A 225666-nucleotide genomic window follows, 5' to 3' on the forward strand; every position below is an offset into this window, starting at 1 on the left:
CCTTTCCTCCCGGCCCGGGCCCCCCCCGGGGGGGGGGGGGCCCCCGCCCCCCCCGGGGGGGGGCCGGGGGGGGGGGGGCGCCCGGGGGGGGGGGCCCCCCCCCGCCGCCGTTCGCCTGCTGAACGCGTGCCGTAGTCCTTGACCTGGAGTGACGCCTGAGCCTGTGGATAACTCCGGGGCTGTCGGTCCGGACCCCTATCGTGGAGGCAGTGGTCGAAGGACGACGTACGGGGGCACGGCGATGGGCGGGATCGGCGAGATGCCAGGGGTGACACAGAGCGAGGTGCTGGCCACGCTGCACCGGGTCTTCGGGTACGAGGTATTCCGGGGCGAGCAGGAAGCGATCATCGAGCACGTGGTGGCGGGCGGGGACGCGGTCGTCCTCATGCCGACCGGTGGCGGCAAGTCCCTGTGCTACCAGATCCCGGCCATGGTCAGACCGGGTACGGGCGTGGTGGTCTCGCCGCTCATCGCGCTGATGCAGGACCAGGTGGACGCGCTGCGGGCGCTCGGCGTGCGGGCCGGGTTCGTGAACTCGACCCAGGACTTCGACGAGCGGCGCGTGGTGGAGGCGGAGTTTCTGGCGGGTGAGCTGGACCTGCTCTACCTCGCTCCGGAGCGGCTGCGCCTGGACTCCACCCTCGACCTGCTCTCCCGGGGCAAGATCTCCGTCTTCGCGATCGACGAGGCGCACTGCGTCTCCCAGTGGGGCCACGACTTTCGGCCCGACTACCTCGCCCTGTCCCTGCTCGGCGAGCGCTGGCCGGACGTGCCGCGGATCGCGCTGACGGCGACGGCGACCCGCACCACCCACGAGGAGATCACGCAGCGGCTGAACATGCCGTCGGCCCGGCACTTCGTGGCGAGCTTCGACCGGCCCAACATCCAGTATCGGATCGTGCCCAAGGCCGACCCCAAGAAGCAGTTGCTCGCCTTCCTGCGCGAGGAGCACGCGGGCGACGCGGGCATCGTGTACTGCCTGTCGCGCAACTCGGTCGAGAAGACCGCGGAGTTCCTGAGCCGCAACGGCATCGAGGCGGTGCCCTATCACGCGGGCCTGGACGCGGGCACGCGCGCGGCGCACCAGTCGCGGTTCCTGCGGGACGACGGCCTGGTCGTGGTGGCGACCATCGCCTTCGGCATGGGCATCGACAAGCCGGACGTGCGGTTCGTCGCCCATCTCGACCTGCCCAAGTCCATCGAGGGCTACTACCAGGAGACGGGCCGCGCGGGCCGTGACGGACTCCCCTCCACGGCCTGGATGGCCTACGGGCTCAACGACGTCGTACAGCAGCGCAAGCTGATCCAGTCCGGCGAGGGCGACGAGGCGTTCCGCCGCCGGGCCGCCGCCCACCTGGATGCGATGCTCGCGCTGTGCGAGGCGGCCGGCTGCCGACGCGGCCAGCTGCTCGCCTACTTCGGCCAGGATCCCGTCGCGGCGGGCTGCGGCAACTGCGACACCTGCCTCACCCCGCCCGAGACCTGGGACGGCACGATCGCCGCGCAGAAGGTGCTGTCGACGGTCGTGCGGCTGCAACGCGAGCGCGGGCAGAAGTTCGGCGCCCTGCAGATCGTGGACATCCTGCTCGGCAAGCGCACCGCCAAGGTCATCCAGTTCGACCACGACCAGCTGTCCGTCTTCGGCATCGGGGACGACCTGGCCGAGGGCGAGTGGCGGGGGGTGATCCGGCAGCTGCTGGCCCAGGGGCTGCTGGCGGTGGAGGGGGAGTACGGGACGCTGGTGCTGTCCGAGTCGAGCGGCACGGTGCTGCGGCAGGAGCGGGAGGTGCCGCTGCGCAAGGAACCGAAGAAGCCGGCTGCCGCGCGCACGTCGTCCTCGGCGTCCGGCCGGGGCGACCGCGCACCCAAGGCGGCCGTGGCCGAGCTGCCCGAGGAACTGCTCCCCGCCTTCGAGGCACTGCGCGCCTGGCGTGCCGAACAGGCTCGTGAACAGGGCGTTCCTGCCTATGTCATCTTCCATGACGCGACCCTGCGGGAGATCGTCACCAGATGGCCCGGGTCGGTCCGGGAGCTGGCCACGGTGAGCGGCGTCGGCGAGAAGAAGCTGATGACGTACGGGGAGGGGGTGATCGAGGTGTTGTCCGGGCTCGATGCCCCGTCCGCGGCCGGGGCGCCCGCTGCCACCGCCACGGCCGCTCCTGAGGTGGGGGCCGGGGCGACGGCGGACGACGCCTGGTCCGACCCGGAGCCCGAGCCGGAGGACTGGCTCTAGGAGTTGCTGGGACTTCTCCGGGGCCCTACTCCAGGAACTCTCCGGAACTTCTCCGGAACTTCTCCGGACCTGTCCAGGAGATTCCCAGGGCCCTCTCCTGGACCTTCGGGTGGCACCAGGCCGTTGCTCCGTCTGGGCGGGATCCGGACCGTTGTCCCGCCTGGGTGGGCACCGGGCCGTTGTCCCGCATGGTGCCCCGATGGTCGTGTCGAGGCTGTGCGGTCAGCGTCAGGACAGCGCGGTCAGCCCCGGGGCGAAGGTGATCAGCAGGGGGAGCAGGGGCACCAGCGCGGCCACCGTCGTGGTCAGGGCCCGGTGCCTGCGCAGCAGGCGGGGCGGGGGCTCCAGCAGGCGGTCCACGCGCTCTCCCAGCAGCCGTCGGCTGGAAGCACAGGTCAGAACACCGCGGTGCTGGTTCAGTTCGATCAGGGCGAGGGCCGTGGTGAGGTGTCCGCAGCGGCGCGACGCCGTGTCGTCGGCGGCCAGTTCGACCAGGCGGTGGGTCTGGTCGCAGAAGTGGGCGAACAGCGGGACCCGGGGGAAGCCGGTGGCCAGTGCGGTGGACAGATGCAGCAGCCAGTCGTGGTGGGCGCGGGCGTGGCCGCGTTCGTGAGTGAGGACGGCGTCCAACTGGTGATCGGTGAGACGTTGCAGCGCACCGGTGGTGACCACCAGCTGGGGCGGGTGGCCCGGCATCCACCAGGCATCGGGGTACTCGTCCTCCAGCACCAGCATGGGCCCGCGCGCCGCGGGCAGCCCGGCGGGCAGATCGGGTGCGCGTTCGCGCAGGTGCGCGCGGGTCTGGTCGCGGCTCCGGCGTGCCTCGACCAGCTCGCGGGCGAGCACCGCCGTGGTCCAGGCGGCGCCGCAGGCCAGCAGCACGGTGAGGACGCCGGCCCAGACCGGGGTGGCGGAGAGGTCGTACGCGGCGGTGACGGAAGGGGGAGCGGGGGCGAAGACATGATCACGCACGGTGTGGAAGACGGCCGCGGCGCCCAGCGTCAGTCCGGCGAGGCAGCTGAGCAGCACTGTGGCGACCAGGCACTGCCAGGCCCACAGGCCGACCACGGGCTCCCGATCGGGCCAGGCGGCCCGGGTCAGCGCGTGGGGCGCCGGCACGGCGAACGCCAGGGCGACGACGCTCAGTAGGAGCAGGCAGACAGTCATGCCGGGGGCTCCGGTTCCTGGTCAAAGCGGAACGGGTGTCTGGTGGTGCGTGGGAGCCGGCGCATCAGGTGGTGCGGAGTCCCGCTCGCCAGTATGACGGGGACGGGCGCCCTGAGTCAGGCGTCGAGACCGAACCGGCGCGGCATGTGTCCGAGTCCGGGCCGCCTTTCTGCGGCTTCCGTGGCCTGTCGCCTCGGTTTGGAGGAGGAGCGGCGGGGGTGAAGCCTGGAGCCCGACCCCGGACCCCGGACCCCGGACCCCGGACTCCGGAGTTCCCGCGCCCCCGCAGGCCGGAGCGCAGCTCGCAGCCCTCCGCCGAGGGGCTGTGCTGCGCCGGGGCGTGTCCGGTGCCGGAGCTGCGGGCTGATGCGGAGTCGGGGTCAGGGCCGGAGCCGAGGTCAGGGGCGGGGCGGGGGCGCGGGGCGGAGCCGAGGTCATGGACCAGTCACCCGCCCGCCAAGGGCCGGGGGAGCCTGGCGGCGTAGGACCAGCCGCTGCCCCCGACGCCGCGAGTCGGTGGCTCGGTGACTTGGCGGCTCGGTGGCTTGGCGGACGGCCGCGGCTGGTCGGCGGCTCGGCGTTCCGGTGGCCGCGGTGGTGACGCGGCGGCGGCCGGTTCGCCGGTCAGGTGCGGGGGACGACCCGGCCGGTGACGTCGCCCAGTCCCACCCGGGCACCGCCAGGGCCCGGTGCCCAGGCCGAGAGCGTCACCACGTCCCCGTCCTCCAGGAACGTCCGCTTGCCGTCGGGGAGCTCCAGGGGGTCCTGCCCGTTCCAGCTCAGTTCGAGGAAGGAGCCGCGCTGGGCCGGTTCCGGCCCGCTCACCGTGCCCGACCCGTACAGGTCGCCGGTGCGCAGGGAGGCGCCGTTCACCGTCATGTGCGCCAACTGCTGTGCCGCCGTCCAGTACATGGTGGCGAACGGCGGCTCGGAGACCACGTGGCCGTTGACCGCGACGGTGATCCGCAGGTCGTACCCGCCGGGCTCGTTGCCGGAGCCGGAGTCGTCCAGGTACGGCAGCACGGGGTGGGTGCGCTGCGGGGGTGCCACCCGGGCCCCTTCCAGGGCCTCCAGCGGGGTGATCCATGCAGACACGGAGGTGGCGAAGGACTTGCCGAGGAACGGGCCGAGCGGGGCGGCCTCCCAGGCCTGGATGTCCCGCGCGGACCAGTCGTTGAGGAGGCACAGGCCGAAGACGTGCTCGCGGAAGTCGGCCAGCCCCACCGGCTCGCCCTGCCGCGACGGCACCCCGACGACGAAGCCGACCTCGGCCTCGATGTCCAGCTTCGCCGTCGGCCCGAAGACCGGGACCGGGTCGGCGGGGGCCTTGCGCTGGCCCGAAGGCCGTACCACGTCGGTGTCGGAGACCACGACCGTGCCGGAGCGGCCGTGGTAGCCGATCGGCAGGTGTTTCCAGTTCGGGGGCAGCGGTTCCGGGGCGTCGGGGCGGAAGATCCGGCCGGCGTTCCGGCTGTGGTGTTCGGAGGAGTAGAAGTCGACGTAGTCGGCGACTTCGAAGGGGAGGTACAGGGTCACCGAGGACAGCGGGTGGAACAGCGGCTCGATCGTCTCCCGGTGGGAGGGGACCGTCACCCACGCGGTCAGCGCGCGACGTACGTCCGACCACGCCGTGCGGCCCGCGGCGAGCAGCGGGTTGAGGGTGGGCCGTGCGAGCAGGGAGACATACGGCGAGCCGAGCGCGGCGGCCGCGGCGCCCGCGTCGAGCACCTGGTCGCCGAGCCGGACGCCGACGCGCCGCTCCTGGCTGCCGAGGGGCGAGAACACGCCGTACGGGAGGTTGTGCGGGCCGAAGGTGTCGCCTTCGGGGACGTCGAAGGGGGGCATGGGTGGTGCCTCACTCTCATCCGTGCCGTGCATGGCCATGCGTGCCATGGTTCGCGGCACACGTTACGGGTGTGCCGCCTCCCGGGGCAGTGTCCGAAGAGTTCACAATGTCCTAATAGGGCCTGTTGTCGGAGGGGGCAATTCCGGCTTAGCGTCTTTTGGGGGACACGGACGGGGTGGGTCCGGTCCGTGGGGGACACGTGGGGGGGACCCGTGGCCAGGAATGCCGTCAGCATGTCTTTCCGGACGGACCGTGAGGTGCCCGGCCTGATCGTCGATTTCGGTGACTACCTGATCGTCGAGTCTGGTGACTACCTGACCGTCGATTTCGGTGACTACCGAATCATCGAGTCCGGTGACTACCCGATGCGCCACGGCGGTGCCGGAGCGGTTCGCGGCCCGGGCCGGCTGGGCGCGCCCAGGTGCGTGATCACCGAGTACCGCTGCACGCCCGCGGCGTCGTCCCGTTGCCCACAGCACGCGTTCGTCCGGCCGACGAGCGGTGCGGAGGAACCGGGTTGCCCGGTGGAGGGTCTGCAGCGGGCCGGCCGGCGCGTCGGCCGGCCCGTCGTGCTCATCCCCACCGACGAGGAGGCGGCCGTCCTGACCGCCGGGCACCAGGACGTGCTCGCGGACCGGTTCCTCGTACGCGAAGCAAGCACCACGTCCTGGGGAGGGACTTCGTGATCCGACCGGTAGCAGTCATCGGTGCCGGGCCTTTCGGCCTGTCCACCGCCGCCCACATCAAGGCGAGCGGGATCCCCGTACGCGTCTTCGGTGACCCCATGGTGAGCTGGCGTGACCACATGCCCGCCGGGATGCTCCTCAAGTCGACCCCGGCGGCGTCCAGCATCGACGCACCGCGGCGCGGCCACACCCTGGCCGACTACTGCGCCGCGGCGGGCATATCGCGGCTGGCCGGCGTCGAGGACATCGTCCCGGTCGGGACGTTCATCTCCTACGGCGAGTGGTTCCAGCGGGAACTGGTGCCCGGCCTGGAACGGGTCCGGGTCGTCTCGGTCGACCACCGCTCGGCCGGCGGCTTCGAGGTCGAGCTGGAGTCGGGCGAGTCGTTCACGGCGCGCGCGGTCGTGGTCGCCACCGGACTGTCGGGCCTGTCCCATCTGCCCCCGGAGCTGGCCGCCGCGGCGGCGGACGGGCCCGCCCCGACCGGCCCGGTGTCCCACAGCTGCCAGCACCACGACCTCAGCCGGTTCGCCGGCCAGGAGCTGATCGTCGTGGGCGCCGGCCAGTCCGCGCTGGAGACGGCGGCGCTGGCGGCCGAGGCGGGTGCGCGGGTAAGGGTGGTCGCGCGGCGCCGGGTCGGCTTCGGTGCCCCGCCTTGGCGTCAGCCGCGGCTGCGCCCCGGGTCGCCGTTCGGCCGCGCCTGGTCGCTGTGGGCCCTCAGCCACTACCCGCAGCCCTACCGCTACCTCCCGGCCCGCACCCGGCACTATCTGGTCCGCCGGGTACTCGGCCCGCTCGGCGCCTGGTGGCTGCGGGACCGCTTCGAGGGCAAGGTACGGGTCGAGGAGATCGACCGTGTCGTGGGCGCGGAAGCCCTCGACGGGGCGCCGGTCCTCACGGTCCGCACGCGTGCCGGTGCCACCGGCCGGCTGGTGGCCGACCACGTCATCGCGGCGACCGGCTACCGCGTCGACATCGCGGCCATGGGCTTTCTGAGTCATGGGCTTCGCACCCGGCTCGCCGTCAGCCGCGGCACTCCGAACCTCGGCCCGGGGTATGTCTCCTCGGTCCCCGGCCTGTACTTCACCGGCCTGCCCGCCGCGGCCTCCTACGGGCCGGTGATGCGCTTCGTGTGCGGCACCGAGTTCGCCTCCCCACGCCTGACCAGACACCTGGTGGCGGCGCACGGCTGAGACCGGCGCCACTCCCGCGTCACGGCTGCACGGGACGAGGCGCTGAATCTGCGAGCCATGGGCGCAAGGGGTGAAGGGGGCAGGGGGTGGAGGGGGTTGAAGGCGAGGCCCGGGAGAGGAGAAGAGAGGACGGACGCTACGGCGTGGCGAGGAGGGAGCGGGAAGCGGGCGTGAGCCGGAGCGGCGCGCTGTCCGTATTCTCGGGTCATGGCCGCTCCTCCCGCATTCTCACTCGTCGCCACCGACCTCGACGGGACCCTCCTGCGTGGTGACGACACCCTCTCCGACCGGTCCCTCGCCGCGCTCGCCCGCGTGGCGCGGGCCGGTGCCCGGCACTTGGTGGTCACCGGGCGCCCCGCCCCACGGGTACGGCCGCTGCTGGACAGACTCGGCGGTGAGGGGCTCGCGGTGTGCGGACAGGGCGCGCAGTTGTACGACGCCGGCGCGGACCGCCTGCTGTGGTCGGTCACCCTGGACCGGGAGTTGGCGGAGACCGCGCTCGGCAAGATCGAGGCCGAGGTGGGGCAGGTGTACGCGGCCGTCGACCAGGACGGGGTGGACGGGCTCACGCTCATCGAACCCGGGTATCTGATGCCGCATCCGACGCTGCCGGCCGTCCGTGTCGAGCGGCGTGACGATCTGTGGTGCGCGCCCATCAGCAAGGTCCTGCTGCGGCATCCCGCGCTGTCCGACGACGAGTTGGCGGCGACGGCGCGCTCGGCCGTGGGTTCCCTGGCGAGCGTCACGATGTCGGGGCCGGGGACCGTGGAGTTGCAGCCGTGCGGCATCACCAAGGCCACCGGTCTGGCGCTGGCGGCCGAGCACCTGCGGCTGGGCGCGGACCGGGCCGTCGCATTCGGCGACATGCCGAACGACATCCCGATGTTCCGGTGGGCCGCCTACGGGGTGGCGATGGAGGGCGCTCACCCCGAACTCAAGGCGGTGGCCGACGAGATCACCATGTCGAACGAGGACGACGGCGTGGCCGTCGTCCTCGAACGACTGTTTCCGGGAACCCCGTGAACGGTTCGGCCGCGAGCAGCGGGCTCGTCAGCAGGCGCTGTTGACGGCGGATCCGCCGGTCGCCGCTGTCGACGGTGGATCCGTCAGTAGGCGCCGTTGACGTTGTCGATCGAGCCGTAGCGGTGGGCGGCGTAGTTGCAGGCTGCCGTTATGTTGGCGACGGGGTCGTAGATGTCGTTCGACGTGCCCGCAACGTGGTAGGTCCGGAACGTCGGGTCGATCACCTGGAGCAGGCCCTTGGACGGGATGCCCTTCGCCGCGTTGGAGTCCCAGAGGTTGATGGCACGGGGGTTGCCCGAGGACTCGCGGATGATGTTGCGGTAGATGCCGTTGTAGGTGCCCGGGATCTTGTGGCGGGCCATGACGGAGAGCGACTCGCGGATCCAGCCGTCGAGGTTGTTCTTGTATCCGGCCGTGGTCACGGCCGTGGTGGTCCCGCTGACGGCCGCCGTGGGCGCGGTGGTGGCCGCGTGGGCGCCGGTGGCACCGATGAGAGGCAGAGCGAGTACGGCGGCACCCGTGCCGGCGACCGCGAGGGCGCGAGCGAGGCGGTTGACGCGGTGACGGCGGGGCTGAGCGGCAGCAGACATGGTGTTCCTCTCCGGCGCCTGCGAGGTGAGCTGTCGGGTTCGGGCGGGGAGACGCCCGGCCAGGCCGCCACATGGCGACTCGGCTTCACCCCTAGCCGTTCCGGTCGGCTGTGCCGTCCGGCCCGGCGACTTACCTGGGTCCCCCGCTCCTGCCGTACGAATTTGTGTTCGTCGATGGGTTCACGACGGGTGGCGGCAGGATTTGGCGTCCACCCGACTGGCCCGGAAGCTATGCGACCGCACATGCCGGAAACAAGTACCGGATTCATAGATCATGCGGATTGCCTGCGAGATGAGGCGTATGACCGCTAGATCCTTTGCGACTGCCAACGGTCAACTGTGCGACTGGAGGCGGGTGGTTGAGGGTCCGGCTCGGAGGTCGACACGCCGTAGCGTGTGACCCAAATCACTCATCCGAGAATCGAAGTGCATTAGGTATCAAGGGGGATTGAAGTGCCAATAACGGCAAAACGGTCACTTCACCCTATGGGCCGCTGAATTACTTCTTTTCGCGCCCGGCGGAAGGTCGCCTCGGTGTCTGTCGCGCAGAGCGCCTCGTCGGCGGCGTGGAAGTGGCCTGCCTCACAGGCGAACTCCGGACGGACCTGGACCGTCGTGTCCCGTGCCTGGTCAGGCCGTTGCGGACGGCTCGACAGGTCCGAGTTGGCGCGGGCCGACAGCGGGGTGCCGGGTGGTTGTGTGCGTCTCCGGTGCGTCCTCGGTTCGTTCCGGGACCGTCTGGGGGTGTGTGCGTACTCGTGTGGCACGCAGTGACTTTATTCCGCCTTCCGTCCGCATTTTTTCCGTCCGCGTTCCTTCCGCCGCTCGTCCTTGATGTCGCTCCTTATATACGGGTCGCCCGGGAACGGTCCGTCCGGCGTGACGGACCAGTTCACGCTCGGCGGTTCGGCCGGTTCCGGCGCCGTGCTTCGATCGTGGGGTCCAGGGCCCGGACCCGTACCGGCGGTCGGGCGGCGCGCTGCCCTTCAGTCAGTGGTCCCACCAGCGCGGAGTCTCCTTGAGGAACTCGACGGTCGGTCGGGGTGACCGGCCGCGCTCGGGGTACTGGTGCGACCAGGGGCCGATCAGTCCACGGACGCGGTCGTGGGGCAGCGCTCGACCGGACGGAGGACGGTACGGAGGGCAGTGGTCGTGGTACGGGTCGGGCCGGCCGCCCGCCGCAGGCACCGCGGCCTTGATGGCACCGCGTGCCGCGAGCCCGTCGGTACGGCTGTACGTTTCACCGCTGCTGCCGTCTCCGAGTGCGCCGTGGGTTCCGGGCCTTCTGCCGTCCGAGGGGGCATGGGCGTCTTCGGCCTGCCGTCGCTTGGCCGGATGCCGCCCTGGGGCCGCTCCCCGCCTTCTGGTCGGATGCTGCCTCCCGGGGTACCCCCTCCCTCCGGTCGGACCTCGCCCCCGGGTCGCTCCACGCCACCCGGCCATTCATCACCCCCGGGGCGCCCCCCATCTCCAGCCCGACCAAATGCACCAGTTTGACTTGCTTCCCCTATGTATGCGTTTTTCAGGGAGGGGTGCCGGCGCAGGAGATGCCGAACATGTCCACGGCGCTGTCGCATCAGGGTTGCGCGGCCGGCCGCTCGACGACCTCCACCTCGTCCGCCGCCTCCACTCCATCCGGAGTCTTCGCCCCATCCGCGGTCTTCACTCCGTCCGCCGCCCCCGGTCCGCCGTCTCCGCCGCAGGGCGGCCCCGTCGCCCCCCTCGCTGGTGCCGCACCTGTGCGCGTCGACCCGGACGGACGTATGGCCGTGTTCTGCGTACGCGTACCGGGGGTGCTGCTGGGTGTCGCGTGGCGCGGTTCGGTCGGTGAGTCGGTCGGGGTGAATCCCGGAGCTGGGGGTGGGCGGGGCTGGTGCGGGTTCGGCTGTCAGCGGGCGCCACGCGCGCGTGCGGGTGCGTCCCGTCGGGCAGAGGGGATCCGGAGGTCTGTGCGGGCGGTCTCGCGGGGGAAGGGCGTGCGGATGTGCAGGGGCTGCGCTCCGAGGCATTAGTGGGGCAAAAGATGTGATATGCCGCCAACTCGATGAATATCGGATTGTATCAACTGATCAGCAACATACCGGTCGTGATTCGGTACCGCCCGGCCTGGGCCGTGGGCGCTATCGGTGATCGAAACCTGACCGGATACGCTGACTTGAGTGATGGCACCGACCTATCGACAAACCGTGTAACCGCCAGCAGACACCAGCAGACAGGAGACCCCTCGTGACCGTCGTCGGGCCGTTCGGGCTGAGCGTGCGGGACCAGGCTCTGGAAGTCGATGTCCAGGCCGGATTGGCGGCTGTCGAGGAAGGCTTGCTCGAAGCCACCAAGAGCGAGGTCCCGTCCATCACGGGGGCCGCGCAGCACCTGGTGCTGGCGGGCGGCAAGCGTTTCCGGCCCCTGCTCGTGATGCTCGCGGCACAGTTCGGCGATCCGTACGCACCCGGGGTGGTGCCGTCCGCCGTGGTGGTCGAACTGACCCATCTGGCGACGCTGTACCACGACGACGTGATGGACGAGGCCGCCGTGCGCCGTGGGGTGGACAGCGCGAACACCCGCTGGGGCAACTCGGTCGCGGTCCTGACCGGGGACTTCCTCTTCGCCCGTGCCTCGCAGATCCTCGCCGACCTCGGTCCGGAGGCGGTGCGGGTACAGGCCCTCGCGTTCGAGAGGCTGGTCACCGGGCAGATCCTGGAGACGGCCGGGCCCTCGGACGGCCGGGACCCGGTCGAGCACTACCTGGACGTGCTCAGCGGCAAGACGGGGTCGCTGGTCGCGGTGTCGTGCCGGTTCGGGGCGATGATGTCGGGCGCCGACGATGCGGTCGTGGACATGCTCACCCAGTACGGAGAGCGGCTGGGCGTCGCCTTCCAGCTCGCCGACGACGTACTGGACATCGCGTCGGACTCGCACGAGTCCGGCAAGACCCCGGGCACGGACCTGCGGGAGGGCATCGCCACGCTCCCCGTGCTGCGGCTGCGGGAGCGGGCGGCGCGGCTGGGTCTGCCCGAGGACATCGCGCTGTGCGAGCTGCTGGACTCCGATCTGTCCGACGACGGCCGGCACGCGCAGGCGCTGGCCGCCCTCCGGGCGCATCCGGCGCTGGAGCAGGCCCGGCGGGACACCGTGCGGTACGCGGAGGAGGCCCGGGCGGTGCTCGCCCCGCTGCCGGCGGGTGAATCCAAGGCGACCCTGCTGGAGCTGTGCGACGCCGTGGTGCACCGGGCGGGATAGCCCGCGGCCCCGGCGGGGGCCGGAACAGGACCGGAAACCCTAGGGGCCTGATCCCCTAGGGGACGGGATCTCCCCAGGTCGGGACCGTTCCGGCAGGTCGGCCCCTACGGGACGAGGGGAGGTATCTCCTCCCCCTGTCATACCGGAGGGGTACAGGGACTTGCCTCTGCGGGGTGACGCATCTGCACGGCGGATTTGGTCAGATGGAGGCCACGGACAACACCACTCCTCACCGTTTTGGGTGAGAATGGCGGCTCAGGGTGGGAACAGTGCAGACAGTGCGTAGAAGGCCGCCGCCGACGACGGAGGTAAGGCACACATGGCACGGTACGAATCCGATGACAACTCGGGGGCAGAGGACACCGGGGCACTGCGCTCCGGCCGGCGCAAGGCCGCTCGCTACGGCGTCCCGGTAGCGGTCGTGGGTGTGGCGGCGGTGACCATCGGGCTGGTTCCGGCGCTCGCCGACTCCGGTGACCCCAGCCTGCCGAAGATCACCGCGCAGCAGCTCATAGAGAAGATCGCGCAGTCGGACGTCGAGCAGCTGTCCGGCACGGTGAAGGTCAGCACCGACCTGGGCCTGCCGAACCTGGGCGGCCTGGAGAGCAGCCTGGCCTCGGGCGTCGCCCCGTCCGAGTCGGGCTCCTCCGCCGACCCGACCTCCAAGCTCACCGAGCTGGCCGCGGGGACGCACACCCTGCGGGTCGCCGTCGACGGCGAGGACCGGCAGAAGCTGTCCCTGATGGAGAGCGCGGCCGAATACAGCCTGATCCACAATGGCAAGGACGTCTGGGGCTTCGACAGCAAGTCCAACGAGGTCTACCACGGCACCGTGGGCCAGGACGGGGCGGACCACGAGGACGAGGTGCCGAGCACGCCCAAGGACTTCGCCGACGAGGCTCTGAAGTCGGTGGACGACACCACCTCGGTGACCGTCGACGGGACCATGCGGGTCGCCGGCCGGGACGCCTACAAGCTGCTCGTCAAGCCGAAGCAGTCCGGGACCACGGTCGGTGCGATCAGCATCGCGGTGGACGCGAAGAACGGCATGCCGCTGAAGTTCACGCTGACCCCGGCGAGCGGCGGCGCTGCGGTCGTCGACGCGGGCTTCACCCAGGTCAGCTTCGCCAAGCCGGCCGCCTCGACCTTCGACTTCACCCCGCCTAAGGGCGCCAAGGTCACCGAGGGCGACAAGTCCGCCGAGGGTGCCAAGTCCTCCTCCGGGGGCATCAAGTCCTTCGAGGGTCCGGGTGCGAAGTCCGGTCACGACCCCGCCAAGGGCTCCGAGGACCACAAGGTTCTCGGCAAGGGCTGGAACTCCATCGCCGTCATCGACACCGGTACGCAGGGCGGCGTCCCGTCCGGCTCGTCCGGCGGCGACCCGGGCGGCTTCCTCGGCTCGCTCGGCGACCAGGTCAGCGGCAAGTTCGGCAAGGGCATGGTGTTCTCCACCCGCCTGGTCAACGCCCTGGTCACGGACGACGGCAAGATGTACGTCGGCGCCGTGACCAAGGACGCCCTGGTGAAGGCGGCGAACTCGGGCCAGTAGGCACGATCCGGCACGACGAATCGAGGGAGCCGATGGACGAAGCGTCCGTCACCGGGCGCAGGACGGCGCGGGAGCCGGGAGACGCGGGCCCGAGCGTCATCGACACCCGCGGCCTGACCAAGCGCTACCGCGGCGGACAACTCGCCGTCGACGGCCTCGACCTGACCGTCCCGGCGGGCAGCGTCTTCGGCTTCCTCGGTCCGAACGGCTCCGGCAAGACCACCACCATCCGCATGCTGATGGGCCTCATCGAGCCCACCTCCGGCACGGCGCGGGTGCTCGGGCGGCCCATGCCCGGCTCGGCGCGCGCCGTACTGCCGCACGTGGGCGCGCTCATCGAGGGCCCGGCCCTGTACGGCTTCCTCACCGGCCGCGACAACCTCGTACGGTACGACGCCGCCGACCCGACGGCCGACCCGCGCACCCGGGGCGCCCGCGTCGCCGCCGCCCTGGACCGGGTCGGCCTGGCAGCCGCCGCGGGCAAGAAGGCGAGAGCGTACTCGCTGGGCATGAAACAGCGACTCGGGCTCGCCGCGGCGCTGCTCCAGCCGCGCAGCCTGCTCGTCCTGGACGAGCCGACCAACGGACTCGACCCGCAGGGCATGCGCGAGATCCGCTCGCTGGTCAGGGAGTTGGCGTCCGACGGTACGACCGTCTTCCTCTCCTCCCACCTCCTCGACGAGATCGAGCAGGTGTGCACGCACGCGGCGGTGATGGCGCAGGGCCGGCTCATCACCCAGGGGGCGGTGGCCGAGCTGGCCGCGGGGGCGCGCGGCAGGCTGGTCGTGACGACGCCGGACACCGGTGACGCGGCCCGGGTGCTGAAGGAACGGGGCCTCGGGGACGTCGCCGTCACCCAGGACCGGGTGACCGCGGAACCGCCGGAGGGGGAACTCGCCGACCTGAATGCCGCGCTGGTGGCGGCCGACGTCCGGGTCCGCGGCTTCGGGGTCGAGCGGGCGTCGCTTGAGGACGCCTTCGTGGCGCTGACCGGAGAGGGCTTCGATGTCGCAGGCTGACGCGTCACAGGCCGACGCCGGGGCGAGCGGGGCCGCAGCGGCGGTGCCGGCGGCCGGGCCCGGGCCCGGCCGCGCCCCGAACCCGCTGTGGACCTTCGGACTGCTCCGCAGCGAACTGGCCACCACCTTCCGGCGCTGGCGCACGCTCGCGCTGCTGGGTGTGCTGGCTGCGGTGCCGATCCTGGTCGGAATCGCGGTCAGGATCGAGACGCGGGGCGGCTCGTCGGCCGGCCAGGGCGGCGGCGAGGGGCCGGCGTTCATCACGCAGATCACCAACAACGGCCTGTTCCTGGTGTTCACCGCGCTGGCGGCCACGCTGCCGTTCTTCCTGCCGATGGCGACCGGGGTCATCGCGGGAGATGCCATCGCAGGCGAGGCCAACGCCGGAACGCTGCGCTACCTCCTGGTCGCCCCCGCGGGCCGCACCCGCCTGCTGCTCACCAAGTACGCGACGACGATTGCGTTCTGCCTGGTGGCCACGCTCGTGGTGGCCGTCTCGGCGCTGGTCGTCGGGGCGCTGCTGTTCCCGCTGGGCGACCTGACGACCATCTCCGGCACCCAGATCAGCTTCGCCGAGGGCCTGGCGCGCGCGCTGCTGATCGCCCTCGTCGTGGCCGCGTCACTGGTCGGCGTCGCCGCCCTCGGCCTGTTCGTCTCCACCGTGACCAACAGCGGGATCGCCGCCATGGCGACCACGGTGGGGCTGCTGATCACCGTGCAGATCCTCGACCAGATACCGCAACTGCACGCCCTCCAGCCGTACTTCTTCTCCCACTACTGGCTGTCCTTCGCCGATCTGATGCGGGAGCCGGTCTACTGGGACGACCTGGTCAAGAACCTGGGGCTGCAGGCGCTGTATGCCGTGGTGTTCGGCTCGGCGGCCTGGGCCCGGTTCACGGCGAAGGACATCACCGCATAGCGAGTCGAGGCAGGAGACCGGGCCGCGGCGGCCGGCAGGGTGTCCGTCTTGCGGGGGCGGCAGGGCGTCGGTCTTGTGGGGCTGGCCGGGCGTCCGCTCCGTAGGACTGGCAGGGCGCCCGCCCCGTACGACCGGCAGGGTGTCCGTCTCGTAGGGCCGGCGGGGCGGCCGTCCTGTAGGGCCGATTGGCCCTCCGGCTCCTATGACCGGCGGGGCGTTCGCGCCGCGTGGGAAGTGTGTGAGTGTGGTCGTGTCCTCGGGTGCGGCCGGGACGCGCGGAAGGGGTGTGCGGTGGTGCCGTCGGGACGGCGGCTGTCCGTCTTCGAGCGCGTCGAAGGTGGTGAGATCGGGTCCGTGCGGTGCGGGCGCCCGCCGGTCCGGCGGCCAGGGAGTTCCTGGTGCGAGTCTGTGACGTCGCAGTGACGCGGGGGAAGCGCCGAGCAGCGACACTCGATGTTACGCAGGAGTACAACCCGGATCGTTACGCCGGGGGAGTGAGGGGACCGATGTCTCGACTCAGCCGTGAGGGCAAGCGAGAAGACCGACGCGGCGCGGGTCCGGCGGTACCGGTGGACGTCCGGGTTTCGGGTGCGGGTGACGCGACGGTGGACGGCGTGCCCCTCGTCGTGCCTCCTGGCCGGGAGATCCAGCACGCCGTACTGGACCATCTGCACCGGCTCGCCCTCGCGGTGGGGCACCCCGTACGGGCGGCCATTCACGACGTCCGGGTCGGCTACGTCGTCCCCCTTCAGGTGGACACCGACGGCGCCAGCAGCTTCGTGGGGGACCCGGCCAAGATGGCTCCGATGGCTTCGGGGGTTCCGGGGGTACCGGTGGCTGTTCCAGGGGGTCAGGGGGACGCGCCTTCGACGTCCCCGCGCCGGTCCGCCGCCGAGCGGACGCCGCCGGGAGAGCGTGCGCCCGCGTCCGTCCTGCGTCCGGCGCCGGGCGTCGTACCCGGCACCGTCCAGCCACCGACCGGTGTCTTCGGACCGCCCCCCGTCATGCCCGCGGGCCGGCCCGGGTTCGCCGGTTCTCCCGGTTCCGCGAACCGCTCCGGTTCCGTGAATCGCCCCGGTGCCGCCCATCCTCCCGGCTCCGTGAGCCGGCCCGGTTCCGTGGACCCACCCGCCCTCGGCAAGCCGTCCCGGTCCGTCGGCCCGTTCCGGGCTGCCGAGCAGCCCAGGCTGTCCGTGCGGCGGCCCGCTGCCCCGCCCCGGATCGCCAAGCCGGGCCCGGGCCTGGCCGGTGAATCCGCCGGAACCGCCGTGCCGGGGACCGCCGCCGAGGTGGCGGCAGCCGGTGCCGCACCCTCCGCTCCCCGGCCGCCCAGGAATCCCCTGCCCCCCGTCGCCGACCTCGCCGTCGGGGCCGGCTACGACCCCAGACCCACCCCTGCTCGTGGTTTCGACGCCGTGGCCGAGGCGGTTCTCGGGGACGAGAACGGCAACGGGGACGGCGGCGGCGAACGGCTCGGAGAGCCGACCGCGCGGATCAACGAGGCCGTCAGGTCGGGGCGGATCGACACGGCGGCCGAGCTGGCGAAGCACACGGTCGAGACGGCCTCCGCCGCCCTCGGGCCCGACCACCCCGAAGTGCTCCGGCTGCGCGAACTCACCGCGTACATCGCCTACTTGTCCGGTGACCCGCTGCACGCCTTCCGACTGTCCCTCGACCTGGCCTGGCTCCACCACCGTGCCGGCGACCCCGAGGCGGCGTACGGAAACGTGCACGGCGCGGCGACGGCGTGGCGTGCCGTACGCGACGCCGAGGAGGCCCTCCGCCTCGGCCGGGACCTGATCGCGCTGTGGACGGAACTCACCGTCGAGCAGGGCCCGGCGGCCGACGACGTCGAGGAACTGGAGTCCGCCCGAGCCCGCATGGTCCGCCTGACCGAGCGGGCGGCACGAACGGCCGATTGATATCCCGGCCTGACCCCAGCGGCCCAAAACCCAGCCGAATGGCCCGCCGGGACTGGCCGGTGCTCCGCCTTCATGGGCGAATTGAGGCGGCCTTCGCCGCGCTGCGACCGCTCCGTGACCGAGGACGGTGCATCGTCGCGCGCGGGGCGGACCGATCGCCGGACACACCGTGGTCCAGGCCCAGGACGGTGCGGGACGTACGTTCCGAGGGAGGACGGAGCCCATGAAGGAAGAGGGCGGAAAAGGGGTGTCCGACGACCAGGGGCCGGCGAATCCGAGCAGGCGCAACTTCGTCGCGGGCACGACCCTCGGACTGGCTCTCGCTTCCGCGGGCATCTACGAGGCCATCGACAAACTGGTCACCCCGCCCGAGCGGGCCACCGTGGAGATCGGCAAACCGTTGCCGCCCGAGCAATATGCCATTCCCACACCGCGGCACATCAAGGACGACGGTACTGGAGTCGCCAGCAGCAAGGGCACGATCACCGTTCTGATCCCGCCGATGCACAATCACGTCATCACCGCGACGTTGAAGGTTCCGCCGAATGCGCGGGCCCTCCAGGAGGCGCAGCGCCATCTGGAATCCGTCATCCAGGGCCTGGAGAGGCGCTTTCCTCCCCCGCCCAGCGGCGTGGGCGTCGTCGTCACCTGGGGACTGCCCTACTTCCAGCACTACATTCCGAGCCTCGGCCGGGGTTCCGAATTCTTCAGGGCGGGGACGCGTTATCCGGATTACCTGCCGGTGGACCTGATGACGTCCAGACAGCGGGGCCGTACGGTCCACGCGCTGCAAGGCGCGAGGACGTATCCCAGCGACCAGCCGCCGCCCGGCTTCGGGGCGGTCCGGCTGGGGCAGAACCATGTGGCCGTGCTCCTGCGCAGCGACTCGCTCGACACCATCATGGAGGCCACCAACGTCCTGTTCGGAACGGGCAGCGGCCAGGCCGGCGACCTCTTCGACGTGACCAGCATCCGAAGAGGCTTCACGGGCGGTGCGCACACGGGACAGCAGTCACTGGCCAGCAGGCTGGCCCTTGAGGCGGGCCTGCCCGGAGCCAAGTCCATTCCGCGGCATTCCCCCGTCTTTTTCGGTTTCACCACCACGCTCAAATCAGGGGAGAGCGCCACTCCTCTCTCGAATCTGGAGACGCTTCCGGGGTGGACCGATCAATGGCCGAACGGTTATTTCAAGTACGGGACCATCATGCCGCTGTCGCATCTGTACTCGGATCTGGCCACCTGGTACGGCGAAGGGCGAACGGGAGCGCAGGACTTCGCGGGATACGGGGACCGGCTCCGCGCCATGTACCAGCCCGGACTCTCGGTCCCGCAGGGGACGGTGACGGTGGATCCGCCCACACTGAGTCAGCGCGACGTCTTTCAGGGGGTCGAGAAGACCGGCAGCTACGGCCACAACGGCAGCATGCAGCCGGCGAACCGCCTGCAGAAATCCACCACCAGCAATTATGGGAAGACCTATCCGGTGGGCACGCCTGTGTCCAATCGCGGCGATTTCGCCACCCTGGACAGCCCGTTCCACTACACCTCCGACCCGGTCGGCGACCATTACAGTTCCCAGAAATCCGCCGGGCTGCACTTCCTGATTTTTGTGCCGACGACCGAGACGTTCAACCGTGTTCGTCTGGCCATGGACGGTTACTACCCCGACGGAAAAAGGGTGGAGTTCTCGCCGCGTTCCCGCAACGCCGGTCTGAACGCGGCGATCCACACCACCCACCGGCAGAACTTCCTGATCCCGCCGCGCAGCCACCGTGCGTTCCCGCTGGCGGAATTCTTGAGCTGACCTGGACCTGGACCAGTCGGCCCGGCCCGGCCGGGCTCGGCGACCGGGATCTCGGTGATGGCCGCCGGCTCCGGCCGGGCGGCGGCGGTCAGCAGGTCGGCTACGGCCTGGCGGCGGTCGCCGGATCCGGGTCGGGTCCCGGATCCGAGGCGGTTCCGGACGCGACGTCCTTCGCGCTGCGCACGGCGCTGACCGTGCCCTTCGCCAGGATCCTGCCGGGCACGCCGCCGGCGTCGGCGAGCGTGCGGGCGGCGCGGTGGGCGGTGCGCAGGGCGTCCCAGGTCAGCAGTGACAGCGCCAGCCAGACCAGGGCGAACCCGGCCCAGCGCTCGGGCGGCATGGCCTCGTGGAAGTAGAGGATGCCCAGCACGAACTGGAAGACGGGCGCCAGGTACTGCAGCAGCCCGAGGGTGGACAGCGGCACGCGTATGGCCGCCGCGCCGAAGCAGACCAGGGGGAGTGCGGTGACCACGCCGGTGGCCGCGAGCAGGGCGGCGTGCCCGGCGCCGTCGGTGGTGAAGGTGGCGTCGCCGTGCGCGCTCAGCCACAGCAGATAGCCGAGCGCGGGCAGGAACTGGACGGCGGTCTCGGCGGCCAGTGACTCGACTCCGCCGAGGTTGACCTTCTTCTTCACCAGCCCGTAGGTGGCGAAGGAGAAGGCGAGGGTCAGGGAGATCCACGGCGGCTGGCCGTATCCGACGGCCAGCACGACCACCGCGGCGAAGCCGACCCAGACCGCCGCCCACTGCGCGGGCCGCAGCCGTTCCTTCAGGATCAGCACGCCCATCGCGATGGTGACCAGCGGATTGATGAAGTACCCGAGGGACGCCTCGACCACGTGCCCGGCGTTCACGGCCCAGATGTAGACGCCCCAGTTGACCGTGATCACCGCGGCCGCGACCGTGATCAGCGCGAGCCGCCGCGGCTGGCGCAGCAGCCGGCCCGCCCAGGCCCAGCGTCGTACGGTGAGCAGGGCCACGGCGACGACGACCAGGGACCACACCATCCGGTGGGCCAGGATCTCCATCGCCCCGGCGGGCTTCAGCAGCGGCCAGAACAGCGGGACGAGCCCCCACATCCCGTACGCGGCGAAGCCGTTCAGCAGACCTGTCCGCAGTTCGCCCTTCGGCTCGTCGGCCACCGGCCCTCCTTCTCGTCCTCGTGCGCTTGTTCGCTGCACGAAGGTAACGCCGAGGATCCCCGTCTGTCATGGCCGTATCGCAATACGGTCATGACAGACGGGGAGGGCGGCGGTGGTGGTGGGCGGGTGTGGGCGGTGATGGTGGTGACGGTGGCGGGCAGGGGGCGGCCGTGAGGCCCGGGAGGGTCCGGAACGGCGGGGGTCAGCCCTTGAGGCCGGCGGTGACGGCCTCCGCCAGCGGGGTGGTCGGCCGGCCGGCCAGGCGGGACAGGTCGCCGGTGGAGATGACCAGCTCGCCCTCGGCGATCGAGGCGTCCACGCCGACCAGGATCGACGCCAGCGGCGCGGGCAGGCCGGCGCCCGTCAGGATGCCGAGGAGGGTCTCGTCCGGCACCGAGTTGTAGGCGATCTCCCGGCCGGTCTGCCTGCTCAGCTCGGCCGCGTACTCCGCGAAGCTCCACGCCTCGTCGCCGCCCAGCTCGTACGTCTGGTTCTCGTGGCCCTCGCCGGTGAGCACGGCGACGGCGGCGGCCGCGTAGTCGGCGCGCGAGGCGGAGGACAGCCGGCCCGCGCCGGCCGCGGAGACGACGGCGTCGTGCGCCAGCACCGGCGCGAGGTTCTCGGTGTAGTTCTCGTGGTACCAGCCGTTGCGCAGCAGCGTGTAGGGCAGACCGGAGGCGAGCAGCACCTGCTCGGTGGCCCGGTGGTCGTCGGCGAGCGCGGCGGTCAGGCTGCCGGGGGCGCTGGTGTAGGCGAGCAGGGCGACACCGGCGGCCTTGGCGGCGTCGATGACGACGGTGTGCTGTCCGACCCGGCCCTTGTCGAACTCGTTGCCGGAAATCAGCAGCACCCTGTCGCCCGCGGCGAAGAGGCCGTCGAAGGTCTCGGGCGTGTTGTAGTCGGCCACGGCCAGTCTGACGCCCCGCGCCGCGAAGTCGGCGGCCTTCGCCTCGTCGCGCACGACGGCGGTGATCTGCTCGGCCGGGACCTTCTCCAGCAACTGGTGCACGACATGGCGGCCGAGGTGGCCGGTGGCTCCGGTGACGACGATGCTCATGATTCAGAACTCCCGGTGGAGGTGTGTGTGCCACAAACCCTAGAAGGGACGCTAACTTCTGGTAAGTACCCACTTTGAAGTAAGGTACTGGGGTGTCAGTAAGTACTTCGGGTTTGCCCGTAAGGACCGCGACAAGTGCGACGGAGGCCGCGGTCCGCGGCGGCGACGAGGCGATGTGCCCCCACCGCCTCGTCCTCGAACACCTCACCAGCCGCTGGGGCGTCCTGATCCTCATCGAGCTGCTGGACCGGCCCTACCGCTTCAGTGAGCTGCGCCGCGCGGTCGGGCGGGTCGGCCGCAGCGTCAGCGAGAAGATGCTCGCGCAGACCTTGCAGACCCTGGAACGCGACGGATTCGTCCATCGCGATGCCAAGCCGGTGATCCCGCCCCGGGTGGACTACTCCCTCACCCCGCTGGGCCGGGAGGCTGCCGAGCAGGTCCGGGCGCTCGCGCTGTGGTCCGCGGAACGGATGGAGCGGGTACAGGCGGCCCGGGAGGCGTACGACATGGCCAAGGGGGCTCTGGACGTGGCCGGCGACGGCCCGGTGGCGTGACGCCGTCCGGTGGCGTGACGCGGTCCGGTCGTACGTCGCATACGGCCCGGTCCCGCGCCGCGCGCGGTCCGGTCGGCTGACTCGCCCGGTACCGATACGGGTACAGGAACAGTGAGGGCCCGGACGCGTGTGGTGCGTCCGGGCCTTCGTCCGTGCGTCGCGTCGGCCGGTGCCGGTTGCCGGTACCGGTGAGTGCCGGCGTCGACGTACGTCAGCCGATGACGGTCCAGGTGTCGTTGCCGGTGAGCAGGGTGGCGAGGTCGCCCGTGCCCTTCTGCTCCACGGCGGCGTCGAGCTGCCCGGCCATCTGCGTGTCGTACACCGGGCGCTCCACGTTGCGCAGCACACCGATGGGGGTGTGGTGCAGGGTGTCGGGGTCGGCCAGCCGGGAGAGGGCGAAGGCCGTGGCCGGTGATGCCGCGTGGGCGTCGTGGACCAGGACACGGTCCTCGTTCTCGGGCGTCACCCTGACGATCTCCAGGTCGCCGGTGAGCGGATCGCGCACCACGCCCCGGCCGCCGTCGGGCCCGAACCGGATGGGCTGCCCGTGTTCGAGGCGGATCACCGCCTCCTCGGCGCTTTTCTGGTCCTTGAGGGCGTCGAAGGCGCCGTCGTTGAAGATGTTGCAGTTCTGGTAGATCTCCACCAGCGCGGTGCCCGGATGGGCGGCCGCCTCGCGCAGGACCCCGGTGAGGTGCTTGCGGTCGGAGTCGATGGTGCGCGCCACGAAGGACGCCTCCGCGCCGAGCGCCAGCGACACCGGGTTGAACGGCGCGTCCAGCGAGCCCATCGGCGTCGACTTGGTGATCTTGCCGACCTCGGACGTCGGTGAGTACTGGCCCTTGGTCAGACCGTAGATCCGGTTGTTGAAGAGGAGGATCTTCAGGTTGACGTTGCGGCGCAGGGCGTGGATGAGGTGGTTGCCGCCGATGGACAGCGCGTCGCCGTCTCCCGTGACGACCCAGACCGACAGGTCACGGCGGGAGGCGGCCAGACCGGTCGCGATGGCGGGGGCCCGGCCGTGGATGGAGTGCATGCCGTAGGTGTTCAGGTAGTACGGGAACCGGGAGGAGCACCCGATGCCCGACACGAACACGACGTTCTCCCGGGCCAGCCCCAGTTCCGGCATGAAGCCCTGCACGGCCGCCAGGATCGCGTAGTCGCCGCACCCCGGGCACCAGCGCACTTCCTGGTCCGACTTGAAGTCCTTCATCGACTGCCGGGCCCCGGCCTTCGGTACGAGCGAGAGCGCCTCGATCGTGCCCGTGCGGCTAGTGGACGTCTCAGCCATCGATGGCCTCCTTCAGCGCCGTGGCGAGCTGTTCCGCCTTGAACGGCATTCCGCTGACCTGGTTGTAGGAGTGGGCGTCGACCAGGTACTTCGCCCGGATCAGCAGGGCGAGCTGCCCCAGGTTCATCTCCGGGACCACCACCTTGTCGTACCGCCGCAGCACCTCCCCGAGATTCCCCGGGAACGGGTTGAGATGGCGCAGATGGGCCTGTGCGACCGGCAGCCCCTTCAGCCGCAACCGGCGTACCGCCGCGGTGATGGGGCCGTAGGTGGAACCCCAGCCGAGGACGAGGAGGCGGGCTCCGTCCGGATCGTCGACCTCGATGTCGGGCACCTCGATGCCGTCGATCTTCGCCTGCCGGGTGCGGACCATGAAGTCGTGGTTGGCCGGGTCGTAGGAGATGTTCCCCGTCCCGTCCTGCTTCTCGATGCCGCCGATGCGGTGCTCCAGGCCCGGCGTGCCCGGGACGGCCCACGGACGGGCCAGGGTCTCGGGGTCGCGCTTGTAGGGCCAGAAGACCTCGGTGCCGTCGTCCAGGGTGTGGTTGGGGCCCTGCGCGAACTGCACCCGCAGGTCCGGCAGCTCCTCCACGGCGGGGATCCGCCACGGTTCGGAGCCGTTGGCCAGATAGCCGTCGGACAGCAGCAGCACCGGCGTCCGGTACGTCAGCGCGATCCGGGCCGCCTCCAGGGCCGCGTCGAAGCAGTCCGCCGGCGTGTACGGCGCGATGATCGGCACCGGGGCCTCGCCGTTGCGGCCGAACATCGCCTGCAGCAGGTCGGCCTGCTCGGTCTTGGTCGGCAGACCCGTCGAGGGCCCGCCGCGCTGGATGTCGATCACCAGCAGCGGCAGCTCCAGCGACACCGCGAGACCGATCGTCTCCGACTTCAGCGCCACCCCGGGACCGGACGTCGTGGTCACCGCCAGCGAACCGCCGAAGGCCGCGCCCAGCGCGGCGCCGATGCCGGCGATCTCGTCCTCGGCCTGGAAGGTCCGCACGCCGAAGTTCTTGTGCTTGGACAGCTCGTGCAGGATGTCCGAGGCCGGCGTGATCGGGTACGAGCCGAGGAACAGCGGCAGCTCCGCCTGGCGGGAGGCGCTGATCAGGCCGTAGGCCAGGGCCAGGTTCCCGGAGATGTTGCGGTAGGTGCCGACCGGGAAGGCCTTCGCCGCCGGGGCGACCTCGTAGGAGACCGCGAAGTCCTCGGTGGTCTCGCCGAAGTTCCAGCCCGCGCGGAAGGCGGTCAGGTTCGCCTCGGCGATCTCCGGCTTCGTCGCGAACTTGGTCCGCAGGAATCTCTCCGTGCCCTCGGTCGGCCGGTGGTACATCCACGACAGCAGGCCCAGCGCGAACATGTTCTTGCTGCGCTCGGCCTCCTTGCGGCTGAGGTCGAACTCCTTGAGCGCCTCCACCGTCAGCGTGGTCAGCGGCACCGGATGCAGCCCGTAGCCGTCCAGCGAGCCGTCCTCCAGCGGGCTGGTCGCGTAGCCGACCTTCTGCATCGCCCGTTTGGTGAACTCGTCCGTGTTGACGATGATCTCCGCGCCGCGCGGCAGGTCGGCGATGTTCGCCTTCAGGGCCGCCGGATTCATCGCCACCAGGACGTTCGGCGCGTCACCCGGCGTGAGGATGTCGTGGTCGGCGAAGTGGAGCTGGAAGGACGAGACACCGGGCAGGGTGCCTGCGGGGGCGCGGATCTCCGCCGGGAAGTTCGGCAGCGTCGACAGGTCGTTGCCGAACGACGCCGTCTCCGACGTGAAACGGTCTCCTGTGAGCTGCATACCGTCACCCGAGTCCCCCGCGAACCGGATGACCACCCGGTCGAGACGCCGGACGTCCTTGGTACCGCCCGGTCTGCGCTGCTCTCCTACGACGGTTCCGTCGGCCTGCTCCGCTGGGCTGCTGACCTGGCTGGTCACTGAAGTGGACCTCCTTCGAGGCGGCTGTCCGGGCATGGACGTCCCCCGGACCTTCCCAGGATCAACCCTACGTCGCTTAGGTTCGCCTTCCCGCGGCCATTCGCATGATGGCCCGCATTCCAGAACGGCCCGCCACTCTGACTTCTCACCATTTCGCCCCCCGGGCTTCCGCTGAAGTCGCTCCCCGCTCGTTCCTTGATTCCCATTTCCCGTTCTCGGGTACCGCCATCCCGCCTGCCGGGCCGACGTGACCATCGCCACGCCGCCCGCCGCGGTCAAACGGTCCGGCCGTCACGAGTTCAGATAGGTCAGCACGGCCAGAACGCGCCGGTGGTCCCCCTCGCTCTGCGACAGGCCGAGCTTCAGGAAGATGTTGCTGACGTGCTTCTCCACGGCCCCGTCGCTGACCACCAGCTGCCTGGCGATCGCCGAGTTGGTCCGCCCCTCCGCCATCAGCCCGAGGACCTCACGCTCCCGCGGGGTCAGCCCCGCGAGCACGTCCTGCTTGCGGCTGCGTCCGAGCAGCTGGGCGACGACCTCCGGGTCCAGGGCCGTACCGCCCCGGGCCACCCGCACCACCGCGTCCACGAACTCCCGGACCTCGGCGACCCGGTCCTTGAGCAGGTATCCGACGCCGCGGCTGGATCCGGCCAGCAGTTCGGTGGCGTAGCGCTCCTCCACGTACTGCGACAGCACCAGCACCCCGAGGTCCGGATGTGCCTTGCGCAGCCGTACGGCGGCCCGCACCCCCTCGTCCGTGTGGGTCGGCGGCATCCGTACGTCCGCGACGACCACGTCCGGCAGCGCGCCCTGCGCGTTCAGGTCGGCGATGGTCTTGAGCAGCGCCTCCGCGTCCCCGACGCCGCCCACCACGTCGTGCCCGCGGTCGGTCAGCAACCGGGTCAGGCCCTCCCTGAGCAGCACTGAATCCTCGGCTATGACCACCCGCACCCTGTCCTCCACGATCTTCCGGCCCCCCACAGCCTGAACAGCTTGCACTTCCGACGGTGCCCGTCCATGCGGAAATCCAGCATCCCAGCATTCCCGGCGCACCGCTTCCGGACCACGGGACGAGTCTCCGCGGCTCCGTGGGCAGGCCCCGGGAGGGGAGACCGCGGCCGGGCGGATCGGGTTGCCTGCGGTTCCTCATTCAACACGCGGGCCGGCCGCCGGGGCGGCGCGGGTCGCGGATGTAGGGGGCGACTGGGGGCGGTCCCGGAGGTGGGCAGGGGGTGGACTGGAGGACTTCAGGGGTGGAGCGGGATCCGGGGGCGGAGGCGGTGCGGGGCCGGAAGGGCCTGCTGGGTCAGCCTCGCCAGGGCAGTTCGGCCGTCGCCCGGGTCAGCCTCGCCACGGCAGTTCGGCCGTCACCCGGGTCGGTCCGCCGGGCGGCGAGTCCACCACCAGGATCCCGTCCACCGCGTCCAGCCGCTCCGCCAGCCCGGCCAGACCCGAACCCCCGTCGACTCCGGCGCCGCCCGCCCCGTCGTCCATCACCTGCAGCATCAGCCGGTCGTCCGTCCGCCACACGTCCACCGACGCCGAGGTCGCCCGCGAGTGCTTGCTGATGTTCTGCAGCAGCTCCGAGACCGTGAAGTAGGCGATGCCCTCGATCGCGGGGGCGGGGCGGTGCGCCAGGTCGACCTCGACCCGCACCGGCACCGTGCAGCGGGAGGCCACCGCGGAGAGGGCGGCGTCCAGGCCGCGGTCGGTCAGGACGGCCGGATGGATGCCGCGGGCGAGGTCGCGCAGCTCCTGGAGCGCCGTCTTCACCTCACCGTGCGCGTCCGCCACCATCCGCGCCGCCGAGCGCGGATCCTCGGCCAGCTTCTCCTTCGCCAGCCCCAGATCCATGGCGAGCGACACCAGCCGGGCCTGCGCCCCGTCGTGCAGGTCCCGCTCGATCCGCCGCAGGTCCGCCGCCGCCGTGTCGACGACCACGCCGCGGTCCGACTCCAGCTCCACCACCCGCGCCGACAGCCGCGACGGCCCGAGCAGCCCGTGGACCAGCAGCCGGTCCACCATCGTCAGCGCCCGCACGATCCACGGCGTGGCCAGCGTGAACAGCAGCCCGACCAGCGCCGTGACGGTGATCTCGAAGGGGTTGTCGAGGAAGATCCGGTGGTGGTCGTCGCCGTACAGCTGGATACCGCCCTGGCCGAGGTACATCGGGAAGACCCAGAACCACAGCGGGTACGTCAGCAGCGACCAGCCGATGGACCAGGAGGTCACCGCGACGACGAAGGAGAACACCGCCCACGGGAAGTGCAGCAGCGCGTACAGCACGTGCCGCCACGACGCGCCGCTTTTCAGTACCGTGCCGACCCAGGCCATGACGCCCGGCTTGCGGATCCGCAGCGGTTCCGGCTCGCTCACCTCAAGACCGAGCAGGCCACGCGCCCGCGCCCGCTCCAGTACGCCCAGGCCGCGGCATCCCGCCAGTGCCGCCGCCAGGACCGGAACGCCGAGGAAGGTCACCAGCAGACCCGCCCCGAGCGACAGCATGGTCAACGTGAACACGAACATCAGGCTGCTGATCGGCAGGCTCAGCAGCACATATGCGAACTCGCGCCAGCTGCGTGCCTCGAACGGTGCGCGCAAGGCGGCCGGCAGCCGGTGCCGGCGCTCACCGTCGTAGTCGTACCGGTGCCCGTACCCCTGCCCGTACTCCTGTCCGTACTGCGTGGCCATCGGTGTCGTCCTGTTCTCCTCGTCAGCGGCCTTCTGCCGTATCACCACCCTCCTCCGCCGCGGGTCCGCGGACCATGGAGGTCGTCGGCGTCTGGGACGGGGGGTTTTCCCCACCTCGTTCACCCACCCCGGTCGGGGATTCGCAGCCCTGGTGGGGGATTCGCAGGCCCGCCGGAGGATTTCTGCCCCGGTCGGGGACTCCGACGGGGGCGGGGAAGGGCGGGGCAGAGTGGGGCAGAGTGGGGCAGAGTGGGTTGCTGCGCCGGGTCATGAGGGCGTGGTCCCGGACCCTTGCTCGGGCACATGGGGGCGTGGTGCCGGACCCCTGCCCCGGCACAGACGGGGGCGTGGCGCCTGGTCAGGCGGTCTCCGCCCGGTCCCGCCAGGGGAGTTCGGCGGTGACCGTGGTCGGGCCGCCGACCGGGGAGTCGACGACGAACAGCCCGTCCACCGCGCCGAGCCGGTCCGCCAGCCCGCGCATCCCGCTGCCGCCGTCCAGCCGCGCTCCGCCGCGGCCGTCGTCCCACACCTGGATGAGCAGCCGGTCCGCGGACCGCCAGACCTCGACGGACGCGGTCCGCGCAGCACTGTGCTTGCTGATGTTCTGCAGCAGTTCCGACACCGTGAAGTAGGCGATGCCCTCGATCGCGGCGGCCGGCCGGGACTCCAGATCGGCGGTCACCTTCACCGGCACCGTGCAGCGGGAGGCCACCGAGGACAGCGCGGCGTCCAGACCGCGGTCGGTGAGGACCGCGGGATGGATGCCGCGGGCGAGGTCGCGCAACTCCTGCAGCGCGAGTTTCACCTCGCCGTGCGCCTCCTCGACCATCGCCGCCGCGGTATCGGGGTCCTCCAGCAGTTTCTCCTTCGCCAGGCCGAGCCCCATCGCGAGATTGACCAGCCGGGCCTGGGCCCCGTCGTGCAGGTCCCGTTCGATCCGCCGCAGGTCCGCCGCCGCGGTGTCCACCACGACCCCGCGGTCGGACTCCAGTTCGGCGATGCGGCGCTCCAACTCGTCGGAGGGCGACAGCAGGCCGCGCACCATCGCCCGGTCCACGTTCGTCAGGCCCCGCGCGATGAACGGCAGCACCGGCCAGAGCACGAACAGCGACGTCACCGTGACGGTGAAGGTCACGATGCCCCAGGGCAGCCGGATCACGTCGTAGAGCAGGTTGCGCCAGCCCACCGGGTCCTTCATCGCCGCCCACATCCGTGGCAGCAGTCCGCCGCCGAGGCCGCGCGGCAACCGGCTCGGCTCGTCGACCCGCACCCCGAGCAGCGCCCGTGCGCGGCGCCGCTCCAGCCTGCCCAGCAGTCGCGCACCGAGCAGGGTGGCGGCGAGCAGCGGCAAACCGATCACGGTGATGGTCAGCCCGGCACTGGCGACGAGCGCCACGGTCGCGTAGGTGAAGCCGAGCAGCGCCACCGGCAGGTTCACCAGGAGATGCGCGATCTCTTTCCAGGTCTGCGCGGTGTAGGCGAAGCGGGCCGGCGGCGGACGGTCGTCACCGTCGGCCGGGTCCGTCTCGGTGGAGGAGAGGCGAGCGGTCATACCGGCTAGCGTGCCGTGCGCCGCGCTCCGACGCCATGAGGGCCGCCGCCGCGGGAGCCGGGGGAAAACCCCACCTTCCGCTCATCCCGTGGGACGGGACGGACGGAGTCCGAGACAGATTACTTACCGCTTCTTTAACAGGGCCTAGACTCCGGTGCGTACAGACCGTCGAAACGTGTCGCATCGCAGGCCATCACAGGCATCACAGGTATCACCAAGACACTCAGTTCACAGGTCAGGGAGCGAGGGACGGACGTTGCGGGAGATGCTGGGGGACTCGACCGTGGTCGTCGCGGCGGACTACTTCCGGTCCTATTCCGTCGTGGGACTGCTCGCACTGCTGGGCGTGCTCTTCGTCGGGGTCGCCTTCGGCGCCGGCCGGCTGCTGCGCCCGGTCGTCCCCACCCCTGAGAAACTGCTCACGTACGAATGCGGCGTCGATCCCGTGGGCGAGGGCTGGGCCCACACCCAGGTCCGCTACTACGTGTACGCCTTCCTGTACGTGATCTTCGCCGTCGACTCGATCTTCCTGTTCCCCTGGGCGACCGTCTTCGCCGCCGACGGCTACGGCGGGACCACGCTCGTGGAGATGTTCATCTTCCTCGGCTTCCTCGCCGTGGGCCTGCTCTATGCATACAAGAAGGGCGTCCTGACATGGACGTGACCCCCACCACCCCCGAGCCCGTGCCGCTCCCCGGGCCCGTGCCGCTTTCCGGGCCGGAATTCCCCGCTGCCGAGGGCAGGGGGCGGCTCGGCGCACTGGCACGCCTGGCCCCCGAGCCGATGAAGATCGTCCTGAACTGGGGCCGCCGCTACTCGCTCTGGGTCTTCAACTTCGGCCTCGCCTGCTGCGCGATCGAGTTCATCGCTGCGTCGATGGCCCGCCACGACTTCATCCGGCTCGGTGTCATCCCCTTCGCGCCGGGCCCCCGCCAGGCCGACCTGATGGTCGTCTCCGGCACGGTCACGGACAAGATGGCGCCCGCCGTGAAGCGGCTGTTCGAGCAGATGCCCGAGCCGAAGTACGTCATCTCCTTCGGCGCCTGCTCCAACTGCGGCGGTCCCTACTGGGACTCGTACTCCGTCACCAAGGGCGTCGACCAGATCATCCCGGTGGACGTCTACGTCCCCGGCTGCCCGCCGCGCCCCGAAGCCCTGCTTCAGGGGATCCTCAAGCTCCAGGAGAAGATCGCCCAGGAATCCCTGGGGGAGCGGTACGGCACGTCCCGGCCGTCCGCCGCCGCCCTCCAGAGCGGCCTGGTACGCCCGCCGACTGCGGGGCCGGGGAGCCTGCCGGCGGCGGAGCGGGTACGTCCGTCGACGACGGAGCCGACGAGCCTGCCAGCGGCGGAGCCGGTACGTCCGCCGACCGCGGAGCCGGTGCGTCCGCCGACCGCGGAGGGGGATGCGTGATGACCACGGTCGGCTGGCTCCCCGCCCCCGTCGAGGAACTCTTCGGCCCCGAGGCCACGGCGGAGCTGTCGTACGAGGTGCTCACCGTCGACGTGCCCCCGCAGTCCTGGATCCCCGCTCTGCACACCGCGCGTACGACCCTGACCTGCACCTATTTCGACTGGCTGAGCGCGGTCGACGAACCGGGCAGCGGCTTTCGGGTGTCTGCCCATGTGGTCGCCCTGGCCCCCGTGCGACGCCTGCTGCTGCGCACGACCGTGCCCCACGAGGCGCCGGCGCTGCCTTCTGCCGTCGAGGTCTACGCAGGTGCGGCCTGGCACGAGCGCGAGACGCACGAAATGTTCGGCGTCCGCTTCGAAGGCCACCCCGCCCTGGACCACCTGCTGCTCCCGGAGACCTTCGAGGGCCATCCGCTCCGCAAGGACTTCGTCCTGGCCGCCCGCGTCGCCAAGGCCTGGCCGGGCGCGAAGGAACCGGGCGAATCCGACCACGGCGGCCCCAAACGCCGCCAGATGCTCCCGCCGGGCGTCCCCGACCCCAACGACTGGGGTCCCCTGAAGGGCCAACTCCCACCGGCCCCGGCCCGTCCGGCCCGCCGCTCCCGTACCACGGCAGAACCCTCCGCCGCCCCGACCGGTCCCGGCAGCACCCCCTCACGGCCACCCCGCCGCACACGCACGGCGGCGGAGGGGTCGGCGAGCCAGACGACACCGCCGACGGAAGCGGCGACGCCTTCGACGGAAGCGGCGACACCTCCGGCGGAAGGTGGGTCTGGTGGGTCTGGTGTTGGTGGGTCTGGCGGGCCGAGGGGGCCGCGTCGGATGCGTACGGCGGCGCAGGGGTCTGTGAGCCAGACCGGTTCCGTCGGTGAGGCACCGGCAGCACCGGCAGCATCGGAAGCACAGGCCGCACCAGAGGCAGCTGAACCGACCGGTTCCGCAGCAGCGAAGCCGACGACTGCCACGGGCCCCCGCCGGTCGCGCAGCGCATCCGAAGGCTCCGCCTCGCAGCGCGCCGCCACCCATGCCGAGGCAGAGCCGGAGCCGGAGCCGGAGCCACAACCGAAACCGGGACCGAAGCCGGAACCTGAACCAGAACCGAATTCGGTTCCGAAGCCGGAACCAGAACCAGAACCGGCTTCGGAACCGAAGCCGGACCCGGTGGCTGGCCCCACGGCACCCGACACGGCCGACGACCATCCGTCCCCCCGGCCCACGGCACCTCGCCGCTCCGACGCGCCCTGGCACCACGCCCGCCCGGCCTTCGACGAACCGGAACGGCAGCAAACTCAACGCACCGAGCCCACCGACGCCGAAACCGCGCCGGAATCCCCGACGGGCGGGACGCCCGAGCCCACACAGACGTCCTCGACAGCCAAGCCCAGCCCGACGGAGCCACAGCCTTCCGAGGAACCCCCTCCCGAGGAACCCCCCTCCCAAAACCCGGCGTCCGGGGCCCCCGCCCCGGGCAACACCCCCGACACCCCTGCAGGAGGCCCGCAGTGAACGGCGCGTTGGACGTCGCCCTGCGACTCCTCGTCGTGTTCGTCGTCTTCCTCGCCTTCCCGCTGATCGTCGGGCAGACCGAGCACAAGGTGATGGCGCACATGCAGGGCCGCCTCGGTCCGATGTACGCCGGCGGCTTCCACGGCTGGGCCCAACTCATCGCGGACGGCGTGAAGTTCGCGCAGAAAGAGGACGTCGTCCCGAACGGCGCCGACCGCCGCATCTTCCAACTCGCCCCGGCCGTCGCCCTCCTCCCATATCTGCTCGTCCTGCTCGCCATCCCGATCGGCCCCGGCAAGGGCGCGGTCGGCCAAGTCCTCGACGCAGGCGTCTTCTTCGTCCTCGCGGTGATGGGCGTCGGCGTCCTCGGCTCGCTCATGGCGGGCTGGGCCAGCGCCAACAAATTCTCCCTCCTCGGCGGCCTGCGCACCGCCGCCCAGCTCCTCGCCTACGAACTCCCGATGCTGCTCGCCGCCGCCTCCGTGGCGATGGCGGCCGGTACCCTCTCCCTCCCCGGCATCCTCGACGCCTTCGAGTGGTGGTGGCTGCCCTGGCAGATCGTCGGCGCGATCGTCTTCTTCGTCGCCGGCCTCGCGGAACTGCAGCGACCGCCCTTCGACATGCCCGTGGCCGACTCGGAGATCATCTTCGGCGCGTACACCGAGTACACCGGCCTGCGCTTCGCCCTGTTCCTGCTCGCCGAGTACGCCGGGATCATCGTCCTGTGCGGCCTGACCACCGTCCTCTTCCTCGGTGGCTGGCACGGCCCGTGGGGCGCCGACGGCCTCGGCTGGGTCTGGACCCTGCTGAAGACGGCGATCCTCGCCTTCGTGGTCATCTGGCTCCGCGTCACCTACCCGCGGCTGCGCGAGGACCAGCTCCAGAAGCTCTCCTGGACCCTCCTCGTCCCCCTTTCCCTCGCCCAGATCGCCCTTACCGGCATCGTCAAGGTGGTGATCCAGTAGCCATGGCCCCCATCCCTGGCAGCGGCCTCGCCAAGGGCCTGGCCGTCACCCTGCGCACGATGACGAAGAAGACCGTCACCGAGCAGTACCCGGACGTCCAGCCCGACCTGCCGCCCCGCACCCGGGGCGTCATCGGACTGTTCGAGGAGAACTGCACGGTCTGCATGCTGTGCGCCCGTGAGTGCCCCGACTGGTGCATCTACATCGACTCCCACAAGGAGACGATCCCCGCCGCCACCACCGGCGGCCGCGAGCGCAGCCGCAACGTCCTCGACCGCTTCGCCATCGACTTCTCCCTCTGCATGTACTGCGGTATCTGCATCGAGGTCTGTCCCTTCGACGCGCTGTTCTGGTCGCCTGAGTTCGAGTACGCCGAGACCGACATCCGCGAACTCACCCACGAACGCGACAAGCTCCGCGAGTGGATGTGGACCGTCCCGCCGCCGCCCGCCCTGGACGCTGCCGCGGAGGAACCCAAGGAGATCGCCGCCGCCCGCAAGACCGCCGAGAAGCTGGCCGCCGCCCGGAGCGAGCCCAGGGAGTCCGGGCCCAGGGAGTCCGGGCCCAGGGAGTCCGGGCCCGGGGAGGGAGACGCATGAGCCCCACCCCGACGCACGCCTTCCTCTCCCCGACCGGCGTCGAAATCGCCTTCGTCCTCGTCGGCCTGGCCACCTTCGGCGCCGCACTCGTCACCGTCACCACCCGGCAACTGGTGCACGCCGCCCTGTGGCTCGTGGTCGCCCTCGGCGGCCTCGCCGTCGAGTACCTCCTGCTGACCGCCGAGTTCATCGCCTGGGTGCAGGTCCTCATCTATGTCGGTTCCGTCGTCGTCCTCCTTCTCTTCGGTCTGATGCTCACCAAGGCCCCCATCGGCCGTTCCCCGGACGCCGACTCCGGCAACCGCTGGGCCGCCCTCGCCGTGGCCGTGGCCGCCGCGGCCGCCCTCGTGTGGGTGGTCGTCGACGCCTTCCGCAGCACCTGGATCGACCTGGACGGTGCCGCCGCCGGATCGGCGAAGGTCACCGGCGAGAGCCTCTTCCGGCACTGGGTCCTCCCCTTCGAGGCCCTGTCCGTCCTCCTCCTCGCCGCTCTGGTCGGCGCGATCGTCCTGTCCCGCAAAGCGAAGGCGGACGCGGCCACGACCGACCAGATCGGTCCCGCCGGCCCGGACGGTCTCACCGCCGCACCCGGTCCCGTCGGCCCGGACGGTCTCCCCGGTCCGCACGGTCCCGTCGGTCCCGACGCTCTCATCGGCCCGAAGGGTCCCGCCGGTCCGGACGGTCTCACCGGCCCGAAGGCCGCCGGCACCCGCGACGGCCAGTCCTCCGCCGGGGAGCGCAACAGCCGGTCCGCCGCTGGCACCCGCGAAGGCCGGCCGGCCGCAGGGGAGCGCGACGGCCGGCCGGCCGCCGAGGAAGCCGACGCACGGCCCGCTGCCGAGGACGCCGAAGGAGCCCGCTGATGCACCTCGTCTATCCCGCCGTGTTCTCCGCCCTCCTGTTCTGCACCGGCCTGTACGGCGTCCTCGCCCGCCGCAATGCCATCCTGGTCCTGATGTCCGTCGAGCTGATGCTCAACGCCGTCAACCTCAACCTGGTCGCCTTCGACGTCTGGCTCAGCAAGGCCGCCAAGGAGACCCTGCACTCCGGCCAGGCCCTGACCCTGTTCACCATCGCCATCGCCGCCGCCGAGATCGGCATCGGCCTGGCGATCGTCCTCGCCGTCTACCGCAACCGCGGCACCTCCGACATCGACCGGCTCCGAGACACCGCAGAGGGCCCCGAGAGCGACGGCCCCGACCGCGGCACCTCCGCCGCGGAGAAGACTGAGGCCACCGCGTGACCACGACCACCCTCGCCGTCCTCGTCCCCCTCCTGCCCTTCCTGGGGGCCGTGGCCGGCCTGCTGCTCGGCCGCGCCGCCCCGGGTTTCGTCCGCCCGCTCGCCGTCCTGCCGACTCTCGCCTCCCTCGTCCTGGCCGTGCTGATCGCCGTGCGCCAGGGCGGCGGCCACGCGATCGACTCCGCCACCGAGCTGACGCCCACCGGTTCGGTCCCGATCGAACTCGCCCTGCACATCGACGGCTTCGCCGCGCTCGTCGCCCTCCTGGTCGGTGTGGTCGCCACCTGCGTGCAGATCTACTCGACCGGCTACCTGCGCAACGACCCGCGCTACCCCTCGTACGCCGCCCTCGTCTCCCTCTTCACCTCCGCGATGTTCCTGGTCGTCTACTCCGGCGACCTGATCGTGCTGCTGGTCGGCTGGGAAGTCATGGGCATCTGCTCCTACTTCCTCGTGGGCCACTACTGGGAGACCCCCGAGGCCCGCGCCGCCTCCCTCAAGGCATTCCTCGTCACCAAGCTCGGCGACGTGCCGTTCCTCATCGGCCTGTTCGCCCTCGCCACCGACGCCGGGTCCTTCCGCATCACGCGCGTCCTCGACACCGTCGCGAGCGGCGGACTCGACCACCCGACCCTGATCGCCCTCCTGCTCCTCGCCGGCGTGGCGGGCAAGTCGGCGCAGTTCCCGCTGCACACCTGGCTTCCCGACGCGATGGCGGGCCCCACGCCCGTCTCCGCGCTGATCCACGCCGCGACGATGGTCGCCGCCGGTGTCTACTTCGTCGCCCGTCTCCTCCCCGTCTTCCAGGCGTCCTCGGCCGCCATGGTCGTCCTCGCCGTCATGGCCGCCGTCACCATGGCCGGCTCGGCGCTCGCCGCGCTCGCCCAGGACGACATCAAACGCGTCCTCGCCTACTCCACGATCGGCCAGCTCGGCTACCTGACCGGTGCGCTCGCCGTCGGCGACCGCGGTGCCGCCGTCTTCCACCTCCTGTCCCACGGCGCCTTCAAGGCGCTGCTGTTCCTCGCCGCCGGCGTGATCATCCACGCCGCCGGCACCAACTCGCTGGCCGCCATGTCCCGTATGAGCCGACTGCGCGACCGCGTTCCCGACGCGTACTGGACGATGACCGTGGCGCTCCTCGCGCTCGCCGCGATCCCGCCCTTCAGCGGCTTCTTCTCCAAGGAGTCCGTCCTCGGCGCCGCCGAGCACGTCGCCACCGGTCACACCGGGCACGCCCCCGGCCCGGCGGGCTGGATCGTCCTCGTCGCCGGCCTGCTGACCGCCCTCCTCACCGCCGCGTACGCGACCCGCCTGTGGCTGCTCGCCTTCCGCGGCCGGGGAGCCGAGGCCCCGGACCACGGCAAGCAGCCGCTCACCATGACCGTCGTCCTGTGGGTGCTCGCCCTCCCGTCGCTCGCCTTCGGCGGGTTGGCGTTCCGCCTGCTGCCCGACTGGTTCGACGGCGGCAGCCTGGCCCCGACCCTCACCACGTCGGTGCTCTCCACCGGCCTCGCCCTGGTCGGCGGCCTCGTCACCTACGGTGCCTGGCAGCGCACCAGCGCCCTGGCCGCCCGTATCCCGATGGGAGCGGTCGCCGCCCACCCCGAGGCCGACGCCGGACTCGTCGAGGAAGAGGCCATGGCCCGCCCGTCACCCGACCAGCACCCCGCAACGAGCGCTTACGCGGCGCCTCTTGCGATCCAGCCCGCCCAGGTCCCCGACCCGGCCGACCCCGCACGGCTGCTGCTCGGCCTGCTGCAACGGCACGCCGCCGCCGGCTTCCACGTGGACGCCCTGTACACGGTGCTGTTCGTCCGCCCGGTCCAGGCCGGAGCGAGTCTCGTCCGGTTCCTCGACCGCGAGGTCGTCGACACCTACGTACGCGGCGCGGCCACACTGCCCCGCCTGCTCGGGACCGCCGTACGACGTGCCCAGACCGGCAACGTACAGACCTATGTGAGCGCGCTGCTCGCCGGCACCGTCGTCCTGGCGGTCGCCGTCCTCCTCGTCGCCACGGGAGCGTGAGCAGGCGTGATCGGTATCAACGAGTCCGTGATGCAGTTCCTTCTGGCGTTCGTCGTCGTCGGCCCGCTCCTCGGCGCCGTCACCGCTCTGCTGCCCGCACCGCCCGGGCTGAAGGGGAAGTCGCCCGGCCAGGCAGTGCTGCGCCACGGCGTGACCGTGACCGGCGTGATCCTCGCCGCCACCATCGCCTTGGCGCTCGGCTTCGACCACGACCATCCGTCGAGGATGCAGGCCACGACCGACATCAGCTGGATCCCCGCACTCGACGTGCGGATCCACCTCGGCACCGACGGCATCTCCCTCCCCCTTCTGGTGTTGAGCGCACTGCTGACCTTCCTCTGCGCGCTCTACTCCTACTTCAAGATGCCTTCGGGCCCGTCCCCGAAAGCCTTCGTCGCCCTGCTGCTCCTGCTGGAGTCCGGCACCCTCGCGACCTTCGCCGTCCTCGACCTGCTGCTGTTCTTCCTCGCCTTCGAGATGGTCCTCGTCCCGATGTACTTCCTCATCGCCCGCTGGGGCGGCGAGGGGCGGACCCGGGCCGCGTGGAAATTCATCCTGTTCACCCTGCTCGGATCCGTGGTCATGCTGCTCGGCCTGCTCCTGATCGGCATCAAGGCGGGCACGTTCGACATGATGGCACTCGCCACTGACAACGGCCGGTCACTGACCACATCCGTGCAGGTCATCGCCGTTTTGGCGATCGGTGTCGGGCTCGCGGTCAAGACCCCGATGTGGCCGCTGCACAGCTGGCTGCCGGACGCCCACACCGCCGCGCCCACCGTCGGTTCGGTCCTGCTGGCCAGCGTCCTGCTGAAGATGGGTACGTACGGGTTCGTCCGCATTCTGCTGCCGGTCGCGCCCGAGGGCTTCCGTACCTTCGCGCCCTACCTCGCCGCCTTCGCCGTGGTCGGAATCATCTACGGATCCCTGGCCTGCCTGGCCCTCGCCAAGCAGGGTGCGAAGGGCGACCTCAAACGACTCATCGCCTACTCCTCCGTCGGCCACATGGGCTTCGTCCTGCTCGGCATCGCCACGATGACCCCGACCGGCGTCAACGGCGCACTGTTCGCCAACATCGCCCACGGCCTGATCACCGGCCTCCTGTTCTTCCTGGTCGGCGCGCTCAAGGACCGCACGGGCAGCACCGACCTCGACACCCTCTCCCGATCGTCACCCGACCGGCGCCCCTCGCCGGGCGACGCCGTCGCGCCGGACCGATCGCTGACGGGCGCCGCGCTGTACGGCAGGGCGCCGCGGCTCGGCGGCCTGCTGGCCTTCGCCGCGGTCGCCTCCCTCGGGCTCCCCGGCCTGGCCGGGTTCTGGGGCGAGATGCTGGCCCTGTTCGGTGCGTTCCGGCCCGCCGCCGGCCTCAGCCGCCCGGCGTTCCTCACGTTCATGTCGGTCGCCGCGTTCGGCACCCTGCTGACTGCCGCGTACATGCTCATCGTGGTCCGCCGGGTCTGCATGGGCCCCGCACCGCAACGGACGCCGGAACTCGCCGACGTCCGGCCGTACGAGTTCGCGGCCTGGACCCCGCTCGTCGTCCTCACCGTCGCGGCCGGACTGTGGCCCAGGGCCCTGATCGGCCTGACCGACCCGGCCGTGCAGCAGTTCCTCGCAGGAGGCACCCGATGAGCCATCCGGCCCAGCCCCTGGCCGAGTCGCTGGTCCAGTCCGTCGACTGGCTCGCGATCGCCCCGCCCACCGCCGCGGCGGTCGTCGGCCTCGGGATCCTCGTCGCCGACCTGTTCGTGCCCGACGCGAGGAAGGCCGTGCTCGGCTGGGTCGCGGTGGCCGGACTCGCCGCCTCGGCCCTCCTGCTGCTGCCGCTCCTCGACGGTGATCGCAGCACCTTCTGCCAGAGCGCCGACCTGCGCCTGTGCAGCTACACGGCTGACCGGTTCACCCTCGTCATCCAGTTCCTCGCCCTCGGCGGCGCCCTCCTCGCCGCCCTGCTGTCGGTCACCGCGCTCAAGGACGGACGCCGCAGACTCCCCGAAGGGGAGTTCTGGTTCCTGCTGCTCTCCGCCGCCGCCGGTGCCGCACTGCTGCCTGCCTCCCGCGACCTCGCCACCCTCGTCGTGGCCCTGGAGGTCGCCTCGCTGCCGGCCTTCGCCCTCGTCGGCATCCGGCACGGCGACCGAAGGTCCTCCGAAGCAGCCCTGAAGTTCTTCCTGTCCTCGGTCACCGCCACCGCGGTCACCCTGCTGGGCATCAGCTTCGTCTACGCCACCACGGGCACCCTCTACCTCACCCGGATCGCCGAACGCATCCAGCACGTCGACGGACAGTTCCACACGCTCGCCCAGACCGGCGTCGTCCTCACCCTGGTCGGCTTCGCCTTCAAGACCGCTGCCGTCCCCTTCCACTTCTGGGTGCCCGACACCTACGTGGGAGCCCCCCTGCCCGTCGCCGCCTTTCTGTCGGTCGTCGGCAAATCCGTCGGATTCTCCGGCCTGATCCTGGTCACCGTCGTCGCCTTCCCGTCCTACGCCGACGCCTGGGGCCCCGCGCTGGCCGTACTGGCCGCTCTCACCATGACCGTCGGCAACGTCGGCGCCCTGCGGCAGCAGGCCACGCGCGCGTACAGCGCGGTACGGCTGCTCGCCTGGTCCTCGGTCGGCCAGGCCGGCTACCTCCTGGTGCCGATCGCCGCCGCCGGATACTCCGCGGACGCCCGCAAATCGATCGGATCCACGGTCGCCTACGCGCTCATGTACGCCGCGGTCAACCTCGGTGCCTTCGCCGTCGCCGCCCTGGTGGGCCGCGCGAAACCCGGCAACCGGGTCAGCGACTACCGCGGCCTGTACGCCTCGAACCCCGTGACCGCCCTGCTCCTGGCCTTCTTCCTGCTCTGCCTCGCCGGACTTCCCCCGGGCGTCATCGGCCTCTTCGCGAAGGTCACCGTCTTCTCCGCAGCCGTCGACGCGGGCCTCGGGTGGCTGGCCGTCGTCATGGCCGTGAACGTGGTCATCGCGCTCTACTACTACCTCCAGTGGGCGGCCCTGCTGTTCCGCGCGCCCGAGGGCGAGCCCGCACGACACCAGATCCCCGCCCCCCTCACGGCCGCCCTCGCGCTCACCGGAGCCCTCGGCGTCGCCCTCTCCGGAGCACCCCAACTGGTGCTCCGCTTCGCCGGCACCGGACTGTTCTGAACAGCCCGCACGCGCGCGTGGAGCGTCCGGGCCGGACGCACGCCCCCGGAGGCCGGCCGTCGTCACCCGGACGGCCGACGTCCGCCTGCGCCCGCGTAAGGGAACTAGCGGCCGCCGCCTGGCGTTGACCAGTACGGGAGGGTCCACTGGACGTGACACCACGGCACCAGTGGCTTCGGAGATCCAGCAAGCGCACCAGCAAGCACGCAAGCAAAGGGTTCCCCTGCTGCACGATTTGGAGGGCGTACCGTGCACCGCCGGCACAACGGGCTCAGGACCGCAGTACTCCTGGGGGGACTGTCCGCACTCATCATCGTCATCGGCAGCTTCTTCGGCCGTACGGGCCTGATCGTCGCGGTTCTGATCGCTCTGGGCACGAACGCGTACGCGTACTGGAACAGCGACAAGCTGGCTCTACGCGCGATGCGTGCCCGCCCGGTGAGCGAGTTCGAGGCCCCGGCCCTGTACCGGATGGTCCGTGAGCTGTCCACCCAGGCCCGCCAGCCCATGCCTCGCCTGTACATCTCGCCCACGGAAGCACCCAACGCGTTCGCGACCGGCCGCAACCCGCGCAACGCCGCCGTGTGCTGCACCGAAGGAATCCTGCGCATCCTGGACGAACGCGAACTGCGCGGCGTCATCGGCCACGAACTCAGCCACGTCTACAACCGGGACATCCTCATCTCGTCCGTCGCCGGAGCCCTCGCCTCGGTGATCATGTTCCTGGTCAACTTCGCCTGGCTCATCCCCGTCGGCCGCTCCGACGACGACGAGGGCCCCGGCATCTTCGGTATGCTGCTGATCATCATTCTGGGCCCGCTCGCCGCCAGCCTCATCCAGTTGGCCATCAGCAGATCCAGGGAGTACGAGGCGGACGCCTCCGGTGCCCAGCTCACCGGCGACCCGCTCGCCCTCGCCAGCGCCCTGCGCAAACTCGACGCCGGTACCAAGCAACTGCCCCTGCCGCCCGAGCCCAGGATCGAGACGGCGAGCCACATGATGATCGCGAACCCCTTCCGCCCCGGCCAAGGACTGTCCAAGATGTTCTCGACCCATCCGCCCATGGCGGACCGTATCGCCCGGCTCGAAAAGTTGGCAGGTCGTACCCGGTGAAGACCATCCTGAACGTCATTTGGCTCGTCCTGAGCGGTTTCTGGCTGTTCCTCGGCTACCTGTTCGCGGGTGTGCTCCTGTGCATCACGATTATTGGGATTCCGTTCGGCGTTGCAGCGTTCCGAATCGGCGTCTACGCCCTGTGGCCCTTCGGGTACACGACCGTCGAACGACGCGACGCCGGCGCTCCCTCCTGCATCGGCAACGTCCTGTGGCTGATCCTCGCGGGCTGGTGGCTGGCCCTCGCCCATGTCGTCACGGGCATCGCCCTCTGCATCACGATCATCGGCATTCCGTTCGGCGTTGCCAACTTCAAGCTGATTCCGGTGTCCTTGCTTCCGCTGGGCCGTGAGATCGTCCCCACGGATCAGCCGTTCGCGACGCGCTGACCAGGGCGAACGGGCACAGGCGAGGGAGGGGTGCAGGCGGTAGGACGCGCCGGAGCACGCCGTGCGGGCACACCTCATGGGACCGGACGACGAGGGCGCACTCAAGCCGATCCCTGCCGGGCCGCGGACGGCGAGGAGGCCCCTGCGCCGCCGCGCCGATCCCGAAGCGGTCCCCTGCGCCGCCGCGCCGATCCCGAACCGGTCCGCGGCCCCGCGAACTCCCGGCCTGACCGTCCCTCACCCACCGCCCTGCGGCCCGCGGTTTTCCACAAGTCCGACGTTGTCCACAGGCCCGCCCGATTGTCAGAGGCGGCCTGCATCATGAAGCCATGACCGAGACCGAGCAGTTGCTGACCAGGGTCGCCGCGCAGGCCCGCATCTCCCGTCCGTGGGGCTGGCCTTCGCTGCCCGACCCCGTCGACGCGGCCGGACCGGCCCGTGCCGAGGACGCTCTGGGCTTCGCCCTGCCACCGCTGCTCGCCTCGCTCTACTGCCGTATAGCGGACGGCGGCTTCGGCCCGGAGTACGGTCTGCTGCCCCTGCTCGACAGCCCGCCCGCGGGCGAGCCGGCCGCCGTCGCCGAGTACGTCGCCCGTCGCGAGGAGGCCCGCAAGGACCCGGACCGGCCCTGGCCCGAGGGCGTGCTGCCGATATCCCACTGGGGGTGCGGGATGTTCGCGTGCGTGGACTGCCGCGCGCCGGAGGCCACCGTCCTGCTCTACGAACCGAACGCCGACGACGCCGGCCACACCTGGTACGTGGACGCGCCCAGCCTCACCGACTGGCTGCGGACCTGGCTCGACGGAACCGGCTGGTACGAGGAGAGCAACGACGACATGGACCTCCGGCCATGGGCCGACTTCCACAGCCGCACGGCACCCGCGCGGGCTTCCTGAGACCGCCGCCACCACCGGGCCCTCACCCGGCAACGACCTGGGCACGGCTTTCCGGGCCCCGCCCGGCTCGGACCGTTCCCCGCCCGACACGACCAGGGCGCACCGGCAACGGCCGGAGCGCACCGCTCAACCGGGCATCGGGCACCGGGTGGCGATGGTGCCGCTGCGGCAGCGGCCAGGTGCGGCCTCCCGCACTGCCCGCGTCGGCTTGGCTGCGCTCGCCGGTTCGGCTCGGCCCGGTTCGGCTCAGCGAGCCCCGGCCCACCGGCGGACGCCGTACGCCGCCGCCCCTACCACGAGCACACCCGCGCCCACGACCACCGCGGTCACGGGCAGGGCGAACGCGAGTGTCACGCATCCCACCAGTCCCAGCGCCGGCAGCACCCGTGACGACGGCGTCCGACTCAGCGTCCAGGCCGACGCGTTGGCCACCGCGTAATAAGCCAGCACACCGAAGGAGGAGAAACCGATGGCCCCCCGTACGTCCGCCGTCGCCGCCACCACGGCGACGACCGCGCCCACGGCCAGCTCGGCGCGGTGCGGGACGTGGAAGCGCGGATGCACCACGGCCAGGGAGCGGGGAAGGTGCCGGTCGCGGGCCATGGCCAGGGTGGTCCGGGAGACCCCGAGGATCAGAGCGAGGAGCGACCCCAGCGCACCCACCGCGGCTCCCACCCGTACCACCGGCACGAGCCCCGGCACCCCGGCCGCGCGCACCGCGTCGGCCAGCGGAGCCGCTGCCTGCCCGAGGCCCGACGCGCCGAGCACCGACAGCACGGCGACGGCCACGAACGCGTACACCACCAGCGTGATACCGAGAGCCAGGGGGATCGCGCGGGGGATCGTGCGTGCCGGATTCCGTACCTCCTCGCCGAGGGTCGCGACCCGCGCGTACCCGGCGAACGCGAAGAACAGCAGACCGGCCGCCTGGAGCACCCCGCCGGCTCCCGTCGTGCCGCCGATGTCCAGCCGCGCGGCATCGGCCTGCCCCGAGGAGAGACAGACGACCACCACGGAAGCGAGGACCGCCAGCACCACTGCCACGATCACCCGCGTCAGCCAGGCGGACTTCTGGATGCCGCCGTAGTTCACCGCGGTCAGCGCGACCACGGCGGCGACCGCCACGGCGTGCGCCTGCCCCGGCCACGCGTACGTGCCCACGGTGAGCGCCATCGCCGCGCAAGAGGCCGTCTTGCCGACGACGAACGCCCATCCGGCGAGGTATCCCCAGAAGTCCCCGAGCCGCTCCCGTCCGTACACGTACGTGCCGCCCGAGGCCGGGTACAGGGCGGCGAGCCGGGCCGAGGACTGCGCGTTGCAGTAGGCCACCACAGCCGCGACGGCGAGGGCGGGCAGCAGGCCGGGCCCGGCGGCGTGCGCGGCGGGTCCCAGCGCGGAGAAGACACCGGCGCCGAGCATCGAGCCGAGGCCGACGACCACGGCGTCCCGCACTCCCAGGGTGCGCCGGAGGCCGGAACCGGAGCTTGTCATGTGCCGCACCCTACTGATCGCTGCAACCGTCCGGTGCACGGGTGACGTCTTCCGTAGCAACACGGTACGAACACGCGCACGACGGACGGCTCGGACCACGGGCCGCACGGGCTGCGTCGTACAGCCGGCGCTGACGAAGATCACAGCGCCGGGACGGTGCGGGCACAGCGCGGGAGGGCAGGTTCACGGCATGAGCATCATCGGTTGGATCATCCTGGGACTGTTGGCCGGCGTCATCGCCAAGATCCTGCTGCCGGGGCGGGACCCGGGCGGCTTCATCGGCACGACTCTCATCGGCGTAGCGGGCGCGTTCGTCGGTGGCTGGATATCGGCCCGCTGGCTGGACCACCCCATCACCAAGAACTTCTACGACGGTGCCACCTGGGCGTCCGCGGTAGGCGGTTCGCTGGTCCTGCTGATCATCTGCCGCCTGCTGTTCGGCAACTCGCGCAACTGAGGGCGGCCTGAACGCGGTTGGGCGCGACCCGGCCACGGCCGACAGACGAGAAGGGTGGGCCGTCTCAGGTGCCCACCCTTCCTCGGGGTGCGTCGTTCCGTACCCGCGCGGCGCGCGGACCTGTGGGACTACCGGTAGTTCACGAACTGCAGCGCGAAGTCGAAGTCCTGGCCCTTCAGGAGGGCGATCACGTTCTGCAGGTCGTCCCGGCTCTTGGAGCTGACGCGCAGCTCGTCGCCCTGCACCTGGGCCTTCACGCCCTTCGGGCCCTGGTCGCGGATGATCTTCGCCACCTTCTTCGCGTTCTCCTGGGAGATGCCCTCCTGGACCGACGCGAAGATCTTGTACTCCTTGCCGGAGATCTGAGGCTCGCCCGTCTCCAGCGCCTTCAGTGAGATGCCACGCTTGATCAGCTTGGACTGGAAGACGTCCAGGACAGCCTTGACCCTTTCCTCGGAGTTCGCCTCCAACAGGATCTTCTCGCCGGACCAGGCGATCGAGGCGCCCACTCCCTTGAAGTCGTAGCGCTGCGAGACTTCCTTGGCGGCCTGGTTGAGGGCGTTGTCGACCTCCTGCCGCTCGACCTTCGAGACGATGTCGAAACTGGAGTCGGCCATGTCCTGTGGCTCCTTGAATCGGGTGCGTATCGGGTGCGTACCGGCATGCGCGCAGGCAGCCGCAGAGCCCGGCACGAGACCGGGTCGCATCCGCACCAGCCTAGTCACCCCACACGGGCCGGGCACCGATCAATCGGGTGGCGGAGCACCTCCCGGCATCGGGTATTGTTTACGTCGTTGCCAGGGAGCACCGCCAAAAAGCGGGGTCTTCGTTCGGCAGTAAAACCCGGCGGTGTGCCCGAGCGGCCAAAGGGAGCAGACTGTAAATCTGCCGGCTCAGCCTTCCCAGGTTCGAATCCTGGCGCCGCCACGCTGAGAGAGACCCCCTCTGACCAGGTTACTTTCCTGGTCAGAGGGGGTCTGTTCTTGATCCTCTGCGTTCGATTCCTTATGGACCGGGCGCGGACGTGTCTCACCTCGTACCGCCCGTATCCCACTGTTGATCAGTGCGTGTCCCCCAGGTGTCCCCCCGGGGAGAGCATGATCACTCCGGCTCGTTCCACTCCCGAAGCGCTGCGTCGATCCGGCTGTTCGCACGCTCCCGCGTCTGGTCAAGCACCTTGGCATACACCTTGTGCAGCACCGCGATGCTGTGACCCGCCCGCCGGGCGCACTCCATGGCGTCCACGCCGGAACTGAGCCAGAACGACACCCCGGCGTGCCGGAGATCGTAGGGGCGGCGGGCCAGCAGCGAGACCGTTTCAGCCTCGCTCAGCACGTCCTTCCGGGCCTTTGCCCAGACCTCCCCATAGCCGGTCTCCTGAAGCAGGCCACCGCGGTTCGTCCGGAAGAGTCGGCCATCGGGGGCCGTGCCGTGCGTGACGATGTGCTGCCGCAGCAGCCGGACGAAGTGCGGCGGGATCGGCACCGGACGGGAGTCCTTCTTGGCCCTGGCCTTGAGGTGGCGTGTCTCATGCGCTGTTCCGTCGTTGGTCCAGCTCCGTCCGGCCCGGACAACGCCTTGCCGCAGGGTGAGCATCCCCCACCCCGTCTCTGGGAGGTGACACTGACTCTCGCGCAGTGCGGCGGCCTCGGCCGGGCGCATGGCTGCGTAGTACAGGCACCCGAAGAACGCTTCAAGGTGCCGCCCACGCGGGCCCTGTTCCCGCACCCCTGCCAGCAGCGCGCGCACCTGGCGAGGGTTGGCGACGCTCTCGGGATCCACCGCTTCCACCGACTTCGGGGCGGTCCACTTCACGGCCGTGATGGGGTTGACCGGCATGGTGAAGTATTGCTCCTCCACGGCGAGTCCGAGAACCTCACTCAGGCAGGCGCGTTTGCGCTTCGCGGTGCGTGGCGCCGCCTCCTTTCCGTCCAGCCGCAGGGACAGAGCGTCCAGGGCCAGACGCACGGTCGCCGGGTCTTCCAGTGCTGAGACCGGCATTGAGTGCTTGGAAATCCAGGCGAGAGCGCGTGCCACGTCGTCCGGCGGGGTCTCGTCCCAGCGGTTCCGGTTGTACGCCCATCCATACAACGCGCGCCGCATGAGCGCGCTGTCGGGCATTCCCGTCTTGGTCTTCACGAGGGCGGGGGTGATGGTGGCCAGTGCGTCGGCGTAGTTCTTCCGCGACTTCGCCGGCGCCAGCGCCCACTTGCGGTCGATGTACGCGCGGCTGTGCTCGTACCACGTGATGGAGCCCTGCTTGGCGCGCAACTCGGATACAGGTAGGCCCGTTTCCTCGTCGAACTGGTCGCCGCGTCGCATGGCGGACATGAGTTCCGAGCGGCGGCCCTCGGCCTGGACCTTGAGCGTGTAGCTCTTGGAGTGCTTGCTCTCGCCGACCAGCCAGCGCACGCGGTAGGGCTTGGGCCGATCCTTGCGGACCTCGATGGAGTAGAGACGAACGTCGTAGGTCAGTGCCATTTGAACTCCAGAGGGGCCCGCCGGAAGCGGGCCCCTCGTGTCTTGGGTGTGCGGGAGGTGGTCAGGCGGCAGCGTCTTCGATGGACGACCACCACGCGTCGAGGTCTGTGCGGCGGCAGCGGAGTTGACCGTTGGGGAGCTTGATGAGCTTCGGGGCCTTGCCTCGCGCGCGCATGCGGTAGAAGGCAGCGCGGCTCATCTCGATCTCTTCGAGGACTTCGGGGAGCTTGAGCATCTTGGGGCGGGCCATCGTTGCTACTCCTCGCTTGGGCTGGCCTTGGAGCGGGGCGTGTGTCCGAGGTGCGGATTTCTGCGTCATTGCGTCATCAGCGTCATGCGCGCTTGTGACCTGCGTCTTTGTATGACGCAGGGATTTGGGGGTGCGTCATGGGCTGCGTCATTGCATGACGCAGATGACGCAGGATGACGCAGGTGCGGCCGTCTGCGTCATGGTTGTAGCCGCAGGTCGGAGGCCGTTTTCCGGCCCGCATGACGCAGATGACGCAGCGTCTTCCCTCTTAGGAAAAAAGAGGGGGTGTCTGTGGTGGTGCGGCTCGGCTCAGGGCGTGAAGAAGGAGCCGCTTCGCGGCGCGTCCATCGCAGGGCGGCGGCTGCCGCCGAACAGCAAGAGGAGCACGCCCCGCGGCCGGTGCTCCTCTTGCTTGTCCCCTGATCAGGAGCGTGGTCAGAACATCCGCTTCGCCTCGTGGGGCGGCGGAGCTTGTAGGCGGGTCATTTCGAGGTAGCGGCCCTCCATGGTGCGGCCCGAGTCGATGACAACGCCACGGGCCGCGAGGGTCGGCTGAAGGCGCTTGAGACGGTCTGAGAGCACCTTGCCAGTGGTCGGCCAGCCTTTAGGCAGAGGACGCAGTTCATCGCCGCTGTAAAGGCGACTGAGGCAGTGCAGCCACTCGGTAGAGGTCATCCGCTGGTCTGAGCCCGGCTCAAGGGTGTCGGCGTGCCGGAGGACGGTCTGCGCCAACAGGTCACCCTCGATCACGTCGTCGTTGAGGTCGTCCAGGCTGGCCCGGTAGGCAGTGAGCGCTCCGAGGCCGGTTGCCGCGTCGAGTTGCGCGCACAGGCGGGCGAAGTCCGCCATCCGCAAGTCGGTGGGGGTCTCCGCCTCGACCGCGCGGACCTTGACCGTCAGGTCAAGGAGAGAGCCGAGGACGACGGGCAGTACCTCTGCGTACTCCGCCCACAGTTCAGCCTCGGTGCGCCGTACCCGGGGCCGCTCCAAGCGCAGCGGCAGGAGTCGTTCGGCGAGGTCGGGGCGGATGACGCCGACGTCGATACCGGTCAGGAGCAGGGGCCGGCGGTAGCCGACGCGGAACACATCCCCATCGGTGAACAGAGCACGCTTGACGTTCTCGACTCCGGTCACGATGCAGCACATCGCGTCGGACAGGTCCGGGGTCATGTGGGAGAGATTGTCCAGGGCGGTGACCCATCCGGCGGCCACGGCCGCGATCAGGTTCTCTTCGTCTTTCGGGGCCCGGCGCAGGTCACCGCTCATGCCTTCGATGATCCGCACGAGCATCCGGCCGCCGGTCGACTTGCCGGCGCCCTGCGGGCCGGTCAGGAACGGTGCGGGTACGGGAACGGACGGCTCCAGACAGCCGATCAGCCACGCGATGGCCAGACACTCGGTCTCCGCGGTGGCGAAGTTGCACAGCCGCAGCAGCAGGTCGATGCCCTTGCCGTCGGTGTCCTTGGCGGGCAGGGGGAGTTCGCCGGTGAGCTGGGTGCGCCGCCAGCACACCTCACGCGGGTCGGGGACGGTGATGTCCCATCCGGTGGGGTGGATGCGGACCGACTGCCCGTCCGCGCGCCCCAGGTCCAGCCACGTCGCCCCGTCGAACCCTGGGGCGACGCGGATGTACACGGGCTGGACGTCCTCGGACAGTGCGAGTGCTTCGATCAAGTCCAGTGCCTCCTTGAGCGCGGTCCCGTTGAACACGCCGATCCCGTCCTTGAACAGGCCGACCATGAGTTCCTGGCGGTGGCTTCCCGTCGTGCCCTGGGAGCGGATCGGGCGGGCCACGGGGTGGCCGTTGCGCTGCGCGTACACGGTGCCGTCGGCGGTGCGGAAGTAGCGGAAGTGGGCTTGCGCGTAGTCGGTGATGATCTCGCGGGCGGGGTTCTTGTCGTCCTCGGACATGGTCACAGTCCCAACCTGGTCAGGGCGTTGGTCCACGCGTCGGTGCAGTGCCTCGGGGACTCGCCCCTGGCCTGAGCGGCGGTGAACAGCCGCGCGACATGGGCGTTGGTGAGGCACCCGCACCGGCCATGGGCGGACAGCACGGCGAGGAACGTGCGGTAGACGGTGGCGTGAATCGCCTCGCGGGCGTCGGTGATGCGCTGCTCCGCCATGGCGATTCCACGGTCCAGGTAGGCAGGCGTGCGGTGTCGGCACTCCCCCTGCCCGCCCCTCAAGGGCACTGTGAGGGCCTGTGGCGTCCTGCGGCGCGGGGACGGCTCCTTTACTGCCAGGGCGCGCACTGCGTCCGGGAGAGTGGCTGTGGGGCCGGTGCCGGGTCCCAGCCAACGGGCGTAGGCCATGGTCGACTTGATGTCCACGCCTGGCCGTACCCCGTTGGCGGAGGGCATGGTGCCGCGGTAGAGCCAGTGTTCGCCCCGGGTGGTGGGCACGGTCCGGGTGGCGGGCAGGGTGGTGCGGGCCCAGGTGACGGCGGCGGGGTTGTCGAGGTCGACGACGGTCACTCCGGCACCGCCGGGGTGGTACGCCACTCGCGCGGCACGGCTCCAGGCACGGTTCCAGGCGTCGGAGGTGATGACGTGCGGGTCAGTGGTGGCGGCGGCCCAGGCATGGCAGGGACGTGGGCACTGGCAGGGCCCCGGGGTTTTCATGTTCGGCCGTCCCCCGCACGCGTTGCCGGTGCAGGTGGGGCAGTTGCCGAACGGTCCCTTGCCTGCCCGCAGGGGCAGCACGGGCACGCCGGACGCGGCCAGATGCAGCGCTGTGGACAGCAGCGCGGATCGGGCGTCATGGGTCATGCTGGAGATCTCCAGTTCCTTGATGAGTGACTGGCTGGACAAGGGCGGCCCCGCGTTCTTGGCGGAAGGGGGGCCGCCCTTGGCGTAGCTAGAAGGGCGGTTCGTCGCTGTAGTCGCTGGGGCCCCACGGGTCACGGCCGTGGCCACGGCGGCGCAGCCACCGGGGCCGGTGGGGCAGGGGCAGCAGGACCCATCGGCGGTTCTCGTTCCAGCAGCCGCACGGCTCCCATTCGGTACCGGCGTATTCGCCGTTGTGGTCGCCGTAGTCGTGCTCGAAGCCGCCGTCTCCCCCGCAGTTCGTGCAGTGGGGGTCGGGGGTGTCGGTCAGGATCAGTACGCGGCGTGACCAGCCGTCGACGTGGATACGGAAACGGGGCAGGGTGCGGGGGCTCATACGGGTCCTGCCTCTCAGATTTCCTGGATGACGACGAAGAAGAGGGTGCCGTCGGTGGTCTCGGCGCCGAGGACACGCTGATCGGAGGGGGCCTCCTCGATCTCCGAAACGGTGTCGATGTCGCTGCGGGTTTCCAGGGCCTTGCGGGTCAGGTCGCGCATGTTGTCGATGTCCACGGGGTGTTCCTCCTGGTCAGGGGTGGGCGGTGTGGGGCGGGGTGCCGGGGGTGAAGGTGATGGACATGGCGTTGGTACCGGGGTGCCAGCCGCGGACGGGGATGCGCTGGTCGTCGTGCATCTGGTCGCGGCGGTCGCAGATCAGCCGCCCGTCGCCGGTGAGGGTCCATGCGGTTCCTGTGCCGTAGTCGGCGGTCAGGTCGGCGGTGGCGTCGTCGGCGCTCTCGTAGTGGCGGCCGTATTCGCTGTCGGTGCTGCGCCGCTTGCAGAGATCGCAGACGGCGATGACACATGTGATCGTTGTGAAGCTCACGGGTCCTCCGTTACTGCTGGTTGCTGGTCCTGGCCCACACGCCAGTCGTCTTGCTCTGCGCGGTCCGGTGTCGGGTCCGGCGTGCCGTGGCGCGCGTTGGCGCAGTTGGGGTCGGGGGTGTCGGTCGGGACCAGTGCGCGGGGGCTCATGCAGTTCCTTCCGTTTGGTTGCGGGTGCGGCGTCGGTAGGCGCGTTGTCGGCATGCGGGTGAGCAGTACCGCGGGGGCCGTCCCGTGGCAGCTGCTGCGATTGGGTCTCTGCACTCCAGGCAGCGGTTTCGGCGTCCGCGAGTGCGGGTTTCGTTACGCGTTTCGTCACGTGGTTCGGGCAGGGATGACGCGTCGTGGGTGGTGATCTCCCACAGGGCGCGGGCCACGTTTTCGGTGCCGAGAGTGCGACGGGGACGGCCCGGGGTGTTCCAGCCGGAACGGGCGGGCAGGTCAGCGACCTTGCGCCAGCCAGCGGCGCGCAGGCTTGCGCCGCTCTCGCCGTCTTGGGTGTAGGTGATGGCGCGGCGGTAGCCCGCGCTGCGGGCGGTGCGCCATGCAGCCGCGTACAGGGCAGAGCAGGCATTCGTGGTGCCGTCCGTGGCGACGCGGGTGACTTCGATTGTCAGCCCGTTGTCAAAGTTGCGGTTGACGGGACGGCCCACGATGGCCACGCCGACCAGGGCGCCATCATCAGTGTGGACTCCGAGGGAGAACTGATGCCCTTGCGGCGGGTCGTGGTGGCGGTGGTGTTGATCGACGTAGACGCAAGCGGCTTTCCACTTCAGCGGGCGGATGTGCAGCCGCTTCGCATTCGGCGGTGCAGTCACGGAACGCCCGTCCTAGCCCTGCTGGTTGGTGGTCTTGGCCCACACGCCACGGGTCGACGTGTGGAGATTGCGCTGGTCCTGGTACACGGGCCCGTCGTAGTGGTGGTGGTGCACGTCGGGCAGGGCGTCCTTGGCGCGTCGCAGGAGTCGGGCGACGGCGAGGACGGGCACGGCGACGGCCGCGGGTGCGGCGCAGATCATGCCGACGACGGTCGGGTCGGCCTGTCCGGAGGCCAGGAGCAGACCGATCGCGATCAGACCCGGGGGCACGGTGGACAGCCCGGCGGTGAGCATGAGCCTGCTCACGTCGGTCGCCTTCTGGGACATGGGCGGGATACCGGGTTGCGGCACGGGGGGCGTGTCGCCGTACCGCGGCAGGGGACTGGTGTCGCGGTGGGCGGTGGGCGTCTGGGCCAGGTCACGCGCCGCCTCGTTGATGATCCGCCGGGCTTCGGCGGTGGCCACGTCGTCGCTCATCCCGGTGTCCGGGCGGGTGGTGTTGGGTGTGGTGTCGGGGGACATGCGGGATCCCTTCCGGGGTCGGCTGGGCATGCGGGGACGCCCTCGAAACGGGGCTGTGGAGGGGTTGGGCAGGGGGCCGCCGGGCCCCCTTTACCGGCCTTACCTTGCAGGTCAGGGGCCTTTACCTCCCCCTCTACCGGGGTAAAGAGCCCCCTCTACCCGGTAGCGGTCGCGCAAGACCGCGAATCACCGGCCGGAGGGGGTCTTTGGCGGGGGGTGGGTAGAGGGGGAGGGCTTTACCTGCCGGTGCTGAGAAGGATCTCCGCCGGGACGGCGGCTTCGATGTCGCGGCGCTGGTAGCCAGCCCCGTTGGCGCTGTTGATCTTGACCTGCTTGCTGGTCCGCTTCACCCCGGCTGTCTCCAGATCGGCGGCGAGTCGTTCGGCATTGAAGTCGCCGTAGGTGTCCTCGTCGAGGTTTACGAGCGCGGCGAGCAGGTCGGTGGTGAACATGCGCGGCGAGTGCCGCATGACCTCCAGGACATCGGAGACGATCGCGGGCACGCTCACGCCGGCGGCGTCGGCGGCGGCGGTGACGTCGCCGGCCGCGTCGCCGGTGAGCTGTCCGGCTGCCTCGCGCAGGGCGCGGCCCTTGCGGCACAGGGCGGCGAACCCGGGGCCGTCAAGGTAGTCGGCGCGGACGGTCACGAACGAGGCGGGGCCGGTGACCAGCACGCCTACGCCCTTGTGGTCCTCGGAGAGCACGGAGGCGTCCGCGCCCTGGGCGGCCTTGCCCTTGCCCAGCACCATGTCCGAGGACGTGCGGTCGACGACCTGTGTGGAGTAGCGGATGGTGATGATCTCCCGCAGTTTCGGCGGCACCGACTCCGCGTCGGGGCGCTGGGATGCGAAGTTGGAGATGAACCCGGCGGCCGGCCCGCGGCGGGCGACGCGGCACAGGTCGTCGATGACCTGGTCGCGGTCCTCGCGTTCCATCGCGGTGAAGTACTCCTGGAGTTCGTCGATGGTGACGAAGATGACCGGCAGGTTGTACTTGACCATGATGTCCGGGGTGAGTTTGCCCTCCGGGCACACCGAGGCGGGCAGGTCCCGCAGCAGCGCGAACCGCCGCTCCATCTCCGCCAGCAGCTCCTTCAGCATGGCCTTCAACGCTTCGATCGCGTCGTCCTCGGCCCCCATGACGAGCCGGTGGGCGACTGCCTTCATGGGCATCCAGTCGGCGCCGCCCTTGCCGTCGGCGACGTAGTGCCGCACGTAGGCGTCGAGCAGACCGGCCGCGGTCAGCAGGCGCTGGGAGAACGTCTTGCCCCGGCGGGGCAGACCGCCGAAGAACATCGACTGCCACATCACCGGTACCGCCACCCGGTTGCCGCGGGCGTCCTGCCCGAACGGCACCGGCTCCCAGATGGAGAACTTCTCCGCCTTCTGCAGCGGGGACGGGTTGAGCGGACCGAGGTAGGGGTCATCGTCGGCGACCCACATCGAGACACGGCCGGCGTTGCCGCCCTTGGCCGCGCGGACGCGGGACATGATGACCTGGATCTCATCCACCCCGAGTTCCTGCGCGATGACCTCACGCTTAGCGAGGACGTCGGAGGCGGTCTTGCCGCCGCCGCGGGGCATGTCGAAGATCACGGCCCAGCCACGGCCGTCCCGGACCGGGCCCATCGTGCAATGCACCTTCGGAGCGTCCTTGTCGTCCTTGCCGCTGCCGCTTTTGAGGAGGCCGGCGGCCCGCAGCGCGTCGTTGAGCTGCTGCGCGGACATGTCCACCTTCAACGGGGGCGCGGCCTGGTCCAGCAGCCGCGTCTGTTTGCCCCGCCCGAGGTAGGCCAGGGGCGTGACGACGGCCGCGCCGATTCCGGCCTGGAGCAGCGGCGGGGCCAGTGCGATACCGACGGCGGCGGCGGTGACCGCGACGGCGGCGGCCCCGAACCGCCAACGACGTGTCTGGGTACGGGCGTAGTGCGCGGCCTGCAACCGGACAGCCAGCTCGACGTCTTCCGGTTTGGCCTTGGCCTGTGCGCGCAGGGCCTTGACCGCCGCGGTGTGGTCCTGCGCGGACAGGGTGGGCCACAGGCCGGCGGCGGCCCGGTAGAAGCCGCGGGCGGCCAGCAGCACCGTCTTGAACAGGTACTTCGGGGTGCGGAAGCCGTGATAGCGGGTGTGCCACCAGGACAGCCTGCCGAACGCGCGGACATTCGCGATCACGGACGTCCCGGACCGGGCCCAGGCCGGCAGGACATCGGTGTCGGGAAGGGCAAGCCAGTCGGCCAGCGGATTGTCGGGCCGGTCGACTGCCTCACCAGGGGCCGGGGCGTCGGCGCCTGTGGGAAGGGACGTCAGGGACGGCTTGGAGAGGTCGACCGGTGCCGTGCCGGCGGGGGCGGGGCGGTGGTCGTCGAGGCGGTGGACGGTTCCCACGGTGGTGTCTTCCGTGGCGAGTTCGGTCATGACGGGAGGTCTCCTGAATGCCCCGGACAGGGGCGGAAGATTGGGGGCGCATCCGCCCCCGCTCGGCAGCAGCGCGAGCAGGGGGCAGGGCGATAGGTCAGCGGCGGTGGCTGGCCTTGTGGGCGTGCAGTGCGGCCTTACACGGCGGGCACTTGCGGCTCGGGCCGTCACCGACGACCGGAGCGGGGATCACCTGGCCACAGATAGCGCGGGTGACGCCGAACACCAGTGGTCCGCAGTCCGGGCAATGAAAGTGGGAGTGAAGGACGGGCTTGGCCGTGCCTCTGGTACGGCACATGGTCACCACCAACTCGACTTCTTCTTGGGCACGATGTAGGGGCAGCCGTTGACCATGTGGTCCACGCACTGCGGGCAGTCCTCGCGGGGGCGGAGGTGGCGGTGTGCGCGCCGGTCGTGGGCGTGCTGCCAGCACTGCGGGCACTGGCCGGGCGGCGTGTCCTGCCGGGTCACGGTCACCACCACCCGGACGACTTCTTGCCCGCGGCCGTGTTCTTGGCCTTGGTCTTGGCGTCCTCGCGGACCAGCGTCTCCCGCTCGGTGTGCAGGGCGCGCAGCTCGGTCTGAAGACGGGTTTCGATCTGGTCCGACAGCCGGTCCAGCCTGCTTTCGGCGCGGGAGGTGCTGTCGCCCCGCAAGATGCTGCGGGAGCCGCCGGCGAGCGCGGTCAGTACCTTGCGCTTCTCCGCCCCGGTCAGCGGCCACAACTCGCCCTCGCGGACTGCTTCCAGCTTGCGTTCGGCTGTGATGATCTCGCGGTTGAGACGGCGGATCTCGGAGTTGCCCATCTCAGGCAGTCCCTTCGGACCCGTGCGGGTCGGGGTAGGTGCACGGCACGCACGTGCCGAGCGAGGGAGGGATGACATAGCCCGCATCCCGGCAGCACTGCGGGCAGGTGCGGCGAGCGGTGTTGGCCCGCCCCAGCGCCGCCCACTTGGCGGGGGTCATGGGGCGTACGGGCTTGGCCTGGTCGATGCGGTAGAGGTAGGCGACCAGCGGCGGGCGCCGGCGGCGTGGCCGCTCCAACTGAGCGGCCACGCTCTGACCACCCGGGCGTAGACCGCGGGCCCGGAGCTGACGGATGGTGGCCAGTCCTTCCGGGGCAAGGCGCCAGCGGTAGACCGGGATGGCCCGCATCAGCCGCTGATCCCGTGGCCGTTGGCGCCAGTGAGGGCGCGCGGCTGCGCGGCAAGCTGCGCGGCGCGCGCGGCGCGGAAGTCCCGCAGCCAGTTCCGCGCGTTTCCGGGGTCCACCCCGAACCGCTCAGCCAGTTCTGGGGCGGTCGGCTCCTGTCCGCCCGGGGCGGTCAGAGCGCGCAGGTAATAGGTCCAGCCGCCTTGCTTGGCAGGTGACTTCCACACACCCTCTGCGCCGTCCAGGACTCCTTCGGGGGCCTGCGGGTGGAGGCTGGCGAGGTCCCCGCGCAGCCGCTCATACAGTGCCTGAGCCTCGGTGATCCGGCCGTTGAGCTGCTTCAGCTCTCCCGCGCGGGTCTGGTAGGCGGCCTGTGCCTGCTGGGCTTGACCGGTGAGCGCGTCGAGCTGCTGACGCTTGGCCTCTACCTGCTGCAGTGCCTGCTGGATAAGGTCGTCCGCGCGCTTGCGTGCGGCCTGCTCATCCTGCCGCGCAACGTCCGCGCGCTGCCGCGCGTCCTCGGCCTGCTGCCGCGCGGACTCCGCGCGGCCGGTCGCGTCGTCGCCCTGTTCCAGCAGCGCGGTCTGCTCCCGGCGGAGCTGTTCCAGTCCCTCCCGCGCGGCGGCGAGTTCGTCTGCCGCGCGCTGCCGCGCGGTCTCCGCTTGCTGCCGCGCGCGTTCGGCTTCCTGCTGCGCGGCTTCCGCGCGCTGCCGCGCGTCCTCGGCCTGGGCCGTGAGTGTGGATGCCTCCTGGCGTTCCACGGCAGGTGTCACCGCGAGACCTTCGATCAGGGCCAGGACCGCGGCGGGAGCCCGGTAGTCGAGGGTGGCCACCTCGTCCGCGCGGGTCAGCGCGGCCAGGCGGCGCACCAGCGCGAGAGCCTGTTCCCGGTCGGTGGCCACGTCTGCCCGGTCCAGCGCCTTCTGAGCCTTGCGGCGCCAGCGGCGCACCCGGCGTACCCTGCCCGCGTCCAGGGCCAGGCGCAGCCGGTAGACACGCAACGCGGCCCGCTGCACCATCGCGGCCCGCGCGATGGCCGACGACGACGTACGCGCGTCCAGCCCGAGCAGAGCGAACAGCTCCGCCCACGCGTGCTGCCACAGCAGCGCCACCAGCCGGGCCGGACCCGGCCGCCCGGCCGCCTCATCGTCCTGACCGGACCTGATGTGATGCAGTTTGCTGCGCAGCTGAAGCTCAATCAGCCACGCCGCCAACGCGGGCACGGCAGCCAGCACCGGACGCGCCCACCAGTTCGGGGCGTGCACCGCATTCATCGCCGCGGAGAACGACACCAGCATCCACGCCGTGCGGTGCATCAGCCGCAGCTCACGCGTCCACCCGGCATCAGGATCAGCCGCCCGGTACATCATGACCAGCAGCGTCATCTCCGCCGCGTCGAACACCGCGACGAACGCCGCCGCCAGCGGTGTGGGCAGATCGCAGGTCTGAGTGGCGAATCCCCACAGACCATGCACGCTGACCGCCACGCCCCCCAGGGCGACAATGGCCTGCGGGCCGATCCCGGACAGCCACGACGACTTCCGCAGCCGTCCCACCATCCACGCTGCCAGCGAGAGCGCGAGCACCGCACCGGCCAGCGGCACCACCCACGACCAGGACCCGGAGGGAAAGCCCGGAAGCCAGGAAGGCATCACGCCGCACCCCCGGGCAGGCTCTCCGTGGCGGTGCGGTTGGCGAGCACCGCGCGTTCGGCCAGCACGCGGGCCAGGGCCCGACGCGTGCGGCGGGTGTCCAGCTCGTTCGGGGTGCGGTCCAGGGCGATGATCTGCGCGTCGATCAGGTCGACGTCCGCCAGGATCAGCGGCATCTCTTCCTCGATCGCGTCCAGTTCCGCAGCCGTCGGTTCGATCCAGTCGGCGAACGCGGTAACAGTGTCCTGAACAGTCACGATGTGTTCCATGGGTCGTGGTTCTCCTCAGCAGGGTGAACGGCCCGACAGCGCCCCCGAAGTTGCCGCTTCGGGGGTGCGCGCCGTTAGGTGGTGGAAGCCGCACCGAGCGGTGCGGCAGGTTGCGCCTGGTCGGTCGGTCAGCGACAGTGCTTGGTACCCCCGCGCCAGACCGACACCTTCGCGGCGGCCTCGTTCGCGGCCTCGTTGAGCCGCAGGTATTCCGGGGTCTCGTAGTCGATCCCGGCGGAATTCTCGCGGCGCTGGTTGGCGTGGAGGGCGGCGTCCGCGTCGCGCAGGGCGGCAATGTCGGCCTTCTCCTCGGGGGTCTTCCTGAACAGGCCCATCAGGGTTCCTCTCGGATGGATTTCGGGTCGCGGTGCGTGCCCCAGGCCGGATTCGATCCGGCGCCCTCGCGGCTGACTGCCGGGGCTGTGGTGCAGATCAGCGGCGGCCGAACAGTCCACGCCGCTCGACCTCATCGAGACGGTTGTTGATGTCGGCGTGCGCGCCAGCCTCACGCTTGCGGTTGCCGCTCTCGCGGCCGTCCTGAGCGATCTCCACGGCCAGGTCAAGCCCCTGCAACAGGTCGGCGTCGCTCTCGGTGCTGACGTCGTGGCGGCTGAACAGACCCATGACGGGCCCCCTTCGATGATCAGGAATGGGATGGTTGTGCGTGCCCCGGGCCGGATCCGATCCGGCGCCCTCGCGGCTGACTGCCGGGGCTGTGGGGAGCGGGTCAGGCGTACAGGCGGCGGGCACCGGCCTCACGCAGCGCGGTGTGCGCCTGGCGGGCCCGCAGCCCAGCAGCGTCCAACTCGGACTCGGGGACATCCCCCAGGGCCATCGCCGTATCGACGGCATCCTGAGCGACGGCGAGCAGGTCACCGTCCCGGGTGGCCATGTGGAGCGTGTCCATGGCGCTGGTGACCGCTGAGCGGGCCGCGTAGCGGGCCTGCCGCGCCTCCGGGCTGTCGGCCCGTTCCTCACGGCGGGCCACGATCTTCAGGTACTGCTGCTCACGGTGGCGGACCAGCGCGCCGAGCAGTGCCGGTATCGCCGCGGCCAGAGCCGCACGGCGCTGCTCGGCAGTGGACTGCCGGGCGCTCCGCGTGGCGCTGACGTGCTGCAAGATCCCGGCAACGACCGTCCCGGCAAGAGTGCCGAACACGGCGATCAGCGTTGCAAACACAAGCACTCCTGAGAGATAGATGGGGGGTACTCCGGCTCCCCTCAGCGCTGCTCGTACGAGACGAGCAGCGGAGGCAACCGACCGCAGCGATGAGCTGCGGAGATTGAACGTTTTGCTGTCTCCTTCGGGGGTGCCTCGCCCGTATCAGGTAGCGCGGCATGACCTCGTTGTAGGCGTATGGAGACGTGACCTTTCGGTCTAAGCCCTCCCGAGTGCAAAGGGTCGGGTGCGCCCTCGGCCCGCTCTGTCCCGGGCCCCTTCACCACGTGCAGCCCTGAAAAGGCACAGGACGCCCGAGGTGCTGTAGCCATTGTCCGTACAATGGCTACAGGCAGGATGTTGGCAGAGTGGTGACCGGATCGCAAGAGCATTGGCAGCATTGACTAGACAATGGAGCCGGTGAGCGGCTTCCATGGGAGGCATGACAGTGACTCGTCTCGGACGAAACCCGATGTATCAGCAGATTGCGGACGCGCTGCGGGAGCAGATCACGTCCGGGAAGCTTGAACCAGAGGCGAAGCTTCCGACGGAGGCAGAGCTACGCGATCAGTACGGCGTATCGCGGGAGACCGTGCGCAAAGCGCTCGCCCAGCTCGTGAACGAGGGGCTTGTTATCTCGGCGCGTCCGCAAGGTCACTTTGTCCGGCGCCGCCGACCGATGGTGTTCCGCCCTCAAGCGGAGTTCCGGAAGCGGCCGTACTCGCCAGAGATGGACGCTTTCATGACCGAGTACTCGGCAGAGGGGCGCGAGCCACGGCAGGAAATCGAGGTGGCCATCGTGGAACCACCGGAGGATGTAGCCAAGCGACTTCGCTTGGAGCCGGGCGAACTGGCCGCCGTGCGGAAGCGTGTGCGTTACCTCGACGGCGAGCCGTTCAACATCAATGACAGTTACTTCCCGCTCGCCCTCGTACGGGACTCGGAGATCATGCGCCCGGAGGACATCACTCGTGGCGCCAACGAGGTTCTAGCCGAACTCGGGTACCGGCAGGTGCGAGCGCTGGATGAGCTGTACATCAGAATGCCTACCCCCGAGCAGGTTCATCGGCTCGACCTGGGTCCCGGGACGCCGGTCGGGGTACACGTCGTCACTGGCCACACAGCCGAGGGAGAGCCGGTGCGAGTCGCTGTGACCGTTCTCCCGGGTGACCGGCACGTGATCTCCTACGAGCGAGAGCGCGAAGCGCCGAACGAGGATGCATGAAAGGCCTACTCATCCGCGCCGGCCGCCCCGGTGAACTGGGCACCGTGGAAGCGTTGCTGCGTGAGGCATCTGTCTGGCTTGCCTCGCGCGGCATCGATCAATGGCAGTACCCGCCACACCGTGACCGCATCACGGCGGCCTTGGAGAGGGGGGTGTGCTTCCTCGCGTTCGAGGACGGCAAGCCGATCGCAACGGTCCAGTTGGACGACTTCGCGGACCCCGAATTCTGGACTCCGGCCGATCGGCCGGACACGGCCCTCTACGTTCACCGGATGGCTGTGACGCGCGAGACCGCCGGCGTAGGCGTCGGCGGCATGCTGCTGGACTGGGCATCGGAGCGTGCGGAGGCGCAGGGAAAGCGATGGTTGCGGTTGGACGCGTGGAAGGACAACCCGGGCTTGCACCGCTTCTACAAGGGCGCGGGCTTCACGCTCCTCCGCATTGTGGATCTTCCGCACCGCAGATCTGGCGCTCTCTTCCAACGTGCGACGGGGTACGGCACGGACGGCCGGGGTCTCTATGGCTTGGAGGCGAATGATCCTTGGCCCAGGACGGTGTAGATCCGTCCTTCTTCCCTGAGAGCCGCTACGGCTTTCTGGACGGTAGAGGGAGCCACGTCAAGTTCCGTAGCGAGAACCACCACAGCAGGGAACCTGTCGCCGGGCGGGTAGTGGCCGGCGTCCAGCCGTCTGCGTAGCTCAGCAGCAACCTGGGGCCATACGGGCTTGCTGCGGTCAAGATCCATGAACCGAGCATCCGCGAGTACGCGCATTCAGGCGACCGCGTATACGCGTATGCGCGTACGCTCGACCCAAGGAACGCCCCCTGACCGGGTGGATATCGGTCCGATGGGCGTGGCCACAGCTACGGAGGAGCTGAATACTGTGAGTCAGCCCAGTCATGTACGGCTGTTGCCCTGGAAGGGGCCGGAAGGCCAACCGGCGCACCTGGTCACGGACGGCACCGCTACACCGCTGTCTCTGCTGGCCGACCGGATAGAGAGTCAGCAGGTGGAGACAGCAGCCGTGATCGTCGAGCTGGCTCGGCCGATGGTCGGGGAGGACAGCAGGCTGACGGCAGGTGAGTCGCGGTGGGTGGCCAGCCGTCTCATCGAGAGCCTGACGGACTTACTGAACATCGTGGAGAGCCAGAAGCAGAGGATTGCGGCCTACGAGGAGTGCGGCGAGTGGGAGTCACCCTTTCCGGCGTAGCGGAAAGGCGCATCACGCGAGGTGATCTGAGTTCGCGATTCCCCCAGGTGTCCCCCGAGAGGGGGCCGGTGGCCCATTCGGCCAGGTCAGGTGAGGCAGGTACGGCCCGCTGTAAATCTGCCGGCTCAGCCTTCCCAGGTTCGAATCCTGGCGCCGCCACATGACCGAAAGGGTCTGTGACCAGCAGCAATGCTGATCACAGACCCTTTCGTCATTCTGGAGGCGTGCAGAGTCGAATTCTCCGCTTTTCTCCACTCTGTCTCACCCGGGCTCGGGTGTTGACCAGCTCGCGCGGGGCAGCTGTGGGGCAGACGCCAGTGCTCGGGTGGGGGCCTTCGCCCGCTCTCGCCGTGCCGGTGTCCTGGATGAGTCCGCCACATCGGGTGCGGAACTGTCGACGGGGGCGCCCCTTTCGGTTGCCGCCTGGGAGGAATGGGGTGGCAGGCTGCCGGTGGCGGCGGTCGTGGTCCGCCGATCTTGTGCCGGGTGTGGTGACGACGCGTGAGGCGATCGCAGCGGCCTACGGCTGTGGCACGTTCCACGGGTTCGAACCGGGCGCAGTGGCATTCACCTCGGCGGCTTGCCCGGTGCCGGTGCCAGAGCCGCCCGGGTCCGGCGTGTGCCTTCACGCCGCCCCTGCCCCCCTCAAAACGCCCGCGACCTGCGCCTTTACCCAAGTGGATCAGGCGCGGTGGCGGCAGGGGGAGACCTCCGTAGGCTGGGCGTAGGAAGACGGGCCTCCTGGTACAGGGGGCTGCTGTGCTGTGCTTGCAAGAGGAGACACGCCATGACCGCTTCCCCGAAGGTTTCCCGGCGTCCGGACAGTGACATCACCGGATTCACGGCCTCGAAAGAGATGGCCGAAGCCTTGCAACAGATCCTGGTGGATCTCGTCGAACTGCATCTCCAGGGAAAGCAGGCCCACTGGAACGTGATCGGTCACAATTTCCGGGACCTGCACCTGCAACTCGACGAAATCATCGACGACGCCCGGGAATTCGCCGACAGCGTCGCTGAGCGCATGCGTGCCCTCCAGCACTGGCCGGACGGCCGCGCCGACACGGTGGCGATGCACACCACGCTCCCCAGGTTCCCGGAGGGCGCGCAGAGCGTGAGTTCCGTCGTCGATCTGGTGACCGCGCGTCTGCGGGCCACCGTCGACACCTTGCGCGTGCACCACGACCAGGTCGACAGCGAGGACCCCTCCACCGCCGACCTGCTGCACACGATCATCGACTCCCTGGAGAAGTACGCCTGGATGGTCAGCGCGGAGAACCAGAAGGTCTGACGCCGTTTTCGATGGACAGAGGGCGGTACCCGGACGGTCTCGACGGGGTGCGGAGGGAACGGTTTCGGCTGGGTATGGAGGAGACTTGGCTCCATGTCCTCTCGTCGTAGAGCCTGCCCGGTGTGCCGTCGTGAGATCGCCGTCGTCGCGGGACGTTTCGCGCGGCACGACCCGCCCGGCGCGCGCGAGAGCGGTGAACTCGTCTCGTGCGCCGGTTCACGGCGGCAGGCGGAACTGGGCCCGGCCCTGCCGACGTTGGACGCGTACGCCGTACCGGACTTTCCCGGGCAGTTGCCCCTGTTCTGATGACTTCCAGTGATTTCCGGTGACTTGTGATGGCCGACTGATCGACCGACTGCTGAGGACGTCTGACGAAGGCGACGAAGGCGACGAGGAAAGCCGACCGGTTCGGCGGGTGACGGCCCAACCGGTCGATTGTTCCAACGGACCGCGGACCGTCTCAGTTCCCCGCCACCGACTTCACCGCGACCGACACCGGCGCCGACCCGCTGATCAGCTCCAGCGTCAGTCCGGCCGTCGCCGGGCTCTCCACCAACTCCGCGAGTACGGCGGCCACGTCCGCGCGCGGGATCGAGCCGCGCCCGGTGTGCGCCTCCAGGCGGACGAGGCTGTTGCCGCGGTCGTTCGTCAGGGCGCCGGGACGCACGATCGTCCAGTCCAGCGCGTCCAGGCCGGTCACGTAGGCGTCGGCCGCGCCCTTGGCCCGCAGGTACACGTCGAAGACGTCGTCCCCCTGGTGCGCCGGGTCCGCGCCCATCGAGGAGACGACCACGAACCGGCGTACGCCCGCCCGGACGGCCGCGTCCGCGAACAGCACCGCCGCGTTTTTGTCCACGGTGTCCTTGCGGGCAGCGCCGCTGCCCGGGCCCGCGCCCGCCGCGAACACGGCGGCGTCCGCGTCCCGCAACTGCGCCGCGACCTCCTCGACCGAGGCCGACTCCAGGTCGAGGACGACCGGTTCGGCACCGGCGTCCCGCAGATCGTCTCCCTGCTCGGCGTTGCGGATGATCCCCGCTACCTCGTCCCCGCGCGCGGAGAGGAGCCGTTCCAGCCGCAACGCGATCTGACCATGACCACCAGCAATGACAATGCGCATGTTTCCGACCGTACGCCCGAAGCACCGCTTCTGCCGCACGACTTCGGCCCTGGCAGCGCAGGCGATGCGCCGGCCGGCTCTGCCGGTGCGCACACTTCCGGCCCGCAAGCCGACACGCGCTCCCCGAGCGCCGGTGAATTACCTCGAAGGACTCCCGACGACCCGGACGCCCGCGTGCGCGCGCCGTCACGCGCCCCGCTTCACGACAACTCACCCCGCCCCTGACGCGGCAGCCCCAGTTCCGCGGCGGCCGCCGAGTTGCAGTACTCCCGCACCGCGCTGGTGCGCGCCACCACGCGCCCCCGGTGCACCACGATCCGGCTGTACGAGAGGGACAGTGCGCCGGCCAGGTGATGACCGCGCACGGCGAGCAGTTCGGCGGGGAAGCCGGCCTCCACACGGACCTCGGGGAGTCCGAGGACGGCGCGGGCCGAGCCGCTCACGGCGTCGTACGCGTCCTCGGGGTGCAGTCCGTGGCACGAGGCCAGCAGATAGGCGGCCTCCAGCGGGTCGCCGCGGCCGACCGGGTTGGACACGTCCCGCAGGGCCCCGCTCCCCGCCGCGACCCGGACCCCGGCGGCACGCAGCAGCCGCACCGGAGCCGTACCCCGCCGTTCGACACCGCCGCAGCCGCCCTGCGGCAGGCAGACCACGGTCACTCCGGCCGCCGCCAGCCGGTCCGCGACGCGGGCCGCCGCCTCGGTCGCCAGCCGGGACAGGGCGCCGCACGGGCCGAGGGTCACACCCGGGCGCAGCCCGCCCGCCATCGCCGCGAGCCGGGCGAGCCGGGCCGGATCGGCGGCGTCCGTGTGCAGGTCGACGGGGCAGCCGTGCTCGGATGCCACCTTCAGGAGCGTCTCGACGTAGCCCGTGGGGTCGGGGTCGAGATCGGGGCAGCCGCCCACCACGGTGGCGCCCATCTTCACCGCGTCCCGCAGCATCGCCAGTCCGTCGGCCCCGGCCGCCCCGGTCAGCAGCCGCGGTACCGCCACGGCGGTCAGGTCCGCGAGCCCGTGCAGCGAGCGCCGCGCCTGGAGCACGGCGCCGAGCGCGCCCAGTCCCTGGACGTCGCCCACGCGCACGTGCGCGCGCAGTGCCGTCGCCCCGTGCCCGAGCTGCAGCAGGGCGGCCTCCGTGGCCCGGCGCTGGACGTCCTCGGTCTCGTACGAGACGGGTCCGCCCTGGTCGGCGGAGAGCGCGGTGTCGGCGTGGGCGTGCGGTTCCACCGGGGCCGGCAGGAGCAGGTAGCCGCCGAGGTTGACGCGGGTACCGGAGTGGGCCGGGCCCGGTGCCAGGCTGCCGGCCGTGCCGACCGCCTCGATGCGCCCTCCGTCCAGCCGGACGTCCACGGTGCGGCCGTCGGTGAGCCGTGCCCCGCACAGGACCAGGGCCCCGTCGGAGTGGCCCGGGGAACCCGGTGGGTTCGACGGCGGTGGGGGCGGCTGCGGCTGGCTGTCGGGCATCGGGGTCCAGGGGCTCGTGACTGCGGCTCGGGCTGCGCGGGGCGACTGAGGGGACTCAAGATCACGCAGAGTGAGTCGAGCCTAGGATGGCGGGCCGCGCGGGGCGGGGAGGAGCGGAATAGTCGTACTGGTGTGGTCCGTCGTCGTATCGCGGTGGGGTCTGTCGTCGTGACGCGGTGTGGTCCGTCGTCGTATCGAGGTGTGGTCCGTCGGGTTCGCGCACGCGCGCGTGGCGGACGGCCGGGAACGTTCCTGGGCGCGCGCGGATCACGCGCGAAAGGCGGGCAGGAGAGGCGCACGGGACGGCCGGGACACGGGCCGAAGGGGCCTTCGCGGGCGGTACGAAACGGATTTGGGTGAACGGCTGCCGAGCGTGTAATGTCTTCATCGCTCGCCCCAATAGCTCAGTCGGCAGAGCGTCTCCATGGTAAGGAGAAGGTCAACGGTTCGATTCCGTTTTGGGGCTCTGGTGTGAGAAGTAACCGTTGCGAAACGGGATCCGATCACATCACAGCGGTGTAGCTCAGTCGGTAGAGCAAGCGGCTCATAATCGCTGTGTCACCGGTTCAAGTCCGGTCACCGCTACTGACAGTAGCCGATTGCGGGGTCGGTCCTTCGATCGGCTACTCTTTCTTGCGTTTGAATTATTCCATCCGTTCGTCCTAGGAGCACTCACGTGGCTGCCACCGACGTCCGCCCGAAGATCACGCTGGCCTGCGTGGAGTGCAAGGAGCGGAACTACATCACCAAGAAGAACCGGCGTAACAACCCGGACCGTCTTGAGATGAAGAAGCACTGCCCGCGTTGCAACGCGCACACCGCGCACCGCGAGACACGCTGACCCATCTGGTTCGTACGTGAGGCCGCCCCCGCAGCCGGGGGCGGCCTCACGGCGTTTTCGCCGATGGAAACCAGCTAATTTGTGGGCAATCGCAGCTGACATCAGGAGGTGCCGGGCCATGGCGCTCGATCAGTCCTTCGTGGGGCGGAGCTACCCGCCCACCGAGCCCTACGAGGTGGGCCGGGAGAAGATCCGCGAGTTCGCCGACGCGGTCGGGGACTCCCACCCGGTCTACCGCGACCCGGAAGCCGCCAAGGAACTCGGCCACTGCGATGTGATCGCGCCGCCGACCTTCGTCTTCTCGATCACCTTCCGGGCCGCCGGACAGGTCGTCGAGGACCCGCAGCTCGGCCTCGACTACAGCCGTGTGGTGCACGGAGACCAGAAGTTCGTGTACACCCGGCCGGTGCGCGCGGGGGACCGGCTCCAGGTCACGTCGACCATCGAGGCCATCAAGTCCATGGCCGGGAACGACATCCTGGACATCCGCGGCGAGGTCCACGACGAGGCGGGCGAGCATGTCGTGACGGCCTGGACCAAGCTCGTGGCGCGCGCGGCCGAGGGGGCCTGAGAGATGACGGCGAAGATCGCTTACGACGACGTGGAGGTCGGCACCGAACTACCGGCGCAGACCTTTTCGGTGACCCGCGACAGGCTCGTGCGGTACGCGGGCGCCTCCGGTGACTTCAACCCGATCCACTGGAACGAGAAGTTCGCCAAGGAGGTGGGCCTGCCGGACGTCATCGCGCACGGCATGTTCACCATGGCCGAGGCGATCCGGGTGGTCACCGACTGGACCGGCGACCCGGGCGCGGTCGTCGAGTACGGCGTCCGCTTCACCAAGCCCGTCGTCGTGCCGAACGACGACGAGGGCGCCGTGATCGAGGTCGGCGGCAAGGTCGCCGCCAAGCTCGACGACAACACGGTACGGGTGGACCTGATGGTCACCAGCGGTGGCCAGAAGGTGCTGGGTATGTCCCGGGCGGTCGTACGGCTGGCCTGAGGCCGGAGGTAAGGGGTGTTCCGCCAGAGAGGGAGCCCCTTACATCTCGTAGTCTTGGGCGCGTGCAGGAACTCCACGACGCTCCCCTCGCCCCGCTGACCACCTTCCGGCTGGGCGGCCCCGCCACCCGGCTGGTCACCGCCACCACCGACGCGGAGGTCGTCGCCGCCGTCCGCGAGGCCGACGACAGCGGAACCCCCCTGCTGCTCATCGGCGGCGGGTCGAACCTGGTCATCGGCGACAAGGGCTTCGACGGCACCGCCCTGCGCATCGCCACCCGCGGGGGCGAACTCGACGGCACGCGGCTGGAGGCCGCGGCCGGCGAGGTGTGGACCGACACCGTCACGCGCACCGTCGAGGCCGGCCTCGCGGGCATCGAGTGCCTCGCCGGAATCCCGGGCTCCGTCGGTGCGACGCCGATCCAGAACGTCGGCGCGTACGGCCAGGAGGTCTCCACCACGATCACCGAGGTGACCGCCTACGACCGGACCGCCCGGGAGACGGTCACGCTCACCAACGCCGAGTGCGCGTTCTCCTACCGCCACAGCCGTTTCAAGGCCGACCCCGACCGCTACGTGGTGCTGCGCGTACGGTTCGCGCTGGAGGCCGCCGGCGGGCTGTCGGCGCCGGTCAGGTACGCCGAGGCGGCCCGCGCGCTGGGGGTGGAGCCCGGCGGCCGGGCACCGCTCGCGGCCGCCCGCGAGGCCGTCCTGAAGCTGCGTGCGGGCAAGGGCATGGTCCTCGACCCCGAGGATCACGACACCTGGTCGGCGGGGTCGTTCTTCACCAACCCGATCCTCACGGACGCGGAGTTCGCCGCCTTCCACGCGCGCGTGCAGGAGCGCCTCGGCGACGGCGCCGAGCCGCCCGGCTACCCCGCGGGCGACGGGCACACCAAGACCTCCGCGGCCTGGCTGATCGACAAGGCGGGCTTCACGAAGGGGTACGGCAGCGGGGCCGCCCGTATCTCCACCAAGCACACGCTGGCGCTCACCAACCGGGGCGGGGCCAGCACGGAGGACCTGCTCGCGCTGGCCCGGGAGGTCGTGGCCGGGGTGCGGGCGGCTTTCGGGATCACGTTGGTCAATGAGCCGGTGACCGTTGGCGTCAGCCTGTAGCGCCGCTTCGCAACTCTGCTCCGTAGCCCTGCTCCGTAGCCCTGCTCTGGTCCTGCTCCGTAGGTCTGCCCGGTAGCTCCGCTCTATGGCGCCGCTGGGTGGGGGCGGGTGGTCGCGCGGTTCCCCGCGCCCCCAGGAGGCGCCGGTTCAGTAGGCCACGCCTACTCCCTGGCATACCGTCTTCGGGTCCCCGGTCATGGTCAGCATCGCGTGGGCCACGTCCGCGCGTGCTATGAAGCGGCCGCCGCGCGGGAAACCCCCGATCACCGTGCGGTACGTGCCGGTGAGCGGCTTGTCCTGGAGGCGCGGTGGGCGCACCGACGTCCAGTCCGTGTCGCTGCGCGCCAGTTCGGCCTCGGTCTCCCGCAGGTCCGCGTAGACGTCCTTGAGGATGGCCGAGACCAGGCCGCGCGCGGTGCGGTCGAGGAAACCGTCGTCCTTCGGGGCGGGGCCCACCGGACCGGCGCTGACCAGCACCAGCCGTCGTATGTGTTCCGCCTCCATGGCCGCCAGGACCGTACGGGTCAGCCGGGTCGTCACCCCGGCGTCCCTGCGGCTGCGCGCGCCGAGGCCGGACAGCGCCGCGTCCCGGCCGGCGACGGCGGGGCGCACCTCCTCCGGGTCGGTGAGGTCCGCGCGGACCACCTCCAGGGCGGATCCGGTCACGGTCAGCCGCGCGGGGTCGCGGACCACGGCCGTGACCTTGTGGCCCGCGGAGAGCGCCTGACGGACGATCTCCTGGCCGATACCGCCAGTGGCGCCGAACACGGTGAGGTTCATGGGGTGCTCCCGGTCTTCATCGGGTTTCATTGGTCTTCATTGGTCTTCATCGAGTGGGTGGGGCATGGGTGGACCGTGGGGTGGGTGAGTGTTCACTCACCTCTGGTGCCTCCTAGGGTGAGTAAGCACTCACCCATTCGTCAAGGCCAGGAGGTCCGCCATGCCATCCTTGGGCGCCATGGAGCAGAAACCGGCCCGCGTCCGCATCCTCGACGCTGCTCACGAACTGATGCTCACCGTGGGGCTGGCCCGCGCGACGACCAAGCAGATCGCCAAGGCGGCGGACTGCTCCGAGGCGGCGCTCTACAAGTACTTCGCCAGCAAGGAGGACCTGTTCGTCCACGTCCTCACCGAGCGGCTGCCCCCGCTGACCCCCCTGCTCGGCAGCCTCGCGGCCGAACCGGGAAAGGGCACGCTGGAGGAGAACCTCACCGAGATCGCCCGCCAGGCCGCCCTCTTCTACGAGCAGAGCTTTCCGATCGCGGCTTCCCTGTACGCCGAGACCCAGCTCAAGGCCCGGTTCGACCACGGGCTGCGGGAGATGGGCTCCGGCCCCCACAAACCGATAGAGGGCCTCGACGCCTATCTGCGCGCCGAGCAGGCGGCCGGCCGGGTCCGGCCCGACGCCGACACCTTCGCCGCCGCGTCCCTGCTGCTCGGCGCCTGCTCCCAGCGGGCGTTCGCCTACGACGCGTCCCAGAGCGGCGAGCGCCCGCCGGTCGACGACTTCGCCCGCGGGCTGGCCCGCACCCTGCTGGGCGGAATCACCAGCACCGGGCACCCGGCCTGATCGCGGCCCCCGGGAGGACCTGGAGGCCCCGGATGTCCCCGGGCGCCCGTCTCAGGCGGCCGGGCGGGTCAGCCAGTCGTCGATGCCCGCCAGCAGGTTCGTCCGTACGTCCTGCGGTGCCGCCGACGCCCTGACCGACTGCCGGGCCAGTTCGGCCAGTTCCGGGTCCGTGAAGCCGTGGTGCTCCCGCGCCAGCCGGTACTGGGCCGCCAGGCGCGAGCCGAACAGCAGCGGATCGTCGGCGCCCAGCGCCATCGGCACCCCCGCCTCGAACAGGGTGCGCAACGGGACGTCCTCCGGCTTCGCGTACACGCCGAGCGCCACGTTCGACGCGGGGCACACCTCGCAGGTCACGCCCCGGTCCGCGAGCCGCTTCAGCAGCCGCGGGTCCTCCGCCGCCCGCACCCCGTGCCCGACCCGGTCGGCATACAGGTCGTCCAGGCAGTCCCGGACCGAGGACGGGCCCGTCAGCTCGCCGCCGTGCGGAGCCGAGAGCAGGCCGCCCTCGCGCGCGATGTGGAAGGCGCGGTCGAAGTCCCGTGCCATGCCCCGGCGTTCGTCGTTCGACAGGCCGAAGCCGACCACGCCCCGGTCCGCGTACCGCACCGCCAGCCGGGCCAGCGTGCGGGCGTCCAGCGGGTGCTTCATACGGTTGGCGGCCACCAGCACCCGCATGCCCAGACCGGTGTCCCGCGCGGCCGTCTCCACCGAGTCCAGGATGATCTCCAGAGCGGGGATCAGACCGCCCAGGCGCGGCGCGTACGACGTCGGGTCGACCTGGATCTCCAGCCAGCCCGAGCCGTCCTTCACGTCCTCCTCCGCGGCCTCCCGGACGAGGCGCTGGATGTCCTCCGGGTCACGCAGGCAGGAGCGGGCCGCGTCGTACAGCCGCTGGAAGCGGAACCAGCCGCGTTCGTCCGTGGCCCGCAGCTTCGGCGGCTCCCCGCTGGTCAGCGCGTCGGTCAGCACCTCGGGCAGTCGTACCCCGTGCTTGTCGGCCAGCTCCAGCAGGGTGGCGGGCCGCATCGAGCCGGTGAAGTGCAGGTGCAGATGGGCCTTCGGCAGGTCAGAGACATCACGTACACGCTCCATTCCAGGATCCTGCCGCACGTCCCCCGGGTCCCGGAAGCCGGATCCCCGTTCGTGGTCTTGCCCGCACACACAAGCGGGCCGCCTCCCCGAGGAGACGGCCCGCCGGCTGTTCGTGCGAAGTGGCCTCAGTCCTTGGCCTCGGCCAGCAGCTTCTGGATCCGGCTCACGCCCTCCGCCAGGTCCTCGTCACCGAGGGCGTAGGACAGCCGCAGGTAGCCGGGGGTGCCGAAGGCCTCACCCGGTACGACCGCCACCTCGGCCTCCTCCAGGATCAGCGCGGCCAGCTCCACCGAGGTCTGCGGGCGCTTGCCGCGGATCTCCTTGCCGAGCAGCGCCTTCACCGACGGGTACGCGTAGAACGCGCCCTCCGGCTCCGGGCAGACCACGCCGTCGATGTCACCGAGCATCCGCACGATCGTCCGGCGCCGGCGGTCGAACGCCTCGCGCATCTCCGCGACCGCCGTGAGATCGCCGGAGACCGCCGCGAGGGCCGCCGCCTGCGCGACGTTCGAGACATTCGACGTGGCGTGCGACTGGAGGTTCGTGGCGGCCTTGACCACGTCCCTCGGGCCGATGACCCAGCCCACCCGCCAGCCGGTCATCGCGTACGTCTTCGCGACACCGTTGACGACGATGCACTTCTCCCGCAGCTCCGGCAGGATCGCGGGCAGCGAGGTGAACGTGGCATCGCCGTAGACGAGGTGCTCGTAGATCTCGTCCGTCAGCACCCACAGGCCGTGCTCGACGGCCCAGCGGCCGATCGCCTCGGTCTCCTGCTCGCTGTAGACCGCGCCGGTCGGGTTGGACGGCGAGACGAAGAGGACGACCTTCGTCCGCTCCGTGCGCGCCGCCTCCAACTGCTCCACGCTCACCCGGTAGCCGGTCGTCTCGTCGGCGACGACCGCCACGGGGACGCCGCCGGCCAGGCGGATCGACTCCGGGTACGTCGTCCAGTACGGCGCCGGGACGATCACCTCGTCACCCGGGTCCAGGATCGCGGCGAAGGCTTCGTAGATGGCCTGCTTGCCGCCGTTGGTGACGAGGACCTGCGAGGGGTCGACCTCGTACTTCGAGTCCCGCAGCGTCTTCGCGGCGATCGCGGCCTTCAGCTCGGGCAGGCCGCCCGCCGGGGTGTACCGGTGGTACTTCGGGTTCTTGCAGGCTTCGATCGCGGCCTCGACGATGTAGCCGGGGGTCGGGAAGTCGGGTTCACCGGCGCCGAAGCCGATCACCGGACGCCCGGCGGCCTTGAGGGCCTTGGCCTTGGCGTCCACGGCGAGGGTGGCGGACTCGGAGATCGCGCCGACTCGGGCGGAGACCCGGCGCTCGGTGGGAGGGGTTGCAGCGCTCATGAACCCATCGTTCCAGACCGGAAACGCGCCCGGCACACGGGTTTCACAGACTGAGCGGAAGAAGGCCGACCCGTGAACAAGCGTCCGGATCCGGCCTCCGGCCAGGACGATCTTGCGTTTCGCGCGCCCGGACGGGCACTTACTGTTCGACGCCGGGCCCGGGAACACGTACACTCTCACCTCGTTGGCCTTCGGCAGCCACCTCCGAGCCGGTGCACACCGAGCAGTCGGTCGGATGCGGTACGTTGGGGGACATCGAAGGGTCGTAGCTCAATTGGTAGAGCACTGGTCTCCAAAACCAGCGGTTGGGGGTTCAAGTCCCTCCGGCCCTGCTACACACACCGCCAAGATGTGTGCGCATGTACGTACAGCATTGCACCGCCGTGCGGCTCATACCGGGCGCGGCACGGCCACGACCCGGGATCAGGTGAGGACGAATGACGGACGCCGTGGGCTCCATCGAAACTCCTGATGCCCAGGACGAGGTGCCAGAGTCCGGCAAGGCGCGCAAGGGCGGCAAACGCGGCAAGAAGGGCCCGCTGAAGCGGCTTGCCATCTTCTACCGTCAGATCATCGCGGAACTCCGCAAGGTCGTCTGGCCGACCCGCAACCAGCTGACGTCGTACACCACCGTGGTGATCTTCTTCGTCGCCATCATGATCGCGTTGGTGACCGTGATTGACTATGGGCTCGACCACGCCGCCAAGTACGTCTTCGGCTGAGCCAAGAGCGAAGGGCGCCGTGATGTCGGCGCCCGTTTTCGCATGTTCCACTTATGTATCCAGGAAGAAGCAGCCATCGTGTCTGACCCGAACCTGAACGACGCCATCGAGCCTCGCGGGAATGCCGCCGAGGCGGTGGACGACGAGCTCGACATCGTCGAGGGCGCGGACGAGCAGGACGAGTTCGAGGCTGCCGAGGCCGAGGCGGGGGAGCCGGCCGAGGAGGCCGCCCTGCAGGTCGTGGACGAGGACGGCGCCACCGACGACGGCGCCACCGACGACGTGGCCGCCGACGATGCGGCCACCGATGACGTGGCCGCAGCGGACGAGGGTGCGCAGGACGAGGGCGTCGACGAGGAGCCCGCGGAGCCTGTTGACCCCGTCGCGGCGCTTCGCGACGAACTGCGTTCGCTGCCCGGTGAGTGGTACGTCATCCACACCTACGCCGGTTACGAGAACCGCGTGAAGACCAACCTGGAGCAGCGCGCCGTCTCGCTGAACGTCGAGGACTACATCTTCCAGGCCGAGGTGCCGCAGGAAGAGGTCGTCCAGATCAAGAACGGCGACCGCAAGACGATCAAGCAGAACAAGCTGCCGGGTTACGTCCTGGTCCGCATGGACCTGACCAACGAGTCCTGGGGCGTCGTCCGCAACACCCCCGGCGTCACAGGCTTCGTCGGCAACGCCTACGACCCCTACCCGCTGACCCTGGACGAGATCGTCAAGATGCTCGCCCCGGAGGCCGAGGAGAAGGCCGCCCGCGAGGCCGCCGAGGCCGAGGGCAAGCCCGCCCCGCAGCGCAAGGTCGAGGTCCAGGTGCTGGACTTCGAGGTCGGCGACTCGGTCACCGTCACCGACGGCCCGTTCGCCACGCTGCAGGCCACCATCAACGAGATCAACCCGGATTCGAAGAAGGTCAAGGGCCTGGTGGAGATCTTCGGCCGGGAGACCCCGGTCGAGCTGAGCTTCGACCAGATCCAGAAGAACTAGGTCAACGATCCTCCGAAAGAGCCCCCACCCAGCGGTTTTCCGTTGGGTGGGGGCTCTTTCGTGTGCTGGGGCCCGGTGAATCGTCGCCCGGGTCGATCACCGGGTGGGTCACGTACCAGTTCGCGAGGAGCGTCGCCTGCACGAACACGACAGGGAACGCGGCTGAGGCCAGGGCGGCAGCGCCGTACCAGCGCCAGGATCGGATCGCTGCCCCACCACTCGCTGCCACCGCTGCTCCTCGCCCGTCCGGCCTCGGCCGACGAGACCGCCGGCCAAGGCTCGCGCCGATCAGCGCAGCGGGAGTGTAGGCGCTCACCGGCGCACGTGTCTGCCGACGGCATGCCCGTGCGCGCATCCCGAACTCACCCCGGGCACTGCGACAAGACGCCCGACGGCTACGGCGCCCCGCCGGCCTCCGGGTCTTTGGGCCTCGGACAGGGGCTCTCGGGAGTTCAGCGGGCACCAGCCCCTGGGTTCCGGGGCGGACGGCTGTTTCAACGCGCGCATGCCGCACCACCGGCGATCCGGGCCGCGTACAGGAAGTCCAAAAATTCTGTGTGCTGCGCCACAACCGTTCCGGCGTCCGGTGGGTCTGACTTGATGACCAAAACGCACGAACGGTGTTCTTGGTGGTGATCCAGCAAGCCTTGCTGTGATTTGCCCTGCTCTGCTCGTCGCGTGCCCAAGGACAGTTCAGGTATCCAGGGAACCCGGGGGTTTTCCTCATGCGTGCTCGTCGTACGTTGATCGCCGCGGCCGCCGCCGCTTTCGTCCTCGTCCCGACGGCCTCCGCCGTCGCCGGTACGGGCCCCGCGCCCGCGCCGGACAAGCAGCGTCAGAACGTCCGTTCCACCGCCCCGTCGGAGAGCGGGAATCCGAACAGCGCCAAGGCCGCGGCCGCCGGCGTGTGCTCCGACGCATACCAGATCGGCACCACCGCCTACATCGACCGCGCGGGCGCGCACGCCGCGTCCGTGAAGCAGTTCTACTCGCCCAGTTGTCAGCGGAACTACGGGTACGTGTGGGTGTGGCAGAGCTTCCGCGACAAGGTGAAGGACTACGACGTCGGCGTCGGCGTCTACAGCTACGCGCGTGACGGGGTCCTGGGCGAGAAGGCGTGGAAGGCCACCAACGTCCAGGAGTTCTGGTCGCTGCCGGCCGCCACCGTCGGCGAGTGCACGGCGGCCATCGGCCACCTGAGGGCGCCGGGCGACCCGGTCGGCGGGCAGGCGGTGACCTCCAAGCGCTGCTGAGTCCGGGGAGCCGGGGCGGCCCGGGGCCGGCGTTCGCCGGGCTCGGGTCCGGGCGCTCTTCGAAGGTGCCGCGGGTCTCCGGCCGCCGAGTGCGGACCGCGGGCCCGCGTTCTTGTCGCACGGGTCGTGGTGCCGTCCGGTGCGCGGGCCGTGGTGGCAGTTCCGGTGCGCGGGCCGTGGTGCCGTACCGGAGTCTGAGGTCCCGTTTTTGGGTCCGGCCCTGTCACCCGTTATCGTGGTGCGGTATGCCTCCATCCTGATGATCCGGATCGGACGGCGGAACACTCTCACTAAGGACCCGGAGAGAGCACATGCCTCCCAAGAAGAAGAAGGTCACGGGGCTGATCAAGCTCCAGATCCAGGCCGGCGCGGCCAACCCGGCACCGCCGGTCGGCCCCGCGCTGGGTCAGCACGGCGTCAACATCATGGAGTTCTGCAAGGCCTACAACGCCGCGACGGAGTCGCAGCGCGGCTGGGTCATCCCGGTGGAGATCACGGTCTACGAGGACCGTTCCTTCACCTTCGTGACCAAGACCCCGCCGGCCGCGAAGATGATCCTCAAGGCTGCGGGCGTGGAGAAGGGCTCCGGCGAGCCGCACAAGACCAAGGTCGCCAAGATCACCCAGGCGCAGGTCCGCGAGATCGCCCAGACGAAGATGCCCGACCTCAACGCCAACGACCTGGACGCCGCGTCGAAGATCATCGCCGGCACCGCCCGGTCGATGGGCGTCACGGTCGAGGGCTGAGCCTCCACCTCGTAGAACCCCCGCGGCCCTGGTGGGCCGCACGTGGCAGGGCCTGCTCGGCCCGTACCACGACTCCGTTCAGAACACCTCAGGAGCAGTTGTGAGCAAGCGCAGCAAGGCCCTCCGGGCTGCGGACGGCAAGATCGACCGGGAGAAGCTGTACGCCCCGCTCGAAGCCGTCCGTCTCGCCAAGGAGACCTCCACGACCAAGTTCGACAGCACCGTCGAGGTCGCCTTCCGTCTGGGTGTCGACCCGCGCAAGGCCGACCAGATGGTCCGTGGCACCGTGAACCTCCCGCACGGCACCGGCAAGACCGCCCGGGTCCTGGTCTTCGCGACCGGTGACCGTGCCGAGGCCGCGCGTGCCGCGGGCGCCGACATCGTCGGCTCCGACGAACTGATCGACGAGGTGTCGAAGGGCCGTCTGGACTTCGACGCCGTCGTCGCCACCCCGGACCTCATGGGCAAGGTCGGCCGCCTCGGCCGCGTCCTCGGCCCGCGTGGTCTGATGCCGAACCCGAAGACCGGCACGGTCACGCCCGACGTCACCAAGGCCGTGACCGACATCAAGGGCGGCAAGATCGAGTTCCGCGTCGACAAGCACTCGAACCTGCACTTCATCATCGGCAAGACGTCCTTCGAGGACGACAAGCTGGTGGAGAACTACGGCGCCGCGCTGGAGGAGATCCTCCGTCTGAAGCCGTCCGCCGCCAAGGGTCGCTACATCAAGAAGGCCGCCATCACCACCACGATGGGCCCCGGCATTCCGCTCGACTCGAACCGCACCCGCAACCTCCTCGTCGAGGAGGACCCGGCCGCCGTCTGAGCTTGAGGCTCACCCCCGGCAGCCGCGTCGCAGACGCGTCAACAGGGCGGGCTCCGCCACCTTCCGAGGTGCGGGCCCGTCCTGTCTTTGTGCGACTTCCCGTACGGCTGTCAGTGCGCTGCGTTACCGTGCGCCTACGGACTCGCATAGGGGTGGGACGACATGAACAGCACGATGGTGCGCCGCGTGGCCCTCTCGACGGTCCTGGTGACCGCACTGGCGGGGCTGGCCGCCTGCGGCTCCGGAGGCTCGGACGAGGGCGGCAAGGCGTCCGGACAGGGCACGGCACGCACCGACCCGCTGGCGGAACTGCGCTCCGCCGAGAAAACCACGGCCAAGGCCGCGTCGGCCAAGGTCCGCTCCACGACCACGCTGGGCTCCGTGATGTCCATGACGGCGGACGGCACCCTGGGCTGGCGCGACGGCATCACCGGCACGCTCACCATCACCTACACCGGCGGCACGGTCGCCGACGCCATGCGCAAGCTCGGCTCCACCACGATGGAGACCCGCTACCTGCGGGACGCCTACTACTCCAGGATGGGTGACGCGTTCGCCCGGCAGGCGGGCGGCAGGCACTGGGTCCGGTACAGCTACGACGCGCTGGCCGACCTCGCCGGCGCCTCCGGCGCCTACCTCAAGGACCAGACCCGCAACGCCACGCCGAACCAGTCCGTGAAGCTCCTGCTTGCCTCCGGGGACGTACGGAAGGCCGGCGCGGAGAAGGTCTCCGGCGAGAACACCACGCGCTACTCCGGGACGGTCGACGTCGCCGACCTCGCCACCCGGAACTCCGGCCTCACCGCCCGTCAGCTCGCCGACCTGAAGAAGCAGCTCGACCAGGCCGGCGTCACCACGGAGACCATCGACATCTGGGTCGACGACCAGGGGCTGCTGCTCAAGAAGGTCGAGCGGGGCACCACCGCGAACGGCACGATGACCAGCACTGCCTACTACAGCGACTACGGGGCGCGGCTCTCGGTGCAGGTGCCCCCCGAGAGCGACACCCAGGACTTCACGTCCCTCATGCACACACAGGGGGGTACGGGACTGTCCGGCTGAGCGTCCTCCTGGGCTCTCCGCGGCCTCTTTCGGCCCTCGACGGTCAAGAACCAGCCAAAAATCCGGAAGACCTTGTCACTGCCTCCCGTTACGATCAGCCCCTTACTGTGAATCGGGCGTGTGTTCCCTGTGCGCCCAACCATGATGTGGGGGGAAAGACAAACATGAGGTCATCTGTGTCCGTCAGGTCCAGGTCTTCCGTGGCGGCCACCGGGCTCGCTGTGCTGCTGCTCGCCACGGGCGCGGTCGGCTGCGGCGGAAACGACGACGGAGCGAAGTCGTCGGCGAAGGGCGACTCGGTGAAGGCGCCCGCGATGGCGCCGGTGGCGGCCGTCGCCGCGGCCGCGAAGAACGCGGACGACATCAAGTCGTTCCGCTACCGCATGACCGGCAGCATCCCGGGCGAGGGCCAGGTCAAGGGTGACGCGGCGATGAGCGTCGAGCCGCTGGCGATGAGCATGAAGATGACCGCCGCGGGCCAGGGAGCCGACGGGCCGGTCGAGATCCGGCTCATCGACAAGGCGATCTACATCGGCGGCAACCCCGAGACGGCCAAGCAGATGGGGGGCAAGAGCTGGCTCAAGCTCGACATGTCCGCCGCCGGCGCGGACGACAAGCTCAACACCGGCCAGCTCGGTGCGGGGGAGGCCGGCAAGAACCCGGCCTCCGAGTCCACGTTCCTGGCCGGTGCCAAGGACATCAAGGAGGTCGGCACCGAGACCGTCGACGGGGTGAAGACCACCCACTACAAGGGCACGATCACCCTCGACGAACTGCGGGCCAAGCTCAAGAGCGAGGAGCCGAGCCTGCGCAAGCGGCACGAGCAGAGCCTTGAGCAGTACGAGACCTTGGGCATCGACAAGATGGCCATGGACATGTGGATCGACGGCGAGTCGCACACCAAGCAGTTCCGGATGCGCGGCGAGGCCAAGAAGGGCCCGCTGGACATGCTGATCACCTTCCTCGACTACAACCAGCCGGTGAAGGTCACCGCTCCGCCCGCCAAGGACACCATGGACCTCTCCCAGATGATGCAGGGGGTCGAGCAGAGCTGAGCCGAAGGAACGGATTTGCCTGGCGGCAATCCGTTCCTCTACTCTCCTACCGAAGCCAAAGACCGCTGGTCGTTGCCTCGTGTTCGGATGAGCACGAGGTGGCCGAAGGATCCGCTGCAAAGTGGGCGACCCGCGCAGGTGACAGTGGAAGAACTCCCGGACTGCCCGCCCCGAGCGTGCACAGCCGGTCGAGTCAGCCCCGAGCGCCTGCGCCGGGGCGTTTCGTTTTTCCCAGTCCTCCTTCGGGTCCGCGCGGTCAGAATCACCCGGAAGGAGGCCGAGGCTCTATGGCGAGGCCCGACAAGGCTGCCGCGGTGGCCGAGCTGGCGGAGCAGTTCCGCAGCTCCAACGCCGCCGTGCTGACCGAGTACCGCGGTCTCACCGTGGCGCAGCTCAAGACGCTGCGCCGGTCGCTCGGTGAGAACGCCCAGTACGCCGTGGTGAAGAACACGCTGACCAAGATTGCGGCCAACGAGGCCGGGATCTCGACGCTGGACGACCTGTTCAACGGTCCGACGGCTGTCGCCTTCGTCACCGGTGACCCGGTGGAGTCGGCGAAGGGTCTCCGTGACTTTGCCAAGGACAACCCGAATCTCGTCATCAAGGGCGGTGTCCTTGACGGTAAGGCGCTGTCCGCCGACGAGATCAAGAAGCTCGCGGACCTTGAGTCCCGCGAGGTTCTGCTCGCCAAGCTGGCGGGCGCCTTCAAGGCCAAGCAGACCCAGGCTGCCCAGGTCTTCCAGGCGCTCCCGTCGAAGCTCGTCCGCACCGTGGACGCGCTTCGTGCCAAGCAGGACGAGCAGGGCGGTGCCGAGTAATTCGGCTCGCGACATGACCGCCGCCGCCTGAGGCGGAGGTCGTAGCGGGCCGTACGTACGCCCGCCAGACATGTACATCCGGCACCTGCCGAATTAGTGGAAGGAAAGCCACCATGGCTCTCACCCAGGACGAACTGCTTGCCGAGTTCGAGGGCATGACCCTGATCCAGCTCTCCGAGTTCGTGAAGGCGTTCGAGGAGAAGTTCGACGTCACCGCCGCCGCCGCGGTCGCCGTCGCGGGTCCGGCCGGTCCGGCCGCCCCGGTCGAGCAGGCTGAGGAGCAGGACGAGTTCGACGTCATCCTCACCGGCGCCGGCGACAAGAAGATCCAGGTCATCAAGGTCGTGCGTGAGCTGACCTCGCTCGGCCTGAAGGAGGCCAAGGACCTGGTGGACGGCGCCCCGAAGCCCGTCCTGGAGAAGGTCGCCAAGGACGCCGCCGAGAAGGCCGCCGAGTCCCTCAAGGGCGCCGGCGCCTCCGTCGAGGTCAAGTAGTCCTTCCGGGTCCGCAAGGACCTTCCGGGTTCCCGAACCCCGACGTTCGCCCACTTCGGCCCTTGAAGGGGCTGTAACGCGCGCGCACCGAGGAGCGATCATCCATCCGGGTGGTCGCTCCTCGGCTTTCCCGAACGCCCGACCGCGAGTGCCTTGCACCCGCGTGACCGGGGGGTATGGTGATCTTCATCGTGCCCCTGGGAGCCCGGTCGGGCTGGGGGGCCTTGACGAACCGCACGCAGCGCGCAATTCTCAGGACGCGTCGTTACAACCGATCCGGGATCCGAGGCATGGATCGACGGCGAAGAGGGCAGGATCAACGTGCGTTGAAGGCAGGCATGGCGCAGGCGTTGAAGACAACGAGGGTCTCAGAGAAGTGGGACTGGACATCAGTGTGCCAAGTGGCTACACTGACCCTTTGCGCTGCCTGTTAGCTTGCCCCTGCCCGTCACCAGGGGTCTGCCCTCACCCGAGCATAGACGACCGTATCCCCTCTGACCTGGGGTTTGTGTCTTCGTGCATGGGAGAGGGGCCGGTACGCGCGCAGTGAGTCCGAGCCCTCGGAAGGACCCCCTCTTGGCCGCCTCGCGCAACGCCTCGACCGCGAATACGAACAACGGCGCCAGCACCGCCCCGCTGCGCATCTCTTTTGCAAAGATCAAGGAGCCTCTTGAGGTTCCGAACCTGCTCGCGCTGCAAACCGAGAGCTTCGACTGGCTGCTCGGCAACACCGCTTGGCAGAGTCGGGTCGAGGAGGCTCTTGAGAACGGTCAGGACGTCCCCACCAAGTCCGGTCTGGAGGAGATCTTCGAGGAGATCTCCCCGATCGAGGACTTCTCCGGGTCGATGTCGCTGACCTTCCGGGACCACCGCTTCGAGCCGCCCAAGAACTCGATCGACGAGTGCAAGGAGCGCGACTTCACGTACGCCGCCCCGCTCTTCGTCACGGCCGAGTTCACCAACAACGAGACCGGCGAGATCAAGTCCCAGACCGTCTTCATGGGCGACTTCCCGCTCATGACGAACAAGGGCACTTTCGTCATCAACGGCACCGAGCGTGTCGTGGTGTCCCAGCTGGTCCGTTCCCCCGGTGTCTACTTCGACTCCACCATCGACAAGACCTCCGACAAGGACATCTTCTCCGCCAAGATCATCCCGTCCCGGGGTGCCTGGCTGGAGATGGAGATCGACAAGCGCGACATGGTCGGTGTCCGCATCGACCGCAAGCGCAAGCAGTCGGTCACCGTCCTCCTGAAGGCGCTCGGCTGGACGACCGAGCAGATCCTGGAGGAGTTCGGCGACTACGAGTCGATGCGCGCCACCCTGGAGAAGGACCACACCCAGGGCCAGGACGACGCGCTCCTCGACATCTACCGCAAGCTGCGCCCGGGCGAGCCCCCGACCCGCGAGGCCGCGCAGACGCTCCTTGAGAACCTGTACTTCAACCCCAAGCGCTACGACCTCGCGAAGGTCGGCCGCTACAAGGTCAACAAGAAGCTCGGTGCGGACGAGCCGCTGGACGCCGGCGTGCTCACCACCGACGACGTCATCGCCACCATCAAGTACCTGGTGAAGCTGCACGCCGGTGAGACCGAGACGACCGGTGAGTCCGGCCGCTCGATCATGGTCGAGACCGACGACATCGACCACTTCGGCAACCGTCGCATCCGCAGCGTCGGCGAGCTGATCCAGAACCAGGTCCGTACGGGTCTCGCCCGTATGGAGCGCGTCGTGCGCGAGCGCATGACCACCCAGGACGTCGAGGCGATCACGCCGCAGACCCTGATCAACATCCGGCCGGTCGTCGCCTCCATCAAGGAGTTCTTCGGCACCAGCCAGCTGTCCCAGTTCATGGACCAGAACAACCCGCTGTCGGGGCTGACGCACAAGCGTCGTCTGAACGCCCTCGGCCCGGGTGGTCTCTCCCGTGAGCGGGCCGGCTTCGAGGTCCGTGACGTGCACCCCTCGCACTACGGCCGGATGTGCCCGATCGAGACGCCGGAAGGCCCGAACATCGGTCTGATCGGCTCGCTGGCCTCCTACGGCCGGGTCAACGCGTTCGGTTTCATCGAGACGCCGTACCGCAAGGTCACCGACGGCCAGGTCTCCGACGAGGTCGACTACCTGACCGCCGACGAGGAGGACCGCTTCGTCATCGCGCAGGCCAACGCGCCGCTCACCGACGAGCTGCGGTTCGCCGAGGCCCGCGTGCTGGTCCGCCGCCGTGGCGGCGAGGTCGACTACGTCGGCGGCGAGGACGTGGACTACATGGACGTCTCGCCGCGCCAGATGGTGTCGGTCGCGACCGCCATGATCCCCTTCCTGGAGCACGACGACGCCAACCGTGCCCTGATGGGCGCGAACATGATGCGGCAGGCCGTTCCGCTCATCAAGTCCGAGTCCCCGCTCGTCGGCACCGGCATGGAGTACCGCTCCGCGGTCGACGCCGGCGATGTCGTCAAGGCCGAGAAGGACGGTGTGGTCCAGGAGGTCTCCGCGGACTACATCACCACGGCCAACGACGACGGCACCTACATCACCTACCGGCTGGCCAAGTTCTCCCGCTCCAACCAGGGCACCTCGGTCAACCAGAAGGTCATCGTCAACGAGGGCGACCGGATCGTCCTCGGCCAGGTCCTCGCCGACGGTCCCGCCACCCAGAACGGCGAGATGGCGCTCGGCAAGAACCTGCTCGTGGCGTTCATGCCGTGGGAGGGTCACAACTACGAGGACGCGATCATCCTGTCGCAGCGCCTCGTGCAGGACGACGTCCTCTCCTCGATCCACATCGAGGAGCACGAGGTCGACGCCCGTGACACCAAGCTCGGCCCCGAGGAGATCACCCGGGACATCCCGAACGTCTCCGAGGAGGTCCTCGCCGACCTCGACGAGCGCGGCATCATCCGCATCGGCGCCGAGGTCATCGCCGGTGACATCCTCGTCGGCAAGGTGACCCCCAAGGGCGAGACCGAGCTGACCCCCGAGGAGCGCCTGCTGCGCGCGATCTTCGGTGAGAAGGCCCGTGAGGTCCGTGACACCTCGCTGAAGGTGCCGCACGGCGAGACCGGCAAGGTCATCGGCGTGCGTGTCTTCGACCGCGAGGAGGGCGACGAGCTGCCGCCGGGCGTGAACCAGCTGGTCCGCGTCTACGTCGCGCAGAAGCGCAAGATCACCGACGGTGACAAGCTCGCCGGCCGCCACGGCAACAAGGGCGTCATCTCCAAGATCCTGCCGATCGAGGACATGCCGTTCCTGGAGGACGGCACCCCGGTCGACATCATCCTCAACCCGCTGGGTGTCCCGTCCCGAATGAACCCGGGACAGGTCCTGGAGATCCACCTCGGCTGGCTCGCCAGCCAGGGCTGGGACGTCTCCGGTCTCTCCGAGGAGTGGGCCGAGCGCCTCCAGGCCATCTCCGCCGACCAGGTCGACCCGCGCACCAACGTCGCCACCCCGGTGTTCGACGGTGCCCGCGAGGACGAGCTGGCGGGTCTGCTGGAGCACACCATCCCGAACCGCGACGGCGACCGCCTGGTCCTGCCGTCCGGCAAGGCGCGGCTGTTCGACGGCCGCTCCGGTGAGCCCTTCCCCGACCCGATCTCGGTCGGCTACATGTACATCCTGAAGCTGCACCACCTGGTCGACGACAAGCTGCACGCCCGCTCGACCGGTCCGTACTCGATGATCACCCAGCAGCCGCTGGGTGGTAAGGCTCAGTTCGGTGGCCAGCGGTTCGGCGAGATGGAGGTGTGGGCGCTGGAGGCGTACGGCGCCGCCTACGCCCTCCAGGAGCTGCTGACCATCAAGTCCGACGACGTCACCGGCCGCGTGAAGGTCTACGAGGCCATCGTCAAGGGCGAGAACATCCCCGAGCCCGGCATTCCCGAGTCCTTCAAGGTGCTCATCAAGGAAATGCAGTCTCTGTGCCTCAACGTGGAGGTGCTGTCCAGCGACGGCATGTCCATCGAGATGCGCGACACCGACGAGGACGTCTTCCGCGCAGCGGAGGAACTCGGCATCGACCTGTCCCGGCGTGAGCCGAGCAGCGTCGAAGAGGTCTGACGGGAGTCCGGCCGGGACCCTGAACCATCAGGGTCCCGCCGACCCCCAGGCCCCCGTTTCAGACCAAAGAATTACGACCCTGAGAGGGATTGACGCATAGTGCTCGACGTCAACTTCTTCGACGAGCTCCGGATCGGCCTGGCTACCGCTGACGACATCCGTCAGTGGAGCCACGGTGAGGTCAAGAAGCCCGAGACGATCAACTACCGCACCCTCAAGCCCGAGAAGGACGGCCTCTTCTGCGAGAAGATCTTCGGCCCCACCCGGGACTGGGAGTGCTACTGCGGCAAGTACAAGCGCGTCCGCTTCAAGGGCATCATCTGTGAGCGCTGTGGCGTCGAGGTCACGCGCGCCAAGGTGCGCCGTGAGCGGATGGGCCACATCGAGCTGGCCGCTCCCGTCACCCACATCTGGTACTTCAAGGGCGTTCCGTCGCGGCTCGGCTACCTGCTCGACCTCGCCCCGAAGGACCTGGAGAAGGTCATCTACTTCGCGGCGTACATGATCACGTACGTCGACGAGGAGCGCCGCACCCGCGACCTGCCCTCCCTGGAGGCGCACGTCTCCGTGGAGCGGCAGCAGATCGAGAACCGCCGGGACTCCGACCTCGAAGGCCGCGCCAAGAAGCTGGAGACGGACCTCGCCGAGCTGGAGAGCGAGGGCGCCAAGGCCGACGTGCGCCGCAAGGTGCGCGAGGGCGCCGAGCGTGAGATGAAGCAGCTGCGCGACCGCGCGCAGCGCGAGATCGACCGTCTCGACGAGGTGTGGACCCGGTTCAAGAACCTCAAGGTCCAGGACCTGGAGGGCGACGAGCTGCTCTACCGCGAGCTGCGTGACCGCTTCGGCACGTACTTCGACGGTTCGATGGGTGCCGCGGCGCTGCAGAAGCGCCTGGAGTCCTTCGACCTGGACGAGGAGGCGGAGAAGCTCCGCGAGATCATCCGTACCGGCAAGGGCCAGAAGAAGACCCGTGCGCTCAAGCGCCTCAAGGTCGTCTCCGCGTTCCTGCAGACCAGCAACAGCCCCAAGGGCATGGTCCTGGACTGCGTGCCGGTCATCCCGCCGGACCTGCGTCCGATGGTGCAGCTGGACGGTGGCCGGTTCGCGACCTCCGACCTGAACGACCTGTACCGCCGTGTCATCAACCGCAACAACCGCCTGAAGCGGCTTCTCGACCTCGGTGCGCCCGAGATCATCGTCAACAACGAGAAGCGCATGCTCCAGGAGGCCGTCGACGCCCTCTTCGACAACGGCCGTCGCGGCCGCCCGGTGACGGGCCCCGGCAACCGTCCGCTGAAGTCGCTGTCCGACATGCTCAAGGGCAAGCAGGGCCGCTTCCGGCAGAACCTGCTCGGCAAGCGCGTCGACTACTCGGCCCGTTCCGTGATCGTCGTCGGCCCGCAGCTCAAGCTGCACCAGTGCGGTCTGCCGAAGGCGATGGCGCTGGAGCTGTTCAAGCCGTTCGTGATGAAGCGGCTGGTCGACCTGAACCACGCGCAGAACATCAAGAGCGCCAAGCGCATGGTGGAGCGCGGCCGCACCGTCGTGTACGACGTCCTCGAAGAGGTCATCGCCGAGCACCCGGTGCTGCTGAACCGTGCGCCCACCCTGCACCGCCTCGGCATCCAGGCGTTCGAGCCGCAGCTGGTCGAGGGCAAGGCCATCCAGATCCACCCGCTCGTGTGCACCGCGTTCAACGCGGACTTCGACGGTGACCAGATGGCCGTGCACCTGCCGCTGTCCGCGGAGGCGCAGGCCGAGGCCCGCATCCTGATGCTGTCCTCGAACAACATCCTCAAGCCCGCCGACGGCCGTCCGGTGACGATGCCGACCCAGGACATGGTCCTCGGTCTGTTCTTCCTCACCACCGACGGCGAGATGCGTGACGTCAAGGGCGAGGACCGGTCGTTCGCGTCGGTCGCCGAGGCGATCATGGCGTTCGACGCCGGTGAGCTGTCGCTTCAGGCGAGGGTGGACATCCGCTTCCCGGTGGGCACCATCCCGCCGCGCGGCTGGACCCCGCCGGTCCAGGAGGAGACGGACGGCCTCGTCGGCGAGTGGCAGCAGGGCGACAGCTTCCGGCTGCGCACCACGCTGGGTCGCGCGCTCTTCAACGAGCTGCTGCCCGAGGACTACCCGTTCGTCGACTACGAGGTCGGCAAGAAGCAGCTCTCCGAGATCGTCAACGACCTCGCCGAGCGCTACCCGAAGGTCATCGTGGCGGCGACGCTCGACAACCTGAAGGCGGCCGGCTTCTTCTGGGCCACCCGTTCCGGCGTCACCGTCGCCATCTCCGACGTCGTCGTCCCCGACGCGAAGAAGGAGATCGTCAAGGGCTACGAGGCCCAGGACGAGCGGGTCCAGAAGCAGTACGAGCGCGGTCTGATCACCAAGGAAGAGCGCACCCAGGAACTCATCGCGATCTGGACCAAGGCGACCAACGAGGTGGCCGAGGCGATGAACGCGAACTTCCCGAAGACCAACCCGGTCTCGATGATGGTGAACTCGGGTGCACGAGGCAACATGATGCAGATGCGTCAGATTGCCGGTATGCGTGGTCTGGTGTCGAACGCGAAGAACGAGACGATCCCGCGTCCGATCAAGGCGTCCTTCCGTGAGGGCCTGTCCGTCCTTGAGTACTTCATCTCCACGCACGGTGCCCGTAAGGGCCTCGCGGACACTGCCCTGCGTACCGCCGACTCGGGTTACCTGACCCGTCGTCTGGTGGACGTCTCGCAGGACGTCATCATCCGCGAGGAGGACTGCGGCACCGACCGCGGTCTCAAGCTGCGCATCGCTGAGCGCGACGCCGACGGCGTGCTGCGCAAGGCGGAGGACGTCGAGACGTCCGTGTACGCGCGCTGCCTCGCCGAGGACATCGTGGTCGACAGCAAGGTGCTGGCCCCGGCCGGTACCGACCTGGGTGACGTGCTCATGGACGAGCTCATCGCCCGGGGCGTCGACGAGGTCAAGACCCGCTCGGTCCTGACCTGCGAGTCCGCGGTCGGCACCTGCGCCATGTGCTACGGCCGTTCGCTCGCCACCGGCAAGCTGGTCGACATCGGTGAGGCGGTCGGCATCATCGCCGCCCAGTCCATCGGTGAGCCCGGCACCCAGCTGACGATGCGTACCTTCCACACCGGTGGTGTGGCCGGTGACGACATCACCCAGGGTCTGCCGCGTGTCGTCGAGCTGTTCGAGGCCCGTACGCCGAAGGGTGTTGCTCCGATCTCCGAGGCGAGCGGCCGCGTCCGCATCGAGGAGACGGAGAAGACCAAGAAGATCGTCATCACGCCGGACGACGGCAGCGACGAGACGGCCTTCCCGATCTCGAAGCGCGCCCGTCTCCTGGTCAGCGAGGGCGAGCACGTCGAGGTGGGCCAGAAGCTCACCGTGGGTGCCACCAACCCGCACGACGTGCTGCGCATCCTGGGCCAGCGTGCCGTCCAGGTCCACCTGGTCGGCGAGGTCCAGAAGGTCTACAACTCGCAGGGTGTGTCGATCCACGACAAGCACATCGAGATCATCATCCGGCAGATGCTGCGCCGCGTGACGATCATCGAGTCCGGTGACGCCGAGCTGCTGCCCGGTGAGCTGGTCGAGCGCTCGAAGTTCGAGCACGAGAACCGTCGTGTGGTCCAGGAGGGCGGTCACCCGGCCTCCGGCCGTCCGCAGCTGATGGGTATCACGAAGGCGTCGCTGGCGACGGAGTCCTGGCTGTCGGCCGCCTCCTTCCAGGAGACGACCCGAGTCCTGACGGACGCGGCGATCAACGCCAAGTCCGACAGCCTCATCGGCCTCAAGGAGAACGTCATCATCGGTAAGCTCATCCCGGCCGGTACGGGTCTGTCCCGCTACCGCAACATCCGGGTCGAGCCGACCGAGGAGGCCAAGGCCGCGATGTACTCGGCCGTCGGCTACGACGACATCGACTACTCGCCGTTCGGCACGGGCTCCGGCCAGGCCGTCCCGCTGGAGGACTACGACTACGGTCCGTACAACCAGTGAGTGAGTAGCTGAAACAGGCCGAAGGGCGGCCACCCCGTTGCGTACGGGGTGGCCGCCCTTCGGTGTGTCAGCGTGCCGTCAGCTCCAGCGTCGTCACCAGCACGGTGGCCACGGCTGCCAGCACGCCGGTGGGACGCGCCGCTCGGGTGGGGCGGGCACGGCGTCCCGTGCGGCCGTCGGGCACGGGGTACGCGTGGTCGCCGGGTACGGCGTGCGTACGGGGACAGCTCCGCCGCTGCACCAACGCTGACAGAGGATCGTGCGCGCACGCAACTAAATTTGCGAACGAATCCTGCCGAGGGCTGTGGCAGAGAGCCCGAACGGGCGGAAGTGCGAGGAGAGCGGGGGAGAGGGGAGCGGTAGAAGAGAGGAGAAGGGGGAGGGGGTGCACCCAGGGGTGTGGGTGCGGGGGTGAGCGCGGGGTGGGCGGAGGCTGGCCGACGGTGTGGCCGGAGGTCAGTCGACGATGTGACCGGCGGTCAGTCGGCGGTGTGGGACGACCCGGTGACCGCTTCCTCCGGTACCTGTGCGTCCACGGCGGTGTGGTCGCCGGCCGGTTCGTCGTTCGGCAGGAACTGCTCGACCACGCGGACGAACATCTCCCGCCGGTCGGCCGGTACTCCCAGCAGGTCGGCGACCTCCTCCAGGGTGGGGCGGCGGCCCAGGTCCGGGCCGGACGCGGGGGCGGCCAAGTACTCGTGCGGCTCGGCCAGTTCCTCGGCCGTGAGCCGGCCGGAGCGGATGAGCATCTCGCGGACCGGCACCCCGAGCACCCGGGCGAGCCGGCGCGTGGTTTCCAGGTCCGGCATGCTCTGCCGCTGGAGCAGGCGGGTGACGGCGGCGCGGTGCACCCCTGCCCCGTCCGCGAGGCGCGACTTGCCGCCGCCGCGCGGACTGTCGATGTCGTAGCCGCGGTCGCGCACCAGGTCCTCGACCCAAGCGGCGAATGCGTCCAGATCCCGGCTGGTCATCTGAGTGCTCGCTTCCTTTGGAAGAGGGCAGTTTAGCTTGCTTGCGCGCACGGAATTATGCATGTGCTGTGGAAGCTGTGCAAAAAATCGTCGCATTGAGGGGTTATTTGGTGTAAGGGGGTGGCGGCTGAGGGGTGCTGAGGGCTCTGCGGCTGACATTTTGTTGCGGGTGCGCGCGCAATCTGTAAGGGTGGAGTGTCTGCGTCACCCCTGTCCCACTGTGCGCGCCGCATGTCTCACCCCACTCGACCGAGTGGGAGGCCCCGTGTCCGTCACCGGCCCGTGCCCGCCACCCCGCCCGAGAACGACGGCCCAGGTCACCCGCCCCCGCAACGAGCCGCAGGGCAGGCTCCGTGAGGAACGTGCGGAGGCGCTGCTCCTGCACCAACGGCACGGACTCGTCGCCGCCGGCCACGGCGCGGCCCCCTTGTGCCGGTACGTCTCCGACGCCATCCGGGACATCACCGACGGCGTGGTGGAGTTGGAGGAGGCCGTGCGGGACCGGCTCGGGCTGCCGCGTGCGCCCCGCGCGTCCGTGCCCGAACGGCTGCGCCGGATCGCCGCCCTGCTCGGCGACGTGGCCGCCGATGACGTACTCGCCGCGCACGTAGCAGGACGAGACCCGGCCTGCCGGCACACCTGGCACGAAGGGGAGTGGAGCCGCCGGTGAGGGCCGAGCGGCCGACGCTGATTCCCGGAGTCCTCGCCGCCCAGGAGGCCGGTGTCGCACCGGCGACGATCCGCAAACGCGTCCAGGCTGGGCCCTGCGGCCCCCTGCTCTCTGCGGGCGCCGATCCTGTAGTCGCCACTCCCTTCGGCCCCCGCCGTCTCTTCTCCCCGCTGTTTTCTCTCCCCGCCGCTTCTTCTTTCCGCCCCTACCCTCCGGAGTCGTCCCCTTACTACACGGACGCGCCTGTACAGGTGCGGGCCGTGTGGTCGGCGACGGAAGCCGCATTCGACGCTGGTCGTTGCCCGTCGTACGGTGAAACGCCGGGTGACGATTGCGGAACGGTCTTCGACGTACCGGATCACCGATTCGTAGATCATCTGCGGGGTGGAGGCTTGACACGCCGGGCGCCGCGGTACGCGTGATGTGCATTTGTTTTGACCGCAGCGGAAGCGCTGGGTACGCTCAGACCTTGTGCCTGGGGTGTGCCCTGGCTTTCCTGCGTGCCTTCAACCGCGTGGCGAGCCGACACCGGCCACCGTAATCTGCGCCCTTTTCGCCTTGCGGCGGGAGTCTGCGGGATTCGACACACCCGACCGCGTGGGTCGGAGATGTTCCAGGTTAGTAGTACCTATCGGCACACAGAAACCGGAGAAGTAGTGCCTACGATCCAGCAGCTGGTCCGCAAGGGCCGGCAGGACAAGGTCGAGAAGAACAAGACGCCCGCACTTGAGGGTTCTCCTCAGCGCCGTGGCGTCTGCACGCGTGTGTTCACGACCACCCCGAAGAAGCCGAACTCGGCCCTGCGTAAGGTCGCCCGTGTGCGCCTGACCAGCGGGATCGAGGTCACCGCTTACATTCCGGGTGAGGGACACAACCTGCAGGAGCACTCCATCGTGCTCGTGCGCGGCGGCCGTGTGAAGGACCTGCCGGGTGTTCGGTACAAGATCATCCGAGGCTCCCTCGACACCCAGGGTGTCAAGAACCGCAAGCAGGCCCGCAGCCGTTACGGCGCCAAGAAGGAGAAGTAAGAATGCCTCGTAAGGGCCCCGCCCCGAAGCGCCCGGTCATCATCGACCCGGTTTACGCCTCCCCTCTGGTGACCTCCTTGATCAACAAGGTGCTGATGAACGGCAAGCGCTCCACCGCCGAGCGCATCGTCTACGGCGCCATGGAGGGTCTGCGTGAGAAGACGGGCAACGACCCGGTCATCACGCTGAAGCGCGCTCTTGAGAACATCAAGCCGACACTTGAGGTCAAGTCCCGCCGTGTCGGTGGCGCCACCTACCAGGTCCCGATCGAGGTCAAGCCCGGCCGTGCCAACACCCTGGCGCTGCGCTGGCTGGTCGGTTACTCCCGCGCCCGGCGCGAGAAGACCATGACCGAGCGTCTGCTGAACGAGCTCCTCGACGCCTCAAACGGCCTCGGTGCCGCGGTGAAGAAGCGCGAGGACACGCACAAGATGGCCGAGTCCAACAAGGCCTTCGCGCACTACCGCTGGTAGTCGCTACCCCATCGAGAACCGAGAGAAGACTGAAGCCTCATGGCTACCACTTCGCTTGACCTGGCCAGGGTGCGCAACATCGGCATCATGGCCCACATCGACGCGGGCAAGACGACGACCACCGAGCGGATCCTGTTCTACACCGGTGTCTCGTACAAGATCGGTGAGGTCCACGACGGTGCTGCCACCATGGACTGGATGGAGCAGGAGCAGGAGCGTGGCATCACGATCACCTCTGCTGCCACCACCTGTCACTGGCCGCTGGAGGACGTCGACCACACCATCAACATCATCGATACCCCGGGTCACGTCGACTTCACGGTCGAGGTGGAGCGCTCTCTGCGCGTGCTCGACGGTGCGGTGACGGTGTTCGACGGCGTCGCCGGTGTCGAGCCGCAGTCCGAGACCGTGTGGCGTCAGGCGGACCGCTACGGCGTTCCGCGTATCTGCTTCGTGAACAAGCTCGACCGCACCGGTGCCGAGTTCCACCGCTGCGTCGACATGATCTCCGACCGTCTGGGCGCGCAGCCGCTGGTCATGCAGCTGCCGATCGGTGCCGAGGCCGACTTCAAGGGCGTCGTCGACCTGGTGACGATGAAGGCCCTGGTGTGGTCCGCCGAGGCGACCAAGGGCGAGATGTACGACACCGTCGACATCCCGGCCACGCACACCGAGGCCGCCGAGGAGTGGCGCGGCAAGCTGATCGAAGCCGTCGCCGAGAACGACGAAGAGATCATGGAGCTGTACCTGGAGGGCACGGAGCCCTCCGTGGAGCAGCTGTACGCCGCGGTCCGTCGTATCACCATCGCGTCCGGCAAGAGCGAGGACACCACCGTCACCCCGGTGTTCTGCGGTACCGCGTTCAAGAACAAGGGTGTCCAGCCCCTGCTCGACGCGGTCGTGCGCTACCTCCCCTCCCCGCTCGACGTCGAGGCCATCGAGGGCCACGACGTCAAGAACCCGGAGGAGGTCGTCCGGCGCAAGCCGTCCGACGAGGAGCCGCTGTCGGCGCTGGCGTTCAAGATCATGAGCGACCCGCACCTCGGCAAGCTCACCTTCGTCCGCGTGTACTCCGGTCGTCTGCAGTCCGGCACTGCCGTGCTGAACTCTGTCAAGGGCCGCAAGGAGCGCATCGGCAAGATCTACCGCATGCACGCCAACAAGCGTGAGGAGATCGAGTCGGTGGGCGCCGGCGACATCGTCGCCGTCATGGGCCTGAAGCAGACCACCACCGGTGAGACGCTGTGCGACGACAAGCAGCCGGTGATCCTGGAGTCCATGGACTTCCCGGCGCCGGTCATCGAGGTCGCGATCGAGCCCAAGTCCAAGGGCGACCAGGAGAAGCTGGGTGTCGCCATCCAGCGCCTGGCCGAGGAGGACCCGTCCTTCCAGGTCCACACCAATGAGGAGACCGGCCAGACCGTCATCGGCGGTATGGGCGAGCTTCACCTTGAGGTCCTGGTCGACCGCATGAAGCGCGAGTTCAAGGTCGAGGCCAACGTCGGCAAGCCGCAGGTCGCGTACCGCGAGACGATCCGCCGGGCGGTCGAGAAGGTCGAGTACACCCACAAGAAGCAGACGGGTGGTACCGGCCAGTTCGCCCGCGTCATCATCGCGATCGAGCCGATCGAGAGCGGTGACGCGTCGTACGAGTTCGTGAACAAGGTGACCGGTGGCCGTGTGCCGAAGGAGTACATCCCTTCGGTGGACGCCGGTGCGCAGGAGGCCATGCAGTTCGGCATCCTCGCCGGTTACGAGATGACCGGTGTGCGCATCACCCTGCTCGACGGTGCCTACCACGAGGTCGACTCCTCCGAGCTGGCGTTCAAGATCGCCGGTTCGCAGGCGTTCAAGGAGGCCGCTCGCCAGGCCAAGCCCGTCCTGCTGGAGCCGATGATGGCCGTCGAGGTCACCACGCCCGAGGACTACATGGGTGAGGTCATCGGCGACATCAACTCCCGCCGTGGCCAGATCCAGGCCATGGACGAGCGGGCCGGTGCCCGTGTCGTGAAGGGCCTCGTGCCCCTGTCGGAGATGTTCGGCTACGTCGGCGACCTCCGCAGCAAGACGTCGGGGCGCGCAAGCTACTCGATGCAGTTCGACTCCTACGCCGAGGTTCCGCGGAACGTCGCCGAGGAGATCATCGCGAAGGCCAAGGGCGAGTAACACACCCCGTTCACACGCCGTAGGCTTGACTCCGGAGCCTCCAGGGCATTCCTCCGCAAACGCGGACGGAATGCCCCGGGTTCCGGGCCTTTACAGCAAAGATCACCTGGCGCCGATGAAGTAAGGCGTACAGAACCACTCCACAGGAGGACCCCAGTGGCGAAGGCGAAGTTCGAGCGGACTAAGCCGCACGTCAACATCGGCACCATCGGTCACATCGACCACGGTAAGACGACCCTCACGGCCGCCATTACCAAGGTGCTGCACGACAAGTACCCGGACCTGAACGAGGCCTCGGCCTTCGACCAGATCGACAAGGCTCCTGAGGAGCGTCAGCGCGGTATCACCATCTCCATCGCGCACGTCGAGTACCAGACGGAGGCGCGTCACTACGCCCACGTCGACTGCCCGGGTCACGCGGACTACATCAAGAACATGATCACCGGTGCCGCGCAGATGGACGGCGCGATCCTGGTGGTCGCCGCCACCGACGGCCCGATGCCGCAGACCAAGGAGCACGTGCTCCTGGCCCGCCAGGTCGGCGTTCCGTACATCGTTGTCGCCCTGAACAAGGCCGACATGGTGGACGACGAGGAGATCCTGGAGCTCGTCGAGCTTGAGGTCCGCGAGCTGCTCTCCGAGTACGAGTTCCCGGGCGACGACGTTCCGGTCGTCAAGGTCTCGGCTCTGAAGGCCCTCGAAGGCGACAAGGAGTGGGGCCAGTCGGTCCTGGACCTGATGGACGCCGTCGACAGCGCGATCCCGGAGCCGGAGCGCGACGTCGACAAGCCGTTCCTGATGCCGATCGAGGACGTCTTCACGATCACCGGTCGCGGTACGGTCGTCACCGGCCGTATCGAGCGTGGCATCCTCAAGGTCAACGAGACCGTCGACATCATCGGCATCAAGACCGAGAAGACCACCACCACGGTCACCGGTATCGAGATGTTCCGCAAGCTGCTCGACGAGGGCCAGGCCGGTGAGAACGTCGGTCTGCTGCTCCGCGGCATCAAGCGCGAGGACGTCGAGCGCGGCCAGGTCATCATCAAGCCGGGCTCGGTCACCCCGCACACCGAGTTCGAGGCGCAGGCGTACATCCTGTCCAAGGACGAGGGTGGCCGCCACACGCCGTTCTTCAACAACTACCGTCCGCAGTTCTACTTCCGTACGACGGACGTGACCGGCGTGGTGACCCTCCCCGAGGGCACCGAGATGGTGATGCCGGGTGACAACACCGAGATGAAGGTGGAGCTCATCCAGCCCATCGCCATGGAAGAGGGCCTGAAGTTCGCCATCCGTGAGGGTGGTCGCACGGTGGGCGCCGGCCAGGTCACCAAGATCAACAAGTGACCTCGGGCCGATCCGGGGCCCCGACCCGGTGGGTCTGGACCCGGTAGGTCTCTGAGAGACCCGTACGACCTCGGTCGTACGGGTCTCTTGCCGTCTGCGGGCCCTGCCGCCCGCGGCGGTGCCACTCGCCGGCGGGCGCTGCTCGGATCGTGCCGTCCGCCGTCCGCCGTCCGCCGTCCGCCGTCCGCCGTCGGGCGTGACCCGGGCGGTACCACCCGCCGTCGGGCGTGACCCGGGGGTGCTGCTCGCCGGGCGGGGTCACTTGCGGGGGCCGCGGGTGTCCTCCGTCTTCACCGCGTCGTTGACCTTCTTCGCCAGGTCGTCGTCGAGCTTCGTGAACTCGCGCACCACCGCGTCGGACATGTCGGCGAGCGCGTCCAGTTGCTGGGTGATGTCCTCGCGGCCGTCCTGCCAGTTCGACTCGAAGTCGTCGAGGGCGTCGTTGACCTTGCCGTCGCCGATGTCGTCCCGGTAGGACTCGAACAGTTTCTTGGTGTGGTCGAGACGGGTCTTGATCGAGCGCAGCCGCCGGCCGTAGTCCTCCAGCTCGGTCAGCGGGAGCGAGAGGTCGCTCTTGCCCTGGCCCATGCGTCCGTCCCCCGTTCTCGTGGCCCGGCCCGTGGCCCAGCCCGTGACCTGGCCCGTAGTCTGAGCCGCACCGTACAACAGCATGCTGCCTGGACAAGCGATCGACGAAACGGGGGATACGACAGCCGTGGCCCGCTACATGGAGGCGCTCACCATCGAGCGCGGCGGCTTCCGCATCAAGGTGCCGGAGTCGTGGTGGGAGTTCGACGTACGCCCGGAGTCCCGTGACGATTCGATCCGGCGCATGGTGAACGAGCGGGTGGCGCAGCACCCGGAACTGGCCCCGTACCGCGACACGTACACCGGCTTCCTGCGAAAGGCCGCGGCCGACGCCTGGAAGTCCGGTGCGCTGTACTGCGGTTGCATGGCGGAGAGCTTCGGCGGCGACACCCCCGTCACCGGCTCGGTCACCGTCTCCCTCGTCGGCGGACGCACGAGCGAAGGTGAGCCGCTGCCCAACGATCCCGCGGCCATCGCCTCCCAACTCGCTGTCAAGGAGGCCAGGAAGGCGGGCGACTCCTGGCGGAAGGTGACGACCGTCGAGATACCCGGGGCCGGCCCGGCCGCCCGTACCCACGGCGTCGAGGACATCCCCGTCCCGGACGACAGCCTGGGCCGCACCGTCCGGGCCGTGCTGATGCAGACGTACATCCCGGTCCCGGGGCAGGAGGGCAAAGTCGCTCTGGTCGCCGGCAGCAGCCAGGTCCTCGACCTGGCCGACTCCTTCTTCGACATCTTCGACGCGATCACGTCGACGTTCCGCTTCGTGGACTAGGGACGTAGAACGCGGCGGGGGAGGGGGGCGGGGCGGGGGCGTGGAACGGAAAGCGGAACGGAACGCGGAACGGGCCCGGACGCATCGAAGAGTGCGTCCGGGCCCGCCCCCCCCTGGGAGGCAGTGGCTCAGTGGGTCAGCGTTCTGGTCAGGCCTGCTCCCACAGCGCCGGTACGTTCGGGGGTTCCCAGCCCGGCAGGGCCTGGTGGCCCTGGAGGCAGCGGTAGGTGGCGCTGCCGTATGTCACCGTGTCGCCCGGCTGGTAGACGGTGCCCACCGCCCAGGTGCCGCCCGGGTCTCCGGGCTCACCCGGGTCACCGGGGCCGCTCGTGGTCGTCTTCAGGGTGAGCCCGTACGACTGGAGGATCGGGTTGATCGGCTGGAAGTACGTCGTCCCGCCGCTGGTGCAGTCGCCCGAGCCGCCCGAGGTGACGCCCTGCGCCTGGCTGCCGGAGATGAAGGAGCCGCCCGAGTCGCCCGGCTCGGCGCACACCGAGGTGCGGGTGACCCCGGAGACGGTGCCCTCCTGGTAGGTCACGCTGGTGTTCAGCTGCTGGACGGTGCCGCAGTGCCAGCCCGTCGTGGAGCCGGAGCGGCACACGGACGAGCCGACCGTCGCCACGGTGGACCCGGCGACCTGGGCGCTGGAGCCGTTGACGTTCGGCGTCGCCGTCCAGTTGGAGTTCGTGGCCACCCAGGACATGTCGTTGCCGGGGAAGATGGACGCCTGGAAGGTGCCCTGTGCCACCTGGTTGGCGCCGGTGGTGCTGCTGCCGGCCTGGCCGCAGTGGCCCGCGGAGGCGAAGCCCTGCTGGGTGCCCCGGGTGACCGGGAAGCCGATGGAACAGCGGGTGTTGCCGTTGATGTAGTACGCGTCGCCGCCCCGCAGGTCGTACAGCGGGCGAGGCCGCTCGGCCGACTTCACGACCTGGGCCAGGGAACCGTTCACTCCGGCGGCCGCCAGCAGGGCGCGTCCGGCCGCAGGGCGCACGGCCTGCACCACGAGGGAGTTGGTGCGGACGTCGACGTACCAGGCCGGGGTGTCGGTGGTGGCGCGCTGGGCCGCCACGCGGTCGAGCCGTGCCTTCGCGGCGTCCAGCGCGGTGAGAGCGTGGCTTACGACGACCGCGTCGGCGCCCCGCGCCTCGATCGCCGGTACGTCCGCGGCGTCCGTCGTCGCCACGGTCAGCGCGGCCGACTCCGGGCCGCGCACCCAGGCGCCCGCGAAGTCCGCGCCCAGCGCGGCCCGCAGCCGTCCGGCGGTGGCGCCCGCTTCGGCCTCGTTGACCAGGCGGCGCTCGGCCTGGTCTTGGTCAAGGCCGAGGTCCCGCTGCATGGCGTGGATGAGTGCGGGCGGGGCCTCGGCGGTTCGGAGGGCCGCGGCGGCGGTGGTCGCGGCGGCTTCGGAGCGGGCGCCCGACTGGCCGGGGTGCGCGCTCGCGGAGCCGCTGAGCCCGGCTACGAGCAGGGCACCCGCGGCCACGGCGGCGGCGCACGCGGCTCTGGCGTGTCGTTGGAGCATGGGGAGGTCTCCTCGGATTCGGTGGGGAGCTGCCGAAACCGTAGGGGCGTCAACTGGACTTCATAAGACATCAGTTGACCCCCTGCCCGGGTGTTATGGAACGGGAGGGGGCTGCCGGGGAACGCGCAGGTTTCGCTGGGAGGGGGGCGCAGTTCCGCTGGGGCTGGGGATTTTGGGGTGGTGGTCAGGGCCGGGGCCAGCGGCCGGGGGCCAGGGGTCGGGGGTCGGGGGCTGGAGGCGCTGGCTCGGGCGAACTCGCCGAACGGGCGGCGGGCCTCGGTCAGCCGGCGGGTGTCTCCCCGTGCGCCGCCAGCCAGTGGGCGTAACTGTCGCTGAGCGCCGCCGTGCCCGCGTGCGCGCTGCGGGCCTGCGCCAGGACCGTGGCGGCCGTGTCCGGCTGCTGGGCCGTCGGATGCCAGCCCAGCAGGTGCCGCCAGACGAGGGGCGTGCCGGTGAGCGGCCGGGTGGTGACGCCGGGCGTGGACGGGAAGGTGGCCCGGCACAACCCGACCGCCCGCCCCACCTGCACCAGATGGACGCAGGACGCGGTGTCCGTCTCGTACATGCGGCGCGGGCTGAACCCGGCCCGCGCGCAGGCCGCGGTGAAGCAGTCGGCGAAGCAGCCGTCGCCGGGTACGCAGGCCCACTCCTCGCCCGCCAGCGCGGCCAGGTCGATCTCCGGGCCGCGGGCCAGCGGATGCCCGTCGGTGAGCATGACGAACACCGGGTCGACGGCGATCTCCTGCCACACCAGGTGGGCGGCACCGGGCGGCGCGGCCGAGCCGCAGGTACCGGTCAGAGCGAAGTCCAGTCGGCCTTCCGCGAGTTGTTCGGCCAGTTCACGCTCGGACCAGGAGGCGCAGGTGGTCACCGCCGCGTCCGGTGCGGCGTCCGCCAGCCGGTCCACCAGCGCGCCCAGCAGGGGGCCGTGGGTGCCGCCGAGCCGCAGCCGCTGCGAGGTGCGCCGGGTACGGGCGAACCGGGCCGCCTCCCGCTGGAGTTCGCTCACCGCGGGCAGCACGACCCGGGTGCGTTCCAGCACCAGTTCGCCCAGCGCGGTGGCCCGTACGCCGTGCCGCCCCCGTTCGAATAAGGCGCCGCCCAGGGCTCGTTCGATCCGCCTGAGCTGGGCGCTCAGTGCCGGTTGCGCGAGCCCGAGCAGCGTCGCCGCGCGGGTGAGACTGCCCGCGTCGGCGATCGTCCGAATGGTCCGCAGATGCCGCAACTCCAGGTCCATGAAGGGAGCTTGCGACGCGGGCAGGGCGGGGGCAAGAGGTTGGTGGGGACCAATGGCGCGGTGACGAGGGCCGACAGTGCGGGACCCAGGGGCCGGTACGGGCCAGGGGCGGTGAGGTGCCGTTCCCGGGGAGCGTACGGACGTGGCATGGTGGCTCCTCGCCCCATTGGTCTGCACCTGTGCTCCGCGGTCCCCGCAGCTCCCCATGGCCCACTGCCCCGCTGGTCCGTGGCCCCTGCGACCCGTAACCCCCGTGGTCCCTCGCTTCCCGTGGTCCCTTGCTTTCCGTGGCCCATAGCGCCGTTCGTGTGGGCCGTACCTCTCGCGAAAGGGTGAGCCGATGCGCAGCACCACCGTCTTACCGGGTACGCCCTGTCTCCTGCCCGCCGCCGGGGACGTGCCCCTGCACCGGCTGGAGGTCTCCGGGCCCGGGGCCGTGCCCTTCGCCGCCGGCACCTTCGAGACGGTGGGCCCGCTGGCGCGGGCGAGCCGCCCGCACCGGCACACCTTCTACGAGATCGTCCATGTGACCGAGGGCACGGGCGCCCATGTCGTCGACCTCGCCCGCTGGCCGCTGCGACCGCCGCACCTCGCCGTGATCCGGCCCGGCCAGGTGCACCACTGGGAGCCGGGCGGCCACGGCCCCGACGGCACGCTCGCGCTGTTCACCGAGGACTTCCTGCTGGACCACCCCGGCGACCGGGAGACGCTGCGGAGGCTGGGGGAGCGGTGCTGGTTCGGGCTGGACGCCGAGGCCGATGCGTGGACCGGGCGGTTGATGGCCGAGCTGGTCGCGGAGTACCGGCAGCGGGCGCCCGGGCACGAGAGCGTCCTGCGCTCATTGCTGCACGTCCTGGTCGTCCGGGCGGCCCGGCTGCCGGGGCCCGGACGGTCCGGCGCGGCGACGGAGCTTGGCGGCGCGGCGCCCGCGGAGGACCGGGCGGCGCCTGCCGGGAACGGGACGGCTGTCGGGGACCGGGCACCCGTCGGTGTCCGCACACCCGCCGGGAGCCGGGCACTCGTCGGGAGCCGGGCACTCGTCGGCGGCCGAACGACTGTCGGGGACCGGACACCTGTCGGCGGCCGAACGACTGCCGGGAACCGGGCCCCCGCCGGAGACCGGGCGGCGGCCGTGGCCGAGGCGTTCGGCCGGCTCGTCGCGGGGCGGGAGGCGGCCGGCTGGACGGTCGGGGAGTGCGCCGCCCGGCTCGGGGTCACGCCCGGCTACCTCACCCAGACGGTCCGCGCGGCCACCGGCCGCAGCCCTGGCCGGCTGCTGATCGAGGCGCGTGCCTACCAGGCCCAACGGCTGCTGGCCCACACGCAGTTGTCCGTACGGCAGATCGCCGCCCGTACCGGATTCGCCGACCCCGCCTACTTCTGCCGCTTCTTCCGGCGGGAGACCGGCATCAGCCCCGGCACCTTCCGAAAACACCACAGCCGCCATCATCAGTCCCTCGAAGCCCCGGGGAGCCGCGCCTAGGTTCTTTCCCGACCTGACGCCCCCACAAGGAGCAGGCATGGACAACGAGACGAACTCCCCGAACCCTCCGGACTCCGCGCAGTCTCCGCAGCCCGCGGAACCCGGGTCCCCTCGCCTCATCCCCCGCAAGACGGTCCTGCGCGCGGCGCTCGCGGCCACCGCTGCCGTCCCCTTGGCCCTGGTCGGAGCCCCGGCGCTGGCCCGCAGCCTCGCCGCCTCCGGCAAGGCACCCGAACTCACCCCGCCGTGCGACGACGGCGACGACCCCACGCCGGAGCAGATCGAGGGCCCGTACTTCAAGCCCAATTCGCCGCAGCGCAGCAGCCTCCTGGAACCCGGCATGCCCGGCACCCCGCTGACCGTCACGGGGTATGTCTTCGGCCGCGCGTGCCTCCCGATCAGCGGCGTCCTGCTGGACTTCTGGCAGGCCGACACCAACGGCGCGTACGACAACACCGGGTTCCGCCTGCGCGGCCACCAGTTCACGAACGCCCAGGGCGCCTTCACCCTGACCACGATCGTCCCGGGCCTCTACCCCGGCCGGACCCGGCACCTCCACGTCAAACTGCAGGCACCGGGCCGCCCGGTCCTGACGACCCAGCTGTACTTCCCGAACGAGCCGCGCAACGCCACCGACTCGATCTTCGACCCGCGCCTGCTGATGACGGTGCGGGACGCGGGCGGCGGCCGGGAGGCGTCGTTCGACTTCGTCCTGGACGTGCCCCAGGATCCCGGGCCGCCCACCACACCGCCGCCGTCCGGCACCTGGGCGGTGGGCACCGCGTACCGGGCCGGCGACAAGGTCACGTACGCGGGCCGCAGCTACACATGCCAACAGCCGCACACGGCCCAGCCCGGCTGGGAGCCCCCGAACGTGCCTGCCCTGTGGCAGCCGGCCTGAGGTACTGCAGGCCGGCGCGCGGCGCCGCGGACGCCCGACGGGGCGCTCCGCGGTGCCGCGGTGGCGCGTGTTCAGAGGGAGGTGGTGGCGTAGGCGGACTACTCGTCCGCGAAGATCTCGCCCGCGGAGTCGGCGGTGACGGCACGCCGGAGCCAACGGCGGAGGATCTCGGGGTCGCCGCAGCCGGTGATGCGTTCGTGGACCTCTCCGGGGATGTCGATGCCGCGCTCCGCCAGAACGGCGAGAACATCCTCGGCGGCACGCCGCGTCTCACCTTCGACCCGGCCTTCGACCCGGCCTTCGACTCGGCCTTCGTCACGGATTTCTTCGGAGATGTACGACTTGTAGAAGGAGAGGTCCACGGCCACCAGTTGCCTCCAGAGTTCCGCGGCCGGGTGCTTGCCCATGCCTTGTGCGATGAGTTCGATGATCGGGTCGGCGACCGTGTGCGGTGTGTCCCGCAGCACGGATGTCATTGTCTTGAGTATGGCCCCGATGTCCGGATGCGTGGCATGGGTGATGGCAGACAGCGTAGCGAGCGCGAGGTCCTTGCGGACCTTGGCCGGGTCGGTGATCACCGGCATGTTGTGCGGTCCCGCGACGAGCGGGCGCAGGGTGAGCAGCGGCCACTGGGGAGGACCGATGTGGACGGGCCGTGCGGCCCATTCCGCTGTCGAGCGGTCCTGGCAGACGACCAGCAGCATCGGCTGCAGCCGGTACTTGGTGAGCAGGTACGACGCGTAGTAAGCCCAGCTCGCGGGCTTGTCCGGGTCTTTTTTGCCCTGGGCCTCGACCGCGAGGAGCAGGGGTTCGTCGTCCTCGGTCTCCAACCGCAGCAGGGTGTCGACGCGGCGTTCCAGCGGGCGGGCCTCGGTGAGGTCGGTGGGCAGGATGGTGATCGATGTGGGTGGGGCGAAGTCGATGCCCAGCACCTCGGACACCTGGGAGAACAGTCCCGGGTGGTCCTGGAAGATGCGGTGCATCGCCTCGTGGGACGAGCTGACCATGGGCGTTTTCAGGTCCTTTCGGTGGTGCGGTGGGGTTGTCCCCCAGATGGCCTGCGGGGTACGGCCGTACGGCAGTTCCCGCAGCGTGTCTCCGGCTCGGGCGCGCGGAAGGCGCGGTCGCAGCCGTCGCAGTTGCGGAGGGGGTGGTGAATGGTCGGTGGGTCGGCCGGTGTGCGGAACGGGGGCAGGGGCGGTAGCTGAGCGGTGAGACGGTGGGTGAGGAGGGCGGCGGGACGGCGCGGGCCTCCGGGCGGGAGGTCGGTGCTGAGGGCCTGGCCCACGGCGGCGGGCGTGACGTCGCGTTCGAGCCAGGCGGCGACGCCGGGGGCCAGATGTGCGGTGTCGCAGGCGTTGAGCAGCAGGCGCGCGTCCTGACGGTGCAGGGCGGCGAGAAGGTCGGTGGCTGTCCGGAGGAGGACGGGGGAGGGGTAGGCCGGCTGGGGGACTGGTGGGAGGGGGTGCTTCTTGCGGGGCTCATGGGGCTTGGGTTCGCGGGGCCCGCGCGTGTCCGGAGCTTTGCCGTCCGTACGCGGAGGAGTGTGACCAGGCGTGGGGCCATGCCGACGGGCCGTCTCGTGCGCCCCTGGCTGATTGCAGGAGACCGTGCGGGTGACGATCCGCCCGGCGGAGGTGCGGCGGCGTTCACGGCGCAGGTAGCCGTTGTTCTCCAGCTCGCGCAGGGCGGCGGAGATGCGGGTCGCTCCCTCGGGAAAGCGGCCGGTGAGCGTCTTGATGTCGATACGGGCGCCGGTCGGGAGGGACTGGATGTGGCAGGCCAGGCCGATCGCGAGGAGCGAGAGGTCCGGGTGCTGGGCGAGATGGTTGCCGATCACTGTGAAGCGGGAGGTGTGGCGGGTGTTCTCGTGGGTCACGCCCGCGGGGTGAACACGGGGACGCGGGGTCGCCCGGGAGGGCGGTTGGTCGCCGGTAACGGCTGACTGGGCGTGCGTGAGCACGCTAGGGTTCTCGGTACCCATCAGGAAGTTGTTGCCTTCCTCGGTGGTCAGGCCCTCGATCGGGATCGCTAGTCCCGGCCGGGGGCCGACGTATGTTTGCGGTTGTTTGCGCTGAGAGTAGGGGAGTTGGGGGCCGCGAAATCCAGCGGAGCCGGGGATGTTCACCCACCCGAGTGAGTGTGGGTTCGGGCGGGGGATGGGGTTCGGTGGGGTTCTTTTCCCTGGGTTCCTTTGGAGAAGGCCGCTGCCGCACCGGAGCGCGAAAAGACGGATCCCGGTCACGGGAAGCGCAGTTCGGCCCATACGATCTTGCGCCGGCCGGGACCTCCGGCCACTCCCCAGCGGTCGGCGAGCGCGTCCACGAGCACCAGACCACGGCCCGATTCGCCGTCGGGAACAACGTGTTGGACGCGTGGCAGCACATCCCCTCGGGCGTCGGTGACCTCGATACGGAGCGTGTCCCTCACGACGTAGAGGGTGAGCCGGAAGTCCCGGCCGAGGGGCTGTGACCGTGAGTGACGGCGTTGGCCGCCAGCTCGGCCACGATGTGCTCCGCGGGGTCCGGCGGCAGACCCCAACTGCGCAGCCGCTCGGTCGAGAGCAGACGGGCGAGACGGGCTCCACGGGGTGTGGGGGACAGCAGGACGCTGAAGTTGCGCCGGGGTGGGAGGTCGACCCGGACGACGAGTGGGGTGTGGCTGTCATCACCACCGTGGGGCGGCAGTTGAAGCTGCGGCGGGAGGCGGTGGGGATGCGGGCCGCCGAGTTCGGGGCCGTTGTGGGGTACGGGGAGGACCTGGTCTACAAGGTGGAGGGCGGCAAACGGATTCCCCGGCAGGAGTACCTGGACAAGGCCGACGAGGTGCTGGAGGCGGGCGGGCTCGTTGCGGCGGCTTGGGAGGACGTGAAGAAGGTCCGGTATCCGAGGAAGGTGCGCGCTCCGACCTGTCGGATCCTGCTGGGCTTCCTGTCGTACGTCCGTTCCTTGTAGGTTCGCGCGTGCACAAGCTGTCGAGGACGCGGGCGTGACGGGGGTGCGGGATGGTGGGGCATCGGCCTGCGGACTGGCATCCGCTGGACCTGGACAAGGACCCGACTCCGGGTGATCCGCAGCGGGTGCGTTCTCTGGCGAAGCAACTGCACGAATTCGCGGACGACGTCTCCGACGCGTTGCGTCTGGTCAAGGGGATGGCGGGCGAGGACGCGCTCCTGGAATGGGCGGGCAAGTCGGCGGAGGCGTTCAAGGAGCAGTTCGGCGGGGTTCCGAAGGACCTGAAGAAGCTGAAGACGTCGTACGAGATGTGCGGCGACGCTCTTGCGGACTACTGGCCGAAACTGGAGCGTGCGCAGGCGCTGGCGGACCGGGCGCTGGCGAAGGCGAAGGAGGCGCAGTCCGACCTCGCCTCGGCCAAGTCCCGGCTGTCCTCGGCCGATTCGTGGGTGACGCGCGCCAACAAGGAGGCCGACAAGTACAAGGACGACCCGACCGGCAGCAAGTCCGACGCCGACAAGCCGGAAGAGGCGAAGGTCCGCGCGGCGACACGGGACGCTCAGAACGCCAAGTCGGCCCATAACGCGGCCCAGTCGGATGTCACGGCCGCGCAGAGCGCGCTGGACGCGGCGAAGAAGATGGCCGAGGACGCGCGCCGGATGCGTGACGAGGCGGCCGGCGAGGCGAAGTCGAAGATCGACGAGGCGTCGGACGCGGGGATCCAGAACCGCAAGTGGTGGCAGGACGTTGGCCACTGGTTCGAGAACAACTGGGATTCGATCGTCGCGGTCTGCAAGGTGGTCGTGACGGTCGTCGGGATCGTCGCGATGATCATCGGCGGGCCGATCCTGGGCGCGATCGTGCTGGTGGCGGCACTCGTCGTCCTCGCCGACACGCTCTATAAGTACTCGAAAGGCCAGGCGTCCCTGTGGGACGTGGCCTTCGCGGCGCTGGACTGTATACCCGGCGGCAAGGGGATCACCTCGTTCGGGAAGCTTGCCAAGGGACTCAAGACCTTGGGCAAGGGCGGTCTTAAGGGCATGGCTCTGGGGCTCAAGGGGCTGGGACCGCGCCTCAAAGGCCTGGGCCGACCAATGAAGAACCTGTTCACCTGCGGCGACCCGATCGACATGGCCACTGGCCAGATGGTCATGTCGATCACGGACGTCTCGCTGCCGGGCGTCCTGCCGCTCGTCATAGAACGCAGCCATCGCACAGGCGTGAGGACAGGTGGCTGGTTCGGCGCGAGTTGGACGTCCACGCTCGACCAGCGGCTGCTCCTCGATGACGACGGCATCCGATTCGTCGGGGCGGACGGCACCGTGCTGTACTACGCGGTCCCGGCGCCAGGGGAAGCGATGAGCCCGGTTCTCGGCCCCGACTGGCCCCTCACCTGGGACGGTTCGCCCAACGGCGTATTCGCGCTGTGGCAACCGGAGAGTGGTTCGACCTTGCGGTTCCGACGTGTTGCCGGCTGCCGTCCCTCCGAACTCCCGTTGGCCGGCATACAGGACCGCAACGGCAACACGATCGATGTGCGCCACGCGGCGGACGGTTCCCCGTGCGAACTGGTTCACCACGGCGGATACCGCGTGGGCGTCACCACGACCGCGGGCCGCGTGACCTCCCTCTCCTTGCTCAGCCGACCCGATCGGCCCACGCTTCGCACGTACGAGTACGACGAGCAGGGACGCCTCACCGGAGTCGTCGATTCCTCCTCCGTACCCCAGCGCTACAGCTATGACGAGGAAGGACGGGTCACAGGCTGGCGGAGCAGGACCGGAGACTGGTACCGCTATACGTATGACGACGGCCGCTGCATCGGCACGGGCGGTGAGGACGGCGTACTCGCCTACTCCTACGCGTACGACGACGCCACTCGCACCACGGTTGCCACGGACTCGCTCGGCCACTCGGTCACGTACACCTTCAACGAGGACCTCCGTCCTCGCCGCGAGACCGACCCGCTGGGACACACGACCATCCGCAACTGGGACGAGCACGGCCGCCTCGTCGCATTGACCGATCCGCTGGGCCATACCACGCGCTTCAGCCATGACAACGACGGCAACATCGCTCGGGTCGTTCGCCCGGACGGTGCCGTCGTCCACACGGAGTACGACGAGTTCGGCCAGGTCACCAAGGTGACACAGCCGGACGGCAGCACGTGGGAGTCGGTGTACGACGACCGGGGCAATCGTGTGTCGGTCGTGGATCCCCTGGGCGCCATCACCCGCTTCACCTTCGATGACAGAGGCGGTCTGACCGGCATCGTCGACCCCCTCGGTGAGCGCCTGCAGACCATCGTCAACGATGCCACCGGCCTGGTAGTGGGCACCACGGACGCACTGGGCGCCACCAACTGGCTGGTCCGGGACGACTTCGGCCGGATCACCGAACTCACTGACACCTTCGGCGCGGTCACGCGTGTGGGCTGGACTCCCGAGGGCCAGATCTCCTGGCGACGGCTGCCGAACGGGGCGACGGAGAACTGGTCGTACGACGCCGAGGGCAACCCTGCGGAGTACCGCTCCTCGGACGGTCGCCGCACCCGGTACGAGAACACCCACTTCGACCTCTGCACCCTGCGGGAGGACGAGGACGGCACACTGGAATACTTCGCGTACGACACAGAGCTAAGGCTGCGGAGCGTCACCAACGGTGCCGGGCAGACGTGGAACTACGCCTATGACGGCGTCGGCCGGTTGATCTCCGAGACGGACTTCAACGGTCGCACGCTCGACTACCGCTACGACGGGGCGGGCAGGCTCGTCGAAAGGACCAACGGAGCCGGGGAGACCACGCGGTTCGGTCACGACGCCGTCGGCAACGTCGTGACCATGGAGGCCGACGGCACCACCACCACGTACGCGTACGACTTGCTGGGCAGGCTCGTCGAGGCGCGTAACCCCGAGGTGGCACTCCACCGGGAGTACGACACGACAGGCCGTCTGCTCACCGAGTCGTGGAACGGTCGAGAGGTCAGCTCCGCATACGATGCGGCGGGTCGCCGTACGGAGCGCAGGACGCCGAGCGGCGCGGTCACCCAGTGGGCGTTCGAACGCGAGCGGCGAGCGGTCGTGCAGCGGATCGGGGAGCACGACGTCACCTTCCGGTACGACATCGCCGGTCGTGAGATCGAGCGGGTACTGGGCGATGCCGCGCGCCTGACCCACGAATGGGACACGGAACGGCTGCGAACGACTCAGCGCGTGGAGACGGCGGCGGGCGACGCCGCCCGGCGCGTCTTCCAGCACCGGACCGACGGTGCTCTTACCTCTGTCGAGGACTCCTGCCACGGTGAGCGAACCTTCGCCCTCGACCGGTCTCGACGAGTGACGGCCGTACGGGGTGAGTCCGGCTGGGAGGAGACCTACCGGTACGACGCCCTGGGGAACCTCACCGCCTTCGCCACTTCCGTGCCGGTCCGTGACGAAGAGGCCGGACCCGGCGAGCGCAGCTACTCGGGCACCCTCGTCGAGCGGGCGGGCCGAACCCGCTACCGCCACGACGGGCAGGGACGTGTCGTACGGAAGATCACCAAGTTGCTGTCCGGCGGCCGCCGGGAATGGCGTTTCACCTGGAACGCCGAGGACCAGCTGACGGACGTCCTGACACCGGACGGACGTCACTGGCACTACGTCTACGACCCGGTCGGCAGGCGGGTGGCGAAGCAACTGCGCGCGGTCGACGAGTCCGTCGTCGAAGAGGTGCGGTTCTTCTGGGACCAGGACGAACTGGCCGAGCAGTCGGACGGAACCGTCAGCACGGTCTGGGACTGGTCCGAGGGACCGACCCCCGTCGGACAGCGTGTCCGCGGTTCAGGTCCGGTCGGTCCCGACACCCCCCAAGCGGAGATCGATGAGCAGTTCTACGCCATCGTCACCGACCTTCTGGGCACTCCGACAGAACTGTTGGACACTCGGGGCGATGTTGTCTGGACCCGGCAGTCCACGATCTGGGGCGTACCCGTTGCCACCCCGGCCGACGGGCCAGGCGTCGAGTGTCCGCTGCGGTGCTGAACGGGCACCAGATCGCTGTCTTCGGGGACCGCGCAGCCGAGCTGTTCACCAATTCAATTCATCGACGAGTAGGACCTCCCACAGCATGACCGCCGAATTCGTCATGGACCTCGACGAGGGCATGACAAGGTACTTCCGAGAGATCGCGGACGAGATGGTGTCGAGATTCGGTATCTCCCGCTCTGAGGCCGTGGCCAGAATCAACGAGCGATATCAGGATGCCGAGATCTCCGCTTACCCCGATCTCATGTGCCATGAGTTTCCGGAGTACTGGTCGTACGGCCTGTACTACTGTCCGGATGAATCCGGACGCCTTCCCACGGGTGACGAGGACGACGACGAGGGCTTCGACTTCTCCGCTCTCCGGGTCCGGCCCGCGCCCCCGAAGGGTTCCGCGCTGTGGACGCTCAAGGAATGATCCCGTGCTGACCTGGTCGGTCCGACCGACCCCGGGTGGCCCGCCCCCTGTTTGCCCCCCACCACCCCCGGGGTATGCTCCCCGGCCCCGATTGGCCAGTGCGCCGCCCTCTATGGCAGACTGTCCGAGTTGCTCGGTCGAGTGTTGATGCTGCGCGCCTCCCGCCGGGAGGACCGGAAGCGAGTCCCACAGTACTCGTCAACCCCATGTGGGTTGGACGTACGGGAATCTTCCGGGAAGTGTCAGCGCGGCACCGGCCAGGCGCCCGGTGGGCTTTCCGTCCCCGGTCTGCGGTTCCGGTAGGGCCGTGTGCATTCCCCGCAGGGATGTTCGAACAAGGGGCATCTGTGTCAGCGGGGCTGCGACACGCCCGACCGCGTGGGTCGGAGAGGGGCAAGGGAACTCCGGGTTCCAGAGCGAAGAGACAGGACTACTGAGTAGCCATGGCGGGACAGAAGATCCGCATCCGGCTCAAGGCCTACGACCACGAGGTCATCGACTCCTCGGCGAAGAAGATCGTCGAGACGGTGACCCGTACTGGTGCGTCGGTCGCGGGCCCGGTGCCGCTGCCCACTGAGAAGAACGTGTACTGCGTCATCAAGTCGCCGCACAAGTACAAGGACTCGCGCGAGCACTTCGAGATGCGCACGCACAAGCGCCTGATCGACATTCTCGACCCGACGCCCAAGACCGTTGACTCCCTGATGCGACTCGACCTCCCGGCCGGTGTCGACATCGAGATCAAGCTCTGAGGCCGGTGATCTGAGAATGGCTAAGCAGATCAAGGGCATCCTGGGCGAGAAGCTCGGCATGACGCAGGTGTGGGACGAGAACAACCGTGTCGTCCCGGTCACCGTCGTCAAGGCCGGGGCCAACGTCGTGACCCAGGTCCGTACCAATGACGCCGACGGCTACGAGTCCGTCCAGATCGCCTTCGGCGAGATCGACCCGCGCAAGGTGAACAAGCCCCTCAAGGGCCACTTCGCCAAGGCCGACGTCACCCCGCGTCGTCACCTCGTCGAGATCCGCACGGCGGACGCCTCCGAGTACACGCTGGGCCAGGAAGTCACCGCCGCGGTGTTCGAGGCCGGCCAGAAGGTCGACGTGACCGGCAAGAGCAAGGGCAAGGGCTTCGCCGGTGTCATGAAGCGCCACAACTTCCGTGGCCTCGGCGCCGGACACGGCACCCAGCGCAAGCACCGCTCGCCCGGTTCCATCGGTGGCGCAGCCACCCCGAGCCGTGTGTTCAAGGGCATGCGCATGGCGGGCCGCATGGGCAACGAGCGGGTCACCACCCAGAATCTGACCGTCCACGCCGTTGACGCGGAGAAGGGTCTGCTGCTCATCAAGGGCGCGGTTCCCGGTCCGAACGGCGGCCTCGTCCTGGTCCGCACCGCGGCCAAGGGGGCCTGAGGTAACCGATGAGCACTGTTGACATTCTTTCGCCGGCGGGCGAGAAGACCGGCTCCGTCGAGCTCCCCGCGGAGATCTTCGACGTCGAGAAGATCAGCATCCCGCTGATCCACCAGGTCGTCGTCGCGCAGCGGGCCGCGGCCCGCCAGGGCACGCACAAGACGAAGACGCGTGGCGAGGTCCGTGGCGGTGGCAGGAAGCCGTACCGCCAGAAGGGCACCGGCCGCGCCCGTCAGGGTTCGACCCGCGCGCCGCAGTTCGCCGGTGGTGGCGTCGTGCACGGTCCCGTGCCGCGCGACTACTCGCAGCGGACCCCGAAGAAGATGAAGGCCGCGGCCCTGCGCCACGCCCTCACCGACCGGGCCCGGCACAACCGCATCCACGTCGTCTCCGGCGTGATCGCGGGCGAGACCCCTTCCACGAAGGCCGCCAAGACGCTGTTCGGCAAGATCTCGGAGCGCAAGAACCTGCTCCTGGTCATCGACCGCGCCGACGAGGCCGCGTGGCTGTCCGTCCGCAACCTGCCCCAGGTCCACATCCTGGAGCCGGGCCAGCTGAACACGTACGACGTTCTCGTCTCGGATGACGTGGTCTTCACCCAGGCCGCTTTCGAGTCCTTCGTCGCCGGCCCGAACACGGCCACCGACACCGAAGGGAGCGAGGTCTGATGGCCATCCGTCACCCCTCCATCGCCTCGAAGGCGGCCAAGGCCGCCAAGGCAGCGCGCGTCGCCAAGGCACGCCGCCACGCCGCCGAGGGCAAGAACACCGTCGTCACCCCGGTCAGCAAGGCGTACACGGACCCCCGTGACGTGCTGCTGAAGCCGGTCGTGTCGGAGAAGAGCTACGCGCTGCTCGACGAGAACAAGTACACGTTCGTCGTCGACCCGCGGGCCAACAAGACCCAGATCAAGCAGGCCGTCCAGGCGGTCTTCGACGTCAAGGTCACCGGGGTCAACACGATCAACCGTCAGGGCAAGCGCAAGCGGACCCGCACCGGCTTCGGCCAGCGTGCGGCGACCAAGCGCGCGATCGTGACCCTCGCCGAGGGCGACCGAATCGACATCTTCGGCGGTCCGACCGCGTAAGCGGTCGGGATCGTCCAGATTTCGGAAACACTTCCGAGGACTGAGAGACAATGGGAATCCGCAAGTACAAGCCGACGACTCCTGGCCGTCGTGGCGCCAGCGTCGCCGACTTCGTCGAGGTCACGCGGTCCACGCCGGAGAAGTCGCTGGTTCGCCCGCTGCACAGTAAGGGCGGCCGTAACAACACCGGTCGTGTGACCGTTCGCCACCAGGGTGGCGGACACAAGCGCGCCTACCGTGTCATCGACTTCCGTCGGCACGACAAGGACGGCGTGCCGGCGAAGGTCGCGCACATCGAGTACGACCCCAACCGCACCGCGCGCATCGCGCTGCTGCACTACGCGGACGGCGAGAAGCGCTACATCCTCGCGCCGCGCGGCCTCGTGCAGGGCGACCGCGTCGAGAACGGCCCCGGGGCCGACATCAAGCCGGGCAACAACCTCGCCCTGCGCAACATCCCGGTCGGTACCACGCTGCACGCCATCGAGCTGCGTCCGGGCGGCGGCGCCAAGTTCGCCCGCTCCGCCGGCGCCTCCGTGCAGCTGCTCGCGAAGGAGGGCACCATGGCCCACCTGCGCATGCCGTCCGGTGAGATCCGGCTGGTCGACGCCCGCTGTCGCGCCACCGTCGGCGAGGTCGGCAACGCCGAGCAGTCCAACATCAACTGGGGCAAGGCCGGCCGCAAGCGGTGGAAGGGCGTCCGCCCGTCCGTCCGTGGTGTGGTCATGAACCCGGTCGACCACCCGCACGGTGGTGGTGAGGGTCGTACCTCCGGTGGTCGCCACCCTGTCTCCCCGTGGGGCAAGAAGGAAGGCCGTACCCGGTCTCCGAAGAAGGCGAGCAACAAGTACATCGTCCGCCGCCGCAAGACGAACAAGAAGCGCTAAGGACGGGTTGAGATGCCTCGTAGCTTGAAGAAGGGGCCCTTCGTCGACGGCCACCTCATCAAGAAGGTGGAAGTCCAGAACGAAGCCGGCACCAAGAATGTCATCAAGACCTGGTCCCGTCGCTCGATGATCGTCCCGGACATGCTGGGCCACACGATCGCGGTGCACAACGGCAAGATCCACATCCCGGTGTTCGTCACCGAGTCGATGGTCGGCCACAAGCTCGGCGAGTTCTCGCCGACCCGCACCTTCCGGGGTCACGTCAAGGACGACCGGAAGTCGAAGCGCCGCTAGGCGCGGATCGCACCAGACATAAGAAACTGAAGGGACAACCATGGAAGCCAGGGCCCAGGCGCGGTACATCCGCGTCACGCCCATGAAGGCCCGCCGCGTGGTGGACCTCATCCGTGGCATGGACGCCACGGAGGCCCAGGCTGTTCTGCGATTCGCTCCGCAGGCAGCCTCCGTGCCGGTCGGCAAGGTGCTCGACAGCGCCATCGCCAACGCCGCGCACAACTACGACCACTCCGACGCCGACTCGCTGTTCATCTCCGAGGCGTACGTCGACGAGGGCCCGACCCTGAAGCGGTTCCGGCCGCGCGCCCAGGGCCGTGCCTACCGGATCCGCAAGCGGACCAGCCACATCACCGTGGTCGTCAGCAGCAAGGAAGGAACCCGGTAATGGGCCAGAAGGTAAACCCGCATGGGTTCCGGCTCGGTGTCACCACCGACTTCAAGTCGCGCTGGTACGCCGACAAGCTGTACAAGGACTACGTCAAGGAAGACGTCGCCATCCGTCGGATGATGACGTCCGGCATGGAGCGCGCCGGCATCTCCAAGGTCGAGATCGAGCGCACCCGTGACCGCGTCCGCGTGGACATCCACACCGCGCGTCCGGGCATCGTCATCGGCCGCCGCGGCGCCGAGGCCGACCGCATCCGCGGTGACCTGGAGAAGCTGACCGGCAAGCAGGTCCAGCTGAACATCCTTGAGGTCAAGAACCCGGAGACGGACGCTCAGCTGGTGGCCCAGGCCGTCGCCGAGCAGCTGTCCTCCCGTGTCTCCTTCCGCCGTGCCATGCGCAAGAGCATGCAGTCGTCGATGAAGGCGGGCGCCAAGGGCATCAAGATCCAGTGTGGTGGCCGTCTCGGCGGCGCCGAGATGTCCCGCTCGGAGTTCTACCGCGAGGGCCGTGTGCCCCTGCACACGCTCCGCGCCAACGTGGACTACGGCTTCTTCGAGGCCAAGACGACCTTCGGCCGCATCGGCGTGAAGGTCTGGATCTACAAGGGCGATGTCAAGAACATCGCCGAGGTCCGCGCCGAGAACGCTGCCGCCCGTGCGGGCAACCGCCCGGCCCGCGGTGGCGCAGGCGACCGTCCGGCCCGTGGTGGCCGTGGCGGCGAGCGGCGCGGTCGCAAGCCGCAGCAGGCCGGCGGCGCCGAGGCCCCCAAGGCGGAGTCCTCGGCGGCCACCGCGGCTGCTCCGGCTGAGAGCACCGGAACGGAGGCCTGACCGACATGCTGATCCCCCGTAGGGTCAAGCACCGCAAGCAGCACCACCCGAAGCGCTCCGGCGCTGCCAAGGGCGGTACCCAGGTTGCGTTCGGCGAGTACGGCATCCAGGCGCTGACCCCGGCGTACGTCACGAACCGCCAGATCGAAGCGGCTCGTATCGCCATGACCCGCCACATCAAGCGTGGCGGCAAGGTCTGGATCAACATCTACCCGGACCGTCCGCTGACGAAGAAGCCTGCCGAGACCCGCATGGGTTCCGGTAAGGGTTCTCCGGAGTGGTGGATCGCCAACGTCAAGCCCGGACGTGTGATGTTCGAGCTGTCGTACCCCAATGAGAAGATCGCCCGTGAGGCGCTGCTTCGTGCGGCCCACAAGCTGCCGATGAAGTGCCGGATCGTCAAGCGCGAGGCAGGTGAAGCGTGATGTCGGTCGGTACCAAGGCGTCCGAGCTGCGCGAGCTGGGCAACGAGGAGCTGCTGGGTAAGCTCCGCGAGGCCAAGGAAGAGCTGTTCAACCTCCGTTTCCAGGCGGCGACGGGTCAGCTTGAGAACCACGGCCGTCTGAAGGCGGTCCGCAAGGACATCGCGCGGATCTACACCCTGATGCGCGAGCGTGAGCTGGGCATCGAAACGGTGGAGAGCGCCTGATGAGCGAGAACAACGTGACTGAGACTGAAACCAACAGCGGCGAGCGCAACGCCCGCAAGACCCGTGAGGGTCTGGTCGTCAGCGACAAGATGGACAAGACCGTCGTCGTCGCCGTCGAGGACCGTGTGAAGCACGCGCTGTACGGCAAGGTCATCCGCCGTACCAACAAGCTCAAGGCGCACGACGAGCAGAACGCTGCCGGCATCGGCGACCGCGTCCTCCTGATGGAGACCCGGAAGCTGTCCGCCACCAAGCACTGGCGCATCGTCGAGATCCTCGAAAAGGCCAAGTAGTTATTTCTGCGGGGCAGCAGCCTCGCAGGTCAGTTCCGCCAGGCTCGGCGAGAGGTGTGATCCGTTCACACCTCTCGCCGGGAACCGGCAGACACACAGGAGATAGACGTGATCCAGCAGGAGTCGCGGCTGCGCGTCGCCGACAACACGGGTGCGAAGGAGATTCTTTGCATCCGTGTACTCGGTGGCTCCGGCCGCCGCTACGCGGGCATCGGTGACGTCATCGTCGCCACCGTCAAGGACGCGATCCCCGGTGGCAACGTGAAGAAGGGTGACGTCGTCAAGGCGGTCATCGTTCGCACCGTCAAGGAGCGCCGCCGTCCGGACGGCTCGTACATCCGCTTCGACGAGAACGCCGCCGTCATTCTGAAGAACGACGGCGACCCCCGTGGTACTCGCATCTTCGGCCCCGTCGGCCGTGAGCTGCGCGAGAAGAGGTTCATGAAGATCATCTCCCTCGCGCCGGAGGTGCTGTGAGTATGAAGATCAAGAAGGGCGACCTGGTCCAGGTCATCACCGGCAAGGACAAGGGCAAGCAGGGCAAGGTCATTGCCGCTTACCCGCGCGAGGACCGCGTCCTGGTCGAGGGTGTCAACCGGGTCAAGAAGCACACCAAGGCCGGTCCGACGGCTAGCGGTTCGCAGGCCGGCGGCATCGTCACCACCGAGGCACCGGTCCACGTCTCCAACGTCCAGCTGGTCGTGGAGAAGGACGGCAAGAAGGTCGTCACGCGTGTCGGCTACCGTTTCGACGACGAGGGCAACAAGATCCGCGTTGCCAAGCGGACGGGTGAGGACATCTGATGGCTACCACCACCAAGCCGCGTCTGAAGACGAAGTACCGCGACGAGATCTCCGCGAAGCTGCGTGACGAGTTCAAGTACGAGAACGTCATGCAGATCCCGGGCCTCGTCAAGATCGTGGTCAACATGGGTGTGGGCGACGCCGCCCGCGACTCCAAGCTGATCGAGGGCGCCATCCGCGACCTCACCACGATCACCGGTCAGAAGCCGGCCGTCACCAAGGCCCGCAAGTCCATCGCGCAGTTCAAGCTGCGTGAGGGCCAGCCGATCGGTGCCCACGTCACGCTCCGTGGCGACCGCATGTGGGAGTTCCTGGACCGCACCCTGTCGCTCGCGCTGCCGCGCATCCGCGACTTCCGTGGTCTGTCCCCCAAGCAGTTCGACGGCCGTGGCAACTACACCTTCGGTCTCACCGAGCAGGTCATGTTCCACGAGATCGACCAGGACAAGATCGACCGCACCCGGGGTATGGACATCACCGTGGTCACCACGGCGACCAATGACGCTGAGGGCCGCGCGCTCCTTCGTCACCTCGGCTTCCCGTTCAAGGAGGCGTGAGCGAGATGGCGAAGAAGGCTCTGATTGCCAAGGCTGCTCGCAAGCCCAAGTTCGGTGTGCGTGCGTACACCCGCTGCCAGCGCTGCGGCCGTCCGCACTCCGTGTACCGCAAGTTCGGCCTCTGCCGCGTGTGCCTTCGTGAGATGGCCCACCGTGGTGAGCTGCCGGGCGTGACCAAGAGCTCCTGGTAGTTCCGGCTCATCCGCCGTCCGACCTCCGCCTTCCGGGGCGGCACTTCGGGCCGGCGGGCTGAATCGGAATTCGCCAGGCTCTCGGTAAGCAGTGGGCGTGTCAGGTGCCCTCCGCTCCATGGCTTAGGCTTGGAGGGTTGGGCGCCTGACTTCCGCCCAGACGACTTACTACGCCGTAGGTCCACCGCACCGCACCTGCCCCGTCTCGGATCGGGGAGAGGGACGGCGCACCAGGAAACCCCGGCGAGAGAGGCCGAAGGCCAATTCATGACCATGACTGATCCGATCGCAGACATGCTGACGCGTCTGCGAAACGCGAACTCGGCGTACCACGACTCGGTGGGGATGCCGCATTCCAAGATCAAGTCGCACATCGCGGAGATCCTCCAGCAGGAGGGCTTCATCACGGGCTGGAAGGTCGAGGACGCCGAGGTCGGCAAGAACCTCGTCCTTGAGCTGAAGTTCGGCCCGAACCGTGAGCGCTCCATCGCGGGCATCAAGCGGATCTCCAAGCCCGGTCTCCGGGTGTACGCGAAGTCCACCAACCTGCCGAAGGTGCTGGGCGGCCTCGGCGTGGCGATCATCTCCACGTCGCACGGGCTCCTCACCGACAAGCAGGCCGGCAAGAAGGGCGTGGGTGGGGAAGTCCTCGCCTACGTCTGGTAGCAGAAGGGAACGGAGGAAACAGCTATGTCGCGCATCGGCAAGCTCCCCATCGCGGTTCCCGCCGGCGTGGACGTCACCATCGACGGCCGTACGGTCTCGGTCAAGGGCCCCAAGGGCTCGCTGACCCACACCGTCGTCTCGCCGATCGACATCGCCAAGGGCGAGGACGGCACCCTGCAGGTGACCCGCCCCAACGACGAGCGTCAGAACAAGGCCCTGCACGGCCTGTCCCGCACGCTGGTGGCGAACATGATCACCGGCGTGACCCAGGGTTACGTGAAGAAGCTCGAAATCAGCGGTGTCGGTTACCGCGTGGCCGCCAAGGGTTCGAACCTGGAGTTCGCCCTCGGTTACAGCCACCCGATCGTTGTCGAGGCCCCCGCGGGCATCACCTTCAAGGTGGAGAACCCGACCCACTTCTCGGTCGAGGGCATCGACAAGCAGAAGGTCGGCGAGGTTGCGGCCAACATCCGCAAGCTGCGCAAGCCGGACCCGTACAAGGCCAAGGGCGTCAAGTACGAGGGCGAAGTCATCCGCCGCAAGGTCGGAAAGGCGGGTAAGTAAGCCATGGCATACGGGCAGAAGATCCTCAAGGGCGACGCCTACAAGCGCGCCGCGATCAAGCGCCGTCACATCCGGATCCGCAAGCACGTGTCCGGTACGGCAGAGCGTCCCCGTCTGGTCGTGACCCGCTCCAACCGTCACATCGTGGCGCAGGTGATCGACGACCTGAAGGGCCACACGCTGGCGTCGGCGTCCACTCTGGACACGTCGATCCGCGGCGGCGAGGGCGACAAGTCCGCGCAGGCCAAGCAGGTCGGCGCCCTGGTCGCCGAGCGTGCCAAGGCCGCCGGTGTCGAGGCTGTCGTGTTCGACCGCGGTGGCAACCAGTACGCCGGGCGCATCGCCGCCCTGGCGGACGCCGCCCGCGAGGCCGGGCTCAGGTTCTGAGTCGCTTCCGAGCTAGCGGAAACAGAGAGAGGTAAATCCAATGGCTGGACCCCAGCGCCGCGGTGGCGGTGCCGGTGGCGGCGAGCGGCGGGAGCGTAAGGGCCGTGACGGCGGCGCAGCCGCCGCCGAGAAGACCGCGTACGTCGAGCGCGTCGTCGCGATCAACCGCGTCGCCAAGGTTGTGAAGGGTGGTCGTCGCTTCAGCTTCACCGCGCTGGTCGTGGTGGGCGACGGTGACGGCACCGTGGGTGTCGGATACGGCAAGGCCAAGGAGGTGCCGGCCGCCATCGCCAAGGGTGTGGAGGAGGCCAAGAAGCACTTCTTCAAGGTCCCCCGCATCCAGGGCACCATCCCGCACCCGATCCAGGGTGAGAAGGCTGCCGGCGTCGTGCTCCTCAAGCCGGCTTCGCCGGGTACCGGTGTGATCGCCGGTGGTCCCGTGCGTGCCGTCCTGGAGTGCGCCGGTATCCACGACGTGCTGTCGAAGTCGCTCGGCTCCGACAACGCGATCAACATCGTGCACGCGACCGTGGCGGCCCTGAAGGGCCTGCAGCGTCCCGAGGAGATCGCGGCCCGCCGTGGTCTGCCGCTGGAGGACGTCGCCCCCGCGGCCCTGCTGCGTGCGCGCGCCGGGGCGGGTGCGTGATGGCTCAGCTGAAGATCACGCAGGTCAAGTCCTACATCGGCAGCAAGCAGAACCACCGTGACACCCTGCGGTCGCTTGGTCTCAAGGGGATCAACACCGTGGTCGTCAAGGAGGACCGCCCCGAGTTCCGCGGCATGGTGCACACCGTCCGCCACCTCGTGTCGGTCGAGGAGGTCGACTGATCATGGCGGAGCAGAACCCGCTCAAGATCCACAACCTCCGTCCGGCCCCGGGCGCCAAGACCGCCAAGACCCGTGTGGGTCGTGGTGAGGCGTCGAAGGGCAAGACGGCCGGTCGTGGTACCAAGGGCACCAAGGCCCGCTACCAGGTTCCGGAGCGCTTCGAGGGCGGCCAGATGCCGCTGCACATGCGCCTCCCGAAGCTGAAGGGCTTCAAGAACCCGTTCAAGACCGAGTACCAGGTCGTGAACCTCGACAAGCTGGCCGAGCTCTACCCCGAGGGTGGCGAGGTCACGGTCGAGGGCCTGGTGACCAAGGGCGCCGTTCGCAAGAACAGCCTGGTCAAGGTCCTCGGCCAGGGTGAGATCTCGGTGGCGCTGCAGGTGACGGTGGACGCCGTCTCCGGCTCCGCCAAGGAGAAGATCACCGCCGCCGGCGGCACCGTCACCGAGCTCGTCTGAACCCTTTCGGACCGTCTCGATGACCTGAACGATCCCGACCGGGGATACCCCACAAATGGGGTATCCCCGGTTGGTCGTTCCAAGGGGGGCGGTCTCGCCGGTAAGGTGGCCTGCACTGCCCACTTACATCAGGTGCTGCACATGGGGCACTCTGATCGGCAGTTGGCCGTTACGTACTTGTCGAATTCGTCGAACTTCAAGACCGTCACCCTTGACGCAGTCGCGCGGGGGGTCGCAGGAGGCACCGTGCTCACCGCGTTCGCCCGGGCGTTCAGGACGCCCGACCTGCGCAAGAAGCTGCTCTTCACGCTGGGCATCATCGTGGTCTACCGGGTCGGTACCCACGTCCCGATCCCCGGCGTCAACTACCAGGCCGTTCAGCAGTGCGTGAAAGAGGCATCCGGAAACCAGGGCCTCTTCGGTCTCGTCAACATGTTCAGCGGCGGCGCGCTGCTGCAGATCACCGTCTTCGCCCTCGGCATCATGCCGTACATCACGGCGAGCATCATCCTTCAGCTGCTGACCGTGGTCATCCCGCGCCTGGAGGCCCTCAAGAAGGAGGGCCAGTCCGGTACGGCGAAGATCACGCAGTACACCCGGTACCTGACCGTGGCGCTGGCGATCCTCCAGGGCACCGGTCTGGTGGCCACCGCCCGCAGCGGCGCCCTGTTCTCCGGCTGCACCGTCGCGTCGAGCATCGTGCCCGACCAGGCGATCTTCACGACCATCACCATGGTCATCTGCATGACCGCGGGTACCGCCGTCGTGATGTGGCTCGGCGAGCTGGTCACCGACCGCGGCATCGGCAACGGCATGTCGATCCTGATGTTCATCTCGATCGCCGCGACCTTCCCGTCCGCGCTGTGGGCGATCAAGAAGCAGGGCACCCTGGCCGACGGCTGGATCGAGTTCGGGACCGTCATCCTGGTCGGCCTGATCATGGTCGCGCTCGTCGTCTTCGTCGAGCAGGCCCAGCGTCGTATCCCCGTGCAGTACGCGAAGCGCATGATCGGCCGCCGTTCCTACGGCGGTACGTCCACCTACATCCCGCTGAAGGTGAACCAGGCGGGTGTGATCCCCGTCATCTTCGCGTCCTCGCTGCTCTACATCCCGGCCCTGATCGCGCAGTTCGCCGGGGGCAACTCCGGCTGGAAACAGTGGGTCACCACGAACCTCACCAAGGGTGATCACCCGATCTACATCACCCTCTACTTCTTGCTCATCGTTTTCTTCGCGTTCTTCTACGTGGCGATCTCCTTCAACCCCGAGGAAGTCGCCGACAACATGAAGAAGTATGGTGGCTTCATCCCGGGCATCCGGGCTGGCCGACCGACCGCTGAGTACCTGTCGTACGTGCTCAACCGGATCACCTGGCCGGGTTCGCTGTATCTGGGTCTGATCGCTCTCGTACCGACAGTGGCGTTGGTTGGCTTTGGGGCAAGCCAGAACTTCCCGTTCGGTGGCACCAGCATCCTGATCATCGTGGGTGTGGGCCTCGAAACGGTGAAGCAGATCGAGAGCCAGCTTCAGCAGCGCAATTACGAAGGGTTCCTCCGCTGATGCGAATCGTCCTCGTCGGGCCGCCGGGCGCTGGTAAGGGAACGCAGGCCGTGCGGCTTGCCGGCAAACTCGGTGTCCCGCACATCTCCACGGGCGACCTGTTCCGGGCCAACATCAGCCGCCAGACGGAGCTGGGGAAACTCGCGAAGTCCTACATGGACGCCGGAAACCTCGTCCCCGACGAGGTGACCATCGCGATGGCCAAGGACCGCATGGAGCAGCCGGACGCCGAGAACGGCTTCCTGCTGGACGGCTTCCCGCGGAACGTCTCCCAGGCCGGGGCGCTGGACGAACTGCTGGAGAACGAGGGCGTCAAGCTGGACGCGGTACTCGACCTCGAAGTCCCCGAGGACGAGGTGGTCAAGCGCATCGCCGGCCGCCGCACCTGCCGGAACAAGTCGGAGCACGTCTTCCACGTGACCTACAGCCCGCCGAAGCAGGAGGGCGTCTGCGACGTCTGCGGCGGCGAGTTGTACCAGCGCGACGACGACTCCGAGGACACCGTCCGCACCCGGCTGGAGGTCTACCACACGCAGACCGAGCCGATCATCGACTACTACAAGGCGCAGGGGCTGGTCGTGACGATCTCGGCCCTGGGTCCGGTGGACGTGATCACGCAGCGGGCGCTGGAGGCGCTGAAGCGTGACGAGGACGCCGAGAAGTAGTTCTCGGACGTCGAGCCGGCCGCGGCTGCCCTCCCCCAGACTCCGTCCGGGGGACCCCAGGGCACCGCGGCCGTACTGTTGTTGAGATACGTGTAATGACCGACCCACGCGAGTGACGGAGAGCGCAGGCCCCCATGGTGCAGATCAAGACCCCCGAGCAGATCGCCAAGATGCGTGCGGCGGGGCTGGTCGTCGCCGCGATCCACGCGGCCACCCGCGAGGCCGCCGTCCCCGGCGCCAGCACCAAGGACCTGGACGAGGTCGCCCGCAAGGTGCTCGCCGAGCACAACGCGAAACCGAACTTCCTCGGGTACGGCGGTTTCCCGGCCACCATCTGCACCTCGGTCAACGAGGTCGTCGTCCACGGCATCCCGTCGGACGAGGTCGTCCTCAAGGACGGCGACATCATCTCCATCGACTGCGGCGCGATCGTGGACGGCTGGCACGGCGACGCCGCCTACACGGCCTTCGTGGGCTCCGGTCACGCTCCGGAGCTGGTGGAGCTGTCGCGGGTGACCGCGGAGTCCATGTGGGCCGGGATCGCCGCGATGAAGACCGGCAGCCGTCTGGTCGACGTCTCCCGGGCCATCGAGGCCTACATCCGCCGCCAGCCGAGGCCCGGCGGCGGCCGGTACGGGATCATCGAGGACTACGGCGGCCACGGCATCGGCACCGAGATGCACATGGACCCGCACCTGCTGAACTACGTCGACCGCAAGCGCGGCAAGGGCCCCAAGCTGGTGCCCGGCTTCTGCCTGGCGATCGAGCCGATGGTCTCCCTGGGCACCCCGAAGACCGAGGTGCTCCAGGACAACTGGACGGTGATCACCACCGACGGCACCTGGTCCGCCCACTGGGAGCACTCCGTCGCGCTGACCGAGCAGGGGCCGCTGGTGCTGACCGCTCCCGACGGCGGCCGGGCCAAGCTGGCGGAGTTCGGCATCACGGCTGCTCCCGATCCGCTCGCATAACGATCTCCGGTCCGGGGCAGACTTTCCCGATTCGTCTTTCCGGGTGCCCTGGCGTAGACTGACGCGTCGGCTCTCGTGCACCCGCATGTCTGCATGCGCCCTTAACGGGACGCAAGGGAGTCGATCAAGGTAGTCGATTCGAAGGGCGAAGCGTGGCCAAGAAGCAGGGTGCCATCGAGATCGAGGGCACTGTCGTCGAGTCTCTTCCGAACGCCATGTTCAGGGTCGAGCTCCAGAACGGCCACCAGGTCCTGGCACACATCAGCGGCAAGATGCGCATGCACTACATCCGCATCCTCCCTGACGACCGGGTCGTGGTGGAGCTGTCTCCGTACGACCTGACGCGTGGCCGGATCGTCTACCGATACAAGTAGATCTTGCCCGAGCCCCGGTTTCCGCCGGGGCGATGGCACTGACCCGGAGAACCTCACATCCCATGAAGGTCAAGCCGAGCGTCAAGAAGATCTGTGACAAGTGCAGGGTGATCCGCCGTCACGGCCGGGTCATGGTGATCTGCGACAACCCGCGCCACAAGCAGCGCCAGGGCTGACACAGGACCGCACCTCTGCATCACGCAGGGCTTCGCGCGACGCAAGCTGAATATGTTCATACGCAGGACCCGGAAACCCTCAGCACGGGTTTCCGACACCCCCGGTTCGGAGGCCGGGGACCCAGTTCGTACCTGGTACGGCGGCTGGGATCCGGTCCTGTGGAAGACCTCCGACAAGCAACTGGAGCCATTGAATGGCACGCGTTTCCGGTGTTGACATCCCGCGCGAAAAGCGCGTGGAGGTCGCCCTGACCTACGTGTTCGGCATCGGCCGGACCCTCTCGCAGGAGACGCTGGCTGCGACCGGCGTCGACCCGAACACCCGCGTCCGCGACCTCTCCGAGGAGCAGCTCGTCGCGATCCGCGAGTACGTCGACAGCAACATCAAGACCGAGGGTGACCTCCGTCGTGAGATCCAGGCCGACATCCGCCGCAAGGTGGAGATCGGGTGCTACCAGGGTCTCCGTCACCGCCGCGGTCTGCCCGTTCGCGGCCAGCGCACCAGCACCAACGCCCGCACCCGCAAGGGCCCGCGTCGCGCCATCGCCGGCAAGAAGAAGCCGGGCAAGAAGTAGTCCGCAGCGGACACCAGTCCACGGTCTTCGCTGTAGGACCGACCACCTCCCGTAGGAGTTTGTAGATGCCCCCCAAGGGTCGTCAGGGCGCTGCCAAGAAGGTGCGCCGCAAGGAAAAGAAGAACGTCGCTCACGGCCACGCGCACATCAAGAGCACGTTCAACAACACGATCGTCTCGATCACGGACCCGTCCGGCAACGTGATCTCCTGGGCCTCCGCCGGCCACGTCGGCTTCAAGGGCTCCCGGAAGTCCACGCCGTTCGCCGCGCAGATGGCCGCCGAGTCGGCCGCCCGCCGCGCCCAGGAGCACGGCATGCGCAAGGTCGACGTGTTCGTGAAGGGCCCGGGTTCCGGTCGCGAGACCGCGATCCGCTCCCTGCAGGCCACGGGTCTTGAGGTCGGCTCCATCCAGGACGTCACCCCGACCCCGCACAACGGCTGCCGTCCGCCGAAGCGCCGTCGCGTCTGACGCGTCGCGCGCGGATTGTGGTTCCGGGCGGTACCTCCCTTTCGGGTCGTACCGCCCGTACCCTTGCAGTACCCCGTGCCGCGTGAGCGGTGCGTACCCGTCGGGCGTCAAATAGCGGGCGTCCACGAAAGAAGGATCTGATCCACACATGCTGATCGCTCAGCGTCCCTCGTTGACCGAAGAGGTCGTCGACGAGTTCCGCTCCCGGTTCGTGATCGAGCCGCTGGAGCCGGGCTTCGGCTACACCCTCGGCAACTCTCTCCGCCGTACCCTCCTGTCGTCGATCCCCGGCGCTGCTGTCACCAGCATCCGCGTCGACGGCGTCCTGCACGAGTTCACCACCGTGCCGGGAGTCAAGGAGGACGTCACCGACCTGATCCTCAACATCAAGCAGCTCGTCGTCTCCTCGGAGCACGACGAGCCGGTCGTGATGTACCTGCGCAAGCAGGGCCCGGGTCTGGTCACCGCCGCCGACATCGCGCCCCCGGCCGGTGTCGAGGTACACAACCCCGATCTGGTCCTCGCCACGCTCAACGGCAAGGGCAAGCTGGAGATGGAGCTGACCGTCGAGCGCGGTCGCGGCTATGTCTCCGCCGTGCAGAACAAGCAGGTGGGCCAGGAGATCGGCCGTATCCCGGTCGACTCGATCTACAGCCCCGTGCTCAAGGTCACGTACAAGGTCGAGGCCACCCGTGTCGAGCAGCGCACCGACTTCGACAAGCTGATCGTCGACGTCGAGACCAAGCAGGCCATGCGTCCCCGTGACGCCATGGCGTCGGCCGGCAAGACCCTGGTCGAGCTGTTCGGTCTGGCCCGTGAGCTGAACATCGACGCCGAGGGCATCGACATGGGCCCGTCCCCGACGGACGCCGCCCTGGCTGCGGACCTCGCCCTGCCGATCGAGGAGCTGGAGCTCACCGTTCGGTCGTACAACTGCCTCAAGCGTGAGGGCATCCACTCCGTGGGTGAACTGGTCGCGCGCTCCGAGGCGGACCTCCTCGACATCCGTAACTTCGGTGCGAAGTCGATCGACGAGGTCAAGGCGAAGCTGGCCGGGATGGGTCTGGCCCTGAAGGACAGCCCGCCCGGATTCGACCCGACCGCCGCCGCCGACGCCTTCGGCGCCGACGACGACGCGGACGCCGGGTTCGTGGAGACCGAGCAGTACTGAGCGCTCGGCTCGCACCTCCCGCGCCCCGCAAGGGGCGCGGGCTTTCCGGCGCTCGAAAGAGCGACCGGATCTCTGACAGACAACCGTCTGCTCAGATACTGACCCCGGTACCTGGCACGGCCGGGGCAGACACCACAGGAGAAGAACCATGCCGAAGCCCACCAAGGGTGCCCGTCTGGGCGGCAGCGCCGCGCACGAGAAGCTGCTCCTCGCGAACCTCGCGAAGTCGCTGTTCGAGCACGGCCGTATCACCACCACCGAGGCGAAGGCCCGCCGCCTGCGGCCGTACGCCGAGCGTCTGATCACCAAGGCGAAGAAGGGCGACCTTCACAACCGCCGCCAGGTGCTCCAGGTCATCACGGACAAGGGCATCGTCCACTCGCTGTTCACCGAGATCGGCCCGCGCTACGAGAACCGTCCCGGCGGTTACACGCGCATCACCAAGATCGGTGGCCGTCGTGGCGACAACGCGCCCATGGCCGTCATCGAGCTGGTCGAGGCACTGACCGTCGCGCAGCAGGCGACCGGTGAGGCGGAGGCCGCCACCAAGCGTGCGGTCAAGGAGGACGCCCTCAAGAAGGACGAGGCCGTCGAGGCCAAGTCCGACGACGCCGTCGCCGAGGACGCCCAGCCGGAGGCGGAGGAGTCGAAGGAGGCGTAAGGCCGTCCTTCGACCGGAGCACCGTCGTGGTTGCTCGCGCAGTTCCCCGCGCCCCTTCGGGGCGCATGAGCGGGCCCGTTCCTTTCCAGGGGCGGGCCCGTTTCACGTAGTTGAGAGGATCCAGGGGTGAGTGGCGAAGTTCAGCCTGGTTTCGTCCGGGTCCGGCTCGATCTGTCGTACGACGGCACGGGCTTCCACGGCTGGGCGAAGCAGGCCGGCGGCAGGCGGACCGTGCAGGGGGAGATCGAGGACGCCCTGCGGACCGTCACGCGGTCCCGTGAGACGTCGTACGAACTGACGGTGGCCGGGCGCACGGACGCGGGCGTGCACGCCCGTGGTCAGGTGGCGCATGTGGACCTGCCCGGTGAGCTGTGGGCGGAGCACCGGGAGAAGCTGCTGAAGCGGCTGGCGGGGCGGTTGGCCAAAGACGTGCGGATCTGGCGGCTGACCGAGGCCCCCGCGGGCTTCGACGCCCGTTTCTCGGCGGTCTGGCGGCGCTACGCCTACCGCGTGACCGACGCGCCCGGCGGTGTCGACCCGCTGCTGCGGGGGCACGTCCTGTGGCACGACTGGCCGCTGGACGTGGCCGCCATGAACGAGGCCGCGCGGCGGCTGCTGGGGGAGCACGACTTCGCCGCCTACTGCAAGCGGCGTGAGGGCGCGACCACGATCCGTACGCTCCAGGAGCTGAGCCTGGTGCGCGGGGCCGACGGGATCATCACCGCGACGGTGCGGGCCGACGCCTTCTGCCACAACATGGTGCGGTCGCTGATCGGGGCGCTGCTGTTCGTGGGGGACGGGCACCGGGACGCGGACTGGCCGGGCAAGGTGCTGACGGCCGGCGTACGGGACTCGGCGGTGCACGTGGTGCGGCCGCACGGGCTGACCCTGGAGGAGGTCGGCTACCCCGCCGACGGGCTGCTGGCGGCGCGCAGCAAGGAGGCGCGCAACAAGCGGTCGCTGCCGGCGGCGGGGTGCTGCTGAGCGTCCTACTGGCCGGCCGCCGCCGACGCCTGGGCCGCGCCGCGCCGGCGGATCTGGCCGAAGGCGAACTCCGCCAGGTCGTTCCCGGCGGCGAAGACCTTGGTGTCCTTGGTCGTCACGTCCTTGCCGTCGGTGAAGCCGGTGATGGTGAAGTAGGCGTACCGGCCGTAGGAGTTGGTCGTCGAGCGGCAGATCGCCGCGTCGCAGAAGGTCTTGACGCCCTTGCCCGTAAGGGACTTCACGATGCTCTTGGTGTCGGACTGGCCCTTGGCCCGGCGGGCCTGGTCCTCGGTCCCGAAGACGGCGACACCGAGGGTGACCGCGATGTTGTCCTTGGTGTAGCTGACGCGCAGCAGGCGGGTGCAGTGGTTGGCGGTGAGGACCTTGGGGAGGGTGCCGCCGGCCGCCGAGGCGCAGTCCGTGGTGTCGGCGGTGGCGCCCTTTTTGTAGACGGTCCCGCCCATGGTCAGCTGGGCGTCCGGGAAGAAGGCCGCGGCGCTGAGCGGTGCGGTGTCCTTCTGCGCGCTGGACACGAAGTCCTTCGGGTCCAGCGGCGGCGGTGCGGTGGTGGGCGCGAAGGACGGCACCGCAGCGTCGGAGCCGCTCGGCAGGGAAGCGCTGGCCGGCAGGTCGGAGGGCCCGCCCGCCTTGTCGTCGCTGCCGCCCGCGGAGACCACGGCGAGGGCGACGGCCGCGCCGACCGCCACGGTGGCCACCGCGCCGCCGCCGATGAACAGCAGCCTACGCCGCTTGCCGCGGGCCTCCGATGCCTCCGCCAGCGCCGCCCAGTCCGGGGTCTGGCCGCTGTCGCTGCTCCCGCCCTGCTGAGAATGCGGTTTCCAGGGATCCCAACCGGACTGGGGTCCCCCCTGCCCATAGCTCATGGGGCGCATCCTAGACGGGGACCGGGCGGCCCGGCGGGTCTCTACGACGGGCCATAGTGGACCTATCGGTGCAGGGTGGAGCATCCTGTGGCCGCGAGTGTCGCAGGCCACTCGTTTTGACCCGTACGGGGCACGCCGGTATCCTGCTTCTTCGTTGTGTATTGGCTTGCTCATTCTCACGGGACGGGCCCTTACACCGGTCCACCGGGCCGATGACCAGCGACCAGCACGCGGTTTGCGTCACCGCGGTGCCGTCAGGGCTGTCGTGATCGTCTTCGGTGACCTTGTCAGGACCAATTCACTGAAGAAGCGAAGGCTACGAACCGTGCGTACGTACAGCCCCAAGCCCGGCGATGTGACGCGTCAGTGGCACGTCATCGACGCTCAGGACGTCGTCCTGGGCCGTCTGGCCACGACCGCCGCCACCCTTCTCCGGGGCAAGCACAAGCCGATCTACGCCCCTCACGTCGACGCTGGTGACTTCGTCATCATCATCAACGCGGACAAGGTGCACCTCTCCGGCAACAAGCGGACCCAGAAGCTGGCGTACCGCCACTCCGGCTACCCGGGCGGTCTGCGGTCCGTCCGTTACGACGAGCTGCTCGACAAGCACCCGGAGAAGGCCATCGAGAAGGCCGTCAAGGGCATGCTCCCCAAGAACTCCTTGGGCCGTCAGATGCTCACGAAGCTGAAGGTGTACAAGGGTGACCAGCACCCGCACGCCGCTCAGCAGCCGGTGCCGTTCGAGATCACCCAGGTCGCGCAGTAAGTCCGGCCACCCCCTAAGACTGAAGAGAATCTGAGGAGCATCGTGGCCGAGACCACTGCCGAGCAGCCGCTCGAAGAGCTTGACATCGACAGCTACACCACCGAGTCCGAGGTCCCCGTCGAGGGCGAGTACACCTCGGAGTCCATGGCCTCCCGCTTCGGCGAGCCGCAGCCGGCCGCCGGCCTGGGTCGCCGCAAGAACGCTATTGCCCGGGTCCGGATCGTTCCGGGCTCCGGCAAGTGGAAGATCAACGGCCGCACCCTTGAGGACTACTTCCCCAACAAGGTGCACCAGCAGGAAGTCAACGAGCCGTTCAAGGTTCTGGAGCTGGACGACCGTTACGACGTGGTCGCCCGTATCGTGGGTGGCGGTGTCTCCGGCCAGGCCGGTGCGCTGCGTCTCGGTGTCGCCCGTGCGCTGAACGAGGCGGACGTCGACAACAACCGCGGCCCGCTGAAGAAGGCCGGCTTCCTGCGTCGTGACGACCGTGCGGTCGAGCGCAAGAAGGCCGGTCTGAAGAAGGCCCGCAAGGCTCCGCAGTACAGCAAGCGCTAAACACAGCTGCCTGCTCGTACTCCGAACGCCCCGGCGGCACGCCACAGTGCCGCCGGGGCGTTCGTCTATCGCGATCCAAAGGCGTATAACGGCACAAGACGCTCAAAGGCTTGTGTGATCGGATGTCCAGGTGTACGGCGCCTGGGATGCGGAGCCGACCGAACGGGCATCGAACCATCGCATGCCTCCGCGGCTTCCGTAACTGACGTTTCCTCAGGAGGACAAGTGGGACGACTCTTCGGCACGGACGGCGTGCGCGGTGTCGCAGGCGCGGATCTGACGGCCGAGATGGCGCTCGGCCTCTCCGTCGCCGCCGCGCACGTACTGGCCGAGGCGGGCACCTTCGAGGGCCACAAGCCGACGGCAGTGGTCGGGCGGGACCCGCGCGCGTCCGGGGAGTTCCTGGAGGCGGCGGTGGTCGCGGGGCTGGCGAGCGCGGGTGTGGACGTGCTGCGGGTCGGTGTGCTGCCGACGCCCGCGGTGGCCTACCTGACCGGCGCCCTCGGAGCCGATCTGGGTGTCATGCTCTCCGCAAGTCACAACCCCATGCCGGACAACGGGGTCAAGTTCTTCGCCCGCGGCGGCCACAAGCTGGCCGACGAGCTGGAGGACCGGATCGAGGGCGTCTACGAGGACCACCGCACGGGTGCTCCCTGGGACCGGCCGACCGGCGCCGGCGTGGGGCGGGTGCGGAGCTACGGCGAGGGGTTCGAACAGTACGCCGCCCACCTGCTCGGTGCGCTGCCGAACCGGCTCGACGGGCTGAAGATCGTCCTCGACGAGGCGCACGGTGCTGCCGCCCAGGTCTCGCCCGAGGTCTTCTCGCGGGCCGGGGCCGAGGTCGTCACCATCGGCGCCGAGCCCGACGGGCTCAACATCAACGAGGGGTGCGGCTCCACCCACCTGGACCAGCTGAAGGCCGCGGTCCTCGCGCACGGCGCCGACCTCGGCATCGCGCACGACGGCGACGCCGACCGCTGTCTGGCCGTGGACCACACCGGTGAAGAGGTCGACGGCGACCAGATCCTGTCCGTGCTCGCGCTGGCGATGCGGGAGCGTTCCGCACTGCGCTCCGACACTGTCGTCGCGACCGTGATGTCGAATCTGGGCTTCAAGCTGGCGATGGAGCGCGAGGGCATCCACTTCGTGCAGACCGCGGTCGGTGACCGTTACGTCCTGGAGGAGATGAAGCAGCACGGCTACGCCCTCGGCGGCGAGCAGTCCGGGCACGTCATCATCCTCGACCACGCCACCACCGGCGACGGCACGCTGACCGGGCTGCTGCTGGCCGCGCGGCTCGCCGAGAGCGGCCGTACGCTGCGGGACCTCGCGTCGGTCATGGAGCGGCTGCCCCAGGTCCTGATCAATGTGCGGGACGTGGACAAGTCCCGGGTGCAGACCTCCGCCGACCTGGCCGCCGCGGTCGCCGAGGCGGAACGGGAGCTGGGCTCCACCGGTCGCGTACTGCTGCGTCCCTCGGGCACCGAGCCGCTGGTGCGGGTGATGGTCGAGGCGGCGGACATCGAACAGGCCCGGACCGTGGCCGGCCGGCTGGCCGACGTGGTGAAGTCGGCGTTGGGGTAGGCGGGCGCGGCGGTCGTGGCGATCGTAAAGGTCGTGGCGGTCGTGGCGGTCTTGGCGGGCAGCCGTCGGCCGACCGGCGTGCGGCCGGAGCGACGCCGCCCCGTGCTCAGCCCGTCGTCCGGTGGCGTCGTCGTCTCGTCCAGAAGAGTTTCTGGGCGAGCAGCGTGAGGGTGCCCGCGAGGACGATGCCGCCCAGGTTGGCCAGCAGCTGCCAGGTGGAACCCCAGGTCTGCGAGTAGTCCGCGTAGCCGAAGGCCACCGCGGCGTTCGCGGCCGCCGGGACCGTGGTCACGGAGATCGCCACACCGATCAGCGCGCCCGACTTGGCGGACGTGAGGGACAGGGTGCCGGCGATACCGGCCAGGAAGGCCACGACGAAGGACATCGCGTCCGGTTTCCAGATGAACGAGGTGTTCGGCCGGGCCGCCTCCACCATCGACCTGTCGAACAGTCCGAGCACGTCCAGCAGCCGGCTGAAGCCGACCGTCAGCACCATCGCGACGGCGAACCCGGCGAGCAGCGCCCACAGCGACCGCCACACCAGCCGCGGCGCCCGCTGGACCAGCGCCGTCGATATCCCCGCGAGCGGCCCGAACTCCGGGCCGACGGCCATCGCGCCGACGATCAGGATCGCGTTGTCCAGCATCACACCGCAGGCGGCGAGCATGGTGGCGATGGCCAGGAAAGCGACGTAGGTGACGGTGAGCGTCGACTCCTCGTGCGTCGCCTCGGCGAGGTGCTCCCACAGCACCGCGTCCGCGCCCTCGCCCGGTGCCTCCTCCTCCGCCTTGTCGGCCCGCCTGGACAGGGACAGGTCGATGTTCTCGACGGCGATGGATCCGTTCTCGTCGAGGCCCGACGCCCGCAGCGCGGCCACGAGTTCGTCGCCCGCCTCGCGGGCCACGTCGCACAGGACGAGGTCCCCGGCGGGGTTGCGCGCCGCGCCGGGCAGCACCACGAGGTGCGCGGTGCCGGTCGTCCGCTCGATGAGACGGACCACGTCGTCGGTCGTACCGGGAGGGCTGATCAGCCGGAGGTGGAGCATGGCGGAAGGGTAGCGGTCACACCTTGCGCAGACGGAGCCGTTGGACCTTGTGATCAGGGCCCTTGCGGAGGACTAGGGTGGCCCGGCCGCGGGTGGGGACGATGTTCTCCTCCAGATTGGGCCTGTTGATGGTCCGCCAGAGCGTGCCGGCGTAGTCCAGTGCCTCTTCCTCGGACACCTGCGTGTACTTGCGGAAGTACGAGGACGGGTCCTGGAAGGCGGTCGCGCGCAGTTTGCGGAAGCGGCTGAGGTACCAGCGTTCGATGTCCTCGGTGCTCGCGTCGACGTACACGCTGAAGTCGAAGTAGTCGGCGAGGCCGACCCGGGTGCGGCCGTCCGTGCCGGGCAGGGCCGGCTGAAGGACGTTCAGGCCCTCGACGATGAGGATGTCCGGGCGGCGGACGGTGAGCCGTTCGCCGGGGACGATGTCGTAGATGAGGTGGGAGTAGACGGGGGCCGTGACCTCGTCCTTGCCGGCTTTGACGTCGGCGACGAAGCGGGTGAGGGCGCGGCGGTCGTACGACTCGGGGAAGCCCTTGCGCGACATCAGGCCGCGCGCCTCCAACTCCCGGGTGGGGAGCAGGAAGCCGTCCGTCGTGACCAGTTCGACCCGCGGGTGTTCGGGCCAGCGGGACAGCAGGGCCTGGAGGAGGCGGGCGGCGGTGGACTTGCCGACGGCCACGGATCCGGCGATGCCTATGACGAACGGCGTGCCGGACTGGGAGCCCTGTTCGCCCAGGAAGGTGTTCAGGGCGGTTCTGAGTCCGTCCGCGGCGCCGACGTAGAGGTTGAGCAGCCGGGACAGCGGGAGGTAGATGTCGCGCACCTCGTCGAGGTCGATGACGTCGCCGAGGCCGCGCAGCTTCTCCACTTCCTCGGCGGTGAGCGGCAGCGGTGTCTTGTCGCGCAGCGCGCTCCACTCGGTGCGGGTGAGGTCGACGTAGGGAGTCGCCTCCGGCCGGTGCCGGTGGGCGCTCCGGGGCATCGGGGAGACCGGAGAGATCACAGTCCATTGTTAACGGAGTTTGAAGGGAGCGCGGGGTGGGGTGGGTCACTTACGGTCCGCCGGGCGGAGCCGTGGTGAGGCGGGGCGGTGGGCGGTGGTGGTGAGGAGGCGGGACGGGGCGGCGGTGGTGGGGTGGCGAGAGGTGCGGCGGTGGCGCGGTGTTCGGCGGCGGTGCGGGCGTGGCGATGGTGCGGCGGTGTGGGCGGGTGTCGGTTGTCCGGCGGTCGTACGACGGTGGGAATTTCCGATTTCGGGCATGCTGTGCCAGTTTTGTGTGGGTTTCGGCCCGTAGGCTGCGCCCCATGTGCGGAATCGTGGGATATGTGGGGGCGCAATCGGCGCTTGACGTCGTCATGACCGGGTTGAAGCGGCTGGAGTACCGGGGGTACGACTCGGCGGGTGTCGCCGTGCCCGCGGACGGTGGGCTCGCCGCCGCGAAGAAGGCCGGGAAGCTGGTCAACCTGGAGAAGGAACTGGTCGAACGGCCGCTGCCGGCCGGCACGGCGGGCATCGGACACACCCGGTGGGCCACGCACGGAGCGCCCACGGACAGGAACGCGCATCCGCACCTGGACAACGCGGGGCGGGTCGCGGTCGTGCACAACGGGATCATCGAGAACTTCGCACTGCTGCGGGCGGAGCTGGCGGAGCGGGGCCACGATCTCGCGTCCGAGACCGACACGGAGGTGGTCGCGCACCTGCTGGCCGAGGAGTTCTCCGTCTCCGCCGACCTCGCGGAGGCGATGCGGCTGGTGTGCGGGCGGCTGACGGGTGCGTTCACGCTGGTCGCGGTGCACGCGGACGATCCGGACGTGGTCGTCGGTGCGCGGCGGAACTCGCCGCTGGTGGTGGGCGTTGGAGAGGGCGAGTCCTTTCTCGCGTCGGACGTCGCCGCGTTCATCGCCCATACGCGGTCGGCGATCGAGCTGGGTCAGGACCAGGTGGTGGAGCTGCGCCGGGACGGCGTCACGGTGACGGGCTTCGACGGCCGTCCGGCGGAGGTCCGGTCGTATCACGTGGACTGGGACGCGTCGGCCGCGGAAAAGGGGGGCTATGACTACTTCATGCTCAAGGAGATCGCCGAGCAGCCGAAGGCGGTCGCCGATACGCTGCTGGGCCGCATCGACGCGGCCGGCTCGCTGAGTCTGGACGAGGTCCGGACCGGCGCGGGTGAGCTGCGCGAGGTGGACAAGGTCGTCATCGTCGCGTGCGGTACGGCGTTCCACGCGGGTCTGATCGCCAAGTACGCCATCGAGCACTGGGCGCGGATTCCGTGCGAGGTGGAGTTGGCCAGCGAGTTCCGCTACCGGGACCCGATCCTCGGCCACCGGACGCTGGTGGTCGCCATCTCCCAGTCCGGGGAGACCATGGACACCCTGATGGCGGTGCGGCACGCCCGCGAGCAGGGATCCAAGGTGCTGGCGATCTGCAACACCAACTGTTCGACGATTCCACGCGAGTCGGACGCGGTGCTGTACACCCACGCCGGGCCGGAGGTCGCGGTCGCCTCGACCAAGGCGTTCCTGACGCAGTTGGTGGCGTGCTACCTGGTGGCGTTGTATCTGGGGCAGGTGCGGGGCACCACGTGGGGCGACGAGATCGGCGCGGTCATCCGGGACCTGTCGCGGATCGCCGGGTCGGTCGAGAGAGTCCTGAAGACGATGGAACCGGTACGGGCGCTGGCGCGCACGCTCGCCTCGAAGGACACGGTGCTCTTTCTGGGGCGGCACGTGGGGTATCCGGTGGCGCTGGAGGGCGCGCTGAAGCTGAAGGAACTGGCGTACATGCACGCCGAGGGCTTCGCGGCGGGGGAGTTGAAGCACGGGCCGATCGCACTGGTCGAACAGGACGTGCCGGTGGTGGTGGTCGTGCCGTCGCCGGGTGCGCGGTCGATGCTGCACGGCAAGATCCTGTCCAACATCCAGGAGATCCGGGCGAGGGGCGCGCGGACGATCGTGATCGCGGAGGAGGGTGACGAGGCGGTGGTTCCGTACGCCGACCACCTGATCCGCATCCCGGCGACACCGGCATTGCTCCAGCCGATGGTGGCGACGGTTCCGCTCCAGGTCTTCGCCTGCGAACTGGCCACGGCCCGCGGCAACGAAGTGGACCAGCCGCGGAACCTGGCCAAGTCGGTGACGGTGGAGTAGCGACCCGACTTGGACAAGTCGGTGACGGTGGGTCAGCTGCGGAACCTGCGGAACCTGGGCAAGTCGGTGACGCGGTGGAATTTGCGCGGGGGGCCTTGAGGGCCCACGGGGCCCTCAAGGACGCCTACGGATACGACGGGCCCCGGCCGGGAGCAGGGGGTGGTGCTCCGGCCGGGGCGATCGGGTCATTCCGAGACGGGAGTCTCCGGCCGGCTCTCCGGACTCTCCTGGCCTTCCTTGGCCGCCGTGCTCTCCTGGCTCTGCGTCCCGCGCGGGTCGCCGTCGAACAGCTCCTGCGCGTGCTCGACGGTGCCGGAGCGGTCCAGCCAGTCGCCGAGACGGGCGAGATCGGTGCAGGCGGAGATGCGTTCGCGTACGTCGTCCGAGACGGTGAGCCCGCGTACTTCCAGGATCCGCAGAACGCCCTCGGCCATGCCTGCCGCGTGCCCCTTGGCCTGGCCGTCCAGGTACGCCTCTTCGAAGACCGTGCCCCGGCCGGGGAAAAATGTGACGACCATCTTTTCCGGTTCCCTCCACAACTCGCGGGCCGGAGTGTTCTCCAAGCCGACTTCCAGCACGCGGCAGACGGCGACCAGCAGCACCGGCAGTTGGTACTTCGCGTGCAGATGGCTGACGTAATAGGCCCAGTTGACTCCCTTGTCAGGAGCCTTCTTCGTCTGGGCCTCCACCGCGATCAGAAAGCTGTCGCCGTCGGACGGTTCGATCTTCAATACCGTGTCCACGCGGCGTTCCAGCGGCTTGATCTCCGTGGTGTCCGGGGTGAGCGCTTCGACGTTCGCCTTCACCGGCGGCGGCAGACCCAGCGCCTCGAAGATCTGACTGAGAACCTCCGGATGGTCCTGAAAAATCCGATGTGAGGTCTCGTGTGTTGATGTGACCATTGGGCGTCAGCTTGGTCAGGTGGGGAGCGATCGTTCGGGGATATCGAGGGACGTTCACTCTTTCGGGTCGCGGAAAAACGTTTAATTCCCTGTGGAGGGTGGAAAGAGACTGCGCTCGCGGCGACGGGGTGGTGCGTGCTGAGCGCCGTAGGGTGCTTCGTATGAGCATCATCGGGGTCGGTATCGACGTGGCCGAGATCGACCGGTTCGAGGCGTCGCTGAAGCGGACGCCCGGACTGGTCGGACGGCTTTTCCGGGAAAACGAGTTGCTGCTGCCCAGCGGGGAGCGCCGGGGGGCGGCCTCGCTCGCCGTCCGCTTCGCGGCCAAGGAAGCCCTGGCCAAGGCGCTCGGCGCTCCGTCCGGCCTGCTCTGGACGGATGCCGAGGTGTTCGTCGAGGACAGCGGGCAGCCACGTCTGCGGGTGACCGGCACGGTCGCGGCCCGGGCCGCGGAACTCGGGGTGACGTCCTGGCACGTGTCGCTGAGCCATGACGCCGGAGTGGCCTCCGCGGTGGTGATTGCGGAGGGGTGACCGGCGGGGTGGGGTGACGGAGGACTGGGGTGGGGTGACTGAGGTCGTGTGACCAGGGCGGGGCGACTGGGCTGTGGTGGTGGCCCCGGACTGCGAGTAGTGGGCGCGGGGCTTTGGGGACGACGGCCGTTGTGCGGCGCGGTCTTGCGTCCCCGCGGGTGCGGGTGCGGGTGCGGGGGCATCCGGGGCAGACTCGAAGCCATGCGTACTGCGTACAGCGTGGAGACGGTGCGGGCCGCCGAACGGGACCTCATGGCGCGGTTGCCGGAGGGGGCGCTCATGCAGCGTGCCGCCGCCGGACTGGCGGCGGCCTGTGCCGAGTTGCTGGGGCGCGTCTACGGCAGCCGGGTCGTGCTGCTGGTGGGCAGCGGTGACAACGGAGGTGACGCCCTGTACGCGGGGGCCCGTCTCGCGCGGCGGGGAGCGGGGGTGACGGCCGTCCTGCTCGCGCCCGACCGTACCCACCACGGCGGGCTCGCCGCGGTGCGCCGGGCCGGCGGCAGCGTCGCCGCACCGGGTGCCGCGGAGGCGGCGGTCGAGCGCGCCGACCTCGTCGTCGACGGCATCGTCGGGATCGGAGGCCGGGGTGGCCTGCGGCCCGCGGCCGCGGCCCTGGCCGCCGTGGCCGAGCGGTCCCGGGCCGCGGTCGTCGCCGTCGATCTGCCGAGCGGTGTCGAGGCGGACACCGGCCAGGTGCTGGGCGCCGCCGTCCGCGCCGACCTCACCGTGACCTTCGGGACGCACAAGCCCGCGCTGCTGATCGATCCGGCGCGGGAGCACGCGGGCGTCGTGCGGCTGGTCGACATCGGGCTCGGGCCGCGGTTGCCCGCCGAGCCCGGATTCGAGGCCCTGCAACACGCCGATGTGGCCCGGCTGCTGCCGTTGCCCGGAGCCGAGAGCGACAAGTACCGGCGCGGGGTGGTCGGGATCGCGGCCGGATCGGCGCGGTATCCGGGGGCCGCCGTGCTCGCCGTGTCCGGGGCGCTGCGCGGCGGTGCCGGTGCGGTGCGGTACGTCGGACCGGCCGTGGACGCCGTGATCGCCCGCTTCCCGGAGACCCTCGTGTCGGACCGGGGCCCGCACAAGGCGGGGCGGGTGCAGGCGTGGGTCACCGGGCCGGGTGCCGGGGACGACGCCGGGATCGTGGCCGAGGTGGTCGGGGAGGAGGTGCCGGTGCTCATCGACGCCGACGGGCTGCGGCTGGCCGACCGGGACGCCGTACGGGCCCGGACGGCGCCGACCCTGCTGACCCCGCACGCCGGGGAGGCGGCCGCGCTGTTGGGCGTGGACCGCGGCGAGGTCGAGGGGGCGCGGCTGCCCGCGGTGCGGGAACTGGCCGCGCGGTACGGCGCCACCGTCCTGCTCAAGGGTTCGACCACGCTGGTCGCCGACCCGGACGGCGGGACCGTGCGGGTCAACGCGAGCGGGACGGCGTGGCTGGCCACCGCCGGCAGCGGAGACGTGCTGTCCGGACTCGCCGGATCCCTGCTGGCGTCGGGGCTGTCCGCGCGGGACGCGGGCAGTGTGGCGGCGTATCTGCACGGGCTGGCGGGGCGCTTCGCGGCGGACGGGGCGCCGACGGGCGCGCACGACGTGGCGGCGGCGATTCCGGAGGCTTGGCGTGATGTGCGGGAGGAGGGCTGGTAGGCGGGGCGGTTCGACGCGCCGCGGTGGGTGTGCGGGTGCGGGTGCGGAGGCAGGTGAGTTCCGGAGGTATGAGGTCCGGACGTATGCGGTCCGGAGGGGGCGGGCTAGGTGGGGTGGCGGAGCGGCCGGGCGCGGGGCGGGGCCCGGGCGTCGAAGGGGCACACGGCGCGCGGGCGGTTCGACGCGCCGGGGCGGGTGTGCGCGCGGCGGCGTGTGACGAGGTCGGGCGCGGGGCGTGGGCCCCGATGCCACCGGCTGCCTCTGAGACACTGGGGACGCCATGACAGACACAGCAACCGCGCCGACGGCGCCCCTCCGTGCCCGTGCCGAGATCGACCTGGCCGCCCTGCGGGCCAACGTGCGGGCCCTGCGCGCCCTCGCGCCGGGCGCCGCCCTGATGGCCGTCGTGAAGTCCGACGCGTACGGCCACGGCGCGGTGCCGTGCGCCCGTGCGGCCCTCGACGCGGGGGCGACCTGGCTCGGCACGGCCACCCCCGAGGAGGCCCTCGCGCTGCGCGCGGCCGGGCTGCCGGGGCGCGTCCTGTGCTGGCTGTGGACGCCGGGCGGCCCCTGGCAGGAGGCGATCGAGGCCGACATCGATGTGTCGGTCAGCGGGATGTGGGCGCTGCGGGAGGTCACGGCGGCGGCCCGTGCGGCGGGCAGGCCCGCCCGGGTGCAGCTCAAGGCCGACACCGGGCTCGGGCGCAACGGCTGCCCGCCCGGCGACTGGGCCGAACTGGTCGGTGCCGCCCTGCGTGCCGAGGCGGACGGCCTGCTCCGGATCACCGGGCTGTGGTCGCACTTCGCCTGCGCCGACGAGCCGGGCCATCCGTCCAACGCCGCCCAGCTCGACCAGTTCCGGGAGATGACGGCGTACGCCGAGGCACAGGGCGTACGCCCCGAGGTGCGGCACCTGGCCAACTCCCCGGCCACCCTCACCCTTCCCGAGGCCCACTTCGACCTGGTGCGCACCGGCATCGCCGTCTACGGCATCTCGCCCGGCCCGCAGATCGGCTCCCCGGCCGACTTCGGACTGCGCCCGGTGATGACGCTGTCGGCGTCGCTGGCGCTGGTCAAGCACGTACCGGGCGGGCACGGCATCAGTTACGGCCACCGCTACGTCACCCTGGGCGAGACGACCCTCGGCCTGGTGCCCGTCGGTTACGCGGACGGCATCCCGCGGCACGCCTCCGGGAGCGGCCCGGTCCTGGTCGGCGGCAAGTGGCGGACCATCGCCGGGCGGGTCGCGATGGACCAGTTCGTGGTGGACCTCGGCGGCGACGAGCCCGAGACCGGCGCCGAGGCGGTCCTGTTCGGGCCGGGCGACCGCGGTGAGCCCACGGCCGAGGACTGGGCGCAGGCGGCCGGCACCATCGCGTACGAGATCGTCACCCGGATCGGATCCCGCGTCCCCCGCGTCTACGTGAACGAGGGCCGGGACGGGTAACAGGACGGGGGATCGGCTGAACCGCACCCGGGTCCGGACCCGGGTGCACCCGGTGCGGTGAAACCGCACCGGTGGCGCCGGTCGCGTGACCAGCAGTGCCTGACGGCAGTGCACGACCAGCAGCGCATGACCGGCGGTGCAGTACGGCGAAGGAGAGCGGTACGTGAGCGAGAGCAGGGCGGAGGGCGTCACGGGCGCCGCCGCGGCGGCCGTCGCCTCCGTCGTGGGGGAGGCCGGCAGCTGGCGCAGGGCGACCGGCATCGCCGGCGCTGCGATAGGCATGCTGGCCGCGGGCGCGGCGGCCGGCGTCGCGGTCGAGCGGATGACCGTGGGACGCGGGATGCGCCGCAGGGCGCGGCTGGCGCTGGACTCGGCGGGCCCGTACGGGGCGCTGCGCGGCACCCCGGGCAAGGCGTACGCCGACGACGGCACCGAGCTGTACTACGAGGTCGACGACGTCGAACCCGAGGGTGGTCCGGCGCCGCGGCGGCGCCGCCTGTTCGGCCGCAAGGCGCCCGCCCCGGTCACGGTCGTCTTCAGCCACGGCTACTGCCTCAATCAGGATTCCTGGCACTTCCAGCGGGCGGCCCTGCGCGGCGTCGTCCGGACCGTGCACTGGGACCAGCGCAGCCATGGGCGGTCCGGGCGGGGCGTGACCCAGCACCGGGACGACGTGCCGGTCACCATCGACGAGCTGGGCCGCGATCTGAAGGCCGTCATAGACGCGGCCGTGCCGGAGGGGCCGATGGTGCTCGTCGGCCACTCCATGGGCGGCATGACGATGATGGCGCTGGCCGCCCAGTACCCGGAGCTGATCCGCGACCGGGTGGTCGCCACCGCCCTGGTCGGAACGTCCTCCGGGCGGCTCGGCGAGGTCAGCTTCGGACTGCCGTCGGCCGGCGTCAACGTGGTGCGCCGGGTGCTGCCCGGGGTGCTGAAGGCGCTCGGGCAGCAGGCGGCGCTGGTGGAGAAGGGGCGCCGGGCGACGGCCGACCTGTTCGCCGGGATCATCAAGCGGTACTCGTTCGCGTCCCGGGACGTCGACCCGACGATCGAGCGGTTCGCCGAACGGATGATCGAGTCCACGCCGATCGACGTGGTCGCCGAGTTCTATCCCGCCTTCACCGACCACGACAAGACCGGCGCGCTCGTCCACTTCAAGGACATGCCCCTGCTCGTACTGGCCGGGGTCCAGGACCTGATCACGCCCAGTGAGCACAGCGAGGCCATCGCGGGCCTGCTGCCCGACGCGGAACTGGTGCTGGTGCCGGACGCCGGGCACCTCGTGATGCTGGAGCACCCGGAACTGGTGACCGACCGGCTCGCCGACCTGCTCACCCGCGTGGGTGCCGTCCCGGCAGGGACTACCGTAAGTGGCTATGGAAGCACCAGCAGCGCCGCCCGACCCGGCTGAGCCGCAGATCGTCGAGATCACCGTCAACTCCCCCGATCAGATGCGGGAGTTGGGCCGAAAGCTCGCCAAGCTGCTGCGCGCGGGCGATCTCGTGATCCTCAGCGGGGAACTGGGCGCGGGCAAGACGACGCTCACCCGTGGGCTCGGCGAGGGCCTCGGGGTGCGCGGGGCGGTCACCTCGCCGACGTTCGTGATGGCCCGGGTCCACCCGGCGCTGGGTGACGGTCCGCCGCTCGTCCACGTCGACGCCTACCGGCTGTCCGGCGGCCTGGAGACGATGGAGGACTTCGACCTCGACGTCTCGCTGCCCGACTCGGTGGTCGTGGTGGAGTGGGGCGAGGGCAAGGTGGAGGAGCTGACCGACGATCGGTTGCAGATCCTCATCCACCGGGCCGTGGGGGACACCACCGACGAGGTGCGGCACGTGACGGTGACGGGGCTGGGCGACCGGTGGGCACGGACCGGCCTGAGCGTGCTTTCGGCCTGAGGGCGCGCTCACGGCCTGAGGGTGCTCACGGCCTGAAGGCCGAAAGTGTGACGTCATGGCCCGAGCGGTGCGACCTGACCGACATGGTCTGACCGAGTTGGTCTGGCCGTCATGACCTGAGTGGCGCAACCTGACCGACATGTCTGACGTCACGGCCTGGGCGGTGCGGCCCGGACGCCGGTTCAGAGCATGGTCGCGGGCCGGAACGGATCCTGGGCACGGCCCTGGCCCTGCGCGGGCGTTCTCCCGCTCCGCCACGGTGATCCGGTGATCCGTCACGAAGATTCCGGCGGTCCGTTACGCAGGTTCGGGTGGTCCGCCAGGAAGATCCCGGCGGTCCGCCGCGAAGGTTCGGATGGCCCGCCTCGAAGTTTCCGACAAGACGTCGGCAAAATGTTGCGCTTGGTCTCCCGCGCGTGGTCACATGGTATCCAGCTCGTAGTTAGGTGTACCTAACTACCCCGCCCCCGCACGTCAGGAGGCGTCCATGCCGGTCAATGAGAGCAAGCCGGAGCCGCAGCCGCGCGGGTTCGCCGGGGTGTCCATGCGCGATCTGCTGGCGGCGTGCGCGGCCGCGGACGTGATCTCCACACCGCCGCACACGCCGGAGCGGACGGATCCCGGACGGCCCGCCGAGCAGGAGCACGGGCAAGGGTGCGAGCCGGAGCGTGAGCCGGGGCGCGGGCAGGGACGCGGGCAAGGGCGCGGTCGTCGGGAAGCCGCGTGATCCATCCGCGGGCGATCAGCGGGAAGGCGTACGCGTCGGCTCTGCCGTGGCCCGCTGTGCGGCCCGCCGTGTGACCCCTCGCGTGGTCTGCGCGCCCCTGCCGGTGCGTCGCGCGCCGTGCTCAGTACTTCGGGCCGGTGCCCTTGGCCAGCGGCGTGACGTCGATGCGGCCCTTCTGGAGGACGTCACCGAGCTTCCACGCCGTGGTCAGGTGGTGGCGCGAGTCGGGCGGGGTGACCTCGATCTTGGTGGGGTTCTTCTCGGCCTTGGTGGGTTCGCCGTCGCCGGGTACGGCCGCCCAGTGCAGCCGGGTGTAGGCGCTCTGCCCCGGCTTGAGGGTGATCAGGGCGGCGTTGCCGCGGTCACGCACGACGTGCGTGGTGACGTTCTTGCCGTGCGCGTTGAGCAGTTGCAGACCGACGTAGCCCTGGGTCCGTATCGTCTTGTGGGTCTTGTTCGTGAGCACCACGGACGCGTAGTGCTGGCCCGCGCCGGGGTTGAGGGAGTGGACGCGTACGGACAGCGAGCTGGTGTCCGCCCATCCCGGTCGGGTCGCGGCCTGCGAGGCGCCGGCGGCGATCCCGACCAGGGCGACGGCGGAGGCCGCGGCGAGGGCGGCGGCGGGGATGGCCAGGCGTCGGGTGCGCTTGCCGGTGAGCATGTTCGTTTCCCTTCTGGATGCCCTGTTCGGGTATCTCTGAGGGGTATGAGGCTTGCTGTGCGGAAACGGTTCGGCGGAGCCGCGACCTTTTACCCGCCGGGACGAGCTGTTGACCTGTTGTTGGGTCAGATGTGGTGCGCGGCGGGCGGATGATCCCCGGCGAACGGGCTCGGCGGAGCGTCGGCCGACGCCGCCCGCGCTCAGCGGATCACCACCACCCGGACCCCGATCGTGGCGAACTTCCACATGGCGTCGCCGTCCGGGCGGGTCTCGCGGATGCCGCCCGTCCGGACCGCCGGGTCGGGTGCCGAGGCCGTCTCCTTGACCGCGGCGCTGAAGCCGACCACCACGTCGCGCACGCTGGTGAAGCGCACGACGTGCTCGACGGGTGCGCCGTCGGTGCCGGTGATCGCCTTCGAGCGGGACGTCACCGCGTACGAGCCCGGCTTCGGGTCGACGCGGCCCGGGGAGACCTTGAACGTGGTCTGGACCCGGCCGTTCGCGCCGACCAGCCACACCCGGTCGTCGTCCACCGAGTAGACGACCCGCTCGCCCTTGCCGGAACCGGCGGGCAGTGCGGTGGGGTGCCTCTTGTCCCGGGGCGCCTTGGTGACGGCCACCGCGCGTGAGGCGCTCGGGCCGGGCCTGCCGGCGACGTCGGCCGGGGCGTTCGCGGACGCCTGGTAGGCGAGGAAGCCGACTGCTCCCAGGGCCGCCGCGGTGAGCCCGGCCACGATCGACGAGCTGGTCCGTGCCACGTACGTCCACCTCTGTTTCGTGTCATATGTCGTACTTCGACCAGACCGTAGCAGTCGGTGACCGCCTGACCGGGAGGGGCGTGCACGGGCCCCGCGGAGCCGTAGGCTGTTTGCGTGCTCTTGCTCGCTCTGGATACCGCCACCCCCGCCGTCACCGTCGCCCTGCACGACGGCGATGCCGTCATCGCCTCCTCCAGTCAGGTGGACGCGCGCCGCCACGGCGAGCTGCTGCTGCCGGCCGTCGACCGGGTGCTCGCCGAGGCCGGGCTCCGGCTGGACGCCGTCACCGGGATCGTCGTCGGTATCGGCCCCGGCCCCTACACCGGGCTGCGGGTGGGCCTGATGACCGCCGACACCTTCGGCCTCGCGCTGGGCGTCCCCGTGCACGGTGTGTGCACCCTCGACGGCCTCGCCTTCGCGGCCGACATCGAGAAGGGCCCCTTCGTCGTGGCGACCGACGCCCGGCGCAAGGAGGTCTACTGGGCGACGTACGCCGATTCACGCACGCGGGTGACGGAACCGGCCGTGGACCGGCCCGCGGACATCGCCGACCGGGTGGCCGGACTGCCCGCCGTCGGCGCGGGCGCGCTGCTGTACCCCGACACCTTCCCGCAGGCCCATGAGCCCGAGCACGTCTCCGCGGCGGCCCTCGCCGCGCTGGCCGCCGAGCGGCTGGCCGCCGGGCTGCCGCTGCCCGAGCCCCGGCCGCTCTACCTGCGCCGCCCCGACGCCCAGGTGCCCAAGAACTACAAGGTGGTCACCCCCAAGTGACCGAGTCCGTGAAGCCCGCGCTGCGCGAGATGCGCTGGTGGGACATCGATGCCGTCCTCGGCATGGAGAAGGACCTCTTCCCCGAGGACGCCTGGTCCCGCGGCATGTTCTGGTCCGAACTGGCGCACGCCCGCGGTCCGGAGGCGACCCGGCGGTACGTGGTGGCCGTCGAGGACGACCGGATCGTCGGCTACGCCGGCCTGGCCGCGCAGGGCGACCTCGGCGACATCCAGACCGTCGCCGTCGCCCGCGACCACTGGGGCGGCGGTCTCGGCGGCCTGCTGCTGGCCGAACTGCTGCGGGCCGCGACCTCCTTCGAGTGTGCCGAGGTCATGCTGGAGTGCCGCGTGGACAACGTCCGCGCGCAGCAGCTGTACGAACGCTTCGGCTTCGAACCGATCGGCTTCAGACGCGGCTACTACCAGCCGGGCAACGTCGACGCCCTGGTGATGCGCCTGGCCGACCCGTCCGCGTCCATCCCGCCCACCCCCGCACGAGGAACCGAGAACAATGGCTGACGAACCGCTGGTCCTGGGGATCGAGACCTCCTGCGACGAGACCGGCGTCGGCATCGTCCGCGGCACCACGCTGCTCGCGGACGCCGTCGCGTCCAGCGTCGACGAGCACGCCCGCTTCGGCGGGGTGGTGCCGGAGGTGGCGTCCAGAGCGCACCTGGAGGCGATGGTCCCGACGATCCAGCGCGCCCTGAAGGACGCCGGCGTGAGCGCGCGGGACCTGGACGGCATCGCGGTCACCGCGGGCCCGGGCCTGGCGGGCGCGCTGCTGGTCGGCGTCTCGGCGGCGAAGGCGTACGCGTACGCGCTCGGCAAGCCCCTGTACGGCGTGAACCACCTCGCCTCCCACATCTGCGTGGACCAGCTGGAGCACGGCGCGCTGCCCGAGCCGACGATGGCCCTGCTGGTCAGCGGCGGCCACTCGTCGCTGCTGCTGTCGACGGACATCACCGCGGACGTCCGCCCCATGGGCGCGACGATCGACGACGCGGCCGGGGAGGCGTTCGACAAGATCGCCCGGGTGCTGGACCTCGGCTTCCCCGGCGGTCCGGTCATCGACCGGTACGCGCGCGAGGGCGACCCGGAGGCGATCGCGTTCCCGCGCGGTCTGACCGGCCCGCGCGACGCCGCGTACGACTTCTCCTTCTCCGGGCTGAAGACGTCCGTGGCCCGCTGGATCGAGGCCCGGCGGGCGGCCGGCGAGGACGTCCCGGTGCGGGACGTCGCCGCGTCCTTCCAGGAGGCCGTGGCGGACGTGCTGACCCGCAAGGCCGTACGGGCCTGCAAGGACGAGGGGGTCGACCACCTCATGATCGGCGGCGGGGTCGCCGCCAACTCCCGGCTGCGCGCCCTGGCCCGGGAACGGTGCGAGGCGGCCGGCATCCGGCTGCGGGTGCCGCGGCCCAAGCTGTGCACCGACAACGGTGCGATGGTGGCCGCGCTGGGCGCCGAGATGGTCGCGCGGGGCCGGGCCGCGTCGGACTGGGACCTGTCGGCGGACTCCTCGCTGCCGGTCACGGACCCGCACGTGCCGGGCCGGACCCACGCCGGTGCGCACTCCCACTCCCACGACCATGTGCACGAGGTCAGCAAGGAGAACCTGTACTCGTGACGGTCGCCCTGATGTGGGAGGCGCGGGCGGTGCCGGGCCGGGGCGACGACCTCCTGGCCTGGGCCCGCGCCCAGCGGCTGCCCCGGCGGCCGGTGCGCCGCGAGACCTTCCGGGCGCCGCAGGACCGGGTTCTGGTGATCACCTGGTGGGACGCGGCCTACGACGAGGAACTGCCCGAACTGCCCGAGCCGGCCGGTGACGTGGTGTCGCGGCCGGTCCACCGCTGGAGATTCGAGTCGGCCGGCGCCGATCCGGCCTGAACTCCCCCGCCGGAGCGCCGCTCCCGGGTGTGGGCGTACGCCATGAGCCCGAACAGCACCGCGAGCAGGACGGCCGAGGACCCGGCCGTGCCGAGGTCGAGGCCGCCCTTGGCGACCGGCTTGGTCAGGAAGTCACCGAACGTGGCGCCGAGCGGGCGGGTCAGCACGAAGGCGGCCCAGAACAGCAGCACGTTCGGTACGGCCGGAGCCTTCAGCAGTGCGGCGAGGACGGCCAGCACGCCGGTGACCAGCATGGCCCCGCCCAGATAGCCGAGGCCGGAGCTGTCGGAGAGGAAGTCTCCCATCGACGTGCCCAGGGTGTTGGAGACCAGGATCGCCGCCCAGAACAGCGCCTCCGCACGGAAGGTGACGATGTCCCGGATGCGGAAGGTCGTCCCGCTCAGTTTCCAGCCGAGGAAGATCGCCAGCAGGATGGAGACGAGGATCGCGGCGCCCGCCGGGTAGCCGAGCCCGAGGCCCTGCGGGCCCCAGCCCAGCGCGGTGGCGCCGCCCGAGAGGTAGGCGGCGCTGGCGTCCCGGTTCATGAAGTCGGACATCGTGGTGCCGGCCATGCTGGTCGACAGGATCACGGTCCAGTAGCAGAACGGGTTGTGTCCGGACGCACGCAGTTGGACCACCAGGGTCGCCACGAAGGCCAGGAACAGGGCGATGGTGGTGAGGAAGTAGCCGAGTCCGAGTGTCTGGGCGAACAGGTCGCCCGCCGTCTCGCCCAGGGTCGTCGCGGCGATCTTCATGATCCAGAACGCCAGGGTGACTTCGGGCAGTTTCCTCGTCGCCGACATCGATGTCGTCACGGGTGCTCCTGCGGGGTGGGGGGTGCGGAACTCCCGCCGGAGCCTGCCGCGGTGAGGCTGAAAACTTCCTGAACGGTTCGTTCCCCTTGCGTCGGCGCGGCCTCGCGGCGAGGGCTCGCGGTGCGGTCTCGCGGCGAGGGCTCGTGGTCCGGTCTCGTGGTGTGGTGCGGTCTCGCGGTGCGCCGTCGGCCCGCCCGTCGTGAGAGCCGTACAACGGGTCGGTGCCGGAGGGCGGGTTGGGTACCGGGCCACTGCAACTCCGTGCCGGTCGGGGGACGGCGACCGGACCGGAATGGTGAGATTTTCCGAAGAGACCGGTCTCACGCCCCATCCTCTAACAGTCCCCTAATAATTCGGACTTATGTTCTTCTCGTGACCGGACACAACGAGAACGGCGACAACGAGAACGCCGACGAGGACAGACGTACGGGCGGGCGGTCGAGAGCGCTCAGGGCCGCCGGCCTCGTCCTCGCCGGTGCCCTGGTGCTGGGTGCCGCGGCGGGCGGCTGGGTCTACTGGCATCTCAACGACAACATCAAGAGCGTCGACATCAACAGCGCGCTCGGGGACGACCGGCCGCCGAAGACGGTCGCCACCCCCTCGCCCACCGGTTCGGCCGACGCCTCACCGGCCGCGTCGCCGCTGCCCACCGGCGCCATGAACATCCTCGTCCTGGGTTCGGACTCGCGCAGCGGCAAGGAGAACCAGGAACTCGGCGGTGGCGACAGCTCCGGGGCCCGCTCCGACACCGCGATGGTCGTGCACATCGACCCGGGCCGGACCGGGGCCACCGTCGTCAGCATCCCGCGCGACACCCTGGTCACCCGGCCCTCCTGCCCGCTGCCGTCCGGCGGTTTTACGGCGGTGCAGTACGGCGCGATGTTCAACAGCGCCTATTCCGTGGGCGGGCCGGTGTGCGCGGTGAAGACCGTCGAGTCGGTCACCGGAGTCCGCATGGACCACTTCATCGAGATCGACTTCTCCGGCTTCGCCAAGCTGGTCGACGCGCTCGGCGGCGTCGAGGTCACCACCGACCAGGACATCGACGACGACATGAGCCATCTGCATCTGAAGAAGGGCACCCACCATCTCGACGGCACCCAGGCCCTGGCCCTCGCCCGCACCCGGCACGGCATAGGCGACGGCAGCGACCTCGGCCGGATAGGTCTCCAGCAGATGCTGGTGAAGGCGCTGCTGGCGCAACTGGCCCACACCAGCCTGCTCAGCGACCCCACCCGGCTCTACCGGGTCGCCGACGCGGTCACCGCCGGTCTCACCACGGACACCGGACTCGACTCCCTGCCCGAGCTGATGAGCTTCGGCGAGAGCCTGCGGGGACTGACGGCGGACCGTACGACGACGGTGATGCTGCCCGTGGTGACGGCGCCGAGCGACCGCAACCGGGTGATCGCCCGGGAACCGGCGGCGAGCGATCTGTGGAAATCCCTGCGCTGACCCGACCGTTCCGGAATCACCGGGCCGCGCTCAGGACGTCCCGTCGGCAGGAGCAGGAGCAGGAGCAGGAGCAGGAGCAGGAGCAGCAGCAGGCGCCGGTGCCCCGATCAGCATGGTCGGTGCACCCGCGACCCGGGTCAGGAAGACGGTCGCCGCGTTCGGCCCGTGCGGCCTGACCTTCCTGCGCAGTTCCTCCGGTTCCACCGCCGACCCCCGCTTCTTCACGGTCAGCGTCCCGACCCCGCGCTCCCGCAGCAGCGCCTTCAGCTTCTTGACGTTGAAGGGGAGCTGGTCGGTGATCCGGTACGAGGTGGCGTACGGCGTCGCCCGCAGTTCGTCCGCCGTCACATAGGCGATCGTCGGGTCGATCAGCCCGCCGCCCAACTCCGCCGCGGCCTCCGCCACCAGGTGCGCCCGGATGACGGCGCCGTCGGGCTCGTACAGGTACTGCCCCACCGACCGCACGTCGGGATCCGGCAGGCCGCGGCCGAGCAGGGTGCGCGGACCGGGCAGCAGCGTGGCCCGTACGCTGCCCGGCGCGTCGGTGCCGAACCACAGCACCGCCTCCTTGACGTCCCCGCCGTCCGAGATCCACTCGGCCTCGGCCCCGTCCGGGATCACCTCGTGCGGGATCCCGGGTGCGACCTTCAGCGCGGCGGCGGGTGCCGCCGCGGCCGCCTGCAGCGCCCAGGACAACGGCGGCGAGTACCCCTCGGGATCGAAGATCCTCCCGCCGCCCGGCCTTCCGCTGCCGGGCCTTTTGCCGCCCGTCCCGCCGCCCCGCCGTGCCGGGTCGACGAACACGGCGTCCCAGCCGGACGGATCGACCTCGGTGACGTCCGCCTCGCGCACCTCGATCAGCCCGTCCAGGCCCAGCGCCGCGGCATTCGCGCGGGCGACCTCGGCGGTCAGCGGGTCGCGGTCCACCGCGAGCACCCGGATCCCGGCCCGGGCGAACGCGATCGCGTCGCCGCCGATGCCGCAGCACAGGTCGGCGACGGAGCGGACGCCCAGGGCGTGCAGCCGCCGTGCCCGGTGCGTCGCCACGCTGGTCCGGGTCGACTGCTCCATCCCGCCCGGTGTGAAGAACATCCGCTCGGCGTCCTGGGCCACGAACTTCGCCGCCGCCCGCTCCCGCAGCCGGGCCTGGCCGAGCGCCGCCGACACCAGCCCGGGGGAGTGCTCGCGGCGCAGCCGGGTGGCCACGGCGAGTTCGTCGGCCGGCGCGGTGCCGCGCACCTCGTCGAGGAGGGCGCGGCCCTCGGGGGTGAGCAGTGAGTGGAAGGGGAGCAGGTCGTTCACCGGGGCGTCGTTCACCGGGTCATTGTGGGCCAGTCGGTGGATGCTGCGCCTCCGGTGGCGGTGTCGGACCGGATCGGCGGCCGGTGCCTGCAAGGATCCGGCACCATGCGACTAGTAGTACAAAATGACAAAAACGGGGTACGTCGCGGAAGGGTGACCGTCCGGGGCGGCCTCGCGCTGCTCGTCGTCACCGCCGTCCTCTCCGGCTGCACGGCACCGGACGAGGACGCGGGCGCCGGGTCCGCCGGCGGGCAGCCGCACCAGGCGCCCCCCGGCCCGCGCCTGGACGACTACGACGTCCGGCGTGCCACCGACCACGCCACCCTGGCCGCCGCCGCCCGGCGCTGGGGCCTGGCCGAGGTCCCGCTCGTGCCCCCACGGCCCCCGGCGGCCAAACCGGAGATCCTCGCGCGCGAGGGCTTCGAGGTCGACGACCAGGAGAAGTGGAACCTGCCCCCGGTCTTCACCACGATCCCCACCAAGCAGAAGGTCGTCTTCCTCACCATCGACGACGGCGCCGAGAAGGACCCGGCGTTCCTGCGCATGATGAGCGACCTGAAGATCCCGTACACCGCGTTCCTCAGCGACTACGTGGCCAAGGACGACTACGGCTACTTCAAGAAGATGCAGTCGCAGGGGATCACCCTCAACAACCACACCCTCCACCACCCCTACCTGCCCGCCCTCTCCCTGGAGGAGCAGCAGGAGGAGATCTGCGGCATGCAGGACATCATGGAGCGGCAGTTCGGCAAGCGCCCGGCCGTCTTCCGCCCGCCCTACGGCAACTACAACCGGGACACCCTGCTCGCCGCCAAGTCCTGCGGAATCAAGTACGCGCCGATCTGGGACGAGGAGGTCTTCGTCGACCACTGGGAGTACCGCGAGTGGGACCGCGGCCTGCACCCCGGTGACATCGTGCTCACCCACTTCCGGGGCCGCTCGGACTGGGACGGCAGCATGACCGACATGGTCCGGCGGTTCCTGGACAAGGTCACCCGCGAGGGATACGCGGTGGCACGCCTGGAGGACTACCTGTGAGGCGCCGGGGGCGGCCCGCGGCGGCGGCCCGGTACCGGACGCTGACCGCCGCCACGGCGGCCGGCGCCCTGGTCCTGGCCGGCTGCGCCCAGTCGGTCGACCCCATCGAGCGGCTCGGCAAGAAGGCCGCCCAGGGCGTGCGGTCGCACCGCCCGGCCCCCGGGCAGGCCTACCGCCACTGGGGCCTGAGCGCCCCGCTCGCCCCCGCCCCCGCGCCCGCCGCGCGCCCCCGCACGGCCGGCCCGGCCGTCGGCTCCCTGCCTCCGGTCGTCGACCACGTCGCGACCTTGGACAAGGTGGTCTTCCTCACCTACGACGACGGCGCCGAGCGGGACCCCCGGTTCGTCGACATGGTCCGTGAACTGCGCCTCCCGGTCAGTTTCTTCCTCACCGACAGCGTCGTCGGCCCGGGGTACGGCCACTTCGCGCGGCTGCGGTCGGTGGGCGCCGACATCGAGAACCACACCCTCGACCATCCGGCCATGCGCGGACTGCCGTACGCCGGGCAGCGCGCCGAGATCTGCGGCCAGCAGACCAAGCTCAAGTCCCGGTTCGGCATCCGGCCCCGCCTCTTCCGCCCGCCCTACGGCAGGTACGACGCGACCACCCTGCGCGCCGCCGCCGACTGCGGTGTCGCGGCGGTCGTCCTGTGGCGGGCCGCGATGAACGGTGACACCGTGACCTATGCCCGGGGCGAGCAGCGCCTGCGGCCCGGCGACATCATCCAGGTCGGGCCCGACGAGTCCACCGCACCCGCGCTCAGACAGCGCACGACGCGGCTGCTGCGGCGGATCCAGTCCGAGGGGCTGACGGTCGGCCGTCTGGAGGACTATCTGTGATCCGGCGGTGATCCGGAGGGGCCACCTCGGCAGGACGCGCCGCGGCCAATTGGCACTCCGCTTGACCGAGTGCTAATCGCAGTCATAGTCTCGGCTCTGGCACTCCCCACTGGAGAGTGCCAACAACGCGACGGGCAGGTCCGGCACCCGCGACGACGGATCCACCTGGTCGCCACCTCAGACAGTCAACCCCGTGAGATCTCCGAAGGGGGAGGTCGGATCGTGACGACCGCCAGCACCAAGGTTGCCATCAAGCCGCTTGAGGACCGCATCGTGGTCCAGCCGCTGGACGCCGAGCAGACCACGGCCTCGGGCCTGGTCATCCCGGACACCGCCAAGGAGAAGCCCCAGGAGGGCGTCGTCCTGGCTGTCGGTCCGGGCCGTTTCGAGGACGGAAACCGCCTTCCGCTCGACGTCAGCGTCGGCGACGTCGTGCTCTACAGCAAGTACGGCGGCACCGAGGTGAAGTACAACAACGAGGAGTACCTCGTTCTCTCGGCTCGCGACGTGCTCGCGATCATCGAGAAGTAGTTCGCCCCGAAGCAGTCCTGCTGTGAGCTGCGCCCCTGGCCCCCGCAACCGATAAGAAGCCGGGCGTCCTGGGGCGCAGCATTTTTTTCTCCCAGATTTCCGAGAGGGCTCCCGCTGCCATGGCGAAGATCCTGAAGTTCGACGAGGACGCCCGTCGCGCCCTTGAGCGTGGCGTCAACAAGCTTGCCGACACGGTGAAGGTGACGATCGGCCCCAAGGGCCGCAACGTCGTCATCGACAAGAAGTTCGGCGCCCCCACCATCACCAACGACGGTGTCACCATCGCCCGTGAGGTCGAGGTCGAGGACCCGTACGAGAACCTCGGCGCCCAACTGGTGAAGGAGGTGGCGACCAAGACCAACGACATCGCTGGTGACGGCACCACCACCGCCACCGTGCTGGCCCAGGCCCTGGTGCGCGAGGGCCTGCGGAACGTTGCCGCCGGTGCCTCCCCGGCCGCCCTGAAGAAGGGCATCGACGCCGCGGTCAAGGCCGTCTCCGACGACCTGCACGCCTCGTCCCGGCCGATCGAGGAGAAGTCCGACATCGCCGCCGTGGCCGCGCTGTCCGCCCAGGACCAGCAGGTCGGCGAGCTGATCGCCGAGGCCATGGACAAGGTCGGCAAGGACGGTGTGATCACCGTCGAGGAGTCCAACACCTTCGGCCTCGAACTGGACTTCACCGAGGGCATGGCCTTCGACAAGGGCTACCTGTCGCCGTACTTCGTGACGGACCAGGAGCGCATGGAGGCCGTCCTGGAGGACTCGTACATCCTCATCAACCAGGGCAAGATCTCCGCCATCGCGGACCTCCTGCCGCTGCTGGAGAAGGTCATCCAGGCGGGCTCCTCCAAGCCGCTGCTGATCATCGCCGAGGACGTCGAGGGCGAGGCCCTGTCGACCCTGGTCGTCAACAAGATCCGCGGCACCTTCAACGCCGTCGCGGTGAAGGCCCCCGGCTTCGGCGACCGCCGCAAGGCGATGCTGGAGGACATGGCGATCCTCACCGGCGCCACCGTCATCTCCGAGGAGGTCGGCCTCAAGCTCGACCAGGTCGGCCTGGACGTGCTCGGCAGCGCCCGCCGCATCACCGTCACCAAGGACGACACCACGATCGTCGACGGTGCCGGCAACAAGTCGGACGTCACGGGCCGGATCGCGCAGATCAAGGCCGAGATCGAGAACACCGACTCCGACTGGGACCGCGAGAAGCTCCAGGAGCGCCTCGCGAAGCTGGCCGGCGGCGTGTGCGTGATCAAGGTCGGCGCCGCCACCGAGGTGGAGCTGAAGGAGAAGAAGCACCGTCTGGAGGACGCCATCTCCGCGACCCGCGCCGCGGTCGAGGAGGGCATCGTCTCCGGTGGTGGCTCCGCGCTCGTCCACTCCGCGAAGGTCCTGGAGGGCAACCTCGACAAGTCCGGCGACGAGGCCACCGGTGTCGCGGTCGTCCGCAACGCCGTCGTCGAGCCGCTGCGCTGGATCGCGGAGAACGCGGGCCTTGAGGGCTACGTCATCGTCTCCAAGGTCAAGGAGCTCGACAAGGGCAACGGCTACAACGCCGCCACCGGCGAGTACGGCGACCTGGTGAAGGCCGGCGTCATCGACCCGGTGAAGGTCACCCGCTCCGCCCTGGAGAACGCCGCCTCCATCGCCTCCCTCCTGCTCACGACCGAGACCCTGGTCGTCGAGAAGAAGGAAGAAGAGGAGCCGGCCGCCGCGGGCCACAGCCACGGCCACGCCCACTGACACCGGTCGGTCCATCGAGGGCCCGGCACCCGAGAGGGAGCCGGGCCCTCGTGCGTCCCCCGGCGCTACTGCTCGGACCGCTGCCGCGGCGCTACTGCTCCGACCGTCGCGGCGGCGCTACTGCTCCAGCTGGTCCAGCGCGCCCAACTGCTGCATCAGCCCCAGCTGGTCGTGCTGCCACCACGTCTCGGCGATCCGCCCGTTCGCGCCGAACCGGAAGACGGTCGTACCCGTCATCGTGACTCGCCGGCCGGTGGCCGCGATCCCCAGGAACTCCCCCTTGTGCGTGCCGTGCCAGCTCCAGCGGGCGCAGGCCCGCTCGCCCTGGACGATCAGGTCCTGCACGGTGAAGGCGGAGTCGAAGGCCGCCCGCCACATCTCCAACTCGGCCCGCACCGAGTCCAGCCCGATCGTGTCCTGCGGATTGAGCGGATCGTGGCTGTGCACGTCCTCGTCGAGCAGGTCGTTCAGCGGCGGCAGCTCGCCCGCCGTCGCCAGCGTCTCGAAGAAGCGGCGCACCGTGCCCGCGCCCAGCGGCTCGTCCCGTACGACGTCCAGGTCGATGAAGGTCGGCAGCTCGTCGCACAGGGCGACCAGTTGCCGGAAGACCTTGTCCGTCTCCGGCAGGTTCGAGTTGCGCATCGCGTCCTCGTACGAGGGGAACTCCACCAGCTCGACGAGGTGCGCCGCGTCCGACCGGTCCTTGCCGACCAGGTCGTAGGTGGCGGTCCGCTTCCCCTTGGTCTGCTCGACCCAGATGTCCAGCAAGCGGTTCATCTCGTCGAACCGGCTGGTCCTGCACTCGATGAGCTGTACGAACGTCATGACGCCGCCTCCGGCCCCCCTGGGTCCGGTTCCGTCACGCCCATTTTCCCACCGCGGCGGCGCCGTCACCCCCGAGGCGACGGGGCCCGCCGGTCGCTCATCGCGGGCCGTACTTGCGGGTCCGTGCGCTGATCCCGCCCACCAGCCCGCGCGGGGCCACCTTCGCCAGACCCATCAGGGTCTTGTAGCGGGGGTCCGGAATGGACAGCGTCTTGCCGCGCGCCAGGTCCGCGAGCGCCGTCGCGACCAGTTTGTCCGCGTCCAGCCACATCCACCCCGGGATGCTGTCCGTGCGCATCCCGGCCCGCTCGTGGAACTCGGTGCGTACGAAGCCGGGGGCCAGCGCCATCAGACGGACACCCGTACCGGTCAGGTCCCGGGCCGCGCCCTGGGTGAACTGCACGACCCACGCCTTCGACGCCCCGTACGTGCCCCGCGGCACGAAGGCCGCCACCGAGGCCACGTTCACGATCCCGCCGCGCCCGCGCTCCCGCATCGACTCCGCCGCCGCCGACGTCAGCCGCAGCACCGCCTCGACGTGCACCTTGACCATGCGCAGCTCGTCGGCCATCGATACGTCGAGGAAGCGGCCCCTGTTGCCGAAGCCGGCGTTGTTGACCAGCAGGTCGACCGGGCTCTTGCGGTCGCCCAGCCGGGCGGCGACGGCCTCGATGCCCTTGTCCTGGGACAGGTCGGCGGTCAGCACCTCCGCCTCGATGCCGTGCCGGTCGTGCAACTCGGTCGCCTGCTCGCGCAGCCGGTCGGTGTCCCGGGCCACCAGGACGAGGTCATGCCCGTCCGCTGCCAGCCGCCGCGCGAACGCAGCACCGATCCCCGACGTCGATCCCGTAATCAGAGCCGTTGTCATGGCCCAAGAGTAGTTACCCGGAGCGCGTGGGTCCGCTGCCTGCGCCGGGCCGTCCGCTGACGCGCCGCCCCGCACCCGGCCCGTTCGTGACGCCCGCTCAGGCGCTGAGGCCGCCGCCGGACTTCGCCACGTACGCGCGGGCGTCGGCCAGCGACTCCGGGTGCAGGGCCGCCCCCGCCGCCAGCACCCGGGGCAGCAGCTCCCGGTCCGTCGTCTCGGAGCGGAACTGCACGGCGACCGTCACGTCGTGGTCCGGCCGGTGCACGATCTCCACCGGATCCCCCGCCCGGATCTCGCCCGCTTCGATCACCCGGAGGTAGGCACCCGGCGCACCCTTCCGCGTGAATCTCTTCACCCACCCCCGCTCGCCCAGATGGCCCTGGAACGTCCGGCACGGGATGCGCCCGCAGGTGACTTCGAGTACGACCTGCGGGCCGATCCGCCAGCGCTCGCCGATCAGCGCCCCGGAGACGTCGAGACCGCTCGTCGTGAGGTTCTCCCCGAAGGCGCCGTTGGCGAGGGTCCGGCCCAGCTCGCGCTCCCAGTCGTCGAGATCCTCGCGCGCGACCGCGTACACCGCCTGGTCGTCGCCCCCGTGGTGGCGCAGGTCGCAGACCGCGTCCCCGGCCAGCCCGCTCGCGCCGCTGCCCTTCGGGCCCGGCGCGGCCACCCGCACCGGTCCGTCCACCGGCCGCTTGTCGATGCCCGTCAAACCCTCCGGCTGGTCCGTGTAGCCGACGGCCTTCGGGCGCCCCAGATTCACCGAAAGAAGCTCCATACGGCCACGCTACGTCACCGTCACTCAAAGCGTCGACACAATATTGGCCATCTGATCCAAGAGCGGCTTATGCTTGAAGGGTGATCGAGGCCCGTCATCTGCGCGTCCTGCGCGCCGTCGCCACCACCGGATCGTTCTCGGCGGCCGGCCGGGAACTGGGCTGCACCCAGCCCGCCGTCAGCCAGCAGATGAAGGCCCTGGAGACGTCCGTCGGCACCCCGCTGCTGGTCCGCAGCGGCCGGGAGATGCGGCTGACCGAGGCGGGCGCGGCGCTCGTGCGGCACGCGTCGGGGATCCTCGCCGGGCTGACCGCGGCCGAGGAGGAGATCGCCGCCATCGCCGGGCTGCGGGCCGGCCGGGTCCGCCTGGTGTCCTTCCCCAGCGGCAGTTCCACCCTGGTGCCCACCGCCCTCGCCGCGCTGCGCGCCGCCCACCCCGGGACCCGGGTCTCGCTGGAGGAGGCCGAGCCTCCGCAGTCCGTGGAGCTGCTGCGCGAGGGCGACTGCGATGTGGCCCTGGCGTTCCGGTACGCGGGCGCGGCGGGCGCCGAGGAGTGGGACGATCTCGTCGTACGCCCCCTGCTGACGGACCGTCTGGTCGCCCTGGTGCCCGAGCGGCACCGGCTCGCGCGCGCCAAGAGCGTCGCCATCGGCGAACTCGCCCAGGAATCCTGGATCGCGGGCTGTCCGCGCTGCCGCGGTCAGCTGACGCAGGTGTGCGCGGCCGCGGGCTTCACGCCGCGCATCGACTTCGCCACCGACGACTATCCGGCGGTGGTCGGCCTGGTCGGCGCCGGACTGGGCGTGGCCGTCCTGCCGCAGCTCGCGGTCGATTCGGTGCGTCCGAGAGGCGCGCGCACGGTGTCGCTGGAGCCGGCGGTGCGGCGGGAGATCGTCGCTCTCACCCTGCCTGACCTGGCACTGGTGCCGGCGGTGGCGGCGACGCTGGAGCAGCTGGAGCGGGCCGCGCGTCCGCAGTGAGCGGCGCGGCGGGCCGGCGGGTCCGCGCTGAGCGGTGACGGGTGCGGCGGGCGCTTCGCGCGGAGGCGGGTGCGGCGGGGCGCTTCCTGCGGGGACGAGCCGCGCGGGCCGCGTCAGGCCGCGGCGTGATCGGGCGGGGAGCGTCAGGCGGTGACGGACGCGGGCACGCACACGCGTACCGCGGCGCCGGGACGGCGCGGAGAACGCTGGGAACGCTGAGAACGCGGAGAACGCACCGAACGCGTCATGCGCGTCCTGCGCGGCGAATGGTATGCAATTTAAAGAAACGTTCCTTCAGGCGTCCGGGGCGGTGTTCCCGTTGGTCGACGACGCCGAAACCAGCCGGTTCCGCGCCCGCCCCATCAGCTCCTCGCGCTCGTCCTCGGTCAGGCCGCCCCACACGCCGTACGGCTCGCGCACGGCCAGCGCGTGCGCCGCGCACTCCGCACGGACCGGGCACCTCATGCAGACCTCCTTGGCCGAGTTCTCGCGAGCGCTCCGAGCCGCCCCGCGCTCGCCTTCCGGGTGGAAGAAGAGCGAGCTGTCGACCCCGCGGCAGGCAGCCAGCAGCTGCCAGTCCCACAGGTCCGCGTTCGGTCCGGGAAGGCGGGAGAAATCTGCCATTACGTGACCCCTTGCAGCCGTTCTGGGCGGATACGGTGCCAACGACCGTACATGTCCGGTCTAAGAAGATGAAAATATGACTCATTGCGAATCTAGCTCCAGACACTGTCAAAAGGGAAGAAAAGGGGCTAAACGGGGCATAGGTTGTGATGAAAAGTTGAGAGTCTGTCGGGCATGTATGCACCGTGTGCGCGCCCTCACGTAGAGTGCCGAAGATGGCATGCAGCCCCGTAACTCTTTCGAGTGACCGTCGTTGAGAGTGCGGAGGCGGTTGAGAACACAAGCGCTCGGGCAGGCGTCCGAGACGGTCGACCGCACAGGTGACGATTCCGTACCAGCCTGGAGGCTCAAGGTGATGCGCATCAGCTGCGGGGGGCGGTCATGACATCCGTCCTCGTCTGCGACGACTCCCCGCTTGCCCGAGAGGCGCTCCGCCGCGCGGTCGCGACCGTGCCCGGTGTCGAGCGCGTAACGACGGCGGCCAACGGCGAGGAAGTCCTCCGCCGCTGGGGCGCCGACCGCTCGGACCTCATCCTGATGGACGTGCGCATGCCCGGACTGGGCGGCGTCGAGACCGTGCGCCGGCTGCTGTCGGCCGACCCGGGGGCGCGCATCATCATGCTCACCGTCGCGGAGGACCTCGACGGCGTGGCGCTCGCGGTCGCGGCCGGCGCCCGCGGCTACCTGCACAAGGACGCCTCACGTGCCGAGTTGCGCGCCACCGTGACCCAGGCCCTGGCCGACCCGACCTGGCGGCTCGCCCCGCGCCGCCTGCGCTCGGCCGAGATGGGTGCCGCGCCCACGCTCACCGCGCGTGAGATCCAGGTGCTCGAAGGGATGAGCCACGGCCGTTCCAACGCCGAGATCGGCCGCGAGCTGTTCCTCTCCGAGGACACCGTGAAGACCCACGCGCGACGCCTCTTCAAGAAGCTCGGCGCCTCCGACCGGGCCCACGCGGTGGCGCTCGGTTTCCGCTGGGGTCTGGTCCGCTAGACCCGGCCGGGCGTGCGGTCCGCTCAAGTGGCCCAAGGGCCGCAAAGAGTGCCGAGGCCGGCGAACTGCGGGCCGCCCATGGCTGGTCAGGCGGTTCTCCGCGCCCCTTCGGGGGCGCGGTCGCCGGTCCGGACGGCACCGTCCGGCGGGTGCCCGCTGCTCGTTTCGCCGCGGATGCCGCATCCTTGAGGTGTGGAGTCTCTCGGGGACGAGTCGGTCGAGCGGAAGGGGAGGGCGCAGGAGATGAGTGCCGGCGCACCTACTCATAACGCTTCGATGCACAACCACCAGCACCCTGCAACGGACCAGACGGCCTCAGGGCACCATGGACCGATGCGTGACGACGAGGCGAGCACGGCCCAAGGGGCGATCGGTGCGCTCGTGCATCGCGCTGTCGACGGCGACGAGCAGGCCACGCACGACCTGCTCGCCCATGTCCACCCCTTGGCGCTGCGTTACTGCCGCACTCGGCTGTCGCGGCTTCCAGGCGACGCGCGTCACTTCGTCGAGGATCTTGCGCAGGAGGTCTGCGTCGCCGTCCTCCTCGCCCTGCCCCGTTACCGGGACACCGGCCGCCCCTTCGAGGCGTTCGTCTTCGCCATCGCCTCGCACAAGGTCGCCGACCTGCAGCGCGCCGCGATGCGCCACCCCGGTTCGACGGCTGTCCCCTCCGACGAGATGCCGGAGCGGCCGGACGACTCCCTGGGCCCCGAGGAGCGGGCCCTGCTCAGCAGCGACGCCGAGTGGGCGAAGAAGCTGCTGGCCAACCTCCCGGAGAACCAGCGCGAACTGCTGCTGCTGCGCATCGCGGTGGGCTTGACCGCGGAGGAGACAGGTCAGATGTTGGGAATGTCACCCGGCGCGGTACGGGTGGCCCAGCACAGAGCGCTCAGTCGGCTGCGGGCCCTGGCCGAGCAGTAGCCGACGGACGGCGCACGAGATCCGTACGAACATACGAAGGCCGGGACCGACCTGGACCGTGGAATCCGAGAGGTGCGCTTCCCGTTAGCATGGGCATCCGCACCGATCAAGGCCATTGGGGAAGGTGTCATGACTGCCAACGTCGACGGAGTGCCCGGAAAATTCGCGACACTCGGGCTGACCTACGACGACGTGCTGCTGCTGCCGGGCGCATCCGACGTGCTGCCGGGCGCGGTCGACACCTCGTCCCGCATCTCCCGCAACGTGCGGGTCAACATCCCGCTGCTGTCGGCGGCGATGGACAAGGTGACCGAGTCCCGCATGGCGATCGCCATGGCCAGGCTGGGCGGCGTCGGTGTGCTGCACCGCAATCTTTCGGTCGAGGACCAGGTCAACCAGGTCGACCTGGTCAAGCGGTCCGAGTCCGGCATGGTCACCGACCCGATCACGGTGCACCCGGAGGCCACGCTGGCCGACGCGGACGCCCTGTGCGCCAAGTTCCGCATCAGCGGTGTCCCCGTCACCGACCCGGAGGGGCGGCTGCTCGGCATCGTCACCAACCGGGACATGGCCTTCGAGAGCGACCGCTCGCGGCAGGTCCGCGAGGTCATGACGCCGATGCCGCTGGTCACCGGCAAGGTGGGCATCTCCGGCGTCGAGGCGATGGCGCTGCTGCGCCAGCACAAGATCGAGAAGCTCCCGCTGGTCGACGGCCAGGGCATCCTCAAGGGCCTGATCACGGTCAAGGACTTCGTCAAGGCCGAGCAGTACCCGAACGCGGCCAAGGACACGGAGGGCCGGCTGATCGTCGGCGCCGCCGTCGGCGCCAGCCCCGAGGCGCTGGAGCGCGCCCAGGGCCTGGCCGAGGCCGGTGTGGACTTCCTGGTCGTGGACACCTCGCACGGCCACAACAGCAACGCCCTCAGCTGGATGTCGAAGATCAAGTCGAGCGTGTCCGTCGACGTGGTCGGCGGCAACGTCGCCACCCGGGACGGCGCACAGGCCCTCATCGACGCCGGTGTCGACGGCATCAAGGTGGGCGTGGGCCCCGGTTCGATCTGCACGACGCGCGTGGTGGCCGGCATCGGCGTTCCGCAGGTCACGGCCATCTACGAGGCCGCCCTCGCGGCCCGTCCGGCCGGTATCCCGCTGATCGGCGACGGCGGCCTGCAGTACTCCGGCGACATCGGCAAGGCCCTGGCCGCCGGTGCCGACACGGTGATGCTGGGCAGCCTCCTCGCGGGCTGTGAGGAGTCGCCCGGTGAGTTGCTGTTCATCAACGGCAAGCAGTTCAAGTCGTACCGCGGCATGGGTTCGCTGGGCGCCATGCAGTCCCGCGGCCAGGGCCGCTCGTACTCGAAGGACCGCTACTTCCAGGCCGACGTCTCCTCCGACGACAAGCTCGTGCCCGAGGGCGTCGAGGGCCAGGTGCCCTACCGCGGCCCGCTGGCCAACGTGCTGCACCAGCTGGTCGGCGGCCTGCGCCAGACCATGGGCTACGTGGGTGCCGGCACCATCGAGGAGATGGAGTCGAAGGGCCGCTTCGTCCGCATCACCTCGGCCGGCCTCAAGGAGAGCCACCCGCACGACATCCAGATGACGGTCGAGGCACCCAACTACAGCCGGAAGTGACGCACGCGCGCGTGCAGCGTGTCCGAGGGCGGTCCCGGAGCACCGGGGCCGCCCTCACCGCTCGGGCGCGGGGGCCCGCGTCAGGGCCGTCGGCGATACTGGAAGACGCCGAACGCATCAGGGAAAGGCCAGGACGTGAGTGAGATCGAGATCGGGCGTGGCAAGCGCGGCCACCGGGCGTATGCCTTCGACGACATCGCCGTCGTCCCCAGCCGCCGTACGCGGGACCCGAAGGAGGTCTCGATCGCCTGGCAGATCGACGCCTACCGTTTTGAGCTGCCCTTCCTGGCCGCCCCCATGGACTCGGTCGTCTCCCCGGCCACCGCGATCCGCATCGGCGAGCTGGGCGGCCTGGGCGTGCTGAACCTGGAGGGGCTGTGGACGCGGTACGAGGACCCGCGCCCGCTGCTCGACGAGATCGCCGCGCTGCCCGCCGAGGCGGCGACGCGCCGGCTCCAGGAGATCTACGCGGCGCCCATCCGCGAGGAGCTGATCGGCGCGCGCATCAAGGAGGTGCGCGACTCCGGCGTGGTCACGGCGGCCGCGCTGTCCCCGCAGCGCACGGCCCAGTTCTCCAAGGCCGTGGTGGACGCGGGCGTCGACATCTTCGTCATCCGCGGCACGACGGTCTCCGCGGAGCACGTGTCGTCCTCGCACGAACCGCTGAACCTGAAGCAGTTCATCTACGAACTGGACGTCCCGGTGATCGTCGGCGGCTGCGCCACGTACACCGCGGCCCTGCACCTGATGCGCACGGGCGCGGCCGGTGTGCTGGTCGGCTTCGGCGGCGGCGCCGCCCACACCACCCGCAACGTGCTCGGCATCCAGGTACCGATGGCCACCGCGGTCGCGGACGTGGCCGCCGCGCGCCGCGACTACATGGACGAGTCCGGCGGCCGGTACGTGCACGTGATCGCGGACGGGGGCGTCGGCTGGTCCGGCGACCTGCCCAAGGCGATCGCCTGCGGCGCCGACTCGGTGATGATGGGCTCCCCGCTGGCCCGCGCCACCGACGCGCCCGGCAAGGGCCACCACTGGGGCATGGAGGCGGTCAACGAGGAGCTGCCCCGCGGAATGAAGGTCGACCTGGGCACGGTGGGCACGATCGAGGAGATCCTCACCGGTCCGTCCCACACCCCCGACGGCTCGATGAACTTCTTCGGCGCCCTGCGCCGCGCCATGGCGACCACCGGCTACAGCGAACTGAAGGAGTTCCAGCGGGTGGAGGTCATGGTCGCGGACTCGCAGCACCGGCGCTGAGGCGCCGACCTGAGCAGGGGTTCGACCTGAGCAAGGGGCCGAGGTGAGCCAGGGCTCGACATGAGCCGGCGCAAGGGCCCGGACGCCGGTACAAGCCTGTGGGCTTGTACCGGTGGCCGGGCCCTTCCGTATGCCCGGACAGCCTGCCGGGGGCGCGAACGGCGTGCGCGGGGCGCGTGGTTGCATTCGGGGCGATTGTGGGCTGAACGGGCGTATCCACCCGGTAGTTTCAGTGCTCGGCGACCCGGTTCTCCGGGGCGCCCCCTTCCAAGGACACGGTTTTGGACCCCGGCCCCTCGGGGCCCGGCCCGAATTCCGACGGACCGCCCTACCGGGCCTCTGGGCGGCATCGTGGAAGGGGGCGTGCCCATGGGCCGCCACCGCAAGCCCACCCGTTGGGACGACATCCGGCTCCGGCTGGTGAAGTTCCGGAGGAGGTGGATCTTGCGGATGTACGGCCGGTGAGCGGCCGCCCCCAAGAGAACTAGGGGCGGACACCCGTGAACCGGTCAGGAGCCTGCCGCAGTACCGGCTGCGGTGGGCTCCACCTTTTTGTACGGTACCGGATTCGCTGTGGGGCGGTCCGGGACCGGAGGAGGTGGATCTTGCGGATGTACGGCCGGTGAGCGGCCGCCCCCATGTGAACTAGGGGCGGACACCCGTGAACCGGTCAGGAGCCTGCCGCAGTGCCCTCCGCGGCGGGCTCCACCTGCTCTCGTACGCTACCCGTCCGCGAACGCCGTCTGCCACCGGCGCTGGAGCAAACCGCGCCGCACGCGCCCCCTTTCACAACCGGTGCGCCGCCCCCGTGGGTGTGGCCCCCCGGGTGTCCAGCAGCAGTTGCGCCTTCACCGACAGGCCCTGCATGTCGTACGTGCGGTGCTGCTGGAGGAGGATCGTGAGGTCGGCGTCGGCCGCGGCCTCGTAGAGGGAGTCGGCGCGGGGGACCGGGCGGTCCAGGACGTTCCAGGAGGCCACGTGGGGGTCGTGGTAACTGACCGAGGCGCCCAGCTCCATCAGCCGGATCGCCACCTCATGGGCGGGGGTGCCCTGCTGGTCGGCGAGGTCGGCCTTGTAGGTGACACCGAGGAGCAGCACGCGCGCGCCGCGGGCCGACTTGCCGTGCTCGTTGAGGAGGGCCGCGGCCCGCTGGACGACGTACCGGGGCATGCGGCCGTTGACCTGCTGGGCCAGTTCCACCATGCGCAGCGGGCGGCCGGCGTGGCCGGTCAGGTCCTGCGGGACGCCGTGGCCGCCGGCTCCGGGGCCCGGCCGGAACGCCTGGAAGCCGAACGGCTTGGTCTCCGCGCAGCGGATGACGTCCCACAGGTCGACGCCCAAGTCGTGGCACAGGACGGCCATCTCGTTGACGAGGGCGATGTTGACGTGCCGGAAGTTCGTCTCCAGCAGCTGTACCGTCTCCGCCTCGCGCGGTCCACGCGCGCGTACCACCTTGTCGGTCAGCCGCGCGTAGAACGCCGCGGCCGACTCGGTGCAGGCCGGGGTGAGGCCGCCGATCACCTTGGGCGTGTTGGCCGGGGTGTGCTCCCGGTTGCCGGGGTCGGCCCGGCTGGGTGCGTAGGCGAGATGGAAGTCCCGGCCCGCGCGCAGCCCCGAGCCCTTCTCCAGCAGGGGCCGCAGGAACTCCTCGGTGGTGCCCGGGTGCACCGGCGACTCCAGGATCACCGTGGTGTGCGGGCGCAGCCACTCGGCCAGGGTGCGGGCGGCGGCCTCCACCTGGCTCAGGTCGAGACCGCCGTCGGCGGCCCGGGGGGTCGGCGCGCAGATCACCGCGGTGCGCACCCGGCCGAGCCCGGCCGGGTCGGTGGCCCGCCGGAAGCCCCCCGAAAGCATCCGGCGCAGTTCGGCGGGGGTGAGCGGGCCGGCCTCCGGGCCGGTGGCGTATCCGAGCGTGGAGATGCCGGCGGCCACGGCTGCCTGGGCGAGGGGCAGGCCGTGGGGACCGAGTCCGATGACGGCGAGGTCTGCGGGCATGGCGTGGGCCGTCCTTCCCAATAACCGAGGCGGGGCAGGTGCGCAAGCCCGGTGGACAGGACGAACGAGCGCAATGTCACACTAGGAGTAAATATGACCGTTATGTGGGATTGTTTTCTTGTGTCTTCCGGTGGTCCATCTCTGGTCACGCGGTCGTTGTCCACAGGCCGGGGCCGCGTGGTGGCTGAAGTCGGGCAACCCGGTCAGAATTTGGGCAGGGGGTGGGGACGAGCCGGGCTTCGCCCACCGGGTGCGGCCGATGCGACCGACAGCGGGAGGCAGCGGTGAGGACAGCGACACTGGGGCCGGGACAGCGCGCGGAGGCACTCGCGGGCATGGCCGAGCGCGAACTGGACCTTCTGGTGGTGGGCGGCGGAGTGGTCGGCGCGGGTACCGCGCTGGACGCGGTCACCCGGGGCCTGACCACCGGCCTGATCGAGGCCCGCGACTGGGCGTCGGGCACGTCCAGCAGGTCCAGCAAACTGATCCACGGCGGCCTGCGCTATCTGGAGATGCTGGACTTCGCGCTCGTGCGTGAAGCCCTGAAGGAGCGCGGCCTGCTGCTGGAGCGCCTGGCGCCGCACCTGGTCAAGCCCGTGCCGTTCCTCTACCCGCTCCGGCACAAGGGCTGGGAGCGGCTGTACGCGGGGTCGGGCGTCGCGCTCTACGACGCGATGTCGATGGCCCGCGGCCACGGCCGGGGCCTGCCGGTGCACCGGCACCTGAGCCGCCGTCACGCCCTGCGCGTCGCCCCCGCCCTGCGCAAGGACGCCCTGGTCGGCGCGTTGCAGTACTACGACGCGCAGGTGGACGACGCCCGTTTCGTGGCGACCCTGGTGCGCACCGCGGTGTCGTACGGCGCGAAGGTCGCCAACCGTGCCCGGGTGACTGCCTTCCTGCGCGAGGGCGAGCGGGTGGTCGGCGTCCGGGTGCAGGACGTGGAGGCGGGCGGGGAGTACGAGATCCACGCCAAGCAGGTCGTCAACGCCACCGGTGTGTGGACCGACGACACCCAGGCGATGGTGGGGGAGCGGGGGCAGTTCCACGTCCGCGCGTCCAAGGGCATCCACCTGGTCGTGCCCAAGGACCGGATCCACTCCTCGACCGGGCTGATCCTGCGTACGGAGAAGTCCGTCCTGTTCGTCATACCGTGGGGGCGGCACTGGATCGTCGGTACCACCGACACCGACTGGGACCTGGACAAGGCCCACCCGGCCGCGTCCAGCGCGGACATCGACTATCTGCTGGAGCACGTCAACTCGGTGCTCGCGGTGCCGCTGACGCGCGACGACGTCCAGGGCGTGTACGCGGGACTGCGTCCGTTGCTCGCCGGGGAGTCCGACGCGACCAGCAAGCTCTCGCGGGAGCACACCGTGGCGCATCCGGCGCCGGGTCTCGTCGTGGTCGCGGGCGGCAAGTACACGACGTACCGGGTGATGGCGAAGGACGCGGTCGACGAGGCGGTGCACGGCCTCGACATGCGCGTCGCCGACTGCGTCACCGAGGACATTCCGCTGCTGGGCGCGGAGGGCTATCTGGCGATGTGGAACGCGCGTGCGCGGATCGCCGCCCGCACCGGGCTGCACGTGGTGCGCATCGAGCACCTGCTGAACCGGTACGGGTCGATGGCGGACGAGGTCCTGGACCTGGTGGCAGCCGACCCCTCGCTGGGCGAGCCCCTCCAGGCGGCCGACGACTATCTGCGCGCCGAGATCGTCTACGCCGCCACGCACGAGGGCGCGCGGCACCTGGACGACGTACTGACCCGCCGGACCAGGATCTCGATCGAGACCTTCGACCGCGGCACCCGCAGCGCCCGCGAGGCCGCCGAGCTCATGGGGGCCGTCCTCGGCTGGGACAAGGACCAGACCGAACGCGAGGTCGCGCACTACGAGAAGCGGGTGCAGGCCGAGCGGGAGTCCCAGTTGCAGCCCGACGACCTCACGGCGGACGCGGCACGGCTGGGGGCGCCGGACATCGTGCCTCTCTGACCTCTGACCGGACAGTGTGACGCCCCGGGCCGGCCGGACGGATGGCCCGGACGGACGAGGCGTGGCCCCCTCAGCCCATCCGCCCATCCGCCCATCCGCCCATCCGTCCGTCCATGCGTCCATGCGGCCGTCTCTCTGTCCGGCCGGATGGACGAGGCGTGCCCGTCCGGCCCGGACGTCGCGCCGTTTCCGGCCGGTCCGGCTCGACATCACTCGAACGGGTGCGGCGAACCGGGATCTTTGTTCGCGGCCCGCCCGTTTCAACAGGTGCGGGGGCGGGATCCGGCCAGGAGCGGGGCGGGTCCGCGACCCGTTCCGGCGTCCCATCCGGGCCGTGCGCGGCGGGCCGGGAGAAGGCGGCGATGGAAGGACATGGGCCGGACGACGGGCACCCTGGGCGTCGGCCACTTGTCGGGTGAGGGACAATGGTGGCTCTGTCAGGGCGGGTTGCATGAGGGGACGCATGTCGGACGCGGAGCGGGCGGGGACATCCCGTCAGGACAAGAGCGGACGTCTCCTCGCCGGGCGGTACCGGCTGGGGGAAGTGCTCGGCCGCGGCGGCATGGGCACGGTGTGGCGGGCCGAGGACGAGACTCTGGGCCGGACCGTCGCCGTCAAGGAACTGCGGTTCCCGTCCAACATCGACGAGGACGAGAAGCGGCGCCTGATCACGCGCACCCTGCGCGAGGCCAAGGCGATTGCGCGGATCCGCAACAACAGTGCCGTCACCGTGTTCGACGTGGTCGACGAGGACGACCGGCCGTGGATCGTGATGGAACTGGTGGAGGGAAAGTCCCTCGCCGAAGCCATCCGCGAGGACGGGCTGCTCACCCCGAAGCGCGCGGCCGAGGTCGGGCTCGCGATCCTCGACGTGCTGCGCTCGGCCCACCGCGAGGGCATCCTGCACCGCGACGTGAAGCCGTCCAACGTGCTGATCGCCGAGGACGGCCGGGTCGTGCTCACCGACTTCGGCATCGCCCAGGTCGAGGGCGACCCGTCCATCACCTCGACCGGCATGCTCGTCGGTGCCCCCTCCTACATCTCCCCGGAGCGGGCCCGCGGGCACAAACCGGGACCGGCGGCCGACCTGTGGTCCCTCGGCGGCCTGCTGTACGCGGCGGTGGAGGGCGTCCCGCCGTACGACAGGGGGTCGGCGATCGCGACGCTGACCGCGGTGATGACGGAGCCCCTGGAGGAGCCCAAGAACGCGGGGCCGCTGGGGGACGTGATCCGCGGGCTGCTCACCAAGGACGCGGCCGAGCGGCTGGACGACGCGGGCGCCCGGGCCATGTTCAACGCGGTGATCCACGAGCCCGAGCCGGAGCCGCTGGAGGCCACGCGGGTCGTGCCGCTGCCCCCGCAGCCCGACGGGCCCGCGGACAAGGCCGCGTCGGGCGGCGGCAAGCGGAGCGAGGAGGCCGCGGAGAGACTGCGCGGCGCGCTGCGTTCAGTGCGCAAGGCCGCGGGGGCGGCCGCGGCCGGCGCAGTGAGCCGGACTGCGGGGAGCGGTGAGGGCGCGGCGGCGGACCCGGAGGGGGCCGCGCCGGGCGCGGCCGCCCCGGCGTCCGGTGCCGCGGGCTCGGGCGGCAGCGGCGCCGGTTCCGGCGCGGCGGATGCCGCCGGCTCCGCCTCCCCGTCCGCTTCGGCGGGCCCGGCGGCATCCGCCGCGGACGCGAAGCCCGCGGCGGCGAAACCGAGTTCCGGGTGGCCCGTGGTGCCGCCGCCGGATCTGCCGCCGCGGCCGGTGCCCCGGGCACCGCTCACGGACGTGGTGCCCAAGCGGACGTTGGTGATCATCGTCGTGGTGGTGGCACTCGCGGTGCTCGGCACGGTGCTCGCCCTGGTCTTCGGTGACGGTGACAGCTCCAAGAACGCCAAGGGCGGCGGGGACGCCAAGCCGGTGGCGAGCGCGGGTGTCAGCGCGGGCGCCAAGGACCACAAGGGCGGCGGCACCCGCGCGGACGGCGAGAACGCGGGCTCGTCGGCCACGGGTACGGCGGACACCGCGACGGGTTCCGCGTCCGGGACGGGCGCCGAGCCGAGCAGGAGCGCGGAGCACGACGCCGGTTCCGGCTCATCGAACTCCAGTGGCAACGGCGGTGCGCCCGTGGTGTCGAAGCACCAGGGGAAGCGCTACTCGATCGGGCTGCCCGCGGGCTGGAAGTTCGAGTCCTCGGACGCCGCCGGGGACCGGTTCACCGGACCCGACGGGCAGAAGCTCCTCGTCGCCTGGACCAGCACCCCCAAGGACGACCCGGTGGCGGACTGGCAGAACCAGGAACGCGACATGAGGCGTGCGCAGTACCAGCGGATCCGAATAGCGAAGGTGGACTACCGCGGCTGGAACACGGCCGACTGGGAGTTCACCTACGCCGACGGCGGTACGAAGTACCGCACCGTCGACCGGGGTTTCGTGGTCGACCAGCGGGCCGGATACGCGCTGATGTACACCGCGAAGTCCGCGCAGTGGAACAGCGCACTGCGCAAGGGCACCTGGAGGACGCTGACGGCTTCCTTCGAACCGAAGGGCTGAGACGAGCCGCCCCGGGTTCGGGGAGTGACAATCCGGTCAAGCCCTCAATGCGGGTTGCCTCCGGCACGTATCGTGAGTGGTTGCGGACCGTACGCAGCCAGGAACCCCTACCGAACGGGCCGTAAGACGAACGGAATTGACCGACAGGCCAGCCGGGGGAGGCAACGTGGACGACTACGCGGGTCGGGTGCTCGCCGACCGCTACCGCCTGCCCCTGCCGCCCTCCGACGAGTACGAACTCGCCGAGACCCGCGCCTTCGACACCTACAGCGGGCAGGAAGTGCTGATCCGGCAGGTGCCGTTGCCGGAGGTGGTCGAGGCCGAGGTGCTCGACGCGGACGGGTTGCCCGACGGTTTCACTGCCCGTGACCGTGGCGCGCGACGGCCCCCGGCGGCCCGCGAGGCGACCCGGCGGCCCTTGGACCCGGCGGTGCGGCGCGCTGTCGAGGCGGCGCAGGCCGCTGCGCGTATCCCCGACCATCCACGGCTCGACCAGGTATTCGACGTGTTCGCCGAGGGCGGTTCGCTGTGGATCGTCAGTGAGTGGGTCGCGGCACGCCCGCTGTCCGCGCTGCTGGCCGAGCATCCGCTGACGCCGTATCGGGCGGCCGAGGTCGCCGCCGACGTCCTGATGGCGCTTCGGGTGCTGCACGCCCACGGCTGGGTGCACCGCAACATCACCGCCCGTACGGTCCTGGTCTGCGACGACGGCCGGGTGATGCTGACCGGTCTCGCGGTCGGCGCGGCCGAGGAGGCACTGTCCGGCTACGACCCGGTACCGCCTCCGGAGGAGCCGGAGGGCACGGACCAGCCGGACGTTGCCGCGGCTGACGGATTTGCCGGGTCTCGCGGACCTGCCGGGCCCGGGGGACCTGCGGGGGCTGGGGGACGTACCGGGCCGGGCGGACTTGTCGGTCCGCGCGGCTCCGGCGGACTCGCCGGCCAGAGCGGTCCGGCCGGGTCGGCGGGGTCGGCTCCGGCACCCCGCGGTGCGTTCGGGCCCGGCGGCGCGATCGGGCCTGGTAGGTCGAACAGCCCTGGTGGCGCGCTTGGGCCGGGTCCGGGAGGTCCGGGAAGCGCCGGTGGCCCGAGCGGGCCGGGCGGCGAGGCTGTGCCCGGTGGTCCCGGTGGTCCCGGTGGGAGCGGGGACGATGTCGGCCGGACCGGCGGGAGCGGTGGCGGGCCCTCGGAGGGCGTGGATCCCGAGGCCGCCCGGCGTGCCGCGATCCAGGCGCGAGCCGTGGGCGGACCCCCGGCGCCCGGTGCGGAGGGCGCGGACGGGACCGGGACCCCGGGGGCAAAGGGCCGGCCCGTGCCGGAGAGCGGCGAGGACATCAGGGCCGCCCGTGCCGGGGCCATCGCCGCGTACCGGGCGGGTGCCCGGGCCGCCGCCCGCGTACAGGAGGCACAGCAGAGCGGGCGGCCCGCGCTGCCCGGGGCCCGGCCGCCCGCCGAGGGTGACACCGGTGCCGCGGCCCGGGCGGAGGGCTTCGCCCCGGGGCCGCATCCGCCTGACCAGGGGGCGGACCGACGGACCGGCGAGACGCCCACCGGACAGATAGCCGACCCCTACGGCGTGCGTGCCACGCCCTGGCACGGAGCGTCCCCGCGCGGCACCCAGGGCGGGGACCCGCAGCGGACGGCGCTCCCGCCGGGCGCCGCCCTCGGCCCTGCGCACCACCCCGGTACCGAAGACGGCCGGGCCCCCGCCCTGCCGTCGGCCGCGGACGGACGGCAGCTTCCGGCCGTCGGGGTGCCCGCGCAGGGCGGCCACCCGCGGGTACCGCACGGCGCGGCGCAGGCGCCCCGGCCCGTCGCCGACTCCGCACCGGCGCCCGCTCACTGGGGCGGACCGGCCGTCCCCGCCGGGCGGGGCCCCGCCACCGCGCTTGCCGCGGAGCGGGCGCGTCAGGTGCGGATGACCGTGGTGGGCCCGGTGACCGAGCGCTGGGCGCCCGAGCAGGCCGGACCCGTGCACGAGAACTGGCAGTTGGCCGCCCCGATCGGCCCCGTGACCGACCTGTGGGGGCTCGGCGCGCTGCTGTTCAGAGCCGTTCAGGGCCACGCGCCGTACCCGGAGGAGTCGACGGCCGAACTGGTCCAGCTGGTGTGTGCGGAGCCGCCCGCCTTCGCGGAGGAGTGCGGGCCGCTGCGCCCGGTCGTCGAGTCACTGCTGCGCCAGGACCCCACCGAGCGTCCGGACTTCGAGGAGCTGAGCGGCTGGCTGCGTTCGCTGGTGCGGTCCGCGCCCGAGCCGGACGCGGGTACGCACGTCGTCCCCGCGCCGCCCGCCGACCCGAAGCGGCTGCCGATAGTGCGCCGGCGCGGCGAACTGGTCCGCAGACGGCGTGCCCGGGTGCCTGCCGACAGCCCGCACGGGCGGCACAAGCGGGCCAGGGAGCAAACCGGTTCCCCGCGCCGCCTGGGCCGCAACCTGCTCCTGCTGGTTCTGCTCCTGCTGGTGGGCGGGGTCGCGTACGCGATGCTGTTCATGCCGAAGGCGGGCAGCACCGGCGCGTCGAACGGCAACCGGACCGGAGCCAGCGGACAGATGGGCCAGACGTCCGCGCCCACGGGCGGGGCGGGCACCGCCCCCTCGGCGGGCGCGTCCGAGGAGTCCTCGTCGGCGCCTTCCCCCGAGACGCAGACCACCGCCGGCGCCTCCGTCGCCGACGGCTTCACCCTGCGCAACGACCCCGACGGCTTCCAGATCGCCGTCGCCGACGGCTGGGACCGCACGCCCCGCAACGGCAACGCCCAGGTCGTCTACGCCCACGGGAACTTCCAGCTCATCGTCGTACCGGGCCGGGACAGCACGGCCGAGTACGGCACCGACCCCATGGTCTACCAGCGGGACAAGGAGAGCGAGCTGCGGCCCTACCGTGCCTCCAGCTGGGCCACCGCCGCCGGCCTCAGAACCATCGAGGTGGGCGGCCGGACCATGGCGGAGGGGCAGTTCACCTGGACCGACGACCAGGGTCGTGACCTGTTCGTCCGTAATATCGCGATCCTCCTGGACGGCCGCTACCACGTGGTGCAGGTGCGCGGTCCTGAGGCGCAGCGGGACGAGGTGACGCGGCTGTACGAGCAGGCGTCGCAGTCGTACAAGTTCATCCGCTGACGCCCACCCGGGATTGGTTCCCGCGTCCTTGCGGAAGCGAAAACCGTCACAGTGCTGTCTCCATGGGCCCCCGCGTGTTCCATGAACGTCAGCAGATCCTTAGTCTGAGCCTGTCAAGAGCATTGCGGGGCAACGTGAATCAGATGCAGGGCCTGCTCCTCGCGGGCCGTTACCGGATCGCCGAATCCATCGGCAGCGGGGGCATGGGCCGGGTATGGCGTGCGCACGATGAGGTGCTGCACCGGGCGGTCGCCATCAAGGAGTTGACCGCTGCCCTCTATGTCTCCGAAAGCGACAAGGCCGTGCTGCTCGCCCGCACGAGAGCCGAGGCCCGCGCGGCGGCCCGCATCAACCACTCGGCCGTCGTCACCGTGCACGACGTACTCGAACACGACGGCCGCCCGTGGATCGTGATGGAGCTGGTCGAGGGCAACTCGCTGGCCGACGAGGTCAAGGAGCGGGGGCGGATCGACCCGCGGGAGGCCGCGCGCATCGGGATATGGGTGTTGCGGGCGCTGCGCGCCGCGCATGCCGCCGGTGTGCTGCACCGGGACGTCAAGCCGGGCAACGTACTGCTCGGACGGGACGGCCGCGTCCTGATCACCGACTTCGGCATCGCCCAGATCGAGGGCGACTCCACCATCACCCGCACCGGTGAGGTCGTCGGCTCGGTCGACTACCTCGCCCCGGAACGGGTGAGCGGCCACGACCCGGGCCCCGCCTCCGACCTGTGGGCGCTGGGCGCGACGCTGTTCACGGCGGTGGAAGGCAGGTCGCCGTTCCGCCGTACCTCGCCGCTGTCCACCATGCAGGCGGTCGTCGAGGAAGAGGCCGGGGAACCGGTCAACGCCGGACCGCTCGGGCCCGTCATCACCGCTCTGCTGCGCAAGGACCCCGAGCAGCGGCCGGACGCGGTGGAGACGGAGCAGATGCTCGCGGAGGCGGCGGAGGGCTGGCGGCCCGACTCCGCGCAGGTGTACGTACCGACGCAGAACGTGGCGGTCCACCCGGCGGAGCACATCGAGTACCGCTCGGCCACCGGGACCGGCTGGTCCAACACGATACCGCCCGGCCCCGAAACGGTGGCGACGGCACCGGAGCACACCGCGGCATCCACCGGTCCCGGTCCCCGTCCCCGGCGCCGCCGCCTGCGCGTCTTCGCCCTCGTGGTGGCCCTGGCCGCCGTCGTGGGCGGTGGCGGCGCGGTGGCGCTGCACGAATTCGGTTCCGGGAACCAGGACAACGGGGCCCTGACCACGCCGGACGGGGGCACCGCGGCACCCGCCGGCGGCGGTTCCGACTCCTCCACCGCCGCCCCCACGGACGGCGGTTCCGACTCCGCCGGCTCCGTCCCGGCCGGCTGGAAGACCGTCAAGGACCCCCTGGGCTTCACCCTGGTGGTGCCGAAGACCTGGGAACGGAACGTGTTCAGCACCGAGGGCGACCTGAAGCAGGTCGACTACACACCCGACGGCGGCGATCACTTCCTGCGCGTCTCCGTCGACAGCTCGCCGGACTTCGCCGATCCCCACCAGCACCAGATCGACCTGGAACAGCAGTTGTCGGCGCTGCCCGACTACCAGCTGGTGACCCTGGAGCAGAACACCTACCGCGACCGCCCGGGATCGCTGTGGGAGTACACCTGGAACGCGCAGGCGCAGAACACGGAATTCCCGGGACCGCGGCACGCCATCGACCAGGCCTACATGTCCCGGGACGGCATCGAGTACGCGATCTACATGTCGTCACCCGAACCGGACTGGGGCAAGACGAACGAGCAGTTCAAGACGATTCTGCAGAGCTGGCAACAGTCGTAGCACCGACCGGCCCCGGTGAACCCCCCGGTCCACGGAGCGGGGGGTTCACCGGCCTCAAGCCGGTGATCTGGCCGGTCCGAACGGCCCTGCCCGGCCCGGCCTTCCCCCCATTCGGGCCGCACCGCCGCCCTGGTCCGCCTGCCGTTCGGGCCGCACCGCCGTCCTGATCTCCCCGCCGTTCGGGCCGCACCGCCCTCCCGGCCTCCCCACCAATTCGGTCCCACTACCGTCCCGGTCTCCCTGCCATTGCGGTCTCACCGCCGCCAGGGAATGACTCAGGGCGACGATGAGCGAGCGGGTCGCCTGGGTGCCGTGGAGTCGGCAACCGGCCGAAGACGGACACGCTTGGCCGGTCGACGCCCCGGAAGGGGAGCGTCCGGTGGGGCATGATGGCCCCATGGGGACCGACGGGGACGACTTCCGCGTGATCGCGGACCGTTACCGCCTGGAGGCCAGACTCGGGCGTGGCGGGATGGGCGTCGTGTGGCGTGCGGCCGACCAGTTGCTGGGCCGTCGGGTGGCGGTCAAGGAACTCACCCAGGACGCCTCCCTCGCGGACGACGACGCCCGGCTCTACCGCGACCGCGCCCTGCGCGAGGCCCGCGCGGTGGCTCAGCTGCACCATCCGCACATCATCGTCGTGCACGACGTCGTCGAACACGACGCACGCTCCTACATCGTCATGGAGCTGATCGACGGCGTCTCGCTCGCCGACCGGATCGCGACGCACGGACCGGTCGATGCCGGCGAGGCCGCACGCATCGGCATCGGCCTGCTCAGCGCGTTGCGCACCGCGCACGCCGCTGGTGTCCTGCACCGCGACATCAAGCCCGCGAATGTCCTGATCGAGTCCGACACCGACCGGGTCGTCCTCACCGACTTCGGGATCGCCCAGGTCGCGGGCGCCACCACGCTCACCGAGACCGGCTCGTTCGTGGGCTCGCCCGAGTACACCGCGCCCGAACGGATGGCCGGGACCCGGACCGGGCCCGAGTCCGACCTGTGGTCGCTCGGCGCGTTGCTGTGCACGGCGCTCAGCGGCGAATCGCCGTTCCGGCGCGACTCGCTCGGCGGCATCCTGCACGCCGTCGTGTCCGACGAGATCCGGCCGCCCGTCCAGGCCGAGCCGCTGCTGCCCGTCGTCCGGGGCCTGTTGGAGCGCGATCCGGAACGGCGGCTGGGCGCGGCGGAGGCGGAGCAGATGCTGCGCGTGTTCCGGGAGACCGGCCGCACACCGCGGGCGGCCGGCGTGTCCCGGCCGGCCAGCCTGTACACGCCGACCCAGCGGGACGTGCCGAGGCCCGTGCTCCCCGAAGGGCAGCCGGTACGGCCGTCCCCGCGGGCCGTGCTGGTGGCGGCGCTGCTCGTCGCGGCGATGACCGGGGCGGGCGTGTCGGCGGCGGTCCTGCTGATCGACCGCGGCGGAGAGGGCGGTGGCACGCCGGGGCCGGCGCCGGGCACGTCGGCGAGCACGGCCACGTCGGTGACCGCGTCCGGGTCGGCGTCCGGGTCGGCCCCGACGAGCGCGTCCGGGCCGTCGGACGGGTCGCCGTCGCCCACCGCCGTGGCCGACCGCCCGGTCACCGCCCCCGGCGCCGGCCCGGCACCCTCCGGCTATCGCATCGCACAGGACCCGGCCGGCTTCTCCCTCGCCGTACCCGAGGACTTCACCCGCCGACGGCAGGACGAACGCGTCTTCTACCTGTCGCCGGGGGAGACCTTCCGGCTCGGCGTCAAGGTCACCGACCCCGGTCCGGGCGGCCCGCTCGGGGTGATGCACCGGGCGGCGGCCGAGGGCCCGCGTACGAACCCCGGTTACCGCGACGGCCGGGTCACCCGCGCGACGCACGACGGACTGCCCGCCGCGCTCTGGGAGTTCAGCTGGAGCGGCTTCAACGCGGTGGAAGGCCCACGGCACACCTACGACCTGTGCTGGGAGGAGAACGGCCGGCTGTACGACGTGTGGCTGTCGGCGCCGGTGGGGAAGGCCCGCGAGGCCCGGGAGTACTTCGACGTGGCACTCGACACCTTCGTCCGGGAATGACGCGCACCCACGACGCGACCGCGCACTTACGACGCGACCCCCCACTCCCGACGCGACCACCCACTCACCTGCGACGCCGCTCTCACGCCGCCCGTGGGCACCGGCTCGGCCGCCGCGGGACGACGCCTCGCGACACGCGCGGGCCGCAGCCGCCCGCGTCGACAAGGATGTGTTGCGCACGGTACTGATGGGGCATGAGTGATGACGGCGCGGATGCGCCTCGGGCCGACGGGCGTCTGATAGGCGGCCGGTACCGGCTGTTGGAGCGCGTCGGCTCCGGTGGAGCGGCCGACGGCGCCGCCATCGGCAGGGTCTGGCGGGCCGTCGACGAGGCGGCCGGGCGCGAAGTCGCCGTCAAGCAGCCGCTGTCGCCGCCGTCGTACCCGCCGGACCCGCGCGTCGCCAACCGGCTCCAGCACGAGGCACGGGCCGCCGCCCGGGTGGACCACCCGTCCGCCGTCACCATCCTGGACGTCGTCCTCGACGACGGGCTCCCGTGGATCGTCACGGAGTTGATCCATGGCGAGTCGCTCGGCACGGTGCTGCGCCGCGGTCCGCTGCCGCCCGCCGAAGCCGCACGCATCGGGCTCGCCGTCCTCGGCGCGTTGCGCGCCGCGCACGCCGTCGGCATCGTCCACCGGGACGTCAAACCGGCCAACGTCCTGATCGAGTCCGGAACGGACCGCGTCGTCCTCACCGACTTCGGCGCCTGGTACGGCAGTCCCACGGCCCCCTCCGCCCCCTCCGGCTCCTCGGCCCCCTCCGACCCCGTCGACCTGCTCGACCCCCTCGGCCGCCCCCGTGACTTCCTCGCCCCCGAGCAGATGTCCCGGCCGGGCGCCGGACCCGCCTCCGACCTGTGGTCCCTGGGCGCGCTGCTGTACGTGACCGTCGAGGGCCGTTCGCCCTTTCCCCGTACGCCCGCCGACGCCGGATCCGGAGCTTCTGCCTCCGGAGTCCCAACATCCGGCGCGTCCGCGTCCGGTGCACTCCCGTCCGGCGGGTCCGTGTCCCGCCTGCCCGGGGTCACGGTCACGGCCGCGGCTGCCGACCCCCGGCCTCCCGGCTACGAGCGCGCCGGTCCGCTCGGTCCGCTGCTCACCCGGCTCCTGGCGCGTGAACCGGCCGACCGGCCGGGGCCGGACGAGGTCACGGACGTGCTGCGCGCCGTCGCCGCGGCGGAGCGCGCGGGCGAACGTGCGGGCGAACGTGCTGGCGCGGGCATGCACTGACCTGCGGGGCGTGCACCGAGCCGGGGGCGTGGACCGAGCCGCGGGGCGCGAACCTTGAGCGCCGGCGTGCTCCGTCCCGCGTGTCGACCTCAAGGTCCAAGGTCCCTTCACCGGCCCGACAATGGGGTACAACCCCCTGATCAGGCCATTTACTGCCAGTGATCACTGGCGCCATGTGAGCACTCCGTGAATGGCCGTTACCGACGGGTACCCAAAGTTTCCGCTCCGGAATACCCTGCGGCTCATGACCGACTCGCAGGCCCAGGACGACTCGCAGGTCCAGGACGGTTCTCCGGCCCTGGACGATCAGCAGGTCCAGGACGGTTCCCCGGCCCAGGACGATCCGCAGGACCGGGAACAGACTTCGGCCGCGGCCGGCACCAATCCCCTGGCCGCCGCCCCCGAGGGCGCGCGGACCGCCGCGGACGTGGTCACGCCGGAGCTGGTCGCCCAGCTCACCAAGGGCGTCATCGGCTCCGGCCGGACCGCCAACCACACGCCGTTCACCGGTGAGAAGCTGGCCGACCTGCCGCAGTCCACGCCCGAGGACGTGCTGAAGGCGTTCGAGGCGGCCCGCATCGCCCAGGCGGTGTGGGCGCGGACGCCGGTGCGGCAGCGGGCCGCCGTGCTGCTGCGCTTCCACGACCTGGTCCTTGAGCGGCAGGCCGAGATCCTCGACCTGATCCAGCTGGAGACCGGCAAGGCGCGGCTGCACGCCCACGAGGAGGTCCAGGCCGTAGCCATCGCCGCCCGGCACTACGGCCGCAAGGCGCCCGGCTACCTCAGGCCCAAACGGCACACGGGCGCGGTGCCCACCCTCACCAAGGTCACCGAGCTGCGTCACCCGCGCGGGGTCGTGGGGCAGATCGCGCCCTGGAACTACCCCCTGGAGCTGTCGGTCGGCGACGCGCTGCCCGCCTTCGTCGCCGGCAACGCGGTCGTGATGAAGCCGGACACCGAGACCTGCCTCACCGCGCTGTGGGCCCGCGACCTGCTCATCGAGGCCGGGCTGCCCGCCGGTGTCTTCCAGGTGGTCCTCGGCGACGGCCCGGTCGTCGGCCCCGAGGTCGTCAGGCACGCGGACTACGTCTCCTTCACCGGCTCCACCCGCACCGGGCGCGAGGTGGCCCAGGGCGCCGCGGCCCGGCTGGTCGGCGCCTCCCTCGAACTCGGCGGCAAGAACGCCATGCTGGTGCTGGCGGACGCCGACATCGAGAAGGCCGCCGCGGGCGCCGTCCGTGCCTGTTTCTCCTCCGCCGGCCAACTCTGCATCTCCATCGAGCGGTTGTACGTGCACGAGTCGGTCGCCGACGCCTTCCTGGAGCGGTTCGCGGCCCGTACAAAGGCCATGCGGCTCGGCAGTTCCCTCGCCTACGGTGCCGACATGGGCTCGCTCGTCGGGGAACGCCAGCTGGAGACCGTACAGCGGCACGTCACGGAGGCCGTGGCGAAGGGCGCGCAGGTGGTCGCAGGCGGGGTGGCCCGCCCGGACATCGGGCCGTACTTCTTCGAGCCCACCATCCTCGACGGCGTCGAGGCGCCGATGGCGGTCTGTTCCGAGGAGACCTTCGGCCCGGTCGTGTCGGTCTACCGGTTCCGGACCGACGACGAGGCCGTGGAGCACGCCAACTCCACGTCGTACGGCCTGAATTCGTCGGTGTGGACGAAGGACGCCGGCCGGGGCCGGGCCGTCGCCGCGCGACTGCGCACGGGCACGGTCAACATCAACGAGGGCTACGCGTCCGCGTACGGCAGCGTGCAGTCCCCGATGGGCGGCATGAAGGAGTCCGGCCTGGGCCGCAGGCACGGCTCCGAGGGCATCCTCAAGTACACCGAGTCCCAGACCGTCGCCCAGCAGCGCCTGCTGCCGCTGGCGCCCTCGCTGGGCATGGACGACGCGAAGTATGCGGCGTTCATGAGCACGAGTCTGCGGGTCATGAAGGCGCTGCGGCTCAAGTAGAAAGAAGGCCGCGCCGCGGGCGCGGCAGACCGCGTGTCCCGCCTCCGCGCGTCCGGCCGCGCGCACGGCCACTCGCTCGAAGCACTGCACACTCAAAGGGGAGAAGGCACGTGCCTGAGGACGCTTCCGCGCAGGACCACGAGGCGCAGGACCACGAGGCGCATGACCACGCCGCGCCGGACCACAACGTGCGCGATCACGACACGCGCAACAATGCGGACGACGGTGAGCACGCCTCCGACCAGGTCTCCGGCCACGACCACGCCTCTGATCACGCTCATGCCTACGACTACGACTACGACTACGACGTCATCGTCGTCGGCTCGGGCTTCGGCGGTTCCGTGACCGCCCTGCGGCTGACGGAGAAGGGCTACCGCGTCGGCGTCCTCGAAGCGGGCCGCCGCTTCACCCGCGAAACCCTCCCCAAGAACTCCTGGGACCTCAAGAACTACCTCTGGGCGCCACAACTCGGCATGTACGGCATCCAGCGCATCCATCTGCTCGGCAACGTCATGGTCCTCGCGGGCGCAGGCGTGGGCGGCGGCTCGCTGAACTACGCCAACACCCTCTACGTACCGCCGCAGGCGTTCTTCGACGACCCGCAGTGGAAGGACATCACGGACTGGCAGGAGGAGCTGAAGCCGTACTACGACCAGGCGCGGCGCATGCTCGGCGTACGGCTCAACCCGACCATGACCCCGTCCGACGTGCACCTCAAGGCCGCGGCGCAGCGGATGGGCGTGGGCGACACCTTCCATCTGGCCCCGGTCGGCGTGTTCTTCGGCGACGGCGAGGACGCCGGGGGCCAGGCGAAGGCGCGGCCGGGGGAGCAGGTGGCGGACCCGTACTTCGGGGGCGCAGGACCGGCCCGCCGTGCCTGCACCGAGTGCGGCGAGTGCATGACGGGCTGCCGGCACGGGGCGAAGAACACCCTCAACGAGAACTACCTCCACCTCGCCGAACAGGCGGGTGCGGTGGTGCACCCCATGACGACGGTCGTGTCGGTCACCGACGACTCGCGGGGCGGCTACGCGGTGGCCACCCTGCCGACCGACGACCGCAAGAAGGGCGAGGGCCGGATCTTCACGGCCCGCCGGGTCGTGCTGGCCGCCGGCACCTACGGCACCCAGACCCTGCTGCACCGTATGAAGGCGAGCGGACAACTGCCGTATCTCTCAGGCCGGTTGGGCGAGCTGACCCGTACCAACTCCGAGGCCCTGGTGGGCGCGCAGACCGACGACCGGCGCTACCGCAAGGCGCACGGTACCGCGCGGGCCGACTTCACCCGGGGCGTGGCGATCACGTCGTCCATCCACCCGGACGCCGACACCCACATCGAGCCGGTCCGCTACGGCAAGGGCTCGAACTCGATGGGCGGACTCTCCATCCTCCAGGTGCCCTACGCCGAGGGTTCCTCGCGCGTCCTGGCCTGGCTGGGCAATGCGGCCCGGCACCCCTGGCTGGTGGTCCGTTCCCTGTCCAACCGCCGCTGGTCGGAGCGGACCATCATCGGCCTGGTGATGCAGTCCCTGGACAACTCCCTGACGACGTATCTGAAACCGGGCGGTGTGGGCAAGGGGCTGCTCACCGCCCGGCAGGGCCATGGCGCGTCCAATCCCCAGCAGATCAAGGCGGCTTCGCAGGCGGCGTCCGCGCTCGCGGAGGAGATCAACGGCTTCCCGGGCAGCAACGTCGGCGAGCTGATGGGCACCCCCCTCACCGCCCACTTCCTCGGCGGCTGTCCGATCGGCGACTCGCGCGAGACGGGCGTCATAGACCCGTACCACCGGCTGTACGGCCACCCCGGCATCTCCGTGGTGGACGGGGCGGCGGTGTCGGCGAACCTGGGCGTCAACCCGTCCCTCACCATCACCGCGCAGGCCGAACGGGCGATGTCGTACTGGCCCAACAAGGGCGAGCCGGACCCGCGTCCGGTCCAGGGGGCGGGCTACGAGCGCCTGAAGCCCGTACGGCCGCACAGTCCGGCGGTCCCGGCGGACGCCTTCGGCGCCCTGCGCCTGCCGTTCCTGGGGATACCGGCGGTGCCGCCCAAGCGGTAGACCGGCGGTGCCGCCCAAGCGGTGGACCGGCCGCCGGCCGCGAGCACGGAGAGCAGAGGAGAGGGAGCTGCGCCCCCCTCCGAGCGCAGCTGCCTCTCCTCCGTCTCGGCCATGCTCACGGCTGGATCCCGGAGAGCTTTTCGATCTCTTGGATCCAGCAGGTTTGATCAGTGAGGGCGGGCAACGGTTGCGCGCCTCCTCACGGAATTCTCATGTGGGGTGGATCACACTTCAGGTGTCCCTGTATATCCATGTATGTAGCTGTATATCTCCGCATGCTGAAGGCCGCTGGGGCCCGTGTGCCGGAGGGTGCCGGGGTCCGCGCGTCGAGAGGTGTCGCCACGGGCGCACATGTCGTCGCGGGCGCACATGTCGAAGGGCCCCGCGGGACGGAATCCGCGGGGCCCTTCTCCGTCAGCACCGACGTCAGGGCAGCGTCGGTGCCCGGAAGCGGCGCCGGGGGGTTGCGCCGCTTGTCCTTACCGTCAGCCCGGCACCCCTCGTACCCTCGGTCGGCGCCCCGGCGCACCCGGGGTGTGCGCATGGTCTCGACCTCGGGCAGACGGGCCGTGCACTGCAATGCGGTCGTCTGTTCCGGGGACTTGGGGGTTTTCCGCATCGGGCTGGATGGACGCGGCATCCGCAACCGTTCGACCCAGCCCGTGCGCTTCTGCACTTTCCGCCGACCGGCTCCGAGCGTCCCCGGAGCCGGTCGGTTCTCTTGGGCGACCGGGCTGCTGTCCCCTGCAGTCCGGTCACTTGCCTGGAGCGAGGTCCCACGACGCACGGCATGATCCGCACGCCTCATCGCTCCAGCGAGCCACGCGTGGTTCTTCGGGCCCGCCCCTGGCTGGCACGGACACCGGGACCAACGAAGCGGTGCGCGGGGCGGTCACGCGCCGTACGAGTGAGAGGGGGACCGAACTCAGATGCGACCACGGCACAGTTCGAGGAGCGTCATGGCGAGGGTGGTGCCGGGCTTGCCCAGCTCCTCCCGGTAGCGGCCGAGGATCTCCATCTCCCTGGAGAGGTTCACGCGCCGTCCGCCGGAGGCGATCCGTGCCTCCTGGATCACACAGGACACGGCCATCCGTTCCTGGACGAGACCGATGATCCGGTCGTCCAGCGCGTCGATGCGTTCACGGGCGTCGCTGATCGTTCCGGCTGCCTCGGCGGTACGGGCGCCGGTCTGCTCGGTGCTGGCGGTCATGTCGGGGCTCCTTGTCGGTGGACCCCGGCCCGGCAGGCTCGGGAAACGCCAGGCGCCCCGGGCCTTGTCGGCCCGGGGCGCCTGGGAAGTCGCTTGTCAGTTGCTCAAGCAGCACGACCATGGCAGCCGGTGGGCCGGTTGCCATAGGTAAACAGGAAGGTCGCATGCGTGAGCATGGGCTCAGTATGCCACGACGCGGGTTTTGACGGCGGGACCGGGCGGCCGGCCCGGCCTGTGTGCGTGGCCGTGCGTAAGGGGGCATGGCTGGTGGGACGTAGGGGTGCATGTGGTGCCCGAGGTGCCTGAGGTGCGCGGGTGTGGGCCGGGCTTCGGGCGGGCCCCTTCCGGCAGCGGCGAGGCGGTCACGCCCGCGCCGTTAGAATCGGGAATCAGCATCCCCGCCCAAACCCGCCGGAAGGCACCCCGTGTCATCAGCGACTCCCGCTGCCGCCACCCCCGACACCGTCCTGGTCGTCGATTTCGGCGCGCAGTACGCCCAGCTCATCGCCCGTCGTGTCCGCGAGGCACGGGTCTACAGCGAGATCGTGCCGAGCACCATGCCGGTCGCCGAGATGCTCGCCAAGAACCCCGCGGCGATCATCCTCTCCGGCGGCCCCTCGTCGGTGTACGAGACGGGCGCCCCGACCGTCGACCGCGCACTGTTCGAGGCGGGCGTCCCCGTGTTCGGCATGTGCTACGGCTTCCAGCTGATGGCCCAGGCCCTCGGCGGCACGGTGGACAACACCGGCGCCCGCGAGTACGGCCGTACCGACCTGCACGTCTCCAAGACGTCCTCCACCCTGTTCGAGGGCACCCCGGCCGAGCAGCCCGTGTGGATGTCGCACGGCGACGCCTGCTCCGCCGCCCCGGCGGGCTTCACGGTCACGGCCTCCACCGACGTCGTACCGGTCGCCGCCTTCGAGGACGACGAGCAGCGGCTGTACGGCGTCCAGCACCACCCCGAGGTGATGCACTCCACCTACGGCCAGCAGGTGCTTGAGCACTTCCTGTACCGCGGCGCGGGCCTGACCCCGTCCTGGACCACCGGCAGTGTGATCGAGGAGCAGGTCGCCGCGATCCGCGAGCGGGTCGGTGACAAGCGCGCGATCTGCGGCCTGTCCGGCGGCGTGGACTCCGCGGTGGCCGCCGCCCTCGTCCAGCGGGCCATCGGCTCCCAGCTGACCTGCGTCTACGTCGACCACGGCCTGATGCGCAAGGGCGAGACCGAGCAGGTCGAGAAGGACTTCGTGGCCGCCACCGGCGTCCAGTTGAAGGTCGTCGACGCCGAGGAGCGCTTCCTCGCGGCCCTGGAGGGGGTCGCCGACCCCGAGGAGAAGCGGAAGATCATCGGCCGGGAGTTCATCCGGGTCTTCGAGCAGGCCCAGGCCGAGATCATCGCCGACGAGGGCCCCGCGGTGGAGTTCCTGGTGCAGGGCACCCTCTACCCGGACGTGGTCGAGTCCGGCGGCGGCACCGGCACCGCCAACATCAAGTCCCACCACAACGTGGGCGGGCTCCCGGAGGACCTGGAGTTCCAGCTCGTCGAGCCGCTGCGCAAGCTGTTCAAGGACGAGGTCCGGATGGTCGGCCAGGAGCTGGGGCTGCCCGCGGAGATCGTCCAGCGCCAGCCCTTCCCGGGCCCCGGCCTCGGCATCCGTATCGTCGGCGAGGTCACCAAGGAGCGGCTCGACCTGCTGCGCGAGGCCGACGCCATCGCCCGTGAGGAACTGACCGCGGCCGGACTCGACCGTGACATCTGGCAGTGCCCGGTGGTGCTGCTCGCGGACGTCCGCAGCGTCGGCGTCCAGGGTGACGGCCGCACCTACGGCCACCCGATCGTGCTGCGGCCGGTCTCCTCCGAGGACGCCATGACCGCCGACTGGTCCCGGCTGCCGTACGACGTTCTCGCACGGATCTCGACCCGGATCACCAACGAGGTCGGCGACGTCAACCGCGTCGTGCTCGACGTGACCTCGAAGCCGCCGGGCACCATCGAGTGGGAGTGAGCCCCGGGGCCCCCGGGGGGAACGTCGCAGGCCGGGGCGCTAGCGGCGCCTGAGCGTGCGCAGGGGCTTGCCCGGTTGCCAGAACTCGGTGACCAGATACGTGTTGTCCTCGACGTAGGTCCGTACGACCTCCGTCAACTCGGCACGGAAGAGGTGGAACGGCTGCGGCGGTTCCACCTCTTTCACATACGTCCCCTTCACCTCGGGATCCTCCACCTCGACCGCGCGTCCGCCGATCCGGATGTCGCCGTCGCCGTCGCCGTCGCCGTCGCCGTCGCCGTGACCGGGGTCCGTGCCGGAGCCGGGGTTCGCCTGGAGCCCGAAGCGCGCGTCGCGGCGCAGGTCGAGCACCTTGAGCGAGTGCGGCATCATGCCGAGCCAGAGTTCGCCGTTCAGGAAGCGGACCTCCAGGCCGCTGGTGCGCGGTGAGCCGTCGCGGCGCAGGGTGGCGAGGACGTGGTGGCGGAACGCGCCGAAGCGCCGCTCGGCGAGGCTCGCGAGTTCCGGTGCGGTGGTGCTGAAGGCTGCCCAGTTCATGCCCCCACCTTCCCCGCCATACCGGACATCTTCTGTCGGGTTTCGCTCGCGGACGTCATCTTTGTGCAACTTCTCTGTTCTCCTGCACTGACCGACGGTAACTTCCGCCCCGTAACGCAACCCAGTGCTGGAGGACCAATGCACGGGCCGACCCCCACCCCGCCGCTGCCCCTGCCCACCGAGCAGTTGCAGTTCGCGATGCCGCCCATGCACGACTCGCTCGACGCCGAACGACGGCACCGCAAGGAACGGCTCGCGGGCGCGCTGCGACTCTTCGGGCGGGCTGGGTTCGAGGACGGGGTGTCGGGACACATCACCGCGCGCGACCCGGAGTACTCCGACTGCTTCTGGGTCAACCCGTTCGGGATGCCGTTCAAGCACGTCACCGTCAGCGATCTCGTCCTGGCCAACCAGGACGGGCAGGTCATCGAGGGCCGCTACCACGTCAACCAGGCCGCGTTCACCGTGCACGCCCAGGTGCACGCCGCCCGCCCGGACGTCGTCGCGGTCGCCCACTGCCACTCCGTGCACGGCCGGGCGCTGGCCGCGCTCGGCGACCTGCTCGACCCCATCACCCAGGAGAGCTGCGCCTTCTACGAGGACCATGCTCTCTACGACGCTTACACGGGCGTCGCCGTCGACGCCGAGGAGGGCCGCCGGATAGCGGCCGCGCTCGGCAGCCGCAAGGCCCTCGTCCTGCGCAACCACGGGCTGCTCACGGTCGGCGACTCGGTGGACGCGGCGTCCTGGTGGTTCCTGTCGATGGAGCGTTCCTGCCAGGTGCAACTGATGGCGCGGGCCGCCGGCCGGCCGGTCCTGATCGACCACAGGCTGGCGGTGGCGACCCGCGAGCAACTGGGCGGCGACCTGGTGGGCTGGATCAACTACCAGCCCCTCTGGCAGGACATCAGCCGCAGCGAGCCGGATCTGCTCAGCTAGTCCGCGGCATCTGGTCCGCCGCATCTAGTCCGCGTCATCCCGGCCGACGGTTCTGCAACCCGCGCAGCCCGCGGCCACAGCAGCAGTACGTCGTGGGGTTGGCCGGCGCGGGTACGGGGCGGTATCGGCGTGGGGTGCGGGTGCGGGTGCGGGTGCGGGTGCGGGAGCGCGTGCGGATTTGGGTGCGGGCGTGGGTGCGCGCGTCGATTACAGGTGTGGGCGCGGGTTCGGCGGACGCACGGCGCATGCGTGGCGGGATGCACGGCGGAAGCGTGGCGGGGTGCACGGCGGCAGCGTGAAGCACGCAGGGTGGATGCGCGGTGGAGGTATTGCGGGCTGCCGCCGGCCCGCTGGACGTACTGCGCGCTGCCGTCGGGCCGGTGTCGCCCGACGCCGATCCAGGCGGAGGGGTGCGGCGGTCGGCCGCCTGCGGCCTGCAACAGCGGACCGGCCCCGCGCGGTACGACGATCTTCCCGAGCGGGGTCAACACGGTGGGTAGTGCCTCACCCGCGGTGGCCGTACCTGCCGGACGCCGGCCCCTTGGCATAGGGCACAATTCGCAGTCAGCACAAGGGAGTTGCGTGACGGCGGTCGAGCCCCGAGGGGCCCGCCGGTCGCGCCGCGGGTCGTGGGGAAGGCGGGCGTCGGGCGTGGCGGTGCAGGAGGCGAGGCAGGGCGCGGGGACGGCCGCCCACGGGGGTGGCTGCACCTGCGGGGACTGCCCGCACGGGGCGCGCGAGGGGCACCGCCGGGCGGTAGCCGAATTCGTCGCCAGACGCGACGAGTTCGCGGCCGGACGGGGCCTGCCGGCGGCGGTGGCCCACTCGGCCTCCGCCTCCCGCCAATGGGTCTCCGAGGAGTTGACGCAGTCGGCCGTGGCGGTCGCCGAGCGCGGCCGGGCGGAGGGCACGGCCTGGCTGGCACGGCTGTGGCTGCGCACGCTGTACGTGCTGTGGGCGGCCATCGTCCTGCTCCTGCTCGTCCAGGCGCTGACGGCGATCGGCGCGGGCTGGACCAGCGCGCGCACCGCCGGGCTGCTCGCCGCGGCAGTGGTGGTCTGCGCGCTCAGCGCCGCCTCCTGGTTCCACCGGGCCCGGGGCGGGGCGCTGGCTCCCGTCATCGGCGAGGACAACCGGCTCTCCACCTCCCGTACCGTCGCGGCGGCCTGGGTGCTGTTCGTGGCGTACGCGGTCCTCGTCCTGGCTGGCCGGCTAGCCGCCGCCTCCGACCCGGCCGAGCGCGACGCGCTGATCTCCGGTCTCGACCTGGCCCGCGGGGCGGGCGTGGTGACCGTCCTCGCCGTGGTCTGCGGGATCGCCGTACTCGTCCGGCGGGTGGTGGGCCTGCGCATCCTCGCCCAGCGCTTGCAGAAGGCACACGCGCACCGGCCGCGCGCGGCCGACCTGCTGACCGACGACGCGGGCCGGGGCACGTTCACCGACATCCAGTACGTCGTGATCGGCGCGGTGGCTCTGGCCTTCGCCGCGGTACGGCTTGCTCGCCGCCCCGACCAGCTGCCCGACCTGCCCTGGGGGCTGGCCGTACTGGTCCTGGTGTCAGCCGCCACCTACCTGGCCGGGAAGTACGCGGAGGGCGGGCGTCCGGTGATCCTCTCCGTGGTCCGCGCCCGCGAGGCCGGTGACCTGGACGGGCCGATCCGCACGGGCGACGACATCGAGATCCGCGGCGCCGGCTTCGTCCCGCCCGGTGCCCAGGGCGCCGACCGTCTCTCCCGCATGGTCGTCCGCATAGGCGCGGTCAACGTCCATGTCCCGCTGATCCCCGTCGCGGGCGGCTTCAGCAATCCGACGGACGGCGTGCTGACGGTCCCGGTCCCGGCGGAGGTGGAACCCGGATCGGTGGAGGTGCAGGTGGTCACCGCCGCGGGTGTGGTGACCAATCGCTGTGTCGTCGAGGTCACGGAGTGACCGGCGGTTGAGTGGGTGTGTGCGGGCAGTCGGATCGGTGGGTTAGTGGGGATGCGGAGTGCGGTTCGACCGGCTGGCGTACGGGCGCGAGGGGTACGGTCCGACCGGCGGTATATACGTCCTCCGATATCGGAAAATCGTCCGGGGGAGGATTGAGCAGGCGTCGCTTGTCATACGTATGGTCTGGCGAGGGCCTGACACGCGGGTGAGAGGCGGCAGTCTGCAATGACTCATGGTATTCGTTCCGAAATGCACACGTCCTATGTCGACGGTCGCCATGACTGGCGGGAGAACGCCACCCATTACGCCCTGCTTCCCTTGCGAATCTTCCTCGGCATCACCTTCATCTACGCCGGCCTGGACAAGCTGACCGACAGCGCCTTCCTGAAGTCCGGTGGCTCCGGCTCCGTCGGTGACACCATGCGGGCGGTCCGCGACTCCTCGGCGATCCCGGCCCTGGTCGACCTGGCGCTGAAGAATCCCGTCGGCTTCGGCTACGCCATCTCCTTCGGCGAACTCGCCGTCGGCATCGGCGTCCTGATCGGCCTGTTCTCCCGGCTGGCGGCACTGGGCGGCGCGCTGATCTCGCTCAGTCTGTGGCTGACCGTCAGCTGGGCCTCTACCCCGTACTACTACGGCAACGACCTTGCCTATCTCATGGCCTGGCTGCCCCTCGTCCTGGCCGGGGCGCCCTATCTCTCCCTGGACGCGGTCCTGCGCGCACGACGACAGTCGAGCACCTTCCACTGATCATTCCGGGCAGTGCTCGGCTGATCACTCCGCCGAGCGCTCCACCGACGGGCCGCCGTGATGTGCCGTCGACCCCGCGGACTCCGCGGACCCCCGTCGACCCCGCGGACCCCGGTCGACCCCGCGGATCTTCGGCCCGTCCGTCGTCCGTGACTTGGACGCGGCCGTCTGTGCCGCTCAGTCGCCCGTGACTCTTCGGGGCGTTGTCCGGTGCGCCGTGCGTCGTCTGCGTATGAGCCGGGCGATCATGGCCGCCGTGCCCGCGAGGCACAGGCCGCACACGACGAGGGGGACCATCGCGAACCAGGGCGTGTCCCACAGGCCGCCCGCGTCCCCGGCGTACGCCACGGCCGCGCCGATCAGGAAGGCACCGATGATCAGCTTGCCCGGCTGAAACTCATGACTCGCCACGACTCACCTCCGCCTGTCCCACACCGACCTGGAGGTCGATGTCGAGGGTGCCGCCGCCCTTGCCGTTCTTTCCTGGCGTCGTCGGCTGCAGCGTCACCTCCTTGTGCTTGCCGGGCGCCACGTCCACGTCCTCCTTGCCGTCCCCGGGCAACTGGATGTCGCCCACCCCCACATCGACGCTCAGCCGCACGGTCACGTCGGGCGGCACGACGACCTGCAGCCGGCCCGCACCTACCTCGGCCCTGGTCGACAGGGACTGCCCCTCGGTGAGACGGACCCCCGTCAGGTCCAGGGTGCCGACCCCGGTCCCGAGGTCGTACTTGGGCTGTACCTCCGCCACCGCGGACGGCTGCCACGACGCGGTTCGCCAGTGCGTGGTGATGTCCCTGGGCAACGCCGCCGAACCCGCGAGCAGCGCCGCCGTGACGAGCGCGAGGAACACCGAGCCGGCTCCCGTGCGCCCCAGAAAGGCGCTGACCGCGATGCCGAGACCGAGGATGGCCAGTGCGTAGGCCAGCCCGGTCTGCAGGCTGGTGCCCAGCGGGTGCCCGTCCCATGTCGCGGCCGTGCCGAGGCCACCGGCCAGCAGCGCGAGCAGGAAGATCCAGCCGCCGATCCAGCGCGGGCCGCGAGGTCTGGGCATCGTGGGGCGCGGAGCGTGCCTGCTGCCGCGGGCGTCCCGGAAGACGCCGGGGCCGACGGGCCGGAACGGGTCGGCTCCCACCGAGTCGTCCGGACCCCACAGATATCCGGTGCCGCCCACGTGCGTGCCGTCCTTCACTATGGGGTCGCGCCACCAGGACGGGTACGCGGGCGGTGCGGGCGGCGCCTGGGCCTCCGGCGGGGCGTCCGGGAACACCGGGGCGGCGGCGGGGCCGCTCCGGCCCGAGCGCTGCCGAGCGCTCGGGGAAGGATCCGGGTCGGGGACACCGCGCCGCTGCGACCAGTACCCGGCGCCGGCCAGCAGCAGGGAGACGACGACAGCGAACGTGAGCACGCCGCCGTTCCTCAGCATGGTCAGGAACACCCCGCAGCCGACCAGGGCGAACAGCACGGCCGCCAGGGCCTGCCCGTCGACCCGGCCGGTCAGCAGCTTGCGGACCTCGTTCTCCTCTTCGTCGTCGTACGACACGAAAAGCCAGGCGAACCCGTAGAAGATGAGCCCGACACCCCCGCTCGCGGCCAGCACCGCCAGGGTGATCCGGAAGATCACGGGATCCATGTCGGTGTGCCGCCCGAGGCCGGAGCAGATCCCCGCCAGCACCCTGTGCCGCCGGTCGCGCCGGAATGCCCGAAGCGGCGGCACGCCGTCCCCGACGAGGGGTCCGGCGCCCTCGCCCGTCTTGCCGTCGGTGCCGGGCGTGCCCGTGTCGCCGGGCATCCCGTTCGTGTCGGCCGCGGCGGGTGCGGCACCCGGCGGCCCGCTGCCCGGGGCGGGCCGCGGGCCGGGGCCGGGTCCCGGACCCGTCGCGGCGTGGTCGTGATCCGTCATGCCTCCATGGTGACGGCCCGACCGCGCCGACGGCAGCCACGGCGACCCTGGCCGAACCCTGAAATCGCCCTGAGACGAGGCCAGGGGCGCGTTCCGCGCCGGGTCGCGCCGGTCATGCCGGTTGCATCAGTCGTGCCGGTTGCACCGGTCGGGTCGCGCCGGTCGTGCCGGACGAGCCGGTCCGTCGGCCCGGGCCCCACGGACCGAGGCCGCATCGGTCCCAGACCTCAGCTCCGGCCAGTGTCGTGCTGGTCCGGGATCTTCAGTCACGCAGTCACGGCGGGGTGTCGTGCTGGTCCGGGACCTTCAGCCGCGACGGGAGTCGTGCGCGTCCCGGATCCCGGTTGCGGCCGGTGTCGCACCGGCCCGGGTCCCTGCTGCGGCTGGGCTGGTGATCGGCGGCCGGCGCCGGTCCCGGCCCGCCGCGTCCCGCTCCGCGGCGGTCCTGGGCCGCCGCGGCGCCTCTGTTTCGCGCCGGCCCCGGGGCCGTACCGCGAAGATCAGGGGCGTATTGGGGTAGACCCTGATGCCCTGCCCCTGCCGCCGTGTGACCATCGATGGCATGCCGGAAGCCGCAGCAGCGCCACTTGTCGAACCGCGGGCACCGCGCAAGCTCTACCGCAGCAGCGACGGCCGCTGGCTCGGTGGCGTCGCGCGAGGGCTCGCCGGGCACCTCGGGCTGCCCGTGATCTGGGTGCGGCTCGTCTTCGTCGGCCTGTTCATGGTCGACGGCCTCGGCGCGCTGCTGTACGCCGCGTTCTGGTTCTTCGTCCCGCTCGGCGTCGGCGGCGTCGGCGACCAGAAACCGCTGTCCCTGGTCGGCGCCGAGACCGCGCCGGACGGCCGCCGCAGACTCGTCACCCGCAAACCGGACCGGGGCCAGATCCTCGCGCTGCTCCTCATGGTCGCCGTCGCGGTCGTCTTCGTGAGCAACGTCAAGCTCAGTGGCGGGGCCAAGGCGTACCTCGTACCCGCCGTCCTGGTCGCCGCGGGCGTCGCCCTCGTCTGGCGCCAGGCGGACAACGCCCGCCGGGCCCGCTGGGTCGAGGTCGGCGGCCGGCGCCGCACCCTTACGCTGCTGCGCGCCGGTGCGGGTGTCCTGCTCGTCACCGCCGGCGTTTCGGCGATCTTCGTGCTCCAGGGCTCCGCCGCCCACCTCGGCTCGGTCCTCCAGGCCGCGCTCGCCGTCATCGTCGGCATCGCCCTGCTCGCCGGTCCCTATCTGGTCCGCATGACCCAGGATCTGTCCGAGGAACGGCTGATGCGCATCCGCGCCCAGGAGCGCGCCGAGGTCGCGGCGCACGTCCACGACTCGGTGCTGCACACCCTCACTCTGATACAGCGCAACGCGGAGAACGCGGGGGAGGTGCGCCGCCTGGCCCGCGCCCAGGAACGCGACCTGCGCACCTGGCTGTACAAACCCGAGGGCACCGGCAAGGACGAGGACGACGAGCCGGCCACCCTCGCCGACGCGGTCCGGCGCAACGCGGCGGAGGTGGAGGACAAGCACGGCGTGCCCATAGAGGTCGTCGTGGTCGGCGACTGCCCGCTCGACGAGAAGACCGCGGCCCAGATGCAGGCCGCGCGTGAGGCGATGGTCAATGCGGCCAAGTACGGTGGCGAGGGCGGCGCGGTTCAGGTCTACGCCGAAGTGGAGGGCAGGACGGTCTTCGTGTCCGTCCGTGACCGCGGTCCGGGCTTCGACCTCGATTCGATACCCGCCGACCGCATGGGCGTCAGAGAATCGATCATCGGCCGTATGGAACGCAACGGCGGCACGGCGCGGCTGCGCGCGGTGCCGGACGGCGGCACGGAGGTCGAGCTGGAGATGGAGAGGGCGGAGAAGACGTCATGAGCGACCCGACCGAGGCGAACGGCACGGCGGCAGCGGCGGACCAGGCCGGGCAGTCCGACGGGCAGCCCTCCCACGGCGTGGACGAGCGCCGCGTACGTGTGGTCCTCGTCGACGACCACCGGATGTTCCGCACGGGCGTCCAGGCCGAGATCGGCCGGACCGAGCAGACCGGTGTGGAGGTCGTCGGTGAGGCCGCCGACGTCGACCAGGCGGTCACGGTGATCACCGCGACCCGGCCCGAGGTCGTCCTCCTCGACGTCCACCTCCCGGGCGGCGGCGGTGTCGAAGTGCTGCGCCGTTGCGCCGCGTTGATGGCCGACGCCGAGCGGCCCGTACGGTTCCTCGCGCTGTCCGTGTCGGACGCGGCGGAGGACGTGATCGGGGTGATCCGCGGCGGCGCCCGCGGCTACGTCACCAAGACGATCACCGGCACGGACCTCGTCGACTCCGTCTTCCGCGTCCAGGAGGGCGACGCCGTCTTCTCCCCGCGGCTGGCCGGCTTCGTCCTCGACGCCTTCGCCTCCACCGACGCCCCGCCGGTCGACGAGGACCTGGACCGGCTCACCCAGCGCGAACGCGAGGTGCTGCGCCTCATCGCCCGCGGCTACGCGTACAAGGAGATCGCCAAGCAGTTGTTCATCTCGGTGAAGACGGTCGAGTCCCATGTCTCGGCGGTCCTGCGCAAGCTCCAGCTCTCCAACCGGCACGAGCTGACGCGGTGGGCCACGGCACGCCGGCTGGTGTGAGCGTCTGGTAGGCGCACCGACGATCACACCGTTACTCTGTGCCCGACGGGAGGAGGGCTCGCATGCTGCTGCGTTTCCGCACGGCGAACGTACGGTCGCTACGTGACGAGCAGGAGCTGTCCTTCGTCGTCCCGTCCGGTGAGGAATCCGACACGGCGCGCACGGTCCGGCTCTCGGACGGCAAGCAGCTGGGGATCTACCCGGTGATCGGGGCCTTCGGGGCCAATGCCTCGGGGAAGTCCAACGTCATCACCGCGTTGAAGAAGATGAAAAGCGCGGTCCTGGATTCCTACGGCTTGTGGACCTCCTATACCGGCATCCCCGAGCGTGAGCCCTTCGCGCTCGACTCGGAGTCCGCGGGAGAGAGCACCTTCTACGAGGCGGACTTCGTCCTCGACGACGGGGTGCGTTGGACCTACGGATTCGAGCTCGGTGACCGGCGCGTCGAGTCGGAATGGCTGCACGCCTACCCCAAAGGGCGACGGCAGGTCTGGCTGGACCGGGACGCCACGCGCGACAACGTCTACGACTTCCCGGGCGACCGTGTCCAGGACCGTGCCCGCCTTGCGCGCTCGACACGTCCCAATGCCCTTCTGCTGAGCCGCGCCGCGAGTGACAACCACCCCCAGCTCTCCCGGATCTATGACTGGTTCCGCGCGAACCTCTGGGACATCACGCCGGAGACGGAGCTTGAGGACAGAGAAAGCTATACAGTCCAGCAGCTCCTCGACCGGAGAAACAGCGAACGGGTCCGGGACCTGCTGAGAGTGGCTGACCTGGGCATCCAGGGCGCCGAAGTGGAACGGCAACCGGGGGGCCGAGCCCCCACGGTGAGGCTGCTGCACGGAAGCGACCGTGACACAGCAGTGGCTCTCGACTGGAGGAAGGAGTCCTTCGGGACGCGGTCCTGGTTCGCTCTGATCGGCCCGCTCCTGCTGGCCCTCGACAGCGGTGCCGTACTGCTCATCGACGAACTGGACGCGAGCCTCCACCCGAAGTTCGCATCCGAGGTGGTCCGGCTGTTCCAGGCGCCCTGGTCCAATAAGAGGAACGCCCAGTTGTTCTTCACCTCCCACGACGCCTCCCTTCTGAAGAACCCCCGAGGGGGACGTCTTCTCGAACCGGGGCAGATCTGGCTGACGGAGAAGGACAAGAGCGGAGCCACCGAGCTCTACCCCTTGAGCGACTTCGATCCCAAGCCGGAGGAAGACCTCGAAGACTCATATCTGGCAGGCGCCTACGGTGCCGTACCGAATGTCGACCAAGGGCAGATCGGACGCAAGGTGCTCACGGCACTGGCGGGGGAGGCAGAGCGTTCCTGATGGCGAGGGACAAGGGGAGGGACAATCCGGCACGCGAGAAGCGTCAGCGGAAGCTGCGTCGCGAGGTGTACGTCTTCACCGAGGGCGCCGTCACGGAGCCCGGCTTCGTCACTTTCGTGACAGAGAACGGTGAACGCAGAACCCCCGACCGCGAGATCGTCTGCAAGGTCGAGAACCGTAGCGCGCCGACCAAGCGCCGCAAGCCGCTGCCCCTGGTGGAAGACGCCGTCGCCAAGTGGCAGGAGGTCCGGCGCGTCGCGAAGCAGGCTGGGATAAAGCCCCGGGACTGGAACTGGCCGCAGGTATGGTGCCTGTTCGACAGGGACCAACACGAAGACATCCCCGCGGCGTTCGCCAAGGCCAGACGCGAGGAACTGCACGTCGCCTACTCCCACCCCTGCTTCGAGCTCTGGCGCCTGCTGCACTACCAGAACTACACGAGCACCTTCGGCGGTGTGTGCGACAGTGCTGCGAACAGGCTGAAGCAGCAGCCTGGATTCGCGCAGACCTACGGCCCCACCGTCCGCTCCGTCTCCGCCGAGCAGGCCAAGCACGTCATGTCCGGGCAACTGAGTGGCCGGTACAAAACGGCGCGGCGCTATGCGGAAGGGCTGGTCGACCAGCACACGGGCCGCGCCGACCAGAACAGCTGGGATCCGTATACGGACGTATGGAGATTCGTCGAGGACGGTCTGGACGTCTCCGACTACTGAACCCGCGGCGGCTGGGTCACTTACGGTTACTTCGAGCACACGAAGAACGGGGCTTCCAGAAGACCGTAGGCTTCCCTCTGCACCCTTACCTTGCACCACCAGGTTGCGACCGGAAGCCGATCAGTCACCAGGGAGAGCCGTACGTGGCCAAACTCACGCTCGCGCAGTTGGAACGCCATCTCTTCGCGGCGGCCGACATCCTGCGTGGCACGATGGACGCCGCCGAGTACCGCGACTTCATCTTCGTGCTGCTGTTCCTGAAACGGGTCAACGACGAGTTCGAGGCGGCTCGCCAGGCGATCATCAAGGAGCGTCTGGCGGAAGGCGACACCCAGGAGGAGGCGGAAGACGAGGCCGAGTCGTACCAGTGGTACGACCTACACGGCGCGATCTTCGTCCCGGAAGCGGCCCGCTGGGACCGGCTGGCCGGCGCGGTGGACAACGTCGCCACCGAGTATCTCCAGCCCGCCCTGGACGCGCTCGAACGGCAACCCGGCAACAGCGAGCTGCGTGGCCTCTTCGCACATGTCAACTTCAACCGCATCGGTGGCGGCAGTGCCCGTAAGTCGGCCGCCGAACTGGCGGACAAGCGCCTCGCCGCCCTGATCGACCACTTCGGCAGCATCCGGCTGCGCGGGGAGGACTTCGAGTTCCCCGACATGATCGGGGCCGCGTACGAGTACCTGATCAAAGACTTCGCCGACTCCGCGGGCAGCAAGGGCGGCGAGTTCTACACCCCGCGTGCCGTCGTCCGCATGATGGTGGAACTGGCGCGTCCGCACGGTGACATGAGGGTCTACGACCCGTGTGTGGGTTCGGGCGGCATGCTCATCCACGCCATGGAATACGTGGACGAGCACGGCGGCGACTCCCGCAACCTGGGCCTGTCCGGTCAGGACGCCAACAGCGGCTCCTGGGTGATGGCCACCATGAACATGCTGTTCCACGGCGCGAAGAAGTTCTCCCTGCGCACGGGTGACACCCTCACCAGCCCTCTGCACCCGGAGGGCGATTTCGACCTCGTCCTCAGCAACCCGCCCTTCTCGATGGATTACAAGAAGGACGAGGTTCCGCGCCTGAAGGAGCGCATGCCGCATGGCGAGACGTCCGAGCGCGGCAAAGCGGACCTGATGTTCCTCCAGCACATGCTGGACATGGTGAGGCAGCGTTCGGGCGTGGTCTTCACGGTCATGCCGCACGGTGTGCTCTTCCGGGGTGGCGAGGAACAGAAGATCCGCGCGAAGCTCCTCATGGAGCACGACCTGATCGAGGCCGTCATCGGCCTGGCGCCGAATCTGTTCTACGGCACCGGCATCCCCGCGTGTGTGCTGGTCCTGCGCCCGGCGAGCCGACGCCGCCCCGACCGCCGTGGCAAGGTTCTGTTCATCAACGCCGACCGCGAGTTCCACGCCGAACGAGCCCAGAACGTCCTGCTCCCCGAACACATCGAGAAGATCGTCTCGACGTTCCACTCCTGGCAGGACGACGAGGTCTTCCAGGACGTACCCGGCTTCGCCCGCGGGGTGACGCGCAAAGAACTGTCGGACAACGACTTCAACTTCAACATCCGCCGCTACGTCGACAACACCCCGCCACCGGAACCCCAGGACGTCCGGGCGCACCTGGAGGGCGGCGTGCCGCTGGCGGAGATCGAGGCGAAGAAGTCCCTTCTGGACGCGTACGACATCAAGGTGGCAGACCTGTTCGACGTACGGACCGACGACCCGGCCTACGTCGACTTCCCTGCCCCGGGACGGCGCCCGGACGCGGCGCGCCTCGCGGAGTTGGCGAGCGGCCGGGAACAGAAGCTCGGGGGCGCCTACGACGCATGGTGGTCCGAGGAAGCGCGGCAGATCGTGGCGCTTGAGCCGGTGGCCGGGGACGACCGCACCGAACAGGAGCGCAAGGCTCAGCTGGCACGGCTGCGGCAGGACCTGATCGGCAGCTTCGGTGAGCGACTGCTGAGGGTCGGCCTCCTCGACCGGTACGCGCTGGCGGGCGCGGTGGCCGGCTGGTGGCACGACGCGAAGAACGAACTGAAGGCGCTGTCGGTGAACGGCCTTGTAGGGGTGGTCGACGGCTGGGTCGAGACGGTCGAGACCATGCTGGCCCCGGAGCCGGACCCACGCACGGGCGGCCGACGCGAGCGTACGGCGGCGGAGCGGCGGCAGGCCTACGACCACAAGGTGGTCGCCGCGATCGCGCCGAAATTCCTGGAGGACTTGGCCTCGGCGGAGAGAACCCATGCCGCACTGGACGTGAAGGTGAAGGTGGCCCAGGAGGCGGAGGCAGCGCTCGCAGAGGCCCGGCAAGCGGCGCTGGACGGCGATGCCCACGCCGACGGCGACTCCGAGTCAGGCTCGGCCGGGGGCGGTGGCATCGATCCGGCGCTGGCGGAAGCGGTGTTGAGCAAGGAGGAGCTGCGTGACCTGCTGAAGCGGCGTACGGAGGAGAAGCGGAAGGTCGAGGACCTGGAGGACGGTTTCTGGCCGGTGGCCGCGATTCGCCGGAAGCGGGAGGCGGAGCGGGAGAAGGCCGCGAAGAAGAAGGCGGCGCCGAGCAAGCGGAAGACGGCTGCGGCGGAGGAGGCGACCGGGCAGGGGGCGCTGATCGATCTGCCGGTCGCTGCCAAGGCTGAGGCTCAGGCCGCGGTCTCGGAGCCGTCGGAGGCGGGTCTCACCAGGGCTCGTGAGGAATTGGCCAAGAGGGGCGGCGACAAGGACGTGGTCCTCGACATCCTCCGGGCCGACCTTTCGAGCAAGCTCGACGGTCATGTGGTGCGTCGCCGGAGGGAGTTGGCGGAGGCGTATCGGGTGTGGGAGCAGAAGTACGGGGTTTCCTTGCGGGAGATCGAGGGGCGGCGGGAAGCGGCTGCGGGGGCGTTGGAGGGGTTTTTGAAGGAGTTGGGGTATGTCGACTGACGGCGTTGTTCACTTTGCGAAGTTGTCCGACTTGGCGGAAGTGACAGGAGGCGTCACGCTGGGGCGCACGATCTCTGAAACGACGAGTGTTGAGTTGCCGTATCTCCGCGTGGCCAATGTCCAGGACGGCTATATCGACACGTCGGACATGAAGACCGTGCGGGTGCTTCAATCGGAGGTCCTGCGCTACGCCGTACTGAAGGGCGATGTGCTCCTCACCGAGGGCGGCGACTTTGACAAGCTCGGACGGGGTGCAGTATGGGACGGGCGCATTTCACCTTGCCTGCACCAAAACCACCTGTTCCGGGTGCGCTGTGACCGTGCCAAACTCCTTCCGGAATATCTGGCCATCTACCTGGCATCCGAAAGCGGCCGGCGGTATTTCCTGAGCATTGCCAAGCAGACGACGAATTTGGCAACAATTAACTCGTCGCAGCTGAAACAGATGCCGATTCCGAGACCAGAGCTTGATGAGCAGCGCCGCATCGTTGAAGTGGTTGAGACGCTGGGCGAGCAGGAGCGGGCGATCAAGGAGGCGATTGCCAAGCTCCGTTTGATTAGGCGAGAAGTCGGACGCGCCTTGTTGGCAAGTCCAGACGTTGAGGCTGTCGCTCTGGGGGAGGCGGCTGCTGTGGGTTCCGGCACCACTCCGTCACGTTCCCGCCCGGAATTTTGGACTGAGGGTGTCGTTCCTTGGGTCCGAACGGCAGAGATCAACTTCGATGTGATTCATAGGACAGCAGAGCACCTAACAGTGAAGGCGGTTGATGAGGCCGGCCTGCGTGTCTATCCGCCGGGAACCGTAGTTCTGGCCATGTACGGGGAGGGGGTCACTCGGGGGAGGAGCGCGGTTCTGGGGATTCATGCGACTGTCAATCAGGCCGCTGCGGCGATCGTCTGCAATCCGCAGAGACTTGACTACAGGTATCTTTATCATTGGCTTGAGGTCCACTATGAAGAGATTCGCAAGATCGGTCAGGGTTCCAACCAGACCAATCTAAACAGTGCTCTCGTAGCGGAAATTCGGCTTGCCCTGCCGCCGGTTGAAGAACAGAGATGTATTGTCGCTCGGGTTGAGGCATTCGATACAAAGCTGAAGTCGGACAGGCTGGAGTTGGATAAGCTTCGAACGCTTCGTCGGGGAATCATGGATGACATGCTGTCGGCGAAACCAGAAGGACTTTCCGCGTAGCTATTCCACGGCGTGGAGCGTCAGTTCGAACCACACCTCCTTGCCGACACCGCACTCTCCCCTCTCCGCGCCCCAGTCGTCCGCCAGCGCAGCCACCAGCGTGAGCCCCCGCCCCGACTCGTCCTCCGAAGATGCCGTGCCCGGTGTCGGGAGCGTGTCGTTCGTGTCGGTCACCGTCACACGGATTCGGTCCTCCGTGACCACGCAGCGCACCCGGATCTCCCGGCCGGCCGGGACTTTCGCGTGGCGGTACGCGTTGGTCACCAGCTCGCTCAGGAGCAGTTCCGCCGTGTCCATCACGTCCTGAGGCAGTCCCCAGGACGCCGCCTGTTCGCGGAACAGCGCACGCGCCCTGGCGACGCTTCGCGCGTGATGCGGTAGGCGCAACTCGATGTCCTTCGGGGCCGTCGTGGGCAGCGGGAGTCGCTGGGTCTGCATGCGCTGTTCATTCCTTGCGTTGACGTTTTGACGTTTGGTGAGATCACGGTCCCTGCTCGCGCGTAGCCTCACGAGTAACGGCGCAGGTACAGCCAGTAGCCGTACCTCGCGTGGACCCGGCGGAGGTGTGTATGACGAACGAGGTGAACTCCCAGCCGCCGATCGCCTGGCGGTACTGCGGCAGCCAGATCAAGATGTGGCGCACGGACGCCGGTGTCGGCCGCGATGCGCTGGCCAAAGAGGCCGGTTACGACTACGAGTACGTCAAGTCCATGGAGAACGGCCGCCGTAGGCCGACCCTGCGGTTCCTCCAGATCGCCGACCAGGTGTGCGGGGCGGGCGGGAAGCTCGTCGCGGCCCAGGAGTATCTGAAGCCGGAGCCGTTTCCGGCGCGGTCACAGGAGTTCATGGTTCTTGAGGCGGAGGCCATCGCCGTCTCGTGGTACGAACCTCTGCTCGTCCCTGGTCTGTTGCAGACGGAAGGGTACGCCGGAGCACTGATCGGAGACAGCTCGCCTCCCCTTGATGATGAGACGGTCAGTGAGCGTGTGGCGGCCAGGCTCCGTAGGGCCGATGCGGTGCGGCGCAGGATCGGGGTGATGTACGGGTTCGTGATCTATGAGGCGGCCCTTCGCACCGAGGTCGGTGGGAGAGAGGTGATGCGTGAGCAGTTCCAGCACCTGCTGGACATGGGTGAACTCCGCAATGTGTCGGTCCAGATCCTGCCCTTCGGGCGCTGTAGTGGCGTCGCTCTCAACGGCGGCATCGTGCTGTTGGAGACGCCCGAACACGAGCAGTATGGATACATTGAGGCCCCCAAGGTCAGCGTGCTGCATGCCAGTCCTGGCAACGTCAGTGCTCTGACTCAGGCTCATGCAATGATCCGCATGCACTCTCTCAGCGTGGAAGAGTCGGCCACGTTCATCAGAAAGGTGGCGGAGGAAAGATGAGCGAACGCCTGACCTGGTTCAAGTCCAGCTACAGCGACAGCGAGGGCGGTAATTGCCTCGAAGTCGCCCTGGACTGGCGCAAGTCCACCTACAGCGACAGCGAGGGCGGCGCCTGCCTCGAAGTAGCCACATCCCCCCACACCATCCACATCCGGGACTCGAAGCTCGGCCCCCAGAGCCCCCGCTTCGCCGTCGCCGGGGACACCTGGACCGCGTTCGTCGGGTACGCCCGTACCGGCGCTTGAGCTTCGAGAGGCAAGAGCCGGGAGTCGAGCCGCGTTTGCAAGGAATGGGTGGTGGGTTTGAACCCACCACCCACCCTCCCACGCCCGGATCCCCGAGTCGTCCAGCGCTCAACTTGCCCGGCCGCCAGGGACCATGACTTTTCGTGACCGGCTTGCGACACGCCGTCGTCACCCTCTAGCGTTCGCGACAACAAACAACCCCGGTCGGGTGTTAGCAGCACCCGCCGGGGTCTCACCTCAAGATCGCAGTTAGAGGAACCGATCTCGTGGCTTGTGAAAACCTTAGCGCCGCCCTGTCCGTCCCCGCACACCCCATGGCCAGCCCCGGCTACGGAAAACGAACCGTCCCGGGCGAATCCGGCACCGCCTCCCGCGTCCCCGCTGACTTCTCGCACCTCCCCGCCCGTGAGGCGTACATCGCGGCGTTCATCGACGGGCTGTCCGACGGTGCCGCCATGGACATCAAGAGCCTCGCCAAGGTCGTGCCCCTGTATGGTCAGCAGGCAGTCCGCAGCGCACTCAACGCCCTTTCGCGCGCAGGGCACTTGCACCGCGCTCGGGGCCTGGCCGCCACCGGTGAGAGCGGCACCCGCTGGGTCTTCCGTACGTACTGGTCCGGTACCGCGCGGGACGACGCATGGTGGGCAGCCTTCCTGGATGCCGGTGAGGCCCCGGACGGCTCCTTCTCCACGCCCGGCAACCCTGTCAATCCGACGGCCGGCCACACCACCCCATCCATCGACGCGCCGGACGTGTCCCAGTCAGTCGAGTCCCCGCCCGTCGAGCCTCACGCCACCACCGCCTACCACGTCCTCGCCCGACTCGGCAGCCGCGAACCCCGGCTCGCTCTGTCCGCCGCCGACTGCGAGGCCCTGGCCGACCTGGCCATCCCCTGGCTGGAGCGCGGCGCGAGCGCTCTCGCCCTCACCCGTGCCCTGACCGGCGGTTTGCCCGATGTCGTCCACTCTCCGCGCGGGTTCGTCGCCCGGCGGCTCCGTGACAAGTTGCCACCCGTACCCGTACTCGTACCTGTACCTGTACTTACAACCGTCTCCGGATCCGTATCGGACAACCGCCTCTTCATGCCGGAGTGCACCGACTGCGGTGTCCCAGGGCGCCCCGCGGCCTTCGTCGGCGGCCTGTGCCGGGGTTGCCGCTGCCGTACCGTCACGTCCGTCACGTCCGACGCACACGCTCCCGCCGCAGCCGTCGTGCAGGCGACCACGCCCGGTGCGGAAATGGACCGCCGGACCGCCATGGACGTTGCCCGTGACGCACTCGCAGCTCGTCCCCGGGAGGGCCGAGAACCGGCCAATTCTCGTCCAGCGGGGAGACTGCGGTCCTAACCGTCGTACGGACTCCTGTCACGCGTGCGCCACCCGTCGCAGAATGGGGAACCGGCAACGGCTGTACGGTCGTTGTTCGAACAGCGGCACGGCACACGGGGAGAGGCGCGGAGTTCATGACGCGGGGTACGGCCGAGCGGGACGAGACCGAACAGCCGATCATCGACCAGTTGAAGGCGATGGGGTGGCAGCACGTCCACGGGCCTGACCTCGGTAAGGCGGACCCTGACGGGGACGAACGGGAATACGGCGATCTGCTCCTGCTGAAGCGGTTGCGCTCCGCGGTCCGGCGCGTGAACCGGCTGCCCGGCGGCAGCGGCTCCTGGATGACGGACTCGGACGCCGACGCCGCCATCGACGACCTGCGCCGTACCGCCCGTAACGTCGCGACCGCCTCTCTCGTCGCGGTCAACGGCGAAGTGACCAGCCGGCTGATCAAAGGGACGCCGGTCACCGGTGACGAGGAGCATCATCACGGCTCGACCGTGCACGCCCAGTTCATCGACTGGGATCTGGAGGGCCTGGACGACACCGAGATCCTGAAGCGGAACGACTACCTCGTCGTCGACCAGTTGCGTGTGCGGACTTTCGACGGGGCGGAGATCGTCCTGGACCTCGTGCTGTTCGTGAACGGCGTCCCTGTCGCCGTCGTCGAGTGCAAGAGCCCGGACGTCAAGGACGGTGTCGGCGAGGCCATCCGTGACCTGCGCGGGTATGCGGGCGTACCGCTCGACGACGACAGTGGACGCGACCGACGTGACCCGCACAGCCAGGTGCCGGAGTTCTTCGCGCCGGTGCAGCTGCTGGTCGCCGCAGCCGGGGAGCATGCCGCGCTGGGCACCATCACGGCCGACGAGGACCACTTCGCGCCCTGGCGCAGCGTCACTCCGGACTACGACGGCGACAAGCACTTCGCCCGGTCATTGCAGCTGGTGCGACGGGCCGACGGAACGCGGTTGCTGGAGCCCGGTCAGCCGCCCACGGACCTCCATCGTCTCGTCGGCATGGTGTTCAAGCCCCGCAATCTGCTGAACATCGTGCGCCACTACGTCTTCGAGATGCCCGTGAAGACGAAGCCCGGGGAGCCGCCGGTCACGATCAAAGCCGTATGCCGACACCAGCAGTACCGTGCCGTCGAGAAGATCGTGCGCAAGCTGCGTACCGGGCGAACCGTGGACGATCCGGCCGCGGTGCGGGACGAGCGCGGCGGTGTCATCTGGCACACTCAGGGGTCCGGCAAGAGCCTGACGATGGCCTTCCTCGCCCGCAGGCTCCAGACCAGCCGTGATCCCGAGCTCAACCGCTTCACCCTCCTGGTCGTCACCGACCGCACGCAACTGGAGCAGCAACTGGCCGCCGCCGTCAGGGTCAGCGGCGTGGACGTGCGGGTCGCACAGTCCCGCTCCGACGCCGAGGGCATGCTGGAGCGTGCGGGCAGGCCCGGAGGACGCGCGGTCATCTTCACCATGATCCAGAAGTACCTCGGGCGAATTCCCGGCGTCGTCGGGACAGAAAAGGGCGATACCGGTGACGATCGCGACCCGGAAGCCGAGTTCGAGGCCGTGCAGGAGCGCCTGGCAGGGGGAGCGGCGGCCGAGGAGGCGTCGGATCCCACCCCCGGCGAGGCGGCCGTCGACGAGGTACGGCGGCGGTTCACCGAGTGCAGTTCCTCGCCGTACGTGCTGGTGCTCGTCGACGAGGCACACCGGTCCCACACCTCCGTGCTGCATGCCTGCCTGCGTGACTCCGTGCCGAAGGCGGCCCGCGTCGGTTTCACCGGTACGCCGATCATGAAGGGTCGGCTCACGGACACGGGGCGCATCTTCGGACTGGAGCCGGACGGCAGGTTTCTTGACTCGTATCTCATGGACGAGGCCGAGCGGGACAAGGTCGTCGTGCCCGTCCGGTACGAGGGGCGTACCGGCCCGGCCGGGGTCCGCGACAAGGATGAACTGAACGGGAAGTTCGAGAACCTGATCGCCCAGCTGCGGGCGGGGCAACAGGCGAAGATGCGCAGGCAGCTCAAGCCGACCAGCCGTACCGTGGCCGAGTCGCTCCCCGTGATCCGCGCCAAGGCCAAGGACATGCTGGAGCACTATGTCACCGGACCGCTGACCGGGGGATTCAAGGCGCAGGTGGCGGCGGTGAGCCGCAGCGCGGCAGTGCTCTACCGGCACATGCTCAACGATGCCCGGGCCGAACTACTGGCCAGCGTGCGGGGCTTCGACCCTGAGTCCCTCCGGCACAAAAACCTCGCCGATTACACCTGGGAGGACCTGGTCCTGCTGCGGGCCTGGCAGTACCAGGAGGTCCTGCGTCGGATCGACTTCGTGCCCGTCATCTCCGCGGGGAGCGAGAAGAAGCGCGGGCAATGGCATGAGTGGACCGACCCGGCGACCCAGCAGGAACACGTGGACCGCTTCCTGGAGCCGTTCCCGCAGCTTCCCCCGGACAACCCGTGGGTGACGCGGCACATCCCCGAGGACGACCCCGTGCCCGCGGGCGGCATCGGCCGGAACCCCTGGAGCGGAATGGCCACCCCGCATGCCGAAGAGCCCAGACCCATCGCGTTCCTGATCGTGAAGTCCATGCTGCTCACCGGATTCGACGCGCCCATCGAGCAGGCGCTGTACCTCGACCGTCCGATCCAGGACGCCGAACTGCTCCAGGCCATCGCGCGGGTGAACCGCCCGCGCCGGGCGAAGTACGAGGGCCGTGTCGTGGACTACTACGGCGTGCTGAGCGATCTGGCGGTCACCCTGCCCGCGTACAAGGGCGACGAGGCCACGTTCGGGACGGTCCGCAGCCTCGACGAGGTCGAGGTCCCGGAGATGCAGGAGGCCGCGGGCGGGCTGAGAGACTTCCTGACGGCTCTTGGTATCAGCGGGCTCGATGCCCCCGGCGGCATCGCCCAGGGCATGCTCATGCTCGGCGATGAGAAAGGGCGATCCGAGTTCGACACCCGGATGAGCCGTTTCACCTCCGCCCTGGAGCGCGTCCTGCCGCACGAGGCGGCGCTCAAGCTGGTACCGGAGGCCCGGAACTGGACGCTGTTGCAGAAGCGGGTGCGGCGGCACTACCGGGACGCGGAGGGCGGGACCTTCTCCGTCCGGGCGTATGGGCGCAAGGTGCGCGCCATGGTGGCCGACCACCTCGAACTCCCGGAGATCGAGCAGGTCATCGCGCCGGTGTCCATCCTGGCCCCGGACTTCGACGAGGTCGTGGGGCGCATCCCGGATGCGCGGGAGTCCGCCGCCGAGCAGGTGCAGGCGCTGCGTTATCACCTGGAGGAGCGGCGCAGGACGGAGGACCGGCCCGTACTGCGGACGCTCTCCGAGGAACTGGAAGCGATCCTGGAGGAGTTCGCGGGACGCTGGGACGAGATCAAGGTGCGCATCGGTCCGCTGATCGACCGGGCTCGGCAGGCTGAGGAGGTCGATCCGGCAGTCGCCGACCTGACGTCGGCCGAGCAGCAGCTCTACACAAAGCTCGCTGATCGGCTGGCGGAGGATCCGGCCTTCGAACTGCCTGAGCCCGCCGAACTCAGGAACGTGACGATCGGCCTTGCCGCCGTCATCGAACGGCACGTGTCGAGTGCCGCCTGGTCGGACAATGAGGCAAGCCTGGACTCGCTGCAGAGCGAGCTCTGGAGGGCACTGCGCCGGGCGGGCGTCAGACCGAGGGAACGCGCCAAGGAACCGCTGAACAACCTCTCACAGGCCCTGACCGGGCACGCCCAACGGCATGCGGCGGCGTTCCGAGCGGCGGCTCGGGGACAATAGGCCGCGTGCCGAAGCCTGCCGACCCTCAAGACCGATGCCTGGCCGTCCTGGAGGACGGTCAAGTGATCACCGTTGCGGGGAGGGAGTTCAGGGTGGCCGTCAGCCAACGCCGGCATCTCGGACTCACGGTCGAACGCGACGGTTCCCTCACCCTGCGCGCGCCGAGGAACTGCGCCGTCGCGCGAGCGGAGACATTTCTGCGGGAGGGAGAGGGCTGGCTTGCGGACAAACTGCGGCGCCGCGCGGTACATCCGCCCGCGCACCCCGTACGGGAGATCCGGGACGGCGAGTCGTTCACCTATCTGGGACGTACCTATCGTCTGCGGATAGGCGGCGAAGGACACGCCGGAGTCCGGATCTTCGCGGGTCGCATGGTGATCGATCAGGATCTCGCGCAGGATCCGACTGGGGCCCGGAGGGTCCTCATCGCCTGGTACCGCAAGGCGGGACAGCGCTGGGCGCAGGGGAGACTTCAGCCTTGGGCCGCGCGCATGGAGGTCCGCGAGCCCGAGATCGTCGTCAGGGATGTGGGCAACCGCTGGGGTACATACCGGCCGGGCGGCGGCGGCCCCGGGAGCATGGCACTGCACTGGGCCCTTTTTCAGCTTCCCGTCCATTTGATCGACTATGTCATCGCACATGAGCTGGCCCATATCAGAATCTCCGGGCACGGAGCGGATTACTGGGCATTGCTCCGGCAGGCCATCCCTGACTGCGAGGACCGCAAGGAGGAACTCGACGACCTCGGGCGTCGGCTCTGGCTCGGACACGTCCGCAATGGGGCATGACGCCGAATTCAAGCGTGCGACGGCAGCGCGGTGGCCGAGAAAGCCTCACACCACCCGGGTCGCCCCCGCGAACGGCATCTGGCTGATCGGGGCCAGTCGCACCGGCGCCGACGAGTTCGGGGCGTGGACCATCTGGCCGTTGCCCACGTAGATGCCGACGTGACTGATGCCGGAGTAGAAGAACACCAGGTCTCCGGGGAGCAGTTCGGAACGGGAGACGCGTCGGCCCGCGCTGATCTGGGCGTAGGTCGTACGGGGCAGGGCGATGCCGGCCGAGCGGTAGGCGGCCTGGACGAGACCGGAGCAGTCGAAGGCGTTCGGGCCCGTCGCGCCCCACACGTACGGGCTGCCGATCTTCTGGTAGGCGTACGCCACGGCCGCCGTCGCGCGCGGACCGGGTGCCGCGACCGGGCCCACGACCGGCAGGGCGCTGTGCCCGTCCCCGGGATGCGAACGCGAGGCACGGTCGCCTCCGGTGCCCTCGGCGGTCACGCCGGCCCGCTCCGGTGGCGACAGGCGGTCCAGGAGCTGCCGGGCCGTGCCCAGCTTCTCGGTGATCGTCTGCTTGTTCCGCTTCAGTTCGGCCTGCCGGGACCGCAGCGAGGCCAGCTCGATCCGCGCGGCGCCGCGCAGCCGCTCGATCTCCCGTAACTGGTCCCGTACCCGCGCCACCGCCGCCGACTGACGGTCGCCCGCCCGCTCGGCGAACTCGGCCCCCTCCAGGTACTGGTCGGGATCCGCGGACAGCGCCAGCTGGAGGGCGGGGTCGAGACCGCCGTTGCGGTACTGCGCCGCCGCGACGGTGCCCAGCGCGTCCCGTGCCGAGTCGAGCCGGTCCTCCCTGCGGGCCGCCTCGTCCTGCAAGGACTTCAGCCGCCGCTGCGCCGCGTCCGCCTTCTCCCGCGCCCCGTTGTACTTCTCGGTGGCGGCCTCCGCCTCCTGGTAGAGCTTGTCGACCTCGGCCCTGACCTGGTCCGGCGTCCGCTGCGGCTCGGCGTGCCCGGTGCCGTCGAAGGCGGTCGCGGTCGCCGCGCCCGCCAGGGCCAGGGTGGCGGCCGTTCGGGCCGTGCTGCCGCCGAGCGGGCGGTTCCGGGGCTTGCGGTGCGCTGCCACCTGGACCGTCACGTCCTTTCTGCTGTCCTACGAGAGGTCGGCGCGTCCGGCTCAGGAGTGCCGGCCGCTGGTGGAGGACGCTAGGCCCGCCTGTGACGAGTCGGTAACGGAATGTACGGAACTGGTGTCGGGGATGCCGATCGTGACCGTATGTGACCGTGGGTGCGATGGGGAACCGCCGCCTTCACATGCCGCGCTGACCGAAGCGGTGCTTCCGGGGCGTGTGCGGTCCGCCCGGTGCTATGAGACAGGCATATGCCATGCGGAGCCCGGAGCCCGGAGCCCGGAGCCCGGAGGCAGGGGCCGGTGCCCGCCCGCCTCTCCGCCCCTCATTAGGCTCCGGGCATGGGCGTACTCATCCACCTCTTCGTCGCGCTGCACATCATCGGCATCGCCGCGCTTCTCGGCGGCTTCCTCACCCAGATGAAGGCGATGGGGCAGGGCGCCGCGCGCTTCGTCCCCGCCATGCTGCACGGCGCGCTGACCATGCTGGTCACCGGCGCGATCCTGGTCGGCCTCAACCAGGCCGACCACCACCACGTCAACAACATCAAGATCGGCGTGAAGCTGCTCGTGCTGATCGTGATCCTCGGTCTCGTCTACGTGAAGCGGGACGAGGAGCGCGTGGACAAGAACATGTTCGGCGTGGTGGGTCTGCTGACCATGGTGAACATCTTCATCGCCGTGCTGTGGACGTGACACCCGGAATATGACATCCGGGGCGCGGGGGGCTGCCGAAGGTCCCGATGTGCGTCCGGTGCGTCCGGGAACTCCTCCAGGGGCGTCATGCCCGGCGATGTTGTGCCCGCGGATGCTGGGCCCGGCGCGCGGCACTGATCCCCGCGCGGGCCGTCAGGGCCGCGCCCGCGGCGACGGCGAGCCAGCCCGCGACCGAGACCCACAGCAGTACCTGCCCGAGACCGCGCAGCCATGGGATTCCGGCGGCGGCCGACACGGACAGCGTGGCCGCCGCGGTCATCCCCAACGGGAACACCGTCGACCAGCGACGCACGTCGTAGCGGAGGCGGGGCCTGAGCACTTCGGCGATCAGCAGTACGGCGTAGCAGGCCAGGTCGAGGACGAGCAGTCCGATGGTCACGGTGTGCAGGACGCCCTGGTCGTCCTTGTCCCACAGGTACAGGGCCGGGCTGTCGGCGGACAGCAGTCTGGCTCCGGCCAGCGCCGAGATGGCGAGTGCGCCGGCCGCGACCCAGTGGTCACCGGCCCCCCTCAGCACCTGCCCGGGGTCGAACCGGGCGAGCGCGACCAGATAGAGAACCAGACCCAGCCAGAACAGCACCAGCGCGATGTACGCGAGCCACGCCGTCGCCTCCGTGGCGGCCAGGGTGGCGCCGAGCACGGCGAGCCCCTGGGTGGCCACGCAGATCAGGAACACCGCCCCGGGCATGCGCCGCTTCCTGTTCCGTAGGACGAGGAACAGCAGCACCGGCCAGAGCACGGCCGCCAGCGCGAGCAGCGCCTCGGCGAGGGCGGACCAGCCGAGCAGGGCGAAACGGGTGCCGAGCACCGTCGTCGCGGCCACCGCGGTGAGCGCCCCGGGGGTCTTCGCCTCGGCCAGCCACCGTTCCCGGTCGCGCAGCAGGCCGGCGACGAAGTCGGCGGCGAGCGCCAGCCAGGCGACGCAGCCCAGCGCGAGCGCGATCAGTGACAGGACCTCGTAGCCGGTCAGCCGCAGAGCCACCGAGACGATGCCGGTCGCCATCACGGCGGCGCCGGCCGCCGGCGGTCGCTGCGCCCACCAGGCGCGGAGGGGGGAGGTGCCGGGCATGCGCCCGATGCTAGGGAGTTCCGGGCGGGTCGGCGGCGTGGCACGCGTGCGTACGCCCCAAAAACGCGCGGGTGCGGGACACGACGCCTTCACGCGCGCGTGGCGCTCATGAACCGATAACCCTCATGTACGGGTAGCACACGATGCACGGGAGGTACGAGGGGCACACGTTGCACGGGTGGCACGGGTGGCACGGAGGTACGAGGGGCATGAGGGGCATGAGGGGCATGAGGGGCACGCGATGCTAGCGGGCGCAGGCGGCTCGGCGCGGACGGATCCGCGCCGAATCCGCGCCGAATCAGGGCTGGTCTTTCGACCCGGTCGCCGTCTTGGAGTAGGCGTCGTGCCAGGCAGCCTTCGCTCCGGAGTCGCCGATCCGGTAGACGTCCACCACCGCTCCCACCGCGACGGCCAGCGAGAGCACCCCCACGACGATCCGCACCGGCAGGGCGGACCAGCGCAGGCCGCGGCCCTCGCCCGGCTCCCCGGCCGGCGCGGAACGCCCCGCCCACCACACGACCGCGGCCAGCACGAACAGCCCGACGGCCCACGGCAGCAGCCCGTCACCCAGCTCGGTGTGCCGCCGCACCAGGGCGTCGCTCTCCACGTGCCGTTCCAGCCACTCGCCCGCCTGCGTCGTCAATGGCACGCTGACCAGGGCGAGGAGCGCCAGCAGTGGCAGCAGCGGCCCCAACCTTCGGGCGGCGCGCGGCCACACTGCCGCCGCCACCAGGGCCAGTGCCGCGAGAGGTACCAGCACGACGACTACGTGGACCAGCAGGACATGGGCGGGCAGGCCGTTGATCAGGGTCATCGAGGCGCTCCTGAGCGGGATAGGGGGCGCCAGCGTGGCACGGGAAACTCTCAGCTTCTTCTCAACACCGCCCCCGGCCGCAGCCCCCGCTCCCAGCTCCCGGCTCAGTCCGGTGCGGGCCCACACGGGACCGGGCCGGTGCCGACCGGCGCCGGACAGGCGTGACGCGGACCCACACGGGACCAGGCCGTGCCGGCAGGCGCGGGATCAGCATGACCCGAGCCCCCGCGAGGTCAGCATGACTGGGGCCCGCACGGGATCACCATGATGTGGGCCCGCGCGGATCGGTTCGACGCGGGCCCGCGCGGCGTCAGGCCGGTCGCACCACGCTGTGGATGATCGAATCGCCGCCGTAGTAGATCGACTCCTCGCGGACGTAGGCGCCCGGCTTCGGGGCGTGGATCATCATCCCGTTGCCGATGTATATGCCTACGTGGCTGATGTCGTCGTAGAAGAAGACCAGGTCACCGGGTTGGGCATCGGCGACGGAGACCGTGGTGCCGGCGTCGACCTGGCTGTAGGTGGTGCGCGGCAGGCTGACGCCCGCGGCCTTCCAGGCGGCCTGGGTGAGCCCCGAGCAGTCGTAGGAGCCCGGACCGGTGGCACCCCAGACGTACGGCTTGCCGATCTGCGCGCGGGCGAAGTCGATCGCCTTCTGGGCCTTGGTGGCGTACGAGGAGCCACCCGACGAGGACGACGAGGACGACGAGGAAGAGGAGGAAGAGGAGGAGGACGACGACGAGGACGATGACGAGTCCGTGGTCGACGACGATTCCTTCTTCTGCTGTGCCGCCTGCTGCTTGGCCAGCTCCGCCGCCTTCCGCGCGGCCTCCTCCTGCCGGCGCTTCTCGATCTCGGCGAGCCGCTTCTTCTCCTCCGCCGTCAGCTTGGTCAGCAGCTCGCGCGCGGTGGAGAGCTTCGTCTGGACGGTGGCTTTGGCGGTCTTGAGTTCGTCCTGCGACTTTGTGAGCGTTTCGAGGCTTTTCGTGGCCTCCCGCCGCTTCTTCATCGTCGCTGACTGCTCGGTGACGTAGTCGTCGACCACGGTCTTCTGGCGGGCGGTCAGCCGGTCCATCAGCTGGGTCTGGTCGAAGTAGTCCTGCGGGTTGTCGGCGAGCAGGAGCGAGGTGGAGTCGGGGACGGAGGCTCCGGTGCGGTACTGCGCGGCGGCGAACGAGCCGAGTTCGTCACGGGCCTTGTTGAGCCGGTCCGTGCGGCGGGCGACGTCGTCCAGGAGGGTGTCGACGCGCTTGCGCTGTTCGCCGGTCTGCTCCTTGGCCGCGTTGTAGTGCTCGGTTGCCGATTCGGCCTGCCGGTACAGGTCGTCGACCTTCTTCTGCACCTCCTCCACGCTCGGCTTGTCGCCGTCGGAGGGGGTGGCGACGGCCGACTGGGAGAGCAGGGCTACGGAGGCGAGGGCGGCGGTGGCGAGGGCGGGGGTGCGTATGCCTGCTACGCGCGTACCCGCGGAGCGCGGCTTGCGGTGCGACGCCAAGAGAGGCGACTCCTTCCGTGTTCCGCCTACCGAGTTAGCTGTCGGGTTCGGGCGGGTGGTTCGGAAGGTTTGCCCTACGGCCGTTCCCCGGAGAGGGGTTGGGCCGATTCACCCCAAGGTCGGTGTGGGTCCCCGGCTCCCGCGTGCCACGGGGACACGCCGGACTCGGCGGAGGCCGCACGGCCCGGCGAGGCTCGCCGGTGGGGGTCGTACGGCCTGCCCGGCACGCTAGCCAACTCGTGTGGCCCCTGTGAAGGTTGGTGGGTGATATGCCCGATACATTTTCGTGACCCGGCGGTGAGTTTCCTCCAGGGTGACCAGGTGGTTCCGGTCGGTGAGCGGATTGGGCGCGGATGTGACTGTTTGGTTCTCGGTCCGGGATCGCGGCCGGGCGGAACGGTCACGCTTTTGGGGCGACCTGGGGTGAACCGCGGTCGGCCCTGGGTGACGTCGTGGGATCGGCCCGCGATCGTCCCGGGGGCCGGTCCGGGCCGGTCCGGGCCAGTCCGGGCCGGGACCGGACCTGGGGGCGGCGGGACGGCGGGACGGCGGAGCGGCAGCGGCGAAGTTCTGCGAGCGGCACCGGTCATGTTCTCGGGTCGGCGGCGGGTTGTCAGTGGGGCGCCCTAGACTCGGAGAGCGATGAGCAGCCTCTTTGACGACAGCTTCCTGGCGGACCTCCAGGCCCCCCGCGGGCCGGAGGAGGAGCCCCCGCCGCCCGCGGACGAGCACGCTCCGGAGCAGGTTCCGGACGATCTGTTCGGCGGGAAGTTCGACGTGCCCCCGGACCCGGACGCCTACTACGGGGACGGCGCCCCCCGGCCGGTCATCGACCCGGCCGCACTCCTGCACGGGCTGAACGACAACCAGCGCGCCGCCGTCGTGCACTCCGGCTCCCCGCTGCTCATCGTGGCCGGCGCCGGCTCCGGCAAGACCCGTGTGCTGACGCACCGCATCGCCCACCTGCTGGCGGAGCGCAAGGTGCATCCCGGGCAGATCCTCGCGATCACCTTCACCAACAAGGCCGCGGGCGAGATGAAGGAGCGCGTGGAACAACTCGTCGGCCCGCGCGCGAACGCGATGTGGGTGATGACCTTCCACAGCGCGTGCGTGCGCATCCTGCGCCGCGAGAGCAAGCGCCTCGGCTTCACCTCGTCCTTCTCGATCTACGACGCCGCCGACTCCAAGCGCCTGATGGCCCTGGTCTGCCGCGACCTGGACCTCGACCCGAAGCGCTTCCCGCCGAAGGCATTCAGCGCCAAGATCAGCAACCTGAAGAACGAACTGATCGACGAGGAGGACTACGCCGCCGAGGTGGCCGGGGGCGCCTCCCAGCCGGAGTCCGGGGGGAGCTTCGAGAAGACCCTCGCCCAGGCGTACGCTCTCTACCAGTCGCGGCTGCGCGAGGCCAACGCCCTCGATTTCGACGACCTGATCATGACGACGGTCAACCTGCTGCGCGCGTTCCCGGACGTCGCCGAGCACTACCGGCGCCGCTTCCGCCACGTCCTCGTGGACGAGTACCAGGACACCAACCACGCTCAGTACGCACTCGTGCGCGAACTCGTCGGGACCGCCGAGCGCCCGGTGGACGTGCCCGAGCAGGAGCACGACCTGCCGCCCGCCGAACTGTGCGTGGTGGGTGACGCCGACCAGTCGATCTACGCCTTCCGCGGTGCGACCATCCGCAACATCCTCCAGTTCGAGGAGGACTACCCGGACGCGACGACGATCCTCCTGGAGCAGAACTACCGCTCCACGCAGACGATCCTGTCCGCCGCCAACGCCGTCATCGAGCGCAACGAGTCCCGCCGCCCCAAGAACCTGTGGACCAACGCGGGCGCGGGCGCCACCATCACCGGGTATGTCGCGGACACCGAACACGACGAGGCGCAGTTCGTCGCCGACGAGATAGACCGGCTGACCGACGCGGGCGAGGCCAAGTCCGGCGACGTCGCCGTCTTCTACCGCACCAACGCCCAGTCCCGTGTCTTCGAAGAGGTCTTCATCCGCGTCGGCCTGCCCTACAAGGTCGTCGGCGGCGTCCGCTTCTACGAACGCAAGGAGGTCCGGGACGTCCTCGCCTACCTGCGGGTGCTGGCCAACCCGGAGGACTCCGTCCCGCTGCGCCGCATCCTGAACGTGCCCAAGCGCGGCATCGGCGACCGCGCCGAGGCGATGGTCGACGCGCTCGCCCAGCGCGAGAAGATCAGCTTCTCGCAGGCGCTGCGCCGGGTGGACGAGGCGTACGGCATGGCCGCGCGGTCGACCAACGCCATCAAGCGGTTCAACGTGCTGATGGAGGAGCTGCGGACGATCGTCGAGTCAGGAGCGGGACCGGCGACCGTCCTGGAAGCGGTGCTCGAACGCACGGGCTACCTCGCCGAGTTGCAGAACTCGACCGACCCCCAGGACGAGACCCGGATCGAGAACCTTCAGGAACTCGCCTCCGTGGCCCTGGAGTTCGAACAGGAGCGTGGCGGAGGTGCGACCGCCGAAGGGGTAGCGGGCGCGACGACCGAGGGGACAGCGGGCACTGCGGTCGAGGGGGCAGCGGGCCCGGCGGCCCCGGGCGGCACGCTCGCCGATTTCCTGGAACAGGTCGCGCTGGTCGCCGACTCCGACCAGATCCCGGACGGGGAGGAGGGCGACGGCGTCATCACCCTGATGACCCTGCACACCGCCAAGGGTCTGGAGTTCCCGGTGGTCTTCCTGACCGGCATGGAGGACGGCGTCTTCCCGCACATGCGCGCCCTCGGCCAGACCAAGGAACTGGAGGAGGAACGGCGCCTGGCGTACGTCGGCATCACGCGCGCGCGCGAGCGGCTGTACCTCACCCGGTCGACGATGCGCAGCGCCTGGGGCCAGCCGTCGTACAACCCGCCCTCACGTTTCCTGGAAGAGATTCCCGGCGCCCATGTGGAGTGGAAGCGGACGGGAGCCCCGGCACCTGTCTCCTCCGGGCCCGCGTCCGGTGTCGTGTCCTCGCTGTCCTCGTCCCGTTCCCGTTCGTCCGGGGCGGGCGCGTCCGGGTTCGCCACGCGCAGGGCGTCGGAGAAACCGGTGGTGTCCCTGGCCGTCGGCGACCGGGTCACACACGACCAGTTCGGACTCGGCACGGTCGTCGCGGTGGCGGGCACGGGCGACAAGGCCCAGGCGACGATCGACTTCGGCGACGCAAAGCCCAAGCGACTGCTGCTGCGGTACGCGCCGGTGGAGAAGCTGTAGGGCTGTGAAGACGCCGTAGCTGCTTGAGACCGGGCCCGCCGCCGTCGTCCGAGGCCCGCCCCGCGTCGTCCGCGGTGCGGGCCGTACGTCCGTCGGACGAGCCTTACGCCCGACGGACAAGCTTTCAGACCGGGGGACGGGCCTCAAGTTCGAGGAACGGGCCCCATGTCCGTGGGACAAGCCTTGAGTCCGTGGGACGGGGATTGTGCCCGAGGGGCGGGCGGAGCCCTTACGTCGGGTCCAGTCCGTGGCTGCGCAGCCAGGGCAGCGGGTCGATCGCCGGGCCGCCCGCCAGGCGCACCTCGAAGTGCAGGTGCGGGCCGGTGGAGTTGCCCGAGTTGCCGGAGTAGGCGATCGGCTGCCCGGCCTTGACGCTCGCGCCGGAGGCGACGCGGTAGCTGGAGAGGTGGCAGTACCAGGTCTCTGTGCCGTCCTTCGCCGTCACGATCATCATGTTGCCGTAGGCGCTGTTCCACTCCGTGCGGACGGTGCCGTCGGTCGCGGCCATCACCGTCGTGCCGTACGACACGGGGAAGTCGATCCCGGTGTGCACGGACATCCAGTTCACACCGGCCTGGCCGAAATAGGCGCTGAGTCCGCGCTGGGCGACCGGGAGGACGAACTTGGGCCGCAGCCGCTCCTTGAGCGCCGCCTCCGCCAACGCCTTCCTCTTCTCGGCGTCCTGCTCGGCCTTGAGATCGATGCGTTCCTGGGTGCGGCTGGCCCGGTCGGCGAAGTCGTCGGCGCCCGCGGAGAGGCTTTCGAGCTGGGTGTCCAGCTTGTTGTTGGCGGTGGCCGGTTTCACCGCCTGCGGGTCCGGGGCTGAGGCGGTCGTGTTCGTACCGTCGTCGGTCAGGCCGCCCACGGAAGCGGCGGCGATCCCGGCCACCCCCATCACACAGGCCGAGGGCACGGCGATGGTCAGCAGCGCGGAGCGCTTGGCGGGCGGGCGCCGGCGCGAGCGGGACGCGGACCGGGAACCCGCGCGTGGGGCGGGTACCGGGGTGACCTCTTCCTGTCCGTCGAGCAGCGCCACCGCGGGCAGCTCACCGGTGGCGGTCGACTCGCCCCCGCCCGGGGCGGGTTCCTCACCAGCGACCGCCGCGTAGGCGGAGTCCTCGTGGTCGGAATCCGCGTAGGAATGGTCCGTGTAGGCCGGGTCCTCGTAGGAGGGCTTGCCGTAGGGGCTTTCCTGGTAGGCGGTCTCGTCGTAGGCGGACTCCCCATACGGGGCCGCTTCGTACGTGGACTGCTCGTATGCGGACTGCTCGAACGCGCCGGTCGCCTGGTGCTCGAAGGGCTCGGCCGGATGCTCGGACCGGACGCCGTCGGAGTTCCACTGCGTGGCGTCGTACGCGCCGGTGTCGAACGCCTGGGTGCCCCACTCCCACTGCTGGGTCGGGTCGGCACCGCCGAGTTGGTCGGTCTGCAGCCAGGCACCGGCGTCCCACTGGCCGCTCGTGTCGGCTCCCGGGCCCTGCTGCTGCGGCACCGACCACGCCGTGACGTCGTAGGCGCCACTGTCGTAGGCGGCATGGTGCTGCGCCGCGTACGGGTCGTAGTTCAGGGTGTGGTGTACGCCGGTCGACCAGTGTGTGGTGTCGTACGCGCCGGTGGCCCCGGAATCACCCGGGAGACTGCCGAAGAGGGGATCGGTGTCGAAGGCGGTGGCGTGCGCGCCCTGCGGTGAGCCGCCGGCGTCGTAGCCGCCGTACGTGGTGAAGTCGCCGTACTGGGCTTCCTGCCCGCCGTACGACGCGTAGTGCGCCGAGGTGGCTTCGGAAGCCGGAGCCGGGGTGGTCATAGTCCCCGACGGGTGACCGTCGTTCACCAACTTCTCTTTCGCCTCGACAACAGGGGCTGCCAGAGCAGTGCGGCGACTGTACCCGGCGGTATGCGGGCGCGACAATCTTCGCCTGGTTTCGCGTTCGCAGGAAACGGGCATTCGGCCGTGTTTCGGGGAGCGCGGGCACGGGTTTGGTTCTGTGTTCGAGAAACGTTCGATGGTCCGGGCAGGGGCAGGCCGATGACCGGGCTCGCGTCCTGACGATCGGCCGGGGCGGGCGGACTCCGTGGCGATCGGGTGAACCGGACCAGGCCGGGCCGGTCGTCCGCTCAGGACCCCGGGCCCTTCGTCCGGTACGGCCATTCGAGTGAATCGGGGGCCTCCGCGCAGATGATCAGCCCCGCCTCCGCGCGTCCCTTACGTATCCCCGGCTCGGCTCCGACGCTCCCTGGCTCGGTCCCTCCTCGGCTCCGGCTCCGCTCGGCCTCCGCTCAGGCCACGGTCAGCCCGGCCGGGCCGGTGACGGGTCCCGTCTCGGCTTCCCCCTCCGCGGGCTCGGCGCCGAGCGCCTGACGTATCCGGGCTGCGACCGTGGGATGCACCGGCAGTGCGAGGTGGCCGATCCCGGTCACGGGCACGTTCTCCACCAGCAGGTCAGGATGGTCGAGGCAGGCGGTGTCCAGGGGATCCATCACCGAATCGAGATCGCTCCAGAAGCTGACGAACCGCGTACGGCAGCCGGGTGCGGGCATGGCCAGCTCCTCGATCACCTCCGAGCCGGGCCGCATCTGGCGCACGATCGGGTGGGCGTTGGCCAGCGGTATGGCGCGGGTGCCGGAGTGCGGTGTACCGAGCGTCACCAGCGTGCGGATCCGGTGGTCGCCACCCAGTCGCTGTACGTAGTACCGGGCGATCAGTCCGCCGAGGCTGTGCCCCACGATGTCCACCTGCGGACTTCCGGTCCGCCGGCAGATCTCCTCGATGTGCCGGCCGAGCAGTTCGGCGGCGATGCGGATGTCGCAGGTCAGCGGAGAGTAGTTGAGCGACTCCACCTGGTGTCTGCCGTGCTGGGCGAGATTGCGGCGGAGCAGGACGAAGGCCGATCGGTTGTCGATGAAGCCGTGCAGCAGGATGACCGGCAGTTCGGGCTGGGCCGGCAGCCGTGGCGTGCCGTCCGGAGGGGGCGTGGGCTGGGGCTGGGAGCGGCGTTCCTGGATGATGCCGGTCGGATAGAGGAGGAGGTGTCCCGCGAGGATCGTGACCTCCAGGGCGGTCGCCTTCAGGAGAGCCACGGAAAGTCCCGCCAGTTTGCCCGGCAGGAGGAGCTGGTAGAGCGGACGAAGCGGCTGCACTGCCCTGGTGACCATCATGGCCGACCTCCTGTCGGCACAGGAGGACGTCTCTGTCCCCGTGTGCCCTTGTGGGAAGCCGTACGCAGGGTCACCGAGGTGCGTGTCGTGCACGCCGCATGCCTTTCGTGTTCCCGTGGACCACGGTGCGGCTCCCGAACATGTCCCACCGTGTGATTTCCCCCTCGGCCGCCGTCGTAAAACCGCCGGTTGCGGGATGCTGGGGATAACGTTCGTTCACTTTCCGGCCGGTGGCGCAACGCACGGATGGTGCGGTACTTGTCGGTACGGATGGATCTGATGGAACCAGTCGTGGATCCAGTCGCTTCATGGAGGCAGTGATGGGTGTGGCAGCCGGTCCGATCCGCGTGGTGGTGGCCAAGCCAGGGCTCGACGGTCATGACCGCGGCGCCAAGGTCATCGCGCGAGCGCTGCGCGACGCCGGTATGGAGGTCATCTACACCGGGCTCCACCAGACGCCGGAGCAGATCGTCGACACGGCGATCCAGGAGGACGCCGACGCGATCGGCCTGTCCATCCTCTCCGGTGCGCACAACACCCTGTTCGCGGCCGTCATCGGCCTCCTCAAGGAGCGCGACGCCGCGGACATCCTGGTCTTCGGCGGCGGGATCATTCCTGAGGCGGACATCGCGCCGCTCAAGGAGAAGGGCGTCGCGGAGATCTTCACCCCGGGCGCGACCACGGCGTCGATCGTGGAGTGGGTACGGGCGAACGTACGGCAACCAGCCGCTTCCGGCGGCTGACCCCGCCCCTCCGCGCCCAGGAAGGGGCGTGGAGGGACGGGTGCGCGGGGAACGGTGTGCCCGTCCGCGACGCGCAGCAGCCGAACAACGATCCATCCCGGTCCTCCGGGCCGCGCTCTCCGACCGGGCGGCGGGCGCCCTGGTGGGGGAGCGGGAGACGGTGCGTTCGGCTGTGACCCGCCCGCGGTTGAGGAATGTCCAGTTCCGGTCCTCCGGGCGGGTTGCTGTGGTGCGGGCGTGGGAAACGGCGCGCTCGGCCACGCCCCGCCCGCGGTCGAGCAGCGCCCCATCACGGCTCCCCGAGCGGAGCGACCAGCTCACGCGCCATGTCCGCCCGCAACCGCAAGGTCGTCACGAGCCGCTGGAACGCTTCCGCCCAGTACCCGCCGGCGCCCGGTGACGCGTCCTCCCCTTCCTCCGGCACTGCCAGCAGCCCGTTCAGCCGTGACGCCTCCGCGGGATCCAGGCACCGTTCGGCCAGCCCCATCACCCCGCTGAAGCTCCAGGGATAGCTCCCCGCGTCCCGGGCGATGTCGAGCGCATCCACCACCGCTCGGCCGAGCGGTTCCGCCCAGGGCACGGCACACACCCCGAGCAGCTGGAACGCCTCGGACAGGCCGTGCATCGCAATGAACCCGGCCACCCAGTCGGCCCGTTCCCCGGCCCCCAGCGTGCCCAGCAGCTTCGCCCGCTCGGCGAGGGACACCGCGCCCGGCCCGCCCGCCTCGGGTGCGCCGGGCGTCCCGAGCAACGCCCGGGACCACTCCGCGTCCCGCTGCCGCGCTGCCGCCCGGCACCAGGCCGCGTGCAGCTCGGTCTGCCAGCCGTCCGTCACCGGCAGCGCCACGATCTCCCGCGGTGTACGCCCGCCGAGCCGCCGTGACCACGTGCCGAGCGGTGCCGCCTCCAGTAGCTGGCCCAGCCACCAGGACCGCTCGCCCCGTCCCGTGGGAGGTTTGGCCACGACACCGTCCCGCTCCATCGCCGCGTCGCACTCCAGCGGCGCCTCGACCGCGATCGTCGGGTCACCGCGCGTCTGGTCGATCGCGACACAGACCCCTGCCCGGACCGCCATCCGTGCCGCGAGCGCCGAGTCGGGCAGCGTGGACAGCAACTCCGCGGCCATCGCCCGGACATTCCGGCTGCGGTCCGCCAACGCCCGCTCCAAAAACGGCTCGTCAGCGGGTTCCAGACCCGAGCGCAGTGAGTCGAGGAACATCAGCCGGTCCTCCGCACGCTCTGCCGACCACGTCGAGGTCAGCAACTCGCGGCCCGTCGCGGGCCTCGCCGCGCGGATCGCCGCGAGCAGGGCGACCCGCTCGGCGAACAGGCCCTCCTCCCACAGCCGTTGCACCCCGGCGGCGTCGTCGAGGTCCGGCAGCGCGGCACCGCCGCCCGGTGCCGCGCGCAGGGCGAACCGCCAGTCCGGGTTGAGCCGGGCCAGCCACAGCCCCCGCGGGCCGGCGAACGCGAGCGCCGCGGGGCGCAGGTCCGTACGCCCCCGGGCCGCGTCCAGCAGCGCGGGCAGGGTCTCCGGCGGTGCGGCGTAACCGTGCGCGTTCGCCGCCGCCAGCCACTGGGGCAGCAGTTCCATCAGGTCGGGCGCTGCGCCGCGGCGACCGCCGCCGGTGCCGGGACGGTCGGCCAGTAGCAGGGCGAACCGGTTCGCCGCGGCGGCGGGCAGGGCGGGGCGCGGGTCCTCGGCGGCCGGCTCCGGACGCTGCGCCGCCGCGGCCGGGCGCAGCCCCGCCCGTCGCCGCACGGTCTGAAGGGCCGCCGCGTCCAGCAGCGCCACCGGCGCCTCGCGACCCGGTGTGCCGCCCGTGGGCGGACGCCGGTCGGTGCCGAGCAGCGCCGTGGTGACGAGGTTCTCCCAGGCACCGGCGGTGTGCGCGGTGTCCGTGGCGGCCGGCGGGGCGGCGGTAACGGTCTCCTGCGCGGTGGCGCCGTTCATGCGACTCCTTCTGGTCGGGGATCCCGCGGTCTCCGGTCGGTTCAGCACAGCGCCACCGCCTCCCCCTCGCCCTGAGGCCAGGCCGCCAGCGGAGTGAAGCCCCCGTGGCCGCACTCGCCGAACACCTTGACCGGGGCGCCGCCGGAGAGGGAGACCAGCCGCCACAGCCCGGAGCGGGAGCGGGCGGCCGGGGTCAGTGGCAGCGCACCCGACCCGTCGGCGTCCGCCAGCTGCCAGGAGCCGCCGTCCGGGGTGGGGACGACCCGGTCCAGCGTCACCGGTACCGCATCCAGCCACGGGTCGTCCCGCAGTGCCTCGCCGTACCGGGCGATCGCCCGCGCGGTCGTCTCGCCCGGCGGCCGTGTCACGGTGGGTGCGGGTGGCGCGAACTGCTCGCCGATCGTGGCGCGCGACTGGCCGGCGCCGGGGTGGACGGACACCTCCGCCTCCAGCGCCAGCCCGACCGGCAGGGCCTGCTCGGGGGCCCGGCCGGCCGCGCCGTAGGAGAGGAGCAGGCAGACGCGGCCCGACTCCTCGCCGTACAGCCAGATCCGGCGTGTCGTCAGCCTCGCGTCCGCCGTGTCGTACTGGGCGAGGACCAGCCAGCGGTCCCGTACCGCCGGGCCGTCCGCCGTGGCGGGCAGGCCGATACGGGAACGGACCGTCGCCGCGAGCCCCTCCGGCAGCCGGTCCCGGTGCAGCCAGCCCTGGTCGAGGAGGTGCAGCAGTGCGCACTCCTCCAGCAGCCGCACCGGCCAGCCCGGACCGGATCCGGGTATGGCACCCAACTCCCGCACCCGTGCGGCCAGTCCGGGTGCCTGTGCGTCGACCATGCGGGCCGCGGTCTCCTCCCACAGGCCGTACCCCGCCTGTTCCGCGGAGGCCAGCCCGCCGCGCAGCAGGTCGGCCAGGCGCTGCTCCAGCTCCGTCGCGCCCGCCGTGACCCGCTCGGCCCGGCGCTCCGCCCGGCGCCGCGCGGCCTCGGGATCACCGGATCCGGCGGCGGATCCGGCCGCGGCCGACTGCCGTTTCTCCTGCGCGCGCTGTTTCCGCCCTGTTGTCCACTGCTCCGCCCAGTCCGGCGCCTGCCCCGTCGGCACCGCGGCGTCCCCGCCCGCCCACAGCAGCAGTAGTCCGAGCGCGTGCTTGCACGGAAACTTTCGGCTCGGACAACTGCACTTGTACGCGGGGCCGGACGCGTCCGCGACGTCCACCACCGTCTGATACGGCTTGCTGCCACTGCCCTTGCACAGTCCCCACACCGTCCCCTCGTCGGAACTTCCCGCCTCGGACCACGGCCCGGCCGTGCCGAGTTTGCTTCCCGCTTTGCGTGATGCTGCGTCAGGCGCCAGTGCCAGCACCTGGTCCGCGGTCCAGCGCACCCCCTGCTGAGTCATGTCATCGACGGTAGATCCCACCACTGACAATCGCCCCGGCCGAAGCATTTTCGCAGGTCAGAACGGATTGTCAGTGGCGTGGTGCACGGTGGACACCAGATCCGAACCGGCCGAGCTGGAGGGGGCCTCAGCCATGTCTGTGTCCGTGGAACCTACGTCCGTCGAACCGAGCCAGAACCACTCCGCGCCCGCGAACGCGGGACAGGAGCTGCGCCCGCACGCCGAGGACGCCTTCGCCGCCGAACTGGCGGCGCTCGCCGCGCAGGACGACCGCCCGCGCCCGGCCCGCTGGAAGCTGTCGCCGTGGGCGGTCGCCACCTATCTGCTCGGTGGCACACTCCCCGACGGCACGGTGATCACCCCGAAGTACGTGGGGCCGCGCCGCATCGTCGAGGTGGCCGTCACGACGCTCGCCACCGACCGGGCCCTGCTTCTGCTCGGCGTGCCCGGCACCGCGAAGACCTGGGTGTCCGAACACCTGGCCGCCGCGGTCAGCGGCGACTCGACGCTGCTGGTGCAGGGCACGGCGGGCACCCCCGAGGAGGCCATCCGCTACGGCTGGAACTACGCGCAGCTGCTCGCCCACGGTCCGAGCCGGGACGCCCTCGTGCCGAGCCCGGTGATGCGGGCCATGGCGGAGGGCATGACCGCCCGGGTGGAGGAGCTGACCCGGATCCCGGCCGACGTGCAGGACACGCTGATCACCATCCTGTCCGAGAAGACGCTGCCGATACCGGAGCTGGGCCAGGAGGTGCAGGCGGTCCGCGGCTTCAACCTGATCGCCACGGCCAACGACCGCGACCGCGGGGTCAACGACCTCTCCAGCGCGCTGCGCCGCCGCTTCAACACGGTGGTGCTGCCGCTGCCGGCCAGCACCGACGCCGAGGTCGACATCGTCTCGCGCCGCGTCGACCAGATCGGTCTTTCCCTCGACCTGCCCGCGGTGCCCGACGGCATCGACGAGATCCGCCGCGTCGTGACCGTCTTCCGGGAACTGCGCGACGGCATCACCGCCGACGGCCGTACGAAGCTCAAGTCGCCCAGCGGCACGTTGTCCACCGCCGAGGCCATCTCCGTCGTCACCAACGGGCTCGCCCTGGCCGCCCACTTCGGCGACGGTGTGCTGCGGGCGGGCGATGTCGCCGCGGGCATCCTGGGCGCCGTCGTCCGTGACCCGGCGGCCGACCGGGTCGTCTGGCAGGAGTACCTGGAGACCGTCGTCCGCGAGCGGGACGGCTGGATGGACTTCTACCGGGCCTGCCGGGCGGTGAGCGCGTGAGCGACGCCGGACCTCTGCTGCTCGGCGTGCGGCACCACGGGCCGGGCTCGGCGCGGGCCGTGCGGGCCGCGCTGGACGCCACCGCGCCCCCAGTGGTGCTGATCGAGGGACCGTCAGAGGCCGACGCCCTCGTCGCGCTGGCCGCCGATCCGGACATGCGGCCCCCGGTCGCGCTCCTCGCTCACGCCGTGGACGAGCCCGGCCACTCGGCGTTCTGGCCGCTGGCCGAGTTCTCGCCGGAGTGGGTGGCACTCCAATGGGCCTTGGAACACGATGTGCCGGTCCGTTTCATCGACCTGCCCGCCACGCACACCCTGGCGTGGCGGAAAGAGGAGGAAGAACAGCCCGCACCCGCGGACGGCCCCGAGGAGCCGCCTTCGCCCCCCACCCCGACCGCCCTGCCCACCCCGTCCGCCGCCGCTCCTGCCTCTCCCACCTCTCCCAGCCCTTCCACCTCATCCGACCCTGAGGTGCCTTCCGTTGAGCACGCCCTTCGGCTCGACCCGCTGGCGGTGCTCGCCGAGACCGCCGGATACGACGACCCCGAGCGCTGGTGGGAGGACGTCGTCGAGCACCGGGGCGGCGCGGACCCGGGGGACGGAACCGTGGGCCGGGAAGCCGCCCTCGCACCGTTCGCCGCCCTGGAGGAGGCGATGGGGGCCCTGCGGGAGACGTACGGCGCCGGTGGCCACGACCGGGACCTGGTGCGTGAAGCGTATATGCGGCTCCAACTGCGTTCCGCTCAGCGCGAGTTCGGTGCCGGTGTGGCGGTCGTGTGCGGGGCCTGGCACGTGCCGGCGCTGCGCGGGAAGCACGCCGTCACCGCCGACCGGGCACTGCTGAAGGGGCTCCCCAAGGTCAAGGTGGACATGACCTGGGTGCCGTGGACGCACCGCAGACTGTCCCGGATCAGCGGCTATGGCGCGGGCATCGACTCACCCGGCTGGTACGGGCATCTGTTCAGCGCGCGGGACCGGCCGGTCGAGCGGTGGCTGACGAAGGTGGCGGAACTGCTGCGCGAGGAGGACCGGATCGTGTCGTCCGCGCACGTCATCGAGGCGGTCCGGCTGGCCGGGACGCTCGCCGCGATGCGCGGACGCCCGCTGCCGGGACTGACCGAGACGACCGATGCGGTGCGCGCTGTGATGTGCGACGGCTCCGATGTGCCACTGGCGCTCGTGCACGAGCGGCTGGTGGTCGGCGACGTCCTCGGGGAGGTACCGGACACGGCACCCGCCGTGCCCTTGCAGCGGGACCTGACCCTGCTCCACCGGCGGCTGCGGCTCAAGCCCGAGGCACTGGACCGGCAGGTGGAGCTGGACCTGCGCAAACAGACGGACGGCGAGCGCAGCCGGCTGCTGCACCGGCTGCGGCTGCTGGGCATCCACTGGGGCGAGCCGGTCTCGTCGCGCGGCAGTACGGGTACGTTCCGGGAGACCTGGCGGCTGCGCTGGGAACCGGAGCTGTCCGTCCGGGTCGCGGAGGCCGGGGTCTGGGGCACGACGGTCGTGGCCGCCGCCACTGCCAAGGCCGAGGCGGACGCCACGAGTGCCCAGGCACTCGCCGAGGTGACCGCGCTGGCCGAGAACTGCCTGCTGGCCGGGGTGGGCGACGTACTCCCGGTGGTGATGCGGGTGCTCGCCGACCGGGCGGCGCTCGACTCCGACGTCGGCCACCTGGCGCAGGCCCTCCCTGCCCTGGTCCGTTCGCTGCGCTACGGCGATGTGCGCGGCACGGACACCCGGTC

General features: G+C 70.2%; 209 protein-coding genes, 4 tRNA genes, 3 pseudogenes and 2 riboswitches (1 of these 218 running past the window's edge). Of the genes and pseudogenes, 144 read left to right on the forward strand and 72 right to left on the reverse strand.

Annotated features, from left to right (window positions below; all coding sequences use genetic code 11):
* The first annotated feature begins 259 nt into the window (after positions 1-259).
* Positions 260-2233, forward strand: a complete 1974-nt coding sequence (gene recQ, locus ACFYPJ_RS07465; RefSeq protein ID WP_389011963.1) for a DNA helicase RecQ — start codon at positions 260-262, stop codon at positions 2231-2233.
* 228 nt (positions 2234-2461) lie between these two features.
* On the opposite strand, the gene ACFYPJ_RS07470 is transcribed toward recQ, so the two are convergent.
* Both ACFYPJ_RS07470 and fahA read right to left on the reverse strand, forming a co-directional pair.
* Positions 2462-3400, reverse strand: a complete 939-nt coding sequence (locus tag ACFYPJ_RS07470; protein ID WP_389011966.1) for a M56 family metallopeptidase — start codon at positions 3398-3400, stop codon at positions 2462-2464.
* Positions 3401-4024: 624 nt separating this feature from the next.
* The gene (fahA, locus tag ACFYPJ_RS07475; protein WP_389011969.1) at positions 4025-5245 is read right to left on the reverse strand and encodes a fumarylacetoacetase; all 1221 of its coding nucleotides are present in this window, start codon (positions 5243-5245) and stop codon (positions 4025-4027) included.
* A 234-nt stretch (positions 5246-5479) separates the two neighbouring features.
* Between fahA and ACFYPJ_RS07480 the strand changes: the two genes are divergently transcribed.
* From ACFYPJ_RS07480 to ACFYPJ_RS07490, 3 genes are all read left to right on the forward strand, one after another.
* Positions 5480-5932, forward strand: coding sequence for a hypothetical protein (locus tag ACFYPJ_RS07480; protein ID WP_389011971.1), 453 nt, complete (start codon positions 5480-5482; stop codon positions 5930-5932).
* Complete coding sequence (locus ACFYPJ_RS07485) at positions 5929-7125, forward strand: FAD-dependent oxidoreductase (protein WP_389011974.1); 1197 nt, start codon at positions 5929-5931, stop codon at positions 7123-7125. The genes ACFYPJ_RS07480 and ACFYPJ_RS07485 overlap by 4 nt, the downstream gene beginning before the upstream one ends.
* A 207-nt stretch (positions 7126-7332) precedes the next feature.
* A complete protein-coding gene (locus tag ACFYPJ_RS07490) occupies positions 7333-8148 on the forward strand; it encodes an HAD family hydrolase (RefSeq protein WP_389011977.1) in 816 nt (271 codons plus the stop codon).
* 83 nt (positions 8149-8231) lie between these two features.
* Here the strand turns inward: ACFYPJ_RS07490 and ACFYPJ_RS07495 are convergent, their stop codons facing one another.
* Both ACFYPJ_RS07495 and ACFYPJ_RS07500 read right to left on the reverse strand, forming a co-directional pair.
* Positions 8232-8738, reverse strand: a complete 507-nt coding sequence (locus ACFYPJ_RS07495; protein ID WP_389011979.1) for a transglycosylase SLT domain-containing protein — start codon at positions 8736-8738, stop codon at positions 8232-8234.
* 2 nt (positions 8739-8740) lie between these two features.
* Positions 8741-8922, reverse strand: a riboswitch (cyclic di-AMP (ydaO/yuaA leader).
* Between the two features lie 809 nt (positions 8923-9731).
* Positions 9732-9944: pseudogene (locus tag ACFYPJ_RS07500) on the reverse strand (peptidase S15); the annotation flags it as partial.
* Between the two features lie 1020 nt (positions 9945-10964).
* Between ACFYPJ_RS07500 and ACFYPJ_RS07505 the strand changes: the two are divergent.
* The 6 genes from ACFYPJ_RS07505 (at position 10965) to ACFYPJ_RS07530 (ending at position 19188) form a co-directional block, all read left to right on the forward strand.
* Positions 10965-11975, forward strand: a complete 1011-nt coding sequence (locus tag ACFYPJ_RS07505) for a polyprenyl synthetase family protein (RefSeq protein WP_389011981.1) — start codon at positions 10965-10967, stop codon at positions 11973-11975.
* A gap of 319 nt (positions 11976-12294) precedes the next feature.
* Positions 12295-13524 carry an outer membrane lipoprotein carrier protein LolA gene (locus tag ACFYPJ_RS07510; RefSeq protein WP_389011983.1) on the forward strand — a complete coding sequence of 410 codons (1230 nt, stop codon included), beginning with the start codon at positions 12295-12297 and terminating at the stop codon, positions 13522-13524.
* A 32-nt stretch (positions 13525-13556) separates the two neighbouring features.
* Positions 13557-14543 carry an ABC transporter ATP-binding protein gene (locus ACFYPJ_RS07515; RefSeq protein WP_389011986.1) on the forward strand — a complete coding sequence of 329 codons (987 nt, stop codon included), beginning with the start codon at positions 13557-13559 and terminating at the stop codon, positions 14541-14543.
* A complete protein-coding gene (locus ACFYPJ_RS07520; RefSeq protein WP_389011989.1) occupies positions 14530-15462 on the forward strand; it encodes an ABC transporter permease in 933 nt (310 codons plus the stop codon). Before ACFYPJ_RS07515 ends, ACFYPJ_RS07520 begins: the two co-directional genes overlap by 14 nt.
* Before the next feature lie 614 nt (positions 15463-16076).
* Positions 16077-17384 (forward strand): tetratricopeptide repeat protein, encoded by a 1308-nt coding sequence (locus ACFYPJ_RS07525; protein ID WP_389011991.1) that lies wholly within the window; start codon positions 16077-16079, stop codon positions 17382-17384.
* Positions 17385-17607: 223 nt separating this feature from the next.
* Positions 17608-19188, forward strand: coding sequence for a hypothetical protein (locus tag ACFYPJ_RS07530; protein WP_389011994.1), 1581 nt, complete (start codon positions 17608-17610; stop codon positions 19186-19188).
* A gap of 100 nt (positions 19189-19288) precedes the next feature.
* On the opposite strand, the gene rarD is transcribed toward ACFYPJ_RS07530, so the two are convergent.
* Both rarD and ACFYPJ_RS07540 read right to left on the reverse strand, forming a co-directional pair.
* Complete coding sequence (gene rarD / locus ACFYPJ_RS07535) at positions 19289-20329, reverse strand: EamA family transporter RarD (protein ID WP_389011997.1); 1041 nt, start codon at positions 20327-20329, stop codon at positions 19289-19291.
* A gap of 202 nt (positions 20330-20531) precedes the next feature.
* Complete coding sequence (locus ACFYPJ_RS07540; RefSeq protein WP_389012000.1) at positions 20532-21386, reverse strand: SDR family oxidoreductase; 855 nt, start codon at positions 21384-21386, stop codon at positions 20532-20534.
* 173 nt (positions 21387-21559) lie between these two features.
* Here ACFYPJ_RS07540 and ACFYPJ_RS07545 point away from each other — a divergent pair, with 173 nt between their 5' ends.
* Positions 21560-21940 (forward strand): winged helix-turn-helix transcriptional regulator, encoded by a 381-nt coding sequence (locus tag ACFYPJ_RS07545; RefSeq protein WP_389012940.1) that lies wholly within the window; start codon positions 21560-21562, stop codon positions 21938-21940.
* Between the two features lie 211 nt (positions 21941-22151).
* On the opposite strand, the gene ACFYPJ_RS07550 is transcribed toward ACFYPJ_RS07545, so the two are convergent.
* From ACFYPJ_RS07550 to ACFYPJ_RS07570, 5 genes are all read right to left on the reverse strand, one after another.
* The gene (locus ACFYPJ_RS07550) at positions 22152-23231 is read right to left on the reverse strand and encodes a 2-oxoacid:ferredoxin oxidoreductase subunit beta (protein WP_389012002.1); all 1080 of its coding nucleotides are present in this window, start codon (positions 23229-23231) and stop codon (positions 22152-22154) included.
* Positions 23224-25152 carry a 2-oxoacid:acceptor oxidoreductase subunit alpha gene (locus ACFYPJ_RS07555; protein WP_389012005.1) on the reverse strand — a complete coding sequence of 643 codons (1929 nt, stop codon included), beginning with the start codon at positions 25150-25152 and terminating at the stop codon, positions 23224-23226. The genes ACFYPJ_RS07550 and ACFYPJ_RS07555 overlap by 8 nt, the downstream gene beginning before the upstream one ends.
* Positions 25153-25443: 291 nt before the next feature.
* Positions 25444-26103, reverse strand: a complete 660-nt coding sequence (locus ACFYPJ_RS07560; RefSeq protein ID WP_389012943.1) for a LuxR C-terminal-related transcriptional regulator — start codon at positions 26101-26103, stop codon at positions 25444-25446.
* Between the two features lie 390 nt (positions 26104-26493).
* Complete coding sequence (locus ACFYPJ_RS07565; RefSeq protein ID WP_389012008.1) at positions 26494-27843, reverse strand: sensor histidine kinase; 1350 nt, start codon at positions 27841-27843, stop codon at positions 26494-26496.
* Between the two features lie 358 nt (positions 27844-28201).
* On the reverse strand, positions 28202-29395 hold the full coding sequence (locus ACFYPJ_RS07570) for a sensor histidine kinase (protein ID WP_389012011.1): 1194 nt from the start codon (positions 29393-29395) through the stop codon (positions 28202-28204).
* Positions 29396-29660: 265 nt separating this feature from the next.
* Here ACFYPJ_RS07570 and ACFYPJ_RS07575 point away from each other — a divergent pair, with 265 nt between their 5' ends.
* From ACFYPJ_RS07575 to ACFYPJ_RS07635, 13 genes are all read left to right on the forward strand, one after another.
* Positions 29661-30059 (forward strand): NADH-quinone oxidoreductase subunit A, encoded by a 399-nt coding sequence (locus tag ACFYPJ_RS07575; protein WP_389012014.1) that lies wholly within the window; start codon positions 29661-29663, stop codon positions 30057-30059.
* A complete protein-coding gene (locus ACFYPJ_RS07580; RefSeq protein ID WP_389012017.1) occupies positions 30050-30808 on the forward strand; it encodes an NADH-quinone oxidoreductase subunit B in 759 nt (252 codons plus the stop codon). Before ACFYPJ_RS07575 ends, ACFYPJ_RS07580 begins: the two co-directional genes overlap by 10 nt.
* A complete protein-coding gene (locus tag ACFYPJ_RS07585; RefSeq protein WP_389012020.1) occupies positions 30808-32313 on the forward strand; it encodes an NADH-quinone oxidoreductase subunit C in 1506 nt (501 codons plus the stop codon). Before ACFYPJ_RS07580 ends, ACFYPJ_RS07585 begins: the two co-directional genes overlap by 1 nt.
* Complete coding sequence (locus tag ACFYPJ_RS07590) at positions 32310-33278, forward strand: NADH-quinone oxidoreductase subunit H (protein WP_389012022.1); 969 nt, start codon at positions 32310-32312, stop codon at positions 33276-33278. The genes ACFYPJ_RS07585 and ACFYPJ_RS07590 overlap by 4 nt, the downstream gene beginning before the upstream one ends.
* Before the next feature lie 2 nt (positions 33279-33280).
* A complete protein-coding gene (locus ACFYPJ_RS07595; protein ID WP_389012025.1) occupies positions 33281-33877 on the forward strand; it encodes a NuoI/complex I 23 kDa subunit family protein in 597 nt (198 codons plus the stop codon).
* Positions 33874-34740, forward strand: a complete 867-nt coding sequence (locus tag ACFYPJ_RS07600; RefSeq protein ID WP_389012028.1) for an NADH-quinone oxidoreductase subunit J — start codon at positions 33874-33876, stop codon at positions 34738-34740. The genes ACFYPJ_RS07595 and ACFYPJ_RS07600 overlap by 4 nt, the downstream gene beginning before the upstream one ends.
* Positions 34740-35120 (forward strand): NADH-quinone oxidoreductase subunit NuoK, encoded by a 381-nt coding sequence (nuoK, locus tag ACFYPJ_RS07605; RefSeq protein ID WP_389012031.1) that lies wholly within the window; start codon positions 34740-34742, stop codon positions 35118-35120. Before ACFYPJ_RS07600 ends, nuoK begins: the two co-directional genes overlap by 1 nt.
* The gene (locus ACFYPJ_RS07610) at positions 35117-37147 is read left to right on the forward strand and encodes an NADH-quinone oxidoreductase subunit L (RefSeq protein ID WP_389012034.1); all 2031 of its coding nucleotides are present in this window, start codon (positions 35117-35119) and stop codon (positions 37145-37147) included. Before nuoK ends, ACFYPJ_RS07610 begins: the two co-directional genes overlap by 4 nt.
* 6 nt (positions 37148-37153) lie before the next feature.
* The gene (locus ACFYPJ_RS07615) at positions 37154-38782 is read left to right on the forward strand and encodes an NADH-quinone oxidoreductase subunit M (RefSeq protein WP_389012037.1); all 1629 of its coding nucleotides are present in this window, start codon (positions 37154-37156) and stop codon (positions 38780-38782) included.
* A complete protein-coding gene (locus ACFYPJ_RS07620; RefSeq protein WP_389012040.1) occupies positions 38779-40302 on the forward strand; it encodes an NADH-quinone oxidoreductase subunit N in 1524 nt (507 codons plus the stop codon). The genes ACFYPJ_RS07615 and ACFYPJ_RS07620 overlap by 4 nt, the downstream gene beginning before the upstream one ends.
* A gap of 249 nt (positions 40303-40551) precedes the next feature.
* Entirely contained in the window at positions 40552-41415 is an 864-nt protein-coding gene (gene htpX, locus ACFYPJ_RS07625; protein ID WP_389012042.1) for a zinc metalloprotease HtpX, read from the forward strand.
* On the forward strand, positions 41412-41804 hold the full coding sequence (locus ACFYPJ_RS07630) for a YccF domain-containing protein (protein ID WP_389012045.1): 393 nt from the start codon (positions 41412-41414) through the stop codon (positions 41802-41804). The genes htpX and ACFYPJ_RS07630 overlap by 4 nt, the downstream gene beginning before the upstream one ends.
* A 329-nt stretch (positions 41805-42133) precedes the next feature.
* Complete coding sequence (locus ACFYPJ_RS07635; protein ID WP_389012047.1) at positions 42134-42700, forward strand: SMI1/KNR4 family protein; 567 nt, start codon at positions 42134-42136, stop codon at positions 42698-42700.
* A 246-nt stretch (positions 42701-42946) separates the two neighbouring features.
* Here the strand turns inward: ACFYPJ_RS07635 and ACFYPJ_RS07640 are convergent, their stop codons facing one another.
* Positions 42947-44191 (reverse strand): APC family permease, encoded by a 1245-nt coding sequence (locus tag ACFYPJ_RS07640; RefSeq protein WP_389012050.1) that lies wholly within the window; start codon positions 44189-44191, stop codon positions 42947-42949.
* A 190-nt stretch (positions 44192-44381) separates the two neighbouring features.
* Between ACFYPJ_RS07640 and ACFYPJ_RS07645 the strand changes: the two genes are divergently transcribed.
* A complete protein-coding gene (locus ACFYPJ_RS07645; RefSeq protein WP_389012053.1) occupies positions 44382-44648 on the forward strand; it encodes a GlsB/YeaQ/YmgE family stress response membrane protein in 267 nt (88 codons plus the stop codon).
* A gap of 128 nt (positions 44649-44776) precedes the next feature.
* On the opposite strand, the gene ACFYPJ_RS07650 is transcribed toward ACFYPJ_RS07645, so the two are convergent.
* Complete coding sequence (locus ACFYPJ_RS07650; protein ID WP_389012055.1) at positions 44777-45265, reverse strand: YajQ family cyclic di-GMP-binding protein; 489 nt, start codon at positions 45263-45265, stop codon at positions 44777-44779.
* Positions 45266-45493: 228 nt separating this feature from the next.
* Between ACFYPJ_RS07650 and ACFYPJ_RS07655 the strand changes: the two genes are divergently transcribed.
* Positions 45494-45575: transfer RNA gene (locus ACFYPJ_RS07655), tRNA-Tyr, on the forward strand.
* A 174-nt stretch (positions 45576-45749) separates the two neighbouring features.
* Here the strand turns inward: ACFYPJ_RS07655 and ACFYPJ_RS07660 are convergent.
* The 19 genes from ACFYPJ_RS07660 to ACFYPJ_RS07750 form a co-directional block, all read right to left on the reverse strand.
* Positions 45750-47129 (reverse strand): site-specific integrase, encoded by a 1380-nt coding sequence (locus ACFYPJ_RS07660; protein ID WP_389012057.1) that lies wholly within the window; start codon positions 47127-47129, stop codon positions 45750-45752.
* Between the two features lie 61 nt (positions 47130-47190).
* Positions 47191-47379 carry a helix-turn-helix transcriptional regulator gene (locus ACFYPJ_RS07665; protein ID WP_389012060.1) on the reverse strand — a complete coding sequence of 63 codons (189 nt, stop codon included), beginning with the start codon at positions 47377-47379 and terminating at the stop codon, positions 47191-47193.
* Positions 47380-47814: 435 nt separating this feature from the next.
* Positions 47815-49290, reverse strand: coding sequence for an ATP-binding protein (locus tag ACFYPJ_RS07670; protein ID WP_389012945.1), 1476 nt, complete (start codon positions 49288-49290; stop codon positions 47815-47817).
* A gap of 2 nt (positions 49291-49292) precedes the next feature.
* Positions 49293-50147 (reverse strand): bifunctional DNA primase/polymerase, encoded by an 855-nt coding sequence (locus tag ACFYPJ_RS07675; RefSeq protein WP_389012948.1) that lies wholly within the window; start codon positions 50145-50147, stop codon positions 49293-49295.
* 88 nt (positions 50148-50235) lie between these two features.
* The gene (locus ACFYPJ_RS07680) at positions 50236-50541 is read right to left on the reverse strand and encodes a hypothetical protein (RefSeq protein ID WP_389012062.1); all 306 of its coding nucleotides are present in this window, start codon (positions 50539-50541) and stop codon (positions 50236-50238) included.
* Positions 50542-50555: 14 nt separating this feature from the next.
* Positions 50556-50717 (reverse strand): hypothetical protein, encoded by a 162-nt coding sequence (locus tag ACFYPJ_RS07685; RefSeq protein WP_389012065.1) that lies wholly within the window; start codon positions 50715-50717, stop codon positions 50556-50558.
* 16 nt (positions 50718-50733) lie between these two features.
* A complete protein-coding gene (locus tag ACFYPJ_RS07690) occupies positions 50734-51030 on the reverse strand; it encodes a hypothetical protein (protein ID WP_389012068.1) in 297 nt (98 codons plus the stop codon).
* Positions 51027-51179, reverse strand: coding sequence for a hypothetical protein (locus ACFYPJ_RS07695; protein ID WP_389012070.1), 153 nt, complete (start codon positions 51177-51179; stop codon positions 51027-51029). The genes ACFYPJ_RS07690 and ACFYPJ_RS07695 overlap by 4 nt, the downstream gene beginning before the upstream one ends.
* Positions 51176-51847, reverse strand: coding sequence for an XF1762 family protein (locus tag ACFYPJ_RS07700; protein ID WP_389012073.1), 672 nt, complete (start codon positions 51845-51847; stop codon positions 51176-51178). The genes ACFYPJ_RS07695 and ACFYPJ_RS07700 overlap by 4 nt, the downstream gene beginning before the upstream one ends.
* A gap of 12 nt (positions 51848-51859) precedes the next feature.
* Positions 51860-52369 carry a hypothetical protein gene (locus tag ACFYPJ_RS07705; protein ID WP_389012076.1) on the reverse strand — a complete coding sequence of 170 codons (510 nt, stop codon included), beginning with the start codon at positions 52367-52369 and terminating at the stop codon, positions 51860-51862.
* A 236-nt stretch (positions 52370-52605) separates the two neighbouring features.
* A complete protein-coding gene (locus ACFYPJ_RS07710) occupies positions 52606-54783 on the reverse strand; it encodes an FtsK/SpoIIIE domain-containing protein (RefSeq protein WP_389012078.1) in 2178 nt (725 codons plus the stop codon).
* Between the two features lie 300 nt (positions 54784-55083).
* Complete coding sequence (locus ACFYPJ_RS07715) at positions 55084-55260, reverse strand: pRL2-8 (RefSeq protein WP_389012951.1); 177 nt, start codon at positions 55258-55260, stop codon at positions 55084-55086.
* Positions 55257-55589: a hypothetical protein gene (locus tag ACFYPJ_RS07720; RefSeq protein WP_389012081.1), complete on the reverse strand. Its 333-nt coding sequence runs from the start codon at positions 55587-55589 to the stop codon at positions 55257-55259. The genes ACFYPJ_RS07715 and ACFYPJ_RS07720 overlap by 4 nt, the downstream gene beginning before the upstream one ends.
* Before the next feature lies 1 nt (position 55590).
* Positions 55591-55938 (reverse strand): RRQRL motif-containing zinc-binding protein, encoded by a 348-nt coding sequence (locus ACFYPJ_RS07725; protein WP_389012084.1) that lies wholly within the window; start codon positions 55936-55938, stop codon positions 55591-55593.
* Positions 55938-57587 carry a hypothetical protein gene (locus ACFYPJ_RS07730; RefSeq protein WP_389012086.1) on the reverse strand — a complete coding sequence of 550 codons (1650 nt, stop codon included), beginning with the start codon at positions 57585-57587 and terminating at the stop codon, positions 55938-55940. Before ACFYPJ_RS07730 ends, ACFYPJ_RS07725 begins: the two co-directional genes overlap by 1 nt.
* Complete coding sequence (locus ACFYPJ_RS07735; protein WP_389012089.1) at positions 57587-57856, reverse strand: DUF6284 family protein; 270 nt, start codon at positions 57854-57856, stop codon at positions 57587-57589. The genes ACFYPJ_RS07730 and ACFYPJ_RS07735 overlap by 1 nt, the downstream gene beginning before the upstream one ends.
* Before the next feature lie 128 nt (positions 57857-57984).
* Positions 57985-58191: a hypothetical protein gene (locus ACFYPJ_RS07740; protein ID WP_389012091.1), complete on the reverse strand. Its 207-nt coding sequence runs from the start codon at positions 58189-58191 to the stop codon at positions 57985-57987.
* 97 nt (positions 58192-58288) lie between these two features.
* Positions 58289-58480 carry a hypothetical protein gene (locus ACFYPJ_RS07745; RefSeq protein ID WP_389012094.1) on the reverse strand — a complete coding sequence of 64 codons (192 nt, stop codon included), beginning with the start codon at positions 58478-58480 and terminating at the stop codon, positions 58289-58291.
* A 103-nt stretch (positions 58481-58583) separates the two neighbouring features.
* Entirely contained in the window at positions 58584-59036 is a 453-nt protein-coding gene (locus ACFYPJ_RS07750) for a hypothetical protein (RefSeq protein WP_389012097.1), read from the reverse strand.
* Positions 59037-59457: 421 nt separating this feature from the next.
* Between ACFYPJ_RS07750 and ACFYPJ_RS07755 the strand changes: the two genes are divergently transcribed.
* Positions 59458-60240, forward strand: a complete 783-nt coding sequence (locus tag ACFYPJ_RS07755; RefSeq protein ID WP_389012100.1) for a GntR family transcriptional regulator — start codon at positions 59458-59460, stop codon at positions 60238-60240.
* The gene (locus ACFYPJ_RS07760) at positions 60237-60800 is read left to right on the forward strand and encodes a GNAT family N-acetyltransferase (RefSeq protein WP_389012103.1); all 564 of its coding nucleotides are present in this window, start codon (positions 60237-60239) and stop codon (positions 60798-60800) included. Before ACFYPJ_RS07755 ends, ACFYPJ_RS07760 begins: the two co-directional genes overlap by 4 nt.
* Here ACFYPJ_RS07760 and ACFYPJ_RS07765 read toward each other — a convergent pair.
* Complete coding sequence (locus tag ACFYPJ_RS07765; protein ID WP_389012106.1) at positions 60758-61012, reverse strand: GntR family transcriptional regulator; 255 nt, start codon at positions 61010-61012, stop codon at positions 60758-60760. The two genes, ACFYPJ_RS07760 and ACFYPJ_RS07765, sit on opposite strands and share 43 nt — an antisense overlap.
* Positions 61013-61124: 112 nt before the next feature.
* Between ACFYPJ_RS07765 and ACFYPJ_RS07770 the strand changes: the two genes are divergently transcribed.
* The 3 genes from ACFYPJ_RS07770 (at position 61125) to ACFYPJ_RS07780 (ending at position 63045) form a co-directional block, all read left to right on the forward strand.
* Positions 61125-61451, forward strand: coding sequence for a hypothetical protein (locus ACFYPJ_RS07770; RefSeq protein WP_389012109.1), 327 nt, complete (start codon positions 61125-61127; stop codon positions 61449-61451).
* Between the two features lie 787 nt (positions 61452-62238).
* Entirely contained in the window at positions 62239-62739 is a 501-nt protein-coding gene (locus ACFYPJ_RS07775; protein WP_389012112.1) for a Dps family protein, read from the forward strand.
* Between the two features lie 93 nt (positions 62740-62832).
* Positions 62833-63045 (forward strand): hypothetical protein, encoded by a 213-nt coding sequence (locus tag ACFYPJ_RS07780; protein ID WP_389012115.1) that lies wholly within the window; start codon positions 62833-62835, stop codon positions 63043-63045.
* Positions 63046-63199: 154 nt separating this feature from the next.
* Here ACFYPJ_RS07780 and ACFYPJ_RS07785 read toward each other — a convergent pair whose 3' ends face one another.
* Positions 63200-63856, reverse strand: coding sequence for an NAD(P)H-binding protein (locus tag ACFYPJ_RS07785; RefSeq protein ID WP_389012118.1), 657 nt, complete (start codon positions 63854-63856; stop codon positions 63200-63202).
* Between the two features lie 200 nt (positions 63857-64056).
* Positions 64057-65319 carry an amidohydrolase family protein gene (locus ACFYPJ_RS07790; protein WP_389012121.1) on the reverse strand — a complete coding sequence of 421 codons (1263 nt, stop codon included), beginning with the start codon at positions 65317-65319 and terminating at the stop codon, positions 64057-64059.
* Positions 65320-65712: 393 nt separating this feature from the next.
* On the opposite strand from ACFYPJ_RS07790, the gene ACFYPJ_RS07795 reads away from it, so the two are divergent.
* From ACFYPJ_RS07795 to ACFYPJ_RS07820, 6 genes are all read left to right on the forward strand, one after another.
* Positions 65713-65785: transfer RNA gene (locus tag ACFYPJ_RS07795), tRNA-Thr, on the forward strand.
* A gap of 46 nt (positions 65786-65831) precedes the next feature.
* Positions 65832-65904: transfer RNA gene (locus ACFYPJ_RS07800), tRNA-Met, on the forward strand.
* 91 nt (positions 65905-65995) lie between these two features.
* The gene (gene rpmG, locus ACFYPJ_RS07805) at positions 65996-66160 is read left to right on the forward strand and encodes a 50S ribosomal protein L33 (RefSeq protein ID WP_003948671.1); all 165 of its coding nucleotides are present in this window, start codon (positions 65996-65998) and stop codon (positions 66158-66160) included.
* A 118-nt stretch (positions 66161-66278) separates the two neighbouring features.
* Positions 66279-66731: a MaoC family dehydratase N-terminal domain-containing protein gene (locus tag ACFYPJ_RS07810; RefSeq protein WP_389012124.1), complete on the forward strand. Its 453-nt coding sequence runs from the start codon at positions 66279-66281 to the stop codon at positions 66729-66731.
* A gap of 3 nt (positions 66732-66734) precedes the next feature.
* Positions 66735-67163, forward strand: a complete 429-nt coding sequence (locus ACFYPJ_RS07815; protein WP_389012127.1) for a MaoC family dehydratase — start codon at positions 66735-66737, stop codon at positions 67161-67163.
* A gap of 62 nt (positions 67164-67225) precedes the next feature.
* On the forward strand, positions 67226-68281 hold the full coding sequence (locus tag ACFYPJ_RS07820) for a UDP-N-acetylmuramate dehydrogenase (RefSeq protein ID WP_389012130.1): 1056 nt from the start codon (positions 67226-67228) through the stop codon (positions 68279-68281).
* A gap of 147 nt (positions 68282-68428) precedes the next feature.
* Here the strand turns inward: ACFYPJ_RS07820 and ACFYPJ_RS07825 are convergent, their stop codons facing one another.
* Positions 68429-69061: an NAD(P)-dependent oxidoreductase gene (locus tag ACFYPJ_RS07825; protein WP_389012954.1), complete on the reverse strand. Its 633-nt coding sequence runs from the start codon at positions 69059-69061 to the stop codon at positions 68429-68431.
* A 178-nt stretch (positions 69062-69239) separates the two neighbouring features.
* Here ACFYPJ_RS07825 and ACFYPJ_RS07830 point away from each other — a divergent pair, with 178 nt between their 5' ends.
* Complete coding sequence (locus ACFYPJ_RS07830) at positions 69240-69851, forward strand: TetR/AcrR family transcriptional regulator (RefSeq protein ID WP_389012956.1); 612 nt, start codon at positions 69240-69242, stop codon at positions 69849-69851.
* A gap of 51 nt (positions 69852-69902) precedes the next feature.
* Here ACFYPJ_RS07830 and ACFYPJ_RS07835 read toward each other — a convergent pair whose 3' ends face one another.
* Together ACFYPJ_RS07835 and ACFYPJ_RS07840 are read right to left on the reverse strand one after the other, a co-directional pair.
* Entirely contained in the window at positions 69903-70943 is a 1041-nt protein-coding gene (locus ACFYPJ_RS07835; RefSeq protein WP_389012133.1) for an adenosine deaminase, read from the reverse strand.
* 125 nt (positions 70944-71068) lie between these two features.
* Positions 71069-72295: a pyridoxal phosphate-dependent aminotransferase gene (locus ACFYPJ_RS07840; protein ID WP_389012136.1), complete on the reverse strand. Its 1227-nt coding sequence runs from the start codon at positions 72293-72295 to the stop codon at positions 71069-71071.
* Positions 72296-72554: 259 nt separating this feature from the next.
* Here ACFYPJ_RS07840 and ACFYPJ_RS07845 point away from each other — a divergent pair.
* The 12 genes from ACFYPJ_RS07845 to ACFYPJ_RS07900 all read left to right on the forward strand — a co-directional run bounded on the left by ACFYPJ_RS07845 (position 72555) and on the right by ACFYPJ_RS07900 (position 88331).
* Positions 72555-72627 (forward strand) — tRNA-Trp (locus tag ACFYPJ_RS07845).
* 105 nt (positions 72628-72732) lie between these two features.
* Positions 72733-73017, forward strand: coding sequence for a preprotein translocase subunit SecE (secE, locus tag ACFYPJ_RS07850; RefSeq protein ID WP_389012139.1), 285 nt, complete (start codon positions 72733-72735; stop codon positions 73015-73017).
* 78 nt (positions 73018-73095) lie between these two features.
* Complete coding sequence (gene nusG / locus ACFYPJ_RS07855) at positions 73096-74007, forward strand: transcription termination/antitermination protein NusG (RefSeq protein ID WP_389012141.1); 912 nt, start codon at positions 73096-73098, stop codon at positions 74005-74007.
* Positions 74008-74732: 725 nt separating this feature from the next.
* Positions 74733-75260, forward strand: a complete 528-nt coding sequence (locus tag ACFYPJ_RS07860; protein WP_389012144.1) for a hypothetical protein — start codon at positions 74733-74735, stop codon at positions 75258-75260.
* A 311-nt stretch (positions 75261-75571) separates the two neighbouring features.
* Positions 75572-76006, forward strand: coding sequence for a 50S ribosomal protein L11 (rplK, locus tag ACFYPJ_RS07865; RefSeq protein ID WP_389012147.1), 435 nt, complete (start codon positions 75572-75574; stop codon positions 76004-76006).
* A gap of 100 nt (positions 76007-76106) precedes the next feature.
* On the forward strand, positions 76107-76832 hold the full coding sequence (gene rplA, locus ACFYPJ_RS07870; protein WP_389012150.1) for a 50S ribosomal protein L1: 726 nt from the start codon (positions 76107-76109) through the stop codon (positions 76830-76832).
* A gap of 162 nt (positions 76833-76994) precedes the next feature.
* Entirely contained in the window at positions 76995-77894 is a 900-nt protein-coding gene (locus ACFYPJ_RS07875; protein WP_389012153.1) for a hypothetical protein, read from the forward strand.
* A gap of 164 nt (positions 77895-78058) precedes the next feature.
* Complete coding sequence (locus ACFYPJ_RS07880; RefSeq protein WP_389012155.1) at positions 78059-78949, forward strand: DUF1396 domain-containing protein; 891 nt, start codon at positions 78059-78061, stop codon at positions 78947-78949.
* 287 nt (positions 78950-79236) lie between these two features.
* Positions 79237-79767 carry a 50S ribosomal protein L10 gene (rplJ, locus tag ACFYPJ_RS07885; RefSeq protein ID WP_389012158.1) on the forward strand — a complete coding sequence of 177 codons (531 nt, stop codon included), beginning with the start codon at positions 79237-79239 and terminating at the stop codon, positions 79765-79767.
* A gap of 113 nt (positions 79768-79880) precedes the next feature.
* Complete coding sequence (rplL, locus tag ACFYPJ_RS07890) at positions 79881-80261, forward strand: 50S ribosomal protein L7/L12 (protein ID WP_376533073.1); 381 nt, start codon at positions 79881-79883, stop codon at positions 80259-80261.
* Positions 80262-80837: 576 nt separating this feature from the next.
* Positions 80838-84323 (forward strand): DNA-directed RNA polymerase subunit beta, encoded by a 3486-nt coding sequence (rpoB, locus tag ACFYPJ_RS07895; RefSeq protein WP_389012161.1) that lies wholly within the window; start codon positions 80838-80840, stop codon positions 84321-84323.
* A 99-nt stretch (positions 84324-84422) separates the two neighbouring features.
* Positions 84423-88331: a DNA-directed RNA polymerase subunit beta' gene (locus ACFYPJ_RS07900; protein WP_389012164.1), complete on the forward strand. Its 3909-nt coding sequence runs from the start codon at positions 84423-84425 to the stop codon at positions 88329-88331.
* A 67-nt stretch (positions 88332-88398) separates the two neighbouring features.
* Here ACFYPJ_RS07900 and ACFYPJ_RS07905 read toward each other — a convergent pair whose 3' ends face one another.
* Entirely contained in the window at positions 88399-88575 is a 177-nt protein-coding gene (locus ACFYPJ_RS07905; RefSeq protein WP_389012167.1) for a hypothetical protein, read from the reverse strand.
* Positions 88576-88810: 235 nt separating this feature from the next.
* Positions 88811-89302 carry a helix-turn-helix domain-containing protein gene (locus ACFYPJ_RS07910; RefSeq protein WP_389012169.1) on the reverse strand — a complete coding sequence of 164 codons (492 nt, stop codon included), beginning with the start codon at positions 89300-89302 and terminating at the stop codon, positions 88811-88813.
* A 265-nt stretch (positions 89303-89567) separates the two neighbouring features.
* Here ACFYPJ_RS07910 and ACFYPJ_RS07915 point away from each other — a divergent pair, with 265 nt between their 5' ends.
* The 5 genes from ACFYPJ_RS07915 (at position 89568) to tuf (ending at position 94989) form a co-directional block, all read left to right on the forward strand.
* Positions 89568-89972 carry a hypothetical protein gene (locus ACFYPJ_RS07915; RefSeq protein WP_389012172.1) on the forward strand — a complete coding sequence of 135 codons (405 nt, stop codon included), beginning with the start codon at positions 89568-89570 and terminating at the stop codon, positions 89970-89972.
* Between the two features lie 656 nt (positions 89973-90628).
* Complete coding sequence (rpsL, locus tag ACFYPJ_RS07920) at positions 90629-91000, forward strand: 30S ribosomal protein S12 (protein WP_003948652.1); 372 nt, start codon at positions 90629-90631, stop codon at positions 90998-91000.
* A gap of 2 nt (positions 91001-91002) precedes the next feature.
* Complete coding sequence (gene rpsG / locus ACFYPJ_RS07925) at positions 91003-91473, forward strand: 30S ribosomal protein S7 (protein WP_389012175.1); 471 nt, start codon at positions 91003-91005, stop codon at positions 91471-91473.
* A gap of 39 nt (positions 91474-91512) precedes the next feature.
* Positions 91513-93639 (forward strand): elongation factor G, encoded by a 2127-nt coding sequence (gene fusA, locus ACFYPJ_RS07930; protein ID WP_389012178.1) that lies wholly within the window; start codon positions 91513-91515, stop codon positions 93637-93639.
* Between the two features lie 156 nt (positions 93640-93795).
* Positions 93796-94989 carry an elongation factor Tu gene (gene tuf / locus ACFYPJ_RS07935; RefSeq protein ID WP_376533047.1) on the forward strand — a complete coding sequence of 398 codons (1194 nt, stop codon included), beginning with the start codon at positions 93796-93798 and terminating at the stop codon, positions 94987-94989.
* 258 nt (positions 94990-95247) lie between these two features.
* Here the strand turns inward: tuf and ACFYPJ_RS07940 are convergent, their stop codons facing one another.
* Positions 95248-95577, reverse strand: a complete 330-nt coding sequence (locus ACFYPJ_RS07940) for a hypothetical protein (protein ID WP_389012181.1) — start codon at positions 95575-95577, stop codon at positions 95248-95250.
* Between the two features lie 127 nt (positions 95578-95704).
* On the opposite strand from ACFYPJ_RS07940, the gene ACFYPJ_RS07945 reads away from it, so the two are divergent.
* On the forward strand, positions 95705-96352 hold the full coding sequence (locus tag ACFYPJ_RS07945; protein WP_389012958.1) for a hypothetical protein: 648 nt from the start codon (positions 95705-95707) through the stop codon (positions 96350-96352).
* A gap of 148 nt (positions 96353-96500) precedes the next feature.
* On the opposite strand, the gene ACFYPJ_RS07950 is transcribed toward ACFYPJ_RS07945, so the two are convergent.
* Together ACFYPJ_RS07950 and ACFYPJ_RS07955 are read right to left on the reverse strand one after the other, a co-directional pair.
* The gene (locus ACFYPJ_RS07950) at positions 96501-97874 is read right to left on the reverse strand and encodes an alpha-lytic protease prodomain-containing protein (RefSeq protein ID WP_389012183.1); all 1374 of its coding nucleotides are present in this window, start codon (positions 97872-97874) and stop codon (positions 96501-96503) included.
* Between the two features lie 280 nt (positions 97875-98154).
* Entirely contained in the window at positions 98155-99111 is a 957-nt protein-coding gene (locus ACFYPJ_RS07955; RefSeq protein ID WP_389012186.1) for a LysR substrate-binding domain-containing protein, read from the reverse strand.
* Between the two features lie 340 nt (positions 99112-99451).
* Between ACFYPJ_RS07955 and ACFYPJ_RS07960 the strand changes: the two genes are divergently transcribed.
* Both ACFYPJ_RS07960 and ACFYPJ_RS07965 read left to right on the forward strand, forming a co-directional pair.
* A complete protein-coding gene (locus ACFYPJ_RS07960; RefSeq protein WP_389012189.1) occupies positions 99452-100594 on the forward strand; it encodes an AraC family transcriptional regulator in 1143 nt (380 codons plus the stop codon).
* Positions 100595-100631: 37 nt separating this feature from the next.
* Positions 100632-101495, forward strand: a complete 864-nt coding sequence (locus tag ACFYPJ_RS07965; RefSeq protein WP_389012192.1) for a carbohydrate-binding protein — start codon at positions 100632-100634, stop codon at positions 101493-101495.
* A 98-nt stretch (positions 101496-101593) separates the two neighbouring features.
* On the opposite strand, the gene ACFYPJ_RS07970 is transcribed toward ACFYPJ_RS07965, so the two are convergent.
* From ACFYPJ_RS07970 to ACFYPJ_RS07980, 3 genes and pseudogenes are all read right to left on the reverse strand, one after another.
* Entirely contained in the window at positions 101594-102502 is a 909-nt protein-coding gene (locus tag ACFYPJ_RS07970; protein ID WP_389012195.1) for a hypothetical protein, read from the reverse strand.
* An 8-nt stretch (positions 102503-102510) separates the two neighbouring features.
* A complete protein-coding gene (locus ACFYPJ_RS07975) occupies positions 102511-103479 on the reverse strand; it encodes a helix-turn-helix domain-containing protein (protein WP_389012198.1) in 969 nt (322 codons plus the stop codon).
* A 257-nt stretch (positions 103480-103736) separates the two neighbouring features.
* Positions 103737-104101 (reverse strand): annotated as a pseudogene (locus tag ACFYPJ_RS07980) (ATP-binding protein).
* Positions 104102-104152: 51 nt separating this feature from the next.
* Between ACFYPJ_RS07980 and ACFYPJ_RS07985 the strand changes: the two are divergent.
* From ACFYPJ_RS07985 to truA, 34 genes and pseudogenes are all read left to right on the forward strand, one after another.
* Positions 104153-104395: pseudogene (locus ACFYPJ_RS07985) on the forward strand (helix-turn-helix domain-containing protein); the annotation flags it as partial.
* Between the two features lie 104 nt (positions 104396-104499).
* A complete protein-coding gene (locus tag ACFYPJ_RS07990; RefSeq protein ID WP_389012201.1) occupies positions 104500-108471 on the forward strand; it encodes a DUF6531 domain-containing protein in 3972 nt (1323 codons plus the stop codon).
* An 85-nt stretch (positions 108472-108556) separates the two neighbouring features.
* Positions 108557-108889, forward strand: coding sequence for a hypothetical protein (locus ACFYPJ_RS07995; RefSeq protein ID WP_389012203.1), 333 nt, complete (start codon positions 108557-108559; stop codon positions 108887-108889).
* Between the two features lie 443 nt (positions 108890-109332).
* Positions 109333-109641 carry a 30S ribosomal protein S10 gene (gene rpsJ, locus ACFYPJ_RS08000; RefSeq protein WP_003948644.1) on the forward strand — a complete coding sequence of 103 codons (309 nt, stop codon included), beginning with the start codon at positions 109333-109335 and terminating at the stop codon, positions 109639-109641.
* Positions 109642-109657: 16 nt separating this feature from the next.
* Positions 109658-110302: a 50S ribosomal protein L3 gene (gene rplC / locus ACFYPJ_RS08005; protein ID WP_389012206.1), complete on the forward strand. Its 645-nt coding sequence runs from the start codon at positions 109658-109660 to the stop codon at positions 110300-110302.
* 8 nt (positions 110303-110310) lie between these two features.
* The gene (gene rplD / locus ACFYPJ_RS08010; RefSeq protein ID WP_389012209.1) at positions 110311-110970 is read left to right on the forward strand and encodes a 50S ribosomal protein L4; all 660 of its coding nucleotides are present in this window, start codon (positions 110311-110313) and stop codon (positions 110968-110970) included.
* Positions 110970-111389, forward strand: coding sequence for a 50S ribosomal protein L23 (rplW, locus tag ACFYPJ_RS08015; RefSeq protein WP_389012212.1), 420 nt, complete (start codon positions 110970-110972; stop codon positions 111387-111389). The genes rplD and rplW overlap by 1 nt, the downstream gene beginning before the upstream one ends.
* Before the next feature lie 50 nt (positions 111390-111439).
* On the forward strand, positions 111440-112276 hold the full coding sequence (gene rplB / locus ACFYPJ_RS08020) for a 50S ribosomal protein L2 (RefSeq protein WP_389012215.1): 837 nt from the start codon (positions 111440-111442) through the stop codon (positions 112274-112276).
* A gap of 12 nt (positions 112277-112288) precedes the next feature.
* Positions 112289-112570 carry a 30S ribosomal protein S19 gene (gene rpsS / locus ACFYPJ_RS08025; RefSeq protein ID WP_389012218.1) on the forward strand — a complete coding sequence of 94 codons (282 nt, stop codon included), beginning with the start codon at positions 112289-112291 and terminating at the stop codon, positions 112568-112570.
* Positions 112571-112610: 40 nt separating this feature from the next.
* The gene (gene rplV, locus ACFYPJ_RS08030) at positions 112611-112958 is read left to right on the forward strand and encodes a 50S ribosomal protein L22 (protein WP_217787114.1); all 348 of its coding nucleotides are present in this window, start codon (positions 112611-112613) and stop codon (positions 112956-112958) included.
* The gene (gene rpsC, locus ACFYPJ_RS08035; protein ID WP_389012221.1) at positions 112958-113791 is read left to right on the forward strand and encodes a 30S ribosomal protein S3; all 834 of its coding nucleotides are present in this window, start codon (positions 112958-112960) and stop codon (positions 113789-113791) included. The genes rplV and rpsC overlap by 1 nt, the downstream gene beginning before the upstream one ends.
* A 5-nt stretch (positions 113792-113796) precedes the next feature.
* A complete protein-coding gene (gene rplP / locus ACFYPJ_RS08040; protein WP_143627890.1) occupies positions 113797-114216 on the forward strand; it encodes a 50S ribosomal protein L16 in 420 nt (139 codons plus the stop codon).
* Positions 114216-114440 (forward strand): 50S ribosomal protein L29, encoded by a 225-nt coding sequence (rpmC, locus tag ACFYPJ_RS08045; RefSeq protein ID WP_389012224.1) that lies wholly within the window; start codon positions 114216-114218, stop codon positions 114438-114440. Before rplP ends, rpmC begins: the two co-directional genes overlap by 1 nt.
* Positions 114440-114733 carry a 30S ribosomal protein S17 gene (gene rpsQ / locus ACFYPJ_RS08050; RefSeq protein ID WP_389012227.1) on the forward strand — a complete coding sequence of 98 codons (294 nt, stop codon included), beginning with the start codon at positions 114440-114442 and terminating at the stop codon, positions 114731-114733. Before rpmC ends, rpsQ begins: the two co-directional genes overlap by 1 nt.
* 108 nt (positions 114734-114841) lie before the next feature.
* Positions 114842-115210, forward strand: a complete 369-nt coding sequence (gene rplN, locus ACFYPJ_RS08055) for a 50S ribosomal protein L14 (RefSeq protein ID WP_376533033.1) — start codon at positions 114842-114844, stop codon at positions 115208-115210.
* Between the two features lie 2 nt (positions 115211-115212).
* Positions 115213-115536, forward strand: a complete 324-nt coding sequence (rplX, locus tag ACFYPJ_RS08060) for a 50S ribosomal protein L24 (RefSeq protein WP_389012230.1) — start codon at positions 115213-115215, stop codon at positions 115534-115536.
* Entirely contained in the window at positions 115536-116093 is a 558-nt protein-coding gene (gene rplE / locus ACFYPJ_RS08065) for a 50S ribosomal protein L5 (RefSeq protein ID WP_389012233.1), read from the forward strand. The genes rplX and rplE overlap by 1 nt, the downstream gene beginning before the upstream one ends.
* Positions 116094-116098: 5 nt before the next feature.
* Positions 116099-116284 (forward strand): type Z 30S ribosomal protein S14, encoded by a 186-nt coding sequence (locus ACFYPJ_RS08070; RefSeq protein WP_003956452.1) that lies wholly within the window; start codon positions 116099-116101, stop codon positions 116282-116284.
* Positions 116285-116551: 267 nt separating this feature from the next.
* The gene (gene rpsH, locus ACFYPJ_RS08075) at positions 116552-116950 is read left to right on the forward strand and encodes a 30S ribosomal protein S8 (protein ID WP_043443042.1); all 399 of its coding nucleotides are present in this window, start codon (positions 116552-116554) and stop codon (positions 116948-116950) included.
* A 24-nt stretch (positions 116951-116974) separates the two neighbouring features.
* Positions 116975-117514, forward strand: a complete 540-nt coding sequence (rplF, locus tag ACFYPJ_RS08080) for a 50S ribosomal protein L6 (RefSeq protein WP_389012236.1) — start codon at positions 116975-116977, stop codon at positions 117512-117514.
* 3 nt (positions 117515-117517) lie between these two features.
* On the forward strand, positions 117518-117901 hold the full coding sequence (rplR, locus tag ACFYPJ_RS08085) for a 50S ribosomal protein L18 (RefSeq protein ID WP_389012238.1): 384 nt from the start codon (positions 117518-117520) through the stop codon (positions 117899-117901).
* 40 nt (positions 117902-117941) lie between these two features.
* Positions 117942-118547, forward strand: a complete 606-nt coding sequence (gene rpsE / locus ACFYPJ_RS08090; protein WP_389012241.1) for a 30S ribosomal protein S5 — start codon at positions 117942-117944, stop codon at positions 118545-118547.
* On the forward strand, positions 118547-118729 hold the full coding sequence (gene rpmD / locus ACFYPJ_RS08095; RefSeq protein ID WP_039656212.1) for a 50S ribosomal protein L30: 183 nt from the start codon (positions 118547-118549) through the stop codon (positions 118727-118729). The genes rpsE and rpmD overlap by 1 nt, the downstream gene beginning before the upstream one ends.
* A gap of 2 nt (positions 118730-118731) precedes the next feature.
* Positions 118732-119187, forward strand: coding sequence for a 50S ribosomal protein L15 (gene rplO, locus ACFYPJ_RS08100; RefSeq protein ID WP_389012243.1), 456 nt, complete (start codon positions 118732-118734; stop codon positions 119185-119187).
* A gap of 246 nt (positions 119188-119433) precedes the next feature.
* Positions 119434-120747: a preprotein translocase subunit SecY gene (gene secY / locus ACFYPJ_RS08105; RefSeq protein WP_389012246.1), complete on the forward strand. Its 1314-nt coding sequence runs from the start codon at positions 119434-119436 to the stop codon at positions 120745-120747.
* Positions 120747-121412, forward strand: a complete 666-nt coding sequence (locus ACFYPJ_RS08110) for an adenylate kinase (protein ID WP_389012248.1) — start codon at positions 120747-120749, stop codon at positions 121410-121412. Before secY ends, ACFYPJ_RS08110 begins: the two co-directional genes overlap by 1 nt.
* 134 nt (positions 121413-121546) lie before the next feature.
* Positions 121547-122383 (forward strand): type I methionyl aminopeptidase, encoded by an 837-nt coding sequence (map, locus tag ACFYPJ_RS08115; protein WP_389012251.1) that lies wholly within the window; start codon positions 121547-121549, stop codon positions 122381-122383.
* Between the two features lie 152 nt (positions 122384-122535).
* On the forward strand, positions 122536-122757 hold the full coding sequence (gene infA, locus ACFYPJ_RS08120) for a translation initiation factor IF-1 (RefSeq protein WP_004927214.1): 222 nt from the start codon (positions 122536-122538) through the stop codon (positions 122755-122757).
* Positions 122758-122819: 62 nt separating this feature from the next.
* Positions 122820-122933: a 50S ribosomal protein L36 gene (gene rpmJ / locus ACFYPJ_RS08125; RefSeq protein WP_003974245.1), complete on the forward strand. Its 114-nt coding sequence runs from the start codon at positions 122820-122822 to the stop codon at positions 122931-122933.
* A 194-nt stretch (positions 122934-123127) separates the two neighbouring features.
* The gene (gene rpsM / locus ACFYPJ_RS08130) at positions 123128-123508 is read left to right on the forward strand and encodes a 30S ribosomal protein S13 (protein ID WP_018543922.1); all 381 of its coding nucleotides are present in this window, start codon (positions 123128-123130) and stop codon (positions 123506-123508) included.
* Between the two features lie 65 nt (positions 123509-123573).
* A complete protein-coding gene (rpsK, locus tag ACFYPJ_RS08135; RefSeq protein ID WP_003956432.1) occupies positions 123574-123978 on the forward strand; it encodes a 30S ribosomal protein S11 in 405 nt (134 codons plus the stop codon).
* A 148-nt stretch (positions 123979-124126) separates the two neighbouring features.
* On the forward strand, positions 124127-125149 hold the full coding sequence (locus tag ACFYPJ_RS08140) for a DNA-directed RNA polymerase subunit alpha (protein ID WP_053661878.1): 1023 nt from the start codon (positions 124127-124129) through the stop codon (positions 125147-125149).
* A gap of 148 nt (positions 125150-125297) precedes the next feature.
* Positions 125298-125810: a 50S ribosomal protein L17 gene (gene rplQ, locus ACFYPJ_RS08145; RefSeq protein WP_389012256.1), complete on the forward strand. Its 513-nt coding sequence runs from the start codon at positions 125298-125300 to the stop codon at positions 125808-125810.
* A 126-nt stretch (positions 125811-125936) separates the two neighbouring features.
* Entirely contained in the window at positions 125937-126794 is an 858-nt protein-coding gene (gene truA, locus ACFYPJ_RS08150) for a tRNA pseudouridine(38-40) synthase TruA (protein WP_389012258.1), read from the forward strand.
* A 5-nt stretch (positions 126795-126799) separates the two neighbouring features.
* On the opposite strand, the gene ACFYPJ_RS08155 is transcribed toward truA, so the two are convergent.
* A complete protein-coding gene (locus ACFYPJ_RS08155; protein WP_389012260.1) occupies positions 126800-127678 on the reverse strand; it encodes a hypothetical protein in 879 nt (292 codons plus the stop codon).
* 325 nt (positions 127679-128003) lie between these two features.
* On the opposite strand from ACFYPJ_RS08155, the gene rplM reads away from it, so the two are divergent.
* From rplM to glmM, 3 genes are all read left to right on the forward strand, one after another.
* Positions 128004-128447 (forward strand): 50S ribosomal protein L13, encoded by a 444-nt coding sequence (gene rplM, locus ACFYPJ_RS08160; RefSeq protein ID WP_389012263.1) that lies wholly within the window; start codon positions 128004-128006, stop codon positions 128445-128447.
* A 42-nt stretch (positions 128448-128489) separates the two neighbouring features.
* On the forward strand, positions 128490-129002 hold the full coding sequence (gene rpsI, locus ACFYPJ_RS08165) for a 30S ribosomal protein S9 (RefSeq protein WP_389012266.1): 513 nt from the start codon (positions 128490-128492) through the stop codon (positions 129000-129002).
* 225 nt (positions 129003-129227) lie between these two features.
* The gene (gene glmM / locus ACFYPJ_RS08170; protein WP_389012269.1) at positions 129228-130586 is read left to right on the forward strand and encodes a phosphoglucosamine mutase; all 1359 of its coding nucleotides are present in this window, start codon (positions 129228-129230) and stop codon (positions 130584-130586) included.
* Between the two features lie 106 nt (positions 130587-130692).
* Here glmM and ACFYPJ_RS08175 read toward each other — a convergent pair whose 3' ends face one another.
* Together ACFYPJ_RS08175 and coaA are read right to left on the reverse strand one after the other, a co-directional pair.
* Positions 130693-131631 carry a DUF389 domain-containing protein gene (locus ACFYPJ_RS08175; RefSeq protein ID WP_389012272.1) on the reverse strand — a complete coding sequence of 313 codons (939 nt, stop codon included), beginning with the start codon at positions 131629-131631 and terminating at the stop codon, positions 130693-130695.
* 16 nt (positions 131632-131647) lie between these two features.
* A complete protein-coding gene (gene coaA / locus ACFYPJ_RS08180; RefSeq protein WP_389012274.1) occupies positions 131648-132616 on the reverse strand; it encodes a type I pantothenate kinase in 969 nt (322 codons plus the stop codon).
* A 323-nt stretch (positions 132617-132939) separates the two neighbouring features.
* Here coaA and glmS point away from each other — a divergent pair, with 323 nt between their 5' ends.
* Positions 132940-134787, forward strand: a complete 1848-nt coding sequence (gene glmS / locus ACFYPJ_RS08185; protein WP_389012276.1) for a glutamine--fructose-6-phosphate transaminase (isomerizing) — start codon at positions 132940-132942, stop codon at positions 134785-134787.
* 185 nt (positions 134788-134972) lie between these two features.
* On the opposite strand, the gene ACFYPJ_RS08190 is transcribed toward glmS, so the two are convergent.
* Positions 134973-135689 carry a hypothetical protein gene (locus ACFYPJ_RS08190; protein ID WP_389012278.1) on the reverse strand — a complete coding sequence of 239 codons (717 nt, stop codon included), beginning with the start codon at positions 135687-135689 and terminating at the stop codon, positions 134973-134975.
* A 161-nt stretch (positions 135690-135850) separates the two neighbouring features.
* On the opposite strand from ACFYPJ_RS08190, the gene ACFYPJ_RS08195 reads away from it, so the two are divergent.
* The 6 genes from ACFYPJ_RS08195 to ACFYPJ_RS08220 all read left to right on the forward strand — a co-directional run bounded on the left by ACFYPJ_RS08195 (position 135851) and on the right by ACFYPJ_RS08220 (position 141944).
* Entirely contained in the window at positions 135851-136222 is a 372-nt protein-coding gene (locus ACFYPJ_RS08195) for a holo-ACP synthase (protein ID WP_389012280.1), read from the forward strand.
* 201 nt (positions 136223-136423) lie between these two features.
* Complete coding sequence (locus tag ACFYPJ_RS08200; protein WP_389012283.1) at positions 136424-137869, forward strand: NAD(P)H-hydrate dehydratase; 1446 nt, start codon at positions 136424-136426, stop codon at positions 137867-137869.
* 280 nt (positions 137870-138149) lie between these two features.
* Positions 138150-139316, forward strand: a complete 1167-nt coding sequence (alr, locus tag ACFYPJ_RS08205) for an alanine racemase (RefSeq protein WP_389012286.1) — start codon at positions 138150-138152, stop codon at positions 139314-139316.
* A gap of 163 nt (positions 139317-139479) precedes the next feature.
* Entirely contained in the window at positions 139480-140730 is a 1251-nt protein-coding gene (locus tag ACFYPJ_RS08210; RefSeq protein ID WP_389012289.1) for an alpha/beta fold hydrolase, read from the forward strand.
* Entirely contained in the window at positions 140696-141217 is a 522-nt protein-coding gene (tsaE, locus tag ACFYPJ_RS08215) for a tRNA (adenosine(37)-N6)-threonylcarbamoyltransferase complex ATPase subunit type 1 TsaE (protein ID WP_389012291.1), read from the forward strand. Before ACFYPJ_RS08210 ends, tsaE begins: the two co-directional genes overlap by 35 nt.
* 487 nt (positions 141218-141704) lie before the next feature.
* Entirely contained in the window at positions 141705-141944 is a 240-nt protein-coding gene (locus tag ACFYPJ_RS08220) for a hypothetical protein (protein WP_389012294.1), read from the forward strand.
* A gap of 121 nt (positions 141945-142065) precedes the next feature.
* Here the strand turns inward: ACFYPJ_RS08220 and ACFYPJ_RS08225 are convergent, their stop codons facing one another.
* The gene (locus ACFYPJ_RS08225) at positions 142066-142605 is read right to left on the reverse strand and encodes a DUF4232 domain-containing protein (protein WP_389012296.1); all 540 of its coding nucleotides are present in this window, start codon (positions 142603-142605) and stop codon (positions 142066-142068) included.
* Between the two features lie 200 nt (positions 142606-142805).
* Positions 142806-143363, reverse strand: coding sequence for a hypothetical protein (locus ACFYPJ_RS08230; RefSeq protein WP_389012299.1), 558 nt, complete (start codon positions 143361-143363; stop codon positions 142806-142808).
* Between the two features lie 114 nt (positions 143364-143477).
* On the opposite strand from ACFYPJ_RS08230, the gene tsaB reads away from it, so the two are divergent.
* The 4 genes from tsaB to ACFYPJ_RS08250 are packed head-to-tail and all read left to right on the forward strand — an operon-like array spanning position 143478 to position 146020.
* Entirely contained in the window at positions 143478-144134 is a 657-nt protein-coding gene (gene tsaB / locus ACFYPJ_RS08235) for a tRNA (adenosine(37)-N6)-threonylcarbamoyltransferase complex dimerization subunit type 1 TsaB (protein WP_389012301.1), read from the forward strand.
* On the forward strand, positions 144131-144652 hold the full coding sequence (rimI, locus tag ACFYPJ_RS08240) for a ribosomal protein S18-alanine N-acetyltransferase (protein ID WP_389012303.1): 522 nt from the start codon (positions 144131-144133) through the stop codon (positions 144650-144652). Before tsaB ends, rimI begins: the two co-directional genes overlap by 4 nt.
* The gene (gene tsaD / locus ACFYPJ_RS08245) at positions 144645-145760 is read left to right on the forward strand and encodes a tRNA (adenosine(37)-N6)-threonylcarbamoyltransferase complex transferase subunit TsaD (protein ID WP_389012305.1); all 1116 of its coding nucleotides are present in this window, start codon (positions 144645-144647) and stop codon (positions 145758-145760) included. Before rimI ends, tsaD begins: the two co-directional genes overlap by 8 nt.
* Positions 145757-146020, forward strand: coding sequence for a hypothetical protein (locus ACFYPJ_RS08250; RefSeq protein ID WP_389012308.1), 264 nt, complete (start codon positions 145757-145759; stop codon positions 146018-146020). The genes tsaD and ACFYPJ_RS08250 overlap by 4 nt, the downstream gene beginning before the upstream one ends.
* Here the strand turns inward: ACFYPJ_RS08250 and ACFYPJ_RS08255 are convergent.
* Entirely contained in the window at positions 145918-146835 is a 918-nt protein-coding gene (locus ACFYPJ_RS08255) for a hypothetical protein (RefSeq protein WP_389012311.1), read from the reverse strand. The two genes, ACFYPJ_RS08250 and ACFYPJ_RS08255, sit on opposite strands and share 103 nt — an antisense overlap.
* Positions 146836-147207: 372 nt before the next feature.
* On the opposite strand from ACFYPJ_RS08255, the gene ACFYPJ_RS08260 reads away from it, so the two are divergent.
* Complete coding sequence (locus tag ACFYPJ_RS08260; RefSeq protein ID WP_389012314.1) at positions 147208-148290, forward strand: LCP family protein; 1083 nt, start codon at positions 147208-147210, stop codon at positions 148288-148290.
* Between the two features lie 30 nt (positions 148291-148320).
* Here the strand turns inward: ACFYPJ_RS08260 and ACFYPJ_RS08265 are convergent, their stop codons facing one another.
* Positions 148321-149592 carry a methyltransferase domain-containing protein gene (locus ACFYPJ_RS08265; protein WP_389012961.1) on the reverse strand — a complete coding sequence of 424 codons (1272 nt, stop codon included), beginning with the start codon at positions 149590-149592 and terminating at the stop codon, positions 148321-148323.
* A gap of 105 nt (positions 149593-149697) precedes the next feature.
* Here ACFYPJ_RS08265 and ACFYPJ_RS08270 point away from each other — a divergent pair, with 105 nt between their 5' ends.
* The 4 genes from ACFYPJ_RS08270 (at position 149698) to groL (ending at position 153745) form a co-directional block, all read left to right on the forward strand.
* Complete coding sequence (locus ACFYPJ_RS08270) at positions 149698-150630, forward strand: polysaccharide deacetylase family protein (protein WP_389012317.1); 933 nt, start codon at positions 149698-149700, stop codon at positions 150628-150630.
* Complete coding sequence (locus tag ACFYPJ_RS08275) at positions 150627-151469, forward strand: polysaccharide deacetylase family protein (protein WP_389012319.1); 843 nt, start codon at positions 150627-150629, stop codon at positions 151467-151469. Before ACFYPJ_RS08270 ends, ACFYPJ_RS08275 begins: the two co-directional genes overlap by 4 nt.
* 222 nt (positions 151470-151691) lie before the next feature.
* The gene (gene groES, locus ACFYPJ_RS08280; RefSeq protein ID WP_376537736.1) at positions 151692-152000 is read left to right on the forward strand and encodes a co-chaperone GroES; all 309 of its coding nucleotides are present in this window, start codon (positions 151692-151694) and stop codon (positions 151998-152000) included.
* A 119-nt stretch (positions 152001-152119) separates the two neighbouring features.
* A complete protein-coding gene (gene groL, locus ACFYPJ_RS08285; protein ID WP_389012322.1) occupies positions 152120-153745 on the forward strand; it encodes a chaperonin GroEL in 1626 nt (541 codons plus the stop codon).
* A 117-nt stretch (positions 153746-153862) separates the two neighbouring features.
* Here the strand turns inward: groL and ACFYPJ_RS08290 are convergent, their stop codons facing one another.
* The 3 genes from ACFYPJ_RS08290 to ACFYPJ_RS08300 all read right to left on the reverse strand — a co-directional run bounded on the left by ACFYPJ_RS08290 (position 153863) and on the right by ACFYPJ_RS08300 (position 156216).
* A complete protein-coding gene (locus tag ACFYPJ_RS08290) occupies positions 153863-154570 on the reverse strand; it encodes an ester cyclase (RefSeq protein ID WP_389012325.1) in 708 nt (235 codons plus the stop codon).
* A 97-nt stretch (positions 154571-154667) separates the two neighbouring features.
* Positions 154668-155438: an SDR family NAD(P)-dependent oxidoreductase gene (locus ACFYPJ_RS08295; RefSeq protein ID WP_389012328.1), complete on the reverse strand. Its 771-nt coding sequence runs from the start codon at positions 155436-155438 to the stop codon at positions 154668-154670.
* A gap of 97 nt (positions 155439-155535) precedes the next feature.
* Entirely contained in the window at positions 155536-156216 is a 681-nt protein-coding gene (locus ACFYPJ_RS08300; RefSeq protein WP_389012330.1) for an MOSC domain-containing protein, read from the reverse strand.
* Between the two features lie 80 nt (positions 156217-156296).
* Here ACFYPJ_RS08300 and ACFYPJ_RS08305 point away from each other — a divergent pair, with 80 nt between their 5' ends.
* A complete protein-coding gene (locus tag ACFYPJ_RS08305; RefSeq protein ID WP_389012333.1) occupies positions 156297-157196 on the forward strand; it encodes a LysR family transcriptional regulator in 900 nt (299 codons plus the stop codon).
* Positions 157197-157490: 294 nt separating this feature from the next.
* Here the strand turns inward: ACFYPJ_RS08305 and ACFYPJ_RS08310 are convergent, their stop codons facing one another.
* Positions 157491-157820, reverse strand: a complete 330-nt coding sequence (locus ACFYPJ_RS08310; RefSeq protein WP_389012336.1) for a WhiB family transcriptional regulator — start codon at positions 157818-157820, stop codon at positions 157491-157493.
* A gap of 381 nt (positions 157821-158201) precedes the next feature.
* Between ACFYPJ_RS08310 and ACFYPJ_RS08315 the strand changes: the two genes are divergently transcribed.
* From ACFYPJ_RS08315 to ACFYPJ_RS08330, 4 genes are all read left to right on the forward strand, one after another.
* The gene (locus ACFYPJ_RS08315) at positions 158202-158813 is read left to right on the forward strand and encodes a response regulator transcription factor (protein ID WP_003948568.1); all 612 of its coding nucleotides are present in this window, start codon (positions 158202-158204) and stop codon (positions 158811-158813) included.
* 333 nt (positions 158814-159146) lie between these two features.
* The gene (locus ACFYPJ_RS08320) at positions 159147-159734 is read left to right on the forward strand and encodes a sigma-70 family RNA polymerase sigma factor (protein WP_389012339.1); all 588 of its coding nucleotides are present in this window, start codon (positions 159147-159149) and stop codon (positions 159732-159734) included.
* 129 nt (positions 159735-159863) lie between these two features.
* Positions 159864-161366, forward strand: coding sequence for an IMP dehydrogenase (guaB, locus tag ACFYPJ_RS08325; protein WP_389012342.1), 1503 nt, complete (start codon positions 159864-159866; stop codon positions 161364-161366).
* A 135-nt stretch (positions 161367-161501) separates the two neighbouring features.
* Entirely contained in the window at positions 161502-162626 is a 1125-nt protein-coding gene (locus ACFYPJ_RS08330) for a GuaB3 family IMP dehydrogenase-related protein (RefSeq protein ID WP_389012345.1), read from the forward strand.
* A 786-nt stretch (positions 162627-163412) separates the two neighbouring features.
* On the opposite strand, the gene ACFYPJ_RS08335 is transcribed toward ACFYPJ_RS08330, so the two are convergent.
* The gene (locus ACFYPJ_RS08335) at positions 163413-164621 is read right to left on the reverse strand and encodes a nucleotide sugar dehydrogenase (RefSeq protein WP_389012348.1); all 1209 of its coding nucleotides are present in this window, start codon (positions 164619-164621) and stop codon (positions 163413-163415) included.
* 284 nt (positions 164622-164905) lie between these two features.
* Between ACFYPJ_RS08335 and ACFYPJ_RS08340 the strand changes: the two genes are divergently transcribed.
* The 8 genes from ACFYPJ_RS08340 (at position 164906) to ACFYPJ_RS08375 (ending at position 181379) form a co-directional block, all read left to right on the forward strand.
* On the forward strand, positions 164906-166612 hold the full coding sequence (locus ACFYPJ_RS08340) for a glycerol-3-phosphate dehydrogenase/oxidase (protein WP_389012351.1): 1707 nt from the start codon (positions 164906-164908) through the stop codon (positions 166610-166612).
* 463 nt (positions 166613-167075) lie between these two features.
* Positions 167076-169145, forward strand: a complete 2070-nt coding sequence (locus ACFYPJ_RS08345; protein WP_389012353.1) for a serine/threonine-protein kinase — start codon at positions 167076-167078, stop codon at positions 169143-169145.
* A 166-nt stretch (positions 169146-169311) separates the two neighbouring features.
* Positions 169312-172266, forward strand: a complete 2955-nt coding sequence (locus tag ACFYPJ_RS08350) for a protein kinase (RefSeq protein ID WP_389012356.1) — start codon at positions 169312-169314, stop codon at positions 172264-172266.
* Between the two features lie 143 nt (positions 172267-172409).
* A complete protein-coding gene (locus ACFYPJ_RS08355; RefSeq protein WP_389012359.1) occupies positions 172410-174083 on the forward strand; it encodes a serine/threonine-protein kinase in 1674 nt (557 codons plus the stop codon).
* Positions 174084-174480: 397 nt separating this feature from the next.
* The gene (locus tag ACFYPJ_RS08360; RefSeq protein WP_389012361.1) at positions 174481-176127 is read left to right on the forward strand and encodes a protein kinase; all 1647 of its coding nucleotides are present in this window, start codon (positions 174481-174483) and stop codon (positions 176125-176127) included.
* A 194-nt stretch (positions 176128-176321) separates the two neighbouring features.
* Positions 176322-177359 (forward strand): serine/threonine-protein kinase, encoded by a 1038-nt coding sequence (locus tag ACFYPJ_RS08365; protein WP_389012364.1) that lies wholly within the window; start codon positions 176322-176324, stop codon positions 177357-177359.
* 244 nt (positions 177360-177603) lie between these two features.
* A complete protein-coding gene (locus ACFYPJ_RS08370) occupies positions 177604-179319 on the forward strand; it encodes a succinic semialdehyde dehydrogenase (RefSeq protein WP_389012367.1) in 1716 nt (571 codons plus the stop codon).
* A gap of 311 nt (positions 179320-179630) precedes the next feature.
* The gene (locus ACFYPJ_RS08375; RefSeq protein WP_389012963.1) at positions 179631-181379 is read left to right on the forward strand and encodes a GMC family oxidoreductase N-terminal domain-containing protein; all 1749 of its coding nucleotides are present in this window, start codon (positions 179631-179633) and stop codon (positions 181377-181379) included.
* A 925-nt stretch (positions 181380-182304) separates the two neighbouring features.
* On the opposite strand, the gene ACFYPJ_RS08380 is transcribed toward ACFYPJ_RS08375, so the two are convergent.
* On the reverse strand, positions 182305-182625 hold the full coding sequence (locus tag ACFYPJ_RS08380) for a chorismate mutase (RefSeq protein ID WP_389012966.1): 321 nt from the start codon (positions 182623-182625) through the stop codon (positions 182305-182307).
* Between the two features lie 389 nt (positions 182626-183014).
* Here ACFYPJ_RS08380 and guaA point away from each other — a divergent pair, with 389 nt between their 5' ends.
* Positions 183015-184595 (forward strand): glutamine-hydrolyzing GMP synthase, encoded by a 1581-nt coding sequence (gene guaA / locus ACFYPJ_RS08385; RefSeq protein ID WP_389012370.1) that lies wholly within the window; start codon positions 183015-183017, stop codon positions 184593-184595.
* A 39-nt stretch (positions 184596-184634) separates the two neighbouring features.
* Here the strand turns inward: guaA and ACFYPJ_RS08390 are convergent, their stop codons facing one another.
* Positions 184635-185132 (reverse strand): pyridoxamine 5'-phosphate oxidase family protein, encoded by a 498-nt coding sequence (locus ACFYPJ_RS08390; RefSeq protein ID WP_389012373.1) that lies wholly within the window; start codon positions 185130-185132, stop codon positions 184635-184637.
* Between the two features lie 138 nt (positions 185133-185270).
* Between ACFYPJ_RS08390 and ACFYPJ_RS08395 the strand changes: the two genes are divergently transcribed.
* The 3 genes from ACFYPJ_RS08395 (at position 185271) to ACFYPJ_RS08405 (ending at position 188750) form a co-directional block, all read left to right on the forward strand.
* Positions 185271-186071, forward strand: coding sequence for a class II aldolase/adducin family protein (locus ACFYPJ_RS08395; protein WP_389012376.1), 801 nt, complete (start codon positions 185271-185273; stop codon positions 186069-186071).
* Positions 186072-186722: 651 nt separating this feature from the next.
* Complete coding sequence (locus ACFYPJ_RS08400; protein WP_389012378.1) at positions 186723-188000, forward strand: hypothetical protein; 1278 nt, start codon at positions 186723-186725, stop codon at positions 187998-188000.
* Positions 188001-188225: 225 nt separating this feature from the next.
* A complete protein-coding gene (locus tag ACFYPJ_RS08405) occupies positions 188226-188750 on the forward strand; it encodes a DoxX family protein (RefSeq protein WP_389012381.1) in 525 nt (174 codons plus the stop codon).
* A 177-nt stretch (positions 188751-188927) separates the two neighbouring features.
* On the opposite strand, the gene ACFYPJ_RS08410 is transcribed toward ACFYPJ_RS08405, so the two are convergent.
* Positions 188928-189161, reverse strand: coding sequence for a hypothetical protein (locus ACFYPJ_RS08410; protein ID WP_389012384.1), 234 nt, complete (start codon positions 189159-189161; stop codon positions 188928-188930).
* Positions 189148-190653: a PspC domain-containing protein gene (locus tag ACFYPJ_RS08415; protein ID WP_389012387.1), complete on the reverse strand. Its 1506-nt coding sequence runs from the start codon at positions 190651-190653 to the stop codon at positions 189148-189150. Before ACFYPJ_RS08415 ends, ACFYPJ_RS08410 begins: the two co-directional genes overlap by 14 nt.
* Before the next feature lie 562 nt (positions 190654-191215).
* Here ACFYPJ_RS08415 and ACFYPJ_RS08420 point away from each other — a divergent pair.
* The 6 genes from ACFYPJ_RS08420 (at position 191216) to ACFYPJ_RS08445 (ending at position 199402) form a co-directional block, all read left to right on the forward strand.
* Entirely contained in the window at positions 191216-192508 is a 1293-nt protein-coding gene (locus ACFYPJ_RS08420; RefSeq protein ID WP_389012390.1) for a PspC domain-containing protein, read from the forward strand.
* Positions 192505-193254: a LuxR C-terminal-related transcriptional regulator gene (locus tag ACFYPJ_RS08425; RefSeq protein WP_389012393.1), complete on the forward strand. Its 750-nt coding sequence runs from the start codon at positions 192505-192507 to the stop codon at positions 193252-193254. Before ACFYPJ_RS08420 ends, ACFYPJ_RS08425 begins: the two co-directional genes overlap by 4 nt.
* A 62-nt stretch (positions 193255-193316) precedes the next feature.
* Entirely contained in the window at positions 193317-194576 is a 1260-nt protein-coding gene (locus ACFYPJ_RS08430) for an ATP/GTP-binding protein (RefSeq protein WP_389012396.1), read from the forward strand.
* Positions 194576-195289 (forward strand): RloB family protein, encoded by a 714-nt coding sequence (locus ACFYPJ_RS08435; protein ID WP_389012398.1) that lies wholly within the window; start codon positions 194576-194578, stop codon positions 195287-195289. Before ACFYPJ_RS08430 ends, ACFYPJ_RS08435 begins: the two co-directional genes overlap by 1 nt.
* Positions 195290-195432: 143 nt before the next feature.
* On the forward strand, positions 195433-198210 hold the full coding sequence (locus ACFYPJ_RS08440) for an N-6 DNA methylase (protein WP_389012400.1): 2778 nt from the start codon (positions 195433-195435) through the stop codon (positions 198208-198210).
* Entirely contained in the window at positions 198200-199402 is a 1203-nt protein-coding gene (locus ACFYPJ_RS08445; protein WP_389012402.1) for a restriction endonuclease subunit S, read from the forward strand. The genes ACFYPJ_RS08440 and ACFYPJ_RS08445 overlap by 11 nt, the downstream gene beginning before the upstream one ends.
* On the opposite strand, the gene ACFYPJ_RS08450 is transcribed toward ACFYPJ_RS08445, so the two are convergent.
* Entirely contained in the window at positions 199403-199840 is a 438-nt protein-coding gene (locus ACFYPJ_RS08450) for an ATP-binding protein (protein ID WP_389012406.1), read from the reverse strand. It abuts the gene before it with no gap.
* A 131-nt stretch (positions 199841-199971) separates the two neighbouring features.
* Between ACFYPJ_RS08450 and ACFYPJ_RS08455 the strand changes: the two genes are divergently transcribed.
* From ACFYPJ_RS08455 to ACFYPJ_RS08475, 5 genes are all read left to right on the forward strand, one after another.
* Positions 199972-200790 (forward strand): helix-turn-helix domain-containing protein, encoded by an 819-nt coding sequence (locus ACFYPJ_RS08455; protein WP_389012409.1) that lies wholly within the window; start codon positions 199972-199974, stop codon positions 200788-200790.
* The gene (locus ACFYPJ_RS08460) at positions 200787-201035 is read left to right on the forward strand and encodes a DUF397 domain-containing protein (RefSeq protein WP_389012412.1); all 249 of its coding nucleotides are present in this window, start codon (positions 200787-200789) and stop codon (positions 201033-201035) included. Before ACFYPJ_RS08455 ends, ACFYPJ_RS08460 begins: the two co-directional genes overlap by 4 nt.
* Before the next feature lie 314 nt (positions 201036-201349).
* Positions 201350-202381, forward strand: coding sequence for a hypothetical protein (locus ACFYPJ_RS08465; RefSeq protein WP_389012415.1), 1032 nt, complete (start codon positions 201350-201352; stop codon positions 202379-202381).
* A gap of 116 nt (positions 202382-202497) precedes the next feature.
* Entirely contained in the window at positions 202498-206163 is a 3666-nt protein-coding gene (locus tag ACFYPJ_RS08470; protein WP_389012418.1) for a type I restriction endonuclease subunit R, read from the forward strand.
* A gap of 5 nt (positions 206164-206168) precedes the next feature.
* Complete coding sequence (locus ACFYPJ_RS08475; RefSeq protein WP_389012421.1) at positions 206169-206951, forward strand: M48 family metallopeptidase; 783 nt, start codon at positions 206169-206171, stop codon at positions 206949-206951.
* A 45-nt stretch (positions 206952-206996) separates the two neighbouring features.
* Here the strand turns inward: ACFYPJ_RS08475 and ACFYPJ_RS08480 are convergent, their stop codons facing one another.
* Positions 206997-208064 carry an NlpC/P60 family protein gene (locus ACFYPJ_RS08480; RefSeq protein ID WP_389012424.1) on the reverse strand — a complete coding sequence of 356 codons (1068 nt, stop codon included), beginning with the start codon at positions 208062-208064 and terminating at the stop codon, positions 206997-206999.
* A gap of 345 nt (positions 208065-208409) precedes the next feature.
* On the opposite strand from ACFYPJ_RS08480, the gene ACFYPJ_RS08485 reads away from it, so the two are divergent.
* A complete protein-coding gene (locus ACFYPJ_RS08485) occupies positions 208410-208763 on the forward strand; it encodes a hypothetical protein (protein WP_389012427.1) in 354 nt (117 codons plus the stop codon).
* A gap of 85 nt (positions 208764-208848) precedes the next feature.
* On the opposite strand, the gene ACFYPJ_RS08490 is transcribed toward ACFYPJ_RS08485, so the two are convergent.
* The 3 genes from ACFYPJ_RS08490 to ACFYPJ_RS08500 all read right to left on the reverse strand — a co-directional run bounded on the left by ACFYPJ_RS08490 (position 208849) and on the right by ACFYPJ_RS08500 (position 212162).
* Positions 208849-209853, reverse strand: coding sequence for a tellurite resistance/C4-dicarboxylate transporter family protein (locus ACFYPJ_RS08490; protein WP_389012429.1), 1005 nt, complete (start codon positions 209851-209853; stop codon positions 208849-208851).
* A 298-nt stretch (positions 209854-210151) separates the two neighbouring features.
* Positions 210152-210667, reverse strand: coding sequence for a DUF2231 domain-containing protein (locus ACFYPJ_RS08495; RefSeq protein WP_389012432.1), 516 nt, complete (start codon positions 210665-210667; stop codon positions 210152-210154).
* 310 nt (positions 210668-210977) lie between these two features.
* Positions 210978-212162 (reverse strand): NlpC/P60 family protein, encoded by a 1185-nt coding sequence (locus ACFYPJ_RS08500; protein WP_389012435.1) that lies wholly within the window; start codon positions 212160-212162, stop codon positions 210978-210980.
* Positions 212163-212170: 8 nt separating this feature from the next.
* A riboswitch (cyclic di-AMP (ydaO/yuaA leader) is annotated at positions 212171-212343 on the reverse strand.
* 461 nt (positions 212344-212804) lie between these two features.
* On the opposite strand from ACFYPJ_RS08500, the gene ACFYPJ_RS08505 reads away from it, so the two are divergent.
* A complete protein-coding gene (locus tag ACFYPJ_RS08505; RefSeq protein ID WP_389012437.1) occupies positions 212805-215390 on the forward strand; it encodes an ATP-dependent DNA helicase in 2586 nt (861 codons plus the stop codon).
* Between the two features lie 229 nt (positions 215391-215619).
* Here the strand turns inward: ACFYPJ_RS08505 and ACFYPJ_RS08510 are convergent, their stop codons facing one another.
* Both ACFYPJ_RS08510 and ACFYPJ_RS08515 read right to left on the reverse strand, forming a co-directional pair.
* Entirely contained in the window at positions 215620-217194 is a 1575-nt protein-coding gene (locus ACFYPJ_RS08510) for a peptidoglycan DD-metalloendopeptidase family protein (protein WP_389012440.1), read from the reverse strand.
* 473 nt (positions 217195-217667) lie between these two features.
* Positions 217668-218546 (reverse strand): esterase/lipase family protein, encoded by an 879-nt coding sequence (locus ACFYPJ_RS08515; RefSeq protein ID WP_389012443.1) that lies wholly within the window; start codon positions 218544-218546, stop codon positions 217668-217670.
* Positions 218547-218866: 320 nt separating this feature from the next.
* Between ACFYPJ_RS08515 and ACFYPJ_RS08520 the strand changes: the two genes are divergently transcribed.
* Entirely contained in the window at positions 218867-219289 is a 423-nt protein-coding gene (locus ACFYPJ_RS08520) for a cobalamin B12-binding domain-containing protein (protein WP_389012446.1), read from the forward strand.
* Positions 219290-219578: 289 nt separating this feature from the next.
* Here ACFYPJ_RS08520 and ACFYPJ_RS08525 read toward each other — a convergent pair whose 3' ends face one another.
* Complete coding sequence (locus ACFYPJ_RS08525) at positions 219579-221243, reverse strand: DUF5691 domain-containing protein (protein WP_389012448.1); 1665 nt, start codon at positions 221241-221243, stop codon at positions 219579-219581.
* Between the two features lie 41 nt (positions 221244-221284).
* On the reverse strand, positions 221285-222640 hold the full coding sequence (locus ACFYPJ_RS08530) for an SWIM zinc finger family protein (protein ID WP_389012451.1): 1356 nt from the start codon (positions 222638-222640) through the stop codon (positions 221285-221287).
* Positions 222641-222773: 133 nt separating this feature from the next.
* Between ACFYPJ_RS08530 and ACFYPJ_RS08535 the strand changes: the two genes are divergently transcribed.
* Together ACFYPJ_RS08535 and ACFYPJ_RS08540 are read left to right on the forward strand one after the other, a co-directional pair.
* Positions 222774-223919, forward strand: a complete 1146-nt coding sequence (locus ACFYPJ_RS08535) for an AAA family ATPase (protein WP_389012454.1) — start codon at positions 222774-222776, stop codon at positions 223917-223919.
* A protein-coding gene (locus ACFYPJ_RS08540) for a DUF5682 family protein (RefSeq protein ID WP_389012457.1) crosses the window boundary here: on the forward strand, positions 223916-225666 show its 5' portion. It continues 781 nt past the right edge of the window; the window shows 1751 of its 2532 coding nt (coding positions 1-1751); its start codon is at positions 223916-223918; the stop codon falls past the right edge of the window. The genes ACFYPJ_RS08535 and ACFYPJ_RS08540 overlap by 4 nt, the downstream gene beginning before the upstream one ends.

The sequence above is a fragment of the Streptomyces sp. NPDC006012 genome (assembly GCF_042871185.1).
Lineage (GTDB): Bacteria > Actinomycetota > Actinomycetes > Streptomycetales > Streptomycetaceae > Streptomyces.

Excerpts from the sequence above, each read along its gene's own strand:
- recQ (WP_389011963.1), top strand. The coding sequence starts at position 260 with ATGCCAGGGGTGACACAGAGCGAGGTGCTGGCCACGCTGCACCGGGTC.
- ACFYPJ_RS07470 (WP_389011966.1), bottom strand. The coding sequence starts at position 3,400 with ATGACTGTCTGCCTGCTCCTACTGAGCGTCGTCGCCCTGGCGTTCGCC.
- fahA (WP_389011969.1), bottom strand. The coding sequence starts at position 5,245 with ATGCCCCCCTTCGACGTCCCCGAAGGCGACACCTTCGGCCCGCACAAC.
- ACFYPJ_RS07480 (WP_389011971.1), top strand. The coding sequence starts at position 5,480 with ATGTCTTTCCGGACGGACCGTGAGGTGCCCGGCCTGATCGTCGATTTC.
- ACFYPJ_RS07490 (WP_389011977.1), top strand. The coding sequence starts at position 7,333 with ATGGCCGCTCCTCCCGCATTCTCACTCGTCGCCACCGACCTCGACGGG.
- ACFYPJ_RS07495 (WP_389011979.1), bottom strand. The coding sequence starts at position 8,738 with ATGTCTGCTGCCGCTCAGCCCCGCCGTCACCGCGTCAACCGCCTCGCT.
- ACFYPJ_RS07510 (WP_389011983.1), top strand. The coding sequence starts at position 12,295 with ATGGCACGGTACGAATCCGATGACAACTCGGGGGCAGAGGACACCGGG.
- ACFYPJ_RS07515 (WP_389011986.1), top strand. The coding sequence starts at position 13,557 with ATGGACGAAGCGTCCGTCACCGGGCGCAGGACGGCGCGGGAGCCGGGA.
- ACFYPJ_RS07520 (WP_389011989.1), top strand. The coding sequence starts at position 14,530 with ATGTCGCAGGCTGACGCGTCACAGGCCGACGCCGGGGCGAGCGGGGCC.
- ACFYPJ_RS07530 (WP_389011994.1), top strand. The coding sequence starts at position 17,608 with ATGAAGGAAGAGGGCGGAAAAGGGGTGTCCGACGACCAGGGGCCGGCG.
- ACFYPJ_RS07540 (WP_389012000.1), bottom strand. The coding sequence starts at position 21,386 with ATGAGCATCGTCGTCACCGGAGCCACCGGCCACCTCGGCCGCCATGTC.
- ACFYPJ_RS07545 (WP_389012940.1), top strand. The coding sequence starts at position 21,560 with ATGTGCCCCCACCGCCTCGTCCTCGAACACCTCACCAGCCGCTGGGGC.
- ACFYPJ_RS07550 (WP_389012002.1), bottom strand. The coding sequence starts at position 23,231 with ATGGCTGAGACGTCCACTAGCCGCACGGGCACGATCGAGGCGCTCTCG.
- ACFYPJ_RS07565 (WP_389012008.1), bottom strand. The coding sequence starts at position 27,843 with ATGGCCACGCAGTACGGACAGGAGTACGGGCAGGGGTACGGGCACCGG.
- ACFYPJ_RS07570 (WP_389012011.1), bottom strand. The coding sequence starts at position 29,395 with ATGACCGCTCGCCTCTCCTCCACCGAGACGGACCCGGCCGACGGTGAC.
- ACFYPJ_RS07575 (WP_389012014.1), top strand. The coding sequence starts at position 29,661 with ATGCTGGGGGACTCGACCGTGGTCGTCGCGGCGGACTACTTCCGGTCC.
- ACFYPJ_RS07580 (WP_389012017.1), top strand. The coding sequence starts at position 30,050 with ATGGACGTGACCCCCACCACCCCCGAGCCCGTGCCGCTCCCCGGGCCC.
- ACFYPJ_RS07585 (WP_389012020.1), top strand. The coding sequence starts at position 30,808 with ATGACCACGGTCGGCTGGCTCCCCGCCCCCGTCGAGGAACTCTTCGGC.
- ACFYPJ_RS07595 (WP_389012025.1), top strand. The coding sequence starts at position 33,281 with ATGGCCCCCATCCCTGGCAGCGGCCTCGCCAAGGGCCTGGCCGTCACC.
- ACFYPJ_RS07600 (WP_389012028.1), top strand. The coding sequence starts at position 33,874 with ATGAGCCCCACCCCGACGCACGCCTTCCTCTCCCCGACCGGCGTCGAA.
- nuoK (WP_389012031.1), top strand. The coding sequence starts at position 34,740 with ATGCACCTCGTCTATCCCGCCGTGTTCTCCGCCCTCCTGTTCTGCACC.
- ACFYPJ_RS07620 (WP_389012040.1), top strand. The coding sequence starts at position 38,779 with ATGAGCCATCCGGCCCAGCCCCTGGCCGAGTCGCTGGTCCAGTCCGTC.
- ACFYPJ_RS07635 (WP_389012047.1), top strand. The coding sequence starts at position 42,134 with ATGACCGAGACCGAGCAGTTGCTGACCAGGGTCGCCGCGCAGGCCCGC.
- ACFYPJ_RS07640 (WP_389012050.1), bottom strand. The coding sequence starts at position 44,191 with ATGACAAGCTCCGGTTCCGGCCTCCGGCGCACCCTGGGAGTGCGGGAC.
- ACFYPJ_RS07645 (WP_389012053.1), top strand. The coding sequence starts at position 44,382 with ATGAGCATCATCGGTTGGATCATCCTGGGACTGTTGGCCGGCGTCATC.
- ACFYPJ_RS07650 (WP_389012055.1), bottom strand. The coding sequence starts at position 45,265 with ATGGCCGACTCCAGTTTCGACATCGTCTCGAAGGTCGAGCGGCAGGAG.
- ACFYPJ_RS07660 (WP_389012057.1), bottom strand. The coding sequence starts at position 47,129 with ATGGCACTGACCTACGACGTTCGTCTCTACTCCATCGAGGTCCGCAAG.
- ACFYPJ_RS07665 (WP_389012060.1), bottom strand. The coding sequence starts at position 47,379 with ATGGCCCGCCCCAAGATGCTCAAGCTCCCCGAAGTCCTCGAAGAGATC.
- ACFYPJ_RS07670 (WP_389012945.1), bottom strand. The coding sequence starts at position 49,290 with ATGTCCGAGGACGACAAGAACCCCGCCCGCGAGATCATCACCGACTAC.
- ACFYPJ_RS07675 (WP_389012948.1), bottom strand. The coding sequence starts at position 50,147 with ATGACCCATGACGCCCGATCCGCGCTGCTGTCCACAGCGCTGCATCTG.
- ACFYPJ_RS07680 (WP_389012062.1), bottom strand. The coding sequence starts at position 50,541 with ATGAGCCCCCGCACCCTGCCCCGTTTCCGTATCCACGTCGACGGCTGG.
- ACFYPJ_RS07695 (WP_389012070.1), bottom strand. The coding sequence starts at position 51,179 with ATGAGCCCCCGCGCACTGGTCCCGACCGACACCCCCGACCCCAACTGC.
- ACFYPJ_RS07705 (WP_389012076.1), bottom strand. The coding sequence starts at position 52,369 with ATGTCCCCCGACACCACACCCAACACCACCCGCCCGGACACCGGGATG.
- ACFYPJ_RS07710 (WP_389012078.1), bottom strand. The coding sequence starts at position 54,783 with ATGACCGAACTCGCCACGGAAGACACCACCGTGGGAACCGTCCACCGC.
- ACFYPJ_RS07720 (WP_389012081.1), bottom strand. The coding sequence starts at position 55,589 with ATGGGCAACTCCGAGATCCGCCGTCTCAACCGCGAGATCATCACAGCC.
- ACFYPJ_RS07725 (WP_389012084.1), bottom strand. The coding sequence starts at position 55,938 with ATGCGGGCCATCCCGGTCTACCGCTGGCGCCTTGCCCCGGAAGGACTG.
- ACFYPJ_RS07730 (WP_389012086.1), bottom strand. The coding sequence starts at position 57,587 with ATGCCTTCCTGGCTTCCGGGCTTTCCCTCCGGGTCCTGGTCGTGGGTG.
- ACFYPJ_RS07735 (WP_389012089.1), bottom strand. The coding sequence starts at position 57,856 with ATGGAACACATCGTGACTGTTCAGGACACTGTTACCGCGTTCGCCGAC.
- ACFYPJ_RS07740 (WP_389012091.1), bottom strand. The coding sequence starts at position 58,191 with ATGGGCCTGTTCAGGAAGACCCCCGAGGAGAAGGCCGACATTGCCGCC.
- ACFYPJ_RS07745 (WP_389012094.1), bottom strand. The coding sequence starts at position 58,480 with ATGGGTCTGTTCAGCCGCCACGACGTCAGCACCGAGAGCGACGCCGAC.
- ACFYPJ_RS07755 (WP_389012100.1), top strand. The coding sequence starts at position 59,458 with ATGACAGTGACTCGTCTCGGACGAAACCCGATGTATCAGCAGATTGCG.
- ACFYPJ_RS07760 (WP_389012103.1), top strand. The coding sequence starts at position 60,237 with ATGAAAGGCCTACTCATCCGCGCCGGCCGCCCCGGTGAACTGGGCACC.
- ACFYPJ_RS07765 (WP_389012106.1), bottom strand. The coding sequence starts at position 61,012 with ATGCGCGTACTCGCGGATGCTCGGTTCATGGATCTTGACCGCAGCAAG.
- ACFYPJ_RS07775 (WP_389012112.1), top strand. The coding sequence starts at position 62,239 with ATGACCGCTTCCCCGAAGGTTTCCCGGCGTCCGGACAGTGACATCACC.
- ACFYPJ_RS07780 (WP_389012115.1), top strand. The coding sequence starts at position 62,833 with ATGTCCTCTCGTCGTAGAGCCTGCCCGGTGTGCCGTCGTGAGATCGCC.
- ACFYPJ_RS07785 (WP_389012118.1), bottom strand. The coding sequence starts at position 63,856 with ATGCGCATTGTCATTGCTGGTGGTCATGGTCAGATCGCGTTGCGGCTG.
- ACFYPJ_RS07790 (WP_389012121.1), bottom strand. The coding sequence starts at position 65,319 with ATGCCCGACAGCCAGCCGCAGCCGCCCCCACCGCCGTCGAACCCACCG.
- ACFYPJ_RS07810 (WP_389012124.1), top strand. The coding sequence starts at position 66,279 with ATGGCGCTCGATCAGTCCTTCGTGGGGCGGAGCTACCCGCCCACCGAG.
- ACFYPJ_RS07815 (WP_389012127.1), top strand. The coding sequence starts at position 66,735 with ATGACGGCGAAGATCGCTTACGACGACGTGGAGGTCGGCACCGAACTA.
- ACFYPJ_RS07825 (WP_389012954.1), bottom strand. The coding sequence starts at position 69,061 with ATGAACCTCACCGTGTTCGGCGCCACTGGCGGTATCGGCCAGGAGATC.
- ACFYPJ_RS07830 (WP_389012956.1), top strand. The coding sequence starts at position 69,240 with ATGGAGCAGAAACCGGCCCGCGTCCGCATCCTCGACGCTGCTCACGAA.
- ACFYPJ_RS07835 (WP_389012133.1), bottom strand. The coding sequence starts at position 70,943 with ATGGAGCGTGTACGTGATGTCTCTGACCTGCCGAAGGCCCATCTGCAC.
- ACFYPJ_RS07840 (WP_389012136.1), bottom strand. The coding sequence starts at position 72,295 with ATGAGCGCTGCAACCCCTCCCACCGAGCGCCGGGTCTCCGCCCGAGTC.
- secE (WP_389012139.1), top strand. The coding sequence starts at position 72,733 with ATGACGGACGCCGTGGGCTCCATCGAAACTCCTGATGCCCAGGACGAG.
- ACFYPJ_RS07860 (WP_389012144.1), top strand. The coding sequence starts at position 74,733 with ATGCGTGCTCGTCGTACGTTGATCGCCGCGGCCGCCGCCGCTTTCGTC.
- rplK (WP_389012147.1), top strand. The coding sequence starts at position 75,572 with ATGCCTCCCAAGAAGAAGAAGGTCACGGGGCTGATCAAGCTCCAGATC.
- ACFYPJ_RS07875 (WP_389012153.1), top strand. The coding sequence starts at position 76,995 with ATGAACAGCACGATGGTGCGCCGCGTGGCCCTCTCGACGGTCCTGGTG.
- ACFYPJ_RS07880 (WP_389012155.1), top strand. The coding sequence starts at position 78,059 with ATGAGGTCATCTGTGTCCGTCAGGTCCAGGTCTTCCGTGGCGGCCACC.
- rplJ (WP_389012158.1), top strand. The coding sequence starts at position 79,237 with ATGGCGAGGCCCGACAAGGCTGCCGCGGTGGCCGAGCTGGCGGAGCAG.
- rplL (WP_376533073.1), top strand. The coding sequence starts at position 79,881 with ATGGCTCTCACCCAGGACGAACTGCTTGCCGAGTTCGAGGGCATGACC.
- ACFYPJ_RS07910 (WP_389012169.1), bottom strand. The coding sequence starts at position 89,302 with ATGACCAGCCGGGATCTGGACGCATTCGCCGCTTGGGTCGAGGACCTG.
- rpsG (WP_389012175.1), top strand. The coding sequence starts at position 91,003 with ATGCCTCGTAAGGGCCCCGCCCCGAAGCGCCCGGTCATCATCGACCCG.
- fusA (WP_389012178.1), top strand. The coding sequence starts at position 91,513 with ATGGCTACCACTTCGCTTGACCTGGCCAGGGTGCGCAACATCGGCATC.
- ACFYPJ_RS07940 (WP_389012181.1), bottom strand. The coding sequence starts at position 95,577 with ATGGGCCAGGGCAAGAGCGACCTCTCGCTCCCGCTGACCGAGCTGGAG.
- ACFYPJ_RS07950 (WP_389012183.1), bottom strand. The coding sequence starts at position 97,874 with ATGCTCCAACGACACGCCAGAGCCGCGTGCGCCGCCGCCGTGGCCGCG.
- ACFYPJ_RS07955 (WP_389012186.1), bottom strand. The coding sequence starts at position 99,111 with ATGGACCTGGAGTTGCGGCATCTGCGGACCATTCGGACGATCGCCGAC.
- ACFYPJ_RS07960 (WP_389012189.1), top strand. The coding sequence starts at position 99,452 with ATGCGCAGCACCACCGTCTTACCGGGTACGCCCTGTCTCCTGCCCGCC.
- ACFYPJ_RS07965 (WP_389012192.1), top strand. The coding sequence starts at position 100,632 with ATGGACAACGAGACGAACTCCCCGAACCCTCCGGACTCCGCGCAGTCT.
- ACFYPJ_RS07970 (WP_389012195.1), bottom strand. The coding sequence starts at position 102,502 with ATGGTCAGCTCGTCCCACGAGGCGATGCACCGCATCTTCCAGGACCAC.
- ACFYPJ_RS07975 (WP_389012198.1), bottom strand. The coding sequence starts at position 103,479 with ATGGGTACCGAGAACCCTAGCGTGCTCACGCACGCCCAGTCAGCCGTT.
- ACFYPJ_RS07990 (WP_389012201.1), top strand. The coding sequence starts at position 104,500 with ATGGTGGGGCATCGGCCTGCGGACTGGCATCCGCTGGACCTGGACAAG.
- ACFYPJ_RS07995 (WP_389012203.1), top strand. The coding sequence starts at position 108,557 with ATGACCGCCGAATTCGTCATGGACCTCGACGAGGGCATGACAAGGTAC.
- rpsJ (WP_003948644.1), top strand. The coding sequence starts at position 109,333 with ATGGCGGGACAGAAGATCCGCATCCGGCTCAAGGCCTACGACCACGAG.
- rplC (WP_389012206.1), top strand. The coding sequence starts at position 109,658 with ATGGCTAAGCAGATCAAGGGCATCCTGGGCGAGAAGCTCGGCATGACG.
- rplD (WP_389012209.1), top strand. The coding sequence starts at position 110,311 with ATGAGCACTGTTGACATTCTTTCGCCGGCGGGCGAGAAGACCGGCTCC.
- rplW (WP_389012212.1), top strand. The coding sequence starts at position 110,970 with ATGGCCATCCGTCACCCCTCCATCGCCTCGAAGGCGGCCAAGGCCGCC.
- rplB (WP_389012215.1), top strand. The coding sequence starts at position 111,440 with ATGGGAATCCGCAAGTACAAGCCGACGACTCCTGGCCGTCGTGGCGCC.
- rpsS (WP_389012218.1), top strand. The coding sequence starts at position 112,289 with ATGCCTCGTAGCTTGAAGAAGGGGCCCTTCGTCGACGGCCACCTCATC.
- rplV (WP_217787114.1), top strand. The coding sequence starts at position 112,611 with ATGGAAGCCAGGGCCCAGGCGCGGTACATCCGCGTCACGCCCATGAAG.
- rpsC (WP_389012221.1), top strand. The coding sequence starts at position 112,958 with ATGGGCCAGAAGGTAAACCCGCATGGGTTCCGGCTCGGTGTCACCACC.
- rplP (WP_143627890.1), top strand. The coding sequence starts at position 113,797 with ATGCTGATCCCCCGTAGGGTCAAGCACCGCAAGCAGCACCACCCGAAG.
- rpmC (WP_389012224.1), top strand. The coding sequence starts at position 114,216 with ATGTCGGTCGGTACCAAGGCGTCCGAGCTGCGCGAGCTGGGCAACGAG.
- rpsQ (WP_389012227.1), top strand. The coding sequence starts at position 114,440 with ATGAGCGAGAACAACGTGACTGAGACTGAAACCAACAGCGGCGAGCGC.
- rplX (WP_389012230.1), top strand. The coding sequence starts at position 115,213 with ATGAAGATCAAGAAGGGCGACCTGGTCCAGGTCATCACCGGCAAGGAC.
- rplE (WP_389012233.1), top strand. The coding sequence starts at position 115,536 with ATGGCTACCACCACCAAGCCGCGTCTGAAGACGAAGTACCGCGACGAG.
- ACFYPJ_RS08070 (WP_003956452.1), top strand. The coding sequence starts at position 116,099 with ATGGCGAAGAAGGCTCTGATTGCCAAGGCTGCTCGCAAGCCCAAGTTC.
- rpsH (WP_043443042.1), top strand. The coding sequence starts at position 116,552 with ATGACCATGACTGATCCGATCGCAGACATGCTGACGCGTCTGCGAAAC.
- rplF (WP_389012236.1), top strand. The coding sequence starts at position 116,975 with ATGTCGCGCATCGGCAAGCTCCCCATCGCGGTTCCCGCCGGCGTGGAC.
- rplR (WP_389012238.1), top strand. The coding sequence starts at position 117,518 with ATGGCATACGGGCAGAAGATCCTCAAGGGCGACGCCTACAAGCGCGCC.
- rpsE (WP_389012241.1), top strand. The coding sequence starts at position 117,942 with ATGGCTGGACCCCAGCGCCGCGGTGGCGGTGCCGGTGGCGGCGAGCGG.
- rpmD (WP_039656212.1), top strand. The coding sequence starts at position 118,547 with ATGGCTCAGCTGAAGATCACGCAGGTCAAGTCCTACATCGGCAGCAAG.
- rplO (WP_389012243.1), top strand. The coding sequence starts at position 118,732 with ATGGCGGAGCAGAACCCGCTCAAGATCCACAACCTCCGTCCGGCCCCG.
- ACFYPJ_RS08110 (WP_389012248.1), top strand. The coding sequence starts at position 120,747 with ATGCGAATCGTCCTCGTCGGGCCGCCGGGCGCTGGTAAGGGAACGCAG.
- map (WP_389012251.1), top strand. The coding sequence starts at position 121,547 with ATGGTGCAGATCAAGACCCCCGAGCAGATCGCCAAGATGCGTGCGGCG.
- rpmJ (WP_003974245.1), top strand. The coding sequence starts at position 122,820 with ATGAAGGTCAAGCCGAGCGTCAAGAAGATCTGTGACAAGTGCAGGGTG.
- rpsM (WP_018543922.1), top strand. The coding sequence starts at position 123,128 with ATGGCACGCGTTTCCGGTGTTGACATCCCGCGCGAAAAGCGCGTGGAG.
- rpsK (WP_003956432.1), top strand. The coding sequence starts at position 123,574 with ATGCCCCCCAAGGGTCGTCAGGGCGCTGCCAAGAAGGTGCGCCGCAAG.
- ACFYPJ_RS08140 (WP_053661878.1), top strand. The coding sequence starts at position 124,127 with ATGCTGATCGCTCAGCGTCCCTCGTTGACCGAAGAGGTCGTCGACGAG.
- rplQ (WP_389012256.1), top strand. The coding sequence starts at position 125,298 with ATGCCGAAGCCCACCAAGGGTGCCCGTCTGGGCGGCAGCGCCGCGCAC.
- ACFYPJ_RS08155 (WP_389012260.1), bottom strand. The coding sequence starts at position 127,678 with ATGAGCTATGGGCAGGGGGGACCCCAGTCCGGTTGGGATCCCTGGAAA.
- ACFYPJ_RS08175 (WP_389012272.1), bottom strand. The coding sequence starts at position 131,631 with ATGCTCCACCTCCGGCTGATCAGCCCTCCCGGTACGACCGACGACGTG.
- coaA (WP_389012274.1), bottom strand. The coding sequence starts at position 132,616 with ATGCCCCGGAGCGCCCACCGGCACCGGCCGGAGGCGACTCCCTACGTC.
- glmS (WP_389012276.1), top strand. The coding sequence starts at position 132,940 with ATGTGCGGAATCGTGGGATATGTGGGGGCGCAATCGGCGCTTGACGTC.
- ACFYPJ_RS08190 (WP_389012278.1), bottom strand. The coding sequence starts at position 135,689 with ATGGTCACATCAACACACGAGACCTCACATCGGATTTTTCAGGACCAT.
- ACFYPJ_RS08195 (WP_389012280.1), top strand. The coding sequence starts at position 135,851 with ATGAGCATCATCGGGGTCGGTATCGACGTGGCCGAGATCGACCGGTTC.
- ACFYPJ_RS08200 (WP_389012283.1), top strand. The coding sequence starts at position 136,424 with ATGCGTACTGCGTACAGCGTGGAGACGGTGCGGGCCGCCGAACGGGAC.
- alr (WP_389012286.1), top strand. The coding sequence starts at position 138,150 with ATGACAGACACAGCAACCGCGCCGACGGCGCCCCTCCGTGCCCGTGCC.
- tsaE (WP_389012291.1), top strand. The coding sequence starts at position 140,696 with ATGGAAGCACCAGCAGCGCCGCCCGACCCGGCTGAGCCGCAGATCGTC.
- ACFYPJ_RS08220 (WP_389012294.1), top strand. The coding sequence starts at position 141,705 with ATGCCGGTCAATGAGAGCAAGCCGGAGCCGCAGCCGCGCGGGTTCGCC.
- ACFYPJ_RS08225 (WP_389012296.1), bottom strand. The coding sequence starts at position 142,605 with ATGCTCACCGGCAAGCGCACCCGACGCCTGGCCATCCCCGCCGCCGCC.
- tsaD (WP_389012305.1), top strand. The coding sequence starts at position 144,645 with ATGGCTGACGAACCGCTGGTCCTGGGGATCGAGACCTCCTGCGACGAG.
- ACFYPJ_RS08270 (WP_389012317.1), top strand. The coding sequence starts at position 149,698 with ATGCGACTAGTAGTACAAAATGACAAAAACGGGGTACGTCGCGGAAGG.
- groL (WP_389012322.1), top strand. The coding sequence starts at position 152,120 with ATGGCGAAGATCCTGAAGTTCGACGAGGACGCCCGTCGCGCCCTTGAG.
- ACFYPJ_RS08290 (WP_389012325.1), bottom strand. The coding sequence starts at position 154,570 with ATGACGTTCGTACAGCTCATCGAGTGCAGGACCAGCCGGTTCGACGAG.
- ACFYPJ_RS08295 (WP_389012328.1), bottom strand. The coding sequence starts at position 155,438 with ATGACAACGGCTCTGATTACGGGATCGACGTCGGGGATCGGTGCTGCG.
- ACFYPJ_RS08300 (WP_389012330.1), bottom strand. The coding sequence starts at position 156,216 with ATGGAGCTTCTTTCGGTGAATCTGGGGCGCCCGAAGGCCGTCGGCTAC.
- ACFYPJ_RS08310 (WP_389012336.1), bottom strand. The coding sequence starts at position 157,820 with ATGGCAGATTTCTCCCGCCTTCCCGGACCGAACGCGGACCTGTGGGAC.
- ACFYPJ_RS08315 (WP_003948568.1), top strand. The coding sequence starts at position 158,202 with ATGACATCCGTCCTCGTCTGCGACGACTCCCCGCTTGCCCGAGAGGCG.
- ACFYPJ_RS08320 (WP_389012339.1), top strand. The coding sequence starts at position 159,147 with ATGCGTGACGACGAGGCGAGCACGGCCCAAGGGGCGATCGGTGCGCTC.
- guaB (WP_389012342.1), top strand. The coding sequence starts at position 159,864 with ATGACTGCCAACGTCGACGGAGTGCCCGGAAAATTCGCGACACTCGGG.
- ACFYPJ_RS08335 (WP_389012348.1), bottom strand. The coding sequence starts at position 164,621 with ATGCCCGCAGACCTCGCCGTCATCGGACTCGGTCCCCACGGCCTGCCC.
- ACFYPJ_RS08345 (WP_389012353.1), top strand. The coding sequence starts at position 167,076 with ATGTCGGACGCGGAGCGGGCGGGGACATCCCGTCAGGACAAGAGCGGA.
- ACFYPJ_RS08355 (WP_389012359.1), top strand. The coding sequence starts at position 172,410 with ATGCAGGGCCTGCTCCTCGCGGGCCGTTACCGGATCGCCGAATCCATC.
- ACFYPJ_RS08360 (WP_389012361.1), top strand. The coding sequence starts at position 174,481 with ATGGGGACCGACGGGGACGACTTCCGCGTGATCGCGGACCGTTACCGC.
- ACFYPJ_RS08365 (WP_389012364.1), top strand. The coding sequence starts at position 176,322 with ATGAGTGATGACGGCGCGGATGCGCCTCGGGCCGACGGGCGTCTGATA.
- ACFYPJ_RS08370 (WP_389012367.1), top strand. The coding sequence starts at position 177,604 with ATGACCGACTCGCAGGCCCAGGACGACTCGCAGGTCCAGGACGGTTCT.
- ACFYPJ_RS08390 (WP_389012373.1), bottom strand. The coding sequence starts at position 185,132 with ATGAACTGGGCAGCCTTCAGCACCACCGCACCGGAACTCGCGAGCCTC.
- ACFYPJ_RS08395 (WP_389012376.1), top strand. The coding sequence starts at position 185,271 with ATGCACGGGCCGACCCCCACCCCGCCGCTGCCCCTGCCCACCGAGCAG.
- ACFYPJ_RS08405 (WP_389012381.1), top strand. The coding sequence starts at position 188,226 with ATGACTCATGGTATTCGTTCCGAAATGCACACGTCCTATGTCGACGGT.
- ACFYPJ_RS08415 (WP_389012387.1), bottom strand. The coding sequence starts at position 190,653 with ATGACGGATCACGACCACGCCGCGACGGGTCCGGGACCCGGCCCCGGC.
- ACFYPJ_RS08420 (WP_389012390.1), top strand. The coding sequence starts at position 191,216 with ATGCCGGAAGCCGCAGCAGCGCCACTTGTCGAACCGCGGGCACCGCGC.
- ACFYPJ_RS08425 (WP_389012393.1), top strand. The coding sequence starts at position 192,505 with ATGAGCGACCCGACCGAGGCGAACGGCACGGCGGCAGCGGCGGACCAG.
- ACFYPJ_RS08430 (WP_389012396.1), top strand. The coding sequence starts at position 193,317 with ATGCTGCTGCGTTTCCGCACGGCGAACGTACGGTCGCTACGTGACGAG.
- ACFYPJ_RS08435 (WP_389012398.1), top strand. The coding sequence starts at position 194,576 with ATGGCGAGGGACAAGGGGAGGGACAATCCGGCACGCGAGAAGCGTCAG.
- ACFYPJ_RS08445 (WP_389012402.1), top strand. The coding sequence starts at position 198,200 with ATGTCGACTGACGGCGTTGTTCACTTTGCGAAGTTGTCCGACTTGGCG.
- ACFYPJ_RS08450 (WP_389012406.1), bottom strand. The coding sequence starts at position 199,840 with ATGCAGACCCAGCGACTCCCGCTGCCCACGACGGCCCCGAAGGACATC.
- ACFYPJ_RS08455 (WP_389012409.1), top strand. The coding sequence starts at position 199,972 with ATGACGAACGAGGTGAACTCCCAGCCGCCGATCGCCTGGCGGTACTGC.
- ACFYPJ_RS08460 (WP_389012412.1), top strand. The coding sequence starts at position 200,787 with ATGAGCGAACGCCTGACCTGGTTCAAGTCCAGCTACAGCGACAGCGAG.
- ACFYPJ_RS08465 (WP_389012415.1), top strand. The coding sequence starts at position 201,350 with ATGGCCAGCCCCGGCTACGGAAAACGAACCGTCCCGGGCGAATCCGGC.
- ACFYPJ_RS08470 (WP_389012418.1), top strand. The coding sequence starts at position 202,498 with ATGACGCGGGGTACGGCCGAGCGGGACGAGACCGAACAGCCGATCATC.
- ACFYPJ_RS08485 (WP_389012427.1), top strand. The coding sequence starts at position 208,410 with ATGGGCGTACTCATCCACCTCTTCGTCGCGCTGCACATCATCGGCATC.
- ACFYPJ_RS08490 (WP_389012429.1), bottom strand. The coding sequence starts at position 209,853 with ATGCCCGGCACCTCCCCCCTCCGCGCCTGGTGGGCGCAGCGACCGCCG.
- ACFYPJ_RS08495 (WP_389012432.1), bottom strand. The coding sequence starts at position 210,667 with ATGACCCTGATCAACGGCCTGCCCGCCCATGTCCTGCTGGTCCACGTA.
- ACFYPJ_RS08505 (WP_389012437.1), top strand. The coding sequence starts at position 212,805 with ATGAGCAGCCTCTTTGACGACAGCTTCCTGGCGGACCTCCAGGCCCCC.
- ACFYPJ_RS08510 (WP_389012440.1), bottom strand. The coding sequence starts at position 217,194 with ATGACCACCCCGGCTCCGGCTTCCGAAGCCACCTCGGCGCACTACGCG.
- ACFYPJ_RS08515 (WP_389012443.1), bottom strand. The coding sequence starts at position 218,546 with ATGATGGTCACCAGGGCAGTGCAGCCGCTTCGTCCGCTCTACCAGCTC.
- ACFYPJ_RS08520 (WP_389012446.1), top strand. The coding sequence starts at position 218,867 with ATGGGTGTGGCAGCCGGTCCGATCCGCGTGGTGGTGGCCAAGCCAGGG.
- ACFYPJ_RS08525 (WP_389012448.1), bottom strand. The coding sequence starts at position 221,243 with ATGAACGGCGCCACCGCGCAGGAGACCGTTACCGCCGCCCCGCCGGCC.
- ACFYPJ_RS08530 (WP_389012451.1), bottom strand. The coding sequence starts at position 222,640 with ATGACTCAGCAGGGGGTGCGCTGGACCGCGGACCAGGTGCTGGCACTG.
- ACFYPJ_RS08535 (WP_389012454.1), top strand. The coding sequence starts at position 222,774 with ATGTCTGTGTCCGTGGAACCTACGTCCGTCGAACCGAGCCAGAACCAC.